The organism is Corynebacterium nasorum (genome assembly GCF_032821635.1).
GTDB classification, from domain to species: domain Bacteria; phylum Actinomycetota; class Actinomycetes; order Mycobacteriales; family Mycobacteriaceae; genus Corynebacterium; species Corynebacterium kefirresidentii.
In genome coordinates this window covers 115,344-346,029 of the sequence record NZ_JAVBIE010000001.1, presented here as the reverse complement: position 1 = coordinate 346,029, position 230,686 = coordinate 115,344, and the positions used below count along the sequence as shown (strand labels likewise).

Annotated in this window: 202 protein-coding genes, 3 tRNA genes, 1 other RNA gene, 4 pseudogenes and 1 riboswitch (2 of these 211 only partly in view); of the genes and pseudogenes, 74 read left to right on the top strand and 136 right to left on the bottom strand. The window is 57.9% G+C overall.

Annotation, left to right across the window (positions count from 1 at the left end):
* The 10 genes from RAE07_RS01605 to RAE07_RS01560 form a co-directional block, all read right to left on the bottom strand.
* Positions 1 to 476, bottom strand: partial view of a monovalent cation/H+ antiporter subunit D family protein gene (locus tag RAE07_RS01605; protein WP_023021276.1) — the 5' end (the start) only. The gene continues 1,066 nt to the left of window position 1, outside the view; 476 of the gene's 1,542 nt are visible here — the first part of the coding sequence; the start codon lies at positions 474 to 476; the stop codon falls past the left edge of the window.
* Positions 476 to 952, bottom strand: a complete 477-nt coding sequence (locus tag RAE07_RS01600) for a sodium:proton antiporter (protein WP_023021275.1) — start codon at positions 950 to 952, stop codon at positions 476 to 478. The genes RAE07_RS01605 and RAE07_RS01600 overlap by 1 nt, the downstream gene beginning before the upstream one ends.
* On the bottom strand, positions 952 to 3,930 hold the full coding sequence (locus RAE07_RS01595; RefSeq protein WP_317001183.1) for a DUF4040 family protein: 2,979 nt from the start codon (positions 3,928 to 3,930) through the stop codon (positions 952 to 954). Before RAE07_RS01595 ends, RAE07_RS01600 begins: the two co-directional genes overlap by 1 nt.
* 372 nt (positions 3,931 to 4,302) lie before the next feature.
* A complete protein-coding gene (ftsY, locus tag RAE07_RS01590) occupies positions 4,303 to 6,267 on the bottom strand; it encodes a signal recognition particle-docking protein FtsY (protein WP_317001182.1) in 1,965 nt (654 codons plus the stop codon).
* A 102-nt stretch (positions 6,268 to 6,369) separates the two neighbouring features.
* Positions 6,370 to 9,879: a chromosome segregation protein SMC gene (gene smc, locus RAE07_RS01585; RefSeq protein ID WP_317001181.1), complete on the bottom strand. Its 3,510-nt coding sequence runs from the start codon at positions 9,877 to 9,879 to the stop codon at positions 6,370 to 6,372.
* Positions 9,880 to 9,957: 78 nt separating this feature from the next.
* Positions 9,958 to 10,236: an acylphosphatase gene (locus tag RAE07_RS01580; RefSeq protein WP_023021271.1), complete on the bottom strand. Its 279-nt coding sequence runs from the start codon at positions 10,234 to 10,236 to the stop codon at positions 9,958 to 9,960.
* A gap of 22 nt (positions 10,237 to 10,258) precedes the next feature.
* Entirely contained in the window at positions 10,259 to 11,758 is a 1,500-nt protein-coding gene (locus RAE07_RS01575; protein WP_200288901.1) for an alanine/glycine:cation symporter family protein, read from the bottom strand.
* A gap of 53 nt (positions 11,759 to 11,811) precedes the next feature.
* A complete protein-coding gene (mutM, locus tag RAE07_RS01570) occupies positions 11,812 to 12,627 on the bottom strand; it encodes a bifunctional DNA-formamidopyrimidine glycosylase/DNA-(apurinic or apyrimidinic site) lyase (protein ID WP_248098812.1) in 816 nt (271 codons plus the stop codon).
* A gap of 2 nt (positions 12,628 to 12,629) precedes the next feature.
* Entirely contained in the window at positions 12,630 to 13,400 is a 771-nt protein-coding gene (rnc, locus tag RAE07_RS01565) for a ribonuclease III (protein WP_200288899.1), read from the bottom strand.
* Positions 13,397 to 13,942, bottom strand: coding sequence for a YceD family protein (locus RAE07_RS01560; RefSeq protein ID WP_086587445.1), 546 nt, complete (start codon positions 13,940 to 13,942; stop codon positions 13,397 to 13,399). The genes rnc and RAE07_RS01560 overlap by 4 nt, the downstream gene beginning before the upstream one ends.
* 150 nt (positions 13,943 to 14,092) lie before the next feature.
* On the opposite strand from RAE07_RS01560, the gene RAE07_RS01555 reads away from it, so the two are divergent.
* Positions 14,093 to 14,740, top strand: coding sequence for a hypothetical protein (locus tag RAE07_RS01555; protein ID WP_023021266.1), 648 nt, complete (start codon positions 14,093 to 14,095; stop codon positions 14,738 to 14,740).
* A 184-nt stretch (positions 14,741 to 14,924) separates the two neighbouring features.
* On the opposite strand, the gene RAE07_RS01550 is transcribed toward RAE07_RS01555, so the two are convergent.
* Complete coding sequence (locus tag RAE07_RS01550; protein WP_023021265.1) at positions 14,925 to 15,683, bottom strand: DivIVA domain-containing protein; 759 nt, start codon at positions 15,681 to 15,683, stop codon at positions 14,925 to 14,927.
* A 199-nt stretch (positions 15,684 to 15,882) separates the two neighbouring features.
* A complete protein-coding gene (gdhA, locus tag RAE07_RS01545) occupies positions 15,883 to 17,229 on the bottom strand; it encodes an NADP-specific glutamate dehydrogenase (protein ID WP_200288898.1) in 1,347 nt (448 codons plus the stop codon).
* 198 nt (positions 17,230 to 17,427) lie between these two features.
* Between gdhA and RAE07_RS01540 the strand changes: the two genes are divergently transcribed.
* Positions 17,428 to 18,510, top strand: coding sequence for a glycerate kinase family protein (locus RAE07_RS01540; protein ID WP_023021263.1), 1,083 nt, complete (start codon positions 17,428 to 17,430; stop codon positions 18,508 to 18,510).
* On the opposite strand, the gene RAE07_RS01535 is transcribed toward RAE07_RS01540, so the two are convergent.
* Positions 18,507 to 18,905 (bottom strand): hypothetical protein, encoded by a 399-nt coding sequence (locus RAE07_RS01535; protein WP_023021262.1) that lies wholly within the window; start codon positions 18,903 to 18,905, stop codon positions 18,507 to 18,509. The genes RAE07_RS01540 and RAE07_RS01535 overlap by 4 nt on opposite strands.
* A 36-nt stretch (positions 18,906 to 18,941) precedes the next feature.
* On the opposite strand from RAE07_RS01535, the gene RAE07_RS01530 reads away from it, so the two are divergent.
* Both RAE07_RS01530 and RAE07_RS01525 read left to right on the top strand, forming a co-directional pair.
* Positions 18,942 to 20,147, top strand: a complete 1,206-nt coding sequence (locus tag RAE07_RS01530) for an amidohydrolase (RefSeq protein ID WP_317001179.1) — start codon at positions 18,942 to 18,944, stop codon at positions 20,145 to 20,147.
* A gap of 100 nt (positions 20,148 to 20,247) precedes the next feature.
* Positions 20,248 to 22,638, top strand: a complete 2,391-nt coding sequence (locus RAE07_RS01525; protein ID WP_317001178.1) for a glycogen/starch/alpha-glucan phosphorylase — start codon at positions 20,248 to 20,250, stop codon at positions 22,636 to 22,638.
* 70 nt (positions 22,639 to 22,708) lie between these two features.
* On the opposite strand, the gene RAE07_RS01520 is transcribed toward RAE07_RS01525, so the two are convergent.
* The gene (locus RAE07_RS01520; RefSeq protein WP_317001209.1) at positions 22,709 to 23,893 is read right to left on the bottom strand and encodes an alkaline phosphatase; all 1,185 of its coding nucleotides are present in this window, start codon (positions 23,891 to 23,893) and stop codon (positions 22,709 to 22,711) included.
* On the opposite strand from RAE07_RS01520, the pseudogene RAE07_RS01515 reads away from it, so the two are divergent.
* Positions 23,870 to 25,212: pseudogene (locus tag RAE07_RS01515) on the top strand (IS256 family transposase). The gene RAE07_RS01520 and the pseudogene RAE07_RS01515 overlap by 24 nt on opposite strands.
* Before the next feature lie 36 nt (positions 25,213 to 25,248).
* A pseudogene (locus RAE07_RS01510) lies at positions 25,249 to 25,976 on the top strand (IS1634 family transposase); the annotation flags it as partial.
* Between the two features lie 30 nt (positions 25,977 to 26,006).
* Here RAE07_RS01510 and RAE07_RS01505 read toward each other — a convergent pair.
* The 15 genes from RAE07_RS01505 to hisD all read right to left on the bottom strand — a co-directional run bounded on the left by RAE07_RS01505 (position 26,007) and on the right by hisD (position 39,160).
* On the bottom strand, positions 26,007 to 26,897 hold the full coding sequence (locus RAE07_RS01505; protein WP_317001177.1) for a cation diffusion facilitator family transporter: 891 nt from the start codon (positions 26,895 to 26,897) through the stop codon (positions 26,007 to 26,009).
* Between the two features lie 294 nt (positions 26,898 to 27,191).
* Positions 27,192 to 28,607: a pyruvate kinase gene (gene pyk, locus RAE07_RS01500; protein WP_198010468.1), complete on the bottom strand. Its 1,416-nt coding sequence runs from the start codon at positions 28,605 to 28,607 to the stop codon at positions 27,192 to 27,194.
* Positions 28,608 to 28,765: 158 nt separating this feature from the next.
* The gene (gene lgt / locus RAE07_RS01495) at positions 28,766 to 29,719 is read right to left on the bottom strand and encodes a prolipoprotein diacylglyceryl transferase (RefSeq protein ID WP_023021256.1); all 954 of its coding nucleotides are present in this window, start codon (positions 29,717 to 29,719) and stop codon (positions 28,766 to 28,768) included.
* A 45-nt stretch (positions 29,720 to 29,764) separates the two neighbouring features.
* Positions 29,765 to 30,595 carry an indole-3-glycerol phosphate synthase TrpC gene (locus RAE07_RS01490; RefSeq protein ID WP_023021255.1) on the bottom strand — a complete coding sequence of 277 codons (831 nt, stop codon included), beginning with the start codon at positions 30,593 to 30,595 and terminating at the stop codon, positions 29,765 to 29,767.
* 84 nt (positions 30,596 to 30,679) lie between these two features.
* The gene (locus RAE07_RS01485; protein WP_023021254.1) at positions 30,680 to 31,318 is read right to left on the bottom strand and encodes a TIGR02234 family membrane protein; all 639 of its coding nucleotides are present in this window, start codon (positions 31,316 to 31,318) and stop codon (positions 30,680 to 30,682) included.
* Positions 31,315 to 31,677, bottom strand: coding sequence for a phosphoribosyl-AMP cyclohydrolase (gene hisI, locus RAE07_RS01480; protein WP_023021253.1), 363 nt, complete (start codon positions 31,675 to 31,677; stop codon positions 31,315 to 31,317). Before hisI ends, RAE07_RS01485 begins: the two co-directional genes overlap by 4 nt.
* Positions 31,674 to 32,444: an imidazole glycerol phosphate synthase subunit HisF gene (hisF, locus tag RAE07_RS01475; protein WP_239204304.1), complete on the bottom strand. Its 771-nt coding sequence runs from the start codon at positions 32,442 to 32,444 to the stop codon at positions 31,674 to 31,676. The genes hisI and hisF overlap by 4 nt, the downstream gene beginning before the upstream one ends.
* A 30-nt stretch (positions 32,445 to 32,474) precedes the next feature.
* Positions 32,475 to 33,257 (bottom strand): inositol monophosphatase family protein, encoded by a 783-nt coding sequence (locus RAE07_RS01470; protein WP_317001175.1) that lies wholly within the window; start codon positions 33,255 to 33,257, stop codon positions 32,475 to 32,477.
* Between the two features lie 3 nt (positions 33,258 to 33,260).
* Positions 33,261 to 34,049 carry a bifunctional 1-(5-phosphoribosyl)-5-((5-phosphoribosylamino)methylideneamino)imidazole-4-carboxamide isomerase/phosphoribosylanthranilate isomerase PriA gene (priA, locus tag RAE07_RS01465; RefSeq protein WP_317001173.1) on the bottom strand — a complete coding sequence of 263 codons (789 nt, stop codon included), beginning with the start codon at positions 34,047 to 34,049 and terminating at the stop codon, positions 33,261 to 33,263.
* Between the two features lie 14 nt (positions 34,050 to 34,063).
* Complete coding sequence (gene hisH, locus RAE07_RS01460) at positions 34,064 to 34,696, bottom strand: imidazole glycerol phosphate synthase subunit HisH (RefSeq protein WP_023021249.1); 633 nt, start codon at positions 34,694 to 34,696, stop codon at positions 34,064 to 34,066.
* A gap of 3 nt (positions 34,697 to 34,699) precedes the next feature.
* Positions 34,700 to 35,950 (bottom strand): MFS transporter, encoded by a 1,251-nt coding sequence (locus RAE07_RS01455; protein ID WP_023021248.1) that lies wholly within the window; start codon positions 35,948 to 35,950, stop codon positions 34,700 to 34,702.
* Positions 35,947 to 36,114 (bottom strand): CG2302 family histidine operon protein, encoded by a 168-nt coding sequence (locus tag RAE07_RS01450; protein ID WP_023021247.1) that lies wholly within the window; start codon positions 36,112 to 36,114, stop codon positions 35,947 to 35,949. The genes RAE07_RS01455 and RAE07_RS01450 overlap by 4 nt, the downstream gene beginning before the upstream one ends.
* Before the next feature lie 5 nt (positions 36,115 to 36,119).
* A complete protein-coding gene (gene hisB / locus RAE07_RS01445; protein WP_317001172.1) occupies positions 36,120 to 36,722 on the bottom strand; it encodes an imidazoleglycerol-phosphate dehydratase HisB in 603 nt (200 codons plus the stop codon).
* Positions 36,719 to 37,849, bottom strand: a complete 1,131-nt coding sequence (locus RAE07_RS01440; protein WP_317001171.1) for a histidinol-phosphate transaminase — start codon at positions 37,847 to 37,849, stop codon at positions 36,719 to 36,721. The genes hisB and RAE07_RS01440 overlap by 4 nt, the downstream gene beginning before the upstream one ends.
* Positions 37,850 to 39,160: a histidinol dehydrogenase gene (gene hisD / locus RAE07_RS01435; protein ID WP_317001170.1), complete on the bottom strand. Its 1,311-nt coding sequence runs from the start codon at positions 39,158 to 39,160 to the stop codon at positions 37,850 to 37,852. It lies immediately after the preceding gene.
* 126 nt (positions 39,161 to 39,286) lie between these two features.
* Here hisD and RAE07_RS01430 point away from each other — a divergent pair, with 126 nt between their 5' ends.
* Entirely contained in the window at positions 39,287 to 40,183 is an 897-nt protein-coding gene (locus tag RAE07_RS01430; protein ID WP_317001169.1) for a type III secretion system chaperone family protein, read from the top strand.
* A 9-nt stretch (positions 40,184 to 40,192) separates the two neighbouring features.
* Here RAE07_RS01430 and RAE07_RS01425 read toward each other — a convergent pair whose 3' ends face one another.
* Entirely contained in the window at positions 40,193 to 40,705 is a 513-nt protein-coding gene (locus RAE07_RS01425; protein WP_244169494.1) for a hypothetical protein, read from the bottom strand.
* The gene (locus RAE07_RS01420; RefSeq protein ID WP_317001165.1) at positions 40,680 to 41,465 is read right to left on the bottom strand and encodes a hypothetical protein; all 786 of its coding nucleotides are present in this window, start codon (positions 41,463 to 41,465) and stop codon (positions 40,680 to 40,682) included. Before RAE07_RS01420 ends, RAE07_RS01425 begins: the two co-directional genes overlap by 26 nt.
* 161 nt (positions 41,466 to 41,626) lie before the next feature.
* Between RAE07_RS01420 and RAE07_RS01415 the strand changes: the two genes are divergently transcribed.
* The 5 genes from RAE07_RS01415 (at position 41,627) to RAE07_RS01395 (ending at position 47,434) form a co-directional block, all read left to right on the top strand.
* On the top strand, positions 41,627 to 42,166 hold the full coding sequence (locus RAE07_RS01415) for a TetR family transcriptional regulator (protein WP_023021240.1): 540 nt from the start codon (positions 41,627 to 41,629) through the stop codon (positions 42,164 to 42,166).
* Positions 42,167 to 42,187: 21 nt separating this feature from the next.
* Positions 42,188 to 44,386, top strand: a complete 2,199-nt coding sequence (glgX, locus tag RAE07_RS01410; RefSeq protein ID WP_317001164.1) for a glycogen debranching protein GlgX — start codon at positions 42,188 to 42,190, stop codon at positions 44,384 to 44,386.
* A gap of 13 nt (positions 44,387 to 44,399) precedes the next feature.
* Positions 44,400 to 45,731: an exonuclease domain-containing protein gene (locus tag RAE07_RS01405; protein ID WP_317001163.1), complete on the top strand. Its 1,332-nt coding sequence runs from the start codon at positions 44,400 to 44,402 to the stop codon at positions 45,729 to 45,731.
* A 76-nt stretch (positions 45,732 to 45,807) separates the two neighbouring features.
* On the top strand, positions 45,808 to 46,425 hold the full coding sequence (locus tag RAE07_RS01400) for a hypothetical protein (protein WP_023021237.1): 618 nt from the start codon (positions 45,808 to 45,810) through the stop codon (positions 46,423 to 46,425).
* A 10-nt stretch (positions 46,426 to 46,435) separates the two neighbouring features.
* Positions 46,436 to 47,434, top strand: coding sequence for a GTP pyrophosphokinase (locus RAE07_RS01395; RefSeq protein ID WP_023027873.1), 999 nt, complete (start codon positions 46,436 to 46,438; stop codon positions 47,432 to 47,434).
* Between the two features lie 10 nt (positions 47,435 to 47,444).
* On the opposite strand, the gene hslR is transcribed toward RAE07_RS01395, so the two are convergent.
* The 4 genes from hslR to ilvA are packed head-to-tail and all read right to left on the bottom strand — an operon-like array spanning position 47,445 to position 49,986.
* Complete coding sequence (gene hslR / locus RAE07_RS01390) at positions 47,445 to 47,834, bottom strand: Hsp15 family ribosome-associated heat shock protein (protein ID WP_023021235.1); 390 nt, start codon at positions 47,832 to 47,834, stop codon at positions 47,445 to 47,447.
* A complete protein-coding gene (locus RAE07_RS01385) occupies positions 47,835 to 48,077 on the bottom strand; it encodes a hypothetical protein (protein WP_023021234.1) in 243 nt (80 codons plus the stop codon).
* A 2-nt stretch (positions 48,078 to 48,079) separates the two neighbouring features.
* The gene (locus tag RAE07_RS01380; RefSeq protein ID WP_317001161.1) at positions 48,080 to 48,718 is read right to left on the bottom strand and encodes a YigZ family protein; all 639 of its coding nucleotides are present in this window, start codon (positions 48,716 to 48,718) and stop codon (positions 48,080 to 48,082) included.
* Positions 48,718 to 49,986 (bottom strand): threonine ammonia-lyase IlvA, encoded by a 1,269-nt coding sequence (gene ilvA / locus RAE07_RS01375; RefSeq protein WP_023021232.1) that lies wholly within the window; start codon positions 49,984 to 49,986, stop codon positions 48,718 to 48,720. The genes RAE07_RS01380 and ilvA overlap by 1 nt, the downstream gene beginning before the upstream one ends.
* 99 nt (positions 49,987 to 50,085) lie before the next feature.
* Between ilvA and RAE07_RS01370 the strand changes: the two genes are divergently transcribed.
* Positions 50,086 to 50,883, top strand: coding sequence for a hypothetical protein (locus RAE07_RS01370; protein WP_317001160.1), 798 nt, complete (start codon positions 50,086 to 50,088; stop codon positions 50,881 to 50,883).
* Positions 50,884 to 50,932: 49 nt separating this feature from the next.
* Here the strand turns inward: RAE07_RS01370 and RAE07_RS01365 are convergent, their stop codons facing one another.
* Both RAE07_RS01365 and dnaE read right to left on the bottom strand, forming a co-directional pair.
* A complete protein-coding gene (locus RAE07_RS01365) occupies positions 50,933 to 52,123 on the bottom strand; it encodes a cobalamin-independent methionine synthase II family protein (RefSeq protein WP_317001159.1) in 1,191 nt (396 codons plus the stop codon).
* 72 nt (positions 52,124 to 52,195) lie between these two features.
* Positions 52,196 to 55,768 (bottom strand): DNA polymerase III subunit alpha, encoded by a 3,573-nt coding sequence (gene dnaE / locus RAE07_RS01360; protein WP_049361254.1) that lies wholly within the window; start codon positions 55,766 to 55,768, stop codon positions 52,196 to 52,198.
* A gap of 27 nt (positions 55,769 to 55,795) precedes the next feature.
* Here dnaE and rarD point away from each other — a divergent pair, with 27 nt between their 5' ends.
* Positions 55,796 to 56,665: an EamA family transporter RarD gene (rarD, locus tag RAE07_RS01355; protein ID WP_259825141.1), complete on the top strand. Its 870-nt coding sequence runs from the start codon at positions 55,796 to 55,798 to the stop codon at positions 56,663 to 56,665.
* Here the strand turns inward: rarD and RAE07_RS01350 are convergent.
* The 5 genes from RAE07_RS01350 to lspA are packed head-to-tail and all read right to left on the bottom strand — an operon-like array spanning position 56,652 to position 59,961.
* The gene (locus RAE07_RS01350) at positions 56,652 to 56,921 is read right to left on the bottom strand and encodes a hypothetical protein (protein WP_023021226.1); all 270 of its coding nucleotides are present in this window, start codon (positions 56,919 to 56,921) and stop codon (positions 56,652 to 56,654) included. The two genes, rarD and RAE07_RS01350, sit on opposite strands and share 14 nt — an antisense overlap.
* Before the next feature lie 13 nt (positions 56,922 to 56,934).
* Complete coding sequence (locus RAE07_RS01345) at positions 56,935 to 57,957, bottom strand: HNH endonuclease signature motif containing protein (RefSeq protein WP_317001156.1); 1,023 nt, start codon at positions 57,955 to 57,957, stop codon at positions 56,935 to 56,937.
* A gap of 60 nt (positions 57,958 to 58,017) precedes the next feature.
* Positions 58,018 to 58,554, bottom strand: a complete 537-nt coding sequence (locus RAE07_RS01340) for a hypothetical protein (protein WP_259825139.1) — start codon at positions 58,552 to 58,554, stop codon at positions 58,018 to 58,020.
* A complete protein-coding gene (locus tag RAE07_RS01335) occupies positions 58,551 to 59,477 on the bottom strand; it encodes an RluA family pseudouridine synthase (RefSeq protein ID WP_086587410.1) in 927 nt (308 codons plus the stop codon). The genes RAE07_RS01340 and RAE07_RS01335 overlap by 4 nt, the downstream gene beginning before the upstream one ends.
* On the bottom strand, positions 59,470 to 59,961 hold the full coding sequence (lspA, locus tag RAE07_RS01330) for a signal peptidase II (RefSeq protein ID WP_034655419.1): 492 nt from the start codon (positions 59,959 to 59,961) through the stop codon (positions 59,470 to 59,472). The genes RAE07_RS01335 and lspA overlap by 8 nt, the downstream gene beginning before the upstream one ends.
* A 41-nt stretch (positions 59,962 to 60,002) precedes the next feature.
* Here lspA and RAE07_RS01325 point away from each other — a divergent pair, with 41 nt between their 5' ends.
* Positions 60,003 to 60,944 (top strand): hypothetical protein, encoded by a 942-nt coding sequence (locus RAE07_RS01325; protein ID WP_308767497.1) that lies wholly within the window; start codon positions 60,003 to 60,005, stop codon positions 60,942 to 60,944.
* Here the strand turns inward: RAE07_RS01325 and RAE07_RS01320 are convergent, their stop codons facing one another.
* Positions 60,945 to 61,595, bottom strand: coding sequence for a WKL family lipoprotein (locus tag RAE07_RS01320; RefSeq protein WP_239207534.1), 651 nt, complete (start codon positions 61,593 to 61,595; stop codon positions 60,945 to 60,947).
* 108 nt (positions 61,596 to 61,703) lie between these two features.
* Here RAE07_RS01320 and RAE07_RS01315 point away from each other — a divergent pair, with 108 nt between their 5' ends.
* On the top strand, positions 61,704 to 62,591 hold the full coding sequence (locus tag RAE07_RS01315) for an asparaginase (protein WP_317001155.1): 888 nt from the start codon (positions 61,704 to 61,706) through the stop codon (positions 62,589 to 62,591).
* Positions 62,592 to 62,595: 4 nt separating this feature from the next.
* Here the strand turns inward: RAE07_RS01315 and RAE07_RS01310 are convergent, their stop codons facing one another.
* A complete protein-coding gene (locus RAE07_RS01310) occupies positions 62,596 to 63,984 on the bottom strand; it encodes a DNA polymerase IV (RefSeq protein ID WP_239207532.1) in 1,389 nt (462 codons plus the stop codon).
* Between the two features lie 158 nt (positions 63,985 to 64,142).
* Between RAE07_RS01310 and RAE07_RS01305 the strand changes: the two genes are divergently transcribed.
* The 6 genes from RAE07_RS01305 (at position 64,143) to RAE07_RS01280 (ending at position 70,414) form a co-directional block, all read left to right on the top strand.
* Positions 64,143 to 65,123 (top strand): ABC transporter ATP-binding protein, encoded by a 981-nt coding sequence (locus tag RAE07_RS01305; protein ID WP_317001154.1) that lies wholly within the window; start codon positions 64,143 to 64,145, stop codon positions 65,121 to 65,123.
* Between the two features lie 9 nt (positions 65,124 to 65,132).
* On the top strand, positions 65,133 to 66,194 hold the full coding sequence (locus RAE07_RS01300; RefSeq protein WP_317001152.1) for an ABC transporter substrate-binding protein: 1,062 nt from the start codon (positions 65,133 to 65,135) through the stop codon (positions 66,192 to 66,194).
* A gap of 3 nt (positions 66,195 to 66,197) precedes the next feature.
* Positions 66,198 to 67,862: an ABC transporter permease gene (locus RAE07_RS01295; protein WP_239204349.1), complete on the top strand. Its 1,665-nt coding sequence runs from the start codon at positions 66,198 to 66,200 to the stop codon at positions 67,860 to 67,862.
* Positions 67,852 to 68,475: a metallophosphoesterase gene (locus RAE07_RS01290; RefSeq protein WP_316330707.1), complete on the top strand. Its 624-nt coding sequence runs from the start codon at positions 67,852 to 67,854 to the stop codon at positions 68,473 to 68,475. The genes RAE07_RS01295 and RAE07_RS01290 overlap by 11 nt, the downstream gene beginning before the upstream one ends.
* A gap of 65 nt (positions 68,476 to 68,540) precedes the next feature.
* Positions 68,541 to 69,185, top strand: coding sequence for a GntR family transcriptional regulator (locus RAE07_RS01285; protein WP_317001149.1), 645 nt, complete (start codon positions 68,541 to 68,543; stop codon positions 69,183 to 69,185).
* A complete protein-coding gene (locus RAE07_RS01280; protein WP_023021214.1) occupies positions 69,182 to 70,414 on the top strand; it encodes an MFS transporter in 1,233 nt (410 codons plus the stop codon). The genes RAE07_RS01285 and RAE07_RS01280 overlap by 4 nt, the downstream gene beginning before the upstream one ends.
* Before the next feature lie 69 nt (positions 70,415 to 70,483).
* Here the strand turns inward: RAE07_RS01280 and ileS are convergent, their stop codons facing one another.
* Positions 70,484 to 73,654, bottom strand: coding sequence for an isoleucine--tRNA ligase (gene ileS, locus RAE07_RS01275; RefSeq protein ID WP_317001148.1), 3,171 nt, complete (start codon positions 73,652 to 73,654; stop codon positions 70,484 to 70,486).
* A gap of 288 nt (positions 73,655 to 73,942) precedes the next feature.
* Here ileS and RAE07_RS01270 point away from each other — a divergent pair, with 288 nt between their 5' ends.
* Positions 73,943 to 74,944, top strand: a complete 1,002-nt coding sequence (locus RAE07_RS01270; protein ID WP_200288872.1) for an HNH endonuclease signature motif containing protein — start codon at positions 73,943 to 73,945, stop codon at positions 74,942 to 74,944.
* Between the two features lie 49 nt (positions 74,945 to 74,993).
* Here RAE07_RS01270 and RAE07_RS01265 read toward each other — a convergent pair whose 3' ends face one another.
* From RAE07_RS01265 to RAE07_RS01165, 21 genes and pseudogenes are all read right to left on the bottom strand, one after another.
* Positions 74,994 to 75,215 (bottom strand): zinc-binding dehydrogenase, encoded by a 222-nt coding sequence (locus tag RAE07_RS01265; protein ID WP_200288871.1) that lies wholly within the window; start codon positions 75,213 to 75,215, stop codon positions 74,994 to 74,996.
* Positions 75,216 to 75,314: 99 nt separating this feature from the next.
* Positions 75,315 to 76,490, bottom strand: coding sequence for a DivIVA domain-containing protein (locus RAE07_RS01260; RefSeq protein WP_317001146.1), 1,176 nt, complete (start codon positions 76,488 to 76,490; stop codon positions 75,315 to 75,317).
* A 204-nt stretch (positions 76,491 to 76,694) separates the two neighbouring features.
* Positions 76,695 to 76,988, bottom strand: coding sequence for a YggT family protein (locus RAE07_RS01255; protein WP_023021209.1), 294 nt, complete (start codon positions 76,986 to 76,988; stop codon positions 76,695 to 76,697).
* A gap of 76 nt (positions 76,989 to 77,064) precedes the next feature.
* Positions 77,065 to 77,517: a cell division protein SepF gene (locus RAE07_RS01250; RefSeq protein WP_023021208.1), complete on the bottom strand. Its 453-nt coding sequence runs from the start codon at positions 77,515 to 77,517 to the stop codon at positions 77,065 to 77,067.
* Positions 77,518 to 77,621: 104 nt separating this feature from the next.
* Entirely contained in the window at positions 77,622 to 78,320 is a 699-nt protein-coding gene (locus RAE07_RS01245) for a YggS family pyridoxal phosphate-dependent enzyme (RefSeq protein WP_317001145.1), read from the bottom strand.
* Positions 78,320 to 79,051, bottom strand: a complete 732-nt coding sequence (pgeF, locus tag RAE07_RS01240) for a peptidoglycan editing factor PgeF (protein ID WP_284798316.1) — start codon at positions 79,049 to 79,051, stop codon at positions 78,320 to 78,322. The genes RAE07_RS01245 and pgeF overlap by 1 nt, the downstream gene beginning before the upstream one ends.
* 24 nt (positions 79,052 to 79,075) lie before the next feature.
* Positions 79,076 to 80,395: a cell division protein FtsZ gene (ftsZ, locus tag RAE07_RS01235; RefSeq protein ID WP_023021205.1), complete on the bottom strand. Its 1,320-nt coding sequence runs from the start codon at positions 80,393 to 80,395 to the stop codon at positions 79,076 to 79,078.
* Positions 80,396 to 80,705: 310 nt separating this feature from the next.
* Positions 80,706 to 81,377, bottom strand: coding sequence for a cell division protein FtsQ/DivIB (locus RAE07_RS01230; protein ID WP_259825128.1), 672 nt, complete (start codon positions 81,375 to 81,377; stop codon positions 80,706 to 80,708).
* Positions 81,377 to 82,840, bottom strand: coding sequence for a UDP-N-acetylmuramate--L-alanine ligase (gene murC, locus RAE07_RS01225; protein WP_259825127.1), 1,464 nt, complete (start codon positions 82,838 to 82,840; stop codon positions 81,377 to 81,379). The genes RAE07_RS01230 and murC overlap by 1 nt, the downstream gene beginning before the upstream one ends.
* Positions 82,841 to 83,941, bottom strand: a complete 1,101-nt coding sequence (gene murG / locus RAE07_RS01220; protein ID WP_317001143.1) for an undecaprenyldiphospho-muramoylpentapeptide beta-N-acetylglucosaminyltransferase — start codon at positions 83,939 to 83,941, stop codon at positions 82,841 to 82,843.
* A gap of 23 nt (positions 83,942 to 83,964) precedes the next feature.
* Positions 83,965 to 85,365, bottom strand: coding sequence for an FtsW/RodA/SpoVE family cell cycle protein (locus RAE07_RS01215; RefSeq protein ID WP_259825125.1), 1,401 nt, complete (start codon positions 85,363 to 85,365; stop codon positions 83,965 to 83,967).
* A 28-nt stretch (positions 85,366 to 85,393) separates the two neighbouring features.
* Positions 85,394 to 86,791 (bottom strand): annotated as a pseudogene (murD, locus tag RAE07_RS01210) (UDP-N-acetylmuramoyl-L-alanine--D-glutamate ligase); the annotation flags it as partial.
* Positions 86,792 to 86,826: 35 nt separating this feature from the next.
* Positions 86,827 to 87,933, bottom strand: coding sequence for a phospho-N-acetylmuramoyl-pentapeptide-transferase (gene mraY / locus RAE07_RS01205; RefSeq protein WP_023021199.1), 1,107 nt, complete (start codon positions 87,931 to 87,933; stop codon positions 86,827 to 86,829).
* Between the two features lie 30 nt (positions 87,934 to 87,963).
* Positions 87,964 to 89,493, bottom strand: coding sequence for a UDP-N-acetylmuramoyl-tripeptide--D-alanyl-D-alanine ligase (locus tag RAE07_RS01200; protein WP_317001141.1), 1,530 nt, complete (start codon positions 89,491 to 89,493; stop codon positions 87,964 to 87,966).
* Positions 89,494 to 89,495: 2 nt separating this feature from the next.
* Positions 89,496 to 91,031: a UDP-N-acetylmuramoyl-L-alanyl-D-glutamate--2,6-diaminopimelate ligase gene (locus RAE07_RS01195; protein ID WP_317001140.1), complete on the bottom strand. Its 1,536-nt coding sequence runs from the start codon at positions 91,029 to 91,031 to the stop codon at positions 89,496 to 89,498.
* A gap of 9 nt (positions 91,032 to 91,040) precedes the next feature.
* Positions 91,041 to 92,909 (bottom strand): peptidoglycan D,D-transpeptidase FtsI family protein, encoded by a 1,869-nt coding sequence (locus RAE07_RS01190; RefSeq protein WP_034655422.1) that lies wholly within the window; start codon positions 92,907 to 92,909, stop codon positions 91,041 to 91,043.
* Positions 92,910 to 93,116: 207 nt separating this feature from the next.
* Positions 93,117 to 93,893 carry a cell division protein FtsL gene (gene ftsL, locus RAE07_RS01185; RefSeq protein WP_259825123.1) on the bottom strand — a complete coding sequence of 259 codons (777 nt, stop codon included), beginning with the start codon at positions 93,891 to 93,893 and terminating at the stop codon, positions 93,117 to 93,119.
* Positions 93,890 to 94,930, bottom strand: a complete 1,041-nt coding sequence (gene rsmH / locus RAE07_RS01180) for a 16S rRNA (cytosine(1402)-N(4))-methyltransferase RsmH (protein ID WP_524535613.1) — start codon at positions 94,928 to 94,930, stop codon at positions 93,890 to 93,892. The genes ftsL and rsmH overlap by 4 nt, the downstream gene beginning before the upstream one ends.
* A 158-nt stretch (positions 94,931 to 95,088) precedes the next feature.
* On the bottom strand, positions 95,089 to 95,523 hold the full coding sequence (mraZ, locus tag RAE07_RS01175) for a division/cell wall cluster transcriptional repressor MraZ (protein ID WP_005324499.1): 435 nt from the start codon (positions 95,521 to 95,523) through the stop codon (positions 95,089 to 95,091).
* Positions 95,524 to 95,974: 451 nt separating this feature from the next.
* On the bottom strand, positions 95,975 to 96,373 hold the full coding sequence (locus RAE07_RS01170) for a DUF3040 domain-containing protein (RefSeq protein WP_023021193.1): 399 nt from the start codon (positions 96,371 to 96,373) through the stop codon (positions 95,975 to 95,977).
* A gap of 109 nt (positions 96,374 to 96,482) precedes the next feature.
* Complete coding sequence (locus RAE07_RS01165) at positions 96,483 to 96,914, bottom strand: SAV_6107 family HEPN domain-containing protein (protein WP_023021192.1); 432 nt, start codon at positions 96,912 to 96,914, stop codon at positions 96,483 to 96,485.
* A 231-nt stretch (positions 96,915 to 97,145) separates the two neighbouring features.
* Between RAE07_RS01165 and RAE07_RS01160 the strand changes: the two genes are divergently transcribed.
* From RAE07_RS01160 to RAE07_RS01150, 3 genes are read left to right on the top strand one after another with little or no spacing between them, the layout of a single operon-like run.
* Positions 97,146 to 97,700 carry a GNAT family N-acetyltransferase gene (locus RAE07_RS01160; protein WP_023021191.1) on the top strand — a complete coding sequence of 185 codons (555 nt, stop codon included), beginning with the start codon at positions 97,146 to 97,148 and terminating at the stop codon, positions 97,698 to 97,700.
* A 50-nt stretch (positions 97,701 to 97,750) separates the two neighbouring features.
* Complete coding sequence (locus tag RAE07_RS01155; protein WP_034655886.1) at positions 97,751 to 98,830, top strand: polyprenyl synthetase family protein; 1,080 nt, start codon at positions 97,751 to 97,753, stop codon at positions 98,828 to 98,830.
* Positions 98,831 to 98,839: 9 nt separating this feature from the next.
* Positions 98,840 to 100,330: an alpha-(1->6)-mannopyranosyltransferase A gene (locus RAE07_RS01150; protein ID WP_023021189.1), complete on the top strand. Its 1,491-nt coding sequence runs from the start codon at positions 98,840 to 98,842 to the stop codon at positions 100,328 to 100,330.
* Here RAE07_RS01150 and RAE07_RS01145 read toward each other — a convergent pair.
* Entirely contained in the window at positions 100,299 to 100,703 is a 405-nt protein-coding gene (locus tag RAE07_RS01145; protein ID WP_023021188.1) for an Rv2175c family DNA-binding protein, read from the bottom strand. The genes RAE07_RS01150 and RAE07_RS01145 overlap by 32 nt on opposite strands.
* Before the next feature lie 10 nt (positions 100,704 to 100,713).
* On the opposite strand from RAE07_RS01145, the gene RAE07_RS01140 reads away from it, so the two are divergent.
* A complete protein-coding gene (locus RAE07_RS01140) occupies positions 100,714 to 102,048 on the top strand; it encodes a protein kinase domain-containing protein (RefSeq protein WP_317001139.1) in 1,335 nt (444 codons plus the stop codon).
* Here the strand turns inward: RAE07_RS01140 and RAE07_RS01135 are convergent.
* A complete protein-coding gene (locus tag RAE07_RS01135) occupies positions 102,045 to 103,433 on the bottom strand; it encodes a class II 3-deoxy-7-phosphoheptulonate synthase (RefSeq protein WP_023021186.1) in 1,389 nt (462 codons plus the stop codon). The genes RAE07_RS01140 and RAE07_RS01135 overlap by 4 nt on opposite strands.
* A gap of 44 nt (positions 103,434 to 103,477) precedes the next feature.
* Positions 103,478 to 103,987 (bottom strand): polyadenylate-specific 3'-exoribonuclease AS, encoded by a 510-nt coding sequence (locus RAE07_RS01130; protein ID WP_239204554.1) that lies wholly within the window; start codon positions 103,985 to 103,987, stop codon positions 103,478 to 103,480.
* 74 nt (positions 103,988 to 104,061) lie between these two features.
* On the opposite strand from RAE07_RS01130, the gene RAE07_RS01125 reads away from it, so the two are divergent.
* A complete protein-coding gene (locus RAE07_RS01125) occupies positions 104,062 to 105,243 on the top strand; it encodes a glycosyltransferase 87 family protein (protein WP_316327300.1) in 1,182 nt (393 codons plus the stop codon).
* Here the strand turns inward: RAE07_RS01125 and RAE07_RS01120 are convergent.
* The 12 genes from RAE07_RS01120 to ctaC form a co-directional block, all read right to left on the bottom strand.
* The gene (locus RAE07_RS01120; protein ID WP_308767010.1) at positions 105,149 to 106,240 is read right to left on the bottom strand and encodes an acyltransferase family protein; all 1,092 of its coding nucleotides are present in this window, start codon (positions 106,238 to 106,240) and stop codon (positions 105,149 to 105,151) included. The two genes, RAE07_RS01125 and RAE07_RS01120, sit on opposite strands and share 95 nt — an antisense overlap.
* 65 nt (positions 106,241 to 106,305) lie before the next feature.
* Positions 106,306 to 107,046, bottom strand: coding sequence for a lysophospholipid acyltransferase family protein (locus tag RAE07_RS01115; protein ID WP_239207519.1), 741 nt, complete (start codon positions 107,044 to 107,046; stop codon positions 106,306 to 106,308).
* 23 nt (positions 107,047 to 107,069) lie between these two features.
* Positions 107,070 to 108,002 (bottom strand): ROK family protein, encoded by a 933-nt coding sequence (locus tag RAE07_RS01110; protein ID WP_317001137.1) that lies wholly within the window; start codon positions 108,000 to 108,002, stop codon positions 107,070 to 107,072.
* Between the two features lie 38 nt (positions 108,003 to 108,040).
* A complete protein-coding gene (locus RAE07_RS01105) occupies positions 108,041 to 109,144 on the bottom strand; it encodes a glycosyltransferase family 4 protein (protein WP_317001136.1) in 1,104 nt (367 codons plus the stop codon).
* Entirely contained in the window at positions 109,145 to 110,188 is a 1,044-nt protein-coding gene (locus RAE07_RS01100) for a C40 family peptidase (protein WP_023021179.1), read from the bottom strand. It lies immediately after the preceding gene.
* A 113-nt stretch (positions 110,189 to 110,301) separates the two neighbouring features.
* Positions 110,302 to 110,931, bottom strand: coding sequence for a C40 family peptidase (locus RAE07_RS01095; RefSeq protein WP_023021178.1), 630 nt, complete (start codon positions 110,929 to 110,931; stop codon positions 110,302 to 110,304).
* A gap of 970 nt (positions 110,932 to 111,901) precedes the next feature.
* Positions 111,902 to 113,524, bottom strand: a complete 1,623-nt coding sequence (gene qcrB / locus RAE07_RS01090) for a cytochrome bc1 complex cytochrome b subunit (protein ID WP_023021177.1) — start codon at positions 113,522 to 113,524, stop codon at positions 111,902 to 111,904.
* On the bottom strand, positions 113,524 to 114,744 hold the full coding sequence (gene qcrA / locus RAE07_RS01085) for a cytochrome bc1 complex Rieske iron-sulfur subunit (RefSeq protein ID WP_023021176.1): 1,221 nt from the start codon (positions 114,742 to 114,744) through the stop codon (positions 113,524 to 113,526). Before qcrA ends, qcrB begins: the two co-directional genes overlap by 1 nt.
* The gene (gene qcrC / locus RAE07_RS01080) at positions 114,741 to 115,628 is read right to left on the bottom strand and encodes a cytochrome bc1 complex diheme cytochrome c subunit (RefSeq protein WP_049361051.1); all 888 of its coding nucleotides are present in this window, start codon (positions 115,626 to 115,628) and stop codon (positions 114,741 to 114,743) included. Before qcrC ends, qcrA begins: the two co-directional genes overlap by 4 nt.
* A 53-nt stretch (positions 115,629 to 115,681) precedes the next feature.
* Complete coding sequence (ctaE, locus tag RAE07_RS01075; protein WP_432417960.1) at positions 115,682 to 116,293, bottom strand: aa3-type cytochrome oxidase subunit III; 612 nt, start codon at positions 116,291 to 116,293, stop codon at positions 115,682 to 115,684.
* Between the two features lie 545 nt (positions 116,294 to 116,838).
* Positions 116,839 to 117,270, bottom strand: a complete 432-nt coding sequence (ctaF, locus tag RAE07_RS01070) for an aa3-type cytochrome oxidase subunit IV (RefSeq protein ID WP_049361050.1) — start codon at positions 117,268 to 117,270, stop codon at positions 116,839 to 116,841.
* 19 nt (positions 117,271 to 117,289) lie between these two features.
* Complete coding sequence (gene ctaC, locus RAE07_RS01065; protein ID WP_049361049.1) at positions 117,290 to 118,363, bottom strand: aa3-type cytochrome oxidase subunit II; 1,074 nt, start codon at positions 118,361 to 118,363, stop codon at positions 117,290 to 117,292.
* Between the two features lie 388 nt (positions 118,364 to 118,751).
* Between ctaC and asnB the strand changes: the two genes are divergently transcribed.
* Positions 118,752 to 120,674 (top strand): asparagine synthase (glutamine-hydrolyzing), encoded by a 1,923-nt coding sequence (asnB, locus tag RAE07_RS01060; RefSeq protein WP_317001135.1) that lies wholly within the window; start codon positions 118,752 to 118,754, stop codon positions 120,672 to 120,674.
* Between the two features lie 66 nt (positions 120,675 to 120,740).
* Here asnB and RAE07_RS01055 read toward each other — a convergent pair whose 3' ends face one another.
* Positions 120,741 to 121,085, bottom strand: a complete 345-nt coding sequence (locus tag RAE07_RS01055; protein WP_005324455.1) for a HesB/IscA family protein — start codon at positions 121,083 to 121,085, stop codon at positions 120,741 to 120,743.
* A gap of 141 nt (positions 121,086 to 121,226) precedes the next feature.
* Here RAE07_RS01055 and RAE07_RS01050 point away from each other — a divergent pair, with 141 nt between their 5' ends.
* Positions 121,227 to 121,919 carry a DUF3043 domain-containing protein gene (locus RAE07_RS01050; RefSeq protein WP_200288854.1) on the top strand — a complete coding sequence of 231 codons (693 nt, stop codon included), beginning with the start codon at positions 121,227 to 121,229 and terminating at the stop codon, positions 121,917 to 121,919.
* 12 nt (positions 121,920 to 121,931) lie between these two features.
* Complete coding sequence (locus RAE07_RS01045; protein ID WP_200288853.1) at positions 121,932 to 122,726, top strand: nicotinate-nucleotide--dimethylbenzimidazole phosphoribosyltransferase; 795 nt, start codon at positions 121,932 to 121,934, stop codon at positions 122,724 to 122,726.
* Between the two features lie 8 nt (positions 122,727 to 122,734).
* Here the strand turns inward: RAE07_RS01045 and RAE07_RS01040 are convergent, their stop codons facing one another.
* A complete protein-coding gene (locus RAE07_RS01040) occupies positions 122,735 to 123,832 on the bottom strand; it encodes a branched-chain amino acid aminotransferase (RefSeq protein ID WP_282439251.1) in 1,098 nt (365 codons plus the stop codon).
* A 103-nt stretch (positions 123,833 to 123,935) separates the two neighbouring features.
* Between RAE07_RS01040 and RAE07_RS01035 the strand changes: the two genes are divergently transcribed.
* From RAE07_RS01035 to thiC, 3 genes and pseudogenes are all read left to right on the top strand, one after another.
* Positions 123,936 to 125,423 carry a leucyl aminopeptidase gene (locus tag RAE07_RS01035; protein WP_248099868.1) on the top strand — a complete coding sequence of 496 codons (1,488 nt, stop codon included), beginning with the start codon at positions 123,936 to 123,938 and terminating at the stop codon, positions 125,421 to 125,423.
* Positions 125,424 to 125,461: 38 nt separating this feature from the next.
* Entirely contained in the window at positions 125,462 to 125,998 is a 537-nt protein-coding gene (locus RAE07_RS01030) for an isochorismatase family protein (protein WP_317001133.1), read from the top strand.
* Between the two features lie 316 nt (positions 125,999 to 126,314).
* Positions 126,315 to 126,425: riboswitch (TPP riboswitch) on the top strand.
* A pseudogene (gene thiC, locus RAE07_RS01025) lies at positions 126,424 to 128,206 on the top strand (phosphomethylpyrimidine synthase ThiC). (Overlaps the previous riboswitch by 2 nt.)
* Here thiC and RAE07_RS01020 read toward each other — a convergent pair.
* The gene (locus tag RAE07_RS01020) at positions 128,198 to 128,608 is read right to left on the bottom strand and encodes a hypothetical protein (RefSeq protein ID WP_023021164.1); all 411 of its coding nucleotides are present in this window, start codon (positions 128,606 to 128,608) and stop codon (positions 128,198 to 128,200) included. The pseudogene thiC and the gene RAE07_RS01020 overlap by 9 nt on opposite strands.
* A 125-nt stretch (positions 128,609 to 128,733) precedes the next feature.
* Between RAE07_RS01020 and sucB the strand changes: the two genes are divergently transcribed.
* The 7 genes from sucB (at position 128,734) to RAE07_RS00985 (ending at position 138,402) form a co-directional block, all read left to right on the top strand.
* Positions 128,734 to 130,779, top strand: coding sequence for a 2-oxoglutarate dehydrogenase, E2 component, dihydrolipoamide succinyltransferase (gene sucB, locus RAE07_RS01015; RefSeq protein ID WP_317001132.1), 2,046 nt, complete (start codon positions 128,734 to 128,736; stop codon positions 130,777 to 130,779).
* Positions 130,780 to 131,071: 292 nt separating this feature from the next.
* Positions 131,072 to 133,915 (top strand): aminomethyl-transferring glycine dehydrogenase, encoded by a 2,844-nt coding sequence (gene gcvP / locus RAE07_RS01010; RefSeq protein WP_023021161.1) that lies wholly within the window; start codon positions 131,072 to 131,074, stop codon positions 133,913 to 133,915.
* A 2-nt stretch (positions 133,916 to 133,917) separates the two neighbouring features.
* A complete protein-coding gene (gcvT, locus tag RAE07_RS01005) occupies positions 133,918 to 135,030 on the top strand; it encodes a glycine cleavage system aminomethyltransferase GcvT (RefSeq protein WP_317001130.1) in 1,113 nt (370 codons plus the stop codon).
* A 36-nt stretch (positions 135,031 to 135,066) separates the two neighbouring features.
* Positions 135,067 to 135,459 carry a glycine cleavage system protein GcvH gene (gene gcvH, locus RAE07_RS01000; protein WP_317001129.1) on the top strand — a complete coding sequence of 131 codons (393 nt, stop codon included), beginning with the start codon at positions 135,067 to 135,069 and terminating at the stop codon, positions 135,457 to 135,459.
* An 80-nt stretch (positions 135,460 to 135,539) separates the two neighbouring features.
* Complete coding sequence (gene lipB, locus RAE07_RS00995; RefSeq protein WP_023021158.1) at positions 135,540 to 136,349, top strand: lipoyl(octanoyl) transferase LipB; 810 nt, start codon at positions 135,540 to 135,542, stop codon at positions 136,347 to 136,349.
* 121 nt (positions 136,350 to 136,470) lie between these two features.
* Positions 136,471 to 137,535 carry a lipoyl synthase gene (lipA, locus tag RAE07_RS00990; protein WP_317001207.1) on the top strand — a complete coding sequence of 355 codons (1,065 nt, stop codon included), beginning with the start codon at positions 136,471 to 136,473 and terminating at the stop codon, positions 137,533 to 137,535.
* Positions 137,536 to 137,616: 81 nt separating this feature from the next.
* The gene (locus tag RAE07_RS00985; RefSeq protein WP_023021156.1) at positions 137,617 to 138,402 is read left to right on the top strand and encodes a DUF4191 domain-containing protein; all 786 of its coding nucleotides are present in this window, start codon (positions 137,617 to 137,619) and stop codon (positions 138,400 to 138,402) included.
* Between the two features lie 76 nt (positions 138,403 to 138,478).
* Here RAE07_RS00985 and RAE07_RS00980 read toward each other — a convergent pair whose 3' ends face one another.
* Complete coding sequence (locus RAE07_RS00980) at positions 138,479 to 138,952, bottom strand: RDD family protein (RefSeq protein ID WP_200288845.1); 474 nt, start codon at positions 138,950 to 138,952, stop codon at positions 138,479 to 138,481.
* Between the two features lie 118 nt (positions 138,953 to 139,070).
* Between RAE07_RS00980 and glnA the strand changes: the two genes are divergently transcribed.
* From glnA to RAE07_RS00965, 3 genes are all read left to right on the top strand, one after another.
* Positions 139,071 to 140,504 (top strand): type I glutamate--ammonia ligase, encoded by a 1,434-nt coding sequence (gene glnA / locus RAE07_RS00975; RefSeq protein WP_023021154.1) that lies wholly within the window; start codon positions 139,071 to 139,073, stop codon positions 140,502 to 140,504.
* A 241-nt stretch (positions 140,505 to 140,745) separates the two neighbouring features.
* Positions 140,746 to 141,711 (top strand): TDT family transporter, encoded by a 966-nt coding sequence (locus RAE07_RS00970; RefSeq protein ID WP_200288844.1) that lies wholly within the window; start codon positions 140,746 to 140,748, stop codon positions 141,709 to 141,711.
* Positions 141,712 to 141,785: 74 nt separating this feature from the next.
* A complete protein-coding gene (locus RAE07_RS00965; protein WP_023021152.1) occupies positions 141,786 to 142,166 on the top strand; it encodes a hypothetical protein in 381 nt (126 codons plus the stop codon).
* Here the strand turns inward: RAE07_RS00965 and RAE07_RS00960 are convergent.
* The 4 genes from RAE07_RS00960 to thrC are packed head-to-tail and all read right to left on the bottom strand — an operon-like array spanning position 142,163 to position 145,141.
* The gene (locus RAE07_RS00960; RefSeq protein ID WP_200288843.1) at positions 142,163 to 142,708 is read right to left on the bottom strand and encodes an NUDIX hydrolase; all 546 of its coding nucleotides are present in this window, start codon (positions 142,706 to 142,708) and stop codon (positions 142,163 to 142,165) included. The genes RAE07_RS00965 and RAE07_RS00960 overlap by 4 nt on opposite strands.
* Positions 142,709 to 142,737: 29 nt before the next feature.
* Positions 142,738 to 143,526, bottom strand: coding sequence for a trypsin-like serine protease (locus tag RAE07_RS00955; RefSeq protein ID WP_239227063.1), 789 nt, complete (start codon positions 143,524 to 143,526; stop codon positions 142,738 to 142,740).
* A gap of 22 nt (positions 143,527 to 143,548) precedes the next feature.
* The gene (locus RAE07_RS00950; protein WP_200288841.1) at positions 143,549 to 143,695 is read right to left on the bottom strand and encodes a hypothetical protein; all 147 of its coding nucleotides are present in this window, start codon (positions 143,693 to 143,695) and stop codon (positions 143,549 to 143,551) included.
* 3 nt (positions 143,696 to 143,698) lie between these two features.
* Entirely contained in the window at positions 143,699 to 145,141 is a 1,443-nt protein-coding gene (thrC, locus tag RAE07_RS00945) for a threonine synthase (RefSeq protein ID WP_317001128.1), read from the bottom strand.
* A gap of 39 nt (positions 145,142 to 145,180) precedes the next feature.
* Between thrC and RAE07_RS00940 the strand changes: the two genes are divergently transcribed.
* Positions 145,181 to 146,488 carry an MFS transporter gene (locus tag RAE07_RS00940; protein WP_317001127.1) on the top strand — a complete coding sequence of 436 codons (1,308 nt, stop codon included), beginning with the start codon at positions 145,181 to 145,183 and terminating at the stop codon, positions 146,486 to 146,488.
* A 14-nt stretch (positions 146,489 to 146,502) separates the two neighbouring features.
* Here the strand turns inward: RAE07_RS00940 and RAE07_RS00935 are convergent, their stop codons facing one another.
* The 6 genes from RAE07_RS00935 to RAE07_RS00910 all read right to left on the bottom strand — a co-directional run bounded on the left by RAE07_RS00935 (position 146,503) and on the right by RAE07_RS00910 (position 152,903).
* On the bottom strand, positions 146,503 to 147,210 hold the full coding sequence (locus tag RAE07_RS00935; protein WP_049361304.1) for an AAA family ATPase: 708 nt from the start codon (positions 147,208 to 147,210) through the stop codon (positions 146,503 to 146,505).
* A gap of 10 nt (positions 147,211 to 147,220) precedes the next feature.
* Positions 147,221 to 147,439 (bottom strand): hypothetical protein, encoded by a 219-nt coding sequence (locus RAE07_RS00930; RefSeq protein ID WP_248099859.1) that lies wholly within the window; start codon positions 147,437 to 147,439, stop codon positions 147,221 to 147,223.
* A gap of 145 nt (positions 147,440 to 147,584) precedes the next feature.
* Positions 147,585 to 148,088 (bottom strand): hypothetical protein, encoded by a 504-nt coding sequence (locus tag RAE07_RS00925; protein WP_317001126.1) that lies wholly within the window; start codon positions 148,086 to 148,088, stop codon positions 147,585 to 147,587.
* Positions 148,045 to 148,389, bottom strand: a complete 345-nt coding sequence (locus RAE07_RS00920) for a Cgl2226 family protein (protein WP_317001125.1) — start codon at positions 148,387 to 148,389, stop codon at positions 148,045 to 148,047. The genes RAE07_RS00925 and RAE07_RS00920 overlap by 44 nt, the downstream gene beginning before the upstream one ends.
* Positions 148,390 to 148,486: 97 nt before the next feature.
* Positions 148,487 to 151,558 carry a bifunctional [glutamine synthetase] adenylyltransferase/[glutamine synthetase]-adenylyl-L-tyrosine phosphorylase gene (locus tag RAE07_RS00915; protein WP_023021142.1) on the bottom strand — a complete coding sequence of 1,024 codons (3,072 nt, stop codon included), beginning with the start codon at positions 151,556 to 151,558 and terminating at the stop codon, positions 148,487 to 148,489.
* A gap of 7 nt (positions 151,559 to 151,565) precedes the next feature.
* Entirely contained in the window at positions 151,566 to 152,903 is a 1,338-nt protein-coding gene (locus RAE07_RS00910) for a glutamine synthetase family protein (protein ID WP_023021141.1), read from the bottom strand.
* A 192-nt stretch (positions 152,904 to 153,095) separates the two neighbouring features.
* Here RAE07_RS00910 and RAE07_RS00905 point away from each other — a divergent pair, with 192 nt between their 5' ends.
* Both RAE07_RS00905 and RAE07_RS00900 read left to right on the top strand, forming a co-directional pair.
* Positions 153,096 to 154,154 carry a DUF2786 domain-containing protein gene (locus RAE07_RS00905; RefSeq protein ID WP_317001124.1) on the top strand — a complete coding sequence of 353 codons (1,059 nt, stop codon included), beginning with the start codon at positions 153,096 to 153,098 and terminating at the stop codon, positions 154,152 to 154,154.
* Between the two features lie 135 nt (positions 154,155 to 154,289).
* Positions 154,290 to 156,020 carry a CYTH and CHAD domain-containing protein gene (locus RAE07_RS00900; protein WP_317001123.1) on the top strand — a complete coding sequence of 577 codons (1,731 nt, stop codon included), beginning with the start codon at positions 154,290 to 154,292 and terminating at the stop codon, positions 156,018 to 156,020.
* A gap of 58 nt (positions 156,021 to 156,078) precedes the next feature.
* Here RAE07_RS00900 and RAE07_RS00895 read toward each other — a convergent pair whose 3' ends face one another.
* Positions 156,079 to 156,267, bottom strand: a complete 189-nt coding sequence (locus RAE07_RS00895) for a hypothetical protein (protein ID WP_023021138.1) — start codon at positions 156,265 to 156,267, stop codon at positions 156,079 to 156,081.
* Between the two features lie 259 nt (positions 156,268 to 156,526).
* On the opposite strand from RAE07_RS00895, the gene RAE07_RS00890 reads away from it, so the two are divergent.
* Positions 156,527 to 157,801, top strand: a complete 1,275-nt coding sequence (locus tag RAE07_RS00890) for a galactokinase family protein (protein ID WP_317001122.1) — start codon at positions 156,527 to 156,529, stop codon at positions 157,799 to 157,801.
* A 12-nt stretch (positions 157,802 to 157,813) separates the two neighbouring features.
* Here RAE07_RS00890 and RAE07_RS00885 read toward each other — a convergent pair whose 3' ends face one another.
* From RAE07_RS00885 to RAE07_RS00865, 5 genes are all read right to left on the bottom strand, one after another.
* The gene (locus tag RAE07_RS00885; RefSeq protein WP_239204450.1) at positions 157,814 to 159,208 is read right to left on the bottom strand and encodes a ribonuclease catalytic domain-containing protein; all 1,395 of its coding nucleotides are present in this window, start codon (positions 159,206 to 159,208) and stop codon (positions 157,814 to 157,816) included.
* 25 nt (positions 159,209 to 159,233) lie between these two features.
* An RNA gene (gene rnpB, locus RAE07_RS00880) (RNase P RNA component class A) lies at positions 159,234 to 159,683 on the bottom strand.
* A 15-nt stretch (positions 159,684 to 159,698) separates the two neighbouring features.
* Positions 159,699 to 160,832 carry a bifunctional RNase H/acid phosphatase gene (locus RAE07_RS00875; protein WP_200288833.1) on the bottom strand — a complete coding sequence of 378 codons (1,134 nt, stop codon included), beginning with the start codon at positions 160,830 to 160,832 and terminating at the stop codon, positions 159,699 to 159,701.
* Positions 160,832 to 161,548 (bottom strand): zinc ribbon domain-containing protein, encoded by a 717-nt coding sequence (locus tag RAE07_RS00870; RefSeq protein ID WP_023021134.1) that lies wholly within the window; start codon positions 161,546 to 161,548, stop codon positions 160,832 to 160,834. Before RAE07_RS00870 ends, RAE07_RS00875 begins: the two co-directional genes overlap by 1 nt.
* A complete protein-coding gene (locus RAE07_RS00865; protein ID WP_317001120.1) occupies positions 161,549 to 162,688 on the bottom strand; it encodes a Nif3-like dinuclear metal center hexameric protein in 1,140 nt (379 codons plus the stop codon). It abuts the gene before it with no gap.
* 95 nt (positions 162,689 to 162,783) lie between these two features.
* Here RAE07_RS00865 and RAE07_RS00860 point away from each other — a divergent pair, with 95 nt between their 5' ends.
* Entirely contained in the window at positions 162,784 to 163,275 is a 492-nt protein-coding gene (locus RAE07_RS00860; protein WP_034655439.1) for a low molecular weight protein-tyrosine-phosphatase, read from the top strand.
* 10 nt (positions 163,276 to 163,285) lie between these two features.
* Positions 163,286 to 164,290: an SURF1 family cytochrome oxidase biogenesis protein gene (locus RAE07_RS00855; RefSeq protein WP_317001119.1), complete on the top strand. Its 1,005-nt coding sequence runs from the start codon at positions 163,286 to 163,288 to the stop codon at positions 164,288 to 164,290.
* 218 nt (positions 164,291 to 164,508) lie between these two features.
* Here the strand turns inward: RAE07_RS00855 and RAE07_RS00850 are convergent.
* Together RAE07_RS00850 and RAE07_RS00845 are read right to left on the bottom strand one after the other, a co-directional pair.
* Positions 164,509 to 164,581: transfer RNA gene (locus tag RAE07_RS00850), tRNA-Val, on the bottom strand.
* A gap of 68 nt (positions 164,582 to 164,649) precedes the next feature.
* The gene (locus RAE07_RS00845; RefSeq protein ID WP_023021130.1) at positions 164,650 to 165,048 is read right to left on the bottom strand and encodes a DUF3052 domain-containing protein; all 399 of its coding nucleotides are present in this window, start codon (positions 165,046 to 165,048) and stop codon (positions 164,650 to 164,652) included.
* Positions 165,049 to 165,385: 337 nt separating this feature from the next.
* Here RAE07_RS00845 and aceE point away from each other — a divergent pair, with 337 nt between their 5' ends.
* Positions 165,386 to 168,133, top strand: coding sequence for a pyruvate dehydrogenase (acetyl-transferring), homodimeric type (aceE, locus tag RAE07_RS00840; RefSeq protein WP_023021129.1), 2,748 nt, complete (start codon positions 165,386 to 165,388; stop codon positions 168,131 to 168,133).
* Positions 168,134 to 168,248: 115 nt separating this feature from the next.
* Here aceE and RAE07_RS00835 read toward each other — a convergent pair whose 3' ends face one another.
* Positions 168,249 to 169,247, bottom strand: a complete 999-nt coding sequence (locus tag RAE07_RS00835) for an alpha/beta fold hydrolase (protein ID WP_023021128.1) — start codon at positions 169,245 to 169,247, stop codon at positions 168,249 to 168,251.
* Positions 169,248 to 169,274: 27 nt separating this feature from the next.
* Here RAE07_RS00835 and RAE07_RS00830 point away from each other — a divergent pair, with 27 nt between their 5' ends.
* Together RAE07_RS00830 and RAE07_RS00825 are read left to right on the top strand one after the other, a co-directional pair.
* The gene (locus RAE07_RS00830; protein WP_239204490.1) at positions 169,275 to 169,568 is read left to right on the top strand and encodes an acyl carrier protein; all 294 of its coding nucleotides are present in this window, start codon (positions 169,275 to 169,277) and stop codon (positions 169,566 to 169,568) included.
* A complete protein-coding gene (locus tag RAE07_RS00825) occupies positions 169,565 to 170,350 on the top strand; it encodes an HAD-IIA family hydrolase (protein WP_023021126.1) in 786 nt (261 codons plus the stop codon). The genes RAE07_RS00830 and RAE07_RS00825 overlap by 4 nt, the downstream gene beginning before the upstream one ends.
* An 82-nt stretch (positions 170,351 to 170,432) precedes the next feature.
* Here RAE07_RS00825 and RAE07_RS00820 read toward each other — a convergent pair whose 3' ends face one another.
* A complete protein-coding gene (locus RAE07_RS00820; RefSeq protein ID WP_051138330.1) occupies positions 170,433 to 170,843 on the bottom strand; it encodes a hypothetical protein in 411 nt (136 codons plus the stop codon).
* A gap of 500 nt (positions 170,844 to 171,343) precedes the next feature.
* The gene (locus RAE07_RS00815; RefSeq protein ID WP_023021124.1) at positions 171,344 to 172,138 is read right to left on the bottom strand and encodes a serine hydrolase domain-containing protein; all 795 of its coding nucleotides are present in this window, start codon (positions 172,136 to 172,138) and stop codon (positions 171,344 to 171,346) included.
* Positions 172,139 to 172,294: 156 nt separating this feature from the next.
* On the opposite strand from RAE07_RS00815, the gene RAE07_RS00810 reads away from it, so the two are divergent.
* Positions 172,295 to 173,986 carry an alkaline phosphatase D family protein gene (locus RAE07_RS00810; protein WP_200288827.1) on the top strand — a complete coding sequence of 564 codons (1,692 nt, stop codon included), beginning with the start codon at positions 172,295 to 172,297 and terminating at the stop codon, positions 173,984 to 173,986.
* A 146-nt stretch (positions 173,987 to 174,132) separates the two neighbouring features.
* On the opposite strand, the gene RAE07_RS00805 is transcribed toward RAE07_RS00810, so the two are convergent.
* Together RAE07_RS00805 and RAE07_RS00800 are read right to left on the bottom strand one after the other, a co-directional pair.
* Entirely contained in the window at positions 174,133 to 175,221 is a 1,089-nt protein-coding gene (locus RAE07_RS00805; RefSeq protein ID WP_248099845.1) for an alkene reductase, read from the bottom strand.
* Positions 175,222 to 175,364: 143 nt separating this feature from the next.
* A complete protein-coding gene (locus RAE07_RS00800) occupies positions 175,365 to 176,972 on the bottom strand; it encodes a mechanosensitive ion channel domain-containing protein (protein WP_248099843.1) in 1,608 nt (535 codons plus the stop codon).
* 147 nt (positions 176,973 to 177,119) lie between these two features.
* On the opposite strand from RAE07_RS00800, the gene RAE07_RS00795 reads away from it, so the two are divergent.
* Positions 177,120 to 177,416 (top strand): hypothetical protein, encoded by a 297-nt coding sequence (locus RAE07_RS00795; protein WP_317001118.1) that lies wholly within the window; start codon positions 177,120 to 177,122, stop codon positions 177,414 to 177,416.
* Positions 177,417 to 177,672: 256 nt separating this feature from the next.
* Here RAE07_RS00795 and RAE07_RS00790 read toward each other — a convergent pair whose 3' ends face one another.
* Positions 177,673 to 178,728 (bottom strand): trimeric intracellular cation channel family protein, encoded by a 1,056-nt coding sequence (locus RAE07_RS00790; protein WP_317001117.1) that lies wholly within the window; start codon positions 178,726 to 178,728, stop codon positions 177,673 to 177,675.
* Positions 178,729 to 178,834: 106 nt separating this feature from the next.
* Positions 178,835 to 178,908: transfer RNA gene (locus RAE07_RS00785), tRNA-Ile, on the bottom strand.
* Positions 178,909 to 179,040: 132 nt separating this feature from the next.
* On the opposite strand from RAE07_RS00785, the gene RAE07_RS00780 reads away from it, so the two are divergent.
* The 4 genes from RAE07_RS00780 to RAE07_RS00765 all read left to right on the top strand — a co-directional run bounded on the left by RAE07_RS00780 (position 179,041) and on the right by RAE07_RS00765 (position 183,456).
* Positions 179,041 to 179,946, top strand: a complete 906-nt coding sequence (locus RAE07_RS00780; RefSeq protein WP_284835812.1) for a DUF5067 domain-containing protein — start codon at positions 179,041 to 179,043, stop codon at positions 179,944 to 179,946.
* A gap of 456 nt (positions 179,947 to 180,402) precedes the next feature.
* Complete coding sequence (locus tag RAE07_RS00775; protein WP_239207489.1) at positions 180,403 to 181,218, top strand: PTS sugar transporter subunit IIAB; 816 nt, start codon at positions 180,403 to 180,405, stop codon at positions 181,216 to 181,218.
* An 11-nt stretch (positions 181,219 to 181,229) separates the two neighbouring features.
* A complete protein-coding gene (ulaA, locus tag RAE07_RS00770) occupies positions 181,230 to 182,807 on the top strand; it encodes a PTS ascorbate transporter subunit IIC (RefSeq protein ID WP_239207488.1) in 1,578 nt (525 codons plus the stop codon).
* Between the two features lie 37 nt (positions 182,808 to 182,844).
* Complete coding sequence (locus RAE07_RS00765; RefSeq protein WP_239207487.1) at positions 182,845 to 183,456, top strand: hypothetical protein; 612 nt, start codon at positions 182,845 to 182,847, stop codon at positions 183,454 to 183,456.
* Between the two features lie 6 nt (positions 183,457 to 183,462).
* Here RAE07_RS00765 and RAE07_RS00760 read toward each other — a convergent pair whose 3' ends face one another.
* A complete protein-coding gene (locus RAE07_RS00760) occupies positions 183,463 to 183,945 on the bottom strand; it encodes a MarR family winged helix-turn-helix transcriptional regulator (protein ID WP_034655444.1) in 483 nt (160 codons plus the stop codon).
* Positions 183,946 to 184,045: 100 nt separating this feature from the next.
* Between RAE07_RS00760 and RAE07_RS00755 the strand changes: the two genes are divergently transcribed.
* The 5 genes from RAE07_RS00755 (at position 184,046) to RAE07_RS00735 (ending at position 188,865) form a co-directional block, all read left to right on the top strand.
* Positions 184,046 to 184,465 (top strand): organic hydroperoxide resistance protein, encoded by a 420-nt coding sequence (locus tag RAE07_RS00755; RefSeq protein ID WP_086587329.1) that lies wholly within the window; start codon positions 184,046 to 184,048, stop codon positions 184,463 to 184,465.
* 54 nt (positions 184,466 to 184,519) lie between these two features.
* Positions 184,520 to 184,939: an organic hydroperoxide resistance protein gene (locus RAE07_RS00750; protein ID WP_049358550.1), complete on the top strand. Its 420-nt coding sequence runs from the start codon at positions 184,520 to 184,522 to the stop codon at positions 184,937 to 184,939.
* A gap of 145 nt (positions 184,940 to 185,084) precedes the next feature.
* Positions 185,085 to 186,277, top strand: a protein-coding gene (locus RAE07_RS00745; protein WP_375545482.1) for an IS3 family transposase whose coding sequence is annotated in 2 segments (ribosomal slippage) — positions 185,085 to 185,367 and positions 185,367 to 186,277 — 1,194 coding nt in all. Because the reading frame shifts where the segments join, the coding sequence is not laid out codon by codon here.
* A gap of 212 nt (positions 186,278 to 186,489) precedes the next feature.
* Positions 186,490 to 187,533 carry an ATP-grasp domain-containing protein gene (locus RAE07_RS00740; RefSeq protein WP_200288815.1) on the top strand — a complete coding sequence of 348 codons (1,044 nt, stop codon included), beginning with the start codon at positions 186,490 to 186,492 and terminating at the stop codon, positions 187,531 to 187,533.
* Between the two features lie 168 nt (positions 187,534 to 187,701).
* Positions 187,702 to 188,865, top strand: a complete 1,164-nt coding sequence (locus RAE07_RS00735; RefSeq protein ID WP_200288814.1) for a hypothetical protein — start codon at positions 187,702 to 187,704, stop codon at positions 188,863 to 188,865.
* A 53-nt stretch (positions 188,866 to 188,918) separates the two neighbouring features.
* Here the strand turns inward: RAE07_RS00735 and RAE07_RS00730 are convergent, their stop codons facing one another.
* The 7 genes from RAE07_RS00730 to RAE07_RS00700 all read right to left on the bottom strand — a co-directional run bounded on the left by RAE07_RS00730 (position 188,919) and on the right by RAE07_RS00700 (position 199,650).
* Positions 188,919 to 190,766, bottom strand: coding sequence for a hypothetical protein (locus tag RAE07_RS00730; protein ID WP_200288813.1), 1,848 nt, complete (start codon positions 190,764 to 190,766; stop codon positions 188,919 to 188,921).
* 8 nt (positions 190,767 to 190,774) lie between these two features.
* Positions 190,775 to 192,985: a glycosyltransferase gene (locus tag RAE07_RS00725; RefSeq protein WP_317001114.1), complete on the bottom strand. Its 2,211-nt coding sequence runs from the start codon at positions 192,983 to 192,985 to the stop codon at positions 190,775 to 190,777.
* 9 nt (positions 192,986 to 192,994) lie between these two features.
* A complete protein-coding gene (locus RAE07_RS00720; protein ID WP_200288811.1) occupies positions 192,995 to 193,933 on the bottom strand; it encodes a hypothetical protein in 939 nt (312 codons plus the stop codon).
* Positions 193,924 to 195,189 carry a UDP-N-acetyl-D-mannosamine dehydrogenase gene (gene wecC / locus RAE07_RS00715; protein ID WP_284698439.1) on the bottom strand — a complete coding sequence of 422 codons (1,266 nt, stop codon included), beginning with the start codon at positions 195,187 to 195,189 and terminating at the stop codon, positions 193,924 to 193,926. The genes RAE07_RS00720 and wecC overlap by 10 nt, the downstream gene beginning before the upstream one ends.
* Positions 195,190 to 195,312: 123 nt before the next feature.
* Entirely contained in the window at positions 195,313 to 197,220 is a 1,908-nt protein-coding gene (locus RAE07_RS00710; protein ID WP_234288172.1) for a glycosyltransferase family protein, read from the bottom strand.
* Positions 197,217 to 198,758, bottom strand: a complete 1,542-nt coding sequence (locus tag RAE07_RS00705) for a hypothetical protein (RefSeq protein WP_284799183.1) — start codon at positions 198,756 to 198,758, stop codon at positions 197,217 to 197,219. Before RAE07_RS00705 ends, RAE07_RS00710 begins: the two co-directional genes overlap by 4 nt.
* A gap of 115 nt (positions 198,759 to 198,873) precedes the next feature.
* Positions 198,874 to 199,650, bottom strand: coding sequence for a DUF6270 domain-containing protein (locus RAE07_RS00700; RefSeq protein WP_200288809.1), 777 nt, complete (start codon positions 199,648 to 199,650; stop codon positions 198,874 to 198,876).
* A gap of 72 nt (positions 199,651 to 199,722) precedes the next feature.
* On the opposite strand from RAE07_RS00700, the gene RAE07_RS00695 reads away from it, so the two are divergent.
* Both RAE07_RS00695 and RAE07_RS00690 read left to right on the top strand, forming a co-directional pair.
* A complete protein-coding gene (locus RAE07_RS00695) occupies positions 199,723 to 200,667 on the top strand; it encodes an ABC transporter permease (RefSeq protein WP_259825054.1) in 945 nt (314 codons plus the stop codon).
* Positions 200,657 to 201,502, top strand: coding sequence for an ABC transporter ATP-binding protein (locus tag RAE07_RS00690; protein ID WP_234288171.1), 846 nt, complete (start codon positions 200,657 to 200,659; stop codon positions 201,500 to 201,502). Before RAE07_RS00695 ends, RAE07_RS00690 begins: the two co-directional genes overlap by 11 nt.
* Here RAE07_RS00690 and RAE07_RS00685 read toward each other — a convergent pair.
* Both RAE07_RS00685 and RAE07_RS00680 read right to left on the bottom strand, forming a co-directional pair.
* Entirely contained in the window at positions 201,485 to 202,861 is a 1,377-nt protein-coding gene (locus RAE07_RS00685) for a glycosyltransferase family 4 protein (protein ID WP_200288808.1), read from the bottom strand. The two genes, RAE07_RS00690 and RAE07_RS00685, sit on opposite strands and share 18 nt — an antisense overlap.
* Positions 202,862 to 203,034: 173 nt before the next feature.
* A complete protein-coding gene (locus RAE07_RS00680; protein WP_200288807.1) occupies positions 203,035 to 204,372 on the bottom strand; it encodes a glycosyltransferase family 4 protein in 1,338 nt (445 codons plus the stop codon).
* A 251-nt stretch (positions 204,373 to 204,623) separates the two neighbouring features.
* Between RAE07_RS00680 and RAE07_RS00675 the strand changes: the two genes are divergently transcribed.
* A tRNA-Asn gene (locus tag RAE07_RS00675) sits at positions 204,624 to 204,696 on the top strand.
* A gap of 78 nt (positions 204,697 to 204,774) precedes the next feature.
* Here RAE07_RS00675 and RAE07_RS00670 read toward each other — a convergent pair.
* The 4 genes from RAE07_RS00670 to RAE07_RS00655 all read right to left on the bottom strand — a co-directional run bounded on the left by RAE07_RS00670 (position 204,775) and on the right by RAE07_RS00655 (position 210,275).
* A complete protein-coding gene (locus RAE07_RS00670; protein ID WP_284835918.1) occupies positions 204,775 to 206,148 on the bottom strand; it encodes an NAD-dependent succinate-semialdehyde dehydrogenase in 1,374 nt (457 codons plus the stop codon).
* 98 nt (positions 206,149 to 206,246) lie between these two features.
* Positions 206,247 to 207,452 (bottom strand): oxygenase MpaB family protein, encoded by a 1,206-nt coding sequence (locus RAE07_RS00665; RefSeq protein ID WP_284835917.1) that lies wholly within the window; start codon positions 207,450 to 207,452, stop codon positions 206,247 to 206,249.
* Positions 207,453 to 207,495: 43 nt separating this feature from the next.
* A complete protein-coding gene (locus tag RAE07_RS00660) occupies positions 207,496 to 208,863 on the bottom strand; it encodes an oxygenase MpaB family protein (protein WP_317001109.1) in 1,368 nt (455 codons plus the stop codon).
* A gap of 44 nt (positions 208,864 to 208,907) precedes the next feature.
* Entirely contained in the window at positions 208,908 to 210,275 is a 1,368-nt protein-coding gene (locus RAE07_RS00655) for an oxygenase MpaB family protein (RefSeq protein WP_317001107.1), read from the bottom strand.
* A gap of 384 nt (positions 210,276 to 210,659) precedes the next feature.
* Between RAE07_RS00655 and RAE07_RS00650 the strand changes: the two genes are divergently transcribed.
* A complete protein-coding gene (locus tag RAE07_RS00650) occupies positions 210,660 to 211,808 on the top strand; it encodes a PDR/VanB family oxidoreductase (RefSeq protein WP_317001106.1) in 1,149 nt (382 codons plus the stop codon).
* 11 nt (positions 211,809 to 211,819) lie between these two features.
* Here RAE07_RS00650 and RAE07_RS00645 read toward each other — a convergent pair whose 3' ends face one another.
* The 4 genes from RAE07_RS00645 to RAE07_RS00630 form a co-directional block, all read right to left on the bottom strand.
* Positions 211,820 to 212,743: a DMT family transporter gene (locus tag RAE07_RS00645; RefSeq protein WP_317001105.1), complete on the bottom strand. Its 924-nt coding sequence runs from the start codon at positions 212,741 to 212,743 to the stop codon at positions 211,820 to 211,822.
* Between the two features lie 167 nt (positions 212,744 to 212,910).
* Positions 212,911 to 214,284, bottom strand: coding sequence for an acetyl-CoA carboxylase biotin carboxylase subunit (gene accC / locus RAE07_RS00640; protein ID WP_023021022.1), 1,374 nt, complete (start codon positions 214,282 to 214,284; stop codon positions 212,911 to 212,913).
* A gap of 33 nt (positions 214,285 to 214,317) precedes the next feature.
* Positions 214,318 to 214,869 carry an acetyl-CoA carboxylase biotin carboxyl carrier protein gene (accB, locus tag RAE07_RS00635; RefSeq protein ID WP_023021021.1) on the bottom strand — a complete coding sequence of 184 codons (552 nt, stop codon included), beginning with the start codon at positions 214,867 to 214,869 and terminating at the stop codon, positions 214,318 to 214,320.
* Positions 214,870 to 214,871: 2 nt separating this feature from the next.
* Positions 214,872 to 216,431, bottom strand: a complete 1,560-nt coding sequence (locus RAE07_RS00630; RefSeq protein ID WP_023021020.1) for a hydroxymethylglutaryl-CoA lyase-like TIM-barrel protein — start codon at positions 216,429 to 216,431, stop codon at positions 214,872 to 214,874.
* 398 nt (positions 216,432 to 216,829) lie between these two features.
* Here RAE07_RS00630 and RAE07_RS00625 point away from each other — a divergent pair, with 398 nt between their 5' ends.
* Positions 216,830 to 218,182 carry an MFS transporter gene (locus RAE07_RS00625; RefSeq protein ID WP_317001104.1) on the top strand — a complete coding sequence of 451 codons (1,353 nt, stop codon included), beginning with the start codon at positions 216,830 to 216,832 and terminating at the stop codon, positions 218,180 to 218,182.
* Positions 218,183 to 218,342: 160 nt separating this feature from the next.
* Here the strand turns inward: RAE07_RS00625 and RAE07_RS00620 are convergent, their stop codons facing one another.
* On the bottom strand, positions 218,343 to 218,984 hold the full coding sequence (locus tag RAE07_RS00620) for a 3-oxoacid CoA-transferase subunit B (protein WP_317001103.1): 642 nt from the start codon (positions 218,982 to 218,984) through the stop codon (positions 218,343 to 218,345).
* On the bottom strand, positions 218,985 to 219,728 hold the full coding sequence (locus RAE07_RS00615; protein ID WP_023021017.1) for a CoA transferase subunit A: 744 nt from the start codon (positions 219,726 to 219,728) through the stop codon (positions 218,985 to 218,987). It lies immediately after the preceding gene.
* A gap of 115 nt (positions 219,729 to 219,843) precedes the next feature.
* Between RAE07_RS00615 and RAE07_RS00610 the strand changes: the two genes are divergently transcribed.
* A complete protein-coding gene (locus tag RAE07_RS00610) occupies positions 219,844 to 220,614 on the top strand; it encodes an IclR family transcriptional regulator domain-containing protein (RefSeq protein WP_317001102.1) in 771 nt (256 codons plus the stop codon).
* Between the two features lie 12 nt (positions 220,615 to 220,626).
* Positions 220,627 to 221,844: an acetyl-CoA C-acetyltransferase gene (locus RAE07_RS00605; RefSeq protein ID WP_317001100.1), complete on the top strand. Its 1,218-nt coding sequence runs from the start codon at positions 220,627 to 220,629 to the stop codon at positions 221,842 to 221,844.
* A gap of 55 nt (positions 221,845 to 221,899) precedes the next feature.
* Here RAE07_RS00605 and RAE07_RS00600 read toward each other — a convergent pair whose 3' ends face one another.
* The 3 genes from RAE07_RS00600 to RAE07_RS00590 form a co-directional block, all read right to left on the bottom strand.
* Positions 221,900 to 222,565, bottom strand: a complete 666-nt coding sequence (locus tag RAE07_RS00600) for a DUF1707 SHOCT-like domain-containing protein (protein WP_284835910.1) — start codon at positions 222,563 to 222,565, stop codon at positions 221,900 to 221,902.
* A gap of 4 nt (positions 222,566 to 222,569) precedes the next feature.
* Positions 222,570 to 223,784, bottom strand: a complete 1,215-nt coding sequence (gene wecB, locus RAE07_RS00595; RefSeq protein ID WP_284798764.1) for a non-hydrolyzing UDP-N-acetylglucosamine 2-epimerase — start codon at positions 223,782 to 223,784, stop codon at positions 222,570 to 222,572.
* Positions 223,785 to 223,868: 84 nt separating this feature from the next.
* A complete protein-coding gene (locus RAE07_RS00590) occupies positions 223,869 to 225,149 on the bottom strand; it encodes an acid phosphatase (RefSeq protein ID WP_317001097.1) in 1,281 nt (426 codons plus the stop codon).
* A 432-nt stretch (positions 225,150 to 225,581) separates the two neighbouring features.
* Here RAE07_RS00590 and RAE07_RS00585 point away from each other — a divergent pair, with 432 nt between their 5' ends.
* Complete coding sequence (locus RAE07_RS00585) at positions 225,582 to 225,863, top strand: hypothetical protein (RefSeq protein WP_023021011.1); 282 nt, start codon at positions 225,582 to 225,584, stop codon at positions 225,861 to 225,863.
* Positions 225,864 to 225,929: 66 nt separating this feature from the next.
* Here RAE07_RS00585 and dnaG read toward each other — a convergent pair whose 3' ends face one another.
* The gene (gene dnaG, locus RAE07_RS00580; protein ID WP_200288799.1) at positions 225,930 to 227,852 is read right to left on the bottom strand and encodes a DNA primase; all 1,923 of its coding nucleotides are present in this window, start codon (positions 227,850 to 227,852) and stop codon (positions 225,930 to 225,932) included.
* Between the two features lie 211 nt (positions 227,853 to 228,063).
* Here dnaG and RAE07_RS00575 point away from each other — a divergent pair, with 211 nt between their 5' ends.
* Complete coding sequence (locus RAE07_RS00575; RefSeq protein ID WP_317001094.1) at positions 228,064 to 228,525, top strand: guanyl-specific ribonuclease; 462 nt, start codon at positions 228,064 to 228,066, stop codon at positions 228,523 to 228,525.
* 2 nt (positions 228,526 to 228,527) lie between these two features.
* Positions 228,528 to 228,761, top strand: a complete 234-nt coding sequence (locus tag RAE07_RS00570) for a barstar family protein (protein WP_023021008.1) — start codon at positions 228,528 to 228,530, stop codon at positions 228,759 to 228,761.
* A 150-nt stretch (positions 228,762 to 228,911) separates the two neighbouring features.
* Here the strand turns inward: RAE07_RS00570 and RAE07_RS00565 are convergent, their stop codons facing one another.
* Both RAE07_RS00565 and RAE07_RS00560 read right to left on the bottom strand, forming a co-directional pair.
* Positions 228,912 to 230,204, bottom strand: coding sequence for a deoxyguanosinetriphosphate triphosphohydrolase (locus RAE07_RS00565; protein WP_317001093.1), 1,293 nt, complete (start codon positions 230,202 to 230,204; stop codon positions 228,912 to 228,914).
* A 50-nt stretch (positions 230,205 to 230,254) separates the two neighbouring features.
* Positions 230,255 to 230,686 carry the 3' end of an FtsX-like permease family protein gene (locus RAE07_RS00560; protein ID WP_317001092.1) on the bottom strand. Its footprint extends 1,332 nt past the window's final position, so the window shows 432 of its 1,764 coding nt (coding positions 1,333-1,764); its start codon lies off the right edge, out of view; its stop codon occupies positions 230,255 to 230,257.

Sequence of the window (230,686 nt, the reverse complement as noted above, 5' to 3'; positions counted from 1 at the left end):
GCCGCCAGACGCGACCAAGTACCAGACATGGTGATAAGGCCATAAGACGGCAGAAGCATAACCTCAATAAAGACGAAGAAGTTAAAGAGGTCAGCAGTAAGCAACGCACCGCAGACACCGGTAATCAAAATCAAGGTGAGCGATGGATAAAAGCGAGACTTGGTCTCCCCGCCCGCAATGGCAAACCAGTTGGCACCAAAAGCGACAATCATCGTGGTGATGATCATCAACGCGGAGAAAGCATCCGCAGCAAACGGGATACCCACATTGCCTTGGTATAGGCCCACTGTGTGGGCAACTACCCCGTTATTCATGGTGTACATCAGCAGACCCAGGCCAGCGAAGATTCCCATGCCCGGGATGATCAACATGATGGAATCGCGCACCGCACGCCACGGTGCTAGCAGTGCAAAGGCTGCTGCAATCAGCGGGACCGCTGGGAAGAGCGGAAGGAGTTGAGCTACAGCGTCAGTCATTATTTATCATCCTCCTTCTGTTCAGCTGCCCCGCGCTCTGCTACGGGAGTGTCGTGGTCCACCTGACCGATACGGTCAAGTTGGTTGGTGGATTCTTCCAGAATCTGGCGATTTTGGGCGTCACGGCCCAAGGTTGAAAAGGCATGGTCGATGGTGTTGTCATCAACCGGCTCCACCACATCGGTGTCGTCGTTCTTGCCCATTGCCGCCATCGTCAACAGGATGGTCGAGGTTGCCATGGAAATAACCACCGCGGTCAACACGAAGGCCTGCGGCAGCGGATCTGCCATCTGGTCGTGTGGAACCTGGGAGGGGAAGGACTCGCCGCGGTAGGAGTACACGCCCGTAGCCAGCAGCATTAGGTTTGCTCCGTGTCCGAAGGCCATCATGCCCAACACGATGCGCACCAAACCGCGCTGCTGGATGAGGTAGACGGCACTGCCTATGAGCAAAGCAATAGTCAATGCAAGGATCATTACTTTTCTCCTCCCCGTTTAGGCATGGACCGTTTATTTTTCCTCTTCGTCCTTGCTTCCGATGGCGTCAGCAAAGCCAGAGGATCGGTCGAGGGGTTAATCGGGTCCGGATACGGATCGTCGACATCCTCAAGCGAAATGCGCGGCGTGGTTGGCAGCGCGGAATTATCATCATGAATCCACGGTAGGAAGTCACGCTCCGTGCCAGGGCGCAGGTAACCGCCCAGGGCATTAATCGCCATGGTCAACATGCCCAACACCGCGAGGTAGATGCCCAAATCGAAGATGAGCGAGGTAGTCCAGTGCTGACCAAAGACCTCGGCGTGGATGGCCGCGAGGAAGCCACCGTTGCCAAGGCCGTGGTGCAAGTAGCCCACGAAGCCTGCAGCCAAGGCTGTGATAATACCGATACCAGTCAAGTGAATCGGAGTCATGCGGCCAAAGACGATTTCATCAGATCCTCGGGACAGGTAGATAAGCCCGATTGCTGCGCCCATAATCAATGCTGCCGGGAAGCCACCACCAGTGGCATTATGGCCGCGGAAGAAAACGATGACAGACATGATTACTAGCAACGGGATCACCACGTTTACGCCCTTGCGCAATGGCACAGAGTTCAGCTGTGACTGGCCAAATGGCGCGGGACGTGTACCTGACTTGAATGGGAACCGCGGCAACGTTGTAGTAATGGCTGCGATAACCACTGCAGCCATGCCCAGCACGGAAAGCTCGCCCAATGTATCGAGCGCACGGAATTCCACGATGATGGTAGCCACGACGTTATCGCCGCCGGTAATATCCGGCGCATTATCGAGATACCACATGGCCAGATCCGAACGCTCGTGTCGGCCCATGAGGCCCCACACGCCCAAGAATGCAGCAACACCGGCCAAAACTGCGATGACAATAGAGCCGGTCTTGCGGGACTTATCCTTCACCGGTTGGAAGGTTTCCGGCAGGTAGCGCAGCACCATCATCATAACGATGACAGATAGGGCTTCCACCATAAACTGGGTCAAAGCTACGTCTGGCGCCCCGAGCAGGAACATCTGCAGGGTTACACCAGAGCCGGCAATGCCGATCATGATGGCACCGGTCAAGCGGTTCTGAGTTCGCACCAAACCAAACATAGCCAGCGCGATGATTCCCAATGGAAGCAGATCCCATGGGTTATCCAGACCATCTACCCGCGGCTGCAGCGCTACCCCATCGACGCCATCGCGGATGAGCGTGGTCGCGGCCAACACGATAATCAAAATGACAATGGGCAGCATGTGGCGGGACGGATTATGCGAATCGGACATCTTGCCCAAGACTCGTCCCAGCCGCGAACAGCCCAACTGCAGAGAGTGCAGCAACTCATTGCCGCTGCGCGGCATAAACTTCTTGTCCTCAAAGCTTGCCCACATCGTCTTGCGGGCAAAGATACCGGCAATACCGGCGATAAGGACCACGAGCGAGATAAGGAAAGGAACATTAAGCCCGTGCCAGAGGGCAAGGTGCGAATGATGTTCCAGACCAACAGCAGCCACTGCATGGTCAATCGGGTTATTAAAGATTCCGAGTACAAATACCAGCGGCAGGGACATAAAGCCCGGTAGTGCGGCAGGCAGCCACAGGGAAACCGGAGCCTCGTGGACATGTCCCATATCGCGAGGTCCATCAAAGAAGGCGCCGAAGACGATCTTGGCGGAGTAGGTAAAGGTAAAGAAGGCGCCGATGGCGGCAACGATAAGCAAGATGACCTGGCCAGTGCCACCAATCGGGGCGTCTTCAAACGCAGTGAGCATGCCTTCCTTGGATACAAAGCCCAAAAGCGGTGGTACCGCGGCCATAGAGGCCGCGCCGATGACTACCGAGCAAAATGTCCACGGCATCTTATTCCACAGTGGTCCGAGGCGGCGAATATCGCGCGAACCGGCCTGGTGGTCGATGACGCCAATAAGCATAAACAGCGAGGATTTAAATAGCGCGTGCGCCAACGTGTGTACCAACGCTGCGGCGATAGCGAATGGGGTTCCCACACCAATGGTGGCGACAATCCAGCCCAAATGGGAGACGGTCGAATAAGCCGTGAGCTTCTTCAAATCCGTCTTTTGCACTGCAAAGACCGCGGACATTACCGCGGTACCCATTCCAACCACGATGAGCAGCCAATTCCATACCGCCACATCGTGGAAGATCGTGGAAAAGCGAATCAGCAGGTACACGCCAGCCTTGACCACTGCGGCTGCGTGAAGGAAAGCCGAAACCGGAGTGGCGGCGGCCATAGCCTCAGGAAGCCAAAAGTGGAATGGGAATTGCGCCGATTTGGTAAATGCAGACGCCGCGATCAACACGGCTACGGCCGCTGTTACACCGGGGCGCTGTGTCCATACCGGCGACGCCAGAATCTCAGATACCGCAGTCGATCCGGTCACTGTCGCAGCAATACCCAACCCGGTCAGCAGGGTCAATCCACCAACGAAGGTCAGGATCAAGGTGCGCTGCGAACCAGCTTCGCCGCCCGAACCGGAGCGCGCAATCAGCATAAAGGAAGCCAAGGAGACTAGCTCCCAGGCAAGGAACAAAACCACAACGTCATTGGCCAAAACCAGCAATAAAATGGACAGCGTAAACGCTGTCATCAAGGTGTAGAAGCTGGTATTACCCTCATTCTTAGGCAGATAAGCCGCCGAATACGTAAAGACGACGGCACCAATGACCAGCGCCAACATAGCAAAGAAAATACTCAACGCGTCCCCGCGGAGAGCAAAACTTACGTCGACGCCCGGTGCGATAAAATCGCGCACCCAAGTGGCGTGGAAACTCAATTCCTCCCCGGCTGCAATGGCAGGAAATTCCTTGGCAATAAGGACCGCTGCAATAACAAAAAGGCCAGCTAGTGGATAGCCTGCCTTTCGGTCAATAACCTTTACGGTTACCGGTGCCAAGATCACTGCCAGCGCCGCGAGGAGGACTGCATAAAGTAGCGTCACGAAATACTTGCCTCACGAACCTTGGTCTAGGTTTAATGCGAATTTCGCATTAAATACAGCCCCTTCAGGCTACCATTCCCACCAAGGCCAAACCACATTGCAGCATTCCCTGGCGACTGATAAAAGGCGAGCACAACCGCCCCAAATACGCTTATAGTCAGAAAAACCACAGGCACTTAGCAGGACATTCTTCCATTCCAATTGAATTGCCCATTCCGCATAGTTTGCGAAGTGGTGATCCTAAATCGGCGAAAAGAATTCGCGAGCAAGGTATACGCTGGAACTCAGCCAGGAAAACGAAGAACTCCCCCCAGCACACCGTGGCGCACGCTCGTGCTTCCCGATATGCAGGGGGAGCTTTGAAGTTAGGCGTTATTTCTCGCCCAAGAGAGCGTCGACAAAGCCTTCGACCTCAAACGGTGCGAGATCATCGGCGCCTTCCCCCAAGCCCACGAGCTTGACCGGAACGCCCAATTCCTCTTGCACCTGGAAGACGATTCCGCCCTTGGCAGTACCATCCAGCTTGGTTAGGACGACGCCGGTGATATCTACTACCTCGCGGAATATGCGGGCCTGAGTCAGACCATTTTGTCCCACGGTAGCGTCCAGTACCAGCAGAACCTCGTCCACATCGGTCTTCTTTTCCACCACGCGCTTGACCTTGCCCAACTGGTCCATCAAGTCTGTGGAGGTATGCAGGCGGCCTGCGGTATCTACCAAGACCACATCTACTTGCTGTTCTACACCGCGAGCTACCGCGTCGAAGGCGACCGATGCTGGGTCAGCGCCCTCCTTGCCGCGCACGGTATCGGCGCCAACGCGGCGACCCCATGTCTCGAGCTGATCAGCGGCCGCAGCACGGAAAGTATCCGCCGCGCCCAGAAGTACCTTATGACCCATGGCTACAAGCACACGGGCAAGCTTGCCCGTGGTGGTGGTTTTGCCGGTGCCGTTAACGCCGACAACCATAACGATGGCTGGCTTACCCTCATTCGGCATGGCCTTAATGGAACGGTCCATCTCTGGGTGGCCTGCCTCGATGAGGCATTCACGCAGCATGGCACGGGCCTCGTCCTCGCTGGAGACGCCGCGCTCAGCAATCTTCTCGCGCAGGGAGTCAGTCACTTTCATAGTGGACTTGGTGCCTAGGTCCGCCATGATGAGAGTATCTTCTACTTCCTCCCAGGCATCTTCATCCAGATCGCCTGCGGAAAGAATTCCCATAAGTCCCTGGCCGATGGCATTTTGCGAACGGGACAGGCGTCCACGCAAACGCCCAAGGCGCCCACCTGCGGGGGCGATGTCTTCCTGTGGTGCTGGCGCTGGGGCCGGCTCTCCCTCTGGAACTTCGGTCTGCTCCTTGGCTGCTTCGGCCGCGCCGGTTTGTGCCTCGGCTGCAGCCGCAGCCTCTTCGGCCTCCTCGCGGTCATCGACGCGCTCTTCAATGTCTTCCGCGTTCTTGTCTTCAACGACCTCGTCAAAGACTGGGGATTCCTCTGCTGCTGCGGCGTCTTTCACATCGACGGTATCTTCAGGAGCTTCTGCCTTTTCAGCAGCTGGCGAAGCCTCCTCCGCTGACTTATCTGCCTGCGGCGTCGCTGGCTCCTTCGGCTCGGATGTTGCTGCTGGCTGCTCGACCGATTCTGCGACATTATCCGCAGGCGTTTCTTTACTTTCTGCAGCCGCAGCTGCCGTACCCGCTATCCCTGCTGCACCGGCAGCGGTTGCCGCCGTGGCTCCAGCGCCCGTGGACGGGTTCTTTTCGGACTTATCTGGGAGAGAGTCAGTCGGCTGCTCTTTGACATCTGCCGGCTTCTTGGTCTCAGTAGTTTTATTGGTTTCTGCCGGCTTTGCCTGCTGTTGTGGTGCCGGCTTATTTTCCTTTGGTTGCTCTACCGCGGGCTTGTCGGCCGCAGCATCGGTCTTAGCCTGAGCAGGCTGTGGCTTGTCCGCAGGTGCTTGCGGCTTGGCCTGTGGTTGTGGGGTCTTGCCGCTAAGCTGCTCGTTGGCAATGTCGGTAGCATTAGGCTCTGCCTTTGCCTCCTGATGTGCCGGAGCTGACTTATCCGCAGCTGGCTGGTTCTTCACGGGCTTTTCCGCTTGCACCGGGCTTTTCTGCTTTTCCTTGGCACTACCGGCAGGAGCGAAGTTAAAGCCGGACTTAGCTTGATAATTGCCGGACTTTTGCTCCTGAGTAAGCTGCTTCGGTTCTTCCTCAGTGGGCTTGTCAAAGGACACCTTCTTGGCGTCGCCGCGTTTTTTGCCGATTACTACGAGAAGAATAATCAGCACAATGACGACGATCGCAATGCCGATCCATAACCATAAAGAATTCATGTCTCTATAGTGCCAGTCTTGCGGGCTCGCGGCACGCCAAACCCCCTCCTATCCCGGATAGAGGGGCCTACCGGCAGGCGACGCCCGCGGCTACCACCCTGGCTAGTCGCCCCGTGGAGCATCAACGCCCAGGCGGGTAGCGTCCTCGCTGGCTTGCTCTGTTCCAGGGGCACTACCTGCGGGATTCATGCGCTGCGAAATAACACGGGTGATACCGTCGCCGCGCATGGTCACGCCATACAGCACGTTAGCTACATCCATCGTCGGCTTTTGGTGCGTAATGACGATAAGCTGCGAATCCTTGCGCAACTCTTCAAAAAGGGCAATGAGGCGGCGCAGGTTGACATCATCAAGCGCTGCCTCAACCTCATCCATGACGTAGAACGGGCTGGGGCGGGCGCGGAAGATTGCTACCAGCATTGCCAGCGCGGTGAGCGACTTCTCACCACCAGAAAGCAAGGACAGGCGCTTGACCTTCTTGCCCGGTGGGCGCGCTTCCACCTCGATGCCGGTGGTAAGCATGTCCTCCGGCTCCGTGAGGATGAGGCGGCCCTCGCCACCAGGGAAAAGGGTCTGGAAGACCTTGGGGAATTCCGCTTCCACGTCATGCCAGGCATCGGTGAAAAGCTGTAAAATCTGCGCATCCACGTCCTCAATAACCCCGGCAAGATCCTTGCGGGCTTGGATGACATCTTCCAGCTGGGTGGACAGGAAGGAATAACGCTCCTCCAAAGCCTTATATTCTTCCAACGCAAGTGGATTAACCTTGCCCAAAGAATTCAAGTCCTTTTCTGCTTGCTTCAGGCGCGCATTTTCCGCCCCGCGATCGAAATCCTCGCCTGGGGTGTAGTCCTGCAAAAGGTCCGAAATCGCAATGCCGAGCTGCTCCACAATCTTGGCTTCTGCTTCATCGACGCGCACCTGTGCCTGCGAGCGAGTAATTTCTGAGTCATGAGCGCGGTTGGTCAACCGGTCCAGCTGCTGTCGCGCGGCCGAGACTTGCTGTTTTACCTGTTGCAACTGCGCGTTCAAGGAGGTGCGCTGCGCAAAGTAGTCATCGCGCTCAGCGGTGGCGCGCTCTAGCAATTGCGTGGCGCGCGCGGTCAAATCACGCGAATGCCTTGCCACTGCACCGGCCAATTCCCCTTGGGCTTTGCGCCGGGCCATGGCCTGCTCATGGCGAGCCTTGGCTTGGCGCTCATGCTGCGCTTGGCGACGCAATGCCTCGCCCTTCCCCGCTACCTGACCCACTTGGTCTTGAGCAGAGCGGGCTGCAACCTGCGCCTCCATCTCCATCGACTTAACCTGCTCTAATGCGGCCGAAGCCTCGTCACGTTCCGCCGAAGAAGGCTCATCTGGCTGCTCGTCCGCATCGACGCGGGCGAGCCTATCGCGGGCGTCGGCAAGCTGCTTGCGGGCTTCTGCGATCTTTACCTCAATCTCGGTCGCCCGCGCAGCGGCCTTTTCGTGTTCCGATTTATTGGCCTCGTATTGCTTAAGCAGGCGCTGATGATCACGCTTCCACGCGTCAACCTCGGTATCGTGTTCGCGCAAAGCAGCCTTCGCCGAAGCGGCGGTCACGCGGGCATCTTCTGCTGCAATCTTTGCACCTTCAAGCGTGCCGGATAGCTCTTCTAGCTCCTGCGTCGCAGATTCCAGCTGTTCCTCTGCCTCTGCGATGCGAGCGGTGACCTCTACGGTAGACGAGGCACCGGTGCCTACTTCTACCCAACCTTCGCCCAGCACCACGCCCGATTCGGTAACGGCGCGCAGGCGAGGATCCTCTGCCACCAATTTTTTCGCCGCCGCGAAATCGGGAACGAGCACGACATCCGCAAGGAGGCGGTGCAGCGCGGCGGATACCTCCGGAACCACAGCAATGTGGTCGAGCAACCACGAGGTTCCGGTGGGCAAAGTTGCATCCACGCGCCAGGAAGTGGCGGGGGCGGCCACGGAGACATCGATAAGCGCGGAACGCGTACCTTTTTCCAGGTCCGAAATGAGCTGAACGGAAATCTCGCCGGCCTGAGCCTCAGCGAAGGCGCCCAATGCGGCAGCAACCGCTGTCTCATATGAGGTGCTGATGAATGTGGCCAGCGGCTGGAACTGCTCACCTACATCGATTTTTTCTGGTGCGGTCTGGGCCAAGGTATCGATGCGGGAGCGCAACGTGTACACGGCGCGCTCGCGTTCGCGCTGCTCATCGCGCAGCTGTTCCAAGCGCTTATCAGCCGCACCCGATTCACTGGCCGCGCGCACATGTGCGTCCTCGAGCGGCTCGCGCTCGCCAGCCAAAGATTGCAGTTTATCCGCCACCTCATCGGCCTCTGCCTGGGCAGATTGAGTGCGCTGACTGGTAGAAGCAAGGGTTTCTTCTTGCCGCGCTAGCTCCTCTTCCGCCGAAGTAACCTGGCCTGCCGCCTTTTCCTCCGCCGCGATAAGGCGGACTACGCCCTCGCGCCTATCAGCAATGGCGCGCAGCTGGGCCATGTGTTCGCGCTCGGCCGCCTCGAAGGCTTCGCGGCGCTCTGCTACCTCTTCGCGGATCGCTTCCAGGCGTTCTGCAGCTTCTTCCGCCGCGGCGAGAAGCTCCGCATGCTCCTCATCTGCACGGGTGGCCCGTGCCTCTAGGTCCTCCGGATCTTGGCCAGAATAAGCCACCTGCGCACCAGCATTGGCCGCTCGCTCTTCCGCGATGCGCTGCGTGGCGGAAATGCGCTCAGAAAGCGTAGACAGATCGAACCATAGTTTTTGAGCGGCATCTGCCTTGGGGCTTATTTCTTCTAGTTGGGCTTCTACCTCTAGCTGGGAGCCTGTCGCTTCTTCCAGCTGCGCCGTAACTTCTTCAACCTGCTCGGCGAGAACTTCGGCCGTGCGCTCGGCCTCTTGAAACTTGCTGCGCAGCCGCACTACCCTATCGCCGGCTAAGCGCAGGCGGGCATCGCGCAGATCAGCTTGCACCGTGGCCGCACGCTGCGCGGCCTCGGCCTGGCGGGCCAAAGGCTTAAGCTGCTTTCCTAGCTCATCCGTAAGGTCCTGCAGGCGATCCAAATTGGCCTGCATGCCAGTGAGCTTTCGCTGCGCCTTTTCCTTGCGGCGGCGGTGTTTGAGCACACCCGCTGCCTCTTCGATATAGGAGCGCCGATCTTCGGGCCGCGATTCGAGGATTTCAGAAAGCTTGCCTTGGCCGACGATAATATGCATCTCGCGGCCAATACCCGAATCAGAGAGCAGCTCCTGAATATCCATAAGGCGCGCTTTGGCACCATTGATTTCGTATTCGCTGGCACCGTCACGGAACATTCGGCGGGTAACCGAAACTTCCGAATACTCGATCGGCAGTGCGCCGTCCGCATTATCGATGGTGAGGGTTACCTCGGCGCGGCCCAAGGCTTTGCGGTCGCCGGCACCGGCGAAAATGACGTCTTGCATCTTTCCGCCACGCAGCGTCTTGGCGCTTCCCTCGCCCATGACCCAAGCTAGCGCATCGACCACATTGGACTTGCCGGAACCATTCGGTCCGACAACAGCGCAAATGCCCGGCTCAAATTTCAGAGACGTCGCCGACGCAAATGATTTAAAGCCTTTGAGCGTCAGCGATTTCAGGTGCATTTGGGTTAGTTTAGCAAGCTTAGAGCACGCCTGCCCAGCCGAGCCTCAAGGCTCGAAACTGCGGGCATGTGCTATGCATCAGCGTTCAATGAAGCCAGACTCTCCCTTGGGGGCAGCCCATTGCTCGACTACTAGGTCCACCGTTCCTGGCCGGCGAGTCATACTGGGCTGTTCTTTGAGGAGTCCTAGCAACTCCTCACATTTCTCCCGCGGTCCCTCGGCTACAACCTGAACCCGACCGTCGGCCAAATTAGTAGCATGCCCCTTCAAGCCGAGCTCGAGGGCACGGGAGCGCGTCCACCATCGAAAGCCCACGCCTTGGACGTGCCCGTGGACAAAAGCGGTCATTCTTTCCATGGTCAAGCGGCCTCCCTAGCTCCTAGTAGTGATCTTGTTGACCCTTATCGCGCAGGACGCGGCGGTCCTCTTCGCTGCGACGAGTGACGGGGTCGGAGCCGTCCCAGCACTCCACGCCTTTAAGCTCCGGCAGCATATCGCGGTGGAATACCGGGTCAATGCCATGGCTGCGCTGCTCGTTGTAGTTCTTGAGCAGTTTGATGGCCACCCCGGATAGCGGCACGATGGCGAGGATATTGAGGATAACCATGGTTGCCGCGCCGGTATCGGCCAAGGCAAAGACCAGCGGCAAGGAGCCCACCGCACCGAACCAGACAAAGAAAAGTACGACGAGGCGGAAAATCACCAGCGCAGGCTTGCTCTGGGTGAGGTACTCCAGGTTAGACTCCGCCAAGTAGTAATTGCCCAGGATGGAAGAGAAGGCCAGGAAGAAGAGGATAAAGCTGACGAAGTGGATTCCCCACTCGCCCACCTCAGAAGATAGGGCTGCCTGGGTCAAGGACACGCCTTCTGCTTCTGCACCATAGGCAATCTCTGGTCCCAGCAAGATAATGAAAGCAGTGATGGTACATACCACCAAGGTGTCAAAGTACACGCCGAGGGTCTGCACCAAGCCTTGCTTGACTGGGTGAGATACGGCCGCAGTTGCCGCCGCGTTAGGGGCAGAGCCTTCGCCGGCCTCATTTGAAAACAGACCGCGCTGAATACCCTTCATCATGGCCGCGCCAAGACCGGCTCCCGCAATTTCCTTGATTCCTAGGGCGTGACCGACGATATCGCCAATCATTCCCGGTACCTTGTCAAAATTGGTAATGACGACAAAACCACCGATGAGCAGGTAAGCCACCGCCATAAATGGCACGATGACCTGGGTGATATTGGCAATGCGGTTCACACCGCCAAAGATGATAAGACCCGCAACCACGGCGATAACAATGCCGATAATGGAGCGGAACATCGTGTCATCGCGGTCAAAGGAAAAGGACACCGCATCCGCAATGGCGTTGGTCTGGAAGGCGTTATATACCAAGCCAAAGGTAAAGGCGATGGCGATGGAGAAAAGCACGCCGAGCGGTCCCCACCCCAAACCGCGCTTCATATAATACGCCGGACCACCGCGGTACCCATTGCCATCGCGGACCTTCCACAGCTGGGCCAAGGTTGACTCGATGAACGCAGTAGCGCCACCCAGGATGGCAATCAGCCACATCCAGAAGACGGCACCTGGGCCGCCAACGGAAATGGCCACTGCCACGCCGGCAACGTTACCGGTGCCAACGCGGGAAGCAGCTGAAATGGTGAAGGCCTTAAACGCGGAGATTCCGCCATAGTCTTCGTCCTCATCGCGGCCCTCCCCCTTGGGGCGCTCGACGACGGCGCGGAACATATCCGGCACCATGCGCACTTGCACCAAAGCAGTACGGATGCCGAAGAATAGGCCCGCAGCAATCAGCAGCCACGGCAAAATCCACGACCACACGCCGTCATTAAATGTCGTTACGACATTTTCAAGAAAATCCATGCAGAATAATTTACTGCCTTAAGGTTCACAACGTGAACCCCATACGCCATAAATTATTGACAATGGGGGCAAAAATGGGTGGACCGCCCTGAAATTATGCAGCGCTCCAAGGGCGTTCCACACCGCAGACAGGGCTGGCCAGCACGCCCATACGCGGCCAAGGAACGCGAAAAATACCCCGATTCGCCGTTCACATTTACGTACAGGGAATCAAAACTCGTGCCGCCCACTTTTAGGGCCGCTGTCATGACCTCCTGAGCTGCTGCAAGCAGAGCAACAGCATCTTTTTGCCGCAAGGTCGAAGCTTTCTTGCGGGGTGAGATTTGCGCGTCCCACAGGGATTCATCAGCGTAAATATTGCCGATTCCAGAGGTCAGCGTTTGATCCAAAAGCGCGGTCTTCACTGCGGTCCTCTTCGCACGCAGGCGCCGTGCTGTAGCCGCACTATCGAAATCCGGTTCCAGCGGGTCAATGCCAATGTGCGCAATCTTGTCCCACGGCGCATACAACCAATACCCAAAGGTGCGCTGGTCAACAAAGCACACCTCTACCCCACCGCTCAGCTGGGCGGTAATGCGAAGGTGCGAAGATTCGGTGGCACCTATTCGGATCTGACCCGACATACCTAGGTGGATAAAGAGGACGTCACGGTGGGGGTCCATGGCATCTTCGCCCACAAATTCCAGCCACATAAACTTCCCGCGCCTGGCCACCGCAGAGATCTCTTTGCCCTCAAGGAGACCGGAAAGCGGCTCATCTTGGCCACGATTGGAACGCGGGTGTAACACCTCTACAGACTCAAAAGTCCGTCCCACCACGTGTGGTGCAAGGCCACGGCGGACGGACTCGACTTCCGGCAATTCCGGCATGCTCAGCCCTCTTTATGTGCAGTGCCTTGCACCAAAAGCGGAGTTTCGCGCAGGGTCTGGCAGGCCTCCTGAGCTGCCTGCTGCTCGGCCAACTTTTTATTGTGGCCCACACCATTTCCTACGGTCAGACCAGCCACAGTAGCTACTGCATTAAAGGTCTGGTCATGCTCTGGTCCGGTGGAAGTAGCCGAATAAACCGGCATCGGCGCCTTTAGCTCCGCGCACAGCTCCTGCAAAGAGGTCTTCCAATCCAAGTGGCGCCCGCTCACAGTCGCATTTTCGATCTTTTCCGCAAATAAGCGCAAGATGACGTCACGCGCCGTTTCAAAACCATGCTCGCGGTAAATGGCACCAAAGATTGCCTCAGTGGTATCCGCAAGAATGGAATCTTTATCGCGGCCACCGGTGGACTGCTCGCCCTTACCCAACAAAATGTGCGGTCCTAGGTTTATTTCCCGGGCGATATCAGACAGGCCGTAGCGCGAGACAATCGATGCGCGCATCTTGGAAATATCCGATTCCGGACGGGACGGGTAGGTGATGTAGAGCTGAGAGGCTACCGAAAGGCCCAGCACCGCATCGCCCAAGAACTCCAAGCGCTCGTTGTTTGGCAAGTGCCCATTTTCATTAGCAAATGAACGGTGGGTCAATGCTAGGCACAGGTGCTCTGGTTGCAATTCCACACCGAGCGATTCCAACAACGGGGAATGGTCTACTGCAGCGAACTCGGCAGCCAGTGCCTCTTCCCCAGTTAGCTTCTTCTTGCGGCTCATAGGAACTTCTCCAAACCAGCCCAGCGGGGATCGACCTTTTCTTCATCCTTTTCGCCAGAGATACCCGTGGTTACGCCCTCAGGCGTGTCAATCTCGCAGCCATCTTCGCATACTGGGGCAAAGGGAAGATTAAGGCCTGCCTCATCGATCACGGCCTGCAAGAGATCCAGCTCATCATCTTCAATCTCTGGAATCTCATCTCCGGATCCTTCGTCGCCGTCTGAAGGGGTATCTCCCGAGACAAAGGATTCGTCGGCTGCAAAGACCTGTGTGACGTGCAAGTCCAACTGTGGGTGCAATTCCTTCAAGCAGCGAGCGCATTCCCCGGTCAGCTGTCCGGATACGTTGGCATCCACTAAGACACCTGCACCAAGAGGGGTCAAGGTAGCGTCTACGGTGAGCTCTTCGCCCTGCGGGATGGCGATCATCTCCACGCCGATCCTCTCAGGTGAGGGGCCGGTTTGGGTGCGTTGTTCCGGCAGTGCGTCAGCGCCTTGGGCGTTCAACAATTCGCCCACATCGAACTTCAATGGTGATGTCATAACACTAGGTAGTCTACCTTGCCCCGCAAACTCCGCCTAGCGGCCCGCGCGAGGAAAGTTTCTGTCAAGAATCTGGCGTTTAATGTAAAAGGACATATGCCTTTGCGGATTAGCCTTTTCCCGAGCGAAAGCCGTCCTTAGTCTGGAAGCATGACCTACCACTTGGCACTAGCCTCCACGGATCTACGCAGCATAGCGCTCGGTTTCACCGTGTTTAGCTGTCTTCCCGCTGCGGTGTTAGCTACTGCCGGTATGCTCGTTCACGCCACTCCACGCCCGGACCGTTCAGGCATGTACGGCGCGCGTGGCATTCGCCTCTTTACCGCACTCATCTGTAGCGTCGTTGCCGGTTTGGTAGCCGGTGCCATTTTAGTATTGCCCACCGGCATGGACCTTTCGGTCCTTACCGGCGCGCTCATCTTTTCCCTAAGCGCAGGTGCTATTACTTGGTTCTCCCGCGCGACCATTCCTACCGCGCTCATTTCTGTGGGCACGATGGTGCTAGCTACCGGTGCGCTCCTTAGCGTGTGTGCCGTGTGCTTTCCACAAAATTTCAGTGATAATCCCTTGACATCATTGTCTTCCTATTTCTTCACTGCACTCGTTGCGTTCCTTTTTCCAGGCTTGGTAACCGCGATTATTGCAGCATGCATGGCCGTCCAATCCGCCGCGCCTGCACACCTTCTCCCGCAGCAGGAAGACATCTCCGTTCCCCTACACACCCACATAACGCCTACTCCCCATGAAAAAGGAAAGGCCATTGCCGCTAAGCAACCTCGCACTCGTGCCACCACCTAATTTACTCAGACCAGCGGCGATGAATAAAGGCCCTATTTGGTGAGTAGACGGTGTACGACGAACCGCCTGCTCACCAAATAGGGCCTTTGGCCGTGCCTAGTGTATAGGTCTTTCCTAGCCCCTTACTCTACGGCCCGGTGTGCACCGAACCATAGAGTTTAAGGCCGATAAAGAAACTAAAGTTTTAGCGCTCGTTATAGCGGCGCTCATAGGTCTCGCCTTCAGCGTAACGTGTGTTGCTTGCGGCGCCGCCGGCGCGTCCCGGAGCCGAATAGTCGCCGCCACGGGAGCGCACTCCGGCACCGCCACGCAGGGCAGAGCGGTCGGAGTTTACTGTACGCAGCAGACCATTAAGGGTGGTTTCAAATTCGCTTAGCTTGCCATCCACAAATTCATCGCATTCACTGCGCAGACGGTTAGATTCGGTGTGGGCGGATTCCACAATGCGATGTGCTTCTTCATCGGCGCGGCGAACAACTTCTGATTCCGAAACCAGACGCTCTTGCTCTGCGCGGCCTTCAGCGACGGAACGCTCATATTCATCATTCGCCTGAGCGATAGTACGGTCTGCTTCCGCGCGGGCCTGCTCCACCATGGACTGAGCGCGAGCTTCAGCATCAGCCACCAGCTTGGCGGCATGCTGTTCTGCATGGGACACCGTGGCATCTGCTTCCTCGCGGGCGTGGCCCACAATGTCATCTGCCTGGGCATTAGCATCATTGATGGTTTGGTCCGCGCGCTCCTCAGCGCCGTGCAGGATTTCATCCTGCTTATCCAACACATCCTGCGCGTCATCAATCTCAACGGGCAGCGCGTTACGGAGGTCGTCGAGAAGCGCGAGCATTTCATGGCGCGGAACTACGCAATTAGAGGTCATGGGGAAGCCATGGGCCCCCTCCAAGTGCTGAACTAATTCATCTAGAGACTCAAAGACACGGTACATACCGCGAATTTTACATACCCTCACCCGCCATGCGTGGAGGCCACGCACCGAGTGTGTACTGCAGATTTTACTTCCACAACCGGTCTTGCCAGTCCGCGCCCACACATACAGAATTTATGGCACGCATATACAAAAACAAGCGCCCCTTTTACCGCCACGCTCTGTGGCGCAAAAGGGGAGCTTGAATAAAGGCCGATTTTTAGATGACGCCCTGTGCCAGCATGGCATCCGCTACCTTCTTGAAGCCGGCGATATTTGCGCCGGCTACGTAATCGCCTTCGCGGTCGTATTCCTTCGCCGTGTTGTCGATGTTTTTAAAGATATTAGACATGATCGCGTGGAGGCGGTCATCGGTGTAGTCAAAGGACCAAGAATCACGGGACGCATTTTGCTGCATTTCCAGCGCGGAGGTAGCAACACCACCAGCATTAGCGGCCTTGCCCGGCGCGAAGTTGATCTTGGATTCTTGGAATATGTGGACGGCCTCCGGGGTGGACGGCATATTGGCACCTTCGGCCACGTAGCGCACGCCGCCTTCCACAAGCTTTTTGGCCGAGTCGCCGTCCAGCTCATTTTGGGTAGCACACGGCAGTGCCACGTCCGCCCCTACTTCCCAGATATTTCCGCCCTCATGGAATTCCACGCCGCTGCCAGCCTCTTGTGCATAAGTGGAAATACGCTCACGACGAGTTTCTTTGACGTTCTTGAGAAGCTCGATGTCCACGCCTTGTGGGGTGGTGATATAGCCGGAGGAATCGGACATGGCCACCACGGTGGCGCCCAGTTCTTGGGCCTTCGCTGCGGCGTAGATGGCAACATTGCCAGAGCCAGAGACAATGACCTTGGCACCATCAAAGGACTCGCCATGGGTCTTCATCATTTCATTGGTGAAATAGACCGTGCCAAAGCCTGTGGCCTCGGTACGAACCAGGGAACCGCCCCAGGTCAGGCCTTTGCCAGTAAGGACACCGGATTCATGCTGGGTAGTCAGGCGGCGGTACTGACCAAAGAGGAAGCCGATCTCGCGGCCGCCGACGCCAATATCACCAGCTGGAACATCGCGGTATTCTCCGATGTGGCGGTGCAACTCCGTCATAAAAGACTGGCAGAAGCGCATGATTTCCACCTCGGACCTGCCCTTGGGATCAAAGTCAGAACCGCCCTTGCCACCGCCAATGGGCAGGCCGGTCAGGGAATTTTTGAAGATCTGCTCAAAACCGAGGAACTTAATGATGCCCAGGTTGACCGAAGGATGGAAACGCAGTCCGCCCTTGTAGGGGCCGAGCGCAGAATTGAACTGGACGCGAAAACCGCGATTGACTTGGATATCACCATTGTCATCGATCCACGGCACGCGGAAGATGAGCTGGCGCTCAGGTTCACAGAGACGCTCCACCAAGCCGTAGTCCGCGTACTGCGGGTCTTTTTCTAGGACAATCTTCAGCGAGTCCAGAACCTCAGAAACCGCTTGGTGGAATTCTGGTTCTCCCGCATTGCGCTTGAGCAATTTGTCGTAGTACTCAGAAATTTGGCTATCTACTGACATGGCGTGCATTCCATTCTGTGGACGTATAAGAACAGATACCAGTTTCCTATCAAACTACCGATAAAGCAAGCAGTTTCTAGACCTTGCATAGATCCGAACCGTCTTTACCAGCGACAATAAAGTAAAATATTTTCTGTAGAACGTTCGGATCTTCAGCCGCACAGACTCCTTTCGCAGGCGGGCTTTATAATCACGGGCATGCATATTGTCGTCGCGCCAGACTCGTTTAAAGGCACCGCCTCCGCGCCCGAGGCCGCAGCAGCCATTGCTATGGGGGTGCGCCAGGTTCTTCCCGAGGCCACGGTTACCACCCTGCCCATGGCCGATGGTGGCGAGGGAACCGCCGCCGTCCTCGCACAAGCGGCCGCAGCCGGCGGACAGTCCGTCGAAAACATCACCCTGCCTACCACCGACGCCATAGGCCGCTTGACTCAGGCAAGCTATGCTCTGGCCGGAACCACTGCGTTTATCGACGTCGCCTCTGCCACCGGCCTGCCCGCAGTGCAGGACAGCCTTGATCCGCTGCACGCCGATTCTTATGGCACCGGCGTGCTGATTGCGGATGCAGAAACACGCGGCGCCACCTCGATTGTGCTCGGATTGGGAGGAACTGCCAGCATCGACGCCGGTATGGGCATCCTTACCGCGCTCGGCGCTGCCGCGCACGACGCCCGCGGCTACGCCCTGCCCAAGGGCGGCGCTCCCCTAGTTCAGCTCGATCACATTGACACCGCGCAGCTCAATATCAAGGCGGGCATGCTTGATTTCACATTGCTGGCAGATACCCGCGCTACTCCAGTACAGGCGGCAACCATGTACGGCCCCCAAAAAGGAGCGCAAGGCGAGCAGGTAGCCCTGCTGGCCGGTGCCATGTTGCAAACATGCGAAGTCACCGGCGCAGATGCGGACTCCGAATATTTCGGTGCCGCGGGTGGCCTTCCCATCGGCCTGCACTGGCTTTCTCGCACGCTCTGGGGCTCAGATGAGCATATTCGCGTCTTATCCGGCGGCGCACATGTCGCCACTGCACTCGGGCTGCCAGAAAAAATATCCTCCGCCGATCTCGTCATTACCGGCGAGGGCCGGTTTGACGAGCAATCTTTGACCGGAAAGGCCGTCGGAACCATTGCGGGCCTCGCCCAGGACGCAGGCACGCCTATGGGCATTATCGCCGGTTCCTTCGAGCATGACATGGACGCCTACTGCGCATCGCTTAGCCAAGAAGGCCCCCTGGCGCAACAGCTGGCGGCGGCCGCCAGGGACATCGTCAAGCAGCTCTAAGGCCGGATAGACAGCGACCACGGGAAGATAGCTGGCTGCTCATGCGCCAGCTCATCTTCCAACAAGACGTGGTCTTTCGGCAGCACTGCATGCGGGGTAAGAAGGCGCGAGAGCACCATGCCTAGTTGGTTAACCGAGCCGCTCACCCCTGTTACCGCAATGTCGTAGCGGTACACGCTCGCGTCCTCAAGGTCGCGGTCCTCATGCTCATCGCGATAATTTTGCCGCAGCTGTTCTTCCAACCCCTCTGGAAACTGCGGCGCATCGGGGCGAGTAACCTCAGCGGAGGCTAATGAACCGCTTTCTACCAACTTGTCGGTGGCAGTGGTAAAGATATCCGCGACGCGCTCTGCTTGTGCGTTGGGAACCAAAACATCAAATTGAATAACCGGCATAGCGCTAACCCTACCCAATTCCTAAGGTGTGAAACCATGTCTGATTCTGCCCGCATCGCCCAGCTCGTCACTTCCCAGCAGGCCGATCTGGAATGGCAGCAGGACTTTTATGAGGACCTGCACCGCCACCCCGAGCTTTCCCACGAGGAAGAGCGAACCGCCGGTCGCATCCGCGCCAAGCTCGCCGATTTTGACTGCGAGGTAGTAGAGAACATCGGGGGTTATGGGATGGTCGCCATCTTCCGCAATGGCGATGGACCCACCGCTTTGCTGCGCGCGGATTTCGATGGTCTGCCGGTAGAGGAGGCCACCGGTGTTTCCTATTCCGCTGCCAATGGAAATATGCACGCCTGCGGACACGACATGCACACCACCGCGCTGCTAGGTGCCTGCGCGCTTCTCGACGCCTCCCGTAGTTCCTGGTCCGGCACCTTCCTCGCCCTTTTCCAACCGGCCGAAGAATCCTCCATGGGGGCTAAATTCATGCTGGCCGATAACCTCATTGAACGCGTCCCGCGCCCCGATATTTGCCTTGGCCAGCACATCATGCCCGGCCGCGCCGGCACGGTTCGCCACGCCGCCGGCCCGATCATGGCCGGATGCGACTCCCTGCGTATCCGCGTCTTTGGCAAATCCGCCCACGCCTCCATGCCCCATAACTCCATCGACCCGACCTACATCGCGGCTATGATCGTCACCCGCCTCCAAGCCATTGTGGGCCGCGAGGTCGCCCCGCACGAGTTCTTTGTCATCTCCGTAGGCGAGCTTCACTCCGGCGATAAAAACAACATCATCCCCGACTCCGCCGAGCTGGTACTCAATACTCGCTACTATGATCCCGCGCTGGCAGAAAAGGTCTATCACTCCCTCGAACGCATGGTTAAGGCCGAGTGTGTCGCCTCCGGAAGCGAGCAGGACCCCACTTTTGAGTACTACGCCCACGGCGAGGTCACCGATAATGACGCCGCTGCCCATGCCCCAATAGGCGAGGTTTTCGACGCCGCTTTTGGCTCCGACTCAGTCATCGCGGTCCCCTCCACCGCCTCCGAGGACTTTTGCTACCTGCCGCAGGCGTGGGGGGTACCTTATGTCTTTTGGCACATCGGCTGCACCCCGGAAGATGAGTTGCAGGATCCTCCGGTCAACCACCAAGCAACCTTCCTGCCTGACTATGCCCCCACCGTTTATGCCTCCACCCGGGCGGCATATGGTGCGGCAATGACCTACTTGGCCACGCCCTAGGTGCCCGAGACGCGTATTCTCATTCCCCCGCCTGCGGCGCAGGGCCAATGCTATTAAGCTGGCAGGCGTTTCGTGACTCCCCACAAACTTAAGGTTGAAAATGAGCCAGCCACGGCATTCTGCTTTCGAATCCACTGTTCCCTCCCATGTCCGCGCGGCCTCTGGCGTGAGCCCGCACAGCGCTTCCAACCGTAAGTTCTGGTCGGGCCTCTCCGGTGCCGTCATGGAGCAGATTGCCGATAATTGGGAGCGCACCCGTGCTGCCTACGCGGAAACGCGCCAACAGCACTACTTCTCTGCGGAATTCCTGCAGGGACGCGCGCTGCTCAATAACCTCACCAACTTGGGTCTTGTTGACGATGCCAAGACCGCGGCCAAGGCAACCGATCACGAGCTGAGCGATGTCCTCGAAGCCGAGCATGATGCCGCGCTCGGCAACGGCGGCCTCGGACGCCTTGCCGCCTGCTTCCTCGATTCCGCTGTCACTCAGGACTACCCCGTAGCCGGCTATGGCCTTCTCTACCGCTACGGCCTTTTCCGACAGTCCTTTGAGAATGGCTTCCAGAAAGAACAGCCAGATGCGTGGATGGAAAACGGCTATGACTTTGTCATTCGCCGTGCCTCTGAACAGCGCCGCGTCCACTTCGATGACATGGACGTGCGCGCAATTCCCTATGACATGCCTATCACCGGCTACGGGACCGATAACGTAGGCACCCTGCGCCTATGGAAGTCCGAGCCCATCGATGACTTCGATTACGATGCCTTTAACTCCCAGCGCTTTACCGAGGCCATCGTCGAGCGCGAGCGTGTTATGGACATCTGCCGCGTGCTCTACCCCAATGACACCACGTACGAAGGCAAGGTACTGCGCGTGCGCCAGCAGTACTTCTTTGTCTCTGCCTCCCTGCAGACCATGGTGGATAACTACATTGACCAGCACGGCGAAGACCTCACCGGGTTTGCGAAGTATAACTCCATCCAGCTCAATGACACCCACCCCGTACTTGCCATCCCGGAGCTGCTGCGCATCCTGCTCGATGAGCATGGTCTGAGCTGGGATGCAGCCTGGAAGATCGTCACCGAAACCTTCGCCTACACCAACCACACCGTGCTGGCGGAGGCGCTGGAGAGCTGGGAGGTGTCCATCTTCCAGAAGCTGTTTTGGCGCATTTGGCAGTTGGTGGAGGAAATCGACCGCCGCTTCCGCGAAGATATGGCCCACCGCGGTCTGGATCAGGGCCGCATCGACTACATGGCGCCGGTATCCAACGGCCACGTGCATATGGCCTGGATCGCCTGCTATGCCGCCTACTCCATCAATGGTGTCGCCGCCCTGCACACGGAAATCATCAAGGCCGATACGTTGGCCGAATGGCACGAACTCTGGCCGGAGAAATTCAATAACAAGACCAATGGCGTCACCCCGCGCCGCTGGCTCAAGATGTGCAACCCCCGCTTAGCAGAACTGCTCACGCAGCAGGCTGGCTCCGATGCTTGGGTCACTGACCTCACCCAACTGGCCAACCTCGCTGATAAGGCCGAGGATAAGAACCTGCTTCGCGAACTCATCGCCATCAAGCAGGCCAATAAGCGCGACTTTGCTAACTGGGTAAAAGACCACCAAGGCGCCGAGGTTAATCCCGACTCCATCTTTGATGTACAGATTAAGCGCTTGCACGAGTACAAGCGCCAGCTGATGAATGCCCTCTACGTCCTCGACCTCTACTTCCGCATCAAAGACCAGGGCGAGACGGTGCCGAAGCGCACCTTCATCTTTGGCGCAAAGGCCGCACCGGGCTACGAGCGCGCCAAGGCGATTATTAAGCTCATCAACAGCATCGCGGAGCTAGTCAATAACGACCCAGATACCAAGGACATCATCCGCGTCGTTTTTGTGGAGAACTACAACGTCTCCCCTGCCGAGCACATCATCCCCGCCGCTGATATCTCAGAGCAGATCTCTGTAGCCGGCAAAGAAGCCTCCGGTACGTCCAATATGAAGTTCATGATGAATGGCGCGCTGACTTTGGGGACCATGGATGGTGCCAACGTAGAAATCGTAGAGGCAGTCGGTGAGGACAACGCCTATATCTTTGGCGCCCGCAACGAGGAGCTTCCTGCGCTGCGCGCCGAGTACAACCCGGGCGAGCTTTACCAGAGCGTGCCAGGCTTAGCCCGCGTGCTTGATGCGCTTGTCGACGGCACCTTGGGCGCCGAAAATGCCGGTATCTTCGGCGACCTGCGCTCCTCGCTTCTCGATGGTTACGGGGAGCACGCCCAGGACCAGTACTACGTCCTCGGTGACTTCGCCGACTACCGCGCTACTCGAGACCGCATGGCTGCGGACTATGAGGAAGACAACCTTGCTTGGGCTAAGAAGGCGTGGCTCAATATCTGCTATTCCGGCCGCTTCTCCTCTGACCGGACCATCGCGGACTACGCGAACGAGGTGTGGAAGATCCAGCCCACCCCGATTTCCTCACGCTAAGAAAAGGTCCTGTCCTTCGCTTTCGTGGCGGAGGGCAGGACCTTTGGCAAGGCGTTGTGCTCAATTCTGTTTAGCGCAGGCCCATGCGCTTTAGCTGCTCATAAATGGGCTTCAAGTCAATGTTAAGCACGCCCATCTGCGTAGCTAGGAAACCGAGTCCACCAACGACAGCGCCCAAGATTCCTAGGCCTGTAGCTAGGCCTGCGGCAAATTCCTTGCTGCTGCCTTCCTTGCCGGCGTCATCGGACGGGTTGGCAGCGTCTTCTGGCTGCTCTGGGTCGTCTGCTTGGCCGGTGCCATCGTTCCACCACTCATCAAAGGTCAAGTTGGCTACCAGGGTGTTGTCGATGTAGTCACCGCGGACCGAATCGGTCCCAAAGATACGGGCCATGATGTCCCCGGAGCCGGCGCCCTTGAAGAAGAACGGCACCAACTGGTTGGTGTGCTGACCGGAGTACCAACCGTGGCGAGCAACCTTGCCCTTCTCACCTTCCATAGCGTTGAAGCGGTTATCCGCCTCAGGGTTATCCTCAGTCGGAGCCTCGTTCGCACCGGAGAGATAGCCGGTTTCGTGGTCTGCGGTAACAACCAGCAGGGTCTCCTCCCAGGAAGAATTCTCCTCGACCCATTTGATGGCGGCATCGACCGATTTGTTGAAGTCCTGGGTTTCTTCGATATCGCGCACCGGGTTATTGCCGTGTCCGGCCCAGTCGATGGCACCACCCTCGATCATGACGGAGAATCCATCTTCATCCTGTCCCAGTGCGTTGAGTGCGCCGGTGGTCATGGTGGGGAGATCCACGACGTCGTTAAGCGGATCAGAGTACGGCTCCTTCGCCTCGCCAGAGCGGGAGTTCTGCAAGGTGGATCCTACCTGTGCGATACCCCAGTACTTCTGATCCGGCTTGACGTCGCCTTCCGCCATCTTCTTGAAGTCATCGTTGGACTCAAAGTAGTTCCAGTCGGTCTCGCCAGCGGAAAGCTTGGCGTAGTCCTCCTCATACATGAAGCTGTAATCCGGAGTATCGACCTTTTGGTGGTCATTGTCGTAGAACGGGTGACCAGCTGCCATGACCACGTCGAGGTCGCTGCCAAGCATCTCGCGGCTGATGTCCGGCAACTTATTGCGGTCCATGTTGTGCGCGGCCCACGCCGCCGGAGTGGCTTCGGAATAGAGAGTGTCTGATGGTTTGTGTGTGGGTTCCCAACCTGCATAAGGAGATAAGCCAGAATGACTACTGTGACAAGACGAGATCCGGCTGATAAGGCCAAGATTGATGCGATTGAAAAGAAGTTGCTTGCTAACCCAGAAATCGCGAAACTGATTGATGACCTAGGCACGTCCACGACGGATGCCAATGACCTGGTTCGCGGCATGTTACAGGCCTCGATTACCAGAGGCCTCAACGCTGAAATGGATGCCCACCTGGGCTACGAGTCTGGCGACAGGAGCGCTAAAGCTGCTGCTGGGACAGACAATCACCGCAACGGGTCGTATCCAAAGACTGTGGATTCTAACTACGGGCCAGTTGCCGTTGATGTCCCGAGAGATCGGGCTGGAACATTCTTGCCAACTATGGTCCCTAAAGGTTCTAGGCGCTTGACTGATGTCGATGACATGATTGTCAGCTTGTACGCCGGTGGGATGACAATTAGGGATATCCAGCATCATATGGCAACGGCGATGCGTGTTGATATTTCCCATGAGACGATTTCCGCAGTCACCGATGCCGTCCTCGATGAGGTCATGGTCTGGCAAAACCGCCAGCTAGACGAGTTCTACCCGGTCATTTTCCTGGACGCGCTGCGCATTAAAATCCGCGATGGCGGCCTAGTGGTCAATAAGTCCGCGTACATGGCAATCGGCGTGGCTCTCGACGGTATCAAGCACTTTTTGGAATCGTGGATTGCCAAAGAAGAAAGCGCTTCATCCTGGGCGCAAGTATGCGCCAATCTTTCTAACCGTGGGGTTAAAGACGTCTTTATCGTTTGCTGTAACGGGTTCAAAGGCTTGCCGGAAGAAGTAAAGGCAACCTGGCCGAACTCTATGGTGCAAACCTGTATCGTGCACCTGATTCGTGCCGCTAACCGATGGGTAGCCTACAGGGATCGCCGGGGCGTATCGGCCGCGTTGAAAAAGATTTACACCGCCACGGACGAGTCCACAGCTCAGGCTGCCTTAGACGAATTTGAAGCCTCTGAATTGGCAGAAAAGTATCCACGCTCAGTCAAAGTCTGGCGAGATGCATGGGCGCGTTTCGTACCGTTTCTCCAGTTCCCACCAGCAGCCAGCAAGGTCATTTACACGAAGAATTCGATTGAATCATTCAACAATGAACTGCGGAAAGCTACCCGCAACAGGGTGCAGTTCACTAACAATGAATCAGCGCTCAAGACGCTATGGTTGATGATCTGCAATATCGAAGACAGACGAGCTGCCAAGAGAGCGAAGCAGGGCAAACGAGTCTCAGCGACAACCGGCAGACTCATGGAAGGGACCCGAGTTTCCGGCTGAAAAAAGCCATTAACCAAATGGCCGTGGCCTACCCCGACAGCTTCGACAAATACCTATAAACCTAGCCCCACACACAAACAACTTGACACCCTCCGAACAAGCAAGCATTGATAGATGCAGGTCTGCACTACATTTTGTCGGTGAAACCCCACCGTGCCTGAGGTGATTGAAACCTGGCGGCGGGAAATCCCTGGTGAAGCCTACGCCCACGGCCAGATCTGGACACAAGCCTCGGCAAGCGATGCGCGCAAACACACAACCCCGAATACGGTGACCCACTTCCAGTACTCCTATGATCGGGCCAGACGCGGCCTGCGCGGAATCAAAGAGCAAGTCGCAAAAGCCAAACGCGCTGTTGACGGCGAAATCGCCATTAAGCGCAACCGCTATTTCGATCTTTCCACCCCGAACAAGAAGGTCAACTACGCTCTTGCTGCCAAACACCGAGCCCTAGCCGGAATTAAAGGCTATGAAACCGACCTGACCGCTCTTCCCGCCCAGGAGGTTATCGGGCATTACCGCAGGCTATTCCACATTGAAAATGTCGTATCGGATGTCGAAATCAGACCTGAAAGCACGCCCAATCTATGCGAGGAAACAAAACTCGATCACAGCACATCTCAATATTGTGATGGCAGCACTAGCCGTGACCCACCTGATGGAGACCCGCAGTGGTCACTTCATCAAACGCCTCGTGAGAACACTCAAGAAATACCGCAGCTTTCAACTCGTCGTTGGCGGCGAAACCATTCACGCCGCCGTACCATTCCCGCCCGACCTCACTGCCACCATCCAAGTAATCACCGGCCGCGAACTTCCGCACAAAATTGGCCTAAGTCAGGTTAGAAGGGAATCAGCACACCGTCTCGTGGGATTCGTGCTCTGGGTGCTCAATCTGGATGGTGGAGTGCTCGATACCGTGTTCGCGCAGGGCCTGCTGGGCGGCATCCAACAGCGGGCCGGTGCCGACGGTGCCGTCGCGCACGATATGCACGGTCGTGAGCACGTTCACGCCGTCCAGGCTCCACAGGTGCAGGTCGTGGATGTCAGCAACGCCCTCGACCTGCCGCAGCGCGGGCTCGATCGCACTGGCGTCGAAGTCCGCCGGGACTTGCTCGAGCAGCACGCTCGCCGAAAGCCGCATGAGCTGCCAGGCGCGCGGCAGCACCATCGCCGCGATCGCTAGGGAGGCGATCACGTCCGCCGCCACAAACTCCGTGGTCAGTACCACGATGCCGGCTACGATTACTGCGACCGAGCCGAGCATATCCACTAACACGTGCAAGAACGCGCCCTCCACGTTGATCGAGGATTTGCGGTGCCGGTGCAGAACCCACGCCGATAGCGCATTCGCCACCAGGCCGATCACCGCGATGATCAGCATCGTTTTTCCCTGCACTTCGGCCGGGCTCTGCAGGCGGCGCACCGCCTCGACGACAATCCACACCGAGATCGCCAGCACCATCACTGCGTTCGCCAGTGCAGCAAGCACCTCCACTCGTCGGTAGCCGTACGTGGCCTGAGCCGATGCTTGTCGGCGCCCAACCAACACCGCTAACACCGCGATGATCAACCCCGCAGCGTCGGAAAGCATGTGCATCGCATCCGCCATCAGCGCCATCGAACCCGCCAACCAGCCGCCGATCAGCTCCGCGAAGAAGACGGTGCCGGTAATGCCTAGCGCAATCAAGAGTGCGCGCAGCGGCGTGCTGGAGTGATCGTGGTCGTGGTGCTCGTGTGCCATGCACTCAGCCTATCCCCGTCGACGCTTATTGACAATTAAATGAAAATGGATGGCGGTAAGCGCAGCCACTGAGGCCAAGTCGGCCTGATTTAGGTCATTGTGCAGTTGTCCTTTGAATGTGTAGAGAAGCTGAAACATGAACAACCAAAAAGTACTGCAGCCGCATGTCAGGAAAGCAACCGCTGAGTGTACTCGAGGTAAATATAAATCTACATTTGTATAAATGTATATAGAAAAGCGCCGCGCCCCGTGGAACGTCTTAAGGGGTGGGGCGCGGCGCTTATGCCAAGAAAATTACTTCTTGGTTTCACCCAACAAGTGGCACTGAATCATGTTGGTATTGCCGGCAATTCCTGGAGGGGTACCAGCAATGACGACAATCATGTCACCTTCTTCGTATTTATCCATCTCCAGCAATGCGTCATCGATAGCTGCCATCATGTCATCGGTGGACTTAACGTGCGGACTCAAGAAAGTCTCCGCGCCCCAGGTCAACGCGAGCTCAGAACGCACGGCCGGATCCGGGGTAAACGCCAACAGCGGCAGGTGGGAATGCAGGCGGGCTACACGCTTGGCAGTATCACCGGAGGTGGTGAAGGCCACGATGGCCTTAGCATTAAGGCGCTCTGCAATATCGCGAGCGGAGTAGGACACCACACCACGCTTGGTGCGTGGAACGTGGGTAAGCGGTGGAACCTTGCCGCCGTCTTCAGCATTAGCCACAATCTTGGACATGGTGCGCACAACGTTCTGCGGGTCAATGCCCACGGAAGTCTCACCAGAGAGCATGACAGCATCGGCGCCATCGAGCACGGCGTTGGCAACGTCGGATGCCTCTGCACGGGTCGGGCGCAGGTTGGAAATCATCGAATCCAGCATCTGGGTAGCCACGATGACCGGCTTAGCGTTTTCACGCGCAATCTGGATAGCGCGCTTCTGGAACAGCGGCACACGCTCCAGCGGCACCTCGACGCCGAGGTCACCACGGGCAATCATAATGGCATCGAATGCCAGCACGATGGACTCGAGGGCATCGACTGCCTCCGGCTTTTCCAGCTTCGCAATAACCGGAACGCGGCGACCTTCTTCATCCATAATCTCGTGGACCTTATCCACGTCAGCTGGGGAGCGAACGAAGGAAAGCGCGACAAGATCTACGCCAAGCTTCAGAGCGAAGCGCAGGTCGGCGATATCCTTCTCCGACAGGGCCGGCACGGAGATATCCATGCCAGGAAGGGAAACGCCCTTGTTATTGGAAACTGGGCCGCCCTCGGTAACCTCACACACGACGTCATTGCCGTCGACTTCCTTACAGACAACGGCGACCTTTCCGTCGTCGATAAGCAGGCGGTCACCCGGCTTGGCGTCCTTGGCCAAGCCCTTATAAGTGGTAGATACTCGGTCGTGGGTGCCTTCGATATCGTCCACGGTAATGCGGACGATTTCACCGTTATCCCACTGCTCCTCGCCGTTAATAAAGCGGCCAAGGCGAATCTTGGGGCCCTGCAGGTCCGCCAAAATACCGACGGCGCGGCCGGTCTTATCAGTAGCCTGGCGCACCCAGTTGTAATTCGCCTCGTGGTCCGCGTGCTCGCCGTGAGACATATTCAAGCGGGCAACGTCCATGCCGTCTTGAACGAGGCGCAAAATGCCATCCTCGCTAGCAACGGCAGGGCCGAGAGTACAGACAATCTTTGTTCTTCTATCCAGCATTATTGGCCTATTCCGTCGGGGAAACTGAACACTCCCCAACCTACTCCTTCGTATGGATTGCGGCCACAATTTTGGACCCCCATTTTCCGAACGGACACTCAAAAATGCCCTAGCCCCCACACAATCAAACCTATTCGGAAATACCGGGGTAGAACCTACGGTGATGCAGAGTCCGAATGCTGCCCCTCAGGTACCGCGCTACCATCGCCACCCCCGTTACTATCGCGGCGCTCGGCCCAATACTTAGGATCTACCTCTGCGGGAGATTCTGGGCCTTGGCGGCGCCTATCAAGCAAGAAAAAGACGACCGCAGAGATGATGAAAATCACCAGGGAGACGATGATATTCACGCGCAGCCCGAAGATATGGGTGGCTTCATCGGAACGCATTCCTTCGATAAAGAACCGGCCCAACGTATAGCCCATGACATAGAGGGCAAAGACTCGTCCGTGCCCCAACTTCCATGCCTTGTGCGCCCACAAGAGGAATAGACATACAAGGACGTTCCACACCAGCTCGTAGAGAAAGGTCGGATGCACCGAAGTCATAACCTCACCCGTGGAGTGCCCGGAGACCGGCGCAAAACCGCCGTTGTCATTGACTCGGTAGTAAATATCTAAAGCCCATGGAACGTCGGTCGGGCGCCCGTAGAGTTCTTGGTTAAACCAGTTGCCTAGCCGCCCAATCGCCTGCGCGAGGACCAGGCCCGGGGCCACGGCATCAGCGAAGGGGCCGAGTGGCACCTTCTTCACTTTGAAAAGTATCCACAAGGCCAGCGCGCCGAGAGCAACAGCGCCCCAGATGCCAAGGCCGCCATTGGTAATCTTTAGCGCATCCGCGGGGCTGCAACTATCGCAGAAGTACTTCTGATTATCGGTAATCACGTGGTAGAGCCGCCCGCCAATGATGCCGGCTGGGATAACCACGATGGCAGCATCCCATACTGTGTCTGGGTTGCCGCCGCGAGCGGTATAACGGCGCAAGGTCATGCGCAGGCCGACGATAATGCCCACGATGATGCACAGCGCGTAGGCACGGATGGGAAGTGGCCCCACCTGCCACACGCCCTGCGGCGGAGACGGAATATTTGCAAGAATTTCTGTGTGCACGTAGCCAGTGTGCCTTATCCCCCACCCCGCCAGCTAGTCGGGGTATTACTCTAATTTGCGCGCGGGGCACGCTGGGTGCTGGCCGGCGGCAACCAGCGACCGAGCCAACGCTGTAGGGTCTTGGGCCGCCATGACTGATTCGCCGACGAGCACCGCATCGGCGCCCCGGGAAGCATAGTGAAAAAGGTTGCGCGCGTTGTTTACCCCACCTACTGCAATGCGCAGGATGGATTCGGGCAGGCCCGGGGCAATATCGTTGAACGCCTCACGGTTAATCGCGTCCGAGGCTAAAGACCACGCATTGATGGAGATAACGCTACTTCCAGCCTTAATTGCGCGGTCGACCTCGGCGCAGTTGCGTACCTCGACGATGGCGGTCATACCGAGAGATTCCACGCGGTCTAATAGTGCCTCCAAGCGAGCCTGCTCCAGCAGCTCTACTTGCAGTGGAATAGCATCGGCCCCATAACAGCGGGCCTCATGAATTTGGTAGGGATCTACGATGAGATCTCGTGACATCATGGGCACATCAATCGCTGCGCGGGCAGCCGCCATGTCCTCCAAAGAACCGTGGAAGCGGCGGAAATCAGTCTGGCACGCCATAAGGTGTACGCCGCAGTCTTCAAAGGTGCGGGCCCATTGCGCCATGTGCTCCGCAGAACCAACATGTGCAATCTCGCCGCCGTAGGGAACGGCACGCTTGAGTTCCGTGATAACGGAGCAGCCGGGGCGCAAGAGAGCTGCGCGCACATCCCGGGGAGATTCCATGTCACGCGAGCGTGCCTTTACTTCCTGAAACGACACACGGGACTCCCGCGCAGCGACGTCCTCTAAGACTCCTGCTACTAGGTGGTCAACGGCAATGGGCGTAGGCATCAGCACCTCCCTCCACGGGCGATTGAAATCACACTTAGGTTAACCCGCTCCCGTGCAGTTGCGGAAATTGCACAGACTACGGGGCTATTTTTTATCCATATCAGTGGGATCGATATCACTATCAAGCGCGTCCCACATCACGCGGCCAGAATCAGAGGAGGTTTCCAAATCCTCCTCCAATTTCGCTTGCCGCGCTGCCGGCGTCTCGTATTTGCTAGATGCCTTCACTTTATCCTCGCCTGGGTTGCGAGCTAGCATAACCGCACCAAAAAGAGCCATTGCCGCTCCTACCAGGGCCAGAATCGGCCCCCAGGCATGCACCTCGGTGGAAACCACTGTGGCCCATTGAGAAATTTGCGCGGAATCTACTGCATTCTTATTAGCCGAGGCACCTTGCAGGATCTTCTGCGCGCGCTCAACATCCGCGCCCGCCGTCAGCAAGCTAACCGGGGTCCATGCACTGGCCGCTGCTGCGAGGGCACAAATAATGCCCACTACGCGCCTACCGATGCGGCGCAGAGCCAACCCTGCGACGGCGCCGGCAACCAATACTAGAGTCAAGGCCATAATCTCTAGCGACCATGCCGAACCTATGATGTCATTGGCGGCGGAGCCGGTCTTATCATCTTCGCTGGCAGCAACCACCCACGTGGCACGGGAAGACAGCCACAATACGATGGCTCCTACAGCGATAAGTAGCGGTCCAAGGCGTTTAGCCTTCACGATTGTCCTCCTAGGAGATCTGTGGCGTCAAAGCACGTGCGGTCACCGGTATGGCAGGCGCCACCACGCTGCCGCACGGTCAGCAGGATAGTATCTCCATCACAGTCAAGGCGAACGCCCAGCACCTCTTGGGTGTGGCCAGAAGTCTCACCCTTGACCCAGTACTCATTGCGCGAGCGCGAAAAATACGTGGCCTTGCGCGTGGCAAGGGTATGCGCCAAAGCATGGTCATCCATCCATGCCATCATCAGCACCTCACCGGACTCAGCCTGGGCAATGGCCGGCACCAAGCCTTGGTCATTGCGCTTGAGCTGCTTGGCGATGCCCCCATCTAGTTCATAGTCGGCCGGGTTACTCATCGGCGCACCTCGTAACCTGCGGCATCTAGGGTGTCCTTTACGTCGCAAATTTCTACCTCACCAAAATGGAAAATGCTTGCGGCCAAAACGGCATCGGCACCGGCCGCAACGGCCGGTGGGAAATCCGCGGCGCTGCCCGCACCGCCAGAAGCGATGATGGGAATAGTCACTGCCTCGCGCACGGCATACAGCAGGTCCACATCAAATCCTTGCTTGGTGCCATCGCCATCCATCGAGTTGAGGAGAATCTCCCCTACTCCGAGTTCCTCGCCACGGCGAGCCCACTCAATGGCGTCTATTCCGGCCGACTTCGTGCCACCATGCGTGGTGACCTCGTAACCAGAGGGCGCAAACTCCTCCCGGCACCGGCGGGCATCAACGGACAGCACGATGCATTGGGCCCCGAAAACCTCGGCCATTTCGCGCAGCACTTCCGGATTCTTAATCGCTGCAGTATTTACGGAAACCTTATCTGCACCGGCGCGCAGTAGCTCCCGGACGTCGTCGACGCTGCGTACCCCGCCGCCGACTGTTAGTGGGATAAATACCTGGTCCGCAGTGCGGCGTACAACCTCTAGCATGGTTGAACGCCCTTGCTTTGAGGCAGATACATCCAAAAATGTAAGTTCGTCAGCGCCTAAGGAGTCATAACGCGCGGCCAACTCCACCGGGTCACCGGCATCGCGCAGGTTTTCGAAGTTAACGCCCTTGACCACTCGGCCTTGGTCCACGTCTAGGCAGGGGATAACACGTACGGCTACAGCCATATCGGCCGCCTCCTTTGTGAGAATGAAGTCTTAGCGGTGAAAGGAACCGCTATGACGGGACAGGATGTCCACGATAGTGGCATGGACCTGCGGGGTACCTGCGACCAAGCCACGCGACTGCGCAGTCCACGGATTTCCTTCCGGATCAGTCACTACTCCGCCGGCGGTTTGAATTTGCAGTGCACCAGCGGCGTTATCCCACGGGTGTGGGGAGAAGTTAATCGCGCCATCAAATACGCCCTGCGCAACAAAGGCATTATCCAGCCCCACTGAACCGGTCATCCGCGGGCGCAGGCCGGTTTCGCGCAGCTCGTGGAAGATCTCAGTGGGCAGATGAGAAGAGCAGCCCACGTGTCCGCGCGCTTCATCGAAGCCCATCGCGTCCTCCCCACCGCCGAAGCCAGTAGCAGGCCCGCCTACTGAGCGCAGAGGAGAGCCATCGCAAGTGACCAAACGTCGCCCCAATAATGGGAAATCAGACACCGCTACAACAGGTGCGCCCTTATGGGTGAGCGCCACCAAGATGCCGGCTAAAGGGTTTCCAGCGGAGTAATTTGCGGTGCCATCAATCGGATCTACCACCCACACGGTATCTAGCACGCTGCCGCCGGATTCTTCTCCGTACACCGGGATGCCGGTCATTTGAGTCAAAATATCCCGCAGCTGTTGCTCGATGACGAGATCTACCTCGGTGGCAAAATCTCCCTGCCCTTTAAAGCGGGCGGGCTGCGCACCAAGGCCGGAACGAAAAATGGGTTCTACTTGGTCTACGGCCGCCTCCGCGAAGGCCACCAACTCGCGGGGTTCCATCATGGCTTAGTTGTCCTCAGGGTCGAACGGGTCAATGGTTTCTTCCGCCGGCAGCGGCTCTACCTCGGCCACTGCTGTGAGAGCTTCTTCGAGGCTGAATTTCCCCTCGTAGAGGGCTTTTCCAATAATGGCGGAATCAATGCCCTCATTTTCATAGAGAGCAAGCTCGCGCAGGTCTTCCACGCTAGAGATACCACCGGAGGCGGTGATTTTAGCTTCCGTAGCCATGGCGACCTCGCGCAACAGCTCGATATTCGGTCCGCTTAGCGTGCCGTCTTTAGATACGTCTGTCACCACAAAGCGCTGGCATCCGGCAGCATCGAGGCGCTCGAGCACCTCCCACAGGTCGCCGCCATCGGAAACCCAACCATTGCCCGCAGTGCGCCACTCGCCGCCTTCCTCGCGCACTGCGAGATCCACGGCAACCTTATCGCCATAGCACGCAAGGATATCTTCTATCCATTCCGGCTGTTCAAGAGCAGCGGTGCCAATATTAATGCGCTGCGCGCCGGTAGCCAGTGCTTGCTCTACTGCGGCATCGTCTCGGATGCCGCCACTAAGTTCCACGTTTATGCCCAGCTCTGCGGTGATATTCGCCATCTGCTCGTGGTTGGAACCGCGGCCGAATGCCGCATCCAAGTCCACAAAATGCAGCCATTGCGCGCCGTGGGACTGCCACTTCAATGCGGCATCGCGCGGCGCGCCGTAGGAGGCTTCGGTGCCTGCTTCGCCTTTGTCCAAGCGCACCGCTTGACCTTGAGAGACATCAACTGCGGGCAAAAGCGTAAAAGTCATAGTCACCATCCTACCTAGAGCGTGCGCATCCAGTTTTCCAAAAGCTGTGCGCCAGCGTCCCCGGATTTTTCCGGGTGGAATTGGGTCGCCCACAAAGCGCCATTTTCCACCGCCGCGACAAACCTATCACCCGCGTGCTCGGCCCAGCTGACCAAGGGTGGACGGGTGATTTCCGTTTCCAACTCCCAGCGGCGGACGCCATAGGAATGCACAAAATAGAACCGCTCGTCTTCGGACAAGCCTGCAAACATATCGCTGCCGACGGGAACCGCAACGGTATTCCACCCCATATGCGGCAGGACTGTAGAGTGAAGTTTTTCAACGGTGCCGGGCCACTCGCCGCAGCCGGTGGAATTGATGTTGTGCTCCACCCCGACGTCGAAAAGCACCTGCATACCTACGCAAATACCCAGCACTGGCCGCTCCCCTGCCAGGCGCTGGCCGATGACCCTTGGCCCCTGAACCTCGTTTAGCCCGCGCATACATGCGTCAAAAGCGCCAACGCCGGGGACAAGCAGACCGTCTGCGTCCACCGCTGCTTTGGGATCCGCAGTCACGGCAACTTCCGCGCCTACTCGCTCCAGCGCGCGCTGTGCCGAGCGCACATTGCCCGCGCCGTAATCCAATAATGCGACCGTCTTTGCCATGGGCTATACCTTACGCATGCGACGCAGACGCGTTCGGATATCGTTGGTTTCACTCACGCGGGTGCGCCCAAGGATAAAATCTGCCAGCGTCATTAGTACGCCAACGCCGAGGATAGCCACACCGGCGCCAAACGCCCCCGCGTAGCCGTAGCCGGCAACCAACGCACCCAAAAGGGTCGAGCCCAAGCCGGTGCCGCCATCATAGAAGATATTCCAAATGGCCGAAGCCTCCGAGACACGCTCGCGCGGTAGACGGTCAAACATCGACAACAGGGCTTCATTTTGGGCAATGCCAAAGGCCCCGCCGAATAGGAAGGCACCCAGCACAAGCCACCACACGGAGCCGTCGAGGTAGAGCGGGACGGCGATGGCGAGCACACCCACAATGGCCATGATCTGGCTGGGGATATACAACCGGCCGGGAGTGCCCACGCGGTCTGCCACCATGCCGGCGAAGTAGCGGAAAATCATGGCCGCGCCACCCACGATGGACAGCATGATGCCGGCAAGGCTGGCGCCACGCTCTGCATCTAGTTCCTGCACCGCCGGCGGCAGGAAGGACGACACGGCGCCGTAGCTCATGGAGAAAGTCGTTAACGCTAGTGCAGGCACTGCCACCAGCTTCCACGTGGGAACGCGGATTAGGTTGGGCTCGTCTTCGGTATCAGAAGCCAGCGTGACCTTTATCTTGGGAATGCGCAAGCACAAACCAAAGCCCACGAAGCCAATGATGCCGGCAGTGATATACGTCGAGGCATAACCCAGCTTTTCCGCCATGACCAAGCCCAAGGGCAAAAAGACCATTTGGCCTAGTCCCGTAAACACACCGATCATGCCGGTGGCCTTGCCCAAAAGGCGAACAGGTGCCAACTCGGCAATAAGCGCAGACTCGGAAACGGTCAGCGCGCCAAAGCCCACCCCGCGCAAAGCGGAAAAGAGTAGGACAACCCAAGCATCTGTTCCCAAAAGATGTCCGAAGGCGGGAACGCCCAAGGTAAAGGCGGAAAGTGCCATCACGCGGCGATAACCCCAACGGCGCAGCAGCCACGGGGAAATGATCTGTGTAAGCACGGTGAAGGCCATGAAGATGCCGGTGGATGAGCCTGCCAAAGTAGCTGAGCCGCCGGAATCAATGACAGCGAGCGGCACCACCGGAAGGAGGATGGACCAAGCGCCGAAAGCAGCGGCAATGGCCATCATAGTGGCGGTATAGCCCGGGATCTTCCAAATATTAGTCTCTTGGGTTTTGCTCACTTACCAAACGCTCCTACCATCCACGAAATTGCTGCTACCACGGTAATTGCGGCCAAAAGGGAGGCTACTACTGTCATTGCCTTCGACCCCTGTTGGTAGGCAGTCCATGCACCGCCTACTAACATGCCTGCCACGAGGAAAAGAACCAAAATCATAACATGCATGCTTTTTAGAGTGCTCCCTTCGTCGAAGGAATTCCAGTCCGACGGGGGTCGGGTTCCACGGCAGCGCGCAGCGCACGCGCCACGGCTTTAAACTCCGCCTCCGTAAGGTGGTGCGGATCGCGCCCATAGCGCACGTTGAGGTGCAGCGTTATCCCAGCGTGGGCAGCAAGCGTTTCAAAAAAGTGGCGGTTAATCACCGTGGCGTAGTGGCCACCAATTATGTGCCACTGCAGGTGCTCTGGCTCGCCGTTCATCACGAAATAAGCGCGGCCAGAAAAATCCACCACCGCTTCAACCAACGTTTCATCCATGGGCAGTAGCTGGGAGCCGAAACGACGAATGCCGGCCTTATCCCCCACTGCTTCCTGCAGTGCGGTACCGAGCACGATGGCGGTATCTTCCACGGTGTGGTGGGCATCGATCTCGGTATCACCCGCTGCCTGCACGGTGAGATCAAAGCTGCCGTGGGTGGCAAACGAGGTCAGCATATGATCGAAAAAGGGCAGGCCGGTGGAAATATCGCTGCGTCCCGTGCCGTCTAGGTCGATGACCACGGAAATCTGCGATTCAGAGGTAGACCGCTGGGCGCGTCCTACACGGTTGCTCATGGTTCGCTCCTTTCTCCTCCGGCCGGATTATCCGCTACTACTGTATCCGCAAGGTCCTCAGCTACTGCCAAAAAGGCCGAGTTTTCTTCCGGCAGGCCCACGGTCATGCGCAGGTGCCCGGCAATCCCGACATCCCGGATGAGTACTTCTTTATCCAAGAACTGCTGCCATACGCGCTGCTGGTCAGCAAAGCGGCCGAAGAAGAGGAAATTGGATTCACTAGGCAGGACCGTATAGCCCAGTTCCCGCAAGCGAGCTGCCACGCGCTCGCGCTCGCTGGCGATCTTTTCCACGGTGGCGAGCGTATCCGCGCTATGGCGCAACGCCACTGTCGCCGCAGCTTGGGAGAGCACAGACAGGTGATACGGAAGTCGCACTAACATGACGGCTTCTACAAAGGCCGGATCTGCCACAAAATAGCCAAGGCGGCCACCGGCGAAGTCGAAGGCCTTGGACATGGTGCGCGAGACCACCAACTTTGTGGGGTATTTATCCAGCAGCGTCACTGCGGAGGGCGAAGAGGAGAATTCGCCGTAGGCTTCATCGACGAGGAGGATTCCCGGCGCGGCATCGGCAAGCGCGGCAATATCGTCCAGACTAGTCACCCCGCCGGTGGGGTTATTCGGCGTTGTCACAAAGATGATATCCGGCTGGTGCCGTGCTACGGCCGCCAGAGCCCGGTCCATGTCTATGCGGAAGTCCTCGTCCCGCGGGCACTCCACAAACTGCGTATAAGTTCCGTCCGCAAGGATGGGGTGCATGGAATAGGACGGCGTAAAGCCGAGCACACTGCGGCCTGGGCCGCCAAAGGCCTGTAGAAGCTGCTGCAGAATCTCATTGGAGCCGTTCGCCGCCCACACCTGCTCATAGCTAATACCCACGCCGGTCTGTTCAGAAACGTAATGGGCCAAGGCTTTACGCAGCTCTACGGCATCGCGTTCCGGATAGCGATTGAGCGTGGAGGCAAGGCGCTGAGTCTCCGCCACCAAGTCAGCAACGAGCGCTGGAGAGGGCGGATAGGGATTTTCATTGGTATTGAGTTGGTAGGCCACAGTGAGTTGCGGCGCACCATAGGCGGACTTGCCGCGCAATTCCTCGCGCAGGGGAAGATCTGTCAATTGCGTCATTTAGTTCTCCTCGAATCGGGCGCGGATTGCTTCGCCGTGGGCAGGCAGCCCCTCGGCCTTAGCAAAGGCGATGACCTGCGGGGCAATTTCTTCCAGCGCAGCTCGGTCATAATTAATGAGGTTGACCGGCCGCATAAAGGTGTGGGTAGACAGGCCAGCCGAAAAGCGCGCCGTGCCGGAGGTGGGCAGCACGTGATTGGAACCGGCAGCGTAGTCCCCGAGTGGCACAGGGGCGAAGTCCCCCACAAAGATGGCACCAGCGTGCTTAATCCGCTCAGCTACCGTGCCGGGTTCTGCGGTGTGGATCTCCAGGTGCTCGGCGGCATAGGCATTGGCCACCGCAATCGCTGCGTCCAGGGAATCGACCACCACAATGCCGGATTGCTCGCCGCCTAAGGCCGCGGCCGCCCGCTCCGCATTAGCGGTAGCGCCGTAGCGCGCCTCCACCTCCGCGTTCACGCGCTGAGCGAGGCTTTCTGATTCCGTTATAAGCACACTCGCTGCCATCGGATCATGCTCGGCCTGGGAGATAAGGTCATAAGCCACATACACGGGGTTTGCGGTGTCATCGGCGATGATGGCAATTTCGGTTGGACCTGCTTCTGCATCTGTCCCCACTACCCCGCGCACCAAGCGCTTGGCTGCGGTAACGAAAATATTTCCCGGCCCCGTAATCATGTCTACTGGTGCCAGCTCGGCATCATCATCGCCGTAGGCCATCAGCGCAACGGCCTGGCCACCGCCTATAGCCCACACCTCATCTACGCCAAGCATCTGGCACACAGCTAGCACCGTGGGGTGCGGTAGACCGCCGAACTCCTTTTGCGGGGGCGAGGCCACCACTAAGCTTTCTGCGCCGGCCGCCTGCGCCGGCACCGCGTTCATGATCACAGACGAGGGATAGACGGCCTTGCCTCCCGGCACGTACAAACCGACGCGCTCGATGGGGCGAAAGACCTCGGTCACCGTGGCGCCCCGAGCCAGTTCGGTGGTATGTGCGGTCGGCTTTTGTTCGAGGTGGACCTTGCGGACGCGCTCAATCGAGGCCTCAATTGCTCGGCGCACCTGCGGGTCTAAGCCAGCGACGGCCTTGTCCAATTCCGCTTGCGGTACCCGCAGGTGGAGCGGGCGCACGCCATCAAAAAGTTCGCTGTAGTCCAGTGCCGCCGCGGCGCCTTCTTGACGGACGCGATGAACCATTGGCGCCACTTTGTCCACTACAGCGGCGACGTCGGTGCCGCCGCGTGGCAGGACTCGCCGCAGCTGGGCAGGGCGCAGCTCTGTGCCGCGCAAATCGATGGTTCGAAGCATTTCCGGCTCCCATTATTCTTATCGGATTTCTATTATTAAACCAATATCCTAATGTCCAAATGCCAGCGAGGGGGCGGGTTTGGACGATAGACTCGGACTCAACACAGCTTTAAGGTGGTGGCAGTGATGAGCGAGAGTGATCCTTCCCTTCTGCTTGCGCATGTCCGCGCCATCGCCCGCGAACATGGCTTGTCCTGCTGGGCGCTACCCTCAGGCGAACTTTTAGTACCCCACTCAGCCGGCGGATCTACCTTCATCTTTATAGACCAGCTAGAAGAACCGGTACTCCACCTACACACCAGCCCCCGCGGCGGCGTAAATCTCAGCGAAATATCCGAACTAGCGCGTGTGGCCAACGAGTGGAACCACGATTGCCTCTCACCGGCGGTAGTGGTTGATTTTGACCAGCCTGAGTGCGTAAGCGTATCCGGTCATAGTTATCTACCGGCGGATAACTCCCCGAGCCGGGAACAGCTCGCGGCGTTTGCCTTACCGGCACTGCGCAATGCCGAGGTCCTCATGGACTTGCTCGCCCAATCCCATCCCGGCCTCGTGCGCGAAGCCTCACCGCAGCTAGCCCCGCTTGCCGACGCCCCCTTAGAGCCCTTCACCCTCGATAGCCTGGCCGAAATCCTGCCGCTTATCGGAATCCAACGCTTCCAAAGCGACGGCGCCACGGCTATCTACGCGTGGGTCAATGATGTTCTCTTTTCCTTCGCTTTAGACAACGGCCCCAGCCTTATCATCAAGGGACATTGGGACCCCAGCTTGGAGGAAGCGGAATTTACCCGCCTATTCCTCATTTGCAATGACTGGAATCGCGCCCATCACGGCGCCGTTGCATTTTGCCACCACACCGCCGAAGGCCTGCAGGTGCGGATGGATGCCACCACCATTGCCGCCGCCGGCCTAACGCGGCCCCAACTCTTTAGCGCTATCGGCCGCGGCCTTAAACACATCCTGCACGGAATCGATGACATCGCGCAGGAAGTTACCGGCGCCTCCCCCGTAGAATGGCCCTAGGCGCGCGGCTTACCAATCATCATCGGAACTCACAAAAGCCGTGGACCAGTAGGAAAACATCGCCATAAATGGCGCTACCGCCCAAGAGATGGCCGGGGAGAATTTCGGTGCAAATTCTACGAACTCTCCTGGGTTTTCGGGCGGATGCGTGGCGGTGACCCCGCCAAATACGTAAAACGAGGCCGCGCCTGCCAAGGCGCACACGCCGACCCACAAGAGCATCGACAAGCCCCGCCCTTGCCGTCGCAGATATGCACCCAAGCCCAAAAGCAGTCCGAGTAGGCCAGTTATGAGGGCAAAGGTAATGAAGGCGATGAACTGGGCGCTGCCCATCGCTTCGATGGCATAACCGCCATCGTCTACCTCGTGGCCGGCAAGCGTCGGACGGGAAAGCCCCCACAGCGCACCTGCCACGCCAAAGACCAAGAGCGCACACGCGAGTAACCCCGCACCAAAACCTAGGGTGCGGGGTAAGCGGCGCTGGGAAAGAGACAATTTAGTTGCAGAAGGTCCAGTTGCCATTCTCGCGACGGAAGCGAACCGTAGAGGTCTCATTGCCCTCAGAGTTAGACACGCTCACGGTTGCAGAAGCATCGTCACCGTTGACCACAATGTCGTTAACAGACTGCAGCTTGGTCGACTGCGGGATGGACTCCAGCTGGCTAGCGAACTTCTCTACCTCACCGTTGCCTCCGCCCTGCTGGCGCATGGTGTTGGCGTACTCAGCGAAGGACTGGTTCGGCAGGCTATCGACGTACTGCTGGTACTGGCCAAACTCCTTGGCCTGGCCTTCACGCACGGCTTGGCAGGCGTGCTGCGGCATGTAGTTGAAGTATTCCTTCACATTATCGATTTCGTGCTGGCCGCGGACCAGCTGCTCGATGGCCTGCTTGTCAGCATCATTTGCGTCCTGGCCACCTTCAATCGGCTTGATGTCCTTCGCCCCAGCGAAAGGATCCTCGCCATTATTTAGCGGGTTGGCCATCTGATCTGGGCCCTCGCCAGGGGCGCCCTCGCCGTCTTGGCCCTCTGCACCAGCAGCGCCGTCCTTGGTTTCGCCGTCCTTGTCTTTATCCTTATCCTTGTTTTTGTCCTTGTCCTTATCGGCGTCTTTGTCCTGGGACTTGTCTGCAGACTTATCCTCAGAAGACTTGGAGGCAGTGGTGGCGGCAGCCTTCTTAGAATCGTCGTTGTTGTCATCCGAACCACATGCAGCCAGCGCCAAGGGGGCAACCAGCGCTACTGCGATAAGGGACTTCTTAGCAGGGGTCAAAAAGGACAAGGGAAAACTCCTGAATCAATCTTGCGAATGTGAAGCGCCTTAAGGCAGCTTCTTTTTGTCTTCGCAATACTAACAACACCACGATGGAAATGACATTGATACTCCATTAAAGGAACCTGTGAGCTACCGCCCCGCTAGTCCTAGTCCGTACAATCACCAAGGTGCATATCAATCGCGAGAGTATTATCGACGCCGCTATTTCCTTGCTTGATACCTATGGGCTGGGCGACGTCACCATGCGCCGCGTTGCATCCTCCCTCGGCGTTGCCCCCGGCGCGCTTTACTGGCACATTGCCAATAAACAGGCGCTCATTGCGGCTTTGGCTGAGTACATTATCTCCCCCGTTTCTGGGGAGTCGCTCGAGGAGCTCAGCCTCAGCCTGCGCGATGCGCTACTTGCCCACCGCGACGGCGCTGAGGTAGTCATTGCCGGTCTCTCCCTGCCTCAGGCCCCCGCCTGGGACTACCTCTTATCCGTCTTTTGCTCTGCCGCAGCGCGTGGTGCCTATGAAGCCGACAGTACCCACCGCGCCGCCGCCCTATCGGCTATTCACCTCGTACTCGGTGCCACCTTGATGGAACAGTCCCAACGCCAGCTTGCAGAAACCACCGGCGAGGCTCCTGGCTCTAATTATCGCGACGACCTCCATCGCGGCATTCGTATTATTCACGCTGGGCTTACGCACGGCACTGGAGACTAAAAAGTGGTTATGCTCGTGGGCATGAACACTCCCGCCATGGACGCAGTCCCCACGCCCACCGAGCGCTACGGCCGCCAAATCTGGCCTGGCAAACCTACCCCACTGGGATCCACCTTTGACGGATCCGGCACCAATTTTGCCCTATTTTCTGAGGTTGCAGACAAGGTCGAGCTCTGCCTCATCGACAAAGAAGGCAATGAAGAGCGCATGGAAATGTCAGAGGTCACCGCCCATGTGTGGCATGTCTACCTCCCCAATGTCACCCCTGGCCAGCGCTATGGCTACCGCGTTTATGGCCCCTATGAACCTGAAAACGGCCTGCGCTGCGATCCTTCCAAGCTCCTCGTAGATCCATATGCCCGCGCCTTCGACGGCGAATTCGACGGCGATGCCTCCCTATATTCCTATGACATCCACGCCGAAGAACCTGGCACCGGCCGCAACGAAGAAGATTCGCTGGGCCACACCATGCTCTCCGTGGTCATCAACCCTTTCTTTGACTGGCGCAGCGACCATCGCCCGCACATTCCAGACAACGAGAAGGTCATTTACGAAACCCACGTCAAGGGCATGACTATGACCCACCCAGACGTGCCGGAAGAACTGCGCGGTACCTACGCCGGCATGGCGCACCCCGCCATCATTGACTACTTCAAGGAGCTCGGCGTCACCACCGTCGAGCTCATGCCCGTCCACCAATTCTTGCAAGACGATCGGCTGCGCAACTTGGGCCTGCGCAACTACTGGGGCTATAACACCTTCGGCTTTTTCGCCCCGCACCATGACTACGCCTATGCCAAAAAGCCAGGCGAGGTGGTCTCCGAATTCAAGACCATGGTCCGTGCCTTCCACGAGGCAGGCATCGAGGTAATCCTCGACGTGGTTTATAACCACACCGCCGAAGGCAACCACATGGGGCCCACCATTGCCTTCCGCGGCATTGACAATGGCGCTTACTATCGCCTCGTCGAAGGCGATGAAGCCCACTACATGGACTACACCGGCACCGGCAATTCCCTCAATGTCCGCAACCCGCACTCGCTGCAACTGATTATGGATTCCCTGCGCTACTGGGTCACGGAGATGCGAGTCGACGGCTTCCGCTTCGACCTGGCGGCGACTTTGGCGCGGGAGCTTGACGACGTCGATAAGCTCGCTACCTTCTTCGACCTTGTCCAACAAGACCCCATTGTCAGCCAGGTCAAGCTCATCGCCGAGCCCTGGGACATTGGCCACGATGGCTACCAGGTAGGCAACTTCCCACCTATTTGGAGCGAATGGAACGGCAAGTACCGCGATACCGTCCGCGATTTCTGGCGCGGTGAGCCCGCTACCCTGGGTGAATTCGCCTCCCGACTGACCGGCTCTTCGGATCTTTATGCCGATAATGACCGCCGCCCCACCGCTTCTATCAACTTCATCACCGCCCACGATGGCTTTACTCTGCGCGACCTCGTGTCCTATAACGACAAGCACAACGAGGCCAATGGCGAGGACAACCGCGACGGCGAGTCCTTCAACCGCTCTTGGAACTGCGGTGAAGAAGGCCCCACCGATAACGAAGAAATCCGCAAGCTGCGCCGCCGCCAGGTGCGCAATTTCCTAACCACTCTCCTACTCTCCCAAGGCACTCCGATGCTCTCGCACGGCGATGAGTTCGGCCGCACCCAAGACGGAAATAATAACGTCTACTGCCAGGACAACGAGCTGGCATGGATGGACTGGTCCATGCTGAAAGAGGAAAAGTCCGCCGCGATGCTGGGATTTACCAAGCGCGTGCTGGCCATTCGCAACCACCACCCCGTATTCCGCCGCAAACGCTTCTTGGCCGGTGGCCCGCTAGGCGCGGATGTAAAAGAACGCGATATCGCCTGGCTGGTCCCCTCTGGTCGCCTGATGACCCAAGACGACTGGGACCACGATTTCGGCCGCGCTCTTATGGTCTACCTCAATGGCAATGCCATCACGGAGACCACCTCCCGCGGCGAACGTATCACCGATGATTCCTTCATCATGATATTCAACTCCCACGACGGCGAAATCGAGTTCACCCTGCCTACCAAGGATCTCGGCGCCACCTGGCGGCTGATGGTCGATACCGCCGATTCCGGCGGCTACCCCGCGGAGGAAACCCTCATTGAGGCAGAGGGTACGATCACGGTGCAACCGCGTTCAACGCTGATCTTGCGTCAGGTTGAGCCGCCCGTTTTTGACTCCTAGAGAAAGGCCCCTCGTGTCATTTCCCGCGCACGGCGTACTCATCGATGTCACAGCGGATAAACTCGTGCTCCACCGCACGCTGCTGGCCACCAGCCTTGGCGCCCCCGCCACGCAGGATATCCCGCTCGATTCCATCGACACTGTGCGCGTGAATGAACCGACCGCCACCGGCTTTGGCGCCCTCGACCTTGGCGCCGCCGGTTCCATCGCTTTCGCCCCGCACCAAGACCCGCAGGCCGTCGCCCGCGCCATCGCCGCCGGCCAGCGCGGCGAGGCCCCCTCCGCCACCGCCACCATCCCGGGGCTCGATTTCACCGCCGTGGATGTAGAAACGGCCAATGATAACTGGGGCTCTATCTGCCAAATCGGCGCGGTTCGCTTCCGCGATGGCCAAGAGACCGACTCCCGTTCCTGGCTGTGCACCCCTCCGCCGGGCCTAGAGCACTTTGCGGATATCAACGTCTCCATCCACGGTATTACCGCGAGCGATGTGGAAGGGGCGCCAGCTTTTGCCGACGTCGCCAAGGAGCTCTTCGACTTCCTCGGCGGCGACGTACTTGTCGCGCACAACGCCCAATTCGATTCCACCGCACTGCGCTCCGGCCTGCTTGCCGCCGGCGCCGAGGTACCCACGGTGCCGCTGGCATGCTCCCTCGCGCTAGCCCGCGACGCCTCTAAAGCCAAGGTAATTTCGGTGCGCAATCACAAGCTGCCCACCGTCGCAGCCCACCTTTCCGCTCCGGATTTTAGCCACCACGACGCCACCGAAGATGCCCGCGCAGCCGGCGAAATCATCGCCCGCTTGGCAGAGCGCTTCGGACACACCGGCAGCATCCGCGATCTATTCACCGCCCGCGAGTTCACCCTTGGCCGCCTCGAGTCCACGGCCGTCCTTCCCGTCCTGCGCGCCCACACGGCCCCGACCTCCGGCGCCGACCTCGGCGCAGGCACCGACTTCCGCGACCAAACCCGTGCGGCCGGCTCGGCAAAAAAGAAGTCCGGTGGCCCCGCCCCCTGGCAGTCTGTCGCCACGCCGGATACTATCCCCGAGCCCAATCCAGACGCTGATCCGGAAGGCGCACTTTATGGCAAGCATGTCACCCTCACCGGTGATTTCGAGCCCTATGACAAGGGGATGCTGTGGCAGGGCATCGCCGAGCGCGGCGGCCAGGTAGCCAAAAACGTCACCAAAAAGACCACGCTGCTTATCGTGGGCGAATGGGCCAAGAAAACCTCCAAGGAAAAGCGTGCGGAGGAACTGCAGGCCAAGGGCCAAAAAATCGACATCTGGCCGGCCGATAAGCTCTTTGCCGAACTCCAACTCGAAGCCGAGCCGCCCTTCTAATTTTCCCGGGAACCAAACGGCGGTTTCTCCAGTCCAATAAAGGCGACTGCACCCTACCCCACTGGAGAGCCCCGTCGTGACCGTCGCCCTGCGTTCGCCGCGTCCTACCACCGCAAACCTGCTGCCTGCCCTCTTTGCCCGTTCCTGGCTAAAAGAACAGCGGCTTTCCGACGACGGCTTTTGCGATTCCCTTGCCACCATCCAACTCTCCCCCAGCCTGTCCATGGCGCTTGTCTTTCCAGGCAAGCGTAGCTTTCGCCGACTGAGCCACCGCGGCTTGGCAGACATGGACATTTCCACGCGCCGGGCGTGGAACCACGCCTCACATAATCTGCAACGCGCCGCCCTCGATTCGCAGGGACTGCGTTTCTGGACTCGTCCGGCTGCCTGCGAGCTCCCTTCCGCCTCCCACCTCGGGGGCCTACAGGTTCGCTCCCACGGCGCACCGATTTCCTCCTGGATCGCTCACCCAGAAACATTTACTGTGCTGGACAAGCACATGCGCCGCCTCCTGCGTTCGCACTCGCTGACCTACCTTGTCCCAGACTCCGCCACCCTCTTCGTTTTTGCCCGCCTGCCGGACACCTATGCCTGCCAGCTGGCTGCCGATGCCGTCGCGCGCGTGCCCTACCATCGCACCGTGCTCCACCCGCGCCCGCTAGTATGGTCTAACGGATTCCCGCGGGAGTTATGAAAGGAGCACCATGCCGGAAAGTAGGATGTCGCGGCTAAGCAACCAGTACCACGACTGGGCGCGCAACCACCCCACCGCTGCGGGGGACTTCCGCACCGCCATCGAGGATCTCCTCAATGACGCCGGCATCATCTTCGACCGCGTTTCTACCCGCGTCAAGACTTGGCCCTCGCTTAAGGCAAAGGCCAAAAAGCGCCGCGAGAACGGCGATTTTGTCTACCCCCAGCCGTGGCAGGAGATCCACGATGTGATGGGGGTGCGGGTCACGCTGTTTCACTCCACCGCGATTCCAGAAGCGCTGAGCGTTTTTGGTGAATCGTTTAAAGTCGAGCGTTCCGTTGATAAAGCAGCCGAGACCCGCATTTCCGGCGGCTTTGGCTACGGCTCCCACCACCTCGTGCTCACCGTGACCGAAGATAGCGCTGCCGCAATGGAAGAGCTCGCGAACTACGTAGGTTGGACCTTTGAGGTGCAGATTCGCACCGTTCTGCAGCACGCATGGGCGGAGTTTGAACACGATATCCGCTACAAGCAAGGGCCCAACCCGCCCTCACCTGAAGTGGACCGCCTCTTTACCTTGGCCGCGGGGCTTATCGAGCTTGCGGACCAGCAATTCGACGAGATTGCTGCACTCAAGGCCCCAGGTACGGAAACCGATCGGGACGTCGAGCTTACCGCCGAGACCCTACCGGGCGTGCTGGCCATTATCCTGGGCAACCGTTTCCCGCTCTCGCGCTCGGAGCACTACCGATTCTTGGCGGAGTTATTGGAGCAAAACGGCGTGCGCCACTTGAGCCAGCTCGAGCAGCTACTTGACGATACTGCCATTGCCCACGTCCACGACGCCATGCGCTACCGCTTTCGTCCCGGCCAGGTGCGGCTTATCGACGACTTGCTGCTCAACAAATTTGGCAAGCAGCATATCGAGGCCACCGCCGAATCCGGCGACCGCCCGGGCCGCAAGCGTCGGCTTACTGCGCGCCTGAAGGCCTTGCGCGCTGCCCACTAGTTTCGGCTGATTATCGGAAACCGCCGCGGAATTTCTCCATATCGCGTCGTTCCTTCTTCGTCGGTCGGCCCGCCCCGCGTGGGCGCACGGGTACCGACGGCATAAACTCCTTGGGTGGAGGCGGCGGCGCATGGTCCGTGTAGCACGTACGCGCCACGGGTGCGCCCACGCGCTTGGCCACAGTCGCTAAGACCTCAAGGTCATGCTCGTGGTGATTGCGCCACACGCGCACACGGTCGCCCGGCACCACCTGCTGGGAGGGCTTGACAGCCTCGCCATTTATCTTGACATGCCCGGCGCGCACGGCCGTCGCGGCCGCCGAACGGGTCTTAAACATGCGCACGGCCCACACCCAGGCATCAATCCGGACGGGGCGGCCGCTAGGTTGCGGTGCCGGCATCTAATACTGGTTGTGGTTCTCGTTGACGATTTTCTGGATCTTCAGCCAGTTATAGCCGCCACCGACTACGGCGACGATGGCACCCACCAACATCCAGGCCCAGAAACTTGCCGCAGATAGCACGCCCAGCACTGCGCCCACGCCGAGGCCGGCAACCACGCACACAACGGCGTTGCGGGAGTGCTTGCGCACCTGCTGCTTGCGCTGCGCAATGGGGTTATTCGGTCGCTGCTGCATACTCATGTTCAGGATCTTACCTCAACCCACGCGCTGCCAGCTTCTGCCGCCGCGAGCTGGCCCTGCGAGATCGCTGCCAGCGTTGCTTCCAGCTCTTCCAGCCCACCTGGGCGCACGGCCACGGTAAAGGTTACTGCGGCCGCGTAGGCGGTATCGGTTATCTCATAGCCGCGCCCGCGCAGGTCCGCCTCCACCCGCCCGGCAGTTGCATGTGGGCACTCCACGGCATAAAGCTCCCGGCGCGCCCGGGTTACCGCACGCACCTTTTCCATGGCCTCACTCACCGCGCCACCATAGGCATGCACGAGGCCGCCGGCGCCTAACTTGATGCCACCGAAGTAGCGCACTACCACTGCGCAGACATCGAGCATGCCGGAGCCTTTGACCACATCCAGCATGGGTTTTCCGGCAGTGCCGGAGGGCTCGCCATCATCGGAGGAGCGCTCCACCGGGTTTGCGCCGTCGACGTGATAGACGTAGGCGGAGCAATGGTGACGGGCGTCGGGAAAGCGGGTGCGGGCGGCGTCGATAAACACGCGGGCCTCTTCCTCATTGGTGACGCGGCCGATCAAAGCAATAAATCGGGAACGCTTGACTTCAATTTCGTGTTCAACCTGGCCTACTGGGCGACGATAAGAATTTTGCATTAGGCTACGAGGAATTCATACTCGGGGGTGCCGGGCTTGAGGTACTGCACCGAAATCTTGGATTCACCCATGCGTTGCAGCAAGCCGTCGAGGTCCTCGGCGCGGCTGAGCTGCAGGCCCACTAGCGCCGCACCGGTTTCCCGGTTATTGCGCTTGAGATACTCAAAGAGTGTGATGTCATCGGTTGGACCCAAAATCTCGTGCAAAAAGTGGCGCAGCTGCCCGGGCTCCTGCGGGAAGTTCACCAGGAAGTAATGCTTGAGCCCCCGGTGGACTAGGGAGCGCTCCATGATTTCTGCATAGCGCAGCACGTCATTATTACCGCCTGAAATCACGCATACCACCGTCGAGCCCGGTTTCAGGTCCAGCTGATGCAGGCCCGCCACCGACAATGCACCGGCCGGCTCGGCAATGATGCCCTCATTTTGATACAGGTTGAGCAAGTCCGTGCACACCGCGCCTTCGGACACGGTGTCAAAGCTCAGGCGCTCGCGATTGGCGTCCAAAATCTCATAGGGCAGCGCACCTAAGCGCTTTACGGCCGCGCCATCAACGAAGGGGTCGACCGCATCCAGCGTGACCGGGCCCCCGTGGTCAAACGCCGCTCTTAGCGACGCCGCCCCTTCCGGCTCCATGCCCACCACCCGAGTATCCGGTGCCATATCCGCCAGGTAGGAGGTGATGCCAGAAATCAGGCCGCCGCCTCCTACGGGGACGACAACGGCATCGGGCGACTTGCCCTTGGCCGAAAGCTGCGCGAGAACCTCTGCGGCTACGGTGCCCTGCCCGGTGATGGTATCGCGGGCGTCGAAGGGCTCGATGAAGGCGGCGTCGCGCTCGGCGGCGTCGGCATGCGCGGCTGCGGCTGCCTCATCGAAGTTGGAACCAACTACCACCAGTTCTACTTGGTCGCCGCCGTGAACCAGGATGCGGTCGCGCTTTTGCATTGGCGTGGGCTCTGGCACAAAAATCTTGCCGGCGATTCCCATTGTGCGGCAGGCATAAGCCACGCCCTGCGCATGATTGCCGGCCGAGGCCGTAACAATTCCCCGGTGCCGCTGCTCTTGCGGCAGATTCGACATCCCGTTTAACGCGCCACGAATCTTATAGGAGCGCACGTCCTGCAGATCCTCCCGCTTGAGGTAGACCTCGCAGCCCGTCTCGGCCGAAAGCCGGGCGCAATACTGCAGCGGAGTCGGGGCGATTTCCGAGCTAATCCGTGCCTGCGCCTGCTGGATATCGGATGCATGGATGGTCGAATCAGTCATGTCTTGACAGTCTACCCATTCACTGGAAATTCACTGGCCTTTAGTTGCACCGTTACCTACGTAGGCAATAGTGGACATAACCACAAGAAAGGAATATCTATGCTCAAACGCATCTCTCTCTGCGTTACCTCCTCGCTCGTCCTCGCCTGCTCCCCTGCCGCGCATGCCCACGTCGTGGATAACGTGCTGGAGCATTCCGCGCCCACCGCTGCGCTGCAGCTTAACCCCATCGGTTCTCATGAATCGGGTGTGCTGGGCAAATCGGCCGCCGAAATCGTCGCTTATCACGCCGCGTCCCAGCGCATCCTCACCGTCAATGCGCGCTCCGGCGAGGTCGATATCTTAGATGGTTCCGATCCCTCCCACCCGCACAAGATCGGCGCCATCTCCGCCGGTGGTAACAGGGAGATTAACTCTGTGTCCGCGCGCCCCGTTGGCCTGGCCGCCACCGCCGTGGCAGCAGGCCTCGTCGCACCAGCTACTGCTTCTGCCGCAGAAGAGCAGCCAAAGCAAATCTCGGCTGAGTGCCAGGCCGAGGTCGACAAGGCCAAGGAAGAGCACGTCAAGAAGATCGAGAGCGGCGAGCTCGGTTCCTCCGCCCGCACCCCGCAGGAGCTTATGCAGGGCCTTGCCAATGGCTACGGTTCTTCCGAAATGCCCAAAGAGCCGGACTGCGTAGCCAAGGAGGCGGAGCAGCACCAGATCGAGGCACTTGAGCGTCTGCCTATTTGGGGCTCTTCCACCCCCGAAAAGTTCCTCGAGGTCATGAGCTGGGTGACCGTGGCCGCCAGCCTCGTGGCTGCGCTGCTGCAGGCCTTCAACATGGTTGCCACGGTAAACCCGGCTGTGCTGGAGCCGATGAAGAACGCCCTCAAGCAGCTGGGCGTGCGCTTCTAAACGCCACAGATTAAGCCGCTCCGAAGTTTCGGAGCGGCTTTCGGCGTTTTTAAAACAGTTCGCGGGTAGCGATGTCAGCGCCTTCTACCAAAGATTGCAGCTTCGCCCACGCAATCTGGGGGTGCAGGCGACCGCCCAAACCGCAATCGGTCGACGCGATAACATTTTCAGGGCCTACTACCTCGGCGAATTGGATGATGCGATCTGCCACGAGGCGCGGATGCTCTACCGCGTTGGTGGAGTGCGAAACCACGCCTGGGTAAATCACGGTGCCTTCCGGCAGCGCGTGGTCCTGCCACACGCGCCATTCGTGCGCGTGACGCGGTGACGCGGCTTCGAAAGAGAATCCGCCGACCTCGGCCCGCAAAATTTCCTCGATGATATCTGCAAATGGGACGTCGGTTACGTGCGGGCCGTGCCAGGAGCCCCAGCAGATGTGCAGGCGCGTTTGTTCCTTGGGCAGGCCGGCGATGGAATCATTAAGGACATCGATGCGCTCACGAATGAAGCCACGGAAGTCCTCTACGGTTGGCTCCGGGTTGATTTGGTCCCAGGCCTCGGCCAGGTCGGGTGCATCGAATTGCACAGTGAGCCCGGCATCGGTGATGGCTTGGTATTCAGTGCGCATGGCACGGCCGACGTCGGCAAGCAGCTGGTGCTCATCGTCGTAGTAACGATTGTTAAGGCGCGCAGCCGAACCGGGGGAAAGGGCGGCGATGAAGCCTGGGGTGCCGGAAGGTAGGGCGTCGGCAAGCAGGCGGACATCGGCGGCGACCTCATCTTGTCCGATGTAGGTTACCAGGCCGGTAAATTCTGGGTTTGCCACCTTGGCTCGGCCGGTGAAGATGCCAGAATCCGGGTCGTTGTAGGCCTCGGAGAACAGCGCGCGGTCGCGGCGGTCAATAAACGACGTCAGCCGCGGCTCCCCCGGTTTCGAGCGCACTACCTCAGCCGATTCCCAGCGGTCGGTATCCGTCATCGTCAGCCCGCCCAGGCGGCTAAATGAGTAATTCCACCATGCGCCATAGTCCACAGCGCCCGAGGTGATATGGCCGTATTCGCCCTCGTTAATGATATCGAGGCCCAGATCAAGCTGCCGCTTGACGACGTCCGCCACCGCAGCCTCCAAAATCCCCTGGAACTCCGCGGCCGGCAGCTCCCCGCGCTTCAGGTTGGCCTCCAGGAGCTCCGGGGTGCGCGGCAGCGAGCCGACATGGGTAGTGCGAATCTTACAAACCATCAGGTTTCCTCCATCAAAATAGACTGTGCTGTCTATATTAGTGGAGGGGGTCGCCGGCCACCGAAATTAGATTCAGCCTAAGATGCCCGCGCCCATGGTGGCTTTGAGATCGCCCATGAGGTTGCCGGAGCGTTCCACGCGCAGGTGGTCGCCGAGGATCATGGTGGTGGACTCGGAGCCGTCGACAAGCTCGAGATACACGTCCGACTCGCCCTGGTTTTTGAGCAGAACCTGCTTGAGCCGGGCAATATTTTCCATGGTGCACTGGTCCGTGCGCATAGTCAGGCGCAGCGGCAGGCCCGCACCCCCGCCCGGGCCGAGGTCTGGGACGCGAATATCGGAGCAGAACAGGGAACGCCGCTCATCGCGAATCTTGACGTTCACGCGCGCCAAGATGATGTTGTCCTCCACAATCTGTGGGGCGACGAGAGAGTAGACCTTGTTGAATACCAAGATTTCCACCTGTGCGCCGTTGTGGTCTTCCACCGTGACAATGGCCCATGGGGAGCCATCGCGCTTGGAGAAGCGGCGGTCCACGCCCGAGATGATGCCACCGATGATGAGCTCTTGGCCGTTGCGCACCTCATCGTTGAGGATCTTAGTCAGCGGGGTATCCGTTTGCGCGGCCAGCGCCTCTTCGAAGCCATCGAGGGGGTGGCCGGACACGTACAAGCCAAGCATCTCGCGTTCGAGGGCAAGCTCGTGCTTTCGGTCCCACTCATCTTCTGGGATATCCATGGCAAAGGCATTGGCGACCTCGTTATCTTCTCCTCCGCCGATTCCGGCGAAAAGATCGAACTGGCCCTTATCAGCGGCCTTCTTGGTGGTTTGCACCGCATCCACCGCGTCTTCATGAATGAGCATGAGACCCTTGCGCGGGTGGTTCAAGTCATCGAAGGCACCGGCCTTGATGAGCGCTTCTGTTACGCGCTTGGTGCAGGCGGTCAGCTCGATCTTGTCCAGGTAGTCACCAAACGAGGTAAACGCGCCCTTGTCGTGGCGCGACTTAATGATGGATTCCACCACTTCCGAGCCGACGTTGCGGATAGCGCCCATGCCGAAGCGGATATCCTCTCCCACCGCCTGGAAGTCTTCTTCGGATTCGTTGACGGAAGGCGGGAGCACCTTAATGCCCAGGTGGCGGCAGTCCGAAAGGTAGATGGCAGACTTGTCTTTCTTATCGCCCACCGAGGTCAACAGCGCGGCCATGTATTCCGGTGCGTAGTAGGCCTTGAGGTAGGCCGTCCAGAAAGACACCAGGCCATAGCCCGCGGCGTGGGACTTATTAAACGCGTAGGACGCGAAGGGCTCGATGGTGCCCCAAAGCGCGTCCATGGCGGACTTTGAATAGCCGTTTTCTTGCATGCCGCCCCAGAACTTGTCGTACTGCTGGGCCAACACTTCGGGCTTTTTCTTACCCATCGCCTTACGGAAGCCATCTGCCTCGCCGGCCGTGTAGTTGGCCACTTTTTGCGAGATACGCATGATCTGCTCCTGGTAGACGATGAGGCCGTAGGTCTCATCCAGGATTTCCTTCAGGGGCTCTTCCAGCTCCGGGTGAATCGGGGTGATTTCCTTACGGCCGTTCTTGCGGTCCGCATAGTCCCAGTGGGCGTTGACGCCCATCGGGCCGGGGCGGTATAGCGCAAGGGAGGCGACAATATCTTTAAAGCCGGTTGGCTTCATGCGTTTGAGCAGCTCTTGCATACCGCCGGAGTCGAGCTGGAAGACGCCCAGCGTATCGCCGCGCGAGAGCAGGTCATAGACCTTGGAGACTTTGGGGTCGTCGGCATGCAGCTGCTCCAGGTGGATTTCTTCGCCGCGGTTGCGCTTGATGTTTTCGATGGCATCGCCGATAACGGTGAGGTTACGCAGGCCCAGGAAGTCCATCTTCAGCAGGCCGATGGCCTCACACGCCGGGTAGTCCCAACCAGTAATGTAGGCGCCGTCGGCCGGGCGCTTCCACATGGGGATGTGGTCCATGAGGCGGACCGAGGCCATAATCACCGCACAGGCGTGCACGCCCGCCTGCCTGACGACGCCTTCCAAGCCCCTAGCCGTGTCATAAATCTTTTTCACATCCGGGTCGGATTCCACCATCTGGCGAACCTCGGTGGCCTCAGAATAACGCTCGTGATCCGGGTCCGTGATGCCCTTAAGCGGAATATCTTTGGCCATGATCGCAGGTGGCAACGCCGCGTTGATGCGGTCGGCCATCTGGAAACCAGGCTGGCCAAAGTGCACCTTGGCGGAGTCTTTAATGGCCTGCTTCGTCTTCACCGTGCCGAAGGTAATCACCTGCGCCACCTTGTCCTCGCCCCAGCGCTCGGCCGCATAGGTGATCATTTCGCCGCGGCGGCGGTCATCGAAGTCGATATCGATATCGGGGGCGGACGGGCGCTCGGGATTCAAGAATCGCTCGAAGAGGAGATCATGTTCCAGGGGGTCGATATTGGTAATGGTCAGCGCGTACGCGACAAGCGCGCCGGCCGCCGAACCACGGCCTGGCCCCACACGAATGCCCACCGAGCGCGCGTGCTTAATGAGCTCGGCCACGATAAGGAAGTAGGACGGGTATCCCTTCATCTCAATGACGGAAATCTCATACTTGGCGCGCTCGATGTACTCCTCCGGAACATCCTGACCGGGGAAGCGCGCTTGCAGGCCCTCCATAACCTCGTGGGTGAGCCAGGAAGTTGGGGTGTGGCCCTCGGGGACGTCGGCAATAGGCATGCGATCGTGGGTGTGTTCTTCCCAAATCTCGCCGTAGTCTTGGACGCGCTCAGCAATCCACAGCGTGTTATCGCAGCCATCTGGAATCATATCGTCCCAGGTCTCGCGCATCTGCGCGGCCGATTTAATGTAGTAGCCGGTGCCGCCGAACTTGAAGCGATCAGGGTCCATAAAGGTCTTGCCGGTCTGCACGCACAACATCGCCTCGTGCGCCGGCGCCTGGGATTCCAAAACGTAGTGGCAGTCGTTGGTCACCAGCGGCGGCAGGTCCAGCTTGCGGCCGATCTCTAATAGGCCATCGCGCGTGCGCTTTTCGATGTCCAGCCCATGGTCCATCAACTCCAAAAAGAAGTTATCTTTGCCGTAGATGTCTTGCCACATGGCCGCAGCCTCAAGCGCCTCATTGAACTGGCCTAGGCGCAGTCGGGTCTGGACGTCGCCCGAAGGACAGCCGGTGGTGGCAATGATGCCGTCAGCATGCTCCGCGATGAGCTCAGCATCCATGCGCGGCCACTTGCCCAGCTGGCCCTCATAGGAGGCCAACGAGGACAGGGTAAAAAGGTTGCGCAGGCCGGTGGCGTTTTCCGCAATCATTGTCTGGTGGAGGTAGGCGCCGGAAGCGGAAACATCGTCGCGCTTTTGGTCCGGTGTGCCCCACAGCACGCGCTTTTTATTGAAGCGAGACTCCGGTGCCATATACGCCTCGATGCCGATAATGGGCTTGATACCGGCGCCGGTCATGCGGCGGTAGAAGGCATCGGAGCCGTACATATTGCCGTGGTCGGTCATGCCTACGGCCGGCATTTTCTGGCGGACCACCTCGTCTGCCAGCATATCGACCTTGGCCATGCCGTCCAGCATGGAAAACTCGGTGTGGTTGTGCAGGTGGACGAAGGAGGAGTTTTTGGCCATGCGGCTCATCATAGCGGGGCGGTCAAAATGGGCTATTATTTTGTGATGCTCTACACGCTGGCCGCCTACATCATGTGGGGATTTTTCCCCGCGTTCTTCCCTCTCTTGTTGCCGGCATCGCCTTTAGAAATCCTGGCCCACCGCGTGCTGTGGACCGCGGTGTTGGTCACGGGATTTTTGTGCCTCGCCGGCCGATGGCGTGAGTTAGTGCGCATGGACAAGCGCACGTGGGGCTGGCTCGCGGCCGCGGGAGTATTTATCACGGCCAATTGGGGCACCTACGTGGTAGCGATTAATAGCAACCACGTAGCCGATGCAGCGCTGGGGTACTTCATCAATCCCCTCGTATCAGTTGCCCTCGGCATGGTGTTTTTGAAAGAGCGGCTGCGGCCGTGGCAGGCCGGCGCGGTGGGCGTTGCGGCCATCGCGGTGCTGTATTTGACGTTCTTTACCGGCCAGGCGCCCTATATTTCGCTGTTATTGGCCTTCAGCTTCGGGATTTATGGGCTGCTCAAAAAGCAGGTGCGGGTATCCTCGGCCGTCTCGGTGGCAGCGGAGGCGCTCGTGATGTCACCACTAGCGGTGGGCTACATCCTGTGGCTAGAAAGTAGCGGCCAGGGCACCTTCGCTAGCGAAGGAACCGGCCACGCGCTGCTTTTGGTGAGCGCCGGCTTAATCACCGCACTGCCGCTTCTTTGCTTTGCAGAGGGCGCGCGGACGCTACGCTTATCGACGATCGGCATGCTCCAATACCTCACCCCCATCATGCAAATGCTATGGGCGCTTTTCGTCACCCACGAGCACTTTTCGACCCACCGGTGGATCGGTTTCGGCATCATCGGCTTAGCCGTAGCAATCTACGTGGTCGACCTAGTGCGCATGGCTAGGAGCGCTTGAGTTCCTCGCGGGCAGCGCGAGCACGGCGTCGGGCGGCCTGCTCTTCCTCCGCTTTTAGTGCCCAGCGGGGCATCACTGCGATAAGGAAGATGCCATAGGCACACACGATCCCCGAAAACACCAGCGTCATCGGGGTGCCGCCGGAAACGAGGCCAATAAGCAGTGCGATGCCGGAGACCACCGCCGCAACCCAGGCGGCGATATAAGCAAACTTGTAGTTGGGCATCCACTGCGAAAAAGGCTGCTGCGAGAACATAGGTCTAGCCTACCTAGGTAGGGCTAGTGTCAACCAGATCCGGCGGGGGCTCTTCCCAGGGGTTGACCCAGCGCACGCCGCGGGCCGTGCGCTCGAAGCGGCCGTTGCGCGGCGGGCCGGTGCGATGATCGTCATTGCGGCCATTGTGATAAGCGCAGGCGGTGGTGAGGTTCTTCGCGTTCGTCCACCCGCCGCCGGCCCAGCTGAATATGTGGTGGACTTGGCACTCATCGGCAGGCTTGTGGCAGCCCTTAACCGGGCAGGTGGGGTTTTCCGCCGCAGCCATCATAAACTGCTTCCAGGTCGCCCCGCGGCGCATGCGGTACAGATTCACCGGACCTTCCACGGGATGCAGCAGGGTGACAAACCCCTCCTCTGCCAGCGCGCGCTGGGCCAATTCGGCACCGGTTATCTGCGCGCCGTTGGTCATAGTCAGCACCACATCATCACTGCCATGGGCCACGCCGACCAATTTATCTAGTGGCACCACAACATTAGTGCGCACGGTAGTGGTAGAGGCACCGGTGCGGAAGAGGGAGGCGACGTCGGCAAGCGAGCCGGCATGCTGGTGAAGTTCCGCAATGAGCGCGGAAGGACCGGTGATAGAAAGCGTCCACGGCTTTCCGGCGGCGCGGCGCCGCAGCCGCACGCCAGGCTTGTGCTCGCGTGGCGCGCGCATCCTGCGCAGCTTGGTGCGGGCACGCCTGTCCATCTCCCGCGTATCGCAGGCAAGGTGGGTGAGCTCGGCGCGCAGGGCCCAGGCGCGAGCTTGGGTGGGCGCGCGACGCGCATGCTTTTCGATGACCTCCAGCGTCGGCAGTGAATGCCTGTTAAGACGCGCCCCATCCACCGCGCGCCGTTGGCGGCGGCGAAAGCTGGTGGGGCCGAAGTAGACCTGCGCGAGCTGCGCAATAGAGTCCGCTGCGGCATCGGGCATGCCGGCGGCGGCAAGGTCGGCAGCAGAAACGGAGGCGGCCTCGGCGAGGATATCCATTGCCGAGTTCAGTGCCGCGATATAGGCCCGAATATGTTCCATGCCCCTGATGCTAAAAGCGCTGCGGGGGCACTGCGCGCTGCGGGAGCACAGAAGGCGAAATTAGCTGGGAGGGCGGATGGCGAAGCTGCCCCAGGCGGCGTCGGCAGGCGCGGGTTCGACGGCGGCAACGGAGGGGGTGGAGGCGACGTCGGCAAGCTGAGCGCCCGATCCCCACACCACAACTGCGCTAACCGCGCTGGGCCGCTGCCCATAGGAAGCATCGATGCGGTCGAAGGCGCGCTGGATGACGCCGGCACGGTCCTCACCAGCTCTCGGTTCGGGGACGTCGATGGGGGCGGTGGAGCCAATGAGGATGGCATCCATGCGCGGGGCCGCTGCAACGGCGGCCGCGGCGGCTACGGGCGGTAGTTCCTCGTCAAAGGTAACCAGGGCGTAGGCAGGCTCATTGGGAATGTCGCTGCCCGCCACGCGCGCAATATACTCCGCGCGCGATTCCCCATCGGGGCCCAGCTGGTCTCCTTGCACCTGCGAGGTAGCCTGGGTCCCCAACGCGCCGCAGAGAGCCAGCGCCGCCAGAAAAAGCACCGCGAGCACCGCCAACGCCGCTAGCCGACGCCGCCGGTAGACCTCCCTCATCCCCGCAGCACCTCCAAGGCATGGTCAAGATCGGCTGGATACGGTGCCTGAATCTCAAACCATTTGCTGGTGCCGGGGTGGGTAAAGCCGAGTTTTACCGCGTGGAGCCACTGCCGCTCGAGTCCAAGGCGCTTGGCCAGGTTCGGATCCGAGCCGTACATGGGATCGCCCACGCACGGGTGGCCGGTGGCAGACATGTGGACGCGGATTTGGTGGGTGCGGCCAGTCTCCAGGTGCACTTCGATGAGGCTGGCCTCGCGGAAGGCCTCGATGAGGCTGTAGTGGGTAACGGCCGCTTTGCCGTCGTCAAGCACGGCGAATTTCCAGCCGGACTTGGGATGGCGGCCGATGGGGGCATCGATGGTGCCCTCGATGGGATCTGGCAGGCCTTGGACCACGGCGTGGTAGGTCTTTTTCACGCTGCGGTACTTAAAGGCATGCTTGAGCGCAGAGTAAGCGCGCTCCGAAGATGCTACGACCATCACGCCGGATGTACCCACATCGAGGCGGTGCACGATTCCCTGGCGCTCAGTCGGCCCGGAAGAAGCCACCGTATAGCCGGCTGCGCGCAGCCCGCCGATGACCGTTGGCCCGTCCCACCCCACGCTCGGATGCGCGGCGACGCCCACCGGCTTATGCACGCAGATGATATCGGCATCGCTGTAGAGCACGTCCATGCCTTCCACGAGCTCTTCGCGCGGCAGCAGCGGCTTTTCTGGTTCCGGTAAAAGCACGGAAACCACGTTGCCGGAGGTCAAACGCTCGGACTTGCCCAACTCTTGGGAATCGATGGTGACGCTGCCTTCGGCACATAGCTGCGCGGTGGCGCTGCGGGAGAGGCCAAGGAGCTTGGCCAGGGCGGCGTCGGCACGCATGCCTTCTAGCCCTTCGGGGATGGGGAAGCTACGCATCTGCCTATTCATGCTCGGCCTTCCTTTCCTCCAGCACCATGGTGATAATGAAAAGCACCACTCCGCAGGTGATAGCCGCATCTGCGATATTGAACACGGCGAAAGAGCCAACCGAAATATAGTCCACCACGTGCCCGAACCAGAAGCCGGGGGCGCGGAAGATGCGGTCGGCAAAATTACCCAGCGCACCGCCAGCAATGAGCGCTAGGCCTACTGCCTGACCGGAGTGGGTAATGCGCGGGGCGGCTACGGCCACGCCGAGCACAAAGACCAATTGGATGGTAGTAAACAGCCACGTAGATCCCTCCCCGCCCATGGAAAAGGCGGCACCAGGATTAAAAAGCAGCGTAAAACGGAACCAGTCCCCAATCACCGGCAGGGGTTCGCCCTCGTTAAGGATGGAGAGCATTACCTGCTTCACGGCTTGATCCACCAGCGCCACGGCAATGACTACTGCGGCGATAAGTCCTGTCTTGCTCCTTCGTTTTTGACTCACCCGGTCTATTCTAAACGGGAGCGTCCGGTATTTTGGTAAGCGTGTTTCGAGTCAAAGTTTTTGCAGCCCTGACCACAGCCGCCGTAGCGCTTACGGCGTGTTCCTCTGGAAAGCCAGGCCCGGCGGTGGAACAACCCGTAGGCCTGACCATCGACGCCCCGCGCGTCACCGTGGACAATCCCGGAACCGGAGAGAAAAAACTCCTGGAATACCGCGATATCGACTCCACGCAGGACCTAAACTACCGCGTTACCGAGGGCTTTGCGCAGGACCTGCTCAAAAAGTCCGCAGCTGAGAAGTTTCAGGCCGCCGACGTCGATTCCACCACTACTACCCTGCCGTTATCGGCCAAGGTAGAAAAGGCCAGCGAGGACGTCGAAGACCAGCTACCAGCCAGCCGCAATGCCTTCGTCACGGCCGGAACTCCAGAATCTACCGGAGATAAAGACGTCTCCTCGGCGGAGGGATTCCAATTCGGTTGGCGTGGCCAGGACACCGGCCAGATGAATTCGCTGCGCCTAGCTGCGCCCCAGAATGCCACGGATGATGCCCGCGGCTCCGTCGAACAGGCGATTATGAAGCTGACGGCCCTACCCGTAGTTTTCCCTACCGAGGAGGTGGGCAAGGGCGCGAGCTGGTCGGTGGATTCGCGTGTGACCGGCGAGTCTACCCTGCTGCAGACCACGCGCTATACGGTCGATTCCATCGATGGCGACCGAGTGAAACTAAACGTAGAGGTAGAACAGCGGCCCTCGCTAGGCGCACTGTCCTTTGCAGGCCAGGCCCAGGGCACGGAGCTGGAGAACAAAGAGCTCAAGGTTTTAGATTCCAGCACCAAGTCCAAGGGCAGCATCACGGTGGATTTGAGCAAGCCGCTGCCCGTAGACGGTGACGTGTCTTTCGACACTAAGGTCATTTATGGTGCCGCCGGCTCGGAGCTGCGCGTGGTGCAGTCGAGCCTGACGGAGCTGAACTTTTCCTAGTTACTCGGCCGGGGCTTCTACAGGAGCCTCTGCCGGGGCCTGCTCGGCACCAGCAGCGGGGGCATCGCCTTCCGCGGGTGCACCGTCGCCCTCGGCCGGAGCCGGGGCAGGTGCGGAGGCACCGGCGCCAGTGTCCGCACACATTTCTGGAACTTGCTCTGGCGGCACCGTGTTTTGGATAAGCGTGCAAGCCCAAGCCTTGGAAAGCTTCCAGGTGCCATTTTCATACACAAACTCCACCTGTTCTGCGGTCTGCTGCTGGCCGTCAGCGGTGGTGAAGTTCACGGTGGTAAGCACGGACTGCGGGTCATAGCCCGGCAGTACAGGATCAACGACCTCGAATTCAGCGCCGGATTCCGCCTTGGACTTTGCCATAGTGTCAAAGATTTCCGGCGCGGTCTCCCCGCCTTGCACGGTGGAGGTCTTTTCTTGCTCGGAGGCATTGGGGTCGGTGGCCTTGGCCAAAATTGCGTTTAGGTCGGCCGGGGACGGCAGCGCGGGGGCGGCGGAATCGCCGTCCGAGGAAGCGGATTCCTGTGCCTCGGTGTTGGCGGCGGCGGAATTGTCCTGCTCATCGTCGGAAGAGCAGGCGGCCAGGGCGGTAGCCGCGGTCAGTGCGAGGCACGCGGCGCTAAACTTGCGGAATTTCACTTCTAACTCCTCACGTGTGGGTTCCAAACTCCCATCAGTTTACAGCTGCACCACCCTTTTCCGGATTGCGCCCGCCGCGTGGACGCAGATTTCTTTAACCTTAGATACATGACCCGAATTGCTTTGATCGCCACCGGCGGCACAATAGCGTGTACCACCACAGCCGATGGTTCCCTTGTTCCCACCGTCTCCGGCGCGACCCTAGCCGCAGATATCGACGCCGAGGTAGTGGAGTTTCGGCAGCTCGACTCCTCCTCTATCACTTTGGCGGACCTCGATGAGCTCATTGCGGTGGTTAACGCCCAAACGTCGCGGGAGGACATCGACGGTGTAATCATCACCCATGGCACCGACTCGATGGAAGAGACCGCGTTGGCGCTGGAGATTTTCTGTAGCGGTGCAAAGCCCATCGTGCTTACTGGTGCGCAGCGTTCCCACGATCACCCCGCGGCGGACGGCCCTAGCAACCTGCGCGATGCCCGCAATCTTGCAGCCAGCGGGCGCGCCGGGGTATTCCTCTGCTTTGGGGGTGCGAGCATTCCGGCGCGCGGTGCGCGCAAGCGGCACACCAGTGACCTGCGCGGATTCGAGTCTCTGGGTATCCCTGGCACCACGCCGCGCCTAGCTCCTGCCCCGCTGGCCCCGCATCCGGTGGAGGTCATCCCAGCCTATCCGGGGGCCGGACGCCTGCTGGTTGATGCCGCCGCCAATTCCCCAACCTGCGGCCTCATTATCGAGGCCATGGGCTCGGGCAATATGGGCGAGGACATGGGCCTCGCGCTTGCCGACGCCCTCCGCGCCGGCCTCCCCGTCGTCATTTCAACCCGCACACCCTACGGCCCAACTGCGCTGGCCTACGGCGGCGACGGCGGTGGCGCGAGCCTTGGGAAACTGGGCGCTATTAACGCCGGGTCTTTCCGCCCGAGCCAGGCGCGAATCCTGCTGGCAGCGGCACTGGCCGCTGGTACCGACCCAGCTGAGCTATTCCGACAGTAAATGCTTAGTCTTCGGTGGCGAGCCAATCCTGCCAATCAAGCGAGTCGAGCGGATCCGCCGGCACGAGCGCGGGGTCATCGGCCGCGAAAGACTTGGTCCGGCCGGGCCCCGTGGCACGGGTTTCAAAACGCACGCTCACTACCCCATGCCCGGCGCCCTGAATCCAGCCGTGGCCGTATTCGGGGTGGAATACGTCTTGCGTTGCGTGCCACTGGTTATCGGTTTCTTCTTCCACCGTCACCGTCGGTGTCGGTACTGGCGGCGCAACGTCGTCGCTCACCCCGGTTTCATAGTCCGTATCCGCCGGCGCGGGCCGCACGATTTCACGGTCCAGTTCCGGGAAGAGCACGTCTTGGCGGGCGGTTTCTAACCCGGAATAGCTCACTCCCACTAGGCGAATGGGCCCGAGCTCATCGGGATAACGGGCGAGCTTGAAGGCGGCGGCGGTGAGCACGGCGGCGTCGTCAGTCGCGTACGGCAAGGTAGTTGAGCGTGACTCAATGTGAAAGTCCGCCATGCGCAGCTTCACCGTCACGGTGCGTGCGCCACGCCCGTCCTTGAGCAGCCGGCGGTGTGCGCCCTCCGCCGCGCGGGCTATAGCTGCATCGACCTCCGGCACGGTTAGCAGATCCTTCGGGTAGGTGTGCTCGGTAGAAATCTGCTTAGAAATAGCGCGCGGCGCCACTTCGCGGTCATCGATGCCGCGGGCCAGCTGCCACAACTGCAGACCTACCACGCTGCCGATAGAAATCTCCACTTCCTTGCGCGTCATCGCCGCGAGCTGTCCAATGGTTTCCACCCCAATGGAATTCAGCTTCGCGCCGGTCACTGGGCCGACTCCCCATAACTTGTTCACCGCAAGCGGGTGCAACATCTCAAGCTGGCGCTCGGCCGGGATGACGAAGGTGCCATCGGGTTTCGCCTCGCCTGAGCCAATCTTGGCAAATTGCTTACCCGAACCCGCACCGATGGAGCACGGCAGCCCCGTTTCCTTACGGATGAGCGCGCGCAATTCATCCGCCCAGCGCTTGACCTCATCCGCGCTCGCGCCTTGCAGGGCGGCGGGCTCCATAAAGGCCTCGTCGATGGAAAGTTGCTCGATGACCTCCACGTGTTGCGCGATGATGTCGAATACCCGGCGCGAGGCCGCCGAATAGACCACCCGGCGCGGCTGCACCACTACCGCACGGAGCCCAACGAGCTGCTGCGCGCGGTACATCGGCATGGCCGAATGCGCACCGTACACGCGCGCCTCGTAGGAGGCGCCTGCCACCACGCCGCGTCCGCTGGTTCCGCCCACCAAAACCGGACGCCCCCGCAGCGTAGGCCGGGTCAGCTGCTCGACGGAGGCGAAAAACGCGTCCATGTCGATGTGTAGAACCCAGCGTTGCATGCGGCCCAGTCTAATAGGCGTACCTCTACATGCACTCCTGGGTGTTTGCGTGCCGTTAATTAAAGCTTTAATCCCCTTCCATCTTCACGTCACCCACATGCAATATTACGGCCTTATCTTTTTCGAGGTTATTTCTTGAAGAAAGTATTTCGCTGATTATGGACTCACCCCACGTCATCTTGCGCGGCGTTAAGCGCGAATTCGCCGATAATACGGGCCTCCACGAGACCGATCTGAGCATCAACCGCGGTGAATTCGTCTCTATTCTCGGACCTTCCGGCTGCGGCAAGTCCACCCTGCTGCGTTGCATAGCCGGATTAGAAACGCCTGACGCGGGAACCATCTCCTTCGGAGAGATGGAGGTATTTGGCCCACGAACCAACGTAGCCGTCAATAAGCGCCGGCTTTCGATGGTTTTCCAGGACCTCGCACTGTGGCCACACATGACGGTGGAAAAGAACATCGAGTTTCCGCTGACCACCCCAGGCAATAAGGTGGCGGCAGGCCAACGGGCCGAGAAGGTCCGAGCCTGCATGGACATGGTGGGTATCGCTTCCAAAGCGAAGGCGCGGCCAAACCAACTTTCCGGTGGCCAACAGCAGCGCGTTGCCATCGCCCGCGCGTTGGTTTCTAATCCAGATGTCCTGCTTATGGATGAGCCGCTGTCCGCCCTCGACGCCGCGCTGCGCGTGCAAATCCGCGCAGAGCTCACCCAGCTGGCACAGGAGATGGGGCTGACGGTCATCTACGTCACGCACGACCAAGCCGAGGCACTTGCCATGTCGGATCGCGTCGTAGTTATGACTCAGGGCCATATCGAACAATTCGCGGATCCAGTCACCCTTTACGAACAGCCGGCCACCGATTTCATCGCTGGCTTCGTAGGCACCATGAACCGCCACCCACAGCTACCCAGCGTACGTCCAGAAAATCTCACCGTCACCACTGCGGAGGAGGACACCGGCGCCTCCCCGCGCCGGGTCGAGGCGCAGGTTCTTGGCGCTCACTACATCGGTGGGCGCTACGAGTTGCGCTGCAATGTTCCCGGGGCCGAGGAGCCGTGGGTGGCATATTCACCGCGCCGCATCGCTCGCGGCGAGACCGTCCACCTCAACTATCCATCTTCTCTTTCTGCATAGGAGCCACACATGTTCACCAAAAAGTTTACTGCCGTTATCGCTACCACCGCTGCTGGAGCGCTCGCCTTGACCGGTTGCGGGTCCGTTGAGGACAGCACCGAAACCGCCACCGACGAGTCCACCTCTTCTGCTGAGAAGTGGAAAGCGCCTGAAGGTCTATCCGGCGAGGTGGATTACTACTCCGCTAACCCACAGGGTCTCACCGACGCCCTCGTGGAGGCCTTCGAAGAAAAGACCAACGTCCACGTCAATGTTTTTGCCGACACCACCGGAAAGATCACCGCCAAGCTCAAGGCAGAGGAGGCAAACCCGCAGGCTGACGTCGTCTACCTCGCCTCGTGGGCGGCAGCTAGCAAGCAGGACAAGTCCGGCGCTCTTGAAAAGTACACGCCGGAGGGAGCGGACAAGATTGAGTCCAAGTGGGCGTCGGAAAGCGGCACGTTTACCGGCCGCGATGGTTCGGCTCTAGCACTGGTAACCAACACCAACGTCGTGGACGAGGCCCCGAAAGACTGGGAGGACCTCACCGATGAGAAGTACAAAGACCAAATCATCATGCCGGACCCGCGCGAATCCGGTACCGCAGCCGACCTCATCGCGGCCATGGTGGACCAATGGGGCGAGGAGAAGACCTGGGACCTCTTTGACAAGCTCTTTGACAACGGCATGATCGTCCAAGGTGCCAATGGCCCAGCGCTCGACCAGGTCACCTCCGGTTCCCGTGGCATCGTCCTCGGCGGCGTTGACTACTCCGCATACTCCGCGCAGAAAAAGGGTGAGCCGCTCGAGGTCGCCATCCCTACTTCCGGTACCACGGTCACCCCGCGCCCAGTCATGATCCTCAAGTCCTCCGATAACAAGGAAGCCGCAGAGGCCTTCGTGGACTTCATGTTCTCCGAAGAGGCACAAGAAATTTCCGCCTCCAAGAACATGATTCCGGCCAATAAGGACATCGCTCCAAAGAATGGCCCGAAGTTGGATGAGATTAAGACCCTCAACGATGACCTCGATGGCCTGGTTTCTCAGTCCAAGGACATCAAGGAAACCTTTGCCAAGCGCTATTTGAAATAACCAATGAGCTCCACCACCACTCCCCGACGTCGCCTTGGGATATACGGGATCCTTCTTATCTTGCTCGCCCTCGTCGCCGCACCACTGGCTTCCGTGTTGGTCAACGCGGCCGTGGGCTACCACGATGAGCCCTCAGCCCTAGGCAACATTGTCCAACCGGGCATGCTGCACATCCTTGGCAATACCATCTTGTTGTCCGTGCTGGTCGTGGCTTTTGCCACGCTCATGGCCGCCCCGCTCGCTTTTCTACGTGCGTGGACGCGCTTTAGCTCGGCCAACTGGATCGAGATCGCCGTCATGATCCCGTTTATGACTCCGCCCTTTGCGGCGGCAATGGCGTGGATGGATTTCACCCGCCGCGGTGGTGTCGCAGAGATGCTTCTCGGCCACGGCGCTGGCAAACTCGCCCACGATGTCATTTACTCGGTGTGGGGCATGGCCTTCATCATGGCCGTGGAGCTTTTCCCTTTCTTATATCTCATCCTGCGCACCTGCCTGAATTGCATTCCAGCGTCAACGTTGGAGATGGCCCAGGTAGCCGGCGCGAGCCGCTGGCAACAGGCCGTGCGCATCATCGCCCCAAATGTTATTGGGCCATATTCCCTTGGTGCACTCATCATCTTCATCAAGGCCGCCGGCGAGTTTGGCACCCCAGTTACGTTGGGCAATGCCATCGGATACAAGGTGCTCGTCTCCTCTATTTATGAAGACGTCACCATCGACCCCCTCGACTTTTCCAGCGCCGCCGCGTCCTCTTCGGTTCTCTTTGCCATTGGCGTGGCTGCGTGGGCATTCCAACAGTGGATTTCGCGCCACGATCTCACCGGCGGCGGACGTGTAAGCCGCCCCGTGCTCATCCGCCTCAGCCCAGTCGGCTCTATCCTCGGCGCACTCATTGCCGCAGTCATCCTCTTGGCCTCGGTGGTCATTCCCTATCTTTCCATCACTTTGTCCGCGATGACCATCCTGCGCTCGGCCCCACCTACGCTCAATAACCTCACCTTCGATTACTTCTCCATCGTTGTGCAGATGCCCACCGCACAGGAAGCGCTGATTCGCTCCATCGGCCTGGGCGCCCTTGGCGCCACCGCTGCCGTAGCACTAGGTGTCCTCGTCACGGTGCTCACCCGCCGCCAAAGCTTCATAGGCGCAAAGCTGAGCGATTTCTTGGCCGTCGCCCCCGATACCGTGCCGGGCATTGTGCTGGCCATTGGCTTTATTTTGCTGTGGAACTCTCCTTGGCTGCCCTGGTCGCCCTACGGCACGATGGGCATGCTGGTCATGGCTTTTACGGTGCTCTTTTTGCCCATGACTATTCAAAATATCAAGACTTCAGCCGAGTCCATCTCCCCCACCATGTACGAGGCCGCCGCGATTTCGGGTTCCTCAACTCTGCAAACTTTTGGGCGCATTACCCTGCCCTTGCTTGCTCCTGGCATCTTCGCTGGCTGGCTCCTCGCCTTCTTCGTAGGAATCCGCGAGCTGGTCATGTCCTCGCTCATTCGCCCCAGCCAGGTCAACCTCTTGGCTCCGTGGATTATGAACCAATTCGATCAAGGACACCGTGCCGAGGCCATGGCTATGACGCTCATCGGTGTCGGAACGTCCACAATTGTCTTGGTAGCTATCACGTGGTGGCAAAACCGAAAGGCCGCACATGCCCGCTAGCATTTTTGTCTTTGCCGATCTGCACCTAGGCCGCGCGGGCGCCCCCGGCTTGGACTGGGCCCTGCAGGCACTCGAGGTTGCCGCCAACAGAGGGGCCACAGCGTGCGTGTGCTTGGGCGATATCATTGACCGCAACGCTAACTCGGCCGAGTTTATGCCTCAGGCCCGCACCGTTATGGCCCATGCTGTCACTTTGTTCAGCGAAGTCCACTTCATTTCCGGCAACCACGATACCCACCACCACCTGGACTTCCCGCCCGAGGTGACAGTCCACGGCACGCAGGTGCATACCTTTCGCATAGGAAACACCACGGTCCTAACCGCAGCGGTGGCCACCGATCCGGACCCGCGCCGCCTCCAGCTTCCTCCCCGCCGCAGCAACGGCCCCGTCCTCGGCCTCCTACATTCTTCCGTCACCGGTGAGTTTTCTAAAGGCACCTGCCTACCACTTTCTGTAGACCAGCTACAGGCCTGCGAGGCCGATGCCTGGATCCTTGGGCACGTCCACACCCCGCACACGCTTGCCGACGCCCCCTTCATCGGCTGGGTCGGCATGGGCCACGGCTTACTCTTTGACCCCGATACGTGCCACGTCACACGATTGCCTAACTAGATTCGTTCCCCACAAAGTACACCTTCACGCTTGCTTGCATGCAAGCTTGTATGCAAGATGGATGCATGTCCAATGAACGAATGCAGCCCGCTGCGGAGCGTGCCTATGACTTCGTCAAAGAGAAGATCATTGACGGCTCCTTCGAGCCCTCGCAGATGCTTTCCGAGGCCTCACTCGCTACCGAGATGGGGATTAGCCGCACCCCGATGCATGAAGCCTTTTTGCGCCTAGAGGTCGAAGGCTTCCTCCAGCTCTACCCCAGGCGAGGTGCACTTATCGTGCCGATTAGCCCGCAGAAAATCCACGAGGTCTATGAGGCGCGCTTACTCGTAGACAGGCACTGCGCTGAGAAAATCTGCGCCATGCCTGATGCCGAGCGCGCGGACATTGCTGATCAGCTGGATGCGACCATCGCGGAGCAAGACACCGCCCTAGACGGCGCAGACCTACGCGCCTATGCCCAGCTGGACGCACGTTTCCACCAGATCATCATGGATGGCGGGGCAAATAGCCTGCTAGCCGGGCTGGGACACCAGCTGCGCGAACGCCAGCAGCGCTTTACCGCCACAGCCATTGGCCGCAATGTGGCCCGTGCCCGCACCTTCGTGGACCAGCACCGCACGCTTGCCGATGCCCTCCGCACCGGCGACCTCGACGCCTACCTCTCCACATTGGACACCCACCTAACCAACTCAAGGAATCAACTATGACCGAAAAGTTTGCCCAGCACTCATGGTTTCCCGTCGCCGGCAGCATGGTTGCCGTGGCGTGGGGCGGCAATGAGTTCACCCCTCTCCTAGTTATGTACCGCGAGCAATCACACTTCTCGCAGGTCACTGTCAACGGGCTCCTAGCCGCTTATGTGCTCGGCATCGTGCCGGCGCTGCTCATCTCTGGCCCGCTTTCGGACTACATCGGGCGCCGCCCCACAATGCTGCCTGCCGCACCCCTATCACTGCTGGGTTCATTCCTACTCTCCATCGCGCCGAATGAGCCCCTCGTCATCGCCGTGGGCCGCATCATGTGTGGCTTGGCTCTAGGCATCGTCATGGCGGTCGGCTCCACGTGGGTTGCAGAGCTTATCACCCGCGCCGGCGGCGACCCCGCTGCTGGCCCGCGCCACGCTTCGATGTGCCTAACCCTAGGCTTTCTCATCGGCGCTGGCCTCGCATCGGTGCTGGCCCAATGGGGCCCGTGGCCAACCCATCTGGCCTATATCCTGCACATTCTCCTCACCGTCGCCACCGCCATCTGGTTGATGAATACCCCGGAGACTCGCCCACCACGTGGCGCCACGGTAAAAGATACCTTCCTCGACCTGAGCATCCGCGACATGCTGCGCATGCTGCACATTCCCTCCGCAGCCCACCGCCGCTTCGTGCGCATCGTCTTGCCGGTAGCACCGTGGGTCTTCGGCTGCGCTGGTGCCGCCTACGCGCTCTTGCCCCAACTTTTGTCCAAGTCTGCCAGTGAAGCACCCATTGCTTTCTCCGGCCTCATGACTGTTATCACCTTGGGCTGCGGCGTTGGCGTCCAAATGCTCGGCAAGGTCATTGACACCAGCCGGTCCGCCCGTGCTTCCGCGGTGGCAATGGGAGTTATCACCGTAGGCACCATCCTCGGTGCGGTTGCCTCTAGTACCCGTTCGCTGCCGCTCGGTATCGCCGGCGCAGCCGTCATGGGTGCAGGATATGGCCTAGCCCTTGTCGCCGGTCTATCCGAGGTCCAGCGCATCGCCCGCCCTGAAGAACTCGCTGGCCTCACCGCCGTGTACTACTCGGTGTCCTACACCGGCTTCTTTATCCCCATGGCCTTCAGCGCGCTCGCCCCGCTGCTCGGCTTTACCACCCTATTCCTCATTGGCGCCGTGCTTGCACTGTGCTGCCTAGTTAACGCGGTCCTCGGCTGGCGCGCTCACCTGCCCGGTCCAGTCCGCTAAGTCCTATCACTCATGAAAATTGCCCAGCCACGCCGGCTGGGCAATTATTTTTAGGTGGCAGCTAGCGCGCTACTGCTTGACGACGGTAGCGCTAACCCCCTTAACCACCTCGTGCACGCCCTCGCCATCAAGCGCCTCGGTGGTCACTTGGAAGTCGGTGGCGAGTACTTCACCGGCTATATGGTCGGCGTGACGCTCAGCCCATGCCTTCTTCGCCTCCGGTACGGCAAGTACGGCCGCGATGCGATCCGAAACCTCGAATCCAGAAGCCTTGCGGGCGTCCTGGAGGCCACGGATAACGTCAGCAGCCCAGCCTTCGGCCTCGAGCTCTTCGGTCACCTCAGTATCGAGTACCACAAGGCCATCGAGCCCGTCGATACGCGCGGTCGACTTCGGGTTCGCCGCCTGCAGGCGCTCCGTGTACTCATCCGGACCAAGCACAATATCGCCGTCAACTACTACCTCATCGCTGCGGCGCTCATAGTTGCCCGCCTTAAGGTTCTTGATGGCGCGCTGCACATCCTTACCCAAGCGCGGACCAGCGACCTTGGCATTGCAGACTACCTGGAAGGTGCCCACCGAATCGACGTCATCGGTAAGCTCAACTTCCTTAACGTTGACCTCGTCGCGAATGATATCGGCAAAGCCCGCCAAACGCTGTGCCTCTTCAAGAGCCACCGTCAGCTTCGGCAGCGGCAAGCGGTTGCGCAGTTTATTGGACTTGCGCACCGACGATGCCGCCGAGGCCACCGCACGGGTCGTATCCATCGCAGACACCAGATCTGCATCGGCTGGGTAATCCGCGGCCTGCGGGAAGTCCGCCAAGTGGACGGAACGCTCGCCGGTTAGCCCGCGGTAGATAACTTCCGCCACGTGCGGCAAAAGTGGCGCGACCACGCGAGTCACGGTTTCCAACACGGTGTACAAGGTATTGAATGCCTCAGGATGGGCTTCCTCTCCCTCCCAGAATCGCTCGCGCGAGCGACGCACGTACCAGTTGGTCAAAACGTCTGCGAACAGGCGCACCTCTTCGGTTGCCGTAGCGATATCGGTATCGGCAAGCGCCGCGTCCACCTTAGCTACGACATCGTGGGTTTTAGCCAAGATATAGCGGTCCAGAACATGCGTAGAGGTGGTGTCGAACTTAGCTTCCTTTTCCGCGTAGAGCTGCAGGAACGTATAGGCGTTCCAAATAGGCAAGATAGCCTGGCGCACGCCCTCGCGGATGCCCTGCTCGGTCACGATGAGATTGCCTCCGCGCAGAATAGGCGAAGACATAAGGAACCAGCGCATGGCATCCGAACCGTCGCGGTCAAAGACTTCATTGACGTTTGGATAATTGCCCTTGGACTTGGACATCTTGAGGCCATCGTTGCCCAGCACGATGCCGTGGGCTACGACCTTCTTGTATGCCGGACGATCAAACAGCGCGGTGGACAGCGCGTGCATCACATAGAACCAGCCACGCGTTTGACCGGAGTACTCCACGATGAAGTCAGACGGCGAGTGGGTTTCAAACCACTCTTTATTCTCGAAGGGGTAGTGCTTCTGCGCGAACGGCATCGAGCCGGACTCGAACCAGCAGTCCAATACGTCCGGCACGCGGCGCATCATAGACTTGCCGGTTGGATCGTCCGGGTTCGGGCGCACCAACTCATCGATGTGCGGGCGGTGCAGGGACTCCGGGCGGACGCCGAAGTCACGCTCCAGCTCATCCAAGGAGCCGTAGACATCCATGCGTGGGTATTTGTCATCATCGGACATCCAAACCGGGATTGGCGCACCCCAGTAGCGGGTACGCGAGATATTCCAGTCGCGCGCCCCCTCGAGCCACTTGCCAAACTGACCGTCCCGAATGTGCTCCGGCAGCCACTCGATCTCATTGTGGTTGAGCTCCACCATGCGATCGCGGAACTCGGTTACCTTCACAAACCAGGCTGGCAGAGCCATGTAGATTAGCGGCTCACCCGAGCGCCACGAATGCGGGTAAGAGTGCTCGATGGTCACGTGGCGCACCACTCGCCCAGCGGCCTTCAAGTCCTTGATGATGTCCTTATTGGCATCAAAAACCAGCTGTCCCTCATACGGCGGTACCTGCGAGGTGAACTTGCCGTCCTCGTCCACTGGGATAACCAGCTCGATATCGTACTGGTTAGTGGTATTCATATCGTCTTCACCAAACGCCGGAGCCTGGTGAACCACGCCGGTGCCATCCTCGGTAGTGACATAATCAGCGACCAATACCTGGTAAGCATTGCGCAAATCCGGGAAGAAACCAAAGATCGGCTCATAGGTAAAGCCCTCGAGCTGCGCGCCGGTGAAGGTCTCCAGTACCTCGGCCTCACCTAGTTCCTTTTCCAAGGTAGCCAGCAGGTTTTCCGCCATGATGAAGGTACGACCGGAAAAATCGCCCTCGGTGGCCCTAAAGAGCACGTAAGAGACCTCTGGGTGAACCGCCAATGCCTCATTAGAAGGCAAGGTCCAGGGGGTGGTGGTCCAGGCGAGGAAGGAGGCGTCGGCAAGCGCGGGGTGCTCCGCCAGCGTCTTTTCTGCCGCGCTTCCCTCACGAGCGCCGTCCACAGGGAAGGTAACCGTCAGGGTCGGGTCCTGACGCATCTTATAGGAGTCATCCAGTCGGGTCTCCTGGTTGGACAGAGAAGTATGCTCTGCCCAAGAGTAAGGAAGGACGCGGAATCCCTTGTAGATCAGGCCTTTGTCATAAAGCTCCTTGAACGCCCACATGACCGATTCCATGTAGTTGATGTCCATGGTCTTGTAGCCGTTGTCAAAATCCACCCAGCGGGCCTGACGGTTGACGTATTCTTCCCACTCGTCGGTGTATTCCAACACGGACTTTGCGCAGTATTCATTGAACTTTTCCAAGCCCATGTCCTCGATCTGCGCTTTATCAGTAATACCCAGCTGCTTTTCCGCTTCCAGCTCGGCGGGCAGACCGTGGGTATCCCAGCCGAAGACACGAGGCACGTAATTGCCAGCCATGGTGCGATAGCGCGGAACGATATCTTTTACATAACCGGTCAACAGGTGACCATAGTGCGGCAAGCCATTAGCAAAGGGAGGGCCATCATAGAAGATGTATTCTGGGCAATCCTTTGTCTTTTCTAGCGAAGCCTGGAAGGTATCATCCTGCTTCCAGTACTTCTGAACTTCCTCTTCCATATCCGGGAAGCGACTTGAGCCTCCGGTCATGTCAACCTTGGGGTAAATCTTTTTCGCCATTACAATCCTTCACTCATCACTCGGTGCAGGGACGCGCCTGTCAGGCTCGCGGTACCACCCTGCTTGAGCCCGAAGGCTCCGCTTCGTTTCGGTGAAGGAGTTGACGGTCCCACCCGTTCAGTTCTACTAGGCCGCACTGGCTGTTCTTCTGAATTGCTCCCCGGTGATGGCCGGATCACTGCATGTAGCACAAAGTATAGCGCCCCAGAATCTTCGTGCACAATAAGTTATCCACAGGCTAAAAATTTTCCCTTGTGGGGGCTTGCGCGGGGCAATAAATTGTGAGTCGTGAACGCGCTAGATACTTACCTCGCAGCCATGGCACCTGGGATGGACATCGTCCTTGGGTGCGCAGGCATGTCTGAGGACGACCTCTGCGCACGGGGCGCTGCCGAAAAGACTGCCCGCGAGCTGGCCTTGTTAAAGGAAGCATACTGCGGCACGACCAAGTTCACGGGGAAACGTCGCCGCGCTATCGAAGGCGCCCAGCACAATGGGCATTCCATTGTTGCCTTATCCATCATTGAAAAGTATGCGCGGAAAATGCCTACGCTTTTCGACGCCTGGGTTCTCCGCGAACAACTCTGCACCACCAAGGCCACAGCAGGGGCGCTGGAGAAGCTGGCTCAGTCCAAAGTCCCGAAGAAAAAGCGCACTGTGAAACCGGGCGTGCGCATCATCCGACGCAAAGATGCTCCGTGGACGCTTGCGATCGATGGATCGTCTTCGTTTATCGCGGATTTGCACGCAGCGGTAGAAAACCAGAATAAAAAGCCGCTAGAGGTGGTGGAAGATACCTTCTTCGGGGACGATAGCGCGCAACGGAGCACCGTAGTAACCAATGTCATCGTGCGACTGGAAGATTACGTACGCATCGTCAACGGTGACGGTGAGGAAATCACCCTGCAGATGACAAACGGGGCAACGCTTTCGGGTGCGCAATACTTGCGCCGCACGTTAAAGGAACATGGACTCATCACGCTGGTCAGCCCCTACGAAGGCGCGGTGAACCTGTATCGCACGGAGCGCTTCGCCAATGCTAAACAGCGATTGATGGCGGGTGCAGAAAATCCTGTGTGCCCGTGGCCGCGGTGCGCTAAGCCAGCCGACGAATGCCAAATTCACCATTTGGAACCCTGGCTACACGGTGGATTGACCAATATCGCAAACTTATCCACAGCCTGCGCCTACCACAATGGAGCCAACGATGACGATCCCAATGCCCCACCGCTACGCGGGCGACTTAGCCGCACGAATGGGCAGATTCGGTGGCAGCCCCCTGACTGCTAAGACAAGACCGCGAAATAAGGCGCCTCGAGCGCCTTTTTGGCGTGCTATTTTAGTTCTCGCGTAAAGCCTCGCGCAAGGAATCTTGCTCAGGGTGTTGTGCTGCCCGGGCTTTATCGCTGCGATGCTTATGCGCCCAATCCAGAATAAAGCACACCAGACCGAGGCCAGCGGCGGCGAAGACGATATACAGCGACCAGTCGGCACCCGAGATGACGAAGTTGACCAAGGCTACGAATGCCACGAGGGCGAGAACTAAGGCGGCAACAAGCACAATGGTTCCTTTCGGTTAGGTCGGGATAGGGCACCACGGTCTAAAACAACAATAGCGCCCCCGCAGCGGTGGCGGGGGCGCTAGAGAGAACGCGGTGGCTTAGTTATTGCCAGCTTCGCCGTTCGGTGCGGCGGTGCCGCGAGTAGCCAGCTCTTCCAGCTGAGACTCGAGCAAGGTCTTCAGGCGAGTGCGGTACTCGCGCTCGAAGGTACGCAGCTCGGAGATACGAGCCTCCAGTGCGGTCTGCTGCTGCTTGACCGTGTTCATAACCTCGGTGTGCTTGCGCTCAGCATCGGCCTGCAAGGAAGCAGCCTTCTCCTCAGCCTGACGGATTTGTGCCTCAGCACGGGAGGACGCATCGGACTCGGTCTGCTTTGCCTTAGCCTCGGCGTCAGACACCAGCTTCTTGGAGCGGGAATCCGCGTCCTGCAGCTGGGCGTCGTACTTCTTCTGGGCGTCGGCAAGCTGCGCCTTGGAACGAGAGTCTGCGTCGGTCAGCTGCTTCTCGGCGGCGGTGCGTGCCTCCGACAGCATGGACTCGGACTCCGCACGAGCCTCGGAGGTCAGGCGGTCTGCCATCTCCTGTGCCAGACCCAGAACGCGAGCGGCCTGCATGTGGGTTTCTGGGGTAGCCAGACCATCTGCAGTCTGAGCTGCACCAGCGCCTGCAAGGCCTGCAGCTGCAACGCCGGCCTTGGAAGAACCAGCTGCGGAAGCGGACTTCTTCAGCTCATCATTTTCCTTCTTGGAAGCCTCAAGGTCCTTCTTTGCCTGTGCAGCCTCTGCACGAGCTGCCTCAGCTTCCCTCTTTGCCTGTGCTGCCTCATCGCGGGCGGCCTTCAGGTCTGCAGAAGCGGAAGCGGCGGCAGAGCCGGTCTCCTGTGCCTTGGAAGCCTCAGCTTGGGCTGCCTTTACCTGCTCGCGTGCCTTCTTGGTTTCTTCCTTAGCACGGGACAGCTCGGACTTGGAGTCCGCCAGCTTGGTTTCGTACTCGGCGCGCAGCTTGGCCTCAATCTCCTTGCGCAGTGCAGCCTCATCGGTACGAGCGGAGGCTGCCGTTGCGGTACCAGCAGCACCGGCGCCAGCGCCCGCCTTGGCCTGAGAATTGAGATCGCTGACCTGTGCCTGTAGATCTTCGTTCTCATCCTGCAGCTGGGCAAGCGCATCCTCTACGAGGTCGAGGAACTGATCCACCTCGTCTTCGTTGTAGCCGCGCTTGCCAATGGGCGGCTTGCTGAACGCGACGTTGTGAACATCAGCTGGTGACAGTGGCATGTCTTCTCTTCCCCTTCAGGTTGATACAACCCCGGAGGTTCCAGGGCCTTAGGAGCTGCGGTTCAGGTCTAACTAAACCTTCCCCACAAAGGTACATGTGGTTCATAATACGGGTTATCGCGATTTATCGTAACCAAACGACCACAATAATCGACGCCCCGCCGAGTCTCAACGTTTACCACAGGTTGCGAGGCGACGGGGGTGCTAACCGAAAAATACGATTTGCAAGATTCGTGTAAGTATCGAAAGCAAAATAAATAGCACGAGCACCGATACGTCGAGGGCCACCCCGCCCATCTGGAGCGGCGGGATCAAACGGCGTAGCGCCTTTACCGGCGGATCCGTAATTACAAACAGTGGCTCCGCCACAACCATAAACCAACGTGGCGGGTTAAACTGCCGGGAGAAGGATTGAATCATCTCAATGATGATGCGGGCGATGAGAACCCACGTATAAATCCGCACGAGCAGGATAAGAATAATTCCGAGTTGTGTCACAATAACCGAGCCTATCTAATAGACCCCCGCAGGTGCCCAATCGGCACCCCACGGGGGTCAAGAAAAACTTACTGCTTTAGCGCAGGCCAGCGGCGCGCTCGAGCTCGTGCCTAGCGATGTCCGCAGACTTCGGCACGATAGAAAAGACCTTGCGCTCGGTATCCAATCCCTTGGTGAGGTTAAGCATGCGCCCTTCCAAGCCGAAGCAGAGACCGGCAGCGAAGTCGATGAAGCGCTTTGCGGTGGCCTTGTCGGCGTCGGTAAGCTCAAAGACCACTGCGTCGCCGTCGCGGAAAGGCTCGCCCACCTTGGCAGCGTCATTGAAAGACGTCAGCGAAATAGCCACGATGGTCGGCACAAACTCTTCTTTCACCGGAGCAGGCTCATAAGACTGCGGAGCACGGCGCGGGGCGTAGGCGGAGGAGGCATTTTCGGAATAACGCGGCTCCTCGCTGTAGTAGGCATCGTCTTCTTCGATGTCCACCGGGCCCAGCCCGAAGAAATCCTTCGTCTTATCAATGAATGACATTTTTGGGTCTCCCTCTGACCTAAATTTGTACAAGTCTAAACGCGCAAAATGTGTCTAGTGTGACTCATGTGATTTACGCTGTGAAATGCGCTTTTGCAATGCTTTCAACCTACTGGCCGCGGCCCCATGATACTGGTTCCGACACGCACGATATCGCTGCCCGCAGCAATTGCTTCGGCCATGTCCGCGCTCATTCCAGCAGACAATTTCAGCGGGCGCTTCAGCGCGGCAGATAGCCGGTCGACCTCATCTCGCACACCGCGAAAGACCTCGCCCGCATCGGCGTCGAGGGGCGGGACTACCATGAGGCCAGCGAAGTCGAGGTGTTCGCTTCCTTCTACTGCTTCGACGAGCTCGTCGAGCGCGTGGCGAGAAACGCCTCCGCGAGCGTCATCGCCATCGGCAGACACTTGGACAAAGACCGGCAGGTTGCTCTCGCGTTCCCCTCGTTCCTTCGCCAAGGCGACGCCCCGTTCCAAAGCCTGAGCAAGTTTGAGGGAATCAAGCGAATGAACGCTGGCCGCCCAACGAGCCACGTGATTGGCCTTTTTGGTCTGGATCTGGCCGATCATATGAAAGCGCAGCTGTGGCAGTTCAGCCGCTTTGGCGCGAGCTTCTTGCTCCCGGTTTTCGGCAACGTCACTAACCCCGAGTTCAGCAAGAAGGGCGATATCCGCAGCTGGATGCAACTTCGTCACCGGCAGTAGCTGCGGGGGCTTGCGGTCTGCTTGCGCCGATAGCCGTTCAATTTCGGCTCGAGTGGCGGCGAGGTTTTCTCGAAGCTGTGCTTTACGGTCTGCCATTAGTTAGCCTCCAACCAGATCAGCCCGGCCTGGCGGCCGGTAGTGCCTTCGCGGCGATAGGAAAAGAAATTTTCGTCTTCAATTGTGCAGCGCGGATCGGATTCAATCGCGGTGATGCCGAGGCCCATGAGCTGGCGGATCAAACCTGCGCGAACGTCAATTCCCCAGGTTCCTTTCGACGTCCGCGTCTTCGAACCGGGCAGCCGACGTTCTACATCCTCAGCCATCTCTTTCGGCACCTCGTAGTTTTTGCCGGAGGCAGCTGGTCCCATAACCACCTGGATGCGCTCGGGCTGAGCGCCGAGTTTCTCCATTTCGCGCACGGTATTGACGATGATGCCGTTGCGGGCGCCCAAGCGGCCAGCGTGGGCGGCGGCGATGACACCAGCGGCGACGTCGACAAGCAGAACCGGCGTGCAATCTGCAACAAGGACGCCCAGCCCAAGGCGGCGCTGCGTGGTGACAATCGCGTCGGTGGCTGGCACAGGTTCATCCTGTGGACCATCGATAACGGTGACTGTATTGGTGTGTAGTTGTTCCATCCACACGATATCGTCCACGCCGGTCACGCGTTTTAGGCGATCTCGATTCGCAGCAACCGCGGCGGGGTCATCGCCAACATGGTGCCCTAAATTAAAAGAGTCATATGGAATAGCAGACGCCCCGCCGGCACGGCTGGTAAAGACCATGCGGACGGGGCGTTTGGTGCGATGTTCCTCGTTTACTGGCATGCACACCAGCGTAGCGCTTTGCGCTTAGCGCATGAAGGAAGGCACGTCCAGATCGTCGTCGCCATCATCATCGCGGCGCTGGGATGGGCGAGACAAACGGTAGTCATCACGACGCTCCTCGCGGGAGAAACGGTCAGAATTGGTGAACAGACCGGTAGATTCTGGGCGGCGCTCCTCGGCAGGGCGCTCTGGGGTGTAGCGCTCCCGCTCCTGGCCGGCACGCGGCTCGTAGGAGTGGCGCGGGGAGTAATCATCTTGTACCGGCTCGGCCGCACCAGGCTGTGCCGGAGCCGGGGTGACGGGCTCTGCGGCCGCGCGCTGGCGATTGTCAAAAAGGGACCCTGGCTTGCGCTGTTCCTGCTGCTTCTGCGGTTGTGCAGCGGCCTGGGTCATATTGGCCTCGGCATCAAAGCCGGTGGCAATGATGGTGATGCGGATTTCATCACCCAAGGTGTCATCGATGATGGTACCGAAGATAAGGTTGACGTCTTCGTCAGCGCGCTCCTCCACCATGGAAGCCGCGGCATTAACCTCGTGCAGGCCAAGGTCGGAGCCGCCGGCGATGGACAACAGCACGCCCTTGGCGCCTTCCATCGTCGATTCCAATAGCGGGGAATTAATGGCCTGCTCGGCAGCGGTCATGGCGCGATTATCGCCGCGGGCAGAGCCGATGCCCATCAGGGCAGAGCCGGCGTCGGACATGACGGAGCGGACGTCGGCAAAGTCGACGTTGATCATGCCTGGGATGGTGATCAGATTGGTAATACCCTGCACACCATTGTGCAGCACCTCATCGGCGGCGCGGAAAGCCTCAACAATGGAAAGCTCTTCCCCACCGAGCTGCATCAGGCGGTCATTCGGAATAACGATAAGCGTATCGCATACCTCACGCAGCTCTTCGATGCCGGCCATAGCCTGGCGGGTACGGCGGGCACCCTCGAACTTGAACGGACGGGTGACAACGCCCACGGTCAACGCGCCCATCTTCTTCGCGATGGATGCCACAACCGGAGCGGCACCGGTGCCGGTACCGCCGCCTTCGCCAGCAGTCACGAAGACCATATCGGAGCCTTGCAGGGCGTCTTCGATTTCGGACTTATGATCTTCTGCGGAGGTCTTGCCCACCTCAGGATTAGCGCCGGCACCGAGGCCACGGGTGGCCTCGCGGCCGATATCCAGCTTGGTATCGGCATCAGAGAAGATGAGGGCCTGAGAGTCAGTGTTGATGGCGACGAACTGAACGCCCTTGAGGCCTTCTTCGATCATGCGGTTGACGGCGTTGACGCCGCCACCGCCGACGCCGACGACCTTGATATCCGCGAGATTGTTATTGGAAGAGATCATGTGAGTTGGTCTCACCTTTCGCTACTTTAAGTCTGCACGTGCATTAAACGAGGAATGTAATGCGGTCCGCCGAAAGCGAATCGCGTTCCTTTCCATCTTTAACGACAGCCGTGTAATTTTCACGCACATTTTGCGCGTGTCGAGACCCTCAAGTTGCACTTTAGGGTTGTTCACCTGCGGTTTTGTTAGTCACACCCGCACCATCCGCCCCACATTGGTGCCAGAGAAAAAGGCCCCTGCAGCGCACGCGCTTAAGCGGCGCTGCAGGGACCACAGAAGGGTAAAAACTGCGTCCGGGGGCACCCGTCCCCTATCCGCGGGTGGTCACCAACTCAGGGTTGGAAATATTCCACTCGCGACCTTCCATCTTCAACACGGTGGCAAAGGCACGCGCCTTGTCATCATCATTGGAGTCGCTCGCACCCCAAAAGACGCGGCGGCCATCCTTAGTGGTAAAGACGAGCGAGTATTCATCGGCCACATCAAGGGTTCCTACTTGGTTGCGCACGTCATCCGATAACGCAGCGATCGCGCGCACCGCGTCTTGGGTTTGGCGGGAGCCGCTATCAACAGAACCAGTAACCTCAACCGCGCCGGCGGGAGGCTCCGCGGAGGTAAATTCCTCGCCCTTATCATCAATCAGGAAAGGCTTATTATCGCGCTTTACAAAAGCCACAGCCTTGTGTTCTTCCACATTGATAGTCAAGGTAGAGGGAAAATCGCGCGAGACAGTTACCGAATCAACCCACTCCAATCCAGCAACACCGGAGGCTGCCTTGCCAGCATCTACGCGCAGGAGGTTTTCTCCTTCGGCAACCCCAGCGGCCTCCTCTACCTGCGCGGCATCAAGCTGCTGGGTACCTTCCACCTGAAAATGGCGGACCTTTAAGATGGGCACCGTCCATACTACGGCGGCAATGATCAAGGCTACGACAACGACAACTGCGCTGATCCCGGCAATGAGCTTGGTGGATACGCGCACTAGCTCGCCCGCAATTCATCGAGAATTTCTGCCGCGACCATAGTTACCGAGCCAGCACCGATGGTCAGCACGACATCGCCAGGTTCTACGAGCGAAACAACGTCGCGGGCAGCGGCAGAAAAATCTGGTTCGAAGATGACCTGCATGTCGCTTGGCATTTTATCGGTAATGATGCGGGAGGTAATTCCCTCCACGGGTTGTTCGCGCGCGCCGTAGATGTCGAGGACTACGGCGGCGTCGGCAAGCGAGAGCGCTTGGGCAAACTCAGCGTCAAATTCCATGGTGCGCGAGTACAGGTGCGGCTGGAAGCAGGCGATGACACGGCCGCCGTGGCCTTCGGCCTCAACCTTTGCCCGGGCGGCGCGCAGAACTGCAGCAACCTCGGTGGGATGGTGCGCATAGTCATCAAAGACGCGCACCTGCTTGCCCTGCTTGTCGACGCTCCCCCGGTACTCAAAGCGCCGGCGCACACCGCTAAAATCAGCCAATCCCTCAGCAATGGCAGCCGGGGCGCCACCGGAAAGCACACCAGCCAACAAGGCGCCCATCGAGTTAAGCACCATGTGGTGTCCCGGGATCTGCAGCTCGTAGCGCACAGTTTCAGAGATGCCAGGAAGGTTAACCTTTACGGTGGTGTCCATCCCCTCAGCGGTGGTCTCCTCGCGTTCCAGCTCAGCGGCCAGCGGCACGGTAGAGGTAAAAGACTTGTCCGCTGCGCCGTAGGCCACGACGTTGATGCCGCGCTCCTGCGCACGCTCGCCTGCTTGGGCGGCGTGCTCATCCTCGGCGCAGACAACAAGATAGCCGGTATCTGGGGTGACCAGGCCAGCAAAGTCATCGAAGACCTTGAAGTAAGCCTCCTCGCTGTGGAAGAAGTCGAGGTGATCGGGTTCGATGGTCGTCAGCACCGCAACATCGGGGCTGTAGCGCAGAAGGGAGGCATCGGATTCATCGGCCTCGGCGACAAAGGCCTCACCGGTGCCGCCGTGGGCGTTGGTGCCCGCGCGATTGAGCTGGCCGCCGATGGCAAAGGAAGGATCGAGACCTGCGTGTTGCATCGCACTCACGGTCATCGACGTCGTGGACGTTTTGCCATGCGTGCCGGCCAGCAATACCTGCTTGTGGCCTTCCATCAATGCGGCGAGCAAATCGGAGCGGCGGATGACGGGGATATCGTTTTCCTGCGCGGCTACTAACTCCGGATTGTCTTGCGGAATGGCAGCAAAGGAAGTTACCACGACGGTCGGCAGTTCACCCGATAGGCGCAGGTTTTCGGCAGCGTGCCCGATGGCGACCTTCGCCCCCATGGTGCGCAACACCTCAACCGGGGTGGAGTCTTTGACATCGGAACCAGTGACCACTCCGCCGCGAGCGGCGAGGATTCGCGCGAGCCCCGACATTCCGGAACCACCAATGCCGATAAGGTGGACACGGCGCAGATCGTAGTGTGCGGGATCAGTCATTTACTTATCCTTCCTTCCAGCGGCGTCTTCGGCCTCGGATACGCGGGCGGCGATGCGGTCTGCGATGGTATTTGCCACGTCTCCGGCGCTGGCATGGGCGGCGGCGTGCGTCATCGACTCGAGGCGTTGCGGGTCATCCAGAATGCCGCGAACCTCGGAGATCAGTCGCTCTGGGGTCAGCTCCGCATCCGGGATCTGGATGGCGGCGCCTGCCTCGACCACGTCGCGGGAATTGAGCGCCTGTTCGCCATTGCCGTGCGGCAGCGGAACGTAGATGGCCGGCAGGCCTGCGGCGGATACTTCGGCAACGGTCATCGCGCCGGAGCGGCACACGACGAGGTCGGCCACCGCTAGGGCGGAGCTCATGTCCTCGATATACGGGAGTGCGGCGTAGTTCGGGTGTTCTGCTGGCGGGTCATTCTTCTTGCCATAAGCATGCAGGAGCTGGAAGTCCTTGGCTAGGTCCTCCACTGCCCCAGCAACCGCGCGGTTGATGCTGGCTGCGCCTTGGGAGCCGCCGGTAATGAGGACGGTGGGAAGCTCGGCCAAGTTCCACTTGGTGCGCGCGCCTGCAGCAAGGGTCCCCTCCGGGTCCTCCGCCAAGCTCGGGCGCACGGGAATACCCACGACCTCACCCGGCATTCCGGACTCTGGGTGGGCGTTTAGGCCGATGCCGCCCATTTTCACGCCGAGCTTATTGGCGATTCCGGCTAAGGCATTGGTCTCCAAAACATAGAACGGGTTCCCAAGGGAGCGCGCAGCAATATAGGCTGGGCCGGCCACGTAGCCGCCGGTGCCAAAGACAACGTCTGCTTCGACGTCCTTGAGTACCTGCTTGGCCTCCCTCACCGCGCGGGAGAGGTTAAACGGTAGCTTGAAAAGCTGCGCGTTGATTTTGCGCGGAATCGGCACGGGGGTAATCAGTCTAAGGTCCACGCCTCGGGCGGGAATGATATCGCGCTCAAGGCCCTTTTCGGTACCGAGAGCGGTGATGCGAGCGCCGTGGCGCTCGCGCAAAGCTTCGCCCACGGCAAGGGCGGGTTCAATGTGTCCGGCAGTGCCGCCACCTGCAATGACGACGGAAATAGGCGTGGAATTCATAGCCTAAAGGCTACCAGCGCCACCTATCGATAGCGGCGCTCGGCGCGCGGATAGCGGCGGCCGCTTCCAGTCACCGGGCGACCAAATTGCTCTTCGCGCACACGGGAGCGCGGCTCCTGCGGGCGGGCGTGACGCCCCCGCTGCTTCTTTTTCGGCTTAGACACCGGCTGCGGCTCGCCAATGAAAAAGAGGCGATCAAAAAACGGGCGGCCGAAATTCTGCATGGCAGAAATCTGCATCGGTTCGTGACGCGCCACGTTGCACAAGATGCCCATCGAGCCGATCGTGATGATCGCCGCGGTACCGCCGGCCGAAATCATGGGCAGCTGAATACCGGTTACCGGCAGCAGGCCAATGACGTAGCCAATATTCACGAAGGCCTGCGTAACCACACCGATGGTCAGCGTTGCGGCCAGCAGGGACTGGAACTGGTTCTGTGCGCGCATCGCGGTGCGCAAGCCCACATAGCCCAGTGCGGCGAATAGCACGATGACGAGCGCACCGCCCCACCAGCCGAGTTCCTCACCCACGATGGCGAAAATAAAGTCATTTTTCGCCTCGGGCAGGTAGAACCACTTGGCACGGGATTGGCCAATGCCAACGCCCCAGAAGGCGCCGTCGGCAAGCGAGAGAAAGCCCTGATAGGACTGGAAACCCGTACCTTGAGTATCGGAGATATTGCCCACCAAGGCGTCGAAATAGGTGTGGAAGCGGTTGGACCGGAAGCCGCCAGAAAGGAAGATAAACAGCAAACCGCACACGGCTGCGACGCCGATGGTCGCCGGAACGCGCCAGTCGACACCCGCGAAAATCAGGGTGAAGACAACCACGAGGGCCAAGGACAAAGCCATACCGAAGTCGCCCTGAAGGACGATGAGCAAGAACATAACGCCGGCAATGAGGGAGTACATCATGAAGGGATCCGTCACCTTCATGGATTTGTGCTCCTTATCCGCCAATACGGTCGCACCAAACATGCCTACGGCGACGCGGGCAAGCTCCGAGGGCTGCAGGGAGAACGGTCCCAAGTAAATCCAGGACTGGGAACCTACCTCCTCGCGGCCGGTACCGACGCCAGGGATCAGCACCGCGATGAGCAAAATGATGGACAAGCCCACAATCCACGGTACGCATTTGCGCAGGGTATGCGGCGACACCTTGAGGCCAAACCAAAAGGCAACGAGACCCAAGAACACCATCACGCACTGGCGCAATGCTTGGTTCCACACCCCGCCGTCCTCCGTCAATGACGTGGCCATTGAAGAGGAAAAGACCATGAGCACACCAATGCCCACGAGCGTGAAAATGATAAAGCGCAACAGCTGGTAATCCAGGCCGGCCTGCTGGCGGGCTTGCTCGCGCAGCTCACGAACGCGGTCGCCAAAGCTCTTGGAGCGCGGGCGCTGCTGGGAGGTGGCCGTCATATGTTCTCCTGATCTTCAATATCTAGCTCTAGTCGCGGGTGAGCTCCCGCGCGGCTGCGGCAAAGAAGTCACCGCGTTGAGCCATGCCGGTATACATATCCAACGATGCCGCAGCCGGTGCCAAAAGGACGGTATCCCCGGCTTCGGCGTGTTGCAGTGCAGCATCCACCGCTGCATTCATGGCCGCGGCAGGGTCGTTGCTTTCGATAACGTCTACAGGTGCATGTGGTGCGTGTTCGGCCAGTGCCTGGGCGATTTCTTGCCTATCCGCGCCGAGAACTACCGCGGCCTTGATATGGGCGGCGTGCTTGGCGACGAGCCCGTCTACCTCCGCCCCCTTCAACTGCCCGCCGGCAATCCATACAACGGAGTTGAGCCCTTTTAGCGCCGCATCCGCTGCGTGTGGGTTGGTGGCCTTGGAGTTATCGATGAAACTGATACCGGAATGCTCATGAATCACAGCGCCACGGTGCCCGGCGACGGTATACGCTGCCAGCCCCTGCGCGATGGAGCGCGGGCTAGCGCCTGCCAAGCGCGCGACGCTTGCTGCGGCCGCAGCGTCCAAGACTCCTGCCAAGCCAGCGGGCTCGATACCCTCGGCGGAAGCGAGATCCTCCCGCTCCTGGGTGAGCCGAGAGAGAAGGCGGCCGGCGCTTACGCCTACCTCCCCCTCTGCAGGTTCAGCGGCGGTAAATCCGTATAGATTAGCTGTATTCTCGGCGTAGCGCACCGCCGCGGCATCGTCCTTGCCCACGACGGCGGCTTGGCCGTCGAGCACCTTGGCTTTGGCCTGCGCATAAGCGTCGAACGAGCCATGCCAATCGAGGTGGTCTTCTGCCAAGTTCAACAGCACGCCCACATCTGGGCGCAACTGGCTAGACCAGTGCAGCTGGAAAGAAGAAAGCTCGGCACAAAGGACGTCGACGCGAGGGGTGGCGGTGAGGGCGTCGAAAAGCGAAACGCCAATATTGCCTACCGCCAGTGCGCGCTTGCCGGTGCGCTCGGCATCGGCCTGCATAATCTGGGCCAACATTCCGGTGGTGGTGGTTTTGCCGTTAGTTCCGGTGACCACTAACCAGGTGCGCGGTGCCCCGAAGACGCCGGATCGGTCCAAGCGATAGGCAAGCTCCACATCGCCGATCACCTCTACCCCAGCGTTCTGAAAAGCAACCAACAAAGGCGAGTCAGGACGCCAGCCGGGCGAGGTAATCACGAGGTCAAACTCGCTTTGGGCGGCGGAGTCAACCGAAGCCGTAGCTACGCCGTAGTCCTCCGCCAACGCCTCTAGAGCAGCTTCGTTGGAATCTGCCACGGTAGTATCCACGCCGAGTCTGGTGAGCATAGCGACGCAACCGCGCCCGGATACTCCCGCCCCAGCCACGAGCACGCGACCGCGCAAGGAGGATGGTAACTCGGTCATCTGTTTTCCTCTTTCCTCGAAAAAGCTAGAAGGCGTGAGTCTTAAGAACTAAAACCGACCGCGGACAGCCAGTCACCATAAAAGATGCATACGCCGGCAATGGCGGCCATGGCGCTGAGCAACCAAAAGCGGGTGACCACGGCGGTCTCTGCCCAACCACCGTTTTCAAAGTGGTGGTGGATGGGCGCCATGCGGAAAAAGCGCTTTCCGGTGCTGCGGAAGACGATGATCTGGATAACCACGGAGACCGTCTCAATAACGAAGATGGCGCCGATGATGATCATGAGCAGCTCGGTACGGGTGGTCACGGACAGGCCAGCGACGAGACCACCGAGTGCTAGTGAGCCGGTATCGCCCATAAAGATTTTCGCCGGTGCGGCATTCCACCACAAAAAGCCCAAGCAACCGCCCAGGCCAGCTGCAGCCAGCACGGCGAGGTCGAGTGGATCACGGACCTCATAGCACCCCGCCGCAGGCGACACAGCGCAAGAGTTGCGGAACTGCCAGAAGGAAATGAGCGCGTAGGCTCCCATGACCATCGCAGTGGTGCCGGCGGCCAAACCGTCGAGGCCATCGGTGAGGTTTACGGCATTCGACCACGCCGCGATGAGTAGATAGAGAAAGACCAAGAAAACGATGGTGCCGATAATGGCGCCGCCCACGGCGATATCGAAGGTGTCAAAATCGCGGACGAAGGACAGGTTTGTCGACGCCGGGGTCAAGCCGTGTGCATCGGGGAACTGCAGTGCCAAGATGCCGAAGATAAGCGCGACGGCTAGTTGACCTACCAGCTTGGCGGTCTTATTGAGGCCGAGGTTACGCTTTTTAAACAGCTTGATGAAGTCATCGGCAAAGCCCAGTCCGCCCAAGCCCATGGTGAGGAAGTAGACCAAGAGACCGGAGGGGCTAAAGCCACCGTTGCCCGTCACGCGGGCGTAAATGCCCACCACAAGGTAGGCCACAGTGATGGCGAGCAAAATCGCCAGTCCGCCCATAGTTGGTGTGCCGCGCTTGCGTAGGTGCAGCTGTGGCCCGTCCTCACGGATTTCCTGCCCCTTGCCTACGCCGGAAAAATAGCGGACCAACATGGGAGTGGTAAAAATCGCGACGAGGAAGCTGAGGATGCCCGCGATAATGATCTGAGTCATTGCTAGAGGTCTTTCTCCTTGTACTGAGGACTAACGGCGATTGAGCTTTTCTGCCACGCGCCACAGGCGCTGGGCATTCGATGACTTGATGAGGACAACGTCTTTGGCCTCGCGCTCCGCCCAGTCTTCGATGCCGGCAGGCGCTACCCTAATGATGTCTTCGACCGCCGCCGCAGCGGTGTCAACATCTGGGCTGATAGTAGTATTTATACCCTGCGCCCGTGCGGCCTCGACCATCGCCCTCATATTCTCGTTATCTCCCACGGCCACGAGGTAGCCAACGTGGTATTTGGAAAGGACCTCGCCCAATGTGCGGTGGGCAGCCACCGCTTCGCCGCCGAGTTCTCCCATCTCACCGAGCACGGCGATGGCTCGGGCATCCGGACGAGCGGCTGAGGTATAGGCCAGCGCGGCAATCGCCGCGTGCATTGAATCGGGATTGGCATTATAGGAGTCATCGATGGTGGTGACTCCATCGCGGCGGGTGCGTACGTCCATGCGGTGTTCGGAGGCATTTTGGTGCCCCGATAGCGCGCTGGCTACCACCTGCGGGTCCATGCCTGATTCAATGGCTGCGGCCGCCGCTGCCAAAGCATTAGATACTTGGGGCCGGCCAAAGACCTGCAGTTTTACTGGAAGCGGGTCTGTGCCCGGCGCATGCAGCACGAACGAGGGGCGGGCCACATCATCGAGCTGGATATCGCTGGCGTAGTACTGGGCGTCGGCAGCCGGCGGCTTATTTGCCGAGTAGTAAACGACCTTTGCTGAGGTGCGAGGCGCCATGCCGGCGACAAAGGGATCATCGGCATTGAGCACAGCGACCCCGCCCTCAGCGGCCGAGGGCAGGGCCTCCACAAGCTCGCCTTTGGCCTGGGCGATGTTTTCACGCGAGCCAAACTCGCCTAGGTGAGCGGTGCCCACGTTGAGCACTACGCCCACGGTGGGTGCGGTAATAGTTGTCAGGTGGCGGATATGGCCAATTCCGCGGGCAGACATTTCGGCAACGAGGAAGCGGGTGTGCTCATCACAGCGCAAAGCGGTATAGGGCAGGCCGACCTCGTTATTAAAGGAACCAGGAGGGGCAACGGTATCGCCCTCTGCGCGGAAAATAGTGGCCAGCAGGTCCTTGGTGGAGGTCTTTCCGGCTGAGCCGGTCACACCGACTATCTCTAGGCCCTGCTCCGCGGTCAGGCGGCGGGTGACTTCCCTGGCAATATCGGACAGCGCCTGGACAACCGCAGCGGCAGAACCGTCCTCGTCGTGAGCATAGATATCCGCGTTCGCAGCATCACCGGTAACGCGGCCTTGAGGCTTAACGACGACCGCCGGAACGCCGACCGGCCGCGCAGCCAGCACCGCTACTGCGCCCTGCTCAATGGCCTTTTCCGCATAATCGTGGCCATCCACTCGGGCGCCGGGAAGGGCAAGAAACAACCCACCTTTGGTTACCTTCCGGGAATCGAATTCGATGAACCCGGTAACGCGCTGATCTGGGTCGGAAACGCAATCGAGGCTGCCCCCGGTGATTTCGGCAATATCGGCAATAGAAAGTGGAATCATGACTACTCCTTCGCATCCCTAAGGGTATCGCGCTGTAGGGTTCCGGCCAGTTTCTCCTCGATGGCGCGTGCCATTTCTTCGCGGTCATCAAAGTGCAAGGTTTTTCCGTTAATAAGCTGGCCCACCTCGTGGCCCTTGCCGACGACGATGACGGCATCGCCTGGCTCGGCCCAGTCAACGACTTCATCGATGGCACGGGCACGAGAACCTACCTCACGAATATCGCCCTGGGGCGCGGCTTCGCGTGCGCCGTCCACCACCGCAGCACGAATAGTGGCAGGGTCCTCAGAACGTGGGTTGTCATCGGTGACCACAGTGAGGTCAGCGCGGGTGGCCGCGGCAGCGCCCATGATGGGGCGTTTTGAGCTATCACGGTCTCCGCCGGCGCCGACGACGATGCCGACGCGCCCCTTGGTTCCTTCAAGTTGGCCACGCAGAGTATCAAGCACCGCGGCGATAGCTGCCGGCTTATGGGCATAGTCCACCACGGCTACAAAGTCTTGACCGCGGTCGATGCGCTCCATACGGCCGGGAACGGCGACCTTTTCGACGCCCGAGAGGAACTCCGCCGGCTCCTCTCCTACCGCTACGGCCATGCCCAGCGCCAAGCAGGCATTGGCGATATTGAACTCGCCAGGCAGTGGCAGCCGGAAGGAGAAATCGGCACCGTCATAGTTCAAGGCGACCTCTTGGGCGCCGGTAGCCTCGGTGGCGGTTTGGTGCGCGGAAATCGTAGCCGCACCCCCCTGAGTGGCCACCGTGGTTACGGGGTGGCCAGCGCTCTCGGCGACGCCGCGCATGCGCCCGCCCCACTCATCATCGAGGCAGATTACAGCCTGCTCGGCTGCCTGCTCCCCAGCAAAGAGCTTGGCCTTAGCTTCGAAGTAGTCCTCCATGGTGGGGTGAAAATCCAGGTGATCCTGGCTTAAATTCGTAAACCCGCCCACGGCAAACCGGGTTCCGCGAACACGCCCCAACTCCAGTGCATGCGAAGATACCTCCATCACCACGTGGGTGACGCCCTCGCTTTTCATGCGCGCGAATAGCTCTTGCAAGGTAGGTGCCTCGGGAGTAGTAAGCGAGGTAGGAACCGGGGTGCGGTTAATACGAGTACCGGTGGTACCGATAAGCCCCACGGAATGCCCAGCATGGAGCAGGCCAGCTTCAAGCAGGTAGCTCGTGGTGGTCTTGCCGGAGGTACCGGTGACGCCAATGACCGTCAGTTCCCGGGTGGGGTGGCCATAAATTTCAGCGGAAATCGGACCGAGCACGGCACGAATATCGTCCACCACCACAATGGGGCGGGTCTCTTGGGCCTGGCTGAGCAGGTCGAGTCCGGCGGCGTCGGTAAGCACAGCCGCAGCCTTAGTATCGCGGGCGAACTGCGCGCCGTGTGCACGTGTGCCCGGCAGGGCGGCAAAAAGCGCGCCCTCAGGCAGACGGGAAGAATCCAGCCCGCACGCGGAGACCTCCACGGAGGCGTCACCAATGACGCGCCCGCCAGAAAGCTGGGCGAGAGTATCCAATGAAACGGTCATACTAAGCTCCTATTGTGCCCGCAGGGTCAGCCGCGGTGCTGGTTTCGAAGTCGGAATATTGTCACGGTTGAGCAGCCAGGAGGCGATGTCTCGGAAAATAGGCGCTGCCGATTGGCCGCCGCCTCCATTGTCCTCCACACCGGATTTGGGTTCATCCAACATGACGGCAACGACGAAGCGCGGATCATCGGCCGGTGCGATACCGGCAAAGGTGATCCAATAGGCGGAGTTCGAATAGGCCCCGGTATTCGGATCGACCTTTTGAGCTGTACCAGTCTTGCCGGAGAGCTGATAACCCTTGAGTTGCGCATTACCGGCCGTGCCATTTTGCAGGCCAGCGTCATCGTCTTGGAAGACGGCCCGGAACATATCCACCGTTGTCTTGGCGGTTTCAGGGCTTATCACCTGGGTCTTTTTTGGCTCCTCCAGCTTTTCTTCCTTGCCGTCTGGCCCCTTCACAGAGTCAATGATGCGCGGCTCGATGCGCTCGCCGCCATTTGCCAATGTTTGGTACACGCTCGCCATCTGCAAGGTGGTCCAGGACTGGCCCTGACCAATGGGCAGGTTGGCGAAGGTGCCGCCGGACCATTGCTCCAGGTCCGGCACGCTACCGGCAGATTCATTCGGTAGTTCTACGCCGGTGGTATTACCCAAACCAAACTTTTCCAAGTACTTCGCGTACTTTTCTTGGCCCAATTTATCGGCAAGCATCAAGGTGCCCACATTGGAGGATTTACCAAAGATGCCGGTCGTTGTATAGGGCTCGGTGCCGTGCTGCCACGCATCGTTAACGGTCACACCCGCCATATCGATGGATCCCGGAACCTGGTGCACCTCGTCCGGGGTGGTCACTCCCTCTTGCAATGCGGCAGCAGCGGTAACCACCTTGGCTACAGAGCCTGGCTCATAAGGGTGCGAGACGCTGTGGTTTTCAAAGTCTTTGCCCTCATCGAGCTGATCCTCAATATTCTTGTTGGGATCTACGGTATCGGTATTGGCCATGGCGAGGACTTGGCCGGTCGCAGCATCAAGGACCACAGCCTCCGCGCCAGAAGCCTTGGAGTTGGCCTTGGCCTTCTCCAGCTTTTGCTGCACATAAGTCTGCAGATCCAAATCGAGGGTGAGGGTGACATCGCGGCCATCAACGGTATCAACGACATCACGGAGCGTGCCGGGGATAACCTGGCCATCCGCGGATACGTCCTCGGTTGACTGGCCGTCAATGCCGGTTAGTTCCGTATCGCGCGCGGCCTCGAAGCCAAATTGGCCATGGCCATCCATGGATACCTTGCCCACGACATTCTCCCCAATAGCGCCATTGGGGTACTGGCGAATGTCTTGCCGATCCGCTGCCACTCCGTGGTACTTATTGGAAATCTCTACGGCTACATCCGGATCGACATTGCGCACCAATACCTCGTATTGGGTATCGGCCTTGAGCTTATTAAGAATGTCTTCCTTTTCCACCTTGGAGGTCGAAGCTCCCGAATCCTCAATCATCTTCGGGATTCCCTCCGCCATGTCTTTGAGGGTCTCCTCCATTTTCTGGTTGAGGAAGCTATCGAGCTTCTTATCGTCCATACCCTCAGTCGAGCCGTCATTCTGGGCCTCGATTTCGGCCTTGTCTTTTAGCTCATCGCGCAGACGAGTAGGTGAGACGGTCAAGGACCGAGACTTCATCGTATAAGCCAAGCGCTGGCCGTCGCGGTCTAAAATCTCTCCCCTACGGGCCGGCTCAATATAGACGCGCTCGCGCTGAGTTACGGCCTTGGCGGAAAGGTCCGGACCCCATACGAGCTGCACCCAGGCTAGTCGGCCGACAAGGACAACCATCGCCACAAGCACCACGGAGACGATAATGCGCAGACGCTTGCGCATCAGCTTCTTTTGCGGCACCGCGGAGCTGGTGGTGCGGCGCGGGCGGCGCCTAGCCCTACTTGGCGTAGTCACAGTCCAATGTCACCTTCCCTATTTCCGCCACAATATCTTGCGTGTATTGATTGTGCCCTACAAAAGTCAGAATGCCCGCGCCACCACGCGCGAGCATCATCATTTTCACCGAATATTCTTCCCTAGCCACTCCGGCTACTCGGCGCGGCTGGCGTACGGCGCACGTGCGGGAAGGTTGGGGCGCGCGTCATCCTGCGCGGCGCCGGTATTCCCGGCATCACCGCCGCGGGTGGTGCGCTGTTGGCCTTGCGGCACGGCGTTTAAGGAATCCGAGAGGCCTTCAGTATCCTTCGGGTCGCTGGAAGCCTGGCCGGGGCGGATAGGTTCTCCGTTTACGTCAATAAGCTTTTCCGTATCCGGGGTGCCTTCGCGCTTATCGACGATCTTTCCATCGCCGCCAACTTCCGCAATACCTGGCTGCTTAGGAATGGCCATGCCCATCTCATCCGCACGGCGCGCAATGTCCGCAGAGGAGCTGAGATTTTCTGCATCACGGTTGAGGGTTTCAATCTGGTTATCCAGTTGGGAATCCTGAACGGTGAGCTGTTGGATGGCAAAGGTTTGCTTGGTAGACAAACCGGACAGCCACATTGCCACAGCTACGCCGACGATGAGAAGCGTAAGCGCGATGACAGACAGGCGGGCAAACAGCCCGCTCTTCTTAGTCTGCGGCTGCAGCTGCCGGCCGCGGAAGCTAACAACCTGCTTCGATCCCAGGCGGTTCGTGCTGCGGCTGCGGTGCGGCACCCGGGTGCGGCTCGGGGCACGCTTCGTGCTGGGACGCTCACGCAGCGCCGTCGGGGCTCCGGTATCGATTCCGGTGGTGAAGTCTCGGCTGGCGCCCATGGTGCGAGTGGCCTCTCTGTCGCGGCTGTCAGTCTTTAGGTGGTTTCGACGTGGGATTGTGCTCATGGCCTGCCTCCCGGCGGTAGAAATTCTGACATTCCCTCAAGCCTTTCGATGGCACGAACACGCACCGACGCGGCCCGGGAATTTTCTGCAATCTCCTCTTCGGAGGCCTTTTCCGCGCCTCGCGTCACGATTGTGAACTTCGGCGCGGTGCCAGGAAGGTCCATTGGCAGTCCGGCCGGAGTTGTGGACGTGGTCAATTCTTTAAAGGCCGCCTTCACGATGCGGTCTTCCAAGGACTGGTAACTCATAAATACGGCACGGCCGCCTACCGATAGTGCTTGGGTAATAACCGGCAGCACATTTTCGATAGCCTCCAACTCGCGATTGACCTCGACGCGCAAGGCTTGAAAGGTGCGCTTCGCGGGGTGTCCCCCTGTACGCCGGGTCGCGGCCGGAATGGCGTCGTAAAGCAGCTCAACTAAGCGCGCGGAGTTAGTGAAAGGCTCCTTATCGCGCTCCTTCAGTACAGCCGAGGCAATTTTCCCGGCAAAACGCTCATCGCCATAGGTCTTGAGGATCCGAGCCAAATCACCGTGCGAATAGGTGTTGAGCACATCCGCCGCAGTAATCCCCTGCGAGGGATCCATACGCATATCCAGCGGTGCATCCGTCTTGTACGCGAATCCGCGGTCCGCCTGATCGAGCTGCATCGAAGAAACGCCAAGGTCAAAGAGGGCTCCGGCAAGGCCGACGCTGCGGGCCAGACCAAAGTTATAGCCCTCGCCTTCCGCAATGGCACTGCCCAACTCATCAAAGCGAGCGTTGACGCCAATGAAGCGATCGCCATAAGGCGCTAGACGTTCGGTTGCGTTGCGCAGCGCCTGCTGATCGCGGTCTACGCCAATCACTCGGACATTGGGGAAAGCTTCTAGAAAATAGCGGGTGTGGCCGCCGGCGCCCAAGGTGGCGTCAACAAGCACGGCATTATCCCCCGCCGTTTCTACTTGGGGGCGCAGGAGATCGGCCATGCGCTCGCGCATGACAGGCACATGGCCGTGATTATCAGCCACGTCATAATTTAGGTTTTCAATAGCCATGTCTCCCCGCAACCCCCTTTCTTCGAATCCCGGACTTCCAGTGGTGGAAAGCATGCGAGTGCGTATAGGGCCCTGTCCGAGGCAGGTTTCTGATATCGGGGAAGTACACCAGAATCATCCGCCTCGGACAGAGTCCTTACACGCACTCTTGTGCAGGCTTAGAGCAAGCCCGCCAGTACGTCATCGGCATCTGCGGCCGAATAAGCATCTTCAGTTTGCGACTGGTACTCGGCCCACGCGGCCGCGTCCCAAATTTCGAGAAAGTCCACAGAGCCAACCACAACGCATTCCTTGGACAGGTTCGCGTACTCCCGATGCCCCGCGGACAACGTGATTCGACCATGCCCGTCCGGCCGCTGTTCGTCCGCACTTGCTGCCAAGTTGCGGATGAAAGCGCGTGCTTCTGGGTTGGTTCGAGAAACCGCCGCTGCCTTCCGCGCTCGTGCCGCAAACTCCTCCCGTGGGTACACGGCCAACGAGTGGTCCTGCCCCTTGGTGACCATGAGGCCACCCGCGAGTTCATCGCGAAACTTTGCCGGAAGCGTAAGACGTCCTTTGTCATCGAGCTTCGGAGTGTAGGTTCCGAGAAACATCCCGGCATCCACCTTCCTTACTCGAAAACTCCGGATTCTCTCACTTCAGAATCGAGACGTTGAAGCCCCTCTTTCCTCCGCTGCGCCCCACTCTACCCCACTTTCCCCCACCTAACCCACTTATTACCGCGTGTCCTTCAGTTAGTCCACAATTTCCCGCAGCTAGATAGCAGTTTTTTCAGTGGGAAGAAATCCCCTAAAAGGCCTTGACAGCCCATTACCGCCACCCCTTACACCCCACCCGCAACACCAATATAATGCGCCCCGATCCCCTCACCTCCCCCATATCCTGTGTTATCGAGGCGTTTTGACTGGGCTAACGGGAAAGCTACCCCACAACAGCCCACCGAACGCTTCTCCGGTGGGGCAAAGTGGGGAATTTTGGTTGGATACAAAAATCCCCGGTCAACCTTTACTGGATCGACCGGGGTGAGCTTGAAAATGAAAAGCGCTAACGCCCCTCAAAACGGCGGCGGAAGTTTTCCTCCAGCTTATCGCTGACTCCACCCCTACGGGCGGCAGACTTCTTTGCACGGACACCAGAATCACGCTTCTCCACCGAATATCCGGAGCCATCACCGCGCAGCATCCACACACCAGCGGCAAACATCACTAAAAAGCCCGCAATGGAAAGCGCAATAAACCACAGGCTCTGTTGTGCGAGGGCAACACCGCCAATGAGCATGCATAGACCGACAACAACGAGTGCTACGCCACGCAGGGTTACCGCGCCGCCAGAGCCACCGAACGACGCAGGCTCAGAAACGGAAGCGCCAAACTTAGGATCATCAGCAAGTAACGATTCCTCAATTTCACGGAGCGTACGCTGCTCCTGTTCAGAAAGAGACACTGTTCCTCCAACTAGGGTTTGGGCTTCGGGCGGCAATAGTTCTACTTATACTAACGCCCAGAATAATCAGTATGTTCCCTAAAAGGTAGTGAGCGCCCCCACGCAGTGACTACGCAGCAAAAGAGCCAAAAGAAGTCTCTAACTCACTTTCATCCAAGAACTGTGCAGCACGCTGCATAAGACCGTAGACAAAATCCCCGCCCGGGACTTCATCCAAGCCCGACGCTACGCGAGCGCGGGTACGCGAATAGCCCTTAAAAGATTCAGCCCACCGCTTTTCCTCCACACCTACGAGCGCTAGCCGGTCCCATGCGCTAGAGGGGAGGCGGCGACGTCGAGCCACCGCCGATACAGCTACCCGCGCCCCCGCGGTGCGAAGGGCCGATTGGTACGCCACCTCTAAAGCTTGATCGAACCGCCCTTCAGCCGCATAACCGCGTGCGGCATCCAATAATTCTCGAGCCTGAAAGAGGAACCGCGCTCGCTTGCCGCCCGCCCGGCCATAAGAACGGGTACGCGTTGCCGAAATAATCTGTGCCATTGCCTTTGTCCTTAACTAAATAAATAACGTCGTTGGTTTTGCCCATTGACCCTAAGGAAGCCGCCGGACATTTCACCCTTAAGAATAGTGCACCTGTTCGAATTAGACAAGGGTATACCCTGCGCACAAGGTTCTATAAGGCCGATTGTTCGACTTTTTAACACCGCGTCCGAAAGACAGAGTTCGCCCCACTGTCCGCCTCTGGGCCAGACTTCTGGTGTCATAGATACTGTGAGCTTTGAAATTCGCCGCCTAACCCCGCCGGAGTTTTCCTTACTGGCCCCTCAATTGGTTGAAATCCATATCGAGGCAATGAACTACAACCCCGCCATCGTGCACAGCCGCATCTCCAGCTGGCGACGTGACTTGACGCGCCCTGGATTCAGCGCGCAGATAGCCACCCAGGACGACGGCATCGTTGGGGTGTCCTATGGGTTTCTAGGTTCTCCGGATAGCTGGTGGGACGCTGAGCTTCGTCGCGGGCTACGTTTGCAAGGCGGTCCCACTGAAGAGCAGTGGGACATCGTACGCAACTACTACGAATTGGCGGAGATCCACGTATTGCCGCAATACCAGGGACACGGCCTGGGTAAAAAGCTCTTAGAGGGATTGTTATGGAATGCCCCGGCGCGTTATGCCCTATTGTCCACGCCTGAAGTACCAAACGAGGACAACGGTGCCTTCCGCCTCTATAGGTCCGCCGGTTTTTTCGATGTCCTCCGCAATCACCTCTACCCCGCCGATGCCCGCCCTTTTGCCATCTTGGGCGCTAGGCTGCCGCTGTAAACCTCTGTTATTTCTTAAGTGCTCTAGGCGGTATCGTGTGGGATGTGACTATGCAAAATATTCCTGAGCTGGCGGACATTCCCGGTGCGGTACGCGAAGAACTCGCTGCCTTTCTTGATCAACGCCGAGAGCAGGTGGCCGCAATTGGTGCCCCTGTAACTAAGGCCGTGAGCTTTTTGGAATCCTTCGTGCTTGACGGCGGCAAGCGGGTGCGCCCCACCTATGCCTGGGCAGGATACCTCGCTGCTGGTCGCGGAGAAGAAGACCCGGAGGCCATGCTCCGTGCGGCCGCTTCCCTGGAATTTATCCAGGCATGTGCGCTCATCCATGATGACATTATCGATGCTTCAAATACCCGGCGCGGCAATCCTACGGTGCACCGAGGCGTCGAAAAGCTGCACCGCGAGTCGGGATACTTGGGGGACCCAGAATTTTTTGGCACGTCCGTAGCAATCTTGGTCGGCGATCTAGCGCTGGTGTATGCGGAGGACATGTTCCAGGACTCCGGTCTTAGTGCGGCAGCTTTACACCGAGCTCGCAGCCCGTGGCGCGGCATGCGAACTGAAGTCATTGGCGGACAACTTTTAGATATCTCTTTGGAGGCGGCCGGTTCCGAATCCGTAGAGCTTGCCAATTCCGTCAACCGCTATAAAACGGCCGCCTATACCATTGAACGCCCATTGCACTTGGGCGCCTCGATTGCCGGTGCTAGCGAAGAACTTATCGCAGCCTTCCGCGGCTACGGGCAAGATATCGGCATTGCCTACCAGTTGCGCGACGATCAATTGGGTGTCTTTGGCGATCCCGCCGTAACCGGCAAACCTGCCGGTGATGATCTGCGCGAAGGAAAACGCACCGAGCTTTTGGCGCTAGCGCTTCGTCGCGCGGATGAATCCGACCCGCAGGCTGCGGCCACCCTACGCAAGCTCATCGGTCACACCTCAGATCCCCAGGAGCTATCGCGCTTAGCGCAGATTATCGCTGATTCGGGCGCACCGGAAGAGATTGAGCGCCGCATCGCATCACTGACGCAATCCGGTTTGCAGCACCTGCGCGCCGCACGAGTAGATCCCGCGGTAACCGAAACCCTAGAGCAGTTGGCAATCAAGGCCACGGCTCGCCACAAGTAGGTTTTTGCCGTGTCAAAGACGTACTCCTTTCCCATTCCGCGCGCGCTACCACTGGGATTATCGGCATCCTGTATTTTGCTGTTTGCCTCATTCTCCGGCGGCGCTACCCGGAACCGCGGCGGGCTCCTTGAGGCGCTAAATATTGGCTTCTTGTCTTATGGTCACGGGCGCAATCTCGGTCTTGCGCTGTACTGGGTGGGCATTTTCCTCTTAGCTGCGGCTTGGGTACTCGCTGGGCGCACCATTATTCGCCCGCAGCTTACTAACCCTCGCCCCAAGGGCGGCTTACGCGATATCCAGCGCATCCTCTTTGCCTGGGTCACTCCCCTTGTATTTGCCGGTCCCCTGGCTTCGCGCGATGTGTATTCCTATCTCATGCAGGGCGCAATGGTCCGCGACGGCTTCGATCCTTATACCGAAGGTGCTGCTGTCAATCCAGGCCCCTTCCTTCTTGAGGTTTCCCAGGACTGGCGCAATACCACCACGCCCTATGGCCCCCTTCATTTATGGATAGGTGAATTGGTCACCGGCTTGGTGGGTGACAACGTCACCGCAGGTGTCGCCGCGTATAAGGTTCTTTCCCTATTAGGTTTTATCACCATCGCTTGGTCTATCCCCCGCATCGCTTCGAAACTCGGCGCTGATCCGGCGGTAGCTTTGTGGCTCGGCGTGGCAAACCCAGTCATTATCTTGCACCTCATCGGCGGCATGCACAATGAATCTCTCATGGTGGGTCTCGTATCTATCGGGCTGCTAGCAGCTTTGAACAGGCATTTCCACGCCGCCCTCCTCCTCGTAGGCACGGCAGTGGCGATGAAGGCCACTGCCGTCATTGCGGCACCTTTCATTGTATGGATGATGCTTCACTACTACGCGCCCAAAGGCTCTAGCAAGTGGCGGTCGCTATTCGTCTTTGTGCTTTCTGGCCTAACTGCGCTGGTAGAAATCATCGCTGCGGTAGCCCTCATCACATGGATTTCGGGAACGTCTTGGGGCTGGTTGTCTCAGGTAAGCGGCAATTCCAAGGTGATCAACCCGCTTGCGGGGCCAACCCTAGCCACTGATGTAATCTTCCCCGCCGTGCAAATCTTTATGCCGGATGCTTCCTATAACGCCATCCTGGCTGTCTTGCGCAGCATCGCAATGGTCTGCATGCTCATCGGACTGGTGGCGGTGTGGTGGCTATGCCGCAAGGACGACCGTGACGCTGTCATGGGCACCGCAGCCGCCTACCAGGTCGCCTTTGTCTTCAATGCCGTGACCTTGCCGTGGTATTACGCCTCCATCTTTACCCTGATGGGCACGTTCCGGCCGCCATTATGGCTTATTAAATTCGCCTCCGGCGTGGCCCTGTTTATCGGCGTCTCCTTCTCCGGCGATGGCAATCACCAGCTCTACAACTGGTTCTGGGTCATCGGGATGATCGTGGTGGCATGGTTTGCCATTCAGTGGATATTTGAAGGCGTGCCTAAAAAGCGGCAGCCTGAGCACGCCGGATAACCTCGCGGGCGAGGTGACCATGCAAGGCATCGATGGGGCGGCCCGGCAGTGAATCATCCTCAGTAAAGAGGTGCTTGAAGATTTCGGTGTCCTTATAGCCGCCGTCGGTCAATACGGTAATCGCCGCGGTCACATGCTTGGCAATGACACCTTTATCATTGAAGAAGGCCAGCGGCACCCGCTTTCCTTCTGGGGAATCCCAGGCGATGAACTTTCGGTCCTGCAGCAGGTCATAGGCGCGCGTAATGGGCAAGTCTAGCTTTTCTGCTACTTGCTGCATGCTGAGCAGTTCTTCGTTAGCGAGCAAGGTATCTAGGGATTTTTCTGCATTAGTCACGTTCTCTACTTTAACGCGGGCTAGAGGATCAGCCATACTGGGAAGCATGACTAGGTTGGAAATTGGTGACGTGCTGGAAAACCGTTACCGCATCGATCGCCCCATTGCCCGCGGTGGCATGTCTACCGTCTATCGTTGCGTGGACATGCGGCTTGGGCGAGCGGTAGCGGCCAAGGTCATGGACGAGCGCTATTCCGATGACCCAGTCTTTATCAAGCGCTTTTCGCGCGAGGCCCGCGCCATGGCTCGTTTGCAGCATCCCAACCTCGTGGCTATTCACGATTTTTCGGCCGATGGTGAGCCCATCTACCTCATCATGGAACTCATCGATGGCGGTACGCTGCGCGAGCTTCTGGCCGAAGGCGGCCCCTTCCCAGTGCAGGCGGCCACCTCTACCCTGCGCAATGTTCTCCGCGGCCTAGAGGAGGTGCATTCCACCGGGCTCATCCACCGCGACATCAAACCCGATAATGTGCTTATTACCTCCCACCACCGAGTAAAGGTGGGCGATTTTGGGCTGGTGCGCGCCACCAATGCCGAAGCCACGACAAACATGATTGTGGGCACCGTGTCCTACCTTGCGCCAGAGCAAGTAACAGGTGAGGAAATTACCCCAGCCTCGGATGTATATTCAGCCGGTATCGTCCTCTTCGAGCTGCTTACCGGCACCGTTCCCTTCTCTGGCGATACTCCCATGGCGCATGCCACGGCCCGCTTAAATTCCGACGTCCCCGCGCCGTCGTCGCGTATCTCTGGTGTGCCCAAGCTTGTCGACGCCCTCGTGGCCACCGCCACCGCCCGTGATCCCCGTGAGCGCTTCTCCGACGCCGGCGAGTTTCTCGAGGCACTCGATGACGTCTGCCGAGAGCTCGATCTCCCAGACGTGACCATCCCCGTGCCAAGGAACGCTGCGGCAGCGCGCACGGCACAGGCTCCTACGGATTTTTCTGGCACAGGAGCCACCGAGATCTTTGAGCCCACTCGCAGCATCTCGCAGGACGAAACGGAACATCGTGACGGTGGCCCGACAGAAGTCATCCCGCCGCAGCGCCTTAGTTTTGAAACAAAACTGGATATGCCTCAGGCGGAGTCCGCTCCAGGGCCGCAGCCACAACCGCAGCCATATTCCACGGCCGAGTCCCCCCTCGAACCGTTTGCCCCGGCAGCTGCATCTGCGCCACCACCGGTGCCGGCGTCTGTCCCTGAGCAACCGGTCCACAGCGCACAAGAAGAACCCGCCGAGCGTCCGCTGACCAACCGCAATCCGCTTTCACTAGTTCTTTTCCTACTAGTGGTAGCGATTGCTGTTGGCGCGGTGGCGATCGGCGGGTGGTGGTTCGGTTCTTCGCTTTATGGCATGACGCCGAACCTGTGGATTTAGTTACGCAGCATCTCCGCAATGAGGAAGGACAGCTCTAGCGATTGCTGTGTATTCAAGCGCGGATCTACGGCAGACTCATAGCGGCCCGGCAGGTCCACGTCGGTGATGTCCTCGGCACCGCCTAGGCACTCGGTGACGTCTTCACCGGTGAACTCGAGGTGCACGCCACCCGGATGGGTGCCCAGTTCACGGTGGACCTCAAAGAAGCCTTGGACCTCGTCCACAATCTTGTCAAAGTGGCGAGTCTTATAACCATTGGATGCGGTAAAGGTATTGCCGTGCATCGGATCAGACTGCCAAACCACCTTGTGGCCTGAGTCTTCCACTGCCTTCACGATGGCAGGTAGAACGCTGCGGACCTTATCGTGGCCCATGCGCGAAATCATGGTCAGGCGACCAGGTTCACGGTTCGGGTCGAGCCTTTCTGCGTACTCCACGGCCTGCTCTGGGGTTACCCCTGGCCCCAGCTTGATGCCCACTGGGTTGCCAATCATCGCCGCAAAATTCACGTGGAAATCTTCGATACCTCGAGTGCGCTCACCAATCCATACTTGGTGCGCAGAAAGATCGTAGAGCTTGGTATCGCCGTTATTATCCAAGCCCAAGCGCAGCATGGAGCGCTCGTAGTCCTTCAGCAATGCTTCGTGCGAGCAGTAGATATCGGCAGAGCGCAAGGTGTCATCGTGCACGCCGCAGGCATTCATAAAGTTCAGGCCGTTTTCGATCTCACGGGCTAGGTCCTGGTAGCGGGCACCAGCGCGAGATTTACGCACGAACTCACGGTTCCACTCATGCAGGCGGTAGAGATCCGCAGTTCCAGACGAGGTTAGCGAACGTACCAGGTTCATTGCCGCCGAAGAGTTTGCGTAGGCGCGGATCATGCGGGCGGGGTCGTGACGGCGCGCCTCCTCGCTTGGCTCCACGCCATTGACAATGTCACCGCGGTAGTTCAACAGACCGTTAGAATCCGTATCAGAGGAACGCGGCTTGGCGTACTGGCCGGCGATGCGGCCCAGTTTCACCACGGGAACCGAGGCACCATAGGTCAACACCACGGCCATCTGCAGCAGCGTTTTCACATTGCCGCGGATATGCGGCTCGGTATTTGACTCAAACGTTTCTGCACAGTCGCCGCCTTGCAGCAAAAAAGCCTTGCCTAGGGCAACGTCTGCCAGCTTCTTCTTGAGCGCTTCAATCTCGGGCGCAACCACGATAGGAGGCACGGATTCGAGAATTTTGCGCACGTTATTGGCCTGGGAGGGATCCCAGCTTGGCTGCTGCTTTGCATCACGCTTGATGACGTCTTGGAAGACTTCCTCGATGCCCTCAGGCAATGGTGGAAGGTCCGGGAGAACGCCTTGCGGAATATCTACTGTCCAACTCACACTGCTATTTAACCATTAAGGACCTATAGCGCGTTAGTTAAATTCTAGATATTGATTCTATTGCCCTTAGAGAGCGGAAGCACCTGGGCGCAGGCACGGAACTTGGCAAGGTTATGGCGGGCGTCGACAAGCGCATCATGATTGCCCTTTGGCACGGCGGGCAAGCTTGGTCGTCCTGCAAACTCCCAGTACTGCTTGAGCTCGCGGGTATAGCGCGGCATCCGCCTAGGCAGCCCGGCCATATCTCCCCACAACTGCGCCAATACCACGTGATCGTAGGCTCCCACCCACGCCCACAGCTCTATCGGAGTGGAACTTTGGGTCAGGAATTCAAAGACCTCCGTGCGGATGGTCTCCAAAGGTTTCCACACTGGATCCCGGGGGCTGGGCAACTTGGCTAATACATTGTCTTTTACCCAAGAATTGGCCTTTGCCGGATCAAAATCCGTAGACACAGCGTAGTACTCGCTGCCATTCTCACCGACGATGCCGATGGAGACCAATTCAATGGTCTGTCCATCTTCGATAAATTCGGTGTCATAGAAGTAGCGCACGTCTCCCAAGCCTAGCGTCGCCTTATCCGGGGCGGTAAATTGGCCCCTTAAAGAGACAGTTGTACACTTCTGGCGTGAAGAAGTCTGTGTGGTTTACTGCATTTCCCTTGTGCCTATCTGCCCTCGTGGCCCTTTGGTGGCTGATTGATATTCCGGAGCTTTTCTCCGGCCATTTCTCCACCTACTACCACATTGACCTCGACGTTTACCGCGAAGGCGGTGCCGGCTTTGGCAGCGATTTATATGCCAAAGATTACCTAGTCGGCAGCAATCGCGATGTCTCTCTCCCCTTTACCTACCCGCCGTTTGCGGCGCTGCTTTTTGTCCCATTGAGCTGGATTCCCCTCACCGCCGCAAGCATCCTCATATCTATCGCTTCCTTTGCTGCGCTTTGGGGCTGCGTAGCCCTCGTTCTGCGTGCTTTGCGCTGCCCTGGCTGGGCAGGTTGGGCGCTTTTGGCCGCAATGCTTACTGAGCCGATCACGGAGACCTTTAGCTTCGGGCAGGTCAATATCTTGCTGACCGCACTAGTGGTGGTGGATATCCTCTGGCTTAGCCCCAGCCGTGGCCGCGGCGTGCTGACCGGTATTGCAATGGCTATCAAGCTCACCCCCGCAGTATTCCTCGCCGTGTTCTTTGTCCGCAGGGAATGGCGCGCATTTTTCAGCGCGCTAGGCGCCTTCCTAGCCGCGGGTCTCCTTGCCTTTGCTTGCAATCCGCATAGTTCCATCCAGTACTGGAGCGATACGTTGCGCGATTCCAACCGCATTGGCGGCCTTGCCTATAGCTCCAACCAATCTCTGCGCGGATTCTTCAGCCGCCTAGCCCCAGAACACGCCGAAAAGCTATGGCTCGTAGCTGTTCTCCTCGTCATTGCCCTCGTCTGGTTTACCATGGAGCGTCTCTCACAGGAGAACCAAGCGGTGCTCATGCTTCTGGCCGCATCAGTTTCGCTGCTGTGCTCGCCGGTGTCGTGGTCGCACCACTTTACCTGGCTCGTTTTGGCGGGAGTGCTTCTGGTGGCCCGTCGCCACTGGGGGCTTGCCGCACTAACGTGGCTGGCGCTTCTGGCTCGCGGGCACTGGCTCGTGCCTCATGCCAATGGCCAAGAGCTAAGCTGGGCCTGGTGGCAGCACATCGTGGGCAATGATTACGCCATCGTTACTGCCCTGCTGGTTCTTTGTTCGCTACCATTGGCTCTACGACGGGCCGGCGCTTATCAATCCGCGGTGGAACCAGCGTCCACCCAACGATAGGTACCTTGCCCAGCGCCCACAGTGCCACCGAGGCCGCTGCCGAGTAGAAAAAGCAGGCTCCAATCCAGAACCAGGTATTTTCCATGGGCCACGCGCCGGCCAGGCTCACCGCGTAGTCTCGGTGGGCCATGAAGAACCCGAATCCCACCGTCATACCAATGGGGTGGGCCAAGTAAATGGGCAACGTGTGCCGGCCGACAAATTTTACGAAGGTGGAAAGCGCCGGAATATGGCTGATGATGACCGCACCGACGATGCCCGCTGGGGTTTCGAGCGTTTGCTCTGCAAAGCGAATCAAGAGATCTAAATCGCCCCGGCCGAGGACGTCCCCACCTGGCAATGGCCACTGCACAGCTACGTCACCTTCGATAGCATTCCAGGTTTGGCGGAGGGACAGTCCCGTGATGTAGCTAATGATGGCCGCACAATATACCCATAGCGATCCTGTGTGGAAGTTGCCCTTGAAGGGTGCTTCGGCGGCGTCGGCAAACCGCGTAATTGGTCCACGCAAATAGGCCGCCCCCACGAAAATGGGCAAGAACATAATTGCCTTGCCGATGAAAAAATAGTGGTCCTGCCAGGCTATAAAAAGCAGCGGTGCAAAACTTAGTCCTATGCCCGCCCACGCTGGCAGCTTGCGCACGGCCCACAAAAATATATTGAACAAAATGAGCGAGTGAATAAACCAAGCCATCGTGTGCCCCAAAAGCAGGTTATACAGTAGCTCAGTAACCTGGAGATAGGGATCACCGAAAACCCAGTGATACTCGATGCGCTTGGTCCATAGTTCAACGGTCATCCACACCGTATAGGGAACGAGGAAAAACCACAGGCGTCGAGTAAATAGCTCGCTAAAAGAATAGCGAAATATCTTGGTAGAGAAATAGCCGGATACGAGAAAGAACAAGGGTAGGCGGAGCGGGTCCAGCCATACGTTTAGGGCAGCCAACCACGTTAGCTCACCTTCTGGAACTACCAGCGTGACGTGCAGCAGCACGACGCCGATAATGGATACGCCTTTAGCGGTATCTGGCCAGGCTAAGCGGGCCTTGGGAATAGTGATTACCTCCCCTTGTATTCTGCGCCGGCGGGGTAACCATGGCCAGCTTTGAGTGAAGCCTTCACATCGGAGGCGTACACATCAACATAAGGCTTATCGCTCATCTCGGCCAAATTGCGCATCACAAAATCAGTAAAGACACGGATCGTCTCATGCTCTTTTGGATTCATACCGCGCTCTTTGGCCCACTCATGCGGCCAGATGGCGTCGCCCACCCGCACGCCGACCTTGAAGGGGCGAGGAATCCACGAGCCAATGGGATTAGCTTTGCGCGTGTTGATCATCGCAATGGGGAAAACCGGTTGGTTAGTCTCCATCGCAATGCGCGCCATGCCGGTGCGGCCCTTATAAACGCGACCATCCGGAGAACGGGTGCCTTCCGGGTAAATACCGAAAAGGTCCCCGCGGGACAAGATGCTTTCTGCGGTTTGCACAATGGCATCGCCAGCGTCTTCACTATCGCGCTCGATGGGGACTTGGCCTACCGAAGTAAAAAACCACTTCTGCAAGCTACCGACGAACCCAGGGGTGGTGAAATATTCCGACTTAGCTGGAAAGGTAATCTGGCGAGGGCATACCAAAGGAAAGAAGAAAGAATCCATCACAGCTTGGTGATTCGAGACCAAAATCGCGGGCCCTTCCGCTGGGATGTTTTCAATTCCCTCGGTCCACGGGCGATTCCATACGCGCAGGACAGGTCCGAAGAATATGTACTTAAAAGCCCAGTACCACTTGTTTTTCATCGCCAGGTCGTCCTTTGTTCGTTCTAACGGCCGCTGCGGGCCAAATCGGCTACGCCAATCATACCCGCTGCAGGCCCCAATTCCGCGGTGGCAACACGTGCGAGGGGGCGATGCCCTGCCCCGACAATATCTTGCCCCATGGCTTTGGTGGCCCCTTCGAGGTACAAGTCCGCGTCTTGAGATACGCCGCCGCCAAGCACGATGAGCTCTGGATCGAGGACATCGGCCACAATGGACAGGCCTTGGCCTAGCCACCGGCTGAAGTCTTCCATCACCGCTACAGCAAGCGGGTCTCCCCTACGCGCCGCCTGGGTAATTTCTTTACCTGTAGGCTCCGCCGGCAACGAAGTCTCATAATGTTCACGCAGATCGGCGCAGGTATCCGGCAAGGCAGTCCCGGAGGCATAACGCTCCAAACAGCCACGCTTGCCACACGAGCACTGCCGCCCATTAGGAGACACCACGATATGCCCAAACTCTGGTGCGGTGCCGAACGCACCGCGGTAAATGGTGTCATGCGTCATCAGCGTGGCGCCGATTCCGGTTCCCACTGCAAAAAAGACCCAATCTTCCGCGCCACGACCAGCACCAAAGCGCCATTCTCCCCACGCAGCAGAATTTGCATCATGCTCCAAGCGCACGTGCATGTCTAGCTTGCGCGAAAGCGATTCCTGCACGTGGGTTTGCCGCCATGGAAGATGCGGGGCAAAGCGCACTACTTGGCACGAAGGATCCAGGAATCCCGCCAATGCGAGGCCAACCGCATCCACCGCATATTCAGCGCGCAGCTCCTCGACGATACCCACAATGTCCGTTTCCAGCTGCTCGGCGTCCATAGAAGTGGGAACCGTACGGCTCGCGAGAATTTCCCCCTCCCGCGTGATCACTCCACCGCGCACGTTGGTGCCACCGACGTCAAAGCCGATAGTGAGATCGGCGGAGTTGTTCTTAAGCATGCATAACAGAATATACCGACAACCTGGTTAGGGTCACATCAGGACATCAGACGACGCAATCGCTGGCCCATAATCCGCCAGGTCCACTGAGCTTCTACATGGCGACGCCCCGCCTGCCCCATGCTGAGCCTACGCTGCGGATTCGCCAAAAGAGACTTTACTGCCTCTGCCAGTTCCTGCACCGATGAGCCGTTGACGACGACTCCGGTATCCTCCGTCACTGTCTCCGGTGCTCCGCCGGAGTTTCCGGCAATAACCGGCAGGCCGCACGCTTGGGCCTCCAAGTAGACAATGCCTAGGCCCTCAACATCCAGACCGCCGCCGCGAGTGCGCGCCGGCATGGCAAAGATATCCGCCGCGTGCAAGGCAGTCTCAATGCTCTCTGCTTCTTGAATCACTGCATCCGGGCAGTAGATATCCGCCAGTTCCTCTAAGGCCCGGCGATAGCGCCCGCGCCCGATAAGAAGTAGCTGCGTATCGGGGAATTCTTCACGTACTAAGGGCATGGCGCGTAGGAGCTGATCCTGGCCTTTGCGGGGTACGAACCGCGATATGCACACGATAGTCGGCCCGCTGACACCGAACTCAGCCTTTGCAGCTGCACGTTGCTCCGGTGTGGCCGGGAAAAGTCCTTCTACACTCACGCCGGAAGGCAAATGCTCCCACCGCGGATTCGGCCCAAATGCTCGGCGCAACCGACGCAGGGTGTATTCGGAGATATAAGTAATGACGTCGGCGTGATCACCAATGCGGCGCAGGCACTGCCTGGCGACGGGCAGCATCGACCACCCCACCTCGTGTCCGTGGGTTGTAGCAACCACACGGGTGGCTCCTGCCTCTTTAGCGGCCTTGCCCATCAAGGCAAGGGGCGCAGCTGCACCGAACCACACGATGTCAATGCCCTCGGCGCGGATAATCTCCTGCATGCGGCGCACCGTGGCCGGCGTCGGCAGCATCACTCGGCGAGCCCACCGGATAACCTTGTAGCCCACCGCGGCATCGAATTCCGCCGGAGACTCCTGAGTCGAGGCAAATACCACGACGTCGCGCGGATCTAAGGTGGCTAAAAAATCCCGGAGGTAAGACTGAATCCCGCCGATCTTGGGCGGGAAATCATTGGTTACCAGCAGAACGCGGGCCACTTAGTACCGCGCCGTTCCGGTAATCGGCATGGACTTCAACGGCACCACCTGAACAGGCACGCCATAGGTAGAGGCATGGACCACCTGCCCATTACCGATGTACATACCCACGTGGGTGACACCAGGGTAATAACCCACAATATCGCCCGGCTGCAGGTCCTCAAGCGGTACCGAGGTACCGCCAGCAATCTGGGCCTGCGACGTACGTGGAATGGACTTGCCGATCTGCTGATACGCCCAGAACATCAGCCCAGAGCAGTCAAATTGATCTGGGCCTGCAGCGCCCCAGCCATAAGGTGCACCCAGCTTCGACAGAGCAGCGGAAGCGGCACCATCGGCAACCTCGCCCAAATCCATATCAGGCTTATCGGTACCGCCGAACTGCCCTTCCCAGGCCTGGCGCTGTTGCTCATCGAGGGCGTCTACCTGCTTCTCGATGTCCTCTTGCTGCTTTTCCAGCTCCTCCTTTTCCTTGAGGAGCTTCTCGCGCTGCTCTTCTAGCGCCTTCTTTTCCTCGCGTACCTTAGTAGCGGCTTCAGCAGCCTTGTGCCTTTCTCCCTCCGCCGTTGAAGCGGCGCTCGCCTTTGCATCAAGGGTGCGCTGCGCCTGCCGAGAAAGCGCGCCGAGGTAACCCATGCGCTCAACTGCATCGGAAGGATTTTCTGCAGCCAGCGCTCCCGATACAGCGGAGCGAGAATCACCGCGGTAGCGCGACTGAGCGAGGTCATCGACGCGGCTCTGCTGCGCGGTAACGTCCCCCTTCGCCTCATCCGCCCGAGTTTGTGCCTCAGCGGCTGCGGTTTCGGAATCAGAGACTTCCGCCTGCTTCTCCTCGAGCTTGATTTCTAGCTCTTTTACTTCTTCATTCTTGGCGGAAACCTTGCGCGCAACCTCGCCAACGCGTTCCACCAACGCGTCCATATCTTCCGTGGCGTTTTGCTGTTGCGGCGCCGCTTCCTGCGCAACTACCTGCGAAATCCCAGAAACCGACGACACAGCAAGAGCTGCCACGATTGCAGCTACGGGAAGTACTCGTTTAGACACGTAAGGACCCTTAGACTAAGAGGAATTTAAAAATCGCATTTACTATAGCGGGTTTTACCCCCTAATGCACAACAAAGCCCTCCCATGGAAGGAAGGGCTCTATCCGCTGCCTATTAGAAGCGGACAGCGGAGTGAATCGGCATGTAGTTCATGTCGCGCTCCTGAACCGGAACACCGGAGTTCAAAGCGTCAATGATGGTGCCGTGGCCGGTGTAGATGCCGACGTGGGATGCACCACCGTAGTAAGCGATGATGTCACCCGGCTGCAGCTGATCCAGCGGTACCGGAGTACCAGCGGAGGCCTGTGCCTGAGAGGTACGCGGAATCGGCTTGCCAGCCTGAGCGTATGCCCAGCTGGTCAGGCCGGAGCAATCGAAGGCGTTCGGGCCTGCAGCGCCGTAAACGTACGGGGAGCCGATAACGGAGCGAGCTGCTGCCAGCGCCTTCTGACCCACGGTCTGCTGTGCCGGAGCTGCCTGCTTGTGGCCGGCGGGTGCATAGGTGGTGTTCTGCTGGTCAGAAACCTGGCCCAAAGACGGAACGTAGCGGTCAATGTTCGGGACCTGGTCAATGTTCGGGACGGTTTCCAGACCTGCTACCTCGAAGCGGTAGTCAGTATTAGGTACGACGACCTCTGCCGCCTGTGCTACGCCTGGCGCAACGACAGCTGCGGTGGCAGCCAATGCTGCGGTAGATGCGATTCGACGGGTGTTCTTAATGCCCTGACGACGGTGCTGTGCCATGAGAAAAACTCCAAATCTTCCTGCGCGCCTACTTCTCTACTAAGAGAAGCTCTGACCCTGGGGGACTAGCGTTCGTTGGAAATCCGTTCCTTTAGGAATTCCTCCACTCGGCCCCTCAGTAGGAGGAGCCAGATGCGGCGCTGTAATTCTTCTGTTTAGATTGAGCACCTTTTCGGGCGGTAACTCAATGTCTCAAATAGGTTACGAAATCATTACAACCGATGTCCATTCGCTCTACCCAATTTCGCTTTGTTATCGGTTCGTTACCTTCCCTTGACCTAGACGAGACTTATCGCCCATAGAAGGAAATAAGTTCACCGCTAGCAGAACCTATAAACCCACTAGCTGCAAAAATGTCAAAGCTCAGACCACACCTCCTCAAAGCAGCACGTTCGCAAAGCAGACACTCAACAATTAAGTGAGTCCTAATTTGTGACTTTAGCCACTAGCGCCTTTGGTGGCCCTATTCAGCCTTAAATTGGCCCCTTCTACTCCACCGCAAGGTAGCTCCTTCACGGCAGTCGCGCCTCCCTACATAGCCGGGCAGTATGGGCCTCTCGCCGCGTACAGATCTTTAACCGAAACCCATAGTGAAGGTCACCGCGAAACTAGAAAATAGGGCGTAACTACAAGGAACTTGAGAAAGCCCCTACAAGAAGCAGCATCGAAGCCTGACTGCCCGTAGGGACAACGCCAAACGAAAACAACAAGCCTGGCTATGAACGCCTGCCGAGGAACTCCATGGACTTCTCACGCGTTTATCGTCTAAACATTGCTCCTCCATGCTCCAAGGCCGCTCACCGCGCAGGGGCTCCATTCCAGTACTCTTTCTGCGCTTCGGCATTACACCTCAATAACAACAGCACCTAGAGAAGTATTGGGCCAGCAAAACGCAAAACCCACCCTTGCTCCTTCAGCAGGAGCAGGGTGGGTCTATGAGCGTGTTTCGAGTAATCCTCAGAAAAAGGGCTTAGATGCGGCCGTTTTCCTCGTCCTCGCGGCGGTTAGCCTCGTTGAGGCGACGGAACATCTCCGCTTCCTCATCGTGGTTATCCGAGTGGATTTCATGGACGCGGTGCATGAGCGCCTCATCGTCAGGGCTAAAGGTGCCCTGAGTCTCGGAATCCGCCAAGCCGAGCTGGTTGAGCTGCTTTGGAACCTGAGCACCTGCGTACTCGAGGGGAACTGGGTGACCATCGGCATCAACCGGGCCGAGCGGCTGGTGAACCTCAATGAAGGCACCATTCGGCATCTGCTTGATAACGCCGGTCTCGATACCGTGCTCCAGAACCTCACGGTCGGAGCGCTGCAGACCAACGCAGATGCGGTAGGTCATGAAGTATGCAATCGGAGGCAAGATGATCAAGCCGATACGACCAACCCAGGTCATCGCGTTGAGCGAAATCTGGAAGAAGTGCGCTACGTGGTCGTTACCACCGGACAGCGTGACCAGCAAGAAGAATACGATGGCAGCTGCGCCGATAGCGGAACGGGTAGGAACATCGCGCGGACGCTGCAATAGGTTGTGGTGTGCATCGTCACCGGTGAACTTCTTCTCCAAGAATGGATATGCCATAAGCAGTACGACCATCAGACCACACAGCAGAGCAACCCAGAACGCGGAAGGAATGGTGTAGTTGCCAATGTAGAGCTCCCAAGCTGGCATGACACGGGCAACACCATCAGTCCACAGCATGTAGATATCCGGCTGAGAACCGGCGGAGACCTGGGACGGGTTGTATGGTCCAAGCGTCCAGATGGCGTTGATGGTCAGCAGACCAGACATCAGAGCAAGTACGCCGGCGACCATCATGCCCATGCCAATTGCCTTGGTAGCAAAGACCGGCATAATGCGGACACCAACGACGTTGTTCTCGGCACGGCCCGGTCCGGGGAACTGGGTGTGTTTCTGGAACCAAACCATAATCAGGTGGGCAGCAATCAGGCCGAGGATGATGCCCGGAATGACCAGAACGTGCAGGATGTAGAAACGATCCAGCATCAGGTCAGACGGGAAGTCACCGCTGAAGATTGCCCAGTGCAGCCAGGTACCGATAATAGGCAGGCCGAGGATGATGGCGGACATGATTCGCAGACCAACACCGGAAAGCAGGTCATCCGGCAGGGAGTAACCGAGGAAGCCCTCGATCATGCCCAGCAGGATGAGTGCGCAGCCGATGATCCAGTTTGCTTCACGTGGACGGCGGAATGCGCCGGTGAAGAAGATGCGGAGCATGTGAGCCACCATGGACATCATGAACAGCAGGGCTGCCCAGTGGTGCATCTGGCGCACAAACAGACCGCCACGAACCTCAAAAGAGATGTCCAGCGCAGTGGCGTAGGCGCGAGACATTTCCACACCGTTCAACGGTGCGTAGGTGCCGTCGTAAATGACCTTCGTAATGGAAGGGTCGAAGAACAACGCCAAGTAGATACCGGTCAGTACAAGAATGATGAAGCTGTACAGCGCCATCTCACCGAGCATGAAGGACCAGTGGGTCGGGAAGACCTTGTTCAGCTGAGTCCTCAGCACACCGGCGGCGCTATAACGCTCATCCATATTGTTGCCCATTTGGGCGAGTTTATTGCTCATTATGACTTACGCTCCCAGAATGCCGGGCCGACAGGCTCAATGAAGTTGCCCTGTGCAACGAGGTAGCCCTCGTCGTCCACCGTGATAGGCAGCTGTGGCAGTGCACGGGCTGCAGGACCGAAGACCGGCTTGCCGTAGTGCAAAGCGTCGAACTGCGACTGGTGGCATGGACACAGGATTCGGTTGGTCTGAGCCTCATAGAGAGAGGTCGGGCAACCGATGTGAGTACAGATCTTGGAGTAGGCGTAGTAGTCGCCGTGGTGGAAGTCTTCTTGACCTTCGCGCTCGATGGCCTTCTGCGCATCGTTGTGACGCAGTCGGATCAACATCACGGCGTTGCGGTTGCCGTGAATTGAGTGCATGTGGTGCTCGTAGACATCGCGCTCGGCATCGTACTTATCGCCATCGTTGACGTCTTCTTCTGCCAGCGGGAAGACGGTCTCCATACCGCCTGCTGCCAGATCCTCCGGACGCACGCGAACCAGGCGGGTAACGCCCTTGGTGCTGTAGTGCTCGCCGGTTTCACCGGAGTGCTTCTCAGCGATGGTACCGGTGTCGCGGGCCAGGTAAAGCTTGACACCTTCATTATGAAGGGTCCAGCCGGAGGTCCACAGAGTTCCGTCACCGGCGTAGTTCAGGTTGTGGCGAACCTTCCATGGGTTCTTGATTGCGCCGCCCAGCGGTGCAATCACAGTCAGGCCGAACAGAACGCCGGCTCCGCCCAACAGCCCCTGAACGGTCTTACGGCGACCAAGGGTGGAAGTCTTCCAAGAATCATTCAGCAACGCGGTCAAGGTACGACGGTCAACCTCTTCGGAAGGACCGTCATGGCGACGCTGTACGGAAATCTCCTCTGGGAGGATCTTCTTAACGTACTGAACAATGGCGATACCCAACGCACAAATTGCGAGTGCGGCGGTAATACCCAGCAAAGGAGTGTAGAGGGTGTGCCAAATGTGGCCCTCCTCCCCTAGCTGCTTGTACTGCCACGGCCAGAACAGGTAAACGCCGAGGAATCCCAGCCCGCCGATGACAGACAGGAAAAGCCAGATGGCGACGTTGCGGCCCGCACGCTTTTCAGCCGGGTCGCCTTCAACCGGGAAGCGCTCCTTGCGGAACGCGACGGTGACATCATCGAGCTCGGTACCTAGAGCAGCGAGTTCATCGTTGCTCATCTTATCGAGCTCAGCATTAGTGTAATTCTTCTTTACATTGCTCATGAGCGCGATCCAATCCACATAGCGGCGGCGCACAGGGCGCTAATGCCGATAATCCACATTGCCAGGCCTTCCGCTACGGGGCCGAGGCTACCAAGGTCCCAACCTGCTGGGGAAGGAGTTTCCTTTGCAGACTTGAGGTAGGCAATGATGTCCTTCTTCTCGTCTGCAGTCAGCTGGCGGTCGGAGAACTTAGGCATGTTCTGCGGGCCGGTCAGCATTGCCTGGTAAATCTCCTGCTCGCTTGCCGGGGCAAGCTCAGGAGCGAACTTACCGGAGGACAGCGCGCCACCCTGGCCGGTGAAGTTGTGGCAAGATGCACAGTTCATGCGGAAGAGCTCAGAGCCCTTCGCTACGTCTTCTGCTTGGATTTCGCCATTGTAGTTAGCACCACGCAGGGATTCCTGGGCAACGCTTCCGTCATCGTTGTAAACGATGTCTGCGCCGCCACCATTGGCTGCTACGTATGCAGCCAATGCCAGAGTCTGCTGCTCGGTGTAACGCGGAGCCTTGCGCTCCGCCTGCGCATCGTTAGACATCATCGGCATACGGCCAGAGTGTACTTGGAAGTACACAGAACCAGCGCCGATACCAACGAGGGAGGGACCGCGGCCTTCGATGCCCTGCAGATTGGCACCGTGGCAAGTGATACAAGCGGTGTCATAGATGTCCTTGCCCTCCTGAACGAGGGCTTGGTCATCTTTTTCCGCCGTGGCGACCTGTGCGTCTGGGGTCAAGGCAGAAGCCAAGACGCCCGCACCGGACAGGCCAATCGCCAAAGCGAAGCCACCGGCAATGGTGCGCTTCGCCTTGCGGCGACGGCGGGTCTTCTTAGCCGCCGCAGTGGTCTGCTCCACTGCCACGGACTGCGAATTGTTATCCATCATTTTCCTTTAGATAACTCGAACACGGGAGGACTGTTTGGGGATAGTGGCCAGTTCTACTGGACCAAGTAAATAACGGTGAAGACGCCGATCCACACAACGTCAACGAAGTGCCAGTAGTAAGACACTGCCATTGCGGCGGTCGCCTGCGCCGGCGTGAACTTGGACTTAGCAACGCGCGCCAGGATGATTGCAAAAGAAATCAGACCTGCGGTCACGTGCGCAGCGTGGAAGCCGGTGATGATGTAGAACACCGAACCGAAGACGCTGGACTGCACAGTCACACCTGCGTGAATCAACTCGGTCCACTCGAATGCCATGATGCACAGGAACACAACGCCCAGTACCAGCGTCACGGTGTACCAGAGTCGAAGCTTGTAAACGTCACCCCTTTCTGCGGCAAACACGCCGAACTGAGAGGTCACAGAAGAAGTAATCAGCACTGCCGTAATGAGGAAACCCATGGGCAGGTTGATATGGGCGGTGTGCTCCGCCCAGTCGCCTTCTTGACCGTTTGCTCGCGAGGTGAACCACATCGCGAACAGTCCGGCAAAGAACATCAATTCCTGAGACAGGAACACGATGGTGCCCACACTGACCATATTTGGTCGGTTCAGTGAGGCAGCACGTGGTGCTGTCATACCTTGGTTAGAAACTACGCTCGTCACAGAGGCCATTATGGCTGTTCTGGGCGGCAAAGTCACCTCGATTCCCCCCGTTATCACTATTCATTTTTGATGCTTTAGCCAGCAGACGTTCAGCCAGTTCCCTGCGATATTTTTATTTTTTCCGCCGGGAACTTTTTCCTCTGCTTTACGACGCCCCATCGATGCAGGTGACAACACACGAGGCCCCACGCTTAGCAATTCCCGAGCGCCCCCACCTCAGTAATTCTGACCTGTAGATGCATTAACAAGTACGCGAGATTGATACTTTCTGGAGAGATAAATCACACCCACTCACCACCCCAAACCCGCAGGTCTACAACTTTCGGTCGACCCCCGCGAAAAGTCGCCTCTACGTGCCCGAATGACGTAGACAGTCAGGTAGCAGCCTTGCTAGATATCCAGCCACTACCCCACCACAGAAAAGTTTTTTGGAATCTAGGGAACTTTTTCGCGGAACATCCGACTACCGATCGCCAAAGCCCTCCTAGCTTCCAAAGCTAGGAGGGCGGAGAAGTTTTAGGCGGGGATTTCTTCAGAGTGAAGAACTAGTGCTTTTCCTTTGGCAGACCGTACTGCAGGGAAAGACCGGTGCATGCCGCGATGAGGCAGACAGCGCCGAGAGCGATCAACCAGAAGTAGAGGAAGATGATACCCAGGCCAAGGAGGGCGATAGCACCGGTCATAGCCAGCGGCCAGATGGAGCCTGGAGAGAAGAAGCCTAGGATGCCAGCCGCGTCCTCGGTCTCTGCCTCTTCCCAATCCTCTGGCAGGACGTCGCTGCGGTTATCGGTGAAGTGCAGGTAAGCACCGAGCATCATGCACAGCAGGAAGGCAAGGAACATACCCACGATGCCAACCCACTCGGCACCATACAGGTAGCCGTCGTCCTTAACGAAGGTAACGCCGAAGATGTAGACAATCAGCGAGACAAGAAGGTAGGTCGCGATTGAGTAAAAGACTTTCGATGTTGCACGCATTGTGTTGTGTCCTTATCTCTTATGCCGCCGTGTTGACGAAGTTGTCACCATTAGCGGTATCACGCTCGCCGGAGAACGGGTGGGTGGTAACCGCGTATGGGTCCTGACCGATTTCCTTGAGAGCCTCGGCGTTGGTAGCTTCCGGATTGTTCTCGCGGAACTTCATGTACTTGTTGAAGTCCTCTGGGGATACAACGCGGATTTCAAAGTTCATCATCGAGTGGTAGGTACCGCACATCTCGGCACAGCGACCAACGAATGCGCCCTGCTTCTCAATCTTTTCCACCTGGAAGCTACGCTCCTGAGCGTTTGCCTCTGGGTGTGCGTAGACGTCGCGCTTAAATAGGAACTCCGGTACCCAGAATGCGTGGGATACGTCCCCAGAAGCGAGACGGAATTCAATCGCGGTATCGGAAGGAAGAACCAGAACCGGAACCTCTTCGGTAGTACCGACAGTCTCAATCTTGTTGTAGTTCAGGTAGGAAAGGTCGCCCATGGACTTGCCGTGGATTGGGTTCGGGTTATCGATACCCTCTGGGTCGTGAGCAGACTTTTCTGCCTCGGCCTGACGTTCCTTATCAGCACCGTCATAGTTCTCACCGTTAACGTGGTTCTCCGCGTAACCGAACTTCCAGTTCCACTGGAAAGCGGTGACGTCGACGACGACCTTCGGATCCTTATCCAAGGCGGTAACTTTCTGCTGGGTCTGAACGGTAAAGAAGAACAGGCCCATGATAATGAGGATCGGAACGATGGTCAGAACCATCTCAAGCGGTACGTTGTACTGAATCTGGCGCGGGAACTCGCCCTTGCCATCCTTCTTCGCCTTCTTCGCGCTCCAGCGGAAGATAGCGGTGAGGAATAGGCCCCACATAATAAAACCAACGATCCATGCAGCAACCCAGACCCAAATCCAGAAGTTGTACATGGCCTCTGCCTCAGGGGTAATACCCTTTGGCCAACCGAATCCTAGGAGGTTCTCTACAGCAGTTGGCGCCTGAACGTCACAACCTGCCAGAGCGAGTCCACCCAGAGCAAGTGCGCCAGCTACGCCCGCCTTGCGGGCAAAGGTGCGCTTATTACGCTGTCCCACGTGTGTTCTGCCTTTCTGTCCACACAAAACTTCTCGAATACTCACAGAGCACTCTTACCCAATCAGAATAGAGGAAAATTGCCAGATTCCCAGCCTATTTAAAGGCATAAAAGGGCACCTAGTGCACTCATTTCATATTCTCCTTCTTGTAGGTTACCGCCCCACCTGCACAATGTTCCAACCGGACCCTAAGGTTCCAACACGGCCATGTGTGTCAATTCACAGCTTGTCCGGGGATACATCAACCGAAAGTTCGCACCCTATCGGGGAAGCTATTTCCAAGGCAGCCAACAGCTTTCCTTAAGCCGTGGCGTGTTCTAGTTTGCACCTCTCGAGCCGTAAAGTGGGTGACTAGCAATAGACGCTTATATTAAGGAGCAATCTTTACATGTGCGGACTTCTTGGCATGCTCGCCGCCACGGGCGACGTAGATAAGTACGTTGACGCGCTAGAACGTTCCCTGCCTTGCATGCGCCACCGCGGCCCAGATGCGGCAGGCACCTGGCACGACGGCGATGCTGCCTTTGGCTTCAATCGCCTGTCCATCATTGACCTAGAACACTCCCACCAGCCCCTTCGCTGGGGTCCGGAGGACCAGCCTGACCGCTACGCCTTGACCTTCAACGGCGAAATCTACAACTACGTAGAACTACGGGAAGAGCTCAAGGGCCTCGGCTATACCTTCCATACCGAAGGCGATGGTGAGCCTATCGTGGTGGGCTACCACCACTGGGGCAAGGACGTGGTCAACCACCTGCGCGGCATGTTCGGCATCGTCATCTGGGACACCCACACTAAGACGATGTTTGCTGCCCGCGACCAATTCGGCATCAAGCCGCTGTACTACGCCACCACCGACGCTGGCACTGTCTTTGCCTCCGAGATGAAGTGCATTCTGGAAATGGCAGACGAGATCGGTCTAGAGCTCAACCTTGACCGCCGCGCCATTGAGCATTACGTCGACCTGCAATACGTCCCGGAGCCGGAGTCCCTCCACGCGAATATCCGCCGCGTGGAATCCGGCTGCACCGTTACCCTTCGTCCAGGCGAAGAGGTTGTCTCCGAGCGCTACTTCAAGCCCCGCTTCCCTGTTCAACAGGTAAAGCAAGGTGAAGAGCAGCAACTCTTTAACCGGATTGCGGAGGCGCTGGAGGATTCCGTAGCTAAGCACATGCGCGCCGACGTCACCGTAGGCTCCTTCTTGTCGGGCGGCATTGACTCCACAGCTATTGCCACCCTGGCTAAGCGCCACAACCCTGATCTGCTGACTTTCACCACCGGCTTCGAGCGCGAGGGCTACTCTGAGGTCGATGTCGCGGCAGAGTCCGCGGAAGCTATTGGCGTGGAGCACATCGTCAAGATTGTCTCCCCGGAGGAGTATGCCGAGTCCATCCCGAAGATCATGTGGTACCTGGACAATCCGGTAGCTGACCCTTCGCTGGTGCCGCTCTATTTCGTGGCCCAAGAAGCCCGCAAGCACGTCAAGGTTGTTCTTTCCGGTGAGGGCGCGGACGAACTCTTTGGTGGTTACACCATCTATAAGGAGCCACTGTCCCTCGCTCCCTTTGAGAAGATCCCTTCCCCACTGCGCCGAGGGTTGGGCAAGCTCTCCCAGGTGCTGCCAGAAGGCATGAAGGGCAAGTCTTTGCTCAACCGTGGCTCGATGACCATGGAAGAGCGCTACTATGGCAACGCACGTTCCTTCAATTTTGAGCAGATGCAGCGGGTTATCCCGTGGGCGAAGCGCGAATGGGACCACCGTGAGGTTACTGCGCCCATCTACGCCCAGTCTGAGGGCTTTGACCCGGTCGCACGCATGCAGCACCTAGACCTCTTTACCTGGATGCGCGGTGACATCTTGGTCAAGGCCGATAAGATCAATATGGCCAACTCGCTTGAGCTTCGCGTGCCCTTCTTGGACAAGGAAGTCTTCAAGGTGGCCGAGTCCATCCCTTATGACCTGAAGATTTCCCACGGCACCACCAAGTACGCACTGCGCAAGGCAATGGAGCAGATCGTTCCGGCCCACGTTCTGCACCGCAAGAAGCTGGGCTTCCCCGTGCCGATGCGCCACTGGTTGGCCGGCGACGAGCTCTACGGCTGGGCCCAAGACACCATCAACGAATCCCAGACCGAGGACATCTTCAATAAGAAGGAAGTTCTCGAGATGCTCAAGGAGCACCGCGACGGCGTCTCCGACCACTCCCGCCGTTTGTGGACCGTACTGTCCTTTATGATTTGGCACGGCATCTTTGTGGAAAAGCGCATCGATCCGCAGATCGAGCAGCGCGACTATCCAGTCAAGCTCTAAGAGCCTTCCACACATACACAAGAGGGTGGGTGCCATCGGCACCCACCCTCTTTGCTGTCCTTCTTTTTAGTTGAAGGAATCGCCACAGGCGCAAGAACCGGTGGCATTCGGGTTATCGATGGTAAAACCCTGGGACTCGATGGTGTCAGCGAAGTCAATCTTGGCACCGGTCAGGTAAGGAACGGACATCTTGTCCACGACGAGGTTTACGCCGCCTACCTGGTCGACCTTGTCACCATCCAAGGTGCGATCATCAAAGTAAAGCTGGTAGCGCAGGCCAGCGCAGCCACCAGGCTGAACGGCAATGCGTAGGGAGAGATCGTCGCGGCCTTCCTGATCAAGCAGCGCCTTTGCCTTAGCGGCTGCTGCTTCAGTCAGAATGACGCCGGTTGCGGAAGCTGGAGCGGTCATCACTTCTCCTCAATAAGTATTGGTTTCGTTGCCACTACCCTACCCGCTTCTTTCAGGTGGGAAAAGGTAGCCCACTGCTACAACATCTACTGGGCCGGGCCTATTCCCCTATTCGCGCCTAAACCTTGTAGTGTGAGGAGCGTGAAACTCCCGTGGCAAAAAGATGACAAGACCTCCACTGAGCCCGCTCCTGCGCAGGACAAGGCGCAGGAAGAAATTCAGAAAGAGCCCCAGCGCAAGGGCTATACCCCACCGAAGGGTCGTCCTACGCCAAAGCGCTCCGAACAAGAGATCGCGCGCGGCGTAAAGCGCGATCCCCATGGCATGTCCGAAGCACAGCGTTACCAGCACCGCAAGGACATGAAGAAGTCCATGAGCAAGGACGAGTGGAAGGAATATAAGAAAAAGGAGCGCCAAGAGCGCCAGCAGGCCAACCGTGAGCAGCAGGCCCGCATGGCTGACGGTGATCCACGTTTCCTTCCCGCTCGCGATCAGGGCGCAGAACGCGCCTATGTGCGCGATTGGGTAGATGCGCGCCGCAGCTTGAGCAATTGGGTTATGCCAATGGCCCTAGTTCTCATCGTGGTCGTGTTCTTGACTTACGCGGTACCAAGCATCGCGACGGTCATTAACGCGGTGGCGATGGTTATCCTCATTATCTTTGCCATCGAGGGCATCATCTTGGCCCGCCGCTGCAATAATGCCGTGCGTACCAAGTTCCCTGGCACCACTGAAGCCGGCTTTAGCCTGGGCTTTTATGCATATTCCCGCGCCAGCCAGCCGCGCAAGTGGCGCATTCCGCGCCCCCGCGTGGAGCTCGGTGCTGACGTTTAGGGAGATGTGCTCATGGCCATTCCGCAGCCCGATTCTCAGGCACGTACCGCACACGACGCACAGCTCGCGCCTTATGGGCGCCTGACCGAAGCCGCCCAATGGCTAGCCGCCTGCCAAGGCAGCGCCCCCGCTCAGGAGCCGCAGCGTATACGAGCCATCGTCTTTGCTGAGCAGGAGCCCCAGCTACCGGCTCCCGAGACCGCTGCGCGTCGGGCCGGGGCCGGACTGAATGTAGTCACGGTGACGGATCTATCCCAGGCATATGACTTGGGAGCCGCTACCGCAGATGCGGAAATTGATGCCGGTGCGGACCTACTGATTCCCGGCGGCGTGGAAAGCGCCCGCGTCCCCGCCGTGGTCATGGCGACGATGACGCAGACGGAGCCGGTAGTGATCGTCGGCAAGCAGCCCAGCGTGGAAGACTGGAAGCGAGAGGTCTCTGCCATTCGAGATGCTATGTTCCGCGCCCGCAACCTCGAGGGCATGGAGCTCGTAGCCTCCTGCCAGTCTGCGGTGCTGGCCGCTGCGGTGGGGCTCATTACCCGAGCCGCGGAGCGTCGCACGCCCCTCCTTATCGATGCCCCCTTAACCGCAACCGCGGCGCTCCTTGCCGAGCGCGATAACCCTGGGGTGAAAGAGTGGCTCTTTGCCACTACCCTTTCCACCGCCCCTGCCCATGAGTTGGCGCTAAGAAAACTGGGCCTCCAGCCACTGCACCAACTGGCAATGGAGCCGGAGCCCACCCTCGGCGCCCTAGCGGCGCTGCCGATGCTACTTACCGGAGTCGAGATCGCCGCAGACGCCTAAGCCGCGGCCTATTTCACCAGGGTATGCAGCCAGCCATGGGTATCTTCCACGGCACCGCGCTGAATTCCGGTTAGGTGCTCGCGCAAGGTCATGGTGATCTCGCCTGCTTCATTGCCATTGACCTGGAAATCGGCGGAATCGCCCAGCACGTGGCCCACCGGGGTGATAACCGCGGCAGTACCGCAGGCAAAGGCCTCCGACATTGCGCCGGATTCTGCATCGCGCTGCCATTCCTCGGCCGTAATGCGGCGTTCGGTGACCTTGTAGCCCAGGTCTTGGGCAACTTGCAGAAGAGATTCGCGCGTGATGCCCGGCAACAAGGAACCGGATAGTTCTGGCGTAACAATCTCCACATTCTCGCCGGAGCCATAGACAAACATGAGGTTCATTCCGCCCATTTCTTCGATGTAGCGGCGTTCAATAGCGTCCAACCAGACCACCTGGTCACAGCCCTTTTCATCCGCCTGAGCTTGGGCCAATAGCGAGCCCGCATAGTTGCCCGCAAACTTGGCCGCGCCGGTGCCGCCGGGCGCTGCGCGCACGTAGTCGGTGGACAGCCAGACGGATACCGGTTTGATGCCGCCACTGAAGTAGGAACCCGCTGGGGAGGCTATAAGCACGTAGCGGTAGGACTTGGCCGGGTGAACCCCCAAGGAAACCTCGGTGGAGATCATAAAGGGACGCAGATACAACGCCGCTTCTCCACCGGCTTCCGGTACCCAGTCCTTATCTACTTCCACCAACTGGCGCAAAGACTCAATAAACTCCTCCTGCGGCAGCTCCGGCATAGCCAAGCGTTCAGCAGAGTTGATAAACCGCTGGGCATTATGGTCGGGACGGAAGGTGGCAATGGAATCATCGGGCTGACGATAGGCCTTGATGCCTTCAAAGATTGCCTGCCCGTAGTGGAATACGTTGCTTGCCGGTTCCATTGTCATCGGCCCGTACGGTCTTACCTGAGCATCGTGCCAGCCCTTTTCTTCGGTCCAATCAATGGTGACCATGTGGTCCGTAAAGTGCTTGCCAAAGCCGGGGTTGGCGAGGACTTCACTCAATTCCTCCGCAGACGTGGGATTATCGGTCCGAGTAATCGTGTAATCAAGCATGCCCACAATCTACCCCTTTATCTATAGCGAGGCAGGAATAAGTTCACCGCTGCGCGGTACAGTAGAGGGAAGATTGATAAGCCTTTTTATAAAGGAGGACACTATGGCACAAAACGAATTGCCCGCACGCGGTCACTTTCCCAAGCTAAAGCTGGGGAAGAAGGCTCCTAAGAAGGCGGACGCGCTACTAATCGCTGCGTTCCAGGGCGAAGGCGGGCTAGAACTGCCGGGTACCGAATTGCTAGGGGCTGCCGCACTTCGCTCCACCTATGAGGCACTGGTGGCCGTAGGGGCTTCCGGCACGGCCGGCGAGGTCACGCGCGTACCGGCTCCAGCTAAGGCTGGCGTAGCCTCCATCATCGCCGTGGGATTGGGCGAAGCAGAAGAAGTAGACGATGAAACGCTGCGCCGCGCTGCAGGCCAGGCCGCCCGCTCCATTAACAAGATTGAGCAGGTAGCTACCTCTCTGGGCGATTTTGGCATCGCCCCAGTGGTAGAAGGCCTCATCCTCGGCGGCTATAAGTACTCCGGCCTACGCAGCGAGCCATCTACGGTGCCCACCACCTTTACCGTAGTGGCCGAGAAGTCAGCTCAAGAGGAATTTGAAAACGCGAAGATTACCGCTGAATCCGTTCTTCTCGCCCGCGATCTGGTCAATTCTCCATCCAACCTGCTCTACCCAGAAAGCTACGCCGCTTTCCTTTCCGCCCAAGCAGCAGAGGCGGGCCTTGAGGTAGAGGTCTTGGATGAAAAGGCCCTAGAAAAGCAGGGCTTTGGCGGCATCCTGGCGGTCGGCCGTGGCTCTGCACGTCCGCCGCGTTTGGTCCGCTTGAGCTGGCGCCCGAAGAAGGCCAAGCGCCACGTCGCGCTGGTGGGCAAGGGCATTACCTTTGATACCGGCGGCATTTCCTTGAAGCCAGGCGCCAAGATGTGGGACATGATTTCCGATATGGGCGGTTCCGCCGCAATGGCCGCTGCCATCATCGCTGCGGCAAAGCTGAACCTCAAGGTGGGTATCACCGCTACCCTGCCACTGGCAGAAAACATGCCAGGCAGCGATGCCACCCGCCCAGGTGACGTCATCACCCACTACGGCGGCATTACCTCCGAGGTGCTCAACACCGATGCGGAAGGTCGCCTCGTGCTTGCTGATGCCATTGCGCGCGCCAGCGAGGACAACCCTGACTACCTCATTGAAACGGCTACTCTCACCGGCGCCCAGATGGTTGCTCTAGGTGAGCGGACCGCCGGCGTTATGGGTTCCGAGGAATTCCGTGACCGCATGGCCGAAGTCGGCCGCGAGGTGGGCGAGAAGGCTTGGGCCATGCCGCTACTGGAGGAACACGAGGAATCGGTAAAATCCGCCAGCGCCGATATCCGTAATATCAACGCTAAGCGTGAGGGCGGCATGGAATATGCCGGCACCTACCTCCAACACTTTGTGGGTGAAGGAATCGAATGGGCCCATATCGATGTGGCCGGCCCTTCCTTCAACACCACTGGCGCTTATGGATACACCCCAAAGATGGGCACCGGCGTACCCACCCGCACGGTGGTAGCAGCCCTGCGCGAAATTGCTGAATTAAAATAGCACCACAGCAGGCTTTATGCGATTAAACTCCTAAAGGCATGAAGCCTGCTCTCATTATCGTTGACGTTCAATATGACTTTTGCCCCGGCGGTGCCTTGGGTACCGAACGAGGCAATGAAGTCGCTGCCAAGATCGCTACCCTGCAACAGGATTATGACACCGTCGTAGCCACGCAGGATTGGCATATAGATCCGGGCTCTCACTTTTCCCAGAGCCCGGATTTTGTTGATTCTTGGCCCGTGCACTGTGTAGCCGAATCCCACGGAGCGGCCATGCATGAGGCTATCGGGCCGACCCAAGCCTACTTCCGCAAGGGTGAATACACCGCCGCCTATTCCGGATTTGAGGGTGCTGCTAACGGCACCCTGCTTGCTGACTGGTTGCGCGAGCACCACATCGATGCCGTAGACATCGTGGGCATTGCCACCGATCATTGTGTTCGTGCCACCGCTGCTGATGCCCTACAGGAGGGGTTCACCGTCCGCGTTCTGCGTGACTATTGCTCCCCGGTAGATGAATCTCGCGGTGAGGCGGCGTTGCAAGAGTTGGCCGCTGCCGGTGCCACGATCTGCTAGGCAAAAGAAAACGCCTGCGGCCCTCGAACCGAAAGTGGTCCGAGGGCCGCAGGCGTCTCTCTACAAGGTGTTTCCATGTATCGGCTAAAACAGCCGCCCTCTGGAAACATGAGGGGTTCTCTCTATCTCTCTCGCATGCGCTCTCTCAAACGCATGAATTTAGTATGGGTTACCGATATTGGATACGGGTGGAAAGATCCTGAAAGTTTCCTGTTGATCTAGCAACCACATTCCTTCACCCTCCCACCACGCATCGCTAGGCCTAGACCACATGCGGAAAACCCTGCGCTGGGTGAAGCGTTTGTTATACGGTGATCTGCGTCCCCACGGGTGCCCGAGCACGGGCTGAGAGTGCGCTACAGCTGCGCATCTACCGTTCGAACCTGTTTGGTTAATACCTACGAAGGAAGAGAGGAGAGCCTGCCATAACGGCTGCCCCAGAAAACCACCCCAAGCATTCCTATTCCCCCCATTCGACACAACGGCTTAGAGGTCCCAGAGACCGAAATCCACTTGGACGATTCCCCTCATGCCCCTAACGAGCCCTTCCGCGTTTACCGCACGCGTGGTCCCGAATGCGCACCGGAGCAGGAGCTTCCGGCATTACGCACCGAGTGGATTCAAAAACGCGCGGATACCGAAGAATACCAAGGCCGCAACCGAGAGCTCGCTGACGACGGCCGCGCCGCACAGCGCCGCGGTGCTGCCTCCCAAGAATGGAAGGGCTCTAAGCGCCTGCTACTTAAGGCGAAGGCAGGCCAACGCGTTACGCAGATGCATTATGCCCGCCAGGGAATTATTACCCGAGAAATGGAATTTGTAGCTCTGCGCGAGCATTACGATGCGGAATTCGTACGTCAGGAGGTCGCTCGCGGCCGCGCGATTATTCCCAATAATGTCAACCACCCCGAGTCCGAGCCTATGATCATTGGCCGCAAATTCCTTACCAAGATTAACGCCAATATCGGCAACTCAGCGGTAACCTCCTCCATCGATGAGGAAGTATCCAAACTGCGCTGGGCTACCCAATGGGGTGCGGATACCGTCATGGACTTGTCTACGGGTGACGATATCCACACCACCCGTGAGTGGATCTTGCGCAACTCCCCGGTTCCCATCGGCACCGTCCCGATTTACCAAGCATTGGAAAAGGTCAATGGCGTAGCGGAGGACCTCACGTGGGAGATCTTCCGTGATACCGTCATCGAGCAATGCGAGCAGGGCGTGGACTATATGACGATTCACGCTGGTGTGCTTTTGGCCTATGTGCCTTTAGCTAGCAATCGCGTGACTGGCATTGTAAGCCGCGGCGGCTCGATTATGGCGGGCTGGTGCTTGGCCCACCACAAAGAATCTTTCCTTTACGAGCACTTTGATGAGTTATGCGAGATTTTTGCGCAATACGATGTTGCATTTTCGCTTGGCGACGGCCTGCGTCCCGGCAGCCTAGCCGATGCGAACGACGCAGCCCAGTTCGCTGAACTTAAGACGATTGGCGAACTTACCCGCCGGGCTTGGGAGTATGACGTCCAAGTCATGGTGGAAGGCCCTGGGCATGTCCCGCTCAACATGATTCAAGAAAATAACGAGCTCGAGCAGGATTGGGCCTCTGACGCGCCCTTTTATACTCTCGGCCCGCTAGTTACCGATATCGCTCCCGGCTATGACCACATCACTTCTGCCATCGGCGCGGCCCATATCGCTATGGGTGGCACGGCGATGCTGTGCTACGTGACTCCGAAAGAGCACTTGGGCCTACCCAATCGAGATGACGTAAAAACTGGTGTCATTACCTATAAGATTGCCGCGCACTCCGCGGACGTGGCCAAAGGTCACCCTGGCGCCCGTGCCTGGGATGACGCGATGAGCAAGGCCCGCTTTGAATTCCGCTGGAATGATCAGTTTGCGCTTTCCCTCGATCCGGAAACCGCGCAGGCTTACCATGACGAAACCTTGCCTGCCGAGCCAGCAAAGACCGCCCACTTTTGTTCCATGTGTGGCCCCAAGTTCTGCTCTATGCGCATCAGCCAAGACATTCGGGATATGTTTGGCGGGCAGATGGCCGAGCTAGGCATGCCAACGCTAGGTGAGCAAGTCCGCGAGGCCGTCGACGGCACTGCACCGGAGAAAGGCATGCAAGAAAAGTCTGCCGAATTCCGCCGCCGCGGCTCCCAGGTCTACCTACGTGAAGAGAGCGATCTAGCTTAATTCAGTCCCCGTATCGGGGTTCTCGCCGCGCTCGAACCGGGCGCGGCGTTTTCTTTGTTCTTCCCTTTTACGCAGAATGCGGTTTCGCTCCAGGCGTTCACGCATGCGCTGCGGGTAGCCGGTTTCTTCCACGTCATAAATATCGCAGCTCAATAATGCGGCCACCGCGTCGATACCCTTTGGCCCGCCGATGCGACGGCGGATGAACTCGCCGTTTTCATCGACAACGACAACCGACATCTCGTTGACCACTGTTTCCGGCTCCACAAAGGCCTCTACATACATTCTTCCGGCGGCCCACTGTTGCAAATCCTGCGCGTCTTCTGGGCGGATGGTCTCCCCCGGTCCGCGGGGTGGTCGCAGTGACGATCTGGACTTGTTGCGGCGGAAGGGGTTGAACATAATTCCCTAGCTTACCCGGAAGGAGGGTAGTTACTAACCCCACATCTGCACGAGGGTGAGCATCACGCTGTAAGATTGTCGGGTAGCGATAGAACACTTCCAACTTTCGAGGAGTCTTATAACTCATGGCGAACTCCGTTGAGATGCCCGAGCTGGGCGAATCCGTAACCGAAGGCACCATCACGCAGTGGCTCAAGTCCGTCGGCGACACCGTCGAAGTAGACGAGCCTTTGCTCGAGGTCTCCACCGACAAGGTCGATACCGAAATCCCCTCCCCCGTAGCCGGCACCATTATTGAAATTAAGGCTGACGAGGATGACACCATCGAGGTTGGCGAGGTCATTGCCATCATCGGTGACGAGGATGAGGCAGGCTCCGCATCCAACGACTCCTCCGCTGACAAGGACGAGGAAGAAGCAGAAGAAGCTCAGGTAGAGCCAAAGGCTGACTCTTCTAACGGCGGCTCCGGCGACGCATCCGACGTGGAAATGCCAGAACTTGGCGAGTCCGTCACCGAAGGCACCATCACCCAGTGGCTCAAGTCCGTCGGCGACACCGTCGAAGTAGACGAGCCACTGCTCGAGGTCTCCACCGACAAGGTCGACACCGAAATTCCATCCCCAGTAGCAGGCACCCTGGTAGAAATCCTCGCCGACGAAGATGACACCATCGAGGTAGGCGCAGTCATCGCCCGCATCGGCGACGAAAACGCCACCGCATCCTCCTCCGACTCCAAGCCAGAACCACAGGCCGAAGAAAAGAAGGAAGAGGAAAAGGAGGAAAAGAAGGAAGAGCCAAAGGCTGACTCTTCTAACGGCGGCTCCGGCGACGCATCCGACGTGGAAATGCCAGAACTTGGCGAGTCCGTCACCGAAGGCACCATCACCCAGTGGCTCAAGTCCGTCGGCGACACCGTCGAAGTAGACGAGCCACTGCTCGAGGTCTCCACCGACAAGGTCGACACCGAAATTCCATCCCCAGTAGCAGGCACCCTGGTAGAAATCCTCGCCGACGAAGATGACACCATCGAGGTAGGCGCAGTCATCGCCCGCATCGGCGACGAAAACGCCTCCGCATCCTCCTCCGACTCCAAGCCAGAACCAAAGGCCGAAGAAAAGAAGGAAGAGCCAAAGGCAGAGGAAGACAAGAAGCCGGAGCCAAAGGCAGAGGACAAAAAGGAAACCCAGCAGGATTCTTCTCTCAATACCTCCGCGAAGGTCAACAACGGCGACAACGTTCCTTATGTCACCCCACTGGTACGCAAGCTGGCTGACAAGCACGGCGTAGACCTCAACAACGTTGAGGGCACCGGCGTCGGTGGCCGTATCCGCAAGCAGGACGTGCTTGCTGCCGCTGGCGAGGGAGACGCACCTGCCAAGTCTGGTGCGCAATCCGACAACTCCCCACGCGCTCGTTGGTCCACCAAGTCTGTGGATCCGGCCAAGCAGGAGCTTATCGGCACCACCCAGAAGGTTAACCGCATTCGCGAAATCACCGCTTCCAAGATGGTAGAGGCGCTGCAGATTTCCGCACAGCTTACCCACGTGCAGGAAGTCGACATGACTGCCATCTGGGATATGCGCAAGAAGAACAAGCAGGCATTCATCGACAAGCACGGTGCCAACCTGTCCTTCCTGCCATTCATCGTGAAGGCTACCGCTGAGGCCCTAGTCTCCCACCCGAACGTCAATGCGTCTTATAACCCAGAAACCAAGGAGATGACCTACCACGCGGACGTCAACATCGCTATCGCTGTTGATACGCCGAAGGGTCTGCTCACCCCGGTCATCCACAAGGCACAGGACATGACCCTGCCGCAGATCGCGCAGCAGATTGCGGAGCTGGCTGATAAGGCCCGCAATAACAAGCTGAAGCCGAACGATCTGACCGGTGCTACCTTCACCGTGACCAACATCGGTTCCGAGGGCGCCATGCTCGATACCCCGATCTTGGTTCCGCCACAGGCCGGCATTCTGGGTACCGCAGCCATTGAGAAGCGTCCGGTGGTTGTCAACGAAAACGGCCAGGATGCCATTGCCATCCGCCAGATGTGCTACCTGCCATTCACCTACGATCACCAGGTGGTTGACGGTGCGGACGCAGGCCGCTTCATCACCACCATCAAGGATCGCCTGCAGACCGCGGACTTCCAGGCAGACCTCGAAGTCTAAAGGTTCTATCGCCGCTTAAAGCCTTCCAGCCCTACTGCGGGGCTGGAAGGCTTTTGCCATGTCTGGGGTGCCAAGTGGGGGTGATAGTTCCGCCTTTAGCTGAACCATCCATCCCGTTTTATTCGAGGCTTTTCGCGGTCGTTCCCCCTAAGCCCGTGGTGAGCGCCTTAGGAGCCACCTTAGACAGTGATGCGGTGCATAAAAGTTTCTCAAGGGGGATCGGCTCACCCATTATTAAACATATAATTAGGGCGGTTATAGCCATTGTCCCTCACTAAGGAGTCTCACTGACATGGAATTCATCTCCCGCCACCTAGGGCCGGATTCTACGGAGCAGGCCACCATGCTTGCGAAGGTAGGCTACGACAGCGTGGACGCGCTGGTCGATGCCGCCATTCCCTCCAAGATCCGCGCCGCAGAATTGCCTCAGCTTCCTGAGGCACTCTCGGAGGATGAAGCACAGGCTACGTTGCGGGAGTACGCCAACCAGAACACTGTGCTAAAGCCTTTCTATGGTCAGGGCTTTTCAGATACCCTCACCCCAGCGGTCATCCGCCGCGGTCTGCTAGAAGATGCTGGTTGGTATACCGCTTATACGCCGTACCAGCCGGAGATTTCCCAGGGGCGTCTGGAAGCGCTGCTGAATTTCCAGACCATGATTGAATCCCTCACTGGACTACCGATTGCGAATGCCTCTCTCTTGGATGAGGCTTCTGCTGCGGCTGAGGCCGTGGGCCTTATGTCCCGTGCGGTAAAGAAGGGCCGCCGTGTAGTGCTCGATTCCCGCCTGCACCCGCAGGTGCTTACCGTCGCCGCGGAGCGTGCCCGCGCGATTGACCTCGAGGTGGAAATCGTCGACCTGCGCGAAGGCCTCGTAGGCGAGGACCTCATTGGCGCCGTCATTGCCTACACCGGCACCGAGGGCGACATTTTTGATCCCTCTTCCCTCATCGAAGAGCTGCATACCCGCGGCGCGCTAGCCGCTGTGGTCACCGACCCGCTTTCCCTGCTTCTCTTGGAAGGCCCTGGCTCACTGGGCGCCGATATTGTACTCGGTTCCTCCCAGCGCTTCGGCGTGCCGCTCTTCTTCGGTGGCCCGCACGCTGCTTATATGGCGGTTACAGAAAAACTCAAGCGGCAGATGCCTGGCCGCATCGTCGGTGTTTCTAAGGACGCGGATGGTCGCCCGGCCTACCGCTTGGCACTGCAGACTCGCGAGCAGCACATTCGCCGCGAGCGCGCCACCTCTAATATCTGTACTGCGCAGGCGTTGCTAGCTAATGTCGCCTCCATGTACGCCGTCTACCACGGTCCGCAAGGCCTCAAGGCTATCGCACAGCGCGTGCATGGGCTTGCCTCCAGCTTCGCCCAATCCGTCAAGGATGCCGGAAAGCAGCTGGTATCTGAAGACTTCTTCGATACAGTCACCGTCGCCGGCGTGGATGCCACCAGCATCAAGGAAAACCTCCAGAAGGAGGGATACCTCGTGCGCGCGATCGGTGAGGACAAGGTATCGGTGTCCTTCGGTGAGTCGGCGACTAAGGAGGACGTCGCCAAGCTCGCCCAAGCCTTCGGCGCTGAGGCGACTGAGGCTGACTTCGACCTGCCTAAGAGCCTGCAGCGCAGCCAGGAGCCGCTCCAGCACGAGGTATTCAACCGCATCCACTCCGAAACCCAGATGTTGCGCTACCTGCGCAAGCTGGCTGATAAGGACTTAGCACTTGACCGCACCATGATCCCGCTGGGGTCTTGCACCATGAAGCTCAACCCCACCGCCGCCATGGAGCCGATTTCCTGGCCGGAATTTGCTGGCATCCACCCCTACGCCCCGGAAGAGACAACCACTGGCTGGCGCGCACTGGTCGAGGAGATTGAAGGTTGGTTGGCCGAGATTACCGGCTATGCCAAGGTCTCCATCCAGCCCAACGCCGGATCCCAGGGCGAGCTGGCCGGCCTTTTGGCCATCCGCCGCTACCACGTAGCCAATGGCGATAACGAGCGCGATGTAGTACTCATCCCGGCTTCCGCACACGGCACGAATGCGGCCTCGGCTACGCTGGCTAACCTGCGCGTTGTGGTGGTAAAGACCGCGGACGACGGCTCTATTGATCTGGCGGATTTGGATGAAAAGATTGCCAAGCATGGCAACCACATCGCCGGCATCATGGTGACCTACCCGTCCACCCACGGGGTCTTTGACCCAGAGGTTCGCGATGTTTGCGATAAAGTCCACGCGGTGGGCGGCCAGGTCTACATTGACGGTGCGAATATGAACGCACTGACCGGTTGGGCCCGCCCAGGGCAGTTCGGCGGCGATGTGTCCCACCTCAACCTGCACAAGACCTTTACCATTCCGCATGGCGGTGGCGGCCCAGGCGTGGGTCCAGTAGCAGTGGCCGAGCACCTTATCCCGTTCCTGCCCACCAATGCCGCGGATCCGCAGCTGGATGCAACCACTGCTACCCCGGTTGGGCAAGGCGTGCCTATTACCAGTACCAAGTACGGCTCGGCCGGTGTGCTGCCGATTTCCTGGGCATACCTAGCTATGAGCGGCGCGCAGGGACTTGCTCAAGCCTCCGCCCACGCAATTTTGGGCGCAAATTACCTGGCCAAGTCCCTGGAAGATTCCTTCCCTGTGCTCTACACCGGCAATGCTGGCTTGGTGGCCCATGAATGCATCCTGGATCTGCGCGCGCTTACCGACGCCTCTGGGGTCACCGCCGCGGACGTCGCCAAGCGCCTCGTAGACTTTGGCTTCCACGCCCCGACCCTGGCTTTCCCGGTGGCCGGCACCCTCATGGTGGAGCCCACCGAGTCCGAGGACTTGGGCGAGCTGGATCGTTTCATCGAGGCAATGCGCACCATCCGCGCCGAGATCCAAGAAATCATCGACGGCCAGGTGTCCTACGAAGGCTCCGTCATCCACCATGCTCCGTTTACCGCGGAGTCCGTTAGCGCCGATACGTGGGACTTTGTCTTCAGCCGAGAAAAGGCCGCTTGGCCAGTGAAATCCCTGCGCCACAGCTACAAGTACTTCCCGCCGGTGCGCCGCATCGACGAGGCCTATGGTGATCGCAACTTGGTCTGCAGCTGCCCGCCGCCGGAAGCATTCGATATCGACGATTCTGAGGAGTAAACATGACCGAACTACTTACCTCCCCACTCAATGCCGAGCACGAGAAGCTCGGCGCCACCTTTACGGCCTTCGGCCCATGGAACATGCCGCTGAAGTACCAGAACGAGCTAGACGAGCACCGCGCCGTACGCAACAGCGCCGGTCTATTTGACCTGTCTCATATGGGCGAAATCTGGGTCAACGGCGCCGACGCCGGCAAGTTCTTGTCCTATGCCTTCATCTCCAACTTTGAGCCCCTCAAGGTGGGCAAGGCCAAGTACTCCATGATCACCGCCGAGGACGGCGGCATCATCGATGACCTCATTACCTACCGCTTTGAGGAAGATAAATTCCTGGTCGTCCCGAATGCCGGCAACGCCGATACCGTGTGGGACGAGCTCAACAAGCGCGCCGAGAGCTTCGATGTCACCTTGAAGAACGAGTCCCGTGACGTGGCCATGATCGCCGTCCAGGGCCCTAAGGCCGCAGAAATCCTCGTCCCGTTGGTGGAAGACAATAAGCAGGACGAGGTCTACAACCTCGGCTATTACGCCGCCACCATGGGTAAGGTGGCGCGCACCTTTGCCATCATCGCGCGCACCGGCTACACCGGTGAGGATGGCTTCGAGCTCATTGTGTACAACTCCGATGCCGCGCAGCTGTGGGAAGAGCTGCTCAAGGCCGGTGCAGAATACGACCTCAAGCCGTGCGGCCTCGCCGCCCGCGATTCCCTACGCCTCGAGGCCGGCATGCCTCTTTACGGCAACGAGCTCTCCCGCGACATCACCCCGGTAGAGGCGGGCATGGCCCGTGCCTTTGCCAAAAAGGAGGCCGATTTCGTCGGCTCCAAGGTCGTCCGCCAACGCGCCGCCGAAGGCCCGCAGGTAGCGATCACCGGTCTCACCTCCGAGCAGCGCCGCGCAGCCCGCGCCGGTGCCGAGGTTTTCGTGGGCGATGAGAAGGTAGGCACGGTCACCTCCGGCCAGCCGTCCCCCACTCTGGGACACCCAGTGGCCATCGCGCTGCTGAATACCGGCGCGAACCTCGAGCCCGGCTCCGCTGTAGAGGTGGAGATTCGCGGTAAGCGCTATCCTTTTGAAGTAACCGCGTTGCCGTTCTATAAGCGCGACAAGTAAGCATCTTTTCAACCAGCCCGAAAGGACCACATCACCATGGCTAACCTTCCTCAAGATTTTTCCTACTCCGAAGACCACGAGTGGGTCAACGCTGCCGCCGATGCCGTTGCTGGCGCTACCGTGCGCATCGGCATTACTTCCGTGGCTGCTGACCGCCTCGGTGAGGTCGTCTTCGCCGAACTGCCGGAGGTAGGCGATACCGTTACCGCCGGCGAGTCTTGTGGCGAGGTCGAATCCACGAAGTCCGTCTCTGACCTCTACTCCCCTGTCACCGGCACCGTAAAGGCCGTTAACGAGGATGTGCACGATGACTACGCTGTCATCAACAACGACCCGTTCGGCAAGGGCTGGCTTTTCGAGGTTGAGGTTGATGAGGCCGGCGAGCTCATGGATGCTGCCGCTTATGCATCCGCCAACGGCCTAGATTAATTCGACCCCACGCGGGAGGGTGTGCCACGCGCACCCTCCCGCTTTGCTTTGCCCACCGCACCAGAGGAAACTTTGAGTCTATGACTGCACCACGCGATCCTTTCTTCCCCGCCGAGCGCTCTATCCGCGCCTCCGATAAACCACTAGAGGTCCGTTTCTTGGGCCGGATGGACTACCAGGAGGCCTGGGACTACCAGGCCGAGGTAGCAGCCGCGCGTGCCAAGGGGGAACAAGACGATGTGGTGCTCGTAGTCGAACACCCCAATATCTATACCGCCGGCAAGCGCACCCAACCGGAAGATATGCCAGATAACGGCCTGCCCGTTATCACCGTTGACCGTGGCGGGCGCATCACCTGGCATGGCGAAGGCCAGCTGGTCATCTACCCCATTATCAAATTGGCCGAGCCCGTCGACGTCGTCGACTACGTCCGCCGCCTCGAGGAGGCCACCATCCAGACGGTCCGCCAGATGGGGGTAACCACCGCCGGGCGCATCGATGGCCGCTCGGGCGTGTGGGTTCCTTCCACTACCGAAGCCAAGGATCCCTCCGCTCCGAAGCGTGACCGCAAGATTGCCGCTCTTGGAATCCGCATTACTCGCGGGGTGACCATGCACGGTTTGGCGCTTAACTGCTGCAATACGCTGGAATACTACGACCACATCGTGGCATGTGGCATCGATGACGCCGATGTCACCACCCTATCGCTGGAGCTCGGACGCCAGGTCAGCCTCGAGGATGCCACCCAACCGCTTTTGCAGGCGCTTGATGACGCCCTCTCGGGCCGCCTCATTGTCGCCGACCACACCTTTGGCTCAGCCCCTGATCCCACGAAGTTAGCGAATGAAAGGGCTAGACAGAGGCGTCGGCAAGCGCGGCAAGAACCCTAGTTTGGGGCTGGCGCGGAATAGGATGTGACCGCGGCGACTTATACCTAGAAGAGCTATTAGCCATCACCACCATCAACCGATAAAGTGAGTTTTTGTGACTGTTAAGCCTGAAGGACGCAAGATGCTCCGCATTGAAAAGAAGAATGCGGAGTCACCCATCGAACAAAAGCCACGCTGGATCCGCAACCAGGTTCGCACTGGCCCGGGCTATGAGGACATGAAGTCCCGCGTGGCTGGGGCCTCCCTGCACACCGTGTGCCAGGAGGCAGGTTGCCCGAATATCCACGAGTGCTGGGAATCCCGCGAGGCTACCTTCCTCATCGGTGGCGATAAGTGCACCCGCCGCTGCGACTTCTGCGATATTGCCACCGGCAAGCCGGAAGAACTAGACCGCGATGAACCGCGCCGCGTAGCCGAAAATATCCGGGAAATGGACCTTAACTACACCACCATTACCGGTGTTACCCGCGATGATCTCCCCGATGAGGGTGCATGGCTCTACGCCGAGGTCGTGCGCAAGATTCACGAGCTTAACCCCCACACCGGCGTGGAAAACCTCACCCCGGATTTCTCTGGCAGGCCAGACCTGCTGGAGGAGGTCTTCGAGGCCAAGCCGGAGGTCTTCGCGCACAACCTGGAGACCGTGCCGCGCATCTTTAAGCGCATCCGCCCGGCCTTCCGCTACGAGCGCTCCTTGGACGTCATCCGCCAGGCACATGATTATGGCCTCATTACCAAGTCCAACCTGATTTTGGGCATGGGCGAGACCGAGGAAGAGGTCGAGGAAGCTTTACGTGACCTGCGCTCTGCTGGCTGCGATATCATCACCATCACCCAGTACCTGCGCCCCGGCCCGCGCTTCCACCCGATTGAGCGCTGGGTGCGCCCAGAGGAATTCGTGGCCCACTCCAAGCTGGCTAAGGAACTCGGCTTCGGCGGCGTCATGTCCGGCCCGCTGGTGCGCTCTTCTTATCGCGCCGGCCGCCTCTACGTGCAGGCTATGGAAAAGCGCGGCTTCGAGCTGCCGGATAACCTCAAGCACCTGGCGGAGACCTCTCAGGGTGCCACCGCCCAAGAAGCCTCCACCCTGCTGGAGAAATACGGCCCATCGGAGGAGACTCCCGTGACCACCCGCATGGCCAAGGCTCCGGCTAATGCGAATTCGGCGGCGGCCACCGTCCGCTAAACCACACGTTTTCATAACGGCCTGCGCTTTCCGCGTGGGCCGTTTTAACATTCATGCCCATTGACCTTTAAAGTAGGAGCCATGGCGAAAGATGACAAGGCAGCACTAAAGGCTGCAAAGAAGCAAGAACGCGCGGCCAAGCGCCAGCAGCGTAAGCAAACCTGGTCCCAAATGTGGCAAGCATTTAATATGCAGCGCAAGCAGGATAAGGCGCTTATCCCCATCATGCTGGGCGCCTTCCTGGGCATGGGCTTGCTCTTCTTCCTGATCGGCTCGCTTTTCAACGGCCAGTGGTTCATGCTCATCCTGGGCTTGGGCATCGGCGCGCTGCTCGCAATGTTCCTATTTACCCGCCGCCTTGAGCGCGATATGTACAAGCGCGTGGAAGACCAGCCGGGTGCTGCGGGCTGGGCACTCGAGCAGCAGCTGCGCAATACCGTGGGCATCGTCTGGTCCGTCAAAACCGGCGTGGCCGCCACCCGCCAGCAGGATCTTATCCACCGCGTCATCGGCAATGCGGGCGTCATCTTCGTGTGCGAAGGCAATAAGAACCGCGTGCGCCCTACCCTCAACCAGCTTAAGAAGCGCGTAGACAAGATCGCCGGCGGCGTTCCCATCTACGAGATCTTCGTAGGCAACGGCGAGGACGAGGTTCCCGTTTCCAAGCTGCGCAATAAGGTTATGAAGCTGCCGCGCAACTTTAATAAGAACGAAACCTACGAAAACATCCGCCGCATCGAGGCCATGGACTCCATGCCGGGTACCACCCCGGGCATGCCCAAGGGTCCAATGCCCCACCAGGCGCAGAACATGGCCGGCATGAATCGCCGCATGCGCCGCGCCCAGCAGCGCAAAAAAAATAAGTAGGGCGCCTAAAGCGAATCCCTGCCGCACCATATGAGGTGTGGCAGGGATTTTCTCTTGCCCGGAAAATCCGGGCGACTTAGGAGCGAATAACGATGGTACCGGTGGCGCGGTCATGCATTCCGCGTCCATCCGCATCAACCATGGCCGCTGGGAACAGCACACCGGTGAGCACCGTGCGCAGCGCCGCGCGCCATAGGCCCACGCGGGCACCGGGAACGTCAAGCCGGGCAACACCCATGCCTAAAAGCAACATGCCGGGTGTGCGAGCAAAGAGCCAACCACATGCGATTCCCATGACTACCCACAGCGCGTAGCCCAAGAAAGCCACACCGCCGAATTCCGTGGTGAACATGTGGATCAGGTTGGCGATGAGCATGCACACGATCCAGTCAATCGCCACAGCGCCGGCGCGGCGGCCAACGGAAGCTAGTGACCCCGGTCCGGACTCCGGAAGACCCAGCTTTTCTCCCGGCCAGCGACCGGGGCCTTCCATATCATCGTATTCGCCCGGAATATTTGGGCCGTCGAGCCACGTACGCTTATCTGCCATGCTCACCAATCTAGCGGGCGGAAAGTGAGATGTGAAACGAGGGGAATCGCGATGCCTAAGGCGAGAACCTAGTAGGCTATAGAGAGACAATTCACCGGTCAACAACGAGGAGACAAACGTGTCTTTCGAGACAGTGCAGGACATCGTCCAATTTATTCAGGACGAGGACGTAAAATTCGTCGATATCCGTTTTACGGACGTCCCAGGCACCGAGCACCACTTTTCCATCCCAGCAGAAGAGTTCACCGTAGAAGATGCCGAAAGCGGCCTCGCTTTCGACGGCTCCTCTATCCGCGGATTCACCACCATCGATGAGTCCGATATGACCCTGCTGCCGGATCCAGCCACCGCGCATATTGATCCGTTCCGCACGGCCAAGACCCTGAATATCAAGTTCTTCGTCCACGACCCATTTACCTTTGAACCGTTCTCCCGCGACCCGCGCAACATCGCGCGCAAGGCGGAAGAGTACCTGCAGTCCACCGGCATCGCCGATACCTGCAACTTTGGCGCTGAGGCCGAGTTCTACCTCTTTGACTCCGTACGCTTTGGCACCGACGTCCAGCACGGCTTTTACGAGGTTGATTCCGATGAAGGTTGGTGGAACCGCGATAGCGAAACCAACTTCGACGGCACCCCGAACACCGGCTACAAGACCCGCCTGAAGGGCGGCTACTTCCCCACCGCTCCGTATGACAAGCACGGTGAAGTGCGCGACGCCATGGTGGAAAACCTGCAAAAGGTAGGCTTCCACATCGAGCGCTTCCACCACGAGGTGGGCGCCGGCCAGAACGAAATCAACTACCGCTTCAATTCCATGTTGCACGCGGGCGATGACATTCAGACCTTCAAGTACGTGGTCAAGCAGACCGCAGCGCAGTGGGGCAAGACCGCCACCTTCATGCCCAAGCCGTTGGCCGGCGATAATGGTTCGGGCATGCACGCCCACATGTCCCTGTGGAAGGACGGCAAGCCGCTGTTCCACGATGAAGCCGGCTACGCAGGTCTTTCCGATATCGCCCGCTACTATATTGGCGGCATCCTCCACCACGCTGGTGCTGTGCTTGCGTTCACCAACCCAACGCTGAACTCCTATCACCGTCTGGTCCCAGGCTTCGAGGCTCCGATTAACCTGGTCTACTCCCAGCGCAATCGCTCCGCTGCAATCCGTATCCCGATTACCGGTTCCAACCCGAAGGCTAAGCGCATCGAATTCCGCGCTCCGGACCCATCCGGCAACCCGTACTTGGGCTTTGCCGCCATGATGATGGCCGGCATCGACGGCGTAAAGAACCGCATCGAGCCACACGCTCCGGTAGATAAGGACCTCTACGAGCTGCCGCCTGCAGAAGCTGAATCCATCCCGCAGGCCCCGACCTCCCTCGAGGCTTCCCTCAAGGCCCTGCAGGAGGACATGGACTTCCTCACCGAAGGCGATGTTTTCACCGAGGACCTCATCGAGACCTACATCAACTACAAGTACGAGAACGAGATTAACCCCGTTCGCCTGCGCCCGACCCCGCAGGAATTTGAGATGTATTTCGATTGCTAAAGCTGCGCTAGCCAGCGTCCTATAGGGGACGAAAGGGCACGCGCCTACAAAGCTCAGTCCCGAGACCTTCAGTGGGTCTCGGGACTTGCTTTTTCTAAGCCGACCCCGCGAGATGCGATCGATGCCACAAGATGATCTAGGCTTGACCCCCGCCCCTAAATCCATACTTAGCGAGAGTTCTCACCAGCCCAAACGAGAGCAAAATTCTGATAACCCGACCGAAAGAAATTAACATGTGGGTGTGACTGATAGATTCCGCCAACTCCCAGCCCCCGGCCCCGCGTGGGGAGGCAGCCTCATGGGCACCTCCATCGTTTCGCGCCTACTCGTGGAAGAAGGCATGATGATCCTGGCCGGCATTTTTGCCGCCATTGCGTGCGTCATCTTTGTCGTCCTCACCGCGGGTTTCTTGCGCTACCGCCATCCCAGCTTCGAGCGCACCACAATGGCGGAATGGTCGATGTTTTTCATCGGAATCTTGGCGCTCGGCGCCGCGCTTTCCGGGCTCACGGACATTCCTACTTTCCGCCTCATAGGCTTTTGGATCGGTGGCCCAATTACGGTTATCACGTGGGCTATCCAGCTCACACGCTTTGATGGCGAGCCGAAGTTCACCTGGGGCCTGCCACTGGTTGGCCCCATGATTTCGGCCTCGGTTTCTGGTTGGCTGGCTCACGATTACGGCCAGTTCTACCACGTAATGGGCACGATATTTTTCTTCATGTCCCTGGTAACGGCGGTGCCGACCTTTGCTCGCGTGTACTGGGCCGCATGGCACGGGAAGGTGGATTTTACCGGCGCGAAATCAGCCACTGCCTGGGTACCACTAGGCGTGGTAGGCCAGTCCACCACGGCTATGCAGATTCTTTTCCCCGGCCCGGTATCCATTTATTACGGCCTGACTGCCCTCATCATCGCCATTCCGCTATCCATCTACGCGATGTTTACCTTCTATCCCAATGTAGCTCGGTGGGTCCCCTATTCCCCTGCCTGGTGGTCGTGCACCTTCCCGCCGGGAACCGTCAGCATGGGCGGCCACCAGCTGGCATTGGTCAATGGCTCCGAGCTTATCGACGCCATTGCGCTCACCATCCCGGTTCTCCTCACCGCGCACTGGATGCTGTGCTCCACCCGCTTCCTGAGCTGGGTATGGGAAGGCAAAAAGCAAACAGGCCCTGAAGAGCCACTTATCACTACAGGCCAATAAAAAGAGCAAAGAGGAGCAGCCACTATGCGAGACTCCAGCTTTGAAGATTCGAAGCGCCGCAACGGTCGCCGGTGATGTATAGTTCCTCCCCCATCACCTTCATCGCTTGGGAATGCGCGGACCTGACTGCAGTAAGACAGGTACTCGCCGGCGTGCAGCGAAACGGCATCTATCTCTACGGCGAGCACCTGCTCTTGGAGACGTCGTGGCTGGGCCAAGGCGCACGGGACTTCTACGCCACAGCATGGCGCTGGAGTGCAGATGATTGCCCGCTTTTCTATGAGTTGGCGCGACAGGGCAAGGTCCTCATCACCATTAATACTGCGGTGATTGCCTGCGGCGATAAAGAAGACATCGCTACTGCGCGCGACTGCATTGCACAAGAGCTTATCGCCGCCCGCAATCCGCAGCATCTGTGCAAGCTGCTTGCCGACGCCGCAACAAAGCCGACCTAAAGCCCTGGTTGCTCGCTGCGCTTCATCCAGCCCATACGTGGAACAAAGCCGCGGGGATGTTTCATCTGGGCTACTGCGTCAGCAATCATGAGGCGGTGGCGGCGCGAAACGCTATCGGGAAGCTTCGCCACCGAGAACCAATCCGCCTCGGTATTTTCTTCATCACTAATGACCGGCTCTGCGCCCTCTGCTACCGATACACGCAGCGCCGTTCCCATGAAGGTGCACTCATCGCCATTGGGATAGGTCACTGGGCCGGTTTGCCCTACGCCCAAAAGCGCTTCCACCTTGGCCTCGAGTCCGACTTCTTCTTTGACCTCTCGCAGCGCAGTGGTGGTAATTTCCTCGCCCGGCTCACAGATTCCTTCCACCGGTGTCCACACACCATTATCGGAGCGCTTGACTAGGAGCACGGAAGGAACCTCCCACAATGCGGCATCTGCGGGTACATCGCGGAGGATAATGGCGCTACAGGCCGGCACGAAGATCTGATCCTGACCAATCTTTTCGCGCAGCTGAACAATGAAATCTGGAGTCGGCATGCCACCTAGGGTAGACCAGTGCTGCCGATCTAGGCCATCGGGCCTAGAACCTTCTTGGCAAGCCGTTGAATATCGGTAGCCAAGGTGAAAGTCAGCTCCATATCCGTCTGTGTGTTCTCGCAGGAACGCCCTTCTTCGAGGGATTGCGTCGTTCCGGAGACCACGCCCACGATGGTCTGTTTGCCTTCTACCTCGCCATAGACCGGCCCGCCCGAATCGCCATTGGTACTGCACACGTGTGCCCGTGCAGCAAGCGAATCCCACTGGCGGTCCTGCCAGGTAAGCTGCGCAATTTCCGCATCATGGGATAGCGATCCACACGTCTCATTAGTAACCACGCCCAGCTTGCACACCTTCTGCGGCAGATGAGCCAGCGAGGTGGCGACGGTATTGTCTACTTCCCCGGGGACATAGTAATCAGCACTGCCGGTGATTTCGATAAAAGCTACGTCGAGGTCATAACTCTTTTCGGCGTAGTTATCAGAATAAATGACCTCACCAATGGGCTCGGCGGGATATTTGAACTCACCGTCGGCAGAGCCAGCCCAGACCTTATCGTGAGGTTTGCCGCAATGGCCGGCGGTAACGGCGATGGTGCGGGCGTCGGCAAGCGTAAATGACCATGCCGCCGTACAAGAGTGGTACTGGAAATAAGCACCCGGCTGCGGGTCATCGCCGGAGAGCTCAAGAGCCGTGCCCGGCGCGATCGGCGCCACGGCCGGGGAATAGACCTCATTAGGAATGAGGTTTTTATAAGACAGGGCAGAAAAGCTTGGTTCTTCCCCACCCCGAATCGGGCTGCAGGCCGCGAGGAGCACGGCCGTGCAGACTGCGCCACCGCTAGTTGCTATCCGCGCCCGCATCCCCGGCGTCGTCCTTAGCATCCTCATCCGTAGCCATCTCCGCCTGGGCCTTGAGATCGCGGATGAACTTTTCTGGGTCAAACTCGGTGTAGTGTTCTGGGCCGGCAAAATTTTCTAGGGCCATGAGCTAAACCTCCGTTTTCTGAATCGACGTGGTGATGTAATCCTTGACCACCGCAGCATCATTGGGCAAGTCCTTAACATGCCGCTCAGTATCGAGAATGCCAGCAAAACGCTCAGGCGGCTCGGGGGCAGAGCCAATGGCCTCTATGATGGTCTCTGCAAACTTCACCGGCAGTGCAGTCTCCAAGCATACGATGGGCGTCTCCACGCCTTCGCGCTGCGCCCCGCGGGCGGCCTTAATGCCATCGGCCGTGTGCGGATCCACCAGGTAGTTGAAACGCTCGTGCACGTCTTTGATGGTGGCGAGGCGATCGGCGTGGCTGGAGGAGCTAGATAGGAATCCGTACTCTTGACCGGCGGCGGCGATCTTCTCTTGGTTGAGGCTGAAACCGCCCTCTTTGACCTTCGTGCCAAAAAGCTCCGCTGCTTGGGCTGCATCGCGGCCGAGCAAGTCGAACACAAACCGCTCAAAATTAGAGGCACGCGAGATATCCATCGACGGCGAAGACGTAGCCATGGTTTCTGCGGCAGGGCGCGGACGGTAGTTTCCTGTGCGGAAAAACTCATCTAGCACGTCATTTTCATTGGTAGCCACGATGAGACGATCGATGGGAAGCCCCATCTGGCGGGCGATGTGGCCGGCGCAGATATCGCCAAAGTTGCCGGTAGGAACGCTGAAGGAAACCTTCTGCTCGGCATTGTCGGTGACCTTCAGCCAGCAGGAGATGTAGTAGACCACCTGGGCCATAAGCCGCGCCCAGTTAATGGAATTGACCGCACCGATACGGTAGGTGGACTTAAAGTCGGCATCTCCCGAGACCGCCTTGACCACATCCTGGCAATCATCAAAGACGCCATCAAGGGCAATGTTGAAGATATTCGGGTCATCCAAACCAAACATCTGTGCCTGCTGGAAGGCCGTCATGCGGCCGGCCGGGGTGAGCATAAAAACGCGAATGCCCTGGCGACCTCGCATCGCATACTCTGCTGAAGAACCCGTATCACCAGAGGTAGCGCCCAAAATATTCAGCGTCTCACCGCGGCGGGCGAGCTCATATTCAAAAAGCTCCCCCAAAAGCTGCATGGCCATGTCTTTAAATGCCGCAGTAGGTCCTTCAGAAAGGTGCCCGATAAAAAGGCCCTCTCCCAGTTCGGTAACGGGGACGATCTCCGGGTCTGCAAACTTGGGGCTGGTATAGGCTCGGGCAGCGATATCCTCGATATCTTGCGCTGGAATATCGTCAATGAAAAGCTTGAGCACCTCGGCCGCGAGTGCCGCATAGCCTTCATCCGCAAGGAGCGTGCGCCATGAATTTAAAGTGGCGAAATCCAACTGCGGGTAGCTCTCTGGCAGGTACAAACCTCCATCGGGGGCAAGCCCGCCAAGGAGAATATCCGTAAAAGATGCGGGCTGACGGGCGGTATCGCGGGTCGAAATATACTTCACACAAAAGAATCTTAGTAGTTAAGGCGTAAGGTATCAGCCATGTCGCAGCCGAATCCCAGAGAAGTCATTACCACTCAAGCTTTAGGCATTTGGGTGGCCGCCATGGCGGTCTACCTCGTAGCGATTACTGGCCGTACCTCTTTTGGCGTTGCCGGCCTGGACGCTATTGAGCGCTTCGATGTTGATGCCGGCCGTATCGCTGTTTTTACCTCCGTGCAGCTGGGCGTGTATGCCCTAGCCCAAATTCCTACCGGCATATTGATCGATAAATTTGGCCCACGCCTGCTCCTGGTAGTCGGCGCCGTCATTATGGGCATCGGTCAGGTTGTGCTGGGTTTTACCACCAGCTACGGCGTAGCCATCGCTGCCCGCATACTTATTGGCGCGGGCGATGCCACGGCGTTTCTCTCCGTGATGCGCATCCTTCCCTATTGGTTCCCGCTGCACCGCACGCCTATGTTTACCCAGGTGACCTCGTCGCTCGGGCAGATGGGCCAGTTCATCTCCGCAGTGCCTTTCTTGTGGTTACTGGGCGCAGCCGGCTGGACCGCCGCCTTCGTTACCCTTGGTGCGGTGGGCATTCTCGTGGCCATCGCCGCGATTGTGGCGGTGGCAGATTCACCGGAAAAGCTGGGCATTATCCCTACGGAAAAAGAACCGCCCAACTCTCAGGCCACCAGCATCCCGGCGCGCCTGAAAAAGGTATTCCGCTCCCCAGTGGCATGGCAGGCCTACTTCATTCACTACATCGGTATGCTCCCGCTCATCGTCTTTGTCATGCTCTGGGGAATGCCAATGATGACCCAAGGAATGGAGCTATCCAAGGCGAAGTCCAGCCTGGTGCTTACCTTGTTGGCGGTATTTTTGGTCCTCGTCGGCCCATTGCACGGCAAGATTTCTTCCCGAGCACAGCATGTCCGCCCGTGGCTCAGCCTGGGTTTCGTAGCGGTCCATGTACTGACCTGGCTCGTCTTCTTTGCCTTTGGCACAGGCAGCGGTCTCGTTGCCATTTTAGTGGTGTCCTTCGTTACCGCGCTCTGCACGCCGACGGCTAACTATGGCTTCGATATCGTGCGCGAGCGCATGGATCGATCCGTGGTGGCCACTGCTACGGGCCTGGGCAATATGGGCGGGTTTACCTCCGGCATGCTGGGCGCTCAGCTCTTCGGCATGGTGCTGGACCATTCCTCTGCTGCCCCTAATTACTCCATGCCGGATTTCACTGCAGCCTCCGCGGCGGTGCTAGCCGTGTGGGTGGTCGGCATGATTGGTGTGGTAGTCACCCACTTCCTGCGGCGCCGCGCTGGCGAGGATGGGCCTTCTGTCACCATAGTGGAGGTTTCTTAAAAGCCAGTGCTTGGTTACTCGGGGTTAACAATAAAGCGGATGGTTCCTTCAGGATCCGCTAAAAGCTCACGGGTAGCCGCCACGGCTTCCGCCTCATCGAAGGCGATGCGTTCAAAGCCAGTATCGTTTAGTTCCACAATGTCTGCCCCCGGGCAGGCCAAAAGAATTGGCGAGTGCGTGGCGATGATTATCTGCGCGCCGCGGTCAACCGCTTGGGCTATTTCCCCCACTAGGGCCAGCTGCCGGATAACGGAAAGTCCCGATTCTGGCTCATCAAGGACATATACGCCTTGGCCATTTATGTGCTCATAGAGCATGTCGAAGACGGATTGTCCGTGCGAGCGGCGAGATAAATCTACATTCTGGGACAAGGTGGAACGTCCTGCCCGTTCGTCCGATGAATCTCCGCGTGCAATCAGATGCTCGTGTTTTTCAGCGCGTAGGAAATAGGCGCGTTGGATGACTTTATCCGTGACGCAGCGAATGGGGCTGCGGGGAACGATTTCATCGGGATCGTCCATCCGTCCGCCTTCGGGAGAGCAGCCCAAATCACTGGCCACGCCGGCGAGCAAACTAGATTTACCAATGCCGTTTTCCCCCACGAAGACGGTTACCGGCCTCCGCAGCTTAAAGCTTCCTAGGTCGGCCAAGTAATCGAAAACCGGCAGCTTTGCCCTGTAGTCATCGGGCTTAAATTTCAGGCTTAGGGCATCAATCAGCATGGCCTCTAGACTAATTCAGCTCATCCAATATGCGCAGCGCGTCTTCACGTGTAGCTTCCGCACCAAAGTTTTTCAGGTGGCCGGCCAAATCACCAGTGGGAAGTGATTGGGCGATGGTATCGGCCGGCACGGTATTGACTGCATAGGCCACCCCTACCCCACCGGTGATAGGAATGGCGATGGCGGCGATTACTCCCACCGCGGTCGATAGCGTGGTCTTGAAAGTCATAGTCTCCTCCAAAGGCTTCGGCACCGAGCACTATGCTCGTTACCAATTTGTGATGTTTTACCTTAGGGAGAGTTACTGCCAAGGCGATGCCTCGCAGCTGCGGTTTTCCTGGATTTTCGTCCCCAACTTGCACGGTAAAGGCTGGTTAGTTTGCCGGGTAGCTTTCCGCCACAATCCCATCACTAGCCGGCATAACAAGGCCTCGCTCAAAAGCTACGAGAACCGCTTTTTCATCGGATTCGCTGATGTCACCGGCTTCCACTGCACTGCTCAGCTCGCGCTCAAGGTACACGCGCACATCAGACTTACCGTTTTCGGTCTGGGTAATATCTCGCGGGACGGACTTTAATGGAATACCCAATGCCTTAGCTAGGGAGGTCACCCGGTTAGCATCGGTGGAATCATCGTCCTTAATGGCACCATTGACCTGCGCAGGAACGTCTTCTTGGATTACGCCACCGGCCACGGCCTCGCCCACGGTCATTGTCCCTTTGGGTGGATTGTCGCGGTTGGTTGCCCATACCCCTACTGCGATGGCCACGATGACGGCCACGGCCACAAAGACCCACAGATAGATGAGCTTGCGGCGGTGCGCCCCACTGATTTTAGCCAAGGAAACCAGCGCCATCGCTAAAAGAACCGTAGTCATTGCCGCGCGGGTTCTCGCCGCGATCATTGAGGGCATCAATGATGGAGCGAATGGTGGCCTCCCCTATGCGGTCGGCGCGGCCCCATGAGCGAGGGGTTTGGCGGGAATTTTGCGGCGCTGATTCCGGGCTCGGCGGTGTGGGTTTTTGTTCCCGGGGTGTGGAGACCTCAATGGTCACTGTGGTGCCATCAAGGTGCAGGGCGTCGCCGTCGCGCACGCCCGCGGCACGCGCAGCGGAAAGCAATGCGGATAGCTCGCCTACCGTGGCGTTATCCACATCAAGTTGCAGCTTAAAAGACATAACTAGCCAGTCCTTCCTCTTTCCCATCCCACTCTAGAGTCCATCAGTGCAAAAAGTAAGGCTACGATGCCCACACCGGGGATTTTCAAGGGCAACTCTAAGAATGCTCGAAGGATTCCTCCTCGCCCCAAAAGACTTCATCGACTACCTTGCGGGCATGCCGGGTTAGTTTCAAATAGTGTTCCAAAAACTCCTGGTTATCTTCCGGCGCCCATCCGGCGGCACCGGCTACTTGGGCCAGCTGCGGGCCAGGTCCAGGCAGTTGGTCCACGCGCTTGCCGCGCACAAGCACTAGCGCATTGCGCGCGTCGGTAGCCATTAGCCAGGCTTCGCGCAGGTCAGATACCTGCCCGGCGGAAAGGATAGCGGTTTCTTCCAAAGCATCAAGCACGCGCAGCGTAGACGGATCATGGAGTTCGGCGTACTCGTGGGCATGCATCATCGTCAGTAGCTGAACGGTCCATTCAATATCGGTTAGCGCACCGCGGCCAAGCTTGGTGTGAGTATTGCGGTCCGCGCCGCGCGGTAGGCGCTCATTGTCCACACGTGCCTTCATGCGCCGAATATCGCGAATGGTAGATGCGCTGGCGCCGCCTTCTGGATAGCGGAAGCTATCCACCATGGAAATAAAGCGCTCGCCTACCTCTTTATCCCCAGCAACGAAGGCCGCGCGCAATAAAGCCTGTAGCTCCCAGGACTCGCCCCATTCGCGGTAGTAACGCTCATAGGAGGAGATAGTGCGTGCCACCGCACCGGAGCGGCCTTCGGGACGCAGGCCTAAGTCGACATCCAGTGGCGGGTCTCCCGAGGGTTTAGACAAGCGGCGCCGGAGCTTATCGACGATCCCGATGGCCCACTTCACTGCCTCCCCTTCTGCAGCAGAGTCAGCATCCTGTTCGGCGGGTTCTGCTACCACGAGCACGTCCGCATCTGATCCGAAGCCCAGCTCCATGCCTCCCAGCCGGCCCATGCCAATGACGGCAATGCGCGCTGGTGGCTCCGCATCCTCGTTGGCTAGGCGCCATGCCCGCACCTCGGCGCGAAGGGCAGCTTCCAGCACGGCATCCCAAATGGTAGATAGCTCATAACACACCTGCTTGACCGGCATAAAGCCCAGCAAATCCGCACTAGCAATGCGGGCAAGCTCTACCCGGCGCAGCGAGCGAGCCACCGCCACCGCCTTATCTGGGTCGGCGTGGCGCTTGCTGGAATTAACCAGTGCTTTGGAGACCTGCTCGGGCTTGGTTTCCAGTAGCTTGGGGCCAGTGGCGCCGTCGGAAAGCTGCTTTAGCGAATCCGGCGCGCTAATAATCAGATCCGAGGTAAACGGTGACGTGCCCAGGATGTGCATGAGCCGCTGGCCCACAATTCCTTCATCGCGCAGCATGCGCAAGAACCACGACCTATCGTTCGCAGCCTCGGAAAGTTTGCGATAGTTCAGCAGGCCCATGTCTGGGTCTGCGGTATCGGAAAGCCATTCCATCAAGGTGGGCAGCAAGATCGCCTGGATGCGTGCTTTGCGTGAGGTTCCTGCCGCCAGAGAAGTCAGGTGCTCGAATGCGCGGTCCGGGTGGTTATAACCCAGCGCGGCCAGCTGCAGCTTGGCGGCCTCGGGCGAGAGCTTCAGCTCATCGGCGGACATGGTGACCACAGAATTAAGAAGCGGCCGATAAAACAGGCGCGAATGCAGCTCGGAGATGCGCAGGCGAATCCGGCGCAGGTGCGAAAGCATGCGCTCGGCTGCGGATTGAGTGCCCTGCGGGTAGAAACCGGCGATGCGTGCTAGCCACTTCATCCCGTCTTCATCATCGCTATCGGGCAGCGTGTGCGTTCGCCGGAAGCGCTCCAATTGCAATCGGTGCTCAAGCAAGCGTAAAAACTCATAGGCTTCAATGAGCTGGGTGCCGTCCTCACGTCCGACGTACCCTGCCGAAACCAATGCCTCCAGCGCATCCACTGTGGATAATGCGCGAAGCGTTTCATCGGAACGCCCGTGCACCAATTGCAAGAGCTGGACTGCAAATTCAATATCACGCAGGCCACCCACGCCCAGCTTCAGCTCGCGATGCTTGAGTTCTGCAGGAACATTAGCCAACACGCGGCGGCGCATGGCCTGGACGTCTTCTACAAAGGACTCGCGCTGGGAGGCCGTCCACACCATCGGGCGGATCTGATCCAGATAGTCCTGCCCCAGTGGTAGGTAACCGGTCATGGCGCGCGCTTTCAGGAGCGCCTGGAATTCCCAAGTCTCCGCCCACCGCTTGTAGTAGGCAACGTGTGATTCCAAAGTGCGCACCAAAGCACCCGATTTTCCTTCTGGGCGTAAATTCGCATCTACTTCGAAGAAGGTGGTGGAGCCAATGCGATTGAACTCCGCCGCCAGGCGTATTGCCCGTGGGGTTGCCTCACTGCCGACGAAAATGACGTCCACATCAGAGATATAGTTCAGCTCCCCCGCACCGCACTTTCCCATCGCCATGACTGCTAGTTGTGCGTCTACAGGCTCGTCCCCGTAGATGGTGCGCACAGCGCAGGCGAGGGAGGCGGTTAAGGCAGCGTCGGCAAGCGCGGTGGTCAGAGCCGTAATCTGGCGGAATCCTACCTCCGGCTGGGGTGTGGTCTGGCCCTTGCGTGCATGGAAGGTACCGGCCACATCGCAAGCGGCAATGCGCATCATTAACGTGCGGTAGGTCGTGCGCAGCGCCTGCTTATGCTCTCCCTCGCCGGCGCGGTAGGTGCCCGGCGCGCTAAGATCCTCACGCGCCGGATCGGGCCGATCAATATCCTGAGCAAATTCCGCGGGCTGGGCATCGACGGCGCCGAGCAGGCTCTGCAGCATCTCTTCGGGCTGTGGGAGGGGCTTTTCTAGCTCTCGCCACAACTCAGGGTTTGCCGCGAGGTGATCACCAAAGGCGGTCGAAGCACCCAGCAGGGCAAAAAGGCGCACACGCACCGTTTCATTGGCGCGCACAGCCTCATCGAGCTCTGGGACTTGTTCATAGATGCGGATGAGATTGTTGAGGGCCAGGTCTGGATCCCCCACGGCCGCAAGGGTCCACAAAAGATTGACCGATTCAGGGTTATTCCAGCCCAGCTGCTCAATATCCGAAGCAGCATGCGGGCGGGTAAGGCCAAGCGTGGCCGGTGAAGGTACAGCAGCAGGACGCATTATTCTCCTAGAAGTTCAGGTTATTGCGCAGCTCAAAGGTGGTGATCTGGCTCTGATAGTGATGCCACTCATCCCACTTGGAGCGCAGGAAGAACTCAAAGACGTGCTCGCCCAACACCTCCGCCATGAACTCGGATTTTTCAAACTCGCGCAAAGCCTGGTCCAGGCTGGTGGGCAGATCCTTATATCCCATTGCCCGGCGTTCGCGGCGGGTGAGCTGGTGGACATCGTCCTCAGCTGGATCATCGAGTTCGTAGCCTTCCCGGATTCCTCGCAGACCGGCTGCCAAGAGCACCGCATAACCCAAGTACGGGTTCATGGAGGCATCAATGGAACGAATTTCTACCCGGCGGGAATCTTCCTTAGTAAGCCGGTAGGTGGGCACGCGGACCAACGCAGAGCGATTAGACACACCCCAGGTTGCTGAACCCGGTGCCTCGTTGCCAAACATCAGGCGCTTATAGGAATTTGTCCACTGATTAACAATGGCGGACATCTCCGTGGAGTGTTCCAGGATTCCGGCGATGAACTGTCGGCCAGTCTGCGATAAGGAAAATTCATCGTCCGGATCGTGGAAGGCATTGGATTGGCCTTCAAAAAGGCTCAAGTGGGTGTGCATGCCGGAGCCTGGCAGATGCTCGAAAGGCTTAGGCATGAAGGTGGCGCGCACGTTGGAGTTGGTTGCCACCTGTTTGATTACGTGCCGGAAGGTCATGATGTTATCAGCCATGGTCAGCACGTCCGCATGGCGCAGATCAATTTCTTGCTGCCCCGGTGCGGTTTCGTGATGGCTAAACTCCGTGGCAATTCCCAGTGATTCCAGCGCCAGCATCGCCTTCCTACGGAAAAGCGGGGCGGTATCATGAGTAGCCTGGTCGAAATAACCACCATTATCGGTCGGTACCAAGTCCGTGAGTTCGCGGCCACGCTCAAAAAGGTAGAACTCGATTTCTGGCGAGGCCATGCAGGTAAATCCATCATTGGCGGCCTCGGTAACCTGGCGGCGCAGGATATGGCGCGGATCCACCATGGAGGGCTGGCCGTCCGGCTGCGCGATATCGCAGAACATGCGGGCCGATTGCAGGTCCGGCTCATCCATATCAAAGGGCAGAATCTGGAAGGTGGAGGGATCTGGCAACGCGATGGTGTCAGACTCAGAGATACGAGAGAACCCTTCCACGGAAGAACCATCGAAGCCAACACCTTCTTCAAAGGCCGATTCCAGCTCGGATGGGCTCATGACCACGGATTTAAGGGCGCCCAAAATATCCGTAAACCACAGGCGGATAAAGCGGATATCGCGTTCCTCAACGGTTCGTAGGACAAATTCGTGTTGGCTATTCATGCCTTAGACCTTACCGGCTCACCTCCGAGGGATGTGCAGTTCATGCGACAGTTTTTCCAGGGCGAAATGCGCAGGTCGCAAGAGTATCTAGGGGGTATCAAGCGGGGGCTTTTCCTTCACGGGCCTACTGATGTGCATGCTTTGCTGAGGAAGCAAGCGAACACACGTACACCTTTTAAAGGACGAAGTTTTATGACCACCCACTGCGATGACCTTTCTGCTCACGTAATCGAACGCCTCATCACCGCCGCGCAACATGGTTGGGCACCGGCGGATTTAAAGCACGTCTTAGGCCCGCATGCTTACCCCATTATCTACCGTGCTAGCCCCCATGTACCGGCACGGATTACCTCCCCTGCCTTACGCAAGGCTTGGCTACAAATGGCTCCGCCGGACGAAAATTTCATTCCGCGCGATAAGCTGCGCGCCATTATGAAAGAGCTAATTCACCTTCCTAGGCTGCGCGATACTGAACTTTTGGCCTTTGGCGAATCCTTGCGAGAAGACGGGCTTAGCGATAAACAACGCAAAATTCGTGCAAAGGTCCTAGGACTTTTACGCAAGGCTGAGTCCACCAGTTTTGAAGACGAGGCCGAGGTTCTGATTTCTAAGGCGCAGTCCCTGCAACAGAAGTATCGCATCGAGGATCTGCTTACTTCCGAGCTCCCCAATCTCATTTCCCACCGCGTGCACATCCACCCGCCCTATATCAAGCACCAGGCTTCCCTGCTCAGCACCATTTCTGACGCCAATGGATGCACCACGCTCCTCATCCATGACAAAGGCCTAGCCTGTGTCATCGGTGCTCCTGCCGACGCCGCCCATTGCGCCGACCTCTTTGCCTCCCTCAACCGCCAATGCGACTGGTTTATGCGTAACGGCGATGGCGCGGAAATCGCCCGCGCTACTAATTCCACTGCCGCATATCGCCGCAGCTTCCGCCTGTCTTATGCCGCCCGCATCGGTGAATTGCTCACCCAAGCCAATGAGGACGGAATTGCTGAAAACCTGCGTGAGTCTCAGTATTGCTCTCACCATGCAGAGGCTGTAGCCACCCAAACCCTTCCCGCTTTGCAAGCACGCACCGATCACGCCATCGATACCCGCAACCGCCTCTTTCCCAATCTCACAGAGATGTCGCTATCAATGAACAGTCTGCACGGCATCAACGATGGCATTGCCGCTGCCGATAAATCTCACTTGGGAGGTGACGCCTCAGGGCTCGGTTCAGTTCCAGAAATTACACGGTAATTTCCCCTGTTTGATACGGTTCTTGGCCCCCGTTCCCTGCTAGCGAACGGGGGCAGAGTATGGCACCGCAACGAGGTCATTACAGGTAAGATCACCGATGAGATTGATTAGGTCTAGAAAGTAGAAGGTACGTGAATGTCTACACAGTCTTTTCTCGAAGTTGAAGCGAAATTCTCCGTAGCCGAGTCCACTCAGCTCCCTGAACTGACCCGCCTTGAGGGAGTTGACCACGTCGCAGACACGCGCCACCACGCTCTTTCGGCCATCTACTACGACACTGAAGACCTCCGCCTCACCCACGCTAAGGTCACCCTCCGCCGCCGCACCGGTGGCAATGATGATGGCTGGCATATCAAGATTCCTAGCGAGGCTGGCCGTACCGAAATCCACGCAGAATTGGGAGAGCCTGTCGATGGCCGCTATGAAGTTCCTAGCGAGCTGCTCCATCAGGTTCGCTCCATTGTCCGCCACAACGAGCTCACCCCAATTGCTCAGGTAGACAACAAGCGCACCGAGATGGTCTTGGCGGATGCCGATAATAAGCCAGTGGCAGAGTTTTGCGATGACCACGTCACCGCCTTTTCCTTCCTTCCCGGCGGCGAGCAACAGTCGTGGCGCGAATGGGAAGTAGAGCTCGCAGGTGAGCTACCTGGTACCGAGGAAGGAACGCAGTTCATTCGCCGTGCTACCTCTCTTCTCATCGGTGCCGGTGCACGCGTATCTTCTTCCCCATCCAAGTTGAAATCGGCCTTGGGTGATTCTTATGCCAACGCCCCGCTTCCCCCGGCCCTGGTATCGCCGGACGTGGACCCGGATTCCCCTGCCGCCGCCGTGATCACCGCACTGCAAGCTAACCGCGACAAGCTGGTTGATTATGATCCACGTGTGCGCCGCGATGAGTGGGACTCGGTGCATCAGATGCGTGTAGCTACCCGCGAGCTGCGCAGCCACCTTCAGACCTTCCATGGCATCGTGGTCGGACCAGAAATCGAAAAAATTGAAGCCGATCTGAAGGAGCTCGCTGGCATTTTGGGGGTTGCTCGCGATGCGGAGGTTGTTGAAGAGCGCTGGCAGAAGCTGTTGGAGTCCGAAGATTCTGACACCTTGGATGATTCCACCCGCGAGCACATTGCGCAGGATATGGGCACCGCCTACCGCCGTGCGCACCGTCGCGTTATCGCCGCCCTTGATTCCGAGCGTTACCTCGAGCTGCTAGAGTCGCTCGACCGCTTGCTCGCGGATCCGCCAACGGCCGATAAGCAACAGGAATCCGCTCCGGTAAATGATGATGCGGAGCAGACGGAAGAACAGTCCTCTACGGAGGAAGGCGCTGCTTCTTCCGAGTCCCGCGAGGATAACGCGGCTGCTGCAGAGAAGGCCAAAAAGAAGCCAGAGAAGAAGTCCAAGGACAAGTCCGCGGACATGGACACTGTGATGGCGCAACACCTTGAAAAGGCCTATAACAAGCTGGTCAAGCGCCATAAGAAGGCCGTAGAGAATTGGGATAACCCGGAGCTGTCCCTACACGAGCGCGAGGACTATTTCCACGATATGCGTAAGGCTGCAAAGAAGCTGCGTTATGCAGCAGAAGCAGCTGGTTCTGCCACCAACCTTAAGACCAAGCGTCTCTATAAGGCCTGCAAGCAGATGCAGTCGGTGCTCGGTGATTTCCAAGATTCCGTGACCTCGCGCGATAAGCTGCTCGAACTGGCAGATTTCGCTCGCCGCCGTGGGGAAAATACCTTTGGCTACGGTCTGCTCTATCAGCGCGAGCGCACCATCGGGCTGAAGGCGCTGGATGATTACGCCGAGTCTTTCAAAGACATCAAGGCGGCGTTTAAGCCGCTGCGTAAGAAGCTAAAGTAGCCGCGCTTCCCGGGCAGTTACCGGGAAACACGGCGTAGAAAAGATGGCTGGAGGTTATTTACTTCCAGTCATCTTCTTTGTCTGCGGCATCTGCCGCATCGTTGCGGGCGTGGGCAATCTCGATAGCGTTTTCTGCTTCTTCACGGGTGTCATACGGGCCCATTCGGTTTTCCCAGCCAGAGGTCTTGCCTTGGCTGACTTCCTTGGTGGTTGGATCGAAGAACCACTTCTGGTCTGCATCGCTCATAAAACTATCCTCTCAGTCGTAGCGCCAGCGGCACCGGCTGATCGCTGCCGCTGGTATGGTTTGTGTCCACACTACCCACGCCGTCTAAGCGATGCCCGCTAGAATGTGGGGCAGCACATTTCTTTTATACGATTCCATGTCGTATTCCCCGCCGCCGCACCAAAAGATGGCGGGCATTCGTTGCTTTAAGCGCACCGCCGCGTGCGAGTAGCAACGAAGACTACTGGTCCCAGAACCTGGAAAAGGAGCTTTAGCACCCATGCCACTGTGGTCAACGCCTGCAGAGCCTGTAGCCGAGCGCGCCGCCCAAGCACATACTGATCTCACGGGCAGCGCTCCAACTCATACCGCTAGCGCGCCGGCAACGTGGTCCCTTATTGGTGAACACATTGACCACTTCGGCGGCATTGTTGCCATGTGCGTGGACAAGCTACGTGCCGCTGCGGCAGTAAGCTCGCGCACCGATGGCGTGGTAGCGGTACATTTTCACCCGGCAGAAGGTGAGCCTGCCCATGATTCGATAAGCCTGCAAGCGCTCGCAGAGCTGGCAACAGCGCAACAACCCACCACGGATGCAGAGGGCCAGCCAATCATTCCGCCGGCTCCGGAGGGAGGGCTGGCTGCCCGCGTGGGTGGCATTGTCCACACGATGATTAACCGCCAGTTGCTCTCTCGTGAGACAGCCGGTGCGGATATCACCATCGCCTCCGACATTCCGGAAGGTGCTGGTTTGGGTGCGGATGCCGCCGCGGACGTCGCGGTAGCGCTGGCACTCATGGGGGCTGATGCGGACCTGGATGCGCCGCTAAGGGCCCGGGTGGCAGATGTATGCACCCAGGCCGTTACTACCTTTGGTGCGCGGCCGCCTTTGCGTGCCCGCCATAGCGCGGCTCTGCGCAGCACGGGTGAGGGCGTATGCATCATGGATTACGCCGACGGTTCTGTCACCCACGCACCGCACCTTGTTGGTCGCGAGATAGCTGCCTTCGCGGTGGCGGTGCCGGAAGATTTTTCCGCGCAGGAAGAAAAGGCCATCGCCGATATTCGCCAGCGGGAGCGCTTTATTGATGATGCCTGCCATTCCTTTGGCACCGATTCGCTGCGCTTGCTTCCAGACGCCCAACAGCGCGTCCTCGATTGGCTCAAGGCCGTCCACAAGGTCTACGGCGAGGAGGGACACCCGAGCATCAGCGCCGCTACGGAATGGATGGCCTTTTATGAGGAAGAAACCCAGCGGGTAGAAAAGTTCACCCGTTTCCTGCGCTCGCATCGCGGCGCGGAGCTCTTCCCCATCCTTTTGCAATCACAGTCCTCCCTAGCCAATATCTACGGCTTGGACTCGGCAGAAAAACTCGCCGAGCTAGTCACGGTCCGCGGTGCCGTAGCGGGGCGTTCGGCACACGCGGGCACATCGAACGCAGTCATTGCCTACGTGCCGGCGAAGAGCGCGCATAATTTTGCGGCCGACCTGGCAGACGATGGCCTGCTCGTAGTCGAATTACAGCCGGGCGAGGCCGCACGCAGCGAGAGCTAGTAGCCTCACCAGCTAGTCAGCAGGCCACGCAAAGAGTACCTCGCGCGAATCGGTATCCGCTGTCACCAGCGAGACTGTGGTTTCGCTGCCGGTTTCTGGCGCGCCTACAGATTGGGCGAAGACTGGTGGCTCCGGCACAAAAATCCGAGCTTTGTCCCGCTTTGCATCGCCGCTTACGACGGTGGCCGGGAAATTGGTGCCGAGCCAGGGGCGCAGCACGGTGGCCTCGGTGAGGTTGAGGCAGGCCTTATCCACTTGGGAGGCAAGCTGCGAGGTAGAACGCATTGCGCCAATGACCTCCGTGGCGCGCTCCCCCACCCAGCCGGGAACCTCGTAGTCGCCGCAGAGGGCTAGACAAACCTCGGTGGCGAACCTATCGGACAGGCGCCGCAGCGGCGCGGTCACGTGTGCATAGTAGCCGCCTATCCCGGCATGCACCTGCGCTTCCTGCTCTCCTAGCCACGCATAATCGGCGCCTCGCAGGAGGCTTTGGGCCTCGCGCATGACTGCCATGCCGCGTGGGGAATCGGCGTCGACGGTGAGGAGAAACTGGGGAATGGGGGCATCGCCAAGCGCAAAGCCCAGGGCTTGGGCCTCGGCGCGAAATTGGCGCTCGTGCTCCGGTTCGGCGGCGGGCAAAGTACGCAGAAAACCCACGCCCGCTTCCTGCATGAGGCGTCCCGCGCACATGCCGGCAAGCAGAGAGATCTCCGAGTTATAGTCCATGACCTCATAGCGAGGCTCGATAATGAGCTCAAAGGTGCCATCAGAATTTTCCACTACGCGCTGGGAGGGCAGGCGCAAGGAAATGGCCTCGCGGCGCAGGGAGGACTCCTGGCGCAATCGTCCCACCTCCGGCAGCAATGCAATAGACGGGTGCAGGTTACCGGCCGCCAAGTCCGCGTGCGCGCCCTCATAGTCCAGGCGGGCCTGGGAGTAGATGAGCGCGCGCTCGACGTGGAAAGACTCCACCTCACCGGCGTCATCTAGATCAAAGGTCCACAGCACGGCCGGTTTATCGGTTTTAGGCAGCAGTGAGGCACGGTCTTCGGAAAGCTCGGGCGGGTGCAGGCGAGCTGGCGCATCGGGAAGATAAATAGTCTGGCCGCGGCGGAAGGACTCGCGCTCCAGCTCGCTGCCGGGCTCAATAAAGGCGGCGACATCCGCAATGGCATAAAAGACGCGGTAGCCACCATCGCGCTTTTCCAGGTAAACCGCCTGATCCAAGTCCATGGAGCCGGCGGGATCGAGGGTTACGAAGGGAATATCGCGGGCGTCGCGGCGCGAGTCGGCATACCGGTCTTGCGCGTGGGCGGCCTGGTGGGTGACCGCAGCCGGAAAATCGGTGGCTACCGAAAATTCTGCGGCAATGGCGCGGAAATCGAGCGGGGCGGCGTAGAGCTTCATGTCCACCACCATAAACGTCTTGGGGCGAATGAGTCGGCCTATAAGCCGGATTCTGTCTAATCGCGGCACTCCCAAGGGAGCACCGTGCGGTGAACATCCATCTAGACCAACCGTTGCCAGTTGGTTCCAGCAGCTACCTTCAGGCTCGAGCGAGCAGCCTTAAAACGCCTGATCGGGCCCCGCAACGTGGCGGGGCCGTGATGCCTTGCTCCCGGTGGGGTTTACCCAGCCACCGCCATCACTGACGGTGCTGGTGCGCTCTTAACGCACCGTTTCACCCTTACCTTGTTGCTCCAACTTGGGCCGAAGCTCAAGCGGAGGCACAAGGCGGTCTACTTTCTGTTGCACTTGCCCGCGGGTTTCCCCGGGTTGCCGTTAGCAACCACCGTGCTCTATGGAGTCCGGACTTTCCTCGGCGCCCACGCGGCAGCAGCTCGCTGCCCGTATGAAGCGACGCGATCACCCGGCCGGCTCATTCGCGTTCCTTATTCTAGCGCAGGCCTGCCAGGTGGCCCACATCGTTAAATCCGTGCACCATAGAGCCGCCTTCCCAGAATTCCACCTGGGAAATGGCAGCCAGGTCTAAAAAGAGATGACCAAAGGTAGCCGGCCCGGCATCAAGCGCCTGGCGGATAAAGGACTTAATCGGATTGACGTGGCTTACTACCAGCACGGTTTTGCCCGCAAAGCGCTCTTGTAGCTCCTTGCGGGTAGTGCGCACGCGGCGGTTTAGCGCCTGCAGCGATTCCCCGCCCGGACAGGCGACGCTCGCGTCATGCAGCCATTCCTCGTGCAGTTCCGGATCGCGCTGGTGGGCCTCGGCGGCAGTCTTGCCTTCCCATGCGCCGAAGTCCACCTCGATGAGTCCTTCCACGGTCTCTACCTCGATATTGCGGCCATTGGCCACGGCCGCCGCTGTCTCTTGGCAGCGGCGCAGGGGCGAGCAGACGATGGCATCAAAGTGGGCGTCGGCAAGCGCTTGGGCTGCGGCCAGCGCCTGCTTTTGCCCGAGCTGCGTAAGCCCCGGGTTGGCGCGCCCGGAGTACTGCTTAGCGGCCGACATGTCCGTCTGCCCGTGGCGCAGCAGGATAAAGCGAGTGGTAGGTCCGCGGTCCCCAAGCCAATCGGTGGGATGCGGCGCGGTGGTGTCGTGTTCCGTAGCCTGTGCCGGTTCGGCAGTATCTTTCTCCCCGGCAACGATGCCTTCAGGATGTCCGGCGGCCGCGGCGTCCATGGCGTCATTGGATAGGGCGTCTGCCACCTTATTCTTAGCGCGCGGCACCCAGTCCAAGCTGAAGGAAGAAAAGCCGTTGATGTAGTCGCGGGCGCGCAGGGCCAGCTTCTGCATGTCCGGGTGCTTTATCTTCCAGCGGCCGTTGATTTGCTCTACCACCAGCTTGGAATCCATGTGGAACTCCACTTCGGTAGCGCCCATTTCGGTGGCGGCTTCCAGGCCGCGCAATAAGCCGTTGTACTCAGCGACGTTATTGGTGGACTTGGTACCTACTACATAGACGATTTCGCGCAGGATGCGCTGCCCGCTGCCGTCATAAATAACGGTGCCGGAACCGGCCACACCAGGGTTGCCGCGGGAGCCGCCATCGGCATAGATAATGACCTTCATTAGACCAAACGCACCAGGTAGGAGCCGCAATCGCCGCACTGCGGCAATTCATCGGCCGGGGCATTGCGCACCGCGTTTTGCTCCGCCGGCGGCAGGACAATGAAGCAGCCGCCACAAGCGCGGTTGGCCTTGAACTGGGCGGCGCCCACGCCGTTTTCCTCGCGCTGGGTATCGTACTCGCTCAGTACCCCGGCAGGCAGCTGATGGCGCAACTCGCCGATGCGCACGGCCGGGTCTTCCTGGTTGGCAGCCGCCTCCTGTGCCGCCTCGGCCGCGCGACGCAGCTTTTCCAGCTTGCGCTCGGACTCAGAAACGCGCGCACCGTGCACGTCCAGGTTAGAACGCAGCGCGTGCACCTCATTATGTGCTTCTTGTAGCTCGCTCATGAGATCTGCGATGCGGGACTTGGCGGCGTAGAGATCGTGCTCTAGGTCCTTGCGCGTTTCTGGATCTACGGCAGCACCTAGCTGGCGCTTATCATCGCGCTCGCGCTGGCGCAGCTTGCGCTCATCGGCCTGGATGCGCAGGATTTCAGTCTCCATGTCATCGACGGCCATCTGCGCGGAGCCGGAAGCATCCAGTAGGCGCTTGTGTTCTTCTTTAGCCTTGTCATACTCGGCTTGTTCCGGGATTTCCTTCTTCGCGCCATGGCCCTGCGAGCGTTCCAGGTTGGCCAGCTCCAGCAGTACCGGCTGTAGTTCTTGCGATAGTTTCACTTATGACTCCTTTGGGTGCGCAGAGATAGTCCACGGGTCGGTGCGCAGGCTGATAATTTCCGTATCCAGTTCTAAAGCATTCTCTACGATATCGCGCGCCTGGGCCGTCCACGGAAATTCGCTGGCCCAGTGGGCAGTATCGATGACGGCCGGGCCACCGGCGCGCAAGTGCTCATCCACTGGGTGGTGGCGCAGATCCGACGTGACATACACGTCTACGCCCAGCTTCGCGGCCGCGGAGAGGAAGGAATCTCCCGAGCCGGAAGAAACCGCGACGGTGCGCACCTTTTGTTCCGGATCCCCGGCGGCGCGGATGCCCCAGGCGGTCTCCGGCAGGGCATTAGCCACCTGCTGGGTGAACTCGCGCAGGGTCATCTCCTGCGGCAGTTCTCCCACGCGTCCGAGGCCGAGCGCCTTATCCAGGTCTTGGTGACCGGCGGTTTCCGTGATGTCATAGGCCGGTACTTCATAAGGGTGCGCGGCGTGCAGGGCCTGCAGCAAGGCGGAGCGAAGCGCGGCCGGCGCGACGAACTCGACGCGGATTTCCTCGCCGCGGTGCAGGGCGCCAATTTCTCCCTCCGCCGGGTCTGCTCCCTCTTCCGGCTGGAATTGGCCCGTGCCCGCAATATCGAAGGAGCAGTGGGAGTAGGCACCGATGTGGCCCGCGCCGGCGTCGAAAAGCGCCTGCTTCACCTCCTCGGCCGCGGCAACCGGCACGTGCACGCCCCACTTATCCACGCCCTGGGGCTCCGGCACGATGGGCCGGCCTGGGTTAATGCCCACCAGCTCCGCGAGCTTGTCGTTGACGCCCGGCCGCGCCTTATCGGCATTGGTATGGGCCGCAAAAAGCGCAACACCATTGCTCAGCAGCGTGTGTATGACCTTGCCCTTGGGCGTATCGGCCGCCACGGACTCCACCCCGCGCAAGAGCAATGGATGGTGGACCACGAGCATATCCGCGCCGAGTTCAACCGCCCGCTCCGCTACCGCTTGGGTGCAGTCCAAGGCAAAAGCCACGCGCTTGACCTCCGCGGTCGGATCACCGCAGATAAGCCCCACGGCGTCCCACTTTTCCGCCAGGTGCGGCGGGTAGGCCTCATCGAGTACGCGGCGGACATCGCCCAGGCTCACAGCGGACATGGAGGTACTCCTTTATGCTCGTTTCATGGAATAGTTACTACTGCTATATCCTATCTTCCGCACCACAGTACTATTCGCGCGAAGGGGTTTTCCGCATGACCGAATCCGCTGCCCGCTCCGGCCTCTACCTCGTCTTTGTTTGCACCGGAAATATCTGCCGCTCCCCCATGGCAGAAATCATCGCGCGCGATGAGATGGAAAAGGACATGCTTGACCTTGTCGCCACCGTGGACTCCTGCGGCCTCGGCGGCTGGCATGTGGGCCAAGGAGCGGATCCGCGCGCCATTGCCGAGCTGCGCCGCGGCGGCCACGATGGTGGTTCCCACCGCGCGGCCAAGCTGGGGCCCGAGCACATGGATGCTGATCTCTTCATCGCCATGGACAAAGGCCACCGCGACGCCCTTATTGAGCGCAGCATCGACCCGGACAAGATCCGCTTGATGCGCAGCTTCGATCCCAACTCCCCGGAAGACGCGGACGTAGCAGACCCGTATTACGGTTCTGCCGCCGATTTCGAAACCACCCGCAACAATATCGAGGCCGCCGTACCTGGCCTGCTGGATTGGATTCGCGCTCACCACGACTAAACTAGGCCCCATGCTAAAGACGTTCCTTAAGCCGGGTTGGGTTCTACTGCTGCTGTTCGTCGTGGCCTTTTCCTACCTCGCTTTTACCGTCCTCGCCCCGTGGCAGCTGGGCAAGGACGATGACATTGTGGAACGCAACGAGCTCATCACTCACGCCTATGAGGCTGACCCCCAGCCGGTAGAAGACCTCGTGGATGACCACGGCGCTATCAAAGACGATGAGTGGTCCCGCGCCACCTTGCACGGCCGCTACCTGCCGCAGGATGAAGTCCTGCTGCGCCTGCGCCCAGCCGAGTCTGGCCCGTCTTACCAGTCCTTGGTCCCCTTCCGTACCGATTCCGGGCTGACCATCTTGGTTAACCGCGGCTGGGTCAAGGCCGGCGAGGCCAACGCCGTGCCGGATATTTCCGCCGCTCCTTCTGGCGAAACCACTATTACCGGCATGATCCGCGCCGACGAAGCCGAGCACCCGTCCGCACCCATTAAGCAGGAAGGCTACCAGCAGGTCTATTCCATCCACACGGAGCAGATTGCCTCGCTTATCGACGCCCCCTTAGCCCACGACTACATCCAGCTTTCCGCGGACCAGCCCGGCGTGCTCAACCCCATGCCCATCCCGCAGCTCGACCGCGGCAACCACCTCTCCTATGGCTACCAATGGATTGCCTTTGGCATCATGGCCCCGCTGGGTTTGGGCTATTTCGTGTGGTCCGAAATCCGTGAGCGCCGCCGCCTGCGCGAAGAGGAAGAGGCCCTCGCCGCCCTCGACGCCGATGCCTCTACCCCCTCCGAGCTTGCCTCTAGTGACGCCTCCGCTGCGGACCACACGCCCGCAGAACCAACGGCCGGCGTTGACTCCGCACCCAGCGAGCACGAAGCCGCGAACGACGATTCCACGGCCGTTCCCGCCGCGTCCTCCTCGCATGCCGCCAGCCGCCGCAATCGCTCCCGCTACGGCGACTCCAAACCAGATCACTACGCCAAACTAAACCAGCGCCGCCGCGAGCGCTACTAAGCCGACAACCCGCAGCCGTGGCCGAAGTGCCTGAGTACTTAGCCGAAGCCTAAGAAGCAGCCACACTAATGAAGCTACATCCCCAACAGCCACGCACAACGTGGCCGAAAGTTGGCCCACAGGCGCCTTAAGCCTTGAGCCCCACACGGGCTAGTCCGTGCCTGTGCATACGGAAAAGACCGTCTCCCGGAAATCAATCCGAGAGGCGGTCTGTGTTGTGCGGCCTGAGGGGATCGAACCCCCGACCTATTGGGTGTAAACCAATTGCTCTTCCAGCTGAGCTAAAGCCGCATGCGCTCTTGCGCTGTTAGAAACAGTAGCGCAGGTTGCTCAATCAACACAAATCGGCAGGTAAAGCCCTACTTCTTGGTGTATCCGCGCTGCACCAAGCAAGAGCCTTGCCACTCACCTAGGCGCTCTGCCTTGGTCTGCACCAAGCCGGCCAGCTGAGCGGACTCAGAGATGAGCCCTGGCTCTACGGTGCCAGGCTTTCCGGCACCCGGGGTAAGCAGCCAGACCGCACCGTTATCGGCCAGCGGACGGCTCGCGTCAACGAGTCCATCCACAAGGTCGCCATCCTCGTCGCGCCACCAAAGAAGGACTACATCGCACAGCTCGTCATTTTCTTCTTCCAAGAAATCATCGCCGAGCACGGCTTCGATCGATTCAGAGATCGCGGTATCGCAATCCTCGTCCCAACCAAGCTCTAGGGCGATTTGCCCTTCCTTGATTCCGAGCTTGACTGCAGCGTCAGCCACTATGCATTTCCTTCCTAATTTGGTGAATGTCCGGTCCGCGCATCCCCCGCATCCTGCGGGTAAATCGCGGCTTAATAGAAGTATTTTAACGCCCACCGGCCCCTTTTACCCGCCTAAGGGGCGCAATTCCCCCATTTTGCAGGCCCTCCCGCCACTTCGCCCAGTTCCGCAGAGTTTGCAAACTACCCTCTTTTACCCCAATAAACCCGGCAAAGATACTGGTTATGGCGATGTAACGTACCGCACGTCCCCTTAAGTCGGGCTTCACAACCATTGTGGATCTGTGAGCGCGTATCCTAGTAAGCAAACTGTGCAGACCCTTATACAGGAGGTTTAAATGGCCGAGAAGGACGCCACCAAGGGCGACTCCAACTTCCCGCTCATCCGCGACGGCGTTGCATCGTATCTTCACGATAATGATCCAGAAGAGACCCGCGAGTGGATGGATTCCCTCGATGGTCTGCTGGAGCACTCCGATCCGGAGCGCGCACGCTACCTGATGCTGCGCCTGCTCGAGCGCGCTACCGCTAAGCGCGTTGAACTGCCTTCGTTGACGTCCACGGACTTCGTCAACACCATCCCAACCTCCATGGAGCCAGAGTTTCCTGGTGACGAGGAACTGGAAAAGCGCTACCGCCGCTGGATCCGCTGGAATGCGGCCATCATGGTGCACCGTGCACAGCGCCCAGGAATTGGCGTAGGTGGCCACATCTCGACCTACGCGGGTGCTGCCCCGCTCTATGAGGTGGGCTTGAATCACTTCTTCAAGGGCAAGGATGATCCTTCGGGCGGCGACCAAGTCTTTTTCCAAGGCCATGCCTCACCGGGCATGTACGCACGTGCTTTCATGGAAGGCCGCCTGACTGAAAAGGACCTTGATAGCTTCCGCCAGGAGGTATCCCGTGGCGAGGGCGAGGGGCTGCCGTCCTACCCGCACCCACGCCTGATGCCATGGTTCTGGGAATTCCCCACCGTGTCCATGGGCTTGGGCCCGATTAACGCTATCTACCAGGCACGCTTTAATAAGTACCTGGAGACTCGCGGCATCAAGGACACCTCCAAGCAGCACGTGTGGGCATTCTTGGGCGATGGCGAGATGGATGAGCCAGAATCTCGCGGCCTGCTGCAGATCGCTTCCCTCTACGAGCTGGATAACCTCACCTTCGTGGTCAACTGCAACCTGCAGCGCCTCGATGGCCCGGTGCGCGGCAACACCCAGATCATCCAGGAGCTAGAATCCTTCTTCCGCGGTGCCGGCTGGGAGGTCATCAAGGTCATTTGGGGTCGTGGCTGGGATAAGCTGCTGGAAAAGGACACCGAAGGTGCCTTGGTCAACGTCATGAACACCACCTCTGACGGTGACTACCAGACCTTCAAGGCCAACGATGGCGCCTATGTGCGCGAGCACTTCTTCGGCCGCGATGAGCGCACGGCCAAGCTGGTAGAAGACATGTCCGATGATGAGATTTGGGCACTGCGCCGCGGCGGCCACGATTACCGCAAGGTCTACGCCGCCTATGCTCGCGCGCTGGAGAACAAGGGCACCGGCAAGCCAACCGTCATCCTCGCGCACACCATTAAGGGTTACGGCTTGGGCCACAACTTCGAGGGCCGCAACGCTACCCACCAGATGAAGAAGCTGACCCTGGATGACCTGAAGCGCTTCCGCGATAAGCAGGAAATTCCTTTCTCCGATGCGGAGCTGGAAAAGGATCCGTACCTGCCACCGTACTACCACCCAGGCAAGGACTCCCCGGAGATCAAGTACATGCTGGAGCGCCGCAAAGAACTGGGCGGCTTCCTGCCGGAGCGCCGCGAGGACTTCACCCCTCTCGAGGCACCGGCGTTGGACAAGCTGCGCTCCGTACGCAAGGGCTCTGGCAAGCAGGAAGTAGCCACCACCATGGCCTTGGTACGCACCTTCAAGGAAATTATGCGCAACAAGGAGCTAGGCAAGCGCGTCGTGCCGATCATTCCGGACGAGGCACGCACCTTTGGTATGGACTCCTGGTTCCCGACTATGAAGATCTGGAACCCGCGTGGCCAGAACTACGTGCCGGTTGACCATGACCTCATGCTCTCCTACCGCGAAGCTACTGACGGCCAGATCATGCACGAGGGTATTTCTGAGGCCGGCGCCGCTGCCTCCTTTACCGCTGCGGCAACGTCCTACGCTACCCAGGGCGAGGCCATGATTCCGCTCTACATCTTCTACTCGATGTTCGGCTTCCAGCGCACCGGCGATGCCTTCTGGGCAGCCGGCGACCAGATGGGCCGCGGCTTCATCATTGGCGCAACCGCCGGCCGCACCACCCTGACCGGTGAGGGCCTGCAGCACATGGACGGCCACTCCCCTGTCTTGGCTGCGACCAACCCGGCCGTGGTTTCTTATGACCCGGCCTTCGGCTACGAGGTTGCCCACTTGGTTTCCCGCGGTATTGAGCGCATGTATGGCAAGGACAACGAGGCCATCATGTACTACCTCACCGTCTACAACGAGCCGGTACACCAGCCGGCCGAGCCGGAGGATTTGGACGTGGAGGGCCTGCACAAGGGCATCTACCACTTCAATACCGCAGAGAGCGGCTCCATTGCTGCCAATATCCTGGCTTCCGGTGTAGGCGTGCACGAGGCGCTGCGCGCACAGCAGATGCTTGCCGACGACTTCGATGTCAAGGCCTCCATCTTCTCCGTCACCTCCTGGAACGAGCTGGCCCGCGACGGCGCCCGCCGTAACAAGGAAGCCCTGCGCAAGGGCGAGGAGCCGAGCGAGGCTTTTGCTACCTCCCAGCTCAAGGGCTACGAGGGTCCGTTCGTTGGTGTCTCTGACTTCACCACCGAGCTGCAGGAGCAAATCCGCCCGTATGTCCCAGGCACCTACATCACCTTGGGCGCGGACGGCTTCGGCTTCTCCGATACGCGCGAGGGCGCTCGCCGCTACTTCAATATCGACGCCGAGTCCATCGTCGTCGCAGTGCTCGATGGCTTGGCTCGCGAGGGCAAGATTGAGCGCTCCGTTGTGGAGAAGGCAGCCAAGGATCTCAAGCTGGATGATCCGACCGTGACCACCCACATCGAAGACTAATCCCCGCTTTGGTGCTGGCTAGGCCCGCGCCACGCGCTACAAGAAAGGCGCCGCCGGCTTCCCCGCCGCGGCGCCTTTTGCGTACCCAGCCAACGGGCTTATGCATCCGGCCCGTCTATATCGCATCAAGGACGCGGCCAAGGGCCGCGGAGATAGCCTCGGGGTCTTCGAGGATCACCATGTGTCCGGAGCCTTCCACCGTCTGCAGGTTCGCGGCGGGCCAATGCTTACAGAGCACCTCGGATTGTGAACGCGGGGTGACAATATCGGCGGTTCCGACTACCACCTCGCCCTTGAGCTTCGCCAGCCGTGGGGCGGCGCCGTACTCGGCGTGTTCCAAAAGGTCGTCGAAGAAGCCGGAGTAGGAGGCCAAGGGGGTATCGAGAAGCATGGCAACGTGAAATTGCAGCTTCTCCATTTGTGGAAAGCCGGCCAAGGTCGCAGCAAAAAGTGGCGCAATGAACCGGGCGGCCTCAAAGCGCGCGCTATCGACGCGACCAGGCAGGCGCAGACAGAGGCGGTAGAGCGCATGCAGAGATTTCGACTGCAGAATCTGCGCTACGCCCTTTGCTGCAAAGCGGCGCATCGAAGTTGAAATTAGCAGCGCGCCCTTGATGCGCTCATAAACCTCGGCTGGAGCACGGCGGATGAGGTTTAAGGCAACCATGCCGCCCAGGGAATGGCCGACGATGACCAGGTTGCCACGGGGAGCGCGCTCTCGAATGACGGCGAGGACGTCGTCAGCCGCCGTATCAACGGTGCACTCCTCTGGGGCGACCGTGGAGGACTGGCCGTGCCCGCGCAAATCCACCAAGAGTGCACGCGCATTGCGACCGCGGAGATAATTGGCCTGGTCATAATAGGCTTCCGCGGATAAGCAATAGCCGTGAATGAAGACCACGGTTACTGGCGCGTCTTCGCGCCCCACCTCGTACCAGGCAATATCTAGGCCATCGTGTTCCACAGTGCCGGAAGCGCTGACCTGGGTAAGGCCCGGCTCGGTGGAGGGATCATGCAATCCGCCATAGAGTTTTTCTAGCTCGGCGCGGTGCGAGGGGCGCAGGCGCTTGAGCCAACTACGCGCCACAACGGAAGAACGTTTTCTCAATGCCATAACGGGATCAATACTAGACTGGTGGGCATGGCAAACGACCTCAGCGCCCAATTACAGGCAAAGTTCAACGCGAGCGCGCCGGAAAAGGAGCCGGAGCGCGATACGCTCGGCCAGCTCCTCGCGCTCATAAACAAGGTCACCGGTACCGAGGAAGATCTGAGCCGGGATACGCGGCTGAAGGATATTGGCGTCGAATCGCTAGATCTAGTGGAGCTGACCGTGCGCGCGGAAGAGACCTTCCAGGTGCGTTTTTCTGAGGAAACGATGCTCAACTGCGAAACCATCGGCGATATTGCCGAGTATGTGGAGGACCACCAATGATTTCTTATCTATCCGATATGGACGGCGTACTCATCAAAGAAGGCGAGATGATCCCTGGCGCCGATAAATTTATCCAAGCGCTCAAGGATAATGACATCGAGTACATGGTGCTGACCAATAACTCCATGTCTACTCCACGGGATCTTTCTGCCCGCCTGCGCAATACCGGCTTGGATATTCCTGCCGAGCGCATCTGGACCTCCGCCACCGCCACCGCGAATTTTCTTTCCAGCCAGGTAAGCTCCAGCAAGGCCTATGTAGTGGGTGAATCCGGCCTTACCACCGCCATGCACGAGGCTGGGTGGATCCTTACCAACGATGACCCTGATTTTGTGGTGCTTGGTGAGACCCGCACCTATTCTTTTGAGGCCATCACCAACGCGATTAACCTCATCCGCAATGGTGCTCGTTTTATCGCCACCAACCCGGATGTCACCGGCCCTGCCCCGGAAGGAGTATTGCCGGCCACCGGTGCCGTGGCTGCACTGATTACCGCCGCTACCAACCGCGAGCCTTATTACGTGGGCAAACCCAACCCGGTCATGATGCGCTCGGCGCTCAATCATATTGGTGCCCACTCGGAGCACACCGTAATGATTGGTGACCGCATGGATACAGACGTTAAGGCCGGTCTCGAGGCCGGCATGCGCACTGTATTGGTGCGCTCCGGCATCTCCGATGACCGAGAGATTTCTCGCTACCCCTACCGCCCTTCTGCCGTGCTGAAATCGGTGGCCGAGCTGCCGGACAAAATCTTTGATCCCTTCGCCGAGGAGGAATAGGCCGCCCTCAACCGGCCCTTCTTATGGCAGAAGGAAAAGGGAGGGTGGACCAGCAGCTGTTGGTCCACCCTCCCTGTGCTTTCTACGGCAGGCGCACGGCAGCAGTAAAGCCGTGGCGCTGTGCAAGGTAGCGCACGACGCAGTCCAGCGCATCTAGCTCTTCGCGGGTGCCGGTCAGCACCTGGTGGCAGCCAATACCGCTGTCTGAGTGGGCACAGGCTTTGCCGCCTCGAGCAAGCGCCGCGACAGAAAGCCCATCCCGGAACCAGCGAGTGCACCACTGAGCGGTCAGTGGGTCATCGCCCGGAATGATAAATTCCGACTCGGTACGGATGCACCGATCCATGGCGCGTTCAATCTCCGAGCGCAGCGAGCGCGGCATCCCGGAAATCTTGAGCACACCGGTAACCACGGTGGCACCACCGTTGACGGAGGGCCACGCGGAGGTGGAGGCCGGCTGTTCAACCGGCGCAGGGTTAACGCACGTATTCATAGCCGATTCTCCCTCGACATAGATCACCACCGCACGAGGCCTGCCGGCCCGGCGCGATGCAAGACGAGCTTCGTCTTCCCCAACGAACTGTCTGATGCGTCTGCACACAATTTTCCTGCGTCACACCTCCCCCTACAACCCTCAACTTTCACTTCAACCCCCGTTTGCTAAACCTCAACCCCAGGTACAGACTGGGACTAAAGTTGCAGGTGAAACCAGTGTTATTAATGTGAAACTTGGCCTTTTCTGTAAACTTCCTAGGCTTGTTCTATATTCTCCACCAGACGGCCTGCTCATGGGCGCGAAAACCCTATTTGACTTACCTCCAACAGCGGCTAGTTACAGGCACGCCGCGATCCCAAGTTTTATGGCTCCTACCGCACAAAAATCCTCGATTTTCCCACCCTGCGGGGGAGCCTTCCACCGTGCCGCTTCCCCGATAAAAGGTTATAGACACGCGCTAGCGCACTGGAGGCGCTAGCTCCGCCGAGTCCGGACGCCTACAAGGCGTTCCAGATGGAGGTATTCGTATCGTGCCAGAGTGGCTTGCACCATTCGCCAAAGTCACGGTCCGTGAGCGCCACCATGGCATACTCGCCGGCCACCCAGAGGTAGGTGCCGGACATGCCAAAGTGACCGACGGCGTCGGCAGGCAGGGCGCCCATCCAGTGTTCTTTGTCGCCGTGGATTTCAAAACCAAGGCCCCAGGTACAATCTTTAAAATTGCCGTAGCCCGGGACAATGCCGCGCAGGCCACCAAAATGGACGCGGCGCATATCGGCCACGGTGGATGGGTGCAGCAGCTGCGGATCCTGGACTTCCGCAGCAAAGGCCGCCAAATCTTTCACCGTGGAGACCAAGCCGTGACCGGCCGAACCTTCGAGACGAGTGGAATCCATGCCCGACGGGGTAAGTACACCCTCGCGTAGGTACTCGGCAAAGTCCATGCCCGTGGCATCGGCCACGGTATCTGCGGCCCACTCATAACCGGCCGAGGAATAGATGCGGCGTTCGCCTACCGGCTTCTGCGGCTCTCGGGAGTCAAAGGAAATGCCAGAGGCGTGTGCAAGCAGGTGTTCCAGGGTCGAGCCCTCCGGACCGGCCGGCTGCCCCAATTCCACCGCGCCTTCTTCCACGGCAAGCATCACGCCATAGGCCGCAACCAGCTTGGTCACCGATGCCACTGGAAACTCGCGGGCGGTATCTCCTACCGTTTCTATGACCTCGCCGCGGTGCAGCAAAGCACCGGCCACCGTATCCGCGGGCCATTGGCTGATCTGGCTAAATTCACTCATGCCCTCCAGCCTACTGAGCCAAGCCCGCCCAAGGCCCGCACTCTAGGGCCGGGCGAGGGGCAAGGAAGTTAACCGCCAGTTAAGACAAAAAGAACTCTTTATGTAATTGGCCTAGGATCGCTTGCACAGGCGGCAAACATGACGAAGCTTTAAATCATGCCTAGTAATTCTCAGAATCAGTCCGCTTCTGCCCGCGGAAACGTCAATCGCCGCCGCTTCCTGCAAACCACCGGCACCGCCGGCGCCGCCATCGCTTTGTCCACCGCCGCCGCCAACTCTGCCAATGCCCAAAGCAGCCTCTCCCCGCGCGTGGAGCAGCACATGGTAGAGCCCCAACTGGGCGAGCGCCCCTTCCTCCACGGCGTTGCCTCGGGCGATCCTATTCCGGATTCGGTCATTTTGTGGACCCGCGTAACCCCGGATGCCGATGCCATGCCGGGATCCGGCCTGGGCGAGGCCACCCGGGTGGAGTGGGAAATTGCCAAGGATGAGGGGTTCGGGGACGTCGTCAAGCAGGGCGAAGTGACCACCGACGCCAACCAGGACCACACCGTGCACGTGGATCCGCACGGCCTAGAGCCGGAGACCGTGTACTTTTACCGCTTTAAGGCGCAGGATAAGTACTCGCCCATTGGCCGTACCAAGACCGCCCCGGCGCTGAGCGCCTCCCCAGAAGAGCTCACCTTCGGTGTGGCTAGCTGTGCAAACTGGGAGTCCGGCTTCTTTAACGCCTATGGCGATATTGCCCAGCGCGGCCGCGCCGACCAGCTGGATTATATGATCTTCTTGGGCGACTATATCTACGAATACCCGCAGCGCGAGTACGCCGGTAATGGCCCGGTGCGCCTGCACCACCCTGCGCACGAGATTATCTCGTTAGAGGATTACCGGATTCGCTTCGGCCGCTACCGCACCGATGAAAACCTGCAAGCCGCACACGGGGCACTGCCGTGGGTTGTGGTGTGGGATGACCACGAGGTGGCCAACGATAACTGGCGCGAGGGCGCCGAAAACCACACCGAGGGCAAGGAGGGCGCCTTCCTCGACCGCCGCAAGGCCGCAATGCAGGCCTACTTCGAGTGGATGCCGGTGCGCGCAACCAATCCTTCCGAGCAGGGCCACCTCTACCGCAGCCTGACTTTTGGTGACCTGGTGGAACTAACCATGATGGACCTGCGCACCTACCGCGATGAGCAGGTGCGCTTTGGCCCGCACAAGATGGCCGCAGAAGGCCGCACGATGCTCGGATCCGAGCAATATAATTGGCTGCTCAATAAGATTGAGACCTCTTCTGCGAAGTGGAATATGCTGGGCAATTCCGTCATGTTCTCCCCCATGAACCTGGCTACCCTGCAAAAGGATGACAAGACCAAGCCGGTTTCTTCCTCGCTGTCTTCCAATATCACCGGCATTCCGGTCAATGGCGACCAGTGGGATGGCTACTCTGCAGAGCGCCGCCTGCTTATCGACGCCCTTTCCAAGCACGATGCCCACACCCTCTTTGTCACCGGCGATATCCATTCCGAGTGGGCGCATAATATCAGCAAGGATGGCCGCATCTTTGGCGCCGAGCTGGTCTGCGCCTCCGTTTCTGCGCCCAATGTCAACGAGCAGCTCAAGCTGCCGGAAGGCAACGAGCTTTCCAAGCTTGCCGAGCGTTACCTGCTAGGTGCCAACCCGCACACCCGCCACGTGGACTTGGACCACCACGGCTATAGCTTTGTAACCGTGCGCCCGGATTCCGCAGAAATGCACTGGCTGCGTGTGGATAACCTGCTGTCCGCTAAGTCCCCGGTGCGCGAGGCTGTGACCATGACCTGGCGCCCAGGCAAGGGCTATACCAAGTAGTTGTAAGTTCTGTCACATGACAGGCACTTGGTGTTAACGAACGGGTAGTACACCTTCGATAGGCATAGTGAAAGACCCTCTCTGGGGAATTTCACTACCTATCACTCTGATGCCTCTCGGCCCCCCTTTATGCCGCGGATTTTTCCCTAGTCCGCGGCATATTCATAATCAATGTAGCCACGCTCGCCGCCCAGGTAGAACGTATCCTGGTCCGGCTCGTTGAGCTCCAAGCCCTCACGCCAGCGGCGCACTAGGTCCGGGTTGGCGATGAGCTGGCGGCCCACCACTGCGGCATCCACGTAGTCCAGCTCGATTTCACGTTGCGCATCTTCCTTGGAAGTCACCGTGGGGAAGCCATCATTCATCAGCACCTTGGTCACGCCATTTGCGCGGGCCTTTTGCGCCAGCGTGGCGATAAGCTCGCTTTCCGGCTCGCCGTGTAGCAGCGACACATAAGCCAGGTTCAGCGGCGCCAGGGCATCGAGCAGTCCGCCGTAGGTGGCCAGCATGTCGTCCTGGTCATCCTCGATAACACCCTGCACATTGTGCGCCGGCGAGAACCGCACACCGACGCGGTCGGCACCGATTTCCTCCGCCACGGCGCGGATGACCATCTCCGGCAGGCGCCAGCGATTTTCCGGGCTGCCGCCGAATTCATCCTCGCGCTTATTGGACGAGGCCGCCATAAACTCGTGCAGCAGGTAGCCATTCGCGCCGTGGATTTCCACGCCGTCAACGCCGGCATCGATAGCCCGGCGCGCACCCTGGCGGAATTCCTCCACGATGCGCGGCAGCTCTTCCTTCTTCAGCTCCCGCGGGACCGGCGCATCCATTTTGCCGGAAAAGCCACGCACGGTTCCGCCCCAATCGAAGGAGCTCGGGGCCTCTGGATCTGCACCGTCAATCAGATCTGGGTGGCTGGTGCGGCCACCATGCATGATCTGCATGAACAAGGTGCCGCCGGCCTCGTGGACTCGGTCTGCTACCGCACGCCAGCCTTCTGCCTGCTCCTCGGTGGCAATGCCTGCCTGGCCTGGGAATGCGCGGTTGGTCCACGCCGGGAAGGTTCCCTCCGTGACAACCAGCCCGGCCGTGGCACGCTGCGAGTAGTACTTCTGGTGCAGCTCGGTAGGCACACCGCTTTCGCCTGCGCGCTGGCGGGTCAGCGCCGCCATGGTCACGCGATTATCTATCGTGTATCGGCCAAGTTCCAGAGGTTCAAATAGTGAAGTCATGCTAGGTGCAACGCGCAGCTAGCTCGCACTATTTCCCCTTTGCCACACAAGATCATTTCTGCACGTCAATAACAATGACATGAGCGTTTATGCCGACTTTGCCAACCACAATAGGAAGCAATGGTCGAAATGGGGGGCACATCCTACTGACGAGGCTCTGCCGGAATCTCTGTGCCTGCGCTACCGGCCGTTCCGGAAGCTTGGGCGCCGTCGCCGGCGTCACCTCCCGCAGTGGGCGCAGTGCCGGCGCCGGTCCCGGAATCTGTCCCCGCATTGCCTGCACCATTGGCAGCGCTCGGAGCCGGGGAGGCATTACCAGTAGCGCCTGTTCCCTGCCTGCCGCCGGCAGGCGTATCAGTCACGCCAGTGTCATTAGTGCCCTGTGGGTAGTCGGTTTCCGTGGGAGCGGCACTATCTTCCGTTGGTTCGGACTGTGTACCGGTCTCGGTGGTTGCTGGGGTGGGTTGGTTTGAGGGGGCGTCGGAAAGCTGTGAGGAGGAGGTTTCCTTGCCGCTATCGCGCCAGTGCTCGGGCGAGAGCCAGCCCGCGTCCGCATTTTCGGGATTGCTCGAGGCCAAGGCCAAGGCACCGACGACAAACAGCGCGAGGACAAGGCCCGTGGTGGAGGCGCGGACTCGGCCGCCGAATGTGGCGATCTTTTGGAACTTGCTATTGGCCTCCAAGCCACGCCAGATGCCCTGGGAGGGCTCTGGTTCTTGGTCGTCCGCATCAGACAGCGCGGGTTTTCCGGGGCCGTCACTAGCCGGGCCATCCACCTCAGCGTCCGCGGTGGCGGCACTGCGCTCCACCTTCGTCTCAGGGTGGGAGCCCTCCCCTGCGGTGGAAGCGTCTTTCACGGATTCTTGAGCCGCGGTATTTCCCTGCGGTGGGGTCAGCGGGCGCTGCAGTTCATCGAGATCGGCCACATTGTAGTGATCCCAGAACTCCGAGAGCAGCGCCGAGCGAATGGCGCGTTCCACCGCCCATTGGCGGGCCGGGTTAACGGTGACCAGTACGCGGTAGGTCACGTGCCACGATTGGCCGGCGGCCTGCGGGGCAACCAGCTGCGTGGCTGGCAGCACCTCGAGCTCGCCGTTGACATCCACGGCGATGGACGGCTCTTGGATGGCTTGCTCAGAAATGGTGCGCACTCGGCGGGTAATCTCTGGCAGGGTCTCTCCTTCTTGCACGGGTACGTCGAAGTTGACCACGGCGCGCGACCATTCCTGGGAATAGTTTGTTACCGCCCCGGCAGAACTATTGGGCACGGTGACGAGCTCGCCGGTGGGAGTGCGCACCTTGGTGGTGCGCAAAGTCAGCATCACCACGGTGCCTTCCACATCGGTTACGCCATCGAAGCTGACGTAATCGCCTACGCCAAATTGTTTTTCTGACAGGATGAAAAAGCCGGAGAGGAAATCCGCAATGATGGACTGGGCGCCAAAACCCACGGCGGCCGAAACTATCGTCGCCGGCACCGCCGCGCCTACCGCAGGAACACCGATATTGGTCAGCGCCGCCCAAATGATGAGGAAGTACGCGATGGCCTGCACGATGTAGACCAGCGCACCGGTCAGCGCCAGGCGCGCCTTGGTGGATTCTTCATCTTCATCGAGGCGGCGCTCTATGATGCGGATCGCCAGCCTGCCGATGCGTGGGATCAAAATGCCTATGAGCAGCAGCGCGATAAGCGGTAAGCCGTGGTCAACGAAGATGCTCCACAGCTCGTAGAAGTAATACTTCAGGTTCATGCCTCTACCGTAGGTGGCGGAGCTGAAAACTGGATGCCAGTTCACTGCCAGCCACCATGCAAACACTCCCCCCTCGCACAGCCCGTTTCCCCCTATGCCCTGCACAGACTCCGGCACCCGCCGCCTTGTTTAGCTACGGTATGGGGCATGAAGAAATCATTCCTTATTCCCTTCTTTTCCCTAGCCCTTTTTGCCACCGGTTGCGGCGGCAGCGACGAGACCGCCACCACCATTTCCACGGTGAAAGAAACCGTTACGGAAACGGCCAATGAAACGAGCCCTACAGAATCCAGCACCGAGGAAACATCCACAGAAGAAACGACCACCAAAGAAGCAACTACAGAGACCGCGCAGCACGCCGAACCGCAAACAGAAAATCAGGAAGCCGTGCAACCGGCTACCGAAAACCAGCCGCAGGCCGCAGGAAAACACCGCGCAGTATAAATGCGCGGACGGCACTTGGGTGGAGTTTGCCGCGTTGTGCAAGGAATCAAACGCTCAACCGCCAGTACAAGCGCCCAATGGGCCGAGCGCAGAGTGTCCTGCCTACCTGTGTGGCTATGGCAACGATGCCAACGGCAACCGGAATAAGAGCTCCGGAGAAATCCAAACCTAATATGGCTGCGAGCAAGGCTATATCACGGACCCGCAGGTTTGCGGCGCGGTTGGGCGCTAAGCCGCCGCGCTAAAGAACCGCGGGCTAGTCGCGGGAGTCATAGCGCTTCATGAGGCGATCAATGAGTTCATCCGTAAGCTTGTCATCTTCCAAAATGGCATCCAGGAGGCGTTGGGATTCCTCGTGGGAGACCTGTTCCTCCTCGGTGTAGGAATCACCGGTGAGGTCCACGCCGAAGTCCGTGTCCTCGCCTTCAGCTACCACTGCGCTGAGCTGATCCACTTCGGATTCGAAGGACTCCATAAACTCGCTGGCCTCCGCCGCAGCTTCTTTGCGCCGCTTGCCGGAGCGCACCTCCTTTTCAATGCGCCGCTGCAGCGCGGCCTCCATCTGGCGGTGGCGCCAAGAACGTAGGCGGTGCGGCTCTAGGCGACGCCCCACTGCACGGCTTTTATTCTCGGCCTTTTTCGCCAGCACCTTCACCTGTGCGGCGGTGTCATTAATAGGTGCCCAATCCTGGTAGGCCGGCACACGCCACCCCGCCCAAATGCCCAGCAGCGCCAAGAAGATGGAGACCAAAGGCCCAATGATCATGCCCACTGCCATCATGTCGAAATGGTGGCCTACCAGCACAATAATCGCACAAGCCACGGCCGGAATGACTGTTGGCTGGTTATCACCAAAGACGCTCGGCTCGCGCCCCATCACGATGTCACGAATCATCGATCCGCCCGTGGCGGTAAACACGCCCATCATGATGCATGGAATAAGCGGCAGGCCGTAGGTAATAGCCTTCACCGCGCCGGTGGCGGCCCACAGGCCGGAAACGACGGCGTCGCCATGCGCCTGCAGATAATCCCAGGTCTTGCCTTTGAAGTAAACAAAGCGAGCAATCAGCGCACCGGTAAAGGCCAAGTAGAGGTATTCCGGCTGGCTCATTGCCGCGACGGTGCCGCGGTTAATGAGCACGTCGCGCACCATGCCGCCGCCTAGCGACGAGAACATAGCAATGAAGAAAAAGCCGATGATATCGTAGCCGCGCTTGCGCGCCATAGTGCCACCGATAATTCCCATCAGCAGCACACCACTGATATCGGACCAGCGGTAGAGAGCTTCAATGAGCGGATCTACTTCAACCATATAGTTATTAGACTTCACCGCCCGCCCTTGCGCAATCAGCACACCCATATGCGCAGATAAGTACAAGGAGGCGACGGCACTGCTTGCCGACGCCTCCCTATCACCGTGGGGCCAGCGGGGCTCGAACCCGCGACCAACGGATTATGAGTCCGTAGCTCTAACCGACTGAGCTATAGCCCCACGCAGATCGCACGCCCACTTGGGCGACTCTCTGCCCTGAAAAGATTAGTCAAAGAGCGGCCAAAGACCAATTTGCCCCCTTCGCTATTGAGTATTTGTACGCTTCCTACCCCCTGCGGGTAGAAGTTAATTATGCGCAAACTACTCTCTTCTCTCATTCTCGTCTCTGCTCTCACGCTTACCTCCTGCTCGGATAGCGGTAGTGACAGCTCAAAGACGAGCGACTCCAGTAATTCCGCGTCCGATGCACAGACCGATGCGAAGTCCGTAATTGGGACGTGGAAGCAAGAGGACAGCGCTTCTGAAGATGGCTGGATGGAGGCCAGCATCACCGACGACGTCATCACCATCGAATGGGTCATGGACAACGGCGAAAATCGTATGATCTACTGGATTGGCACCTTTGACGCTCAAGCCGCTGCATCCGGCGAGACCGTTACTTCAAACCGCGATACCGTTGCCACTGCCTCTGAGTGGATGGCTGCTTCGTCCGACAAGAAAGATTTCTCTATCGATGACGACGCCTTAACTTTCAAGGTCGCGATTGAAGATAAGGAATTCACCACACACATGAAGAAAGTGAAGGATGATCCGACAACCATTAGAGAGCTAAAGAGCACGGATTTTGGCCAAACCTTTAAAAATGGAGTCCTGGATGTTCCAGCCGCCAAGTTCGAAATAACCGATCACCGTGTTATCAAGCCCGGTGAGCCTGGTAATGAAATAGGTGAAAAGCCACTTCTCGTCTTTAACTATGACGTAACCAATAAAACGGATGAAACTCTAACCACCACCGACTTTGTCGTGTACTTCACCGCCATCCAAGACAATGATCCGAATAAAGTAAACGAGCTCGACCTCGGTTCCTATATTGATCCTGAAACTGACGATACTCAGCTTGAGCAGATTAAAAAGGGAGGCACTGTCGCTGGAACCATAGCCTACGAGCTCGATGATCTAACTACCCCTGTGGACCTTGTTGCAACTAAGTCCTTCAGCCAAGATGAAATCGGACGCCAAACTTTCGAGCTCAATTAACTGCCCGTATACAACGCGCTTAAATCTCCCGTTCTAGCCGATACAGGAAGCGAAGCCCGCCGAGATACAACGCCCAAAGGAAATCGAGCCCATTTCTCACTGAGGCAGGCAGTACTTGACAGGCGTAGCCAGGCCCCTCCTGTATCCAATGGGAGGGGCCTGTTGTAGTGCGCAAAGCAGCACTTTAGCTGTGTTTCTCCCCGCGCCAGCGGGGATTTCTCATTTCCCTTCCCCTTAGCACAGGTCCATTTCCAGGTCCGGCCTTTCCGAGAACACACGGTCCCCTTTGCATTGCGACCACGCTAAAGACCGATAGAGCCAATTCGACCGCCCCTTGAGCGGTTGCAACTCCCCCAGTGCAAACGTTACCCCTGCATTTACCTCCCGTTTCTCCACGGCATAAAATCAAGAGTGACATTGACCTTGATGTCACAGCATTTGTGATGGGAGATACATATGACGACACTAGATTCCCTCTTGGTGCCCGGTGCCGTGGACTTGCACGGCACCGCCAAGGACTGGCGAGCAGCTATCCATCTTGCGGGATCGCTGCTTGAAGAAGCTGGCACGATAACCGCAGACTACACGGAAGCAATGGTGCACTCCGTGGAAGAAACGGGCCCATATATTGTCGTGGCTCCCGGTTTCGCTTTTGCGCACGCGCGCCCTTCGGAGGCGGTAAAAGAAACCTCACTGTCGTGGGTGCGCCTGGATAAGCCGGTGGAATTCGGGCATGATTCCAATGACCCTGTAGACCTCGTCGTAGCGTTTGCCGCACGGAGTGACTCCGAGCATCTGCAGGCGATGAAACAGCTCGCAAAGCTGCTAGCCACCAAACGCGACGAGCTTGATAGCGCAGAATCTGAAGAGGGGCTCCGCGCAGTCCTCACGGCATCGACGTCGAGTAAGAAACGCGCAGCTTCCACAGCAACGTCGGGGCCAAAGGCGCAACCAGCGAAGCAAACGGCCGCCGATTCTGTTGCCTCCAAAGGAAAAATTCTCACGGTATGCGGCAACGGGCTAGGTACGTCATTGTTCCTCAAAAACACCCTCGAGCAGGTGCTCGATGAGTGGGGTTGGGGTCCTTACCTCACCGTGGAAGCTACAGACACCATCTCTGCCAAGGGCCGCGCAGGCGAGGCGGATTTCTTGCTCACCTCCGGCGAAATTGCCGCAACGCTTGGCGATGTCGGAGTCCCCGTCTACGTCATCCAAGACTTCACCTCTATGCCTGAAATCGATGGGGCTCTGCGCGAGCTCTATGACATCTAAGGAGCATCCTCATGGACTTTCTTCTTGCTATAGCGAACTTCCTGGTAAATGAAATTCTCTCCGTGCCAGCGTTTCTCATCGGCATCATCACTGCGGTGGGTTTGGCAGCGATGGGCCGCGGTACCGGCAAAACCATTGGCGGCGCCATCAAGGCCACGCTCGGCTTTCTCCTTATCGGCGCTGGTGCAGGCCTAGTCACCGATTCTTTAGAGCCGCTGGGGGCCATGATTACCGGCGCCACGGGCGCCCAAGGCGTGGTTCCGACCAATGAAGCCATCGTAGGCATTGCGCAGGATCAGTTCGGCAGCCAAGTCGCTTGGATCATGATCTTAGGCTTTGTGGTTTCGCTGCTGCTCGCCCGCTTTACGCCAATGAGCTACGTGTTTCTTACCGGTCACCATGTTCTCTTCATGGCGACTCTTCTCACCATGGTGCTTGCACCAGCCGGGTATTCCTCGTGGATTGTCATCGCCTTCGGAGCAGCGCTCCTTGGCATTCTTATGGTTTCGCTCCCCGCCATCGCGCACCCATTTACCCGCCGCATTACCGGCGATGACTCCGTGGCCATCGGACATTTTGGCACTGCGGGGTATTTGGCTGCGGGCGGCGTCGGCAAGCTGGTGGGCGGCAAGGGTAAGAAAATGTCGCCCTCCACTGAGGACCTGAAATTGCCGGAAGGCCTGCGCTTCTTGCGCGATTCCATGGTGGCAACCGCGCTATCCATGGCGCTGATGTACGTGGTCCTCGCCGTGCTCTTCATTGCTCGCGCCGGTTCCGAGGAAGCCTTCACGGCCTTTCCAGATGGCGCCACTAATGTGAGCAATTTCTTGATGCAGTCCGTGACCCAAGGACTCCAGTTTGGCGTAGCCGTGGCCGTCATCCTGTTTGGCGTCCGCACCATCCTGGGCGAGCTCGTGCCTGCTTTCCAGGGCATCGCAGCCAAGGTGGTGCCCGGCGCGATCCCTGCACTGGATGCCCCCATCGTCTTTCCTTATGCCCAGAACGCAGTGCTCATCGGATTCATTTCTTCCTTCCTCGGCGGACTTGTCGGCCTCGCCGTCCTGTCTACCTGGCTCAATCCAGCCTTTGGCATTGCGCTGATTCTGCCCGGTTTGGTGCCGCACTTCTTCACCGGCGGTGCAGCAGGCGTTTATGGCAATGCCACCGGCGGCCGCCGTGGTGCCGCGCTCGGTGCTTTTGTCAACGGCCTCATCATTACTTTCCTGCCGGCATTCCTCCTCGGTGTCCTTGGTTCCTTCGGCTCCGCGAATACCACTTTCGGCGACGCTGACTTTGGCTGGCTCGGCCTGCTGCTGGGCTGGTCCATTCACGCCGATGGCGCCCTGGGCCTCGTCTTCATTGCCTTCATTGCGCTGGCCATTCTGGCCTTGGGGTGGGTGTGCCAGCGCAAGCTTGTCGACGTCCACTGGGACCCCACTCCCCACCGCCCTTCCCCCACCAGCAACGCCGATGCCGCCGCAACCAGCGGTGCAACCGGCGCACCCACTTCCGCCAGCACAGCCACAAAGTACCCGAAGGTTCTGCCACCCGAAGGTGCGCCAGTTCCACCCGCTCGTATAGACCATTAGCCGCGCGCCACACCCCGAAGGGCGCTACAGTATCCCTATGCAACGCCCTTCCATTCTCCCTCTCGCGTCCGTGCTCCTCGCTACCGGTCTTGTGCTGAGCGCCTGCGGCTCCGGTTCAGACTCCAACTCTGATTCCACCCCAGCAGAAGAGCCAGCCTTCTCCACCGCGCAAGATAGCAACTCCCCGGCTGGTGAAAATGCAGAAGAAACCAGCCCGGAGAAGGAAACGAAGCAACGTCGCACCGAAACGGTCACCAAAGAGGCAGCCCCAGAGCAGCCCACACCACCGGCCGGCGGCAAACACAACATCCATGTAGGCCAGATTGGCGGCTACTGTGGCACATCATCGTCGGGCGATTCCATCGACGCCGGCGATGCGACCTCCTGCGAATTCGCCGCCGCGGTCTTTGATGCCGCGATGCAGGCCAGCTACACTCTGCGCTCCCCAGATCCCACGGTGACATCGGTATACCACGCGGATGTCTCCGCCAGCAGCCCGGTGACCAAGCAATCCTATGACCTTGACTGCCGCATGGGCAGCGACCAGCGAGTTCTCACGTGCGAAAGGCCCGGAGACAAAACAGTTCGCGCCTCATTCGAAACCGCCGACAAAAGCATATGGTCCAGGCGCGTGGCCACGACGAACTAAGCCCCCCTACCTCACAAAGTCTTCTTCGGACGGCCACGGTAGCTCCACGTCGACGGGAGTAGCGGCAAGGACATCGAGAGACTCTTTAAATTCCACTAGGTCGAGGCCCAACTTCTCATAAGCCTCGGCCATTGCTTCGGGGATGCACTCGGCGCGGGAGCGCAGGGCGTCGCCGTCGGCGGTGAGGCTAGCGAGGGTGCGGCGCTCGTCGGCGGGATCACGGCGCCGCTCCACAAACCCCTGCTTTTCTAGGCGCTTAAGCAGCGGGGTAAGCGTGCCGCTATCCAGACCGAGGCGGGAATCAATGAATTTAAGTGGCACCGGTTCGTCGGCCTCCCACAGCACCAACATGACCAAGTACTGGGGGTAGGTCAGCCCCAGCTCATCGAGGAGTGGCCGATAGGAACGCACTACCGCCCTACTCGCACGGTAAATCGAGAAGCACAGCTGACTATCGAGAGAAAGGTAATCAGTGGGCGCGTCATTCATAGCCAAAAGTATAGACGCCAAGAAAATATTGTCCGCAATTTAATTGTGTACAATCAAAAGTGGATATTAAAACCGGATTGTAAAATCGAAAGGAGCAATCATGGACGCCATGTACACCACCGAGGCACTAGCCACCGGAGCAGGCCGCAACGGCCACGCCACAGTCAAGGACTCTGACCTCGACTTCACCCTGGCCATCCCGAAGGAAATGGGAGGCAGTGGCGAAGGCGCCAACCCAGAGCAGCTTTTTGCCGCCGGCTACGCCGCTTGCTTCCACTCCGCTCTGCAGGCCGTGGCCCGCAACCAGAAGGTCGAGTTGGGTGACTCTGCGGTGGGTGCACGAGTGGGCATCGGAAAGCAGGGCGAAGGCTTCCAGCTCGCAGTGGACCTGGAGGTTTCCATCCCAGCTCAAGACAAGGCCACAGCCCAGCAGCTTGCCGACGCCGCCCACCAGGTCTGCCCCTACTCCAATGCCACCCGGGGCAATATTGAGGTCACCGTCAACGTCGTCGAGGACTAGAATTCTTGCGTACAATCGGCGGACGTACAAAGACCCGATAGAAAAGGAGTCATTATGGACGCCGTATACACCACCGAAGCACTGTCCACCGGAGCAGGCCGCGACGGCCGCGCCGTAGTCAAGGATTCCGATCTGGACTTCACCATGACCGCCCCAAAGGAAATGGGCGGCAGCGGTGAGGGCGCTAACCCGGAGCAGCTTTTCGCTGCCGGTTACGCCGCCTGCTACCACTCCGCACTCAAGGCAGTGGCCAAGGACAAGGGTGTTGACGTGGAGAATTCCTCCGTCGGCGCCCGCGTTAAGCTGGGCAAGAACGACGAGGGCTTCTTCCTCGGCGTTGACCTCGAGGTCACCATCCCAGGCGTTGAGGACGCCAAGGCACAGGAGCTTGCCGACGCCGCCCACCAGATGTGCCCTTATTCCAAGGCCACCCGCGGCAACATCGAAGTCAACGTCGGTGTTGCACAGGACTAATTTCTAGTCCTCTTCCCCAACCCACACGGCGCCATCATGCGCGCCGCGTGGGTATTTTTATACGTTGTGCTCCGAACCTGACCCCTGTTTGGTAGACACCTGATATCCAGCCCGGTTGGGTTGGGAAGAAAGGTAATCTACCACCATGCCTAGGTATTCCGAACAGTTCAAACGTGATGCTGTGGCCCTCTACGAAAACAATGAGGACCTCTCACTTCACACGGCTGCAGCAGAGCTAGGAATCAATCGCTCCTCACTTTATTCCTGGCTTAAGCAGTACGGCACTGGCAAACGTGCCCGCACGAAGACCATGCGCGACAAGGCCCAGGAGACGACTGCTTCTGAACGGATCCGCCAGCTAGAAAAAGAAGTCTCGAAGCTGCGCGAAGAACGCGACGTCCTACGCAAGGCCGCGAAATATTTTGCCGAAGAGACACGCTGGTAATCCGCTTCCAGTTTGTCTATGACCACCGAACCGAATACTCGGTTAAGCGGATGTGCCAGGTGTTAAAGCTCAATCGCTCCTCGTTCTACAAATGGGCCAACACTCGCGAAGAACGCAGGTTAAAGATGTGTTCTGATGCTCTTATTGGTGCACGAATCAAGACCATCTTCGATGATGAGCTCGGGCTTTATGGTGCAAAACGCATTGCTGCAAACCTCAACGACGATACGGACTTTCCTCCGATCAATCACAAGAAGGTCGCACGCATCATGAAATCCATGAGGCTGAAAGGCTTTACTAAGCGGCGTCGGTGTATCACCATCAGGCGCAAGCCTGGACGTCGAGTCATGCCAGATCTAGTAGGCCGCAGATTCACAGCTGACAGGCCGAATCACGTTTACGTAGGCGATATCACCTACCTGCCGTGTAAGGGCGGCAAGAACATGTATTTGGCCACAGTTATTGACACTTACTCGCGGAAACTTGCAGGTTATGCGCTCGCAGATCACATGCGGGTATCGCTGGTTATCGAAGCTTTATCTCATGCCAGGAAAGTCCGCGGAAGCCTTAAAGGGGCAATTTTCCATTCTGATCATGGCAGTGTGTACACCTCACAGGCTGTTAGGGACCACTGCGCCCAGCTTGGCGTGCGCGAATCCATGGGAGCAGTGGGAACGAGTGCCGATAATGCCCTGGCAGAATCATTTAACACCACCTTAAAGCGTGAAGTCCTGCGTGATCGGAAAGTCTTTGACAATCCCATCGTCTGCCGCCAAGAAGTCTTCCGATGGTGCATGCGCTACAACACCCGCAGACGGCACTACTGGTGCAACCTTCTAGCTCCCGATGACTTCGAAGCGCTCACATCAGCTACACTGACCCAAGCAGCATAGCTAACCCCCGACGTGTCTACTTTCCGGGGGTCAGGCCCCATAGAAACCCACCACATTAGAGACAGCATCTTATGAAAGTTCAAGGAACTGCCACTATTTACGTCGGACGTGTTGCGGAGATTTTGAAGGGGTCATCGATGGGGCGAACTAGTGAATAAGTTTTAGTGAGTTAGTCGGTACAAAAGCGAGAATCTTAAATGTACTATGCCTACGTGAGCTACGATCCTAGAAACCTAATTGCTTTGGTAAATGACGAAATTTTGAAACCAAAGCTGCCAATCAATACTTATGACCGGATTAAGTCCCGCACAAAACTTATGCTGGGCGAAGCGAGGTCCCGCGGCTGGGAGACCCAAAAAGTCAAAGACGGCACATGGATATTTTTGAATAACGGTAAAACGGTGGGAGGAACCGTTTATCACGGCCCATCTACCCAGAGCATGTTCGCTAGAAGGGTTTCCAACGACAAACAGGCCACAAAATTGACTCTTCAAGCCAATAACGTGCCGACGCCTAACGGCCAGAAGTTCAATTCAGCCACTAAAGCTGAGGCCCTCGAATATTTTAAGGCGCAAGATCGCCCTGTCGTAGTTAAGCCGAATGGCGGCACCCGAGGGCGCGGCGTGTCTCTCAATATCAAAGATACCGAGACCTTTGAAAAGGCTTGGTCTAAAGCAGCTGACAGCGGCTACGGCGATGAAATTGTAATCGAAGAATACTTCGCTGGTTTCGATATACGCGTCTTAGTCATCGGTGGCCGTGTACGCGTTGCTTGCTCTAGGCTAAACGCATTTGTAGTAGGTGACGGGAAGCATACGGTTCAAGAACTGGTGGATCTCGAGCTCCAACGCCGACTTGCCGATGCTTACCTAAAATCTACGGAGATAAACATAGATGAAGATTGGCTAGCCGAAAGCCCTTGGACACTCGAGCAAGTGCCCGAGCACGGCGAAGTAGTCGTTCTAAATCCAATATCCTCCGTAGGTGGCGGCGGCTTCACGCTTAATGTCATCGATAAAATTTCTCGTCAACACATCGCGGTTGCAGAGCGCGCTGCTCGGGCCTTCCCAGGGACGGGAACAGTGGGAGTAGACATTTTCACCTCTTCCTTGCAGCCTGACGCCGACATCACAGTTCTAGAGATCAATACGCAGCCTTTCTTCGACATCCACCACTATGTAAGCTACGGCGAGCCTGTTAATGCGGCTAGTTATATTGTCGACCAGATCGAGCGAACACAGCTGCTCTACTCTTAGGCACTAGTTAAGGCTCTAGGCGTTGCTGGGTCGGCGTAACTCCGCTAAATCTCTGCACCGCCTCGGGCTTAATAGTGAGAACCAAGGCGAACTAACTTGTCAGCCTGACCTCGTTGCTAAAATCTGTGCGATAAGCAACCCACTCCTGGCTCAGATGATTGGAACTACATGCGTACCGAGCACCTAAACCATATTCTGGATTCTCTGCCCAGCCTTGAACAAAATTATTGGCAAGATGGTTACACCACGGGCATACACAACGCGTGGATTCGGACTGTCCGCCGCTCGGGGCGCAACTTCCATATTGACCGCTCGAAAAAGAACCGTCCGTATATCACTCTAAAGGATTCTGCAGATGATCCCATCGGAGTAGTTACTCCTTGGAACGTACCTACCTGCACTAAGACAGCTGGACGAATCTGCCAGAACAAAGTAAAAACACAAAAAATCCTGCACACCGCTGGCATTAATGTTCCTTGGTACCAGGTTTTTGGACCGGACGAGGCTGACGACGCCTTCGACACCGCTTTTGCTCAAGGCCGGAGAGAAGTCGTGGTCAAAGCACCAAGCTTCTCCCAAGGTCTCGGAGTTTTTCTTAACGTTACTGAACAGGACTTCAAAGAGCGCTTCCACGAATGCGTGGAGATGCAAAAGGAACGAAAGCGAGAGCCCTCGGTAATTGTCCAAGAAATGGTTGACGGCTTTGAATTGCGCGTCACCGTTGTGGAGGGAGAGTTTTTCGGTTCAATCATCCGAATCCCTGCCTACGTTACCGGCGACGGAACCCACAACATCGAAGAACTGATGGCGCTTAAAAATGACGAGCGTCAGAAGGACCGCGCACGAAGCAAGCGACTTCTTCGCCGAAACGCGAACATGGAAGCGTTCATGCGCTCCAATTCATTGTCTTTCTCAGATATTCCCGAAGCAGGAGAACGCGTTCTCCTCAGCGCAATCTCTAATATTTCTTTCGGTGCTGAAACTGCAAATATCACCGATATCATTTCAGAGGAAATTAGGGACACCGCTGTTCGAGCAGTTGCCGCGATTCCGGGTCTATACACTGGCGGCGTCGATATCATGGTGCGTAGTTTGAAAGACGACATGCCACGAGTTTTGGAAGTCAACTCTTTCCCTCACGCGACCTCCTTTATCTACCCCACTTACGGGGAATCTATAAACCCCATCGCGCGCTATCTGGACTCGTACTACGCCCAGCACAAGTTTGCAAAAGGCACAGAAGAGACCTTCTCATTGAAAGAAAAGCAAATGCTTTCCTCTCGCCATGACTTCTGCAAACTAAAGCTGCAGCTATTTCCCACCGAAGACTAAAAGTGAGGTCGGTGAGCATGAGCACATCATGTTCACCGACCTACAGCCTTGGGCTAACTATCTTTCGCCGCTAGCCATTCCTTCCGCAGCCAACGATCAGCCACGTACAAACGCCAAATGAATTTCACGATCTCTCTTTGAGACGACTTTTCGGGAACGATAAGTTCTCCGTTCGCGGCCGCTTCCAAGATTTTCCCAAATTCGGGAGTGACCTTTGAAATGAGCAGATCCCAGTTAGCAGATTCCACCAATTCTCTGGCCATCTGAACGGCCACAACCTTGGTGTACTCTATCGCTTTTGAATCTTTAAGCCGAGGATCCACCTGTAAGAATTCATCGCTTTCGTGAGCAGGAACTTCGGCATATCGCTCGGCAAAGGAATCTTCTCCAAGATTCTCCGCCGGACCAGCACTCTCAAACCGCCATTTATTGCCGTTGGACAAAGGAATGCGGTTCGCTTCGGGCCAAATCATTTCTAAGGCCCTAAAGAGAACACGCTGTGAAACCTTCTCTGACATCGTCATAGCGTCAGAAATCGCAGCTACCTCTTCATCAGCGATTGGATAAGCAATGACTGCATCACGCTCGTAAAGGTTTATGTGTGCATGCAGCCAGCGTCCCGACCTAAAGTTTCGGGCAAAGAGATACAAGTACTCGAGATCGATAGATGTCTCTACTTCACGCTGCCATTGTTCAAGGAAGTAAGCGTACTGCGCTCGGATCCCCTCGTTTACGAACCACCCGGCTTGTCGTCGCAAAGCGTTTTGCAAGCCCGACTCAGAATAGTGCAGCTTCTTTGCCTGACCGCCCTTCATTAGTGGCCACTGCCCCAGCATGATTGCGTCACCAGCAACACGCGGCGAGGAGCCATAATAAATAGAAGTATGCGGTTCAGATGCCGGGATGCCATCAGACATGAGAATTGTTCGATCAACCTTTTCCGCCAAGCTTGACCGATCAACTGGGGATGGTGCAGTTACTTCCAAGTTCTTTTTAGCCGCTCGGCACAAATTATGTGCCACTCGGACCTCTTCATCATTCGGCTTGCCAAAGGTTACCCCATAGACAGGTTGCTCCGAGTCCTTAACTAGTCCGAGCAATAGCCGGCTGTCTTTACCGCCACTCATTCGTACTTGAACGTTCTTGCCCGAAAAGTTCGCTAATGCTCTCTGCGTAGAGGCCTTTAGCGCGTCGGCGAGAGCTTCAGCTGCTTCCTCTTCAGAGTGAAGGTTAGGGAGATTAGCGATTAGACCTGCGGGACGAGGAATAATCTTTACTTCTCCGCTATTAACCTCGAGTGCCTCGTCCACTGCAATCGTAGATACGCCTTCAAACGGAGATACGGCATCGAGGTTAAACCCAAACATCAAATACTGATCTAAAAAGTCAGTTTCCAATGCCACTGGAGAAGCTTCTCCCTCTGCTCTTGCTACTGCAGCAAGAAGTGGTCTGTTGCTAGCGAAAACATAATCTTCCGTCTCCGCATAATGTACCGCTTCTAGAGCCGGAATTGTGTTCCATAGTATGACGCGATCGCGATAGCGCTCACCCCAGATCGCCGTATAGCTGCCCCAAACAGGATCGGTGTAAACAACCTCGCCGCCACGCCTGGACACCTTCTCGAACAGGAGCTCGGAAACATCCTGGCCGCTCGAATGCGCCCACCAGTCTTTCTTTGCGACGACGCGGTTCGACTCGTTCGTCCTTTTCCACACACCTATAGATGCAGTCCCATGCTGTCCCGGTGTGGAAACTTTTATTTCACTCCGATAGTGATCACTGACCAAACTGCGGTATTTCTGGAAGCACCGACGTAGCAGTTCGGAATTATGCTCTGCAAGGTCGTCAGAAACGGTAGAGCGAAGCTTCTTCTTAGGCACCGCCAAAAGGTAAATGGACATCCTAGCTCCTAGATAGTTTCCGTACGCTCAGACTCCTTGACAGCAACATTTTGCCCAGTCAAGGCATCGATCCATTCGGAAATAATTTTCTTAACTCCCCAACGGGAGGCGTATTCACGTGCCTTTTGGCCCTCTTCTGCAAATGTCTCCGGTTCACGTAGGGCGAGTACGCGATCGATTGCGAGGTCACTACCCCCATCTACATACGGACCAAAAATGTTCTTCGCCCCATCTCTCTCCCACACGATGGGGACTGCACGCGAGGCCATTCCTTCTGCAGGCGCAAGATGGAAACTTTCCACATCACTTGGCGACAACACAATGCCGATCTTCCTAAACCAAGACGCCATATCTGGCCCAAAATCTTCAAACACTACGTGATCCCGTAGTCGCTCGTTCGAGGCAATAGAAGAGAAAAAATCTAGATACAACTGCTTCTGCAGCGGCTTACTCCATTCGTGAGGGTATTCCCAAGGGGCCCTGCCTCTTATGTGAAGGACGTACCGGTCGTCGTGTTCCAATAGCTCTTCAAAGAATGAAACAGCTCTATCTGGTCGCTTTAAGAAGGGAACGTAGCCGACCAGACCAATATGGAACTGAGCACCAAAAAGCTTTTCCCGGTCAAAGTCCACTAAATCAATTGCATTTGGAATTACCCGAGTAGCCGTGGATTGCAGTGGAAGTCGTTCCAGCGCCATTTCCTCGTAATGCTGCGAAACGAAAATCAATTCGTCCACGCCTTGCCAGTCGATTTCCTTCATCCATGGGCCGGGGCCACGAAGTTCGAATCCATGTAGACGACTAATTAGCCTCTGCCCTGGTCGCTTATGCTCTGCATACCACCGGACTGACGGACCACACCATTCGCAAAATACAATGTCCGCCCAATTGACCAGGTTTCGGCTGCGTTCTTCGTCATGCTGATGCAGAGACGACCAAACGTCCTTCTCGAGTATGAACCGAGGATCCTTCTCAAGCGCATCCACTAATTCGCCCATGAACTTGAAATCGTGGGAAGCGATTACGACCTTAATCGCATCCATAGGCACCGAACGGTTACTAGAACGGACTATGCCGGCCGCTTCGAAGTAGCCAGTTAGACGCTCTACCGCTGAATCCATTGAAAAGTTTGCTACCTTGCCCCGAACCTTTGGGCTCATTAGGTCAATAGAGTTTGCAGTTTTAGCAATGACCTTTGCAGCATCCACTGCGGTAGCTTGCGCATCAATAAAGAATGGATAATCGCTACCGAAGAGAGCACGGGTGTCATCGTTAAAATTAACTAAGGCAGGAGTTCCAAGAGCAGAATATTCTAACGCCTTTGTGGAAACCTCTAGGCTTGAATCTAGTACCGCTGTCCGCCAACCTAATCCAATATGGGCGGACGAAATGGCTGCCATGGATTCATCCCGAGATACACCACCTAACCATTCAACTCCGCTATCAGCATCTGCCGCTGCCTTCTCTAGCGCCTCTTTCATCTGGATGTGCCAAGAAGGATCGCTCTTATCCCTATTTATCTTGTCGCCGACAACTAATAGCTCTGACTCGATTCCCAACTTTCTGAGATGCTTGGGGATTTCCAGCATTTCGAGTGTCTTCCAGTCCTTAGCCATCTTTCCCGCATAGACAATGCGGAGCTTGTCCGACTGTTCGTAGTTCTCCCCGCGCTTTTCCTTGGAAAACGCCTCACTCGGTACCATTGGGAGCATCAAGCAGGTCTTCCCTGCCGCGAATGGAGCGATCGATTCTAGATAGCTTCGGGCCGCTTCAGTTTGTACGAATACTCTCCGAGAGTTCGCCGAGATTCTTTGCAAACGGCCCACATTGGTCTTAGAAAGCTTGGTGATTGGGAAAGGAAGATCCGTTATATAAGCCCAAAGTATCGGCGCCAAGGTCGAAGAGCGACTTAATGTGTGTGCCAAATTCAGTCCTCGAGAAACGAGGATGTCAGCACCGACCCTGTTGACCAACGATTCAAGGACAGGAACCGCGGCTTCCTCGTTGAGTGGAGAACTGGTGTCCGGAGGAAGATGTAGGACGACGTTTTCAATCTTGTCTACGGACTGTAAGAGACGATAGTTATCCGGCTTCATTTTGAGCTGGAGATGGACCTCATCGCATGTCTTTGAAAGCGTTTCGGTTATTGACATGAGCCAGATCGACGAGCCATCTACAACATTCGGACTGATGTCCCCATAAACTACAGCGGTGCTCACTTCTTAACCTCACTTACACGCGTATGCGTCGATAGCCTTTATCACTGGGTTCGCCATTTCGGCGCCCCGAGAATCTTGTCCTGGCTTCTTAGGAAGCACAACATCAGCGGTGTCACGCAAAACGCTCGTCATATGTGAGGCCGGTGCATTAGCCACGACCGCCGTAAGGACATTATTCTTTCGTTGCGCTTTCACAATCTGGCTATGGAGCTCCTGAAAAAGATGCGTCCCTTGAGCTGACAGACTCCCAAACCAGCGACCACAGGTTAAAGACGCCTCTTCGATAACAAGCCAGGAAATGTCGTTCCCAAACTTCGCTAGGTCAACGGCAGAATCTATTTTCCGGACGGAGCAGAAGCCCGAGAGACTTTCACGGAGGTCGGAAGAGCCCAAAACGGCCACTACTCGAGTCATTTCGTTGGAAGGATAAAGGAGATCCCGTAGCTTTTCCTTGGACCCCTCACCAGTGTCTTGCAGCGCCGCCTGTCGCCCGGCCACATGAGAGTTGGGTTTCTCCACAGGCTTCGATGCAGAGATACGCCTAGGGGAAAAATAGGATAAAGGTTCTGAGATTGCGCCCCCTGAACCCGTCTCACCATGTCGCCATTCCTCGACCGCGGAATTGATTTGGGTTAGTTGTTCTTCTTGAAAGCGTTGACTCTCTCGCGATTTGGCTATACTTCCCGACATGTTTCGGAGCAGCGACAACTCTTTAGCAACGGACATTACATTGCGGTAATCCTGTCGGCGTTGTGCCTCTACTCGTCGTGTCCAAGAAACGCTTAAAATCAAGATCAAAGCCGCTACTACCACCGCCAAAATCAACAGCCCAGCGCGAACTAAGTTGCTTGACAGCACCGCGGCAATTAACAACACAGCGGCTAACACGGCAAGACTTGCAAGCGACTTGCCGGATTCCAACCTCTTCATCCCTAGGATCAGCTCCACATGCCACGTGTGTCAACGACATTCTTTCCTTCCAAGACGCTCTTTTCGAGGCTCTTGAAAGGTGTATGGTCCACTAAGACAGCAACCACGGGGCTTGAAGATATCGCGTGAGAAGCGTCAACTAGCTGCACGTTTTGATATGCGGTTAGACTCTCGGGCAGCTCATTCACATTAGGCTCAGCTACTAGGATGTTTTTCTCCGGCCACTTCTCGGCCATTTGTTGCACGATAGACAGAGCAGGGGATTCTCTCAAATCATCGATATCCGGCTTAAATGCTATTCCCAGTGCGGCGATTGAATCTGCGCCTTCGGCCTCGACTGCTTCAGTAATTTTGGCAATAACGTAGGCAGGCTTGCCGTCATTAACCTCCCTCGCCGTACGGATCAGCTTGGCTTCCTCCTGAGCCGAAGAAACAATGAACCAAGGATCAACTGCAATGCAGTGGCCACCCACACCAGGGCCCGGATTCAGAATATTGACTCGTGGGTGATGGTTAGCGAGTTCAATCAATTCCCAAACATCAATTCCAAGCTTGTCTGAGATGATTGACAGCTCGTTTGCAAAGGCAATATTCACGTCCCTGAACGAGTTCTCGGTCAGCTTTGCCATCTCAGCGGTTGTTGCATTCGTCAATAGCATCTCGCCATTGCAGAAAAAGGAGTATAGCTGTTTCGCCCTATCCGTCGACAGGGGATTTAGGCCTCCGATAACTCGGTCATTAGCGGCCATCTCCTCCATAATCTTGCCCGGTAATACCCGCTCAGGGCAGTGTGCGACTAAGAGACGGTTAGCACTTTCAGGATCCGTCGATAGGTCCGGCCTTTCGGCTAAAAGAATCTCAGCCATCTTTTCAGTGGTCCCTGGAGGGGAGGTTGATTCTAGGACCACGAGCGCCCCCGGTCGAAGCACAGGAGCAATATTCTTCGCTGCCGCTTCGATGTAGGACATATTGACTGAATAGTCATCATTGAACGGCGTCGGGACAGCCACAATGAACGCGTCTGCTTCCGCTACTTCTGTATCAGCCTTGAGATGTCCATCGGCGACTACGCTTTTTAATAAAGCTTCGAAGCCAGGTTCAAAAAAGGGCATTTCACCATTGTTGATCTTCTCCACATGGCGCTCATTGATGTCCACCCCCACTACGGAGATACCAGAATCAGCGATAAAAGCTGCAGTCGGGAGACCAATGTATCCCAGCCCAACAACACAAACCTTGTTTATGGGTCCCAATTGTTTCTCTTCAATGCTCACTAAAACCCCTCCTCGGGAGAAAAAGTATTTTCAAATTTTAATTCGACGTTTTAGAACCGCAGTGCATTATTCCACAAAGGGGACGCTCCTACATCGAAAACCCTTGGGGAGCACGCGGTCCATCTAGCATTCAACAGCCTCGAAATTCCGACCAATCCCCACGACCTGCCCATTAGCCAAAAACGATGCATTTGAGACTTCCCAAGTATGTTGTCCAGCATTTCTCATCTGAACAAAGTTGAAGCGGTCTGTGGAATATATTTTCCCCCCTTTCCTCAAAAGAGAACGAATAAACGCAGTGTCTTCCCCTCGGGAACGCGCCTCAAATTTATTTTCCGCAAACGTATTGCGGGGACCGAAGAAAGTAGGGCCAGCTACGAAGTTCGTCCAGCGATGTTCCCTCTCCGGCCGCCTAACTATCAGCAATTCTTCATTGCCCAAAAACGCATAGTTTGCCTGTTTGCCTACCAGGTCAGCACCAGAAAAGGACCACGAGTTATACATATCCAAAAGATATGAAGCAAAGTAAAAATCATCATCATCAAACTTGGCGATGAAATCGCCTGACGAAGCAGCGATACCTGCATTTAAGCACTCTCCTAGCGAGGAACTTCGCTCCTCCCTAAGTACACGGTATTGATGAACTTTCGCCTCCTCAGCGAAGTTTGCAATCTCCTTGTCACCAACTTGAATCCCGTGCAGAACCAAAATCAGCTCGACATCCACTCCGGATTGCCGACCTACCTGCTCAAATACATGCTTCAATTGCCCTTCCCGCACCGTAGAGCAAATAACACTAACTTTTGGTTTAGTCTTCAGACCTTCAGATTCAGAGGGACTAACTCGTTCCAAAATCTCCATTGCCCGAGTTGTATAGGTATGGCTCTCCCAGATCCTTCTTTGTGCCCGATGTACCAGCCTGTCTCTCAACTCAGGAGAATTAACCAAGGCACGAATAGACAACGTGGCTTCTTCCCTACTATCTACAAGCACTAATTCAGTAGAAGGAAAAGTCTCCTCAAGTGCCTTGCTCCATGTAGAGACTACAGGCGTGCCAGAAGCAAGAAGTTCAAACACTCTACGGGAGCACATACTGGGACTGTCAACTACAGAGTTCACATTTAGGAAGACTTTGAAATTCTTGTAAGCCGCAATCATTTTTTCGTACGGCAGAGACCCCACGACTCTTTGGGAAAACGGCTGCGGGAAGAGATAGCGCTCGTCTTTTCCCTCGAATCTAGAGAAGATACGGAGACCGTCTTCAAGATGCCCTGATGCATCCATAGCTCCGCCCAGCAGCATCTCCATTTGCTCACGGCGTTCTGGATATTTGTGAGCAAAATACATGCCCGCAAAAGCCACGTCTCCTTTCTGATAGTTAGGCATATCAGTCCGGATAGGGTTATGAATCGCAGGCTGAGCAGCAAAGCTCAAAGGCCACACTCGATCATGCCCCAACGCGTGCTTATAGGCATCTACCAAATTGACATCGCTCGTAAACACGAAATCAAACAACCGCGCAGTATCTAAGAATTCCTCAAAATGGGGAGGGTCCTCTTTATTCCAGAAGGCCGTAGGAATCCCAAGTTGTTTGCATTGCTCGACGATCACGGAAAGCGCGGTGCTGGGAGCGGAACCGCCAGTCAATTGGTACTTCCAGGCTCCTCCATTTCCGTCCCAAGCACTCTCGACCAAGAATAAATCAAGCTCATAGGATTTAAGTTTCGATTCTTCCCCGGGCAAGATTGGCACGATTGAAAATTCCTCTCCCCATGCCAGGAGAGAAAATTCATCCATGATTACGCCAACGCATAGGTCCTTGAATGGGCTTGTCCTGTTAGTTTTCCCTTGGGCGGTTACTGCCAGTGGGTCAAACGTAGCGGTCCTTTTGCTTACCGTTCCTACGTTAAATCGCCTTTTAGTCTGGCGTATTAATTCAGAAGGGCCTTCATCTCGGGCCACCTGACGCGCCCGTTTAAAATAATATTCAGTTTTATTCACCATCTTGTTTAATTTTCCATTTTGAGTCACAGAGGCCACCCACTCCAACGAATTATTGTTTTGTACACTGCTTTGTTTAACCGATTCTCGTACGACAAGTTGAGCATTGGCCAGATTATTCTCCTAGTATTGAACGGAAGACCTATTGAGGGCCCTAACTCATATTCGGAGTATCCCGCAGCCGCCCAACTGGTCATTCGATTTTCCCAATAATAGAGGTCATAGAAGCTTGCAAGCGACGAGGAGACTGAATCTAGCTGGGTATAAGCTATGTACTCCTCCATCTCTGCGACAAGGCGAGAATTGGAGGAGAATTTACTCGTCGTAAACTTTCCGGCTAGGATTTCGCCGTTAACCGGACTCTCGGTCCTATCTTTATAAAAGACTGTGCCGATTTCACCACCGATCCCAAAAAGGACTACGGATTCTTTGGGGAAGTTCTGCCACAAAGATTTGGCTAAAGCCGGAAAACGAGCCCAAGTAGGAAACGATCGTTTGTACGCGGAAGCAAACTTTCCTTCAAAAATGAACGGTTCCACTTTCACTACCTTGTGTTGCAGACCAGACAGCATAGCTAGGAAATTGGCTCCTTGGAGGTCATTGATCCCTAAAGGATCCTTTCTCTCCGCGAAAATGTAGGTCATAGCTTTGGTGAAGTGCTTTTGGAAAAGATCAATACACGACAACAGCACTACCAAAGAATCTTGGCCTGAGGTCAAAGCGAGATAGGTTTTATCAGAGGTATTGAGCCACGCCGAAGTCTGCACCCTAAGCTCACCAATCAGAATGCGAGCGACCTCTTTTGGCGAATATTCCGCGGATATTCGGTGCTTTTCCAATGGGAAAATGCGGGAGTGCAGGGCCCTTTCCCCGTCAAAAGACAGCACACAATTAGCACTTACTAGCTCGGTGCAATCATGCGGCGTAATGCGGCCTGGCAACCATTTTCCCGCAGCACTCACATAGTCAGGATTTGAAAGAACCCAATATGCCCGCTTCCTCGAGAATTCTTCTATCTCTCTAGCGACCAACGCAGAATGCGATGCAGCGAAAAGTTGTTTATTTCTGACGGTCCAGTAGCAACTTCTGCTTGCCATTGCATCTACGTGAATACGCCACCGGTCTTCACACCCGGCGATAAGGACGAACCGGCCCCCTAGCCACAGGACGTACTCATCAATCGCCTCGAGGCTATTTCCAGACAATATTAAATCAGCAATACGGTCAGCGATGAGGTCGCTATCAGATATTCCTTCCTCCGAGTCGATAGCAAGCCCCAGCACGGCAACTGAGACTCCACGTTTCTGGGCCAATGCAACAGGAAGGTTTTCTTCAACCCGAAGGCGCCCCTCACCTAGAGCCAGCTCCTTCCAACGCGGTGAAGGCGGTGGTTGAAGGAACCCTTGGTTGCTGAACTCATATCCACGCGAAAAAGCCCGCACTTCCCCGCTACTGCTAGACGTTCGCCGTTTCTCTCCCACCGCAGCGTCTGACAACCCGCGCCAAGCTCCTTGCAGGGTGGATTTCGCGTTTTCGTCCAATTCCGGTCCGAGAAAGCGAGTACCCACAGTCGCCTCGACTCTGGAACGCCCCCGGTATACTCGCGCTCTAATACCGTGCGGGATTTGACGAGCTCTCTTCAGCAAGGAAGCCGGCAAACCTTCTAGTTTCATATCTATGCCGCTAATTCCTGGTCTGGTGCACTGATTTCTTAATCTCGTACTCCATCGAAGCATACGCCGAACGAGTGAAGTGGAATGGTGCATTTCCCCACTTATGGTTCTCGTCAGCTACTGTGCCGTCGATCCTTGACACAGTAATCCCCAGCCTTTCTAGAACCACGTAATATCTACGGAACATCTCATTATACTGCGAGGCAGATAAGCCACGTATCCGGCCAGTCTTCTTATTGTCTGAGCGATACTCGGCCCATTCCGGTGCCAAGACTAGGCATTTTTGCTTCAACCCAAGAAAATCCAAAAACTCAGTAAATAAAGCTGCAGCCCCCTGCCAACGCTGGAAGTGCTCGGCGGACCCGAAAGGAATCTTTCTGGCCTTTTTCAGAATTTGGGGCATGCCCTCCAGCCGCCTGATTTCCGCGCTATTGGTAGCAATGCTCCCATCTGGAAACTCCCAAACCCCGGTCCGCTCAACGACCAAGTCCCAGACAAAAACATCAATACCGTTTTTCTTCGATATCTCGCGCATGAGGTTTCCCGACAAATCACTCTCTAACATGCGCTGCTGGAAAGAGCTTTTCAGTTTGAAATCAGGAATGTTGGATTTCGCGTCTGAGCCCACGGAAAGTAGAGACTGACGCGCCACATAGCGGAGCACCTTGAAGTCGGTGTGCTTCGCAAACTCAACAGTGTCCCGACTCACACACCCACCAAAAATAAAGGTATGGACAGGCGTGGCTTCTTCTTTGGAAGATGCCGGCTCAAAGTTTCCTAACTGCATACGATGATTCTAGACTATCCTCAGTGACAGCTTAGACCGTAACTACAGAGCAATCATCACAGTGGAGAAATTGTGGAATCACAATTGAACAACGACAGCGACAGTGCTCCCAAGGGAACCAACGCAAAACAAGAAAAGCCCAAGCGCGTTAAAAACGCTAGTTTCCGCAACTTGGAGCTCGTCGACGATTCCCAGTTATATAACCTACGGAGCCGAGATAACCTAGCGTCTTATACTCGTTGTCTTTTTGACCGCCGACATTTCATCTCGGCTTATGCACGCAGTAAATCGCTTAGCCGAGGTAGAAATATGTTCCTCGGACGCGCTTGGCTTATCCTTCAACCGATCCTAGACGTGGCAGTCTACGCTTTCATTTTCGGCTACGTTCTTCACGTATCTAGGGGAATGGACAATTTCATTGGCTTCCTAACAATCGGTGTAATTTACCTCAAATTCGCAACCGGCGGTTTGTCAGCTGGCACTTCCATCATCCGTGGATCTAAAGGGTTGATTAGCAGTTTTAACTTCCCCACAGCAGCCGTCCCTATTTCAACGACTATTAAGCAAATGATCGACCATGCAATCCCCGCCATGGTTGCGATAGTAGGCGCACTTCTTTTTCAGCTCGATAAAGGAATTTCTTGGACCATCATTCTAGTGGTTCCCTTGTATTTCTTAATCCACTGCTTCTCGCTCGGTTGCATGTTCATTGTGGGACGAGCTACAGCATTTATTCCCGATCTAAAGTCAGTGGTGGGAATCATCAATCGAGGTCTCTTTTTCATCTCGGGTGTATTCTTCGATCTGAGTAAATTTGATAAAAATCCTCATATTCAAGCGATCATGCAAGCTAATCCCATTTACCAGTTTCTTACCGCGGTGCGACAGCTGGTTTTGGACGGTGAGGTACCGCCCTTAGGCACTTGGCTGTATATTGCAGCTTGGTCATTCGGGCTATTGATTATTGGATACTTCTACTTTTGGCAAGCCGAGGAAAGGTACGCAGTTGTCAAATAACCCAACGGTTGTCGCTCGTAATCTCAAGAAGTCCTACTACCTTAGTCGCTCCGGTTCTGAGCATGTTTTATCCAAAAAACTTTCGAAGCATACTGTGGAAGCAGTAAAAGGTGTTAGCTTTGTAGCTTATTCTGGAGAATCGATCGGCATCCTGGGTAAAAACGGCTCAGGAAAGTCAACCCTTCTACGAATGATTGCTGGGTCATCAAAGCCCGATTCCGGTGACGTGTTTGTTTCCTCCCAGCCCACCTTGCTCGGCGTCGGGGCGGCTCTCCAATCAAATTTAAGCGGTCGCCAAAATATTAATTTAGGCCTCTTGGCAATGGGGCTAACCCCAGCGGAATCTTCGAAGCTAGTGGATCCGATTATCGATTGGGCGGATCTCCGGTCTGCAATCGATCGTCCCTTAAAGACTTATTCGTCGGGCATGAAATCTCGCCTGACTTTTGCGATCTCTACAGCAGTTCGACGCGAGCTACTACTAATTGACGAAGCCCTTTCCACCGGAGATTCCACGTTCAAAGCTAAGGCTAAGGATCGTATGGACGAGTTTCTCGCTGGATCCGGAACAGTCTTTCTCGTGTCTCATGGTGCCGCGACGATTCAAACGCACTGCACTCGTGCCATATGGCTGCACGAAGGCGACATGATTGCTGACGGAGATGCGGAAACCGTAACTACAACTTACCGTGTCTGGGGAAACAGAGTTAGTACGGGAAAACTTGAAGAAGCTGACCGCATCATCAAGCGGCAACGGAAGGCGTTTAAACCGCACAAAATCCTACTGGATTCTGAGGCCGCAAAGTTCTTGACCCATTCATCTTCCCCTCAGTAGCTCTAAGTACAGACCCTCCAAGCTGTGCGCATTCCGCTCCCATGATCGCTTCTTGGCCCATTCTTCAAGCTCCCGAGGATTCACGATGAGTTCCCCCTGCCGGACTAAATCAACTGATTTGGCCAGCGCGGAGGGGTTATCCGGTTCAACTTCAACCATTAATCCACCGGTGATTTCCTTTAACGCTGGTAGGTCAGTTCCGATTACCGGTACTCCGCAGGCCATCGCCTGTAGCGGCTTAAGCGGAGTGACTTTCCTACAAACTTCAACGTCTCGCCGCGGTACCACGAACACATCCAAGGCAGCGTACCAAAGGTGAATATCAGTAGCCGGCTGCTTACCAGTAAAGACAACCCGATCCTTCAAATCAAGCTCATCGGCTAGGTCTTCAAGACCTGGTCGAGCCACTCCATCTCCTACGATAATGAGAGTTGCGTCTGGAATCTCCTTCATCGCAGCTATAGCAATGTCTAGCCCTTCGTAATCCACGACTGAGGTAATTGCACCGATTAAGAACTCGTCGCCTAGGCCCAATCGTTTTCGGGCGTGCGCTTTGTCAGTATGAGTTTCAAGCTGATCAGCTTCCAGAGCGTTCGGAACGACCTTGATTTTCGATTCTGGAACGCCTCGACGCGTTAGGTCCTCTTTCGACACCTCACTTAACGCTATTACTTGATTTGCAGCCATCATCGCCGCTGTTTCGGCCTGACGCGCTAATTCAAAAAACTCCGAGCTGCGGCGTTTTTCTGGGTCTGGAGACTGCGAAGCCCACGTGCTCTCGGGCTCGCCTCGGACCTCATAGATCCATGGGACGTCAAGTAGAGCGGCTGCGCGAGCCACCACGCGCGCGTTTGTGTACGGGGTGGTGGTGTGAAGTATGTTTACTTGCTTTTCCCTCGCGAGTCTTACTAGTTGGCGGACGGCCAGATCCTCCTGGCGAGTAATTGAAAACGGAGCAAATAAGGAGCCCAACACGAAATATTCGAGACCATCGTTGACAAAATATGGACCATGATGGAATCTACCGATATTCTCCGGATATCCGTAGCGCGTACAAGCAAACGCTTCTACTCCCCTTGCCCTTAAACTCTTGAATAGTGCTTTAGACCGAAGCGTGTATCCAGATTGGGTATAGGGCAATGCATTCGTGAAATGAAACAGTACCCGCGGGGCGGCTGCGCTACCGCTGCGTTCAACTGCTCCCTCAAAGCATTCAACTGACTGGAGTTGCAGAAGTTTCCCGCGGAGATATCTCTCAAACGAAAACGTCAATGGCCTAAGGAATCGCGCCTTTTCCAGCTGTTTTATCGCCCTACTCAATTCCCCGGCCTCGGCGGTCTCGTACCCGGGGATCCTCATTGCCGAAAGTACAAAGTGCGCCCCCTTCACACATGCTCGGGCTACCTTGGACTCTGAGTTTAAGCGCACGAATTCAACCATTTGATTCGAAAATCGCACAGGATCCTGTACAAGTCCCACAACATTGATGGACCAAAATTTGATGACCGAGCGACCAATTCCAGCAGGCATGCTTATGACTCCATCTGCTTCAAGAACTTAGCAATCAAGCTGGGCACAACGTTGTTCCGTTCGTTCTCAACCCAATGTTTAGCTCTTTCGCTAGCCTTGAGAGACAATTCGCCCTGAGCTAAGGCACACCATAGGTTCGCTAGAGCTTCCGGCGACTCGGGAGGAACCGCATAACCGGCTTCCAAGGACTCGATCAACCTGACCGATTCCCCGGCTACAACACCTGTTATTGGCACCCCGTACTCCATAAGCTCGAACAGTTTAGAGGGAACAGTTCTTTCTAATGGCTTCCAATCAGTTAAATGGACAAGCGCGGTATTTGCCCAGTCGTAATAGTCTGAGATGGAGTCAGCTGACTTCCGCTTAATGAAAGTTGCGGGAACTTTTCTTTGCTTTGCATAATCTTTTACTGACAAGCGAGCATCTCCTGCGCCCACGAACTTTAGCTCAATCGGCACTCCACGCTCCGCCGCGATCACCGCTGCATCAATCACGTTTTGAAGTCGTTGGGCGCGACCTATAGTGCCGGCATACAGCACCTTTAGAGGTCCTTCCCCTGAGCCTGGAGCCTTCTTCTGCCCCAATCCCTCTCGGGGAAAAACATTCCGGATAGTAACCATATTGTTCAGAAGCTTTGAGTTCTTCCGCAGCTGAGGTCGATTCTGAAAATCTAATTTCAAATCTTCTGCCGTAAAAATGACACCTTGGGCTTTCCCCAAGACGTAGTAGAGAGTCCTGGCAACCACAAGACTAACGAACTGAATCGGCCCTCTGCTCAAGATTTTATGCTTTAGCGAAGCACTCTTGATCCCCTTATTCCACTCACTCGAATAGGCTAAGAGGTCGGGCCAGGCGTCTCTTAAGTCGATAGCAAATTTCGCCCTTGAGATTTTCGCTGCTACAAAGGCGACCACGGCGGTTGGCAAAGCCGGCACTGTACCTATAACCAATTCAGGCTTCCAAGATTTCCAAAAGCCAAACTCTACTAGTACTGCATAGAGAGACCCCAGAGCGATGCCTGCTTGACCGATTGCACGCTGTATTAATGAGCCACCGCACGGGATAAACCCACTCCGGATGACTAAATCTACGGCGTCATTCTTTTCTTCTTCTGTTCGAGGACGGAAAAGAGATGCGCTCCACCAGTGCTTAATAGAGGCCCGTCGAACAGAAGCCGGCGGAGGAGCAATGACTCTAATCTCGTGGCCTTGAGACTTTAGAATGCTAGCGATCCATTCCCAGCGACGCTGCGGCACGTTACTTTCTGGCGACCAATACTGCGAAATGATGAGGATCCGCAATTTTCTCTCTTTCGTTAGTACTAAATCCGTCGCTCTCAAGCCTCAATAGCGTACTGATCCACTATTTCCAGCTTACTGGTTCCCATAGAACTAGCCTTCTTACCCACCATTTTTGCACAGGAACCCCCGTGAGTGGAGTCCTGACCCATTCCTGACGCGTTCCCGCTACATAAGGACAACGAATTCAGTCATTTTACCGCCGTGTGCTGGCAATTTGTTGAAATCGCATGAACCCTATATAGTTATTCCTCGTTGCACAGAGAACAGCAAGTTCGAAGTACATCATTTATTCCTCCATAGCTCAGTTGGCAGAGCATTCGACTGTTAATCGAAGGGTCACTGGTTCGAGCCCAGTTGGAGGAGCAAAAATCCCGCTTAGCAAAGCTAAGCGGGAACTTTTGTATTCAGCCCTATTACCTCTGGGCTAGAACGGCTTGTGGCCTAGTCGTTGATGTACAGATACTGCTTATTTACGAACTCATCTAGGGCAAAGACAGAAAGTTCGCGGCCATAGCCGGAATTCTTGATTCCGCCGAAAGGCAGCACTGGGGAGAAGTACTGTCCCAGGTTTACGTGAATCATGCCGGTATCGATCTGGTCAGCCACGTTGGTGGCACGCTCGGTGTCCTCAGAGAAGACGGCGCCGCCCAGACCGTAGTTGGAGTTATTGGCTAGCTCCACTGCTTCCTTTTCGGAAGAGACCTTATAGATTTCGGCCACAGGGCCGAAGAACTCCTCATAGTAGGATTCGGAGCCTACGGGGACGTCGGTAAGCACGGTTGGCGTGTAATAGGCCGCGGTTTCATGCAGCTCGCCACCGGTACGGATGGTGGCGCCATTGTCCACGGCGCGCTGGACCTGCTTGTCTAGGTTCTCTGCGGCGCTGCGCGAGGACATTGGGTAGTACTGGTTATCCGCTGGGCTGGAAGGATCACCTTGTGCCATTCCCTCGGCGATGCGCACCATTTCATCAACAAACTCGTCGTAGATATCCTCCATGACGATGATGCGCTTATTGGAGGTGCAGGCCTGGCCGACGTTCTCGATGCGCTTGACCCAGGCTTCCTCAGCCGCCTTAGTGATATCGGCGGCATCGAGAATAATATACGGATCAGTGCCGCCGAGCTCCAGCACAGCCTTCTTAAGGTTGCGGCCGGCGATTTCCGCAATGGCGGCGCCGGCACGCTCAGAACCAGTGAGAGAAACACCCTGGACGCGCGGATCAGCAATAACGTCCGCAATCTGGTCATGATCGGCATATATATTGATGTACACGCCCTCGGGCAGGCCCGCCTCGCGGAAGATCTCCTCGATAGCAGCGGCGGACTTCGGGGTAATTTCGGCATGCTTTAGCAAAATGCAATTGCCATTCATCAAGTTCGGTCCGGCAAAGCGTGCGACCTGGTAGATGGGGTAGTTCCACGGCATGATACCCAGGAGAGAGCCAACGGGAAGGCGGCGAACCACGGCCTTTCCGCCGGGTACATCGACTGGCTTGTCTTTATTGTGCTCTGCCGCATTATCCGCATAGAACTGCAGGATATCGCCGGAGAAGTTGATCTCCCACTCCCCTTCCGGGGTGGCCTTGCCCATTTCTTGGGCCTCAATCTTGGCTAGTTCGCCCTTACGCTCCTTAAAGAGCTCAGCAGCACGGGAGACAATCTTGGCGCGCTCGTCAATTGGGGTCTTACGCCAGGTTTGAAAGGCCTCGTGAGACTTGGCTAGTGCATCCTGAATCTGCTCGTCGGTAAAGGTATCGAAGGTTTCTACCACTTCATTTGTGGCGGGGTTGGTAACTGCGTAGCCCTTAGACATCGGGACTTCCTTCCTATGGGGTGTTGATATTGATGTACATCGCGCAGGCATTGTGCCTGTCACAACAGTACGCGACTTTTGTTAGCCATGTCACCGATTTAAGCGCCGACGGCCATCGAGCCGTCCTTCATTTTCACGCCCTCATCCTGCTTCATGTAGGTGGCATCACGGGTAAGCATCTGGCGGACCATGTCCTCATTCTTCTGGATTTCCGCCTCGAGGGCTTCCTTGTCTTGGCGCAGCAGGTCAAAACGTTCTTGCACTAGTGGGGCTTCCATCTCCAAGATGGGCTGCATCACGGACTGCGCCACGCCACAGGCATCAGCCACCTCATCGCCGTGGATGATGCGCACGTGCGCAGCGGTCCAATCTGCAAGCGTGTTTTCTGGGAAGCCGGTGAGTTCCTTAGCATTAACAACGAAGCCGGACATCAGGGCATCGACAAGCTGGCGGGCAGCCTCATTAATTTCGCCGTCGACCGCATGGATGGCATCCATGGTCTCCTGCGAGGCCTCTATACCATCTTCACCGTGGAAGAGATCGGAACGGATACCCAACATGCGGCCGACTATCTTCCACAGATAGAACACGTCCTTTTCTTCTTCTGCGGTGAGTTGCCAGCCCATACGACGCAGCCCGGCATATGGGATATACGTGAAGTCGAACCAGGTGCGCAGCATGTCGAATTCACTAATCGGCGCACCATAGTCGGAATAGTCCAAGCCCTTGCGGTTATGTACGCGGCGCACATGAGCGTGAATCGCGCGCACCATGCCTGTATGAATAAAGCCTTCCCCTCCTGGTTGCAAAGCATCCGGCAGGTAGAGCGAATAGGTCCAGTTTGTGGTGTAGGCAAGGCGCTTGACGGCACCGTCAGTAAGCTCGCCGGTGTTAACCAAAAGGTCAGCGATGGCCGGGGTAGCATACGTATGTACCAAGGAACCAGGGCCCAATGCCAGACCGTGGCTCAACGGCGGGATGGACAGGTAGGTGCGGCGACCGCGCTCAAGCTTTTCCGCGTCTAGACCCGCAAGTGCCTTGGTCATATCCTCAATCAATGCCGCTACCTCCGGCAGGGTATTGTCATCGGCGGTGCCGCGAGCTAAGGCCTCGCGCAGGTTGGGCATGATTTCCTTAACCGTATGACCGCTGGTGAATAGAGCGTCTGCCACGGGATCCATAGCCCAGAAGGCCTCTTGGTAGCGGTCTGCGCGCTGCGTGCCATACTTGGCCACAAATTCTTCGCGGCTACCGCGGCCGGCCGGCCATTCATTTACGGCGCTCAACGGTGCTGGTGCATTCATTGTGGTTTCTCCTTATAGTCTGGTGAGAGTTGGTGAAGTCGGTTTAGCTGCGGGCTTCTTTCGAGTCATCGTGCAAGGTGTAATCGGACTTGGTATCTGGTTCGTTCTTAGCGATGTAGTCTTTGATCACCTCCGTCACCGCAGTCCAAGGGGGTTTGCCATTATTGGCACGCTTTATCCTGGCCCTTTTCGCACCTGGCAGCTTGTCCCGAACTCGGGCCGCACGAGCTTCCGCTTTAGCGGCCGCCTTGAAGAGGATGGCCCAAGGCCTAAAGTTGATCTTTTCCCAGCGTGTGCCCTGCACCATAAACTTGGTGTCTTTCTCGCCGCAGATGGTAGATAGTGCGCCAAGGGCAACGTGTGGCACGAGGGGGTTGAGGCTTTCTAGGATGGACATCAGCGCGGTAGCCACACGCTCGTGGTAAGCAGAGGAATATCCGCCATTGCCATAGATGTAATCAGTCATCTTGCGCATTTCATCGCCAGTTTTAGGGATAAGGCGCTCCTCCGCTCCCATCATGTAGAGGATGTATCCCCAATACTGAGCCACGTCATCCCACTCCTGGCCGCTATGCGGACGGCCAAAGAACTCGTCGATTGCAAGCGGCATCATGCCAAACCAGCCTTCTCCAGAGACGAGGAAACTGGAGCCGATTGGACGCCCGAATTCGTTATAGTGCTCCGGACCCCACATCTTTTCCAATCCGCGGTTTGCCTGGGCATGGAGCAAACGCACGCGAACCGCCGCCTTGCGCCCCTCACCAAAGCGCTCGAAAACGTTCTTCTTTCCTAGATCCACAAAGAACTGTGCAGTCTCAATAGACCGTTGCATGGCTTGAAACTCAAACATTCCGGTCTCGCCTGTGGCCGCTGAGGTGCGATCCTCCAACGTAGTTGCCCAATAAGCAAAGGCGATAGCAAGAATCTCTGAGGTGCGGGTGACGTTGTAATAGGCTACGCGCCCGCGTTCGGCGGCCTCGAGATCTAGCCAACTTGGGATCCGATCTACTTCTTGGAAAAACTCCACCAACTCAGGGGCAGGTTCACGCACAGTATCGATGCCCTGATTTAGCGCCTGCTCGAATTTCTTCCGCGATTCCTTCGCACCATCGCGACGGAAGGCTTGAGCGAGCTTCTCACCCGTCTCATCGGTTTGCCACATGTGGTCATCTAAAAGGCGGGTTTGCGCAGTACCGTAGCCCTCCCAAGAATCTTCCACTGAGTGCCAAGAATCAAAAATATTATGGCGCAGCACGGACCAGCTCGGGGTGGGGGTGCGCCGCTTAGGTGCCGGGCGCAGCGGCATTCCATCGCGGTAAAAATAGCGGAAATCCTCATAAGGATTATCGGACATCGGCAAAATCTCTGGCTGTGTGACTTCGCTCGCCAAGAGCTTGGTGGGGGTTGACATTCCAGTCACTTCACTTTCTAATCTTTAAATCGGTGGCGCGGGATCTAGCGCTTTGCTTCTTTCGAATCGTCGTGCAAAGTCCAGACCACCTTGACGTCGGGCTCGTTATTTTTGATGTATTCCTGCACTTCTTCCAAGGCGTTTGACCACGGCGGGCGACCTTGAGTAGCTTTCTGCTTCTTATAGGCTTCAGCGTCTGGTCGTTGGTCCGCTTCGCGGGCTTCTTCAGCCTCTTTACGGGCCTTTTCCTCAAAATCCTTCGCAGCCTGGCTAAAGTCCAATTCGGCCCAACGGGTCCCCTCCATCATGAACTTGGTATCTTCAGGGCCAACCAACGTGGCCAACGAGCCCAGCATTTCTAGCGGCAGATTGGGATCCATTTGTTCCACAATGGACATCAGCGCAGTGGCAACACGCTGGTGATACGCGGAAGACCGCCCACCATTTGCGTAAATGAAGTCAGTCATTTTGCGCATCTCATCACCATTTTTTGGAATGAGACGGTGCTCTGCACCCATCATGTGCAAGACATAAGCCCAGTACTGAGCTACGTCATCCCAGTCTTGTCCAGAGTGAGGACGACCGAATATCTCGTCAATGGCTAGTGGCATGAGCGCAAACCAGCCCTCACCCGAAACGAGGAAGCTCGAGCCAATCGGCCGTCCGAACTCGTTGTAGTGTTCTGGGCCCCATAGCTTTTCCAGTCCCCTATTAGCCTGTGCATGCAAAAGGCGAACGTGCACTGCCGCTTTGCGGCCTTCCCCAAAGCGATCAAAGACATCCTGTTTGCCCAAATCAACAAAGAACTTGGAAGTCTCTAGCGCGCGCTGCATCGCTTTGAATTCGAACATGCCGGTCTCACCCGTGGCCGCAGAGGTGCGATCCTCCATGGTGGTAGCCCAATAACCAAAATTGAAGGTGAGCAAATCTGCGCTTGGCGTGGCATTGTAATAAGCCACGCGCCCCCGCTCAGCGGCCTCCAGATCAATCCACTCGGGAATAGTATCTACCTGCTCAAAGAACGCAACGAGTTCTGAGGACGGTTCTTCGACGGTTTCGATGCCCTTATTTAGAGCTTGCTCAAAGTCGGCCCGAGCTTTCTTTGCGCCATCGCGACGGAAGGATTCAGCCAAAGCGGCGCCTTGTTCATCCGTTTGCCACATATGGTCATCTAGGAGTCGTGTTTGGGGTGTGTCATACCCGGCCCAGTCATCGTGGACAGTGTGCCACTTGTCAAAAATATTGTGGCGAAGCGTGGACCACCCCGGTTTGTCTACGCGCCGCTTAGGCGCCGGGCGTAGCGGCATTCCATCGCGGTAAAAATAGCGGAAATCCTCATAAGGATTATCGGACATCGGCAAAATCTCTGGCTGCGTGGTTTCGCTCGCCAAGGGCTTGGTGGGGGTTGACATTGCAGTGGCTCCCTTTCTTCACTCAAGTGTGAGACCACACACTGTTGAACAATATGTGCTCTATGTCACCTTTAATACGTAGTGGTCATCGTATAGAGAGTCAGATCGCACCGCAATGGAATTCGCGGAGGTTTACCCATTTTGCTCTGCTTTAAACTTCCAACAGTGGACAGAAGGGCTTGAATTACACCCCCCTACCATGAGAAATAAGACAGAAGGATGCGCCAGGAAATCTTTTAATTTGAAGCCTTCACCCACCCATGTGGGTGTATCGAATGCGCTTAACTGGCCCAGTGTTACTACATGAGTGACATAGAACTCAGTTAGTGGCTACTATGTCCTCAATTACTTTAAAAGCTGAATGGCGTGAAGTGGTGCCGCGAGATGCGAATGGGCCGCACAGCGTTAGAACGCTTCACAGGCTTCCCTCGCTCCGCCCACGCCATTGAGCAGAAAGGGGTCACAATGGACGAAACTTCCTTAAAACACTCTCCGGCACGAGGCACAGCAAAACGGAGCGAAGGTTCGCGGCTGCGGGCCACAGTACAGCAGGTCACCCCAGTCGCTGATGACCTTATGGTGCTGGAATTCTGCTTAAAGGATGGAGAGAAACTCCCCGACTACTCCCCCGGCTGCCACGTAGACGTCACGCTCACCGGGCCAGAAGAAATAGAATTAGTGCGCCAGTACTCCGTTTTTGAAATGCCATCCAAGGAGATCTCCAGTTATAACGCCGGTGCACACTTAACTTACGGCATCGCCGTCAAACGCGAAGAGAATTCGCGAGGTGGTTCCCTTGTCATGATGCAACTTCGCGCGGACGATGAGTTACTTATCTCCCCAGCGCACAATAACTTCGAACTCGTTGACACCGCCAGCTACTATGTGCTCGCCGGCGCCGGTGTTGGTATTGCGCCTATGCTTTCCATGGCCCAATCGCTACAGCGCCAAGGCAAACCCTTCATGGTTCTCTACTTCGCCTCTAGCATTACCCGCGCCGTACTGCTGCCCCAATTGCGCAGCATATGCGGCGATAGTCTCATTGAAGTTTTTGGCTCACCCCGTGCACGGCAAGAAGAAATCTACCGACACCTGTTGTCCCAAGCCCCGCAGGAAACAGTGTTTTATGTATGCGGTCCGCAAGGGTTCATGTCCGGCGCAAAGGAGGTAGTGCTGGACTATCTTCCCCACCAGAATTTCCACTGGGAAAACTTCCACCCTGATATGGAAGCGCTTAGCGGAGAGAAAAATGCCGGTGCAGGCGATTGCGCTTTCGACGTGGAATTTTGTGGGGAAACCGTACACGTTCCAGCCAATGTCACTGTACTCGAGGCACTCGAGGAAGCTGACTTGCCGGTGATGTCACGTTGTTTAGAAGGCACCTGCAGCACCTGCGTTATGAAAGTGATAGAAGGCGAGCCAGATAATCGAGATTCCGTCTTTAATGAACAAATGCATACAGACGGCGCCTTTGCGCCCTGCGTTTCACGGTCACTGGATAGACGCCTGGTGCTCGAGCGCTGGCGCCGCTAAGGCACTACGCTTTAGAGCGAACGCACCATCACGACCCCAATGATGACTAAGGCCAGTCCCACTACGCGGTGAATAGGGGGCAGTCCCCGGCGCGCATGCCCCCAGCCGAGCGACTCTACTACCTGACCGCACACAATTGATCCCACCAGCGATCCAATCACGGTTGTTCCCGTGCCCAAGATGAGAGAAAGCGTAGCCCCGCCAACCACGAAGAGAGCCCCTAGCACTCCACCGGACCACATCCACCATGGACCAGGGGCGGGACGGGTGAAAAGAGCACGCCGCGGACCACGGGGGACAATAGACAGCACTGCAAGCAAAAGCACGCCGACCGCTAGAGAAATCTCGCCGGCGGGAAGGGGGCTTCCCAATGCACGGCCGAGGAAGCCGTTGACAGCAGTTTGGGTTGCTGAGCCCATTCCAATAAGAACCCCAAAAAGCCGCCACAACCACAGCTTCACACCACTGGCTGTGGCGTGCGTAGTAGCGGCACCGCGCCCGATTTCCAATACCAACGCGATTCCCACCAACACCACGGCCACCCCGAGGATGCGCAGCGGGCCGACTCCAACGTGTGGGGAATTAAATATGCCAGTGGTATCGCAAAGCAGGCCCATTGTTACCTGCCCCAAGATAGGCAAGATAACGGTCTCCACGCTGCCGATGCGAGGGAAAAGCAGAATATTTCCCACGATGAAGGAAACTCCCATAAACCCGCCGAGCCACACCCACCAAGGCTGTTGCGCAGCGGTGGCTAAATCCGGAATTAGGTGGCCGGTGAGCGCAAGAGCAATAAGCGCAGAAACGAACAAGCCAATAATAAAGGAAAAGAATCCCGCCACAATTGGGGAGCCAACGCTTTCACGAAACCGCGTATTAATGGCCGTCTGTACCGGCACTATGGCGCCGACCAGCAGGGCGGCAATGACCAACATAGGGCGTCCTTTCTTATAAGCAGCTGGGGGCATCGCCAAGCATGGTTTCTGCCACATTGCACAATGCAGAAACACTGAAAGTGCAGGCCCAGGGTTGTGGGACCTGCACTCTCGGAGTGGCGGCAGCACTGCCATGAGATGGTGCGGGCTAGCTACCAGAAGATTTATTAATCCGCGGGAATGGAGTCAGTGTTCTCCAGTAGCTTGGCCACATAACCGGTATTGAACTCACCGCTGCGGAACTTTTCGCTATCGAGCAACATCGCCTGGAACGGCGCAGTCGTCACCACGCCCTCCACCTCTAACTCATCGATAGCGCGCAGCATTCGAGCGATGGCTTCATCGCGATCTTCTGCCCACACGATAAGTTTGCCGACCATAGAATCATAGAAAGGTGGGATGGTGTAGCCGGTTTCGATGTGGGTATCCATGCGTACACCAAAGCCGCCTGGAACGCGATAGTGTTCGATCTTGCCGGGGCGAGGAGCGAAGTTTTGGTTCGGGTCCTCAGCATTGATGCGGCATTCAATAGCGTGGCCGCGTATCTCAATATCATCCTGCCTGATGGACAACTTCTGTCCGGAGGCAATGCGTAGCTGCTCCTTGATGAGGTCCACGCCGGTGATCATTTCCGTGACCGGGTGCTCGACTTGGATACGGGTATTCATCTCGATGAAGTAGTACTTGTTTTCCGTGTTGTCGAAGACGAACTCGATGGTACCGGCGTTTTTGTATTTAACTTCCTTGCACAGGTTGATGGCAGCTTCCTGCATACCCGCTCGGAGTTCCTCGGTCAGGACCGGGGACGGGCCTTCCTCAATAAGCTTCTGGTTACGGCGCTGGGAGGTACAGTCACGCTCTCCCAAGGCCACGACGTTCTCTCCATCCGAAAGCACCTGAATCTCAATATGCCTAATATCGGTGAGATAGCGCTCGATGTACACCGAGGGATCGTTGAACGCCGATTCGGCCTCATTCATGATCTCATTGAGATCTTTTTCCAGCGTGTCCTCGGATTCAACCACACGCATGCCACGACCACCGCCGCCGGCTGCCGCCTTAATAAGCAGCGGGAAGCCCGTATTTCGGGCAACTTCCATTGCCTCATCAATTTCGGTGACTACGCCATCGGAGCCGGGCACAGTAGGCACGCCGGCGGCTTGCGCGATGCGCTTTGCCTCGATCTTATCTCCCATCAAACCAATGTGTTCGGCAGAGGGGCCGACAAAGCCGATGTTTTCTTCTTCTACCATTCGTACAAAGTCAGGCTTTTCAGATAGGAATCCGTAGCCGGGGTGAATGGCGTCGGCCTTAAAAGCCATTGCTGCAGAAAGGATGAGCTCGGGGCTGTTATAGCTTTTCGCGGCGTTGGCTGGGCCGATGCAAACGGCCTTATCAGCTAGTTTAACGGGCAAGGAATCCTTATCACCCTCAGAGTAGACGAGGATGGATTTTATCCCCAGCTCCTTGCAGGCGCGGATAACACGCAATGCGATCTCACCGCGGTTGGCAATCAGAACGCTATTTAAGAGATCTGACATGTTTTCCTCCAGATCGGTGTGTGGGAACGGGGTTTACTTTGGTTCGATGATCATTAGTGGCTGGCCGTGCTCAACGGCATCCTCGTTATCCACGAGGATTTCCTTGACAGTTCCGGCAAACTTGGCCTCAATATTGTTCATCAGCTTCATAACCTCGACGATGCACAGCACCTGTCCTACCTCGACCTCATCGCCAACTTTGACGAATGGGTCCGCGCCCGGCTTCGGGGAAGCATAGTAGGTACCGACCATAGGAGCGGTGACGGTCTCGCCCTCTGCTGCCGGAGCTCCGGAAGCCTTTGGCTCCTCCTGAGCAGCGGGTTCTTGTGCAGCGGGAGCTGGTGCAGGCTCCGCTTGGGCCGGCGCCTGCTGTACGGGAGCTTGCTCTGCTGGGGATGCGGATGGAGCAGCTGCAGGCGCGGCAGCTGGTGCCGGAGCCGGGGCTGGGCGGTCGAGGCCGCCAGGCGTGCGGGACATGGCGAGTTCGATGTCGCCATACTTGATCTGCAGCTCCTGGATATCATCGGAAAGGTTGGCCCACTTCAGGAGGGCCTTCAGATCCTGCAGGTTGGTGGTATCAGTCATGATTACTTTTCTCCTTTAGTGAGGTTAATTTCCAGGTCAGAGGTCTTGAGGTGGAAGTCGGTGGTATCGGAAGAGTTGTAGATTTGCTGGACGAGGGAGGTCAAGACGCCTCCTTTGACGCCTTCGCCCTCGCCGGCGCGGCCCTCAGCTACGAAGCGCTTCATTTCATCGACTTGGCTGCCGGCGAACATAACGCGCAAAAGCAGGGTGTCGATGTCCTCGTCCGGATGCGCCTCTTTCAGGCCCGGCAGTACCGGCTTGAGTTCTGGGATTTCCTCGGTGATTTCGGAGGAACCGTTGGCCAGGATCTTTTCCAATACCTCTGGGTCCAGCGGGGCCAGAGGTTCACCGTAGTAACCCAGGGCATACTTCTTAATCTCATTTGGGACCACGGAGTAGCGCTCACCAGTCATCACATTCATGACGGCCTGTGTACCCACGAACTGGGCAAATGGCGTAATCATGATGGGGTATGCCAGCTCTTCTCGCACGCGAGCCACCTCATAGAGAAGCTCCTCAAATCGGTCTCCTAGGCCCGCAGTTTCCAGCTGAGATTCGAAGTTCGTCAGCATGCCGCCTGGCAGCTGGTGCATGTAGTGGAGGCCGTCGAAAGCACGCGGCACCCCCACCGGCTTATCCTCAGTATCGGCGATTTCTTGGATCCGGTCGCTGGCAGAGGCGATGCGATCATCGTCAACGTTGACGGTATAGCCGAGCGCCCGCAGATCTCGTACCAAGGCCTGGGTCGCAGGCTGACCGGGGCCGTTGGCAAGCGGAGCGATGGAGGTGTGAATGGAATCCACGCCCAACTCCGCGCCAAAGAGATAGGTCAATGGGGACAAGCCGGTCAGGGAGTGGGTGTGTACCTCCAGCGGGATATCTTCTCCAATGGAACTGCGGATAGCCGGGATAAGGGTTCTCATGCGGTCCGGAGTGAGCAATCCGCCGGCGTCCTTCAGCATGATGCGGTCGACGTCGGTGCGTTCAAGCAGCTCCTCCGCCTTTTGCTTGTAGAGCTCATCGGTGTGCACTGGGCTAAGGCAGTAGGACAGCGCACCAAAGGTCTCAGCGCCAAGTTCCTTGGCAAGCTTGAGGCCCTTGTCAATGTTGTCGATGTCATTGAGCCCATCAAAAGAACCAATGACACGGAAGCCGTTGGCATAAAGGCGTTCAGTCCAGTTAAGGATGGCATCATCCGGCAGGAAGTCAAAGGATGCTAGATTCTTGGAGCGAATCAGCGCGCGGAACTTAGTACCGGGGGCGGCATGCTCGTGGACGAGGCGCACACGTTCCCACGGATCCTCTTTGAGATACCGCACGGCCACGTCGAACTGAATGGGGGCAACTAGGTCAACGTGCTCGAACCCGGCATTGGTGATGTCATCCAGCAGAGAAAGGATGTGTTCCGTGGTCATGCGGGTGGCCCAGATACTCTGGTGCGCATCGCGCAGGGTGGTATCGATGATCTTTATTTCACGCTCGCTATCGGCTGGGCGTCCGCCCGCGGCCATGACTTCGGCGAGGCTTTCTGTGCTCAATTCCTCGGGACTAAGAGCAGTCATAAATCCCTCCTTAGGGTGTGGCTCCGACAAGACTCGGGTGGCTTAGGACTCATACCTTTCCGTCCGTGTCATGTGTCACACGCTACACCAGTGTCCACCCCTGTGAACCTAAAACTTTTACCTAAGGAGGGCTTTCCCGCCGTTATCCAAGCTCAGAAACGCTAGACATTTACCCAACTACCCCCAAGTGGGGTCACAATGCGCACCCAAGTTCACAATGCGAACCATAAATCTAACCACAGGTTGTCCCCGAAAGGGGTTCATCACGTGCAGTTTCTCACGCGGTAAACAACATCAATAGCGTCAGACGATCTCAATACTTTGGATCCTCGCCGCCCATTTGTGTGATCTAGGTAATATTTTTCCCAACCGTCCCGGTCCCACTACAAGGAGAACTCATGACATCCACCACCAAACCGACATCGCCACCAGATACCGAATCCGGCAAAAACGCAGCTTCTACCACCGACATCAAATCCCTAGGAGCCAGCCTTACCGGGCAAATCCTAGAGTGGTATGAGTGGAGCTCCTATGCAGTCTTTGCCCCATTCATTGCCACCGCAATGTTCAATAAGGGCGACTCCACCTCCGCCCTTTTAGCTACCTTCGGCGTTTTTGCCGTTGGTTTCCTGGTGCGTCCACTCGGAGGAATCGTCTTCGGCCGCGTAGCAGATAAGCGCGGCCGAAAATCCGTACTTATGATGACCATCATCATGATGGCCATCGCCTCCGCGATCATCGGAGTCATGCCCACCTATGAGCAGATCGGCATTTGGTCCTCTGTGGGTCTTTTGGTGATCCGTATCCTGCAGGGCTTCGCCCACGGCGGTGAATCAGCTGCCGCCAATAGCTATATCCCAGAAATCGCCCCCAACGCCCACCGCGGTAAATGGGGCTCTATGGTCTACGTTTCCATTTTCGGTGGCTCCGTCATCGCCTACGTGCTCGGCGGCCTAATCGCCCTCGTACTCAATGATGAACAACTTGCCTCATGGGGTTGGCGCATCCCTTTCTTCCTCTGCGCGCTCTCTGCCTGTGTAGCGCTATACCTACGCCGCCACATGAAAGAGTCTGATCACTTCAAGGAAATTGACAGTTCCGAGCCCAGCGTAGACACCCCAGCGCGCAAGGAGCGCGCAGCAATCCCTCAATCTGCCTCCGCTGCTCGTCCGGCTTGGATCAATATCCTGCTCGTTATCGGCATGGTCTCCGGCGTTACTTCAGCGCACTACACGTGGACCTCCTACGTTTCTACCTATGCCATTAGCCACGAAGGAATGGCCACACAAGGCGCGTACTGGGTCACGGTGGTTGCTCAAGTTGCTGGCCTTATCGCTCTACCGCTGTGGGGCAGTCTCTCGGACAAGATTGGGCGCAAACCCGTCATCTATATCTGCGCGGTAGGTATGGCCGTTTTGCAAATCCCACTCATGGCGTTGATCGATTCCCGTCCGTGGACCCTGCTCGTCGCTTCTACTGTAGGCGTGATTATCGTCGCCGCCGGTGGCGCGCTGCTATCTTCCATCATGTCCGAGGTCTTCCCTACCGCCCAGCGCACGCATAGTATCGGTCTTGCATACTCCCTCTCTGTAGCTGTCTTTGGCGGAACCGCGCCCTATATCTACCAGTGGTTTGTCGCGCACGATCTGGCGTGGGCCTCTGGCTTTTATGTCATCGCCCTATGCGTCCTCACCATCATTAGCATGTACATTCTCCCTGAAACCAAGGGTGTAGACCTACGCGATGTCTAACTAGTACCTCTCTCATTCCCACCTAGGGCTGGGCCGAAGCATGAATCATTTCGGCCCAGCCTTTAGCTAATTCAGCACCAAAGAACCCCACTCATTAGAAATGAAAAAGAAAGCCCGCCTTCCGGGTGCTAGAAGGCGGGCTTTCGGGAACAGTTCAGGACTAAGACAGGTCCAGCGTGAATGGGGCATCAGTAACCTCGCGGATGGAGTCCTCAGTCTCCCCCTCAGCCATCTGAACTAAGGTCAGACCTTCTAACTCATCAACCTCGAAGACGGCGCGGTCCGTAATAATAAGATCCACGCAACGCGCGCCGGTGAGCGGCAGTTGGCATTCTGAAAGGATTTTGGACTTGCCATGTTTGGACACGTGCTGCATCATCACCACGATGCGTTTGGCGCCATGAACCAAATCCATGGCACCGCCCATACCTTTGACCATCTTGCCCGGAATCATCCAATTGGCAAGGTCTCCGAATTGGGATACTTCCATGGCACCAAGTACCGCTACGTCGATAGCGCGTGATCGAATCATTCCAAAGGATTCCGAAGAAGAAAAGAATGAAGCTCCGGGAGCAACAGTGATGGTCTCTTTGCCAGCATTGATAAGTTCCGGGTCCACCTTATCTTCGGCCGGGTACGGACCTACGCCCAAGATGCCATTTTCAGAATGAAGCACCACTTCGAGGCCCTCTGGGAGGAATCCAGGAATCAACGTTGGCATGCCAATTCCTAGGTTGACGTAGTCGCCGTTTTTCAATTCCTGTGCGGCCCGAGCCGCCATTTCTTCACGTGACCAGGTCATTTACTTGCTCACCGTCCTAAATTCGATTCCAGTTTCTTGCTTTCCCACTTCTACGACGCGATCGACGTAGATGCCCGGCACGTCAACCTCGGCCGGCGGAATCGCCTCCACCAATTCTTCTGCCTGCACAATGGTGATATCAGCGCAACGAGCGGCATCCGGGTTAAAGTTCTGCGCAGTCTTGGCAAAAGCTAGGTTGCCGTATCGATCTGCGCGAGCGGCATGAACGAAGGCAAAATCAGGGGTCAGTGCCTCCTCCAGCACGTAGAGCTCGCCGTTAAACTCACGAGTTTCCTTCGGCTTAGAAGTCTGCGCTATGGACCCATCCGGGTTATAGCGGGTGGGGATATCCCCTTCCGCAAGCGGGGTTCCCACGCCGGCCTTGGTATAGAAGGCGGGAATGCCAGCACCGCCGGCACGCATACGCTCTGCCAACGTTCCCTGCGGGGTAAATTCCACAGTCAGTTCTCCTTCGAGATACTGGCGGGCGTACTCCTTATTCGTTCCGAGATAGGAACCAATAGAGCGGGAAATGCGATGATCTTTAAGCAAGAGCCCGAGCCCGAAATCGTCGGTACCAAGATTATTGGAAATGATGGTGAGGTCTCCAGAGCCGAGTTCACGCAGAGCATCAATTAGACGCGCCGGAATTCCCACGAGCCCGAATCCGCCCACCGCAATGGAAGCGCCGTCTGGAATATCTGCTACGGCATTTTCTACTGAGTCGATGACTTTATCTAACATGGCTTCAGCCTACGTGTGGTTCATATGTTGCACAAGGGTTCACAATGCGAACACTTTTGGATACAATTACGAGATGTAGGCCACTTCATCAATTTCTAGAATCGGAGACCACACCTTGAACGACGCCCCCACCGTGCAGTCGCTCGCCCGCGGATTAGCCGTTTTGCACTCTTTTAATGACGAGCGCCCACGCCAGACTCTGGCCCAGGTTGCCGAGGTCACAGGGCTAGCACGTGCCACTGCACGCCGTTTTTTGCACACTTTGGTAACGGAGGGGTACGCGCGCACGGATGGCTCTGAGTTTTGGCTTACCCCCCGGGTTTTGGAACTGGGCTATTCCTACCTTTCGAGTTTGGGTCTTCCCGATATTGCCCAGCCCCATTTGAGGGAGTTATCCGCCAAACTCGATGAATCCTGCTCTGTCAGTGTGTTGGATAGGGACACCGTGGTTTATATTGCCCGCGCCGCTGCACACCGCATCATGGCCACCAATATCACCATCGGCACCCGCTTTCCCGCGCACGCGACCTCAATGGGACAGGTACTGTTAGCGGATCTCACTCCATCGCAGTTGGACGAATTCCTAGAAACGGCGTCGCTGGAGAAAGTCACTCCTCACACGCTCACCGCACCCGCGGATCTTCGGGCGCGCCTAGCGGAGATCCGGAAACGCGGTTGGGTCATCGTAGACCAAGAGCTGGAGAAGGGCCTGCGTTCCATTGCAGTTCCTATTCGCAATGGTTCGGGCCGCACTGCTGCAGCCATCAATGTCTCAACCCAAACATCCGTCTATTCCACTGAGGATCTCACCACGCGCATCCTGCCGGAGCTCATCGCAACCTGCAAGGCAATCTCCCATGACCTTGCCACCACCGAACTTTCTTAAAGGAGAATTATCATGCACACCCGCGACGTAGTCCTTTGCTACCCCAAGCGCACCCCTGTCGGCCGTTATGGTGGCGCGCTAAAGTCCGTCCCCGTCCAAGAATTAGCTAGCCTCGTGGTCAAGACCATTGTGGAAGAGTCCGGTATCGACCCCACCAAAATCGATGACGTCATCTTGGGCCAAGGCTCCCCTAATGGTGCCGCACCCGCTTTGGGCCGCGTGGCTGCCTTAGACGCTGGCCTGCCCACCACCGTGCCTGGTATGCAGCTCGATCGCCGATGCGGATCGGGTCTGCAGGCCATTATTACCGCAGGTGCCCACATTGCTACTGGCGCCGCCGATGTCATCATCGCCGGCGGCGCGGAGTCTATGTCCCGCACCGAATACACCGTTGATGCGGATGTACGCTGGGGAGCAAAGGGAGGAAATATGATCTTTCGCGATCGCCTCCAAGAAGCCCGCGAGGCCGCCGGCGGAAAGCACCACCCGATTGCCGGCGGCATGATTGAGACCGCCGAAAATCTCCGCCGCGAATACTCCATCGAGCGCGTCGCCCAAGACGAGCTCGCTGCACGTTCCCACCGCAATGCCGCCGCTGCACAGGAACAATCGCTTTTCGACGCCGAAATCATCCCCGTCACCGTCCCCCAGCGCAAGGGGGAGCCTATCGTCGTAGACATGGATGAACATGTCCGCCCAGATTCCAGTACAGACAAGCTATCTAAACTGCTCGCGGTCATGCGCAAGGAGGACGAAGAGGCAACGGTTACCGCCGGTAATGCCTCGGGCCAAAACGATGGTGCCGCGGCCGTCCTAGTGACTACCCGTGAAAAAGCCGAGGAGCTGGGTCTTACCCCAATGGTCACGCTCAAGGGATGGGCCCTAGCCGGCGTGGATCCGGAACGCATGGGTATCGGCCCGGTGGAGGCTTCCCGCAAGGTTATGGATCGCCTCGGCATCACCTTCGATGATCTTGACCTCATTGAGCTCAATGAGGCCTTTGCCGCCCAAGCGCTGGCTGTACTCAAAGAATGGGACATTTCGGCAGATGATCCGCGCTTCAACCCGCACGGTTCTGGCATTTCGCTCGGCCATCCCGTGGGTGCTACCGGTGCCCGCATCGTCGTCACCGCCGCGCATCACCTTCACCGCACCGGCGGTAAGCTCGCGCTGGTTACCATGTGTATTGGAGGCGGACAAGGTCTAGCAGCGATCATCGAGGCCGACTAAGCACTGGCCCACGCTCATTAGTGCAAGTGGTTGCTTGCACTACAATCGCGCTTGGTTACTCGCCGTAGCGGCGCCCCACGTGAACGTCTACGCCGCCGAAGAGGCTATAGCAGTTCACAATAATTTCTGGCGCGTCTACTGGGAGGTCATTCGGATGGATGGCGCCGTTCTCTACCTTGAGGTCATGTCCGCCAAAGAGTCCAACGCCGCTGACGTGGACGCGGAAGCCTTCGGGAATATAAACATCGACGCCACCAAAGGCGCCCGCCGCGTTGATGGTGGTAGTACGACTGTGCAGGGCGACGCCCGTGAGATCGATGTCCACGCCACCGAAAAAGCCCAACGCCGTCAGAGAACGAGCTACTGCCCCGCCGCTGACAGTAGACCCGCCGAAGATCCCCACCGCAAGGGAGCGGGTCTCCTGCACGCTCGGCTGCACCTGGCGGATAGCCTGCTCCACCTTGGCGATGGCTTTGGATTCTTGCTGGCCCGCATAGGCCTTTCCGATTTTTCGTTCCTGCCTAAAAAGGAGAACTTCTGGGTCCTCTACAAGGTCAGCCAGCGGCTCGATGAGCTCAGCGCGAGTCGTTGCATTAACGCAGGCGGCCGAGCGTTTTTCAAAATCATCGAGGTCAATCTGCCCTGCCGAAAGCGCATCTCCTAAAATGTCTGCAGCTTTCATGCGCTCTCGGTGGTTACAGCGGATATCCAGCGGTTTCATACCTTTAATATATCCGCTTTCTCCGGCAGGCGCGCGAGTTATTCCTCGCCTTGGGCCCCTTAGAGGAACCTGCCTCCGGCAGAAAATCCTCTACGCGCTCGCCTACCCCGGTCAACTCTGCGATAGCCGCAATAGCGCGCTGCGCGCCCTTGCCGTCACCATAAGGATTGACGGCGTTGGCCATGGCGTCAAATGCGGCGGCGTCGGAAAGCAAAAGCTTTGCCTCTGCCACAATGAGCTCGCGATTAGTGCCCACCAGCTTAACCGTGCCGGCGACCACGGCTTCGGGGCGCTCGGTGTTTTGGCGCATGACTAGCACTGGCTTGCCCAATGCTGGTGCCTCCTCCTGGACTCCGCCGGAGTCAGTCAAGATGATGGTGGCACGGTTTTGTAGCTGCGTGAACTGGTCATAAGGCAGCGGATCCGTGATGATGATATTTGGCAGGTGCTCGACCTCCGGCAGGACCGCCTGGCGCACCTTGGGGTTGAGGTGCAGCGGCAATGCGAAGTTAATCTCCGGATAGGCTTCTGCCAAGTCCTTAACTGCACCACCGATTTCCTTCATCGCCTCAAGGTTCTCGCGGCGGTGGGTGGTAACTACGACAAGCCGCTTATCGGACTCTGCGGCTTCCTGCAGGGCAGGGTCTGCGAACTTCGTGTCCCACGATGCTGCTTCCAGCAGAGCGTCAATGACGGTATTACCGGTGACCACAATGTCCTTGGAACGCACATTCTCGCGGCGCAGGTTCTCCATCGAGCCTGCGGTTGGAGCCAGATGCAGCTCGGCTACCTGGCCAATGAGCTTACGGTTAGCTTCTTCTGGGAACGGCGAGTGGATATCGCCGGTACGCAAACCGGCTTCGAGGTGAACGATCTTGACCCCGCGATGGAAACCGGCAAGTGCTGCAGCCATAGCCGTAGAGGTATCGCCCTGGGAGATAATGACGTCCGGCTTTTCTTCTTCAATGATGGAATCCAGACCCGCAATTGCGCGGGAGACAAGCTCATTGAGTCCCTGTCCCTGTTTCATGAGCCCCAGGCCGTGCTTCGGCTGGATGCCAAACATGGTGTTGACCTGCTCCAGCATCTCTTTATGCTGACCGGTAGAGACCGGGATGGATTCAAAGCGCTCATCTTTATCCAGCGCCTTAACGACGGGGGCGACCTTAATGGCCTCCGGCCGGGTGCCGTAAACGGTCATTATCTTGGGCTTAGTCACTAATCTTTTCCTTTAGAGTGACGGAGATATTTCTAAATTGAACCATGGTCTGGAGATCTGTACCCCCACAGGTTGCAGAACCTGCTAGCCGCTGACGCTCACGCCGCCGTCTGGGGCGATGGTCACCCGGGCCGCCATGGCGCGGGCTAGATCGAGACGCTGCCACGAGCCTCCCTCTGCTTGCCAATCCAATGGGTTGCCGGCTGGACGCGCGGTCTGGCGCAGCACCTCGGCGCGCTGATACCAGGTCAGCTCTGGGTGGGACGCTGCTAGCAGCACTGGAGCGGCCTGCGGGACGACCATCGGGGCGTCGGTTCGGTAGCGCGGGGCGAAGTCATAGTCCATGAATGTGGAGTATTGTTCTACCGCATCCGCCGTGGACCGATAGTCGGTGCCCTCTTCCCTATCCTGGGCCACCAGTTCTTCTACCGTCTTGCCGGTGCGCCACTTAATTTCCTTGCGCACTTCCATCGAGGCTTCCCATAGGGCATGGCGCATGCGCTTATCGTTGAGGCGATCTGCCGCGGCGGCCTGGCCTGTCATGCGCCCACCGATGACATCCAGCGGGTAATGCACGCCCAGTACTACGCGGTGGTTGCCGGCCTCCGCGCCGCGCAGCATGAGCTGTGGGCCTACCTCAGGCAGCATGAAGGACATCAGCGTGGTAATCCACGTTGCCTGATTGGTATGGCCCGAAGGGAAGGCTGGAGAGGTGGGATAGAGATCCTTGGAGCCATCGTCATAGCGCTTAATCGCCTGCGGCGCGCGCTGGTACGGGCGTTGATAGTTGAAGTAGTACTTCTCCGACATCGTGGAATTGGCCAGTCCGCCTGCGCGGGCTGCATAGCCATTTCCTAGGAGGTATTCGGTCTTGGGCAGGCGGTGCTCGGCCAAGGCAGCGCGGAAGGCATCGCCTAGGTTCTTGCCCATCGAGTCAGAAACGGCGTTGAGCACGCTCGTCGAGCTGGCCTTGGCATCGGCCTGCGCGCGGCGGATCAAAGCGGGGTCACCGGCTGCGGCGTTATTGATGGCCACGGCCTTGTCCATATTTTCTTGGCGGATTTCTGGCTGAGCCTTGATGTGATCAAAAAGCTGGACTACCTGCCAGTAGTTGCCAAATTGATAAGAGGAAACATCGGATTCAAAGCCCGCGATATAGTCCGTGCTAAACGGCTCTGGAACCGGGGCACCGGGGTGCTGGACCGGAGGAGCGCCGGTGGTCTGCTGGGTAACAGGCTCGCGGAGCTGTGGCACGGCCACGGGGAGGGCGGCGCTGGCAGCCGGTGCCAGCGTTATGGTCAGTCCGGTGGCCGCGCACAAGGCGAGTGCGCGAACTGCCGGGCGGAGTTTATTCCGATAGTTCAACGTGGAAACCTTTCACTAGTAACGAATTCCCACGCATAATATCTAGCTAAAGTTACAAAAAGGTGAACGTGACGCTAAACCCGCATGCACAAAGCTGGGACGGTGACTACACCTTCCCGGTACTATCTAGCAATCCTCGGACCAAGCTGAAGCTTTCTGCGTAGTAGCAACACCGGTGTTCTGGTTACTCGATTCTGCCGAAATACTCGCGGTAAATAGCGCGGCCAGCGCTACTGCTGAGGCCGCGGCCGAGTCCCTACGCGCGTTTATGTCCACCTCTTTAAACTAGCGCGAATTCCTGTTTATGAAAAGAGCTGTTCTACAGCAAATCGAGCTTTACCCCTTAACGGTGGCTAGCAGCGAGCGACGGGCCTTCGCGGTAGGCTGGTGGAGAACTTTTACTCGTACTGGAATAAGGGGACACGCTAAATAATGATCCAATTCGTCTTCGGCGCCGCAGCAGGATACGTTTTTGGCACCAAAGCAGGCCGCAAGCGCTACCACCAGATCAAGGGCGCCTACGAGAAGGCTATCAACTCCCCCGTGACCAAATCTGCCGTCACTTCTGCACGCAAGGCAGTAGCCAACCGCTTGGATCCGGAACCGCGCATGCGCGAGGTTCGCGATCTCTCCTCCAAGCGCAAGGGCAAAGGCCGGCTGCGCGGCTCCCAGGTAGACAACGCGGACCGCATTTATGAACCTGATGAGGACTAAATTAGTTTCAGCCTCTTCCCTCCCCTCGCTGCGCACCTAAATCGGTGACAGGGCGAGGGGATATTTTTAACCTTGGGGAGGCGTGCCGCGGAAGGCGCGGTCATTGAGCTCGCGGCGGGCTTGTTCTAAAGCGACGAGGTCAGCAAAAAGCGAGTTATAGCTAGCCTCATCATCGGAGGGACGCATGCGGCCAAGACGAGCCTTCAACTGGGCGATTTGATCGCCCACCACCGTCTCTTGCAATCGGGAGAGCACGGAGTCGGCGTATTTTTCGGGACCGACGTCGGTTGGCAAAATGGCCTCTACGGCAAGCTCGGAGACGAAGTTGCGGCCGGTAAGGTCCTGCATTTCGCCGGCCACCGCGGCGATCCACTCCACGGCCGGCATGGTGGCGCCCTGAGCTGCGCCACCCACGGTAGAAATGGCTTGGCGCACGAGGCGGTAGGCGTCGTTGGTATAGGCGTCGGCAGTAATGCCATCGAAATAGGAACCTGCCACCTGCGGCATCTGCAAGGCCAGCTTGAGGGCCTCGCGCTGAGGCCACAGGTGGGTCTCCTTCGGGCTCGGCGGGTGGATCATCGGCACGTCTTGTTGTGCCGGCTGTTGCTTCGCATTGTCGAAGCGACGAATGGTGGGCTTTTCGGCCTTTTTGGGTTTGCGCGCTTCCGCGCGGACCTGTCGGAGAACCTCTTCCGGATCCGGCCAGCCCACCCAGCCGGCGAGGCGGCGGGCATATTCACGCTGCAAAGGTTGATCACGGATCTGTGCGACCACGGGTACCGCGCGGCGCAGGGCCTGCAAACGCCCCTCGGCGCTGTCAATGCTGTACTCCGCGATGACGGACTGGATAACGAACTCGAACATGGGGATGCGGTCCGCGATGAGCTCGCGCACGGCGGCATCGCCTTTGTGCAAACGCAGATCGCACGGATCCATGCCGTCGGGCGCTACGGAGACAAAGGATTGACCGGTGAACTTTTGCTCGCCGTCAAAGGCGCGCATGGCGGCCTTCTGGCCTGCCTCATCGCCGTCAAAGGTATAGATGAGCTCGCCATTGAAGTAGGAATCATCCAGCATGAGTCGGCGCAGCACCTGCAGGTGCTCGCCGCCAAAGGCGGTACCACAGGAAGCAACAGCGGTCTTGACGCCTGCGGCATACATAGCCATGACATCCGTGTAGCCTTCCACCACTACGGCCTGGTGGTTTTCGGCAATATTGCGCTTGGCCAAATCGAGGCCAAAGAGCACCTTGGACTTGCGGTAGAGCATGGTCTCAGAGGTGTTCATATACTTGCCGAGCTTGTCGTCGTCGAAAAGCTTGCGGGCGCCAAAGCCAATGACGTTGCCGGAAAGGTCCTTAATCGGCCACAGCAAACGACGATGGAAGCGGTCGATGGGACCACGCTTGCCCATCTTGGAAATGCCAGCTGCTTCCAGCTCTTCAAAGGAAAAGCCTAGGCGCAGCAGGTGTTTGGTAGCCGTATCCCATCCCTCTGGGGCATAGCCGCACTCGAAGTCATAGATGACCTCGCGGGAAAAACCGCGATCCAGCAGGAAATCGCGGGCTGTAGCCGCTTGTGGGGTCTCCAACTGCTGGCGGTAAAACTCGTGGGCGGCTTTATTGGCAGCGATGAGGCGCTGCCGCGTGCCCGGCTTCTCATTGCGCGCGCCCGTAGAACCGCCCTGGTAGTTGATGTGATAGCCGATCTTCTGCGCTACCGCTTCAACCGCTTCTGGGAAGGAGACCTGCTCCATTTCCATCAGGAAGCTGAATACATCGCCACCCTTGCCGGTGGAAAAGCAGTGATAGTAGCCGCGCTGCGGGCGCACGTGAAAGGACGGGGTCTTTTCATCCTTGAACGGGCTAAGGCCCTTGAGCGAATCGTGCCCAGCGGGCTTGAGCTGCACGTACTCGCCGACGATTTCTTCTAAAGGCGCGCGTTCACGGATAGCTTGGATGTCGCTGTCCGGAATTCTGCCTTTTGCCATGCGTACAGACTACCCCGCGCGTGGTGGGAATGTTCAAATAGCTAGGGCAGGATGGTGACGTTGAACAGGGTTCACAGTTTGGACGCAAATTACCCTCTGTTGGGGTACTTTCCACATACTGTTACCTACCCCCGTGACGGGGCAATTTTTGACCTCGCCATTGTCTCGGGCCAATTTCCACTTTTAGCGCCGCACCTGCAACAATAAAGGTATGCCCAAGTCCAAAGCGTCCAAGAAATCGCTCCCCGTTGCCCTCGGCGGCCTTGCGCTTGTCGTCGTAGCAAGCTATTTCGGTTTCGACCTCGGCGGCGATGGTGATTCCGCTGCCTCCTCCACTTCTGAGTCAGCACAAGCGGCCGCAACTGGCGACGCCGATACTTGCGAGATGTCTTCCCTACCCGCCGAGGCCAAAGACACCGCGGACGATATCTTGGCCGGTGGCCCCTACGACTACCCGGATAATGACAACGTCCGCTTTGGCAATTACGAGGGCCGGCTGCCTCAGCAGGACAAGAATTACTACCGCGAATACACGGTAGAAACCCCAGGCAGCCACAACCGCGGCGCCCGCCGCATTATCACCGGTGGCGGCAGCGAGACCGACCCAGACGTGTGGTACTACACCGATGACCACTATGAAAGCTTCTGTTCTATTCCGGACGCAGAGGAGTAATCATGCGACGCATCCTCATTACTGAACACATCCGCACCCGCGCGGACTTCTTTAACGCACTCGGCCGCACCCGCGGCTGCGAAGACTGCGGCCCGCGCAACCTCGATGACCTAGCGGATTTCCTACGCGAGCAGCGCACCAGCGTCATCGTTGCCTCCAATATGGATATCGAAGGCGAGGACCTAGCGGCGGTAGCTAGCGTGCTCGAGGACCAAGGTGTCGCGTTGGTGCGCTAGCGACTCGGGCCCTGGGGTTGGAGCTGAGGCGTTAGGTCCATAGATATGAGGCCGAATTGAGGGTTTTGAGCTCTCAATTCGGCCTTTTCGCGCTCAGATCGGCCTGATGACTCTCGACCTAACTCTAGCGCGGTGGTGGGCAAGCCAGGTTTAGCTGAGGAACCCAGACAGCTCCGCACTTCGGCGGGCCAAGCGCTCGAGGCGAGACTCGGTCATAGACGCAATTTGGTCAATGATGGCGCGGTCGCGGGCGGCGTCAGTTTCGGCTTGCTCCCACCACAGCCGGAAGGTGGCATCGAGGGAGCCAGGGGCGCCGGCGACGAGGTAATCGTAGACGCGGTAGATGCGCTCGCGTTGACGGTCCTGGCGGGCAAGGTGGGCGGGCTCGTCCATGACGTAGAGGACCGCGATGGTTTTAAGCAGCTTGACCTCGGCCTCGGCTTGCTTGGGCACAATGAGGTCACCGTGCATGCGGCCAAGGGTATTGGAGGAGATGAGCTCGGCATTGGCTTCGCTGGTGGCGCCGACGGTCGCACCGACATAGCGGCCTACGAGCTCAGAGGTCATCTTCTTCAAGTTGGCATAGTCGCGCAAGGAGTAATCAAAATCGCCGATGGCGTTGATGACGCTTAAGTTGCGCAGGCTATCGGCCGCCTCCAAGAGCTCATCGGCGGTGCCGCCAAAGGCTTTAGCGCCCTTTTCTGCCAGCTGGGCTAGCTCAACTAGGTCCCAAAGGACTTTGAGGGAGATGCGCCGGGAAATAATGCCGTCTTCCACGTCATGCACGGAGTAGGCGATGTCATCGGACCAGTCCATTACTTGGGCTTCGATGCATTTGCGATTATCGCTATGGCCCTCGCGCAGCCACTCGAGCAGATCCGCGTCCTCGTCATAGGCGCCGTATTTGCGGTTGGTGCTGCCATCGGGATTGGTTTTGGTCCAGGGGTATTTGCAGGCACCGTCGAGGGCGGCGCGGGTGAGGTTGAGGCCGAAGCTGCGCGGCACGCCGCTGGCATCGTCCACGATGATCTTGGGCTCTAGGCGGGTGAGGATGCGCAGGGTCTGCGCGTTTCCTTCAAAGCCGTTGAGGGCGACCTCATTGAGTGCGTTTTCGCCATTGTGCCCGTAGGGCGGGTGGCCGATGTCATGGGTCAGCCCTGCCATGTCGCACAGATCAGGATCGAGTCCAAGTCCAGCACCGATGCTCCGCGCAATTTGGCCCACCTCCAGCGAGTGGGTCAGACGGGTGCGTGGAGTATCGCCATCGCGCGGCCCGACGACCTGAGTTTTATCGGCCAGACGCCGCAAGGCTGCCGAGTGCAGCACGCGGGCGCGGTCACGGGCAAAGACGCCGCGATGTTCTTCCACGGTATGGAAGGCTGAGCCCTTCGGCTTTTCATCGGCCAGGCGGGCGAAGTCGGCGGCGGAATAAGAATAGGACACGACCCAAGCATATTCCGTGAACTGGCCTTTTGGGTGAGCAACGTGGCCGCCTAGTTTTTAGCAGGCCGCGGGCCTTTCACAAAGTTGCTGCCCACCGCTGCCAGGCCCACAACCACCACCAAGAAAAGTATGAGTCCAAATGGGACATCCGGAAAGTGCAATACAAGTTTATGCGCTATATAAGAGTCCATATACGTGCTCAGTAGAGCAGCTGCTCCTAGCGACAAAGCCAACGCAAAAGCCGAAGGCAAACAATTGGCCAATTTCCTGTTTCTGTGCGCTTCTGCAACTGAGACGCCTTGTTCCCAAATGGTTTTAGTGAAGCGGATAAGCCGACCTTGTTGTGCTAAGGCCAGTCCGAAGATGAGAACTGCTCCCCCAACAATCACGTAGGCAAACAACGGAATAAATTCGCTTGTACCGGTACCGTTTGGACCGTAAAGCAACGTTGAAGGTAGGTTTTCTGCCCATTGCTGAGCGCC

Excerpts from the sequence above, each read along its gene's own strand:
- RAE07_RS01600 (WP_023021275.1), bottom strand. The coding sequence starts at position 952 with ATGATCCTTGCATTGACTATTGCTTTGCTCATAGGCAGTGCCGTCTAC.
- ftsY (WP_317001182.1), bottom strand. The coding sequence starts at position 6,267 with ATGAATTCTTTATGGTTATGGATCGGCATTGCGATCGTCGTCATTGTG.
- smc (WP_317001181.1), bottom strand. The coding sequence starts at position 9,879 with ATGCACCTGAAATCGCTGACGCTCAAAGGCTTTAAATCATTTGCGTCG.
- RAE07_RS01580 (WP_023021271.1), bottom strand. The coding sequence starts at position 10,236 with ATGGAAAGAATGACCGCTTTTGTCCACGGGCACGTCCAAGGCGTGGGC.
- RAE07_RS01575 (WP_200288901.1), bottom strand. The coding sequence starts at position 11,758 with ATGGATTTTCTTGAAAATGTCGTAACGACATTTAATGACGGCGTGTGG.
- mutM (WP_248098812.1), bottom strand. The coding sequence starts at position 12,627 with ATGCCGGAATTGCCGGAAGTCGAGTCCGTCCGCCGTGGCCTTGCACCA.
- rnc (WP_200288899.1), bottom strand. The coding sequence starts at position 13,400 with ATGAGCCGCAAGAAGAAGCTAACTGGGGAAGAGGCACTGGCTGCCGAG.
- RAE07_RS01560 (WP_086587445.1), bottom strand. The coding sequence starts at position 13,942 with ATGACATCACCATTGAAGTTCGATGTGGGCGAATTGTTGAACGCCCAA.
- RAE07_RS01555 (WP_023021266.1), top strand. The coding sequence starts at position 14,093 with ATGACCTACCACTTGGCACTAGCCTCCACGGATCTACGCAGCATAGCG.
- RAE07_RS01550 (WP_023021265.1), bottom strand. The coding sequence starts at position 15,683 with ATGTACCGTGTCTTTGAGTCTCTAGATGAATTAGTTCAGCACTTGGAG.
- gdhA (WP_200288898.1), bottom strand. The coding sequence starts at position 17,229 with ATGTCAGTAGATAGCCAAATTTCTGAGTACTACGACAAATTGCTCAAG.
- RAE07_RS01540 (WP_023021263.1), top strand. The coding sequence starts at position 17,428 with ATGCATATTGTCGTCGCGCCAGACTCGTTTAAAGGCACCGCCTCCGCG.
- RAE07_RS01535 (WP_023021262.1), bottom strand. The coding sequence starts at position 18,905 with ATGCCGGTTATTCAATTTGATGTTTTGGTTCCCAACGCACAAGCAGAG.
- RAE07_RS01530 (WP_317001179.1), top strand. The coding sequence starts at position 18,942 with ATGTCTGATTCTGCCCGCATCGCCCAGCTCGTCACTTCCCAGCAGGCC.
- RAE07_RS01525 (WP_317001178.1), top strand. The coding sequence starts at position 20,248 with ATGAGCCAGCCACGGCATTCTGCTTTCGAATCCACTGTTCCCTCCCAT.
- RAE07_RS01505 (WP_317001177.1), bottom strand. The coding sequence starts at position 26,897 with ATGGCACACGAGCACCACGACCACGATCACTCCAGCACGCCGCTGCGC.
- RAE07_RS01490 (WP_023021255.1), bottom strand. The coding sequence starts at position 30,595 with ATGCCTACGCCCATTGCCGTTGACCACCTAGTAGCAGGAGTCTTAGAG.
- hisI (WP_023021253.1), bottom strand. The coding sequence starts at position 31,677 with ATGAGTAACCCGGCCGACTATGAACTAGATGGGGGCATCGCCAAGCAG.
- hisF (WP_239204304.1), bottom strand. The coding sequence starts at position 32,444 with ATGGCTGTAGCCGTACGTGTTATCCCCTGCCTAGACGTGGACCAAGGC.
- RAE07_RS01470 (WP_317001175.1), bottom strand. The coding sequence starts at position 33,257 with ATGATGGAACCCCGCGAGTTGGTGGCCTTCGCGGAGGCGGCCGTAGAC.
- priA (WP_317001173.1), bottom strand. The coding sequence starts at position 34,049 with ATGACTTTTACGCTTTTGCCCGCAGTTGATGTCTCTCAAGGTCAAGCG.
- hisH (WP_023021249.1), bottom strand. The coding sequence starts at position 34,696 with ATGGCAAAGACGGTCGCATTATTGGATTACGGCGCGGGCAATGTGCGC.
- RAE07_RS01450 (WP_023021247.1), bottom strand. The coding sequence starts at position 36,114 with ATGCATGTTATGATTTTGGTTCTTTTCCTCGTGGCAGGCATGTTAGTA.
- hisB (WP_317001172.1), bottom strand. The coding sequence starts at position 36,722 with ATGAGCAACCGTGTAGGACGCGCCCAGCGGTCTACCTCTGAATCGCAG.
- RAE07_RS01440 (WP_317001171.1), bottom strand. The coding sequence starts at position 37,849 with ATGACGCAATTGACAGATCTTCCCCTGCGCGAGGAATTGCGCGGCAAG.
- hisD (WP_317001170.1), bottom strand. The coding sequence starts at position 39,160 with ATGCTTCGAACCATCGATTTGCGCGGCACAGAGCTGCGCCCTGCCCAG.
- RAE07_RS01430 (WP_317001169.1), top strand. The coding sequence starts at position 39,287 with ATGAGCGAGAGTGATCCTTCCCTTCTGCTTGCGCATGTCCGCGCCATC.
- RAE07_RS01425 (WP_244169494.1), bottom strand. The coding sequence starts at position 40,705 with ATGGCAACTGGACCTTCTGCAACTAAATTGTCTCTTTCCCAGCGCCGC.
- glgX (WP_317001164.1), top strand. The coding sequence starts at position 42,188 with ATGAACACTCCCGCCATGGACGCAGTCCCCACGCCCACCGAGCGCTAC.
- RAE07_RS01395 (WP_023027873.1), top strand. The coding sequence starts at position 46,436 with ATGCCGGAAAGTAGGATGTCGCGGCTAAGCAACCAGTACCACGACTGG.
- hslR (WP_023021235.1), bottom strand. The coding sequence starts at position 47,834 with ATGCCGGCACCGCAACCTAGCGGCCGCCCCGTCCGGATTGATGCCTGG.
- RAE07_RS01385 (WP_023021234.1), bottom strand. The coding sequence starts at position 48,077 with ATGAGTATGCAGCAGCGACCGAATAACCCCATTGCGCAGCGCAAGCAG.
- RAE07_RS01380 (WP_317001161.1), bottom strand. The coding sequence starts at position 48,718 with ATGCAAAATTCTTATCGTCGCCCAGTAGGCCAGGTTGAACACGAAATT.
- ilvA (WP_023021232.1), bottom strand. The coding sequence starts at position 49,986 with ATGACTGATTCGACCATCCATGCATCCGATATCCAGCAGGCGCAGGCA.
- RAE07_RS01370 (WP_317001160.1), top strand. The coding sequence starts at position 50,086 with ATGCTCAAACGCATCTCTCTCTGCGTTACCTCCTCGCTCGTCCTCGCC.
- RAE07_RS01365 (WP_317001159.1), bottom strand. The coding sequence starts at position 52,123 with ATGGTTTGTAAGATTCGCACTACCCATGTCGGCTCGCTGCCGCGCACC.
- dnaE (WP_049361254.1), bottom strand. The coding sequence starts at position 55,768 with ATGGCCAAAAACTCCTCCTTCGTCCACCTGCACAACCACACCGAGTTT.
- rarD (WP_259825141.1), top strand. The coding sequence starts at position 55,796 with ATGGGCTATTATTTTGTGATGCTCTACACGCTGGCCGCCTACATCATG.
- RAE07_RS01350 (WP_023021226.1), bottom strand. The coding sequence starts at position 56,921 with ATGTTCTCGCAGCAGCCTTTTTCGCAGTGGATGCCCAACTACAAGTTT.
- RAE07_RS01345 (WP_317001156.1), bottom strand. The coding sequence starts at position 57,957 with ATGGAACATATTCGGGCCTATATCGCGGCACTGAACTCGGCAATGGAT.
- RAE07_RS01340 (WP_259825139.1), bottom strand. The coding sequence starts at position 58,554 with ATGAGGGAGGTCTACCGGCGGCGTCGGCTAGCGGCGTTGGCGGTGCTC.
- RAE07_RS01335 (WP_086587410.1), bottom strand. The coding sequence starts at position 59,477 with ATGAATAGGCAGATGCGTAGCTTCCCCATCCCCGAAGGGCTAGAAGGC.
- RAE07_RS01315 (WP_317001155.1), top strand. The coding sequence starts at position 61,704 with ATGACCCGAATTGCTTTGATCGCCACCGGCGGCACAATAGCGTGTACC.
- RAE07_RS01310 (WP_239207532.1), bottom strand. The coding sequence starts at position 63,984 with ATGCAACGCTGGGTTCTACACATCGACATGGACGCGTTTTTCGCCTCC.
- RAE07_RS01305 (WP_317001154.1), top strand. The coding sequence starts at position 64,143 with ATGGACTCACCCCACGTCATCTTGCGCGGCGTTAAGCGCGAATTCGCC.
- RAE07_RS01300 (WP_317001152.1), top strand. The coding sequence starts at position 65,133 with ATGTTCACCAAAAAGTTTACTGCCGTTATCGCTACCACCGCTGCTGGA.
- RAE07_RS01295 (WP_239204349.1), top strand. The coding sequence starts at position 66,198 with ATGAGCTCCACCACCACTCCCCGACGTCGCCTTGGGATATACGGGATC.
- RAE07_RS01290 (WP_316330707.1), top strand. The coding sequence starts at position 67,852 with ATGCCCGCTAGCATTTTTGTCTTTGCCGATCTGCACCTAGGCCGCGCG.
- RAE07_RS01285 (WP_317001149.1), top strand. The coding sequence starts at position 68,541 with ATGTCCAATGAACGAATGCAGCCCGCTGCGGAGCGTGCCTATGACTTC.
- RAE07_RS01280 (WP_023021214.1), top strand. The coding sequence starts at position 69,182 with ATGACCGAAAAGTTTGCCCAGCACTCATGGTTTCCCGTCGCCGGCAGC.
- ileS (WP_317001148.1), bottom strand. The coding sequence starts at position 73,654 with ATGGCGAAAAAGATTTACCCCAAGGTTGACATGACCGGAGGCTCAAGT.
- RAE07_RS01260 (WP_317001146.1), bottom strand. The coding sequence starts at position 76,490 with ATGCCACTGTCACCAGCTGATGTTCACAACGTCGCGTTCAGCAAGCCG.
- RAE07_RS01250 (WP_023021208.1), bottom strand. The coding sequence starts at position 77,517 with ATGTCATTCATTGATAAGACGAAGGATTTCTTCGGGCTGGGCCCGGTG.
- RAE07_RS01245 (WP_317001145.1), bottom strand. The coding sequence starts at position 78,320 with ATGGCAGACCGTAAAGCACAGCTTCGAGAAAACCTCGCCGCCACTCGA.
- pgeF (WP_284798316.1), bottom strand. The coding sequence starts at position 79,051 with ATGCCAGTAAACGAGGAACATCGCACCAAACGCCCCGTCCGCATGGTC.
- ftsZ (WP_023021205.1), bottom strand. The coding sequence starts at position 80,395 with ATGATCTCTTCCAATAACAATCTCGCGGATATCAAGGTCGTCGGCGTC.
- murC (WP_259825127.1), bottom strand. The coding sequence starts at position 82,840 with ATGACTGATCCCGCACACTACGATCTGCGCCGTGTCCACCTTATCGGC.
- murG (WP_317001143.1), bottom strand. The coding sequence starts at position 83,941 with ATGAATTCCACGCCTATTTCCGTCGTCATTGCAGGTGGCGGCACTGCC.
- RAE07_RS01215 (WP_259825125.1), bottom strand. The coding sequence starts at position 85,365 with ATGACGGCCACCTCCCAGCAGCGCCCGCGCTCCAAGAGCTTTGGCGAC.
- mraY (WP_023021199.1), bottom strand. The coding sequence starts at position 87,933 with ATGACTCAGATCATTATCGCGGGCATCCTCAGCTTCCTCGTCGCGATT.
- RAE07_RS01200 (WP_317001141.1), bottom strand. The coding sequence starts at position 89,493 with ATGATTCCACTTTCTATTGCCGATATTGCCGAAATCACCGGGGGCAGC.
- RAE07_RS01195 (WP_317001140.1), bottom strand. The coding sequence starts at position 91,031 with ATGACCGTTTCATTGGATACTCTCGCCCAGCTTTCTGGCGGGCGCGTC.
- RAE07_RS01190 (WP_034655422.1), bottom strand. The coding sequence starts at position 92,909 with ATGCGCAAGCGTCTGCGCATTATCGTCTCCGTGGTGCTTGTGGCGATG.
- ftsL (WP_259825123.1), bottom strand. The coding sequence starts at position 93,893 with ATGAGCACAATCCCACGTCGAAACCACCTAAAGACTGACAGCCGCGAC.
- rsmH (WP_524535613.1), bottom strand. The coding sequence starts at position 94,930 with ATGGCTATTGAAAACCTAAATTATGACGTGGCTGATAATCACGGCCAT.
- mraZ (WP_005324499.1), bottom strand. The coding sequence starts at position 95,523 with ATGTTTCTCGGAACCTACACTCCGAAGCTCGATGACAAAGGACGTCTT.
- RAE07_RS01165 (WP_023021192.1), bottom strand. The coding sequence starts at position 96,914 with ATGGCACAGATTATTTCGGCAACGCGTACCCGTTCTTATGGCCGGGCG.
- RAE07_RS01155 (WP_034655886.1), top strand. The coding sequence starts at position 97,751 with ATGCAAAATATTCCTGAGCTGGCGGACATTCCCGGTGCGGTACGCGAA.
- RAE07_RS01145 (WP_023021188.1), bottom strand. The coding sequence starts at position 100,703 with ATGGCTGATCCTCTAGCCCGCGTTAAAGTAGAGAACGTGACTAATGCA.
- RAE07_RS01140 (WP_317001139.1), top strand. The coding sequence starts at position 100,714 with ATGACTAGGTTGGAAATTGGTGACGTGCTGGAAAACCGTTACCGCATC.
- RAE07_RS01115 (WP_239207519.1), bottom strand. The coding sequence starts at position 107,046 with ATGAAAAACAAGTGGTACTGGGCTTTTAAGTACATATTCTTCGGACCT.
- RAE07_RS01110 (WP_317001137.1), bottom strand. The coding sequence starts at position 108,002 with ATGCTTAAGAACAACTCCGCCGATCTCACTATCGGCTTTGACGTCGGT.
- RAE07_RS01095 (WP_023021178.1), bottom strand. The coding sequence starts at position 110,931 with ATGGCACAGCACCGTCGTCAGGGCATTAAGAACACCCGTCGAATCGCA.
- qcrB (WP_023021177.1), bottom strand. The coding sequence starts at position 113,524 with ATGAGCAATAAACTCGCCCAAATGGGCAACAATATGGATGAGCGTTAT.
- qcrA (WP_023021176.1), bottom strand. The coding sequence starts at position 114,744 with ATGAGCAATGTAAAGAAGAATTACACTAATGCTGAGCTCGATAAGATG.
- qcrC (WP_049361051.1), bottom strand. The coding sequence starts at position 115,628 with ATGATGGATAACAATTCGCAGTCCGTGGCAGTGGAGCAGACCACTGCG.
- ctaF (WP_049361050.1), bottom strand. The coding sequence starts at position 117,270 with ATGCGTGCAACATCGAAAGTCTTTTACTCAATCGCGACCTACCTTCTT.
- asnB (WP_317001135.1), top strand. The coding sequence starts at position 118,752 with ATGTGCGGACTTCTTGGCATGCTCGCCGCCACGGGCGACGTAGATAAG.
- RAE07_RS01055 (WP_005324455.1), bottom strand. The coding sequence starts at position 121,085 with ATGACCGCTCCAGCTTCCGCAACCGGCGTCATTCTGACTGAAGCAGCA.
- RAE07_RS01045 (WP_200288853.1), top strand. The coding sequence starts at position 121,932 with ATGGCCATTCCGCAGCCCGATTCTCAGGCACGTACCGCACACGACGCA.
- RAE07_RS01040 (WP_282439251.1), bottom strand. The coding sequence starts at position 123,832 with ATGCTTGATTACACGATTACTCGGACCGATAATCCCACGTCTGCGGAG.
- RAE07_RS01035 (WP_248099868.1), top strand. The coding sequence starts at position 123,936 with ATGGCACAAAACGAATTGCCCGCACGCGGTCACTTTCCCAAGCTAAAG.
- RAE07_RS01030 (WP_317001133.1), top strand. The coding sequence starts at position 125,462 with ATGAAGCCTGCTCTCATTATCGTTGACGTTCAATATGACTTTTGCCCC.
- RAE07_RS01020 (WP_023021164.1), bottom strand. The coding sequence starts at position 128,608 with ATGTTCAACCCCTTCCGCCGCAACAAGTCCAGATCGTCACTGCGACCA.
- sucB (WP_317001132.1), top strand. The coding sequence starts at position 128,734 with ATGGCGAACTCCGTTGAGATGCCCGAGCTGGGCGAATCCGTAACCGAA.
- gcvP (WP_023021161.1), top strand. The coding sequence starts at position 131,072 with ATGGAATTCATCTCCCGCCACCTAGGGCCGGATTCTACGGAGCAGGCC.
- gcvT (WP_317001130.1), top strand. The coding sequence starts at position 133,918 with ATGACCGAACTACTTACCTCCCCACTCAATGCCGAGCACGAGAAGCTC.
- gcvH (WP_317001129.1), top strand. The coding sequence starts at position 135,067 with ATGGCTAACCTTCCTCAAGATTTTTCCTACTCCGAAGACCACGAGTGG.
- lipB (WP_023021158.1), top strand. The coding sequence starts at position 135,540 with ATGACTGCACCACGCGATCCTTTCTTCCCCGCCGAGCGCTCTATCCGC.
- lipA (WP_317001207.1), top strand. The coding sequence starts at position 136,471 with ATGCTCCGCATTGAAAAGAAGAATGCGGAGTCACCCATCGAACAAAAG.
- RAE07_RS00985 (WP_023021156.1), top strand. The coding sequence starts at position 137,617 with ATGGCGAAAGATGACAAGGCAGCACTAAAGGCTGCAAAGAAGCAAGAA.
- RAE07_RS00980 (WP_200288845.1), bottom strand. The coding sequence starts at position 138,952 with ATGGCAGATAAGCGTACGTGGCTCGACGGCCCAAATATTCCGGGCGAA.
- RAE07_RS00965 (WP_023021152.1), top strand. The coding sequence starts at position 141,786 with ATGTATAGTTCCTCCCCCATCACCTTCATCGCTTGGGAATGCGCGGAC.
- RAE07_RS00960 (WP_200288843.1), bottom strand. The coding sequence starts at position 142,708 with ATGCCGACTCCAGATTTCATTGTTCAGCTGCGCGAAAAGATTGGTCAG.
- RAE07_RS00950 (WP_200288841.1), bottom strand. The coding sequence starts at position 143,695 with ATGGCCCTAGAAAATTTTGCCGGCCCAGAACACTACACCGAGTTTGAC.
- RAE07_RS00940 (WP_317001127.1), top strand. The coding sequence starts at position 145,181 with ATGTCGCAGCCGAATCCCAGAGAAGTCATTACCACTCAAGCTTTAGGC.
- RAE07_RS00935 (WP_049361304.1), bottom strand. The coding sequence starts at position 147,210 with ATGCTGATTGATGCCCTAAGCCTGAAATTTAAGCCCGATGACTACAGG.
- RAE07_RS00930 (WP_248099859.1), bottom strand. The coding sequence starts at position 147,439 with ATGACTTTCAAGACCACGCTATCGACCGCGGTGGGAGTAATCGCCGCC.
- RAE07_RS00925 (WP_317001126.1), bottom strand. The coding sequence starts at position 148,088 with ATGACTACGGTTCTTTTAGCGATGGCGCTGGTTTCCTTGGCTAAAATC.
- RAE07_RS00920 (WP_317001125.1), bottom strand. The coding sequence starts at position 148,389 with ATGTCTTTTAAGCTGCAACTTGATGTGGATAACGCCACGGTAGGCGAG.
- RAE07_RS00915 (WP_023021142.1), bottom strand. The coding sequence starts at position 151,558 with ATGCGTCCTGCTGCTGTACCTTCACCGGCCACGCTTGGCCTTACCCGC.
- RAE07_RS00910 (WP_023021141.1), bottom strand. The coding sequence starts at position 152,903 with ATGAATAGCCAACACGAATTTGTCCTACGAACCGTTGAGGAACGCGAT.
- RAE07_RS00905 (WP_317001124.1), top strand. The coding sequence starts at position 153,096 with ATGACCACCCACTGCGATGACCTTTCTGCTCACGTAATCGAACGCCTC.
- RAE07_RS00900 (WP_317001123.1), top strand. The coding sequence starts at position 154,290 with ATGTCTACACAGTCTTTTCTCGAAGTTGAAGCGAAATTCTCCGTAGCC.
- RAE07_RS00895 (WP_023021138.1), bottom strand. The coding sequence starts at position 156,267 with ATGAGCGATGCAGACCAGAAGTGGTTCTTCGATCCAACCACCAAGGAA.
- RAE07_RS00890 (WP_317001122.1), top strand. The coding sequence starts at position 156,527 with ATGCCACTGTGGTCAACGCCTGCAGAGCCTGTAGCCGAGCGCGCCGCC.
- RAE07_RS00885 (WP_239204450.1), bottom strand. The coding sequence starts at position 159,208 with ATGAAGCTCTACGCCGCCCCGCTCGATTTCCGCGCCATTGCCGCAGAA.
- RAE07_RS00875 (WP_200288833.1), bottom strand. The coding sequence starts at position 160,832 with ATGAAGGTCATTATCTATGCCGATGGCGGCTCCCGCGGCAACCCTGGT.
- RAE07_RS00865 (WP_317001120.1), bottom strand. The coding sequence starts at position 162,688 with ATGTCCGCTGTGAGCCTGGGCGATGTCCGCCGCGTACTCGATGAGGCC.
- RAE07_RS00860 (WP_034655439.1), top strand. The coding sequence starts at position 162,784 with ATGACCGAATCCGCTGCCCGCTCCGGCCTCTACCTCGTCTTTGTTTGC.
- RAE07_RS00855 (WP_317001119.1), top strand. The coding sequence starts at position 163,286 with ATGCTAAAGACGTTCCTTAAGCCGGGTTGGGTTCTACTGCTGCTGTTC.
- aceE (WP_023021129.1), top strand. The coding sequence starts at position 165,386 with ATGGCCGAGAAGGACGCCACCAAGGGCGACTCCAACTTCCCGCTCATC.
- RAE07_RS00835 (WP_023021128.1), bottom strand. The coding sequence starts at position 169,247 with ATGGCATTGAGAAAACGTTCTTCCGTTGTGGCGCGTAGTTGGCTCAAG.
- RAE07_RS00830 (WP_239204490.1), top strand. The coding sequence starts at position 169,275 with ATGGCAAACGACCTCAGCGCCCAATTACAGGCAAAGTTCAACGCGAGC.
- RAE07_RS00825 (WP_023021126.1), top strand. The coding sequence starts at position 169,565 with ATGATTTCTTATCTATCCGATATGGACGGCGTACTCATCAAAGAAGGC.
- RAE07_RS00820 (WP_051138330.1), bottom strand. The coding sequence starts at position 170,843 with ATGAATACGTGCGTTAACCCTGCGCCGGTTGAACAGCCGGCCTCCACC.
- RAE07_RS00815 (WP_023021124.1), bottom strand. The coding sequence starts at position 172,138 with ATGAGTGAATTTAGCCAGATCAGCCAATGGCCCGCGGATACGGTGGCC.
- RAE07_RS00810 (WP_200288827.1), top strand. The coding sequence starts at position 172,295 with ATGCCTAGTAATTCTCAGAATCAGTCCGCTTCTGCCCGCGGAAACGTC.
- RAE07_RS00805 (WP_248099845.1), bottom strand. The coding sequence starts at position 175,221 with ATGACTTCACTATTTGAACCTCTGGAACTTGGCCGATACACGATAGAT.
- RAE07_RS00800 (WP_248099843.1), bottom strand. The coding sequence starts at position 176,972 with ATGAACCTGAAGTATTACTTCTACGAGCTGTGGAGCATCTTCGTTGAC.
- RAE07_RS00795 (WP_317001118.1), top strand. The coding sequence starts at position 177,120 with ATGAAGAAATCATTCCTTATTCCCTTCTTTTCCCTAGCCCTTTTTGCC.
- RAE07_RS00790 (WP_317001117.1), bottom strand. The coding sequence starts at position 178,728 with ATGGTTGAAGTAGATCCGCTCATTGAAGCTCTCTACCGCTGGTCCGAT.
- RAE07_RS00780 (WP_284835812.1), top strand. The coding sequence starts at position 179,041 with ATGCGCAAACTACTCTCTTCTCTCATTCTCGTCTCTGCTCTCACGCTT.
- RAE07_RS00775 (WP_239207489.1), top strand. The coding sequence starts at position 180,403 with ATGACGACACTAGATTCCCTCTTGGTGCCCGGTGCCGTGGACTTGCAC.
- ulaA (WP_239207488.1), top strand. The coding sequence starts at position 181,230 with ATGGACTTTCTTCTTGCTATAGCGAACTTCCTGGTAAATGAAATTCTC.
- RAE07_RS00765 (WP_239207487.1), top strand. The coding sequence starts at position 182,845 with ATGCAACGCCCTTCCATTCTCCCTCTCGCGTCCGTGCTCCTCGCTACC.
- RAE07_RS00760 (WP_034655444.1), bottom strand. The coding sequence starts at position 183,945 with ATGAATGACGCGCCCACTGATTACCTTTCTCTCGATAGTCAGCTGTGC.
- RAE07_RS00755 (WP_086587329.1), top strand. The coding sequence starts at position 184,046 with ATGGACGCCATGTACACCACCGAGGCACTAGCCACCGGAGCAGGCCGC.
- RAE07_RS00750 (WP_049358550.1), top strand. The coding sequence starts at position 184,520 with ATGGACGCCGTATACACCACCGAAGCACTGTCCACCGGAGCAGGCCGC.
- RAE07_RS00735 (WP_200288814.1), top strand. The coding sequence starts at position 187,702 with ATGCGTACCGAGCACCTAAACCATATTCTGGATTCTCTGCCCAGCCTT.
- RAE07_RS00730 (WP_200288813.1), bottom strand. The coding sequence starts at position 190,766 with ATGTCCATTTACCTTTTGGCGGTGCCTAAGAAGAAGCTTCGCTCTACC.
- RAE07_RS00700 (WP_200288809.1), bottom strand. The coding sequence starts at position 199,650 with ATGCAGTTAGGAAACTTTGAGCCGGCATCTTCCAAAGAAGAAGCCACG.
- RAE07_RS00685 (WP_200288808.1), bottom strand. The coding sequence starts at position 202,861 with ATGAGGATCCCCGGGTACGAGACCGCCGAGGCCGGGGAATTGAGTAGG.
- RAE07_RS00670 (WP_284835918.1), bottom strand. The coding sequence starts at position 206,148 with ATGTCTAAGGGCTACGCAGTTACCAACCCCGCCACAAATGAAGTGGTA.
- RAE07_RS00665 (WP_284835917.1), bottom strand. The coding sequence starts at position 207,452 with ATGAATGCACCAGCACCGTTGAGCGCCGTAAATGAATGGCCGGCCGGC.
- RAE07_RS00660 (WP_317001109.1), bottom strand. The coding sequence starts at position 208,863 with ATGTCAACCCCCACCAAGCTCTTGGCGAGCGAAGTCACACAGCCAGAG.
- RAE07_RS00655 (WP_317001107.1), bottom strand. The coding sequence starts at position 210,275 with ATGTCAACCCCCACCAAGCCCTTGGCGAGCGAAACCACGCAGCCAGAG.
- RAE07_RS00650 (WP_317001106.1), top strand. The coding sequence starts at position 210,660 with ATGCGAATGGGCCGCACAGCGTTAGAACGCTTCACAGGCTTCCCTCGC.
- RAE07_RS00645 (WP_317001105.1), bottom strand. The coding sequence starts at position 212,743 with ATGTTGGTCATTGCCGCCCTGCTGGTCGGCGCCATAGTGCCGGTACAG.
- accC (WP_023021022.1), bottom strand. The coding sequence starts at position 214,284 with ATGTCAGATCTCTTAAATAGCGTTCTGATTGCCAACCGCGGTGAGATC.
- accB (WP_023021021.1), bottom strand. The coding sequence starts at position 214,869 with ATGACTGATACCACCAACCTGCAGGATCTGAAGGCCCTCCTGAAGTGG.
- RAE07_RS00630 (WP_023021020.1), bottom strand. The coding sequence starts at position 216,431 with ATGACTGCTCTTAGTCCCGAGGAATTGAGCACAGAAAGCCTCGCCGAA.
- RAE07_RS00625 (WP_317001104.1), top strand. The coding sequence starts at position 216,830 with ATGACATCCACCACCAAACCGACATCGCCACCAGATACCGAATCCGGC.
- RAE07_RS00620 (WP_317001103.1), bottom strand. The coding sequence starts at position 218,984 with ATGACCTGGTCACGTGAAGAAATGGCGGCTCGGGCCGCACAGGAATTG.
- RAE07_RS00615 (WP_023021017.1), bottom strand. The coding sequence starts at position 219,728 with ATGTTAGATAAAGTCATCGACTCAGTAGAAAATGCCGTAGCAGATATT.
- RAE07_RS00605 (WP_317001100.1), top strand. The coding sequence starts at position 220,627 with ATGCACACCCGCGACGTAGTCCTTTGCTACCCCAAGCGCACCCCTGTC.
- RAE07_RS00600 (WP_284835910.1), bottom strand. The coding sequence starts at position 222,565 with ATGAAACCGCTGGATATCCGCTGTAACCACCGAGAGCGCATGAAAGCT.
- RAE07_RS00585 (WP_023021011.1), top strand. The coding sequence starts at position 225,582 with ATGATCCAATTCGTCTTCGGCGCCGCAGCAGGATACGTTTTTGGCACC.
- dnaG (WP_200288799.1), bottom strand. The coding sequence starts at position 227,852 with ATGGCAAAAGGCAGAATTCCGGACAGCGACATCCAAGCTATCCGTGAA.
- RAE07_RS00575 (WP_317001094.1), top strand. The coding sequence starts at position 228,064 with ATGCCCAAGTCCAAAGCGTCCAAGAAATCGCTCCCCGTTGCCCTCGGC.
- RAE07_RS00570 (WP_023021008.1), top strand. The coding sequence starts at position 228,528 with ATGCGACGCATCCTCATTACTGAACACATCCGCACCCGCGCGGACTTC.